270 protein-coding genes, 17 tRNA genes, 1 other RNA gene and 6 pseudogenes (2 of these 294 only partly in view) are annotated in these 228,454 nt (G+C 34.8%); 171 read left to right on the top strand and 123 right to left on the bottom strand.

The features are described from left to right. Both SACI_RS04075 and SACI_RS04070 read left to right on the top strand, forming a co-directional pair. Positions 1-259 carry the 3' end of a Kae1-associated kinase Bud32 gene (locus SACI_RS04075; protein WP_011277719.1) on the top strand. 401 nt of this gene lie to the left of the window's left edge, so only the last 259 of its 660 coding nucleotides appear in the window; the start codon falls outside the window, past its left edge; the stop codon is at positions 257-259. A 16-nt stretch (positions 260-275) separates the two neighbouring features. Continuing rightward, entirely contained in the window at positions 276-788 is a 513-nt protein-coding gene (locus SACI_RS04070; RefSeq protein ID WP_370685262.1) for an XTP/dITP diphosphatase, read from the top strand. Here the strand turns inward: SACI_RS04070 and SACI_RS04065 are convergent. Then, positions 772-1,752 (bottom strand): aldo/keto reductase, encoded by a 981-nt coding sequence (locus tag SACI_RS04065; protein WP_011277717.1) that lies wholly within the window; start codon positions 1,750-1,752, stop codon positions 772-774. The genes SACI_RS04070 and SACI_RS04065 overlap by 17 nt on opposite strands. Before the next feature lie 59 nt (positions 1,753-1,811). Between SACI_RS04065 and SACI_RS04060 the strand changes: the two genes are divergently transcribed. Beyond that, positions 1,812-2,141 (top strand): hypothetical protein, encoded by a 330-nt coding sequence (locus tag SACI_RS04060; RefSeq protein WP_011277716.1) that lies wholly within the window; start codon positions 1,812-1,814, stop codon positions 2,139-2,141. Here SACI_RS04060 and SACI_RS04055 read toward each other — a convergent pair. The 5 genes from SACI_RS04055 to SACI_RS04035 form a co-directional block, all read right to left on the bottom strand. Then, positions 2,124-3,083: a V0D/AC39 family V-type ATPase subunit gene (locus SACI_RS04055; RefSeq protein ID WP_011277715.1), complete on the bottom strand. Its 960-nt coding sequence runs from the start codon at positions 3,081-3,083 to the stop codon at positions 2,124-2,126. The genes SACI_RS04060 and SACI_RS04055 overlap by 18 nt on opposite strands. After that, positions 3,080-3,409 carry a hypothetical protein gene (locus SACI_RS04050; RefSeq protein ID WP_011277714.1) on the bottom strand — a complete coding sequence of 110 codons (330 nt, stop codon included), beginning with the start codon at positions 3,407-3,409 and terminating at the stop codon, positions 3,080-3,082. Before SACI_RS04050 ends, SACI_RS04055 begins: the two co-directional genes overlap by 4 nt. 17 nt (positions 3,410-3,426) lie before the next feature. Next, complete coding sequence (locus SACI_RS04045) at positions 3,427-4,194, bottom strand: tRNA (adenine-N1)-methyltransferase (protein ID WP_011277713.1); 768 nt, start codon at positions 4,192-4,194, stop codon at positions 3,427-3,429. Between the two features lie 77 nt (positions 4,195-4,271). Beyond that, the gene (locus tag SACI_RS04040) at positions 4,272-4,424 is read right to left on the bottom strand and encodes a ribbon-helix-helix domain-containing protein (RefSeq protein ID WP_011277712.1); all 153 of its coding nucleotides are present in this window, start codon (positions 4,422-4,424) and stop codon (positions 4,272-4,274) included. Positions 4,425-4,461: 37 nt separating this feature from the next. Beyond that, positions 4,462-5,217 carry a TrmB family transcriptional regulator gene (locus SACI_RS04035; protein ID WP_011277711.1) on the bottom strand — a complete coding sequence of 252 codons (756 nt, stop codon included), beginning with the start codon at positions 5,215-5,217 and terminating at the stop codon, positions 4,462-4,464. A gap of 49 nt (positions 5,218-5,266) precedes the next feature. Between SACI_RS04035 and SACI_RS04030 the strand changes: the two genes are divergently transcribed. Beyond that, positions 5,267-5,596 carry a 30S ribosomal protein S25e gene (locus SACI_RS04030; RefSeq protein WP_011277710.1) on the top strand — a complete coding sequence of 110 codons (330 nt, stop codon included), beginning with the start codon at positions 5,267-5,269 and terminating at the stop codon, positions 5,594-5,596. A 16-nt stretch (positions 5,597-5,612) separates the two neighbouring features. Here the strand turns inward: SACI_RS04030 and SACI_RS04025 are convergent, their stop codons facing one another. Further along, positions 5,613-6,506 carry a carbon-nitrogen hydrolase family protein gene (locus SACI_RS04025; protein WP_011277709.1) on the bottom strand — a complete coding sequence of 298 codons (894 nt, stop codon included), beginning with the start codon at positions 6,504-6,506 and terminating at the stop codon, positions 5,613-5,615. A gap of 4 nt (positions 6,507-6,510) precedes the next feature. Next, positions 6,511-10,258 (bottom strand): annotated as a pseudogene (gene rgy, locus SACI_RS04020) (reverse gyrase). Positions 10,259-10,311: 53 nt separating this feature from the next. Here rgy and SACI_RS04015 point away from each other — a divergent pair. Further along, entirely contained in the window at positions 10,312-12,555 is a 2,244-nt protein-coding gene (locus SACI_RS04015) for a CDC48 family AAA ATPase (protein ID WP_011277707.1), read from the top strand. Further along, positions 12,552-13,793: a 2,3-bisphosphoglycerate-independent phosphoglycerate mutase gene (locus tag SACI_RS04010; RefSeq protein WP_011277706.1), complete on the top strand. Its 1,242-nt coding sequence runs from the start codon at positions 12,552-12,554 to the stop codon at positions 13,791-13,793. The genes SACI_RS04015 and SACI_RS04010 overlap by 4 nt, the downstream gene beginning before the upstream one ends. Positions 13,794-13,845: 52 nt before the next feature. Here SACI_RS04010 and SACI_RS04005 read toward each other — a convergent pair whose 3' ends face one another. From SACI_RS04005 to SACI_RS03980, 6 genes are read right to left on the bottom strand one after another with little or no spacing between them, the layout of a single operon-like run. Beyond that, positions 13,846-14,340, bottom strand: coding sequence for a GTP-dependent dephospho-CoA kinase family protein (locus SACI_RS04005; RefSeq protein ID WP_011277705.1), 495 nt, complete (start codon positions 14,338-14,340; stop codon positions 13,846-13,848). Positions 14,341-14,354: 14 nt separating this feature from the next. After that, entirely contained in the window at positions 14,355-14,561 is a 207-nt protein-coding gene (gene spt4, locus SACI_RS04000) for a transcription elongation factor subunit Spt4 (protein WP_011277704.1), read from the bottom strand. Continuing rightward, complete coding sequence (locus SACI_RS03995) at positions 14,561-15,112, bottom strand: DNA-directed RNA polymerase (protein ID WP_011277703.1); 552 nt, start codon at positions 15,110-15,112, stop codon at positions 14,561-14,563. The genes spt4 and SACI_RS03995 overlap by 1 nt, the downstream gene beginning before the upstream one ends. A 4-nt stretch (positions 15,113-15,116) precedes the next feature. Further along, positions 15,117-15,548 (bottom strand): PIN domain-containing protein, encoded by a 432-nt coding sequence (locus SACI_RS03990; RefSeq protein ID WP_011277702.1) that lies wholly within the window; start codon positions 15,546-15,548, stop codon positions 15,117-15,119. Beyond that, complete coding sequence (locus tag SACI_RS03985) at positions 15,515-16,765, bottom strand: translation initiation factor IF-2 subunit gamma (RefSeq protein WP_011277701.1); 1,251 nt, start codon at positions 16,763-16,765, stop codon at positions 15,515-15,517. Before SACI_RS03985 ends, SACI_RS03990 begins: the two co-directional genes overlap by 34 nt. Before the next feature lie 8 nt (positions 16,766-16,773). Then, complete coding sequence (locus SACI_RS03980; RefSeq protein WP_011277700.1) at positions 16,774-17,415, bottom strand: 30S ribosomal protein S6e; 642 nt, start codon at positions 17,413-17,415, stop codon at positions 16,774-16,776. Positions 17,416-17,478: 63 nt separating this feature from the next. On the opposite strand from SACI_RS03980, the gene SACI_RS03975 reads away from it, so the two are divergent. After that, positions 17,479-17,850 carry a CbiX/SirB N-terminal domain-containing protein gene (locus tag SACI_RS03975; protein WP_011277699.1) on the top strand — a complete coding sequence of 124 codons (372 nt, stop codon included), beginning with the start codon at positions 17,479-17,481 and terminating at the stop codon, positions 17,848-17,850. Here the strand turns inward: SACI_RS03975 and SACI_RS03970 are convergent. Genes SACI_RS03970 through pcn form a run of 4 tightly spaced genes read right to left on the bottom strand, consistent with a single transcriptional unit; the run spans position 17,824 to position 21,059 of the window. Further along, positions 17,824-18,285, bottom strand: coding sequence for a 30S ribosomal protein S15 (locus SACI_RS03970; RefSeq protein WP_011277698.1), 462 nt, complete (start codon positions 18,283-18,285; stop codon positions 17,824-17,826). The genes SACI_RS03975 and SACI_RS03970 overlap by 27 nt on opposite strands. A gap of 5 nt (positions 18,286-18,290) precedes the next feature. Beyond that, complete coding sequence (locus SACI_RS03965) at positions 18,291-19,310, bottom strand: methionine synthase (RefSeq protein WP_011277697.1); 1,020 nt, start codon at positions 19,308-19,310, stop codon at positions 18,291-18,293. Then, the gene (locus SACI_RS03960; protein ID WP_011277696.1) at positions 19,303-20,277 is read right to left on the bottom strand and encodes a 5-methyltetrahydropteroyltriglutamate--homocysteine methyltransferase; all 975 of its coding nucleotides are present in this window, start codon (positions 20,275-20,277) and stop codon (positions 19,303-19,305) included. Before SACI_RS03960 ends, SACI_RS03965 begins: the two co-directional genes overlap by 8 nt. Further along, positions 20,277-21,059 carry a proliferating cell nuclear antigen (pcna) gene (gene pcn, locus SACI_RS03955; protein ID WP_011277695.1) on the bottom strand — a complete coding sequence of 261 codons (783 nt, stop codon included), beginning with the start codon at positions 21,057-21,059 and terminating at the stop codon, positions 20,277-20,279. Before pcn ends, SACI_RS03960 begins: the two co-directional genes overlap by 1 nt. On the opposite strand from pcn, the gene SACI_RS03950 reads away from it, so the two are divergent. Then, complete coding sequence (locus tag SACI_RS03950; RefSeq protein WP_011277694.1) at positions 21,058-22,362, top strand: cobyrinate a,c-diamide synthase; 1,305 nt, start codon at positions 21,058-21,060, stop codon at positions 22,360-22,362. The two genes, pcn and SACI_RS03950, sit on opposite strands and share 2 nt — an antisense overlap. Here SACI_RS03950 and SACI_RS03945 read toward each other — a convergent pair. After that, positions 22,333-23,097, bottom strand: a complete 765-nt coding sequence (locus SACI_RS03945) for a DUF2208 domain-containing protein (protein WP_011277693.1) — start codon at positions 23,095-23,097, stop codon at positions 22,333-22,335. The genes SACI_RS03950 and SACI_RS03945 overlap by 30 nt on opposite strands. Positions 23,098-23,158: 61 nt before the next feature. Here SACI_RS03945 and SACI_RS03940 point away from each other — a divergent pair, with 61 nt between their 5' ends. Genes SACI_RS03940 through SACI_RS03915 form a run of 6 tightly spaced genes read left to right on the top strand, consistent with a single transcriptional unit; the run spans position 23,159 to position 27,081 of the window. Beyond that, positions 23,159-23,722 carry a hypothetical protein gene (locus tag SACI_RS03940; protein ID WP_011277692.1) on the top strand — a complete coding sequence of 188 codons (564 nt, stop codon included), beginning with the start codon at positions 23,159-23,161 and terminating at the stop codon, positions 23,720-23,722. A 40-nt stretch (positions 23,723-23,762) separates the two neighbouring features. Then, positions 23,763-24,425, top strand: a complete 663-nt coding sequence (locus tag SACI_RS03935; protein WP_011277691.1) for a 3,4-dihydroxy-2-butanone-4-phosphate synthase — start codon at positions 23,763-23,765, stop codon at positions 24,423-24,425. Further along, positions 24,422-24,892 carry a riboflavin synthase gene (gene ribC / locus SACI_RS03930; protein WP_011277690.1) on the top strand — a complete coding sequence of 157 codons (471 nt, stop codon included), beginning with the start codon at positions 24,422-24,424 and terminating at the stop codon, positions 24,890-24,892. The genes SACI_RS03935 and ribC overlap by 4 nt, the downstream gene beginning before the upstream one ends. Beyond that, entirely contained in the window at positions 24,870-25,340 is a 471-nt protein-coding gene (gene ribH, locus SACI_RS03925) for a 6,7-dimethyl-8-ribityllumazine synthase (protein ID WP_015385504.1), read from the top strand. Before ribC ends, ribH begins: the two co-directional genes overlap by 23 nt. After that, the gene (locus SACI_RS03920) at positions 25,337-25,996 is read left to right on the top strand and encodes a GTP cyclohydrolase IIa (RefSeq protein ID WP_011277688.1); all 660 of its coding nucleotides are present in this window, start codon (positions 25,337-25,339) and stop codon (positions 25,994-25,996) included. Before ribH ends, SACI_RS03920 begins: the two co-directional genes overlap by 4 nt. Then, complete coding sequence (locus SACI_RS03915) at positions 25,978-27,081, top strand: amidohydrolase family protein (protein WP_011277687.1); 1,104 nt, start codon at positions 25,978-25,980, stop codon at positions 27,079-27,081. The genes SACI_RS03920 and SACI_RS03915 overlap by 19 nt, the downstream gene beginning before the upstream one ends. On the opposite strand, the gene SACI_RS03910 is transcribed toward SACI_RS03915, so the two are convergent. The 3 genes from SACI_RS03910 to SACI_RS03900 are packed head-to-tail and all read right to left on the bottom strand — an operon-like array spanning position 27,045 to position 29,733. Next, positions 27,045-27,797 carry a DNA polymerase sliding clamp gene (locus tag SACI_RS03910; RefSeq protein WP_011277686.1) on the bottom strand — a complete coding sequence of 251 codons (753 nt, stop codon included), beginning with the start codon at positions 27,795-27,797 and terminating at the stop codon, positions 27,045-27,047. The two genes, SACI_RS03915 and SACI_RS03910, sit on opposite strands and share 37 nt — an antisense overlap. Continuing rightward, positions 27,794-28,111, bottom strand: coding sequence for an RNA polymerase subunit Rpo13 (locus SACI_RS03905; protein WP_011277685.1), 318 nt, complete (start codon positions 28,109-28,111; stop codon positions 27,794-27,796). The genes SACI_RS03910 and SACI_RS03905 overlap by 4 nt, the downstream gene beginning before the upstream one ends. A gap of 2 nt (positions 28,112-28,113) precedes the next feature. Next, positions 28,114-29,733, bottom strand: a complete 1,620-nt coding sequence (locus SACI_RS03900) for an ATP-binding protein (protein WP_230949767.1) — start codon at positions 29,731-29,733, stop codon at positions 28,114-28,116. Between the two features lie 121 nt (positions 29,734-29,854). Between SACI_RS03900 and SACI_RS03895 the strand changes: the two genes are divergently transcribed. From SACI_RS03895 to SACI_RS03870, 6 genes are all read left to right on the top strand, one after another. Then, positions 29,855-32,590 (top strand): DEAD/DEAH box helicase, encoded by a 2,736-nt coding sequence (locus SACI_RS03895; protein ID WP_011277683.1) that lies wholly within the window; start codon positions 29,855-29,857, stop codon positions 32,588-32,590. Between the two features lie 44 nt (positions 32,591-32,634). Then, on the top strand, positions 32,635-32,925 hold the full coding sequence (locus tag SACI_RS03890; RefSeq protein WP_011277682.1) for a 50S ribosomal protein L14e: 291 nt from the start codon (positions 32,635-32,637) through the stop codon (positions 32,923-32,925). 64 nt (positions 32,926-32,989) lie between these two features. Continuing rightward, the gene (locus tag SACI_RS03885; protein WP_230937969.1) at positions 32,990-33,181 is read left to right on the top strand and encodes a tRNA pseudouridine synthase A; all 192 of its coding nucleotides are present in this window, start codon (positions 32,990-32,992) and stop codon (positions 33,179-33,181) included. 64 nt (positions 33,182-33,245) lie between these two features. Beyond that, positions 33,246-33,953, top strand: coding sequence for an RNA-guided pseudouridylation complex pseudouridine synthase subunit Cbf5 (locus SACI_RS03880; protein WP_015385501.1), 708 nt, complete (start codon positions 33,246-33,248; stop codon positions 33,951-33,953). A gap of 1 nt (position 33,954) precedes the next feature. Continuing rightward, positions 33,955-34,518 carry a class I SAM-dependent methyltransferase gene (locus tag SACI_RS03875; protein WP_011277680.1) on the top strand — a complete coding sequence of 188 codons (564 nt, stop codon included), beginning with the start codon at positions 33,955-33,957 and terminating at the stop codon, positions 34,516-34,518. A gap of 27 nt (positions 34,519-34,545) precedes the next feature. Beyond that, positions 34,546-34,629: transfer RNA gene (locus SACI_RS03870), tRNA-Ser, on the top strand. Here SACI_RS03870 and SACI_RS11590 read toward each other — a convergent pair. Then, complete coding sequence (locus tag SACI_RS11590; protein ID WP_257719741.1) at positions 34,595-34,801, bottom strand: putative integrase; 207 nt, start codon at positions 34,799-34,801, stop codon at positions 34,595-34,597. The two genes, SACI_RS03870 and SACI_RS11590, sit on opposite strands and share 35 nt — an antisense overlap. 306 nt (positions 34,802-35,107) lie before the next feature. Between SACI_RS11590 and agl16 the strand changes: the two genes are divergently transcribed. The 4 genes from agl16 (at position 35,108) to SACI_RS03850 (ending at position 38,634) form a co-directional block, all read left to right on the top strand. Further along, positions 35,108-36,166, top strand: coding sequence for a glycosylation protein Agl16 (gene agl16 / locus SACI_RS03865; RefSeq protein ID WP_011277679.1), 1,059 nt, complete (start codon positions 35,108-35,110; stop codon positions 36,164-36,166). Between the two features lie 235 nt (positions 36,167-36,401). Then, positions 36,402-37,766 (top strand): phosphoglucosamine mutase, encoded by a 1,365-nt coding sequence (glmM, locus tag SACI_RS03860; protein ID WP_011277678.1) that lies wholly within the window; start codon positions 36,402-36,404, stop codon positions 37,764-37,766. Then, entirely contained in the window at positions 37,763-38,158 is a 396-nt protein-coding gene (locus tag SACI_RS03855) for a Trm112 family protein (protein WP_011277677.1), read from the top strand. Before glmM ends, SACI_RS03855 begins: the two co-directional genes overlap by 4 nt. A 53-nt stretch (positions 38,159-38,211) precedes the next feature. Beyond that, on the top strand, positions 38,212-38,634 hold the full coding sequence (locus tag SACI_RS03850; protein WP_015385500.1) for a DUF2153 domain-containing protein: 423 nt from the start codon (positions 38,212-38,214) through the stop codon (positions 38,632-38,634). Between the two features lie 57 nt (positions 38,635-38,691). Here SACI_RS03850 and SACI_RS03845 read toward each other — a convergent pair whose 3' ends face one another. Together SACI_RS03845 and SACI_RS03840 are read right to left on the bottom strand one after the other, a co-directional pair. Then, positions 38,692-39,144 (bottom strand): hypothetical protein, encoded by a 453-nt coding sequence (locus tag SACI_RS03845; protein ID WP_011277675.1) that lies wholly within the window; start codon positions 39,142-39,144, stop codon positions 38,692-38,694. A gap of 28 nt (positions 39,145-39,172) precedes the next feature. Next, positions 39,173-39,859: an orotidine 5'-phosphate decarboxylase / HUMPS family protein gene (locus SACI_RS03840; protein WP_011277674.1), complete on the bottom strand. Its 687-nt coding sequence runs from the start codon at positions 39,857-39,859 to the stop codon at positions 39,173-39,175. A 70-nt stretch (positions 39,860-39,929) separates the two neighbouring features. Here SACI_RS03840 and SACI_RS03835 point away from each other — a divergent pair, with 70 nt between their 5' ends. After that, positions 39,930-41,519 carry a CTP synthase gene (locus tag SACI_RS03835; RefSeq protein WP_011277673.1) on the top strand — a complete coding sequence of 530 codons (1,590 nt, stop codon included), beginning with the start codon at positions 39,930-39,932 and terminating at the stop codon, positions 41,517-41,519. Here the strand turns inward: SACI_RS03835 and SACI_RS03830 are convergent. Beyond that, positions 41,490-41,786, bottom strand: coding sequence for an ArsR/SmtB family transcription factor (locus SACI_RS03830; RefSeq protein WP_011277672.1), 297 nt, complete (start codon positions 41,784-41,786; stop codon positions 41,490-41,492). The genes SACI_RS03835 and SACI_RS03830 overlap by 30 nt on opposite strands. Positions 41,787-41,920: 134 nt before the next feature. Between SACI_RS03830 and SACI_RS03825 the strand changes: the two genes are divergently transcribed. Further along, positions 41,921-42,184: a U6 snRNA-associated Sm-like protein LSm6 gene (locus SACI_RS03825; protein ID WP_011277671.1), complete on the top strand. Its 264-nt coding sequence runs from the start codon at positions 41,921-41,923 to the stop codon at positions 42,182-42,184. Positions 42,185-42,216: 32 nt separating this feature from the next. Beyond that, complete coding sequence (locus SACI_RS03820; RefSeq protein ID WP_011277670.1) at positions 42,217-43,428, top strand: methionine adenosyltransferase; 1,212 nt, start codon at positions 42,217-42,219, stop codon at positions 43,426-43,428. Here SACI_RS03820 and SACI_RS03815 read toward each other — a convergent pair. The 3 genes from SACI_RS03815 to rqcH are packed head-to-tail and all read right to left on the bottom strand — an operon-like array spanning position 43,420 to position 47,918. Beyond that, complete coding sequence (locus tag SACI_RS03815) at positions 43,420-45,237, bottom strand: DUF460 domain-containing protein (protein ID WP_011277669.1); 1,818 nt, start codon at positions 45,235-45,237, stop codon at positions 43,420-43,422. The genes SACI_RS03820 and SACI_RS03815 overlap by 9 nt on opposite strands. A 2-nt stretch (positions 45,238-45,239) precedes the next feature. Beyond that, positions 45,240-46,100: an RIO1 family regulatory kinase/ATPase gene (locus SACI_RS03810; RefSeq protein ID WP_011277668.1), complete on the bottom strand. Its 861-nt coding sequence runs from the start codon at positions 46,098-46,100 to the stop codon at positions 45,240-45,242. A 33-nt stretch (positions 46,101-46,133) separates the two neighbouring features. Continuing rightward, positions 46,134-47,918 carry a ribosome rescue protein RqcH gene (rqcH, locus tag SACI_RS03805; RefSeq protein WP_011277667.1) on the bottom strand — a complete coding sequence of 595 codons (1,785 nt, stop codon included), beginning with the start codon at positions 47,916-47,918 and terminating at the stop codon, positions 46,134-46,136. 32 nt (positions 47,919-47,950) lie between these two features. Here rqcH and SACI_RS03800 point away from each other — a divergent pair, with 32 nt between their 5' ends. Genes SACI_RS03800 through SACI_RS03780 form a run of 5 tightly spaced genes read left to right on the top strand, consistent with a single transcriptional unit; the run spans position 47,951 to position 50,838 of the window. Beyond that, positions 47,951-48,202, top strand: a complete 252-nt coding sequence (locus SACI_RS03800) for a hypothetical protein (RefSeq protein WP_011277666.1) — start codon at positions 47,951-47,953, stop codon at positions 48,200-48,202. Next, positions 48,202-48,669 (top strand): Mut7-C RNAse domain-containing protein, encoded by a 468-nt coding sequence (locus SACI_RS03795; protein ID WP_011277665.1) that lies wholly within the window; start codon positions 48,202-48,204, stop codon positions 48,667-48,669. The genes SACI_RS03800 and SACI_RS03795 overlap by 1 nt, the downstream gene beginning before the upstream one ends. Next, the gene (locus tag SACI_RS03790; RefSeq protein WP_011277664.1) at positions 48,638-49,321 is read left to right on the top strand and encodes a TIGR00296 family protein; all 684 of its coding nucleotides are present in this window, start codon (positions 48,638-48,640) and stop codon (positions 49,319-49,321) included. The genes SACI_RS03795 and SACI_RS03790 overlap by 32 nt, the downstream gene beginning before the upstream one ends. A gap of 48 nt (positions 49,322-49,369) precedes the next feature. Further along, positions 49,370-50,077 (top strand): protein disulfide oxidoreductase, encoded by a 708-nt coding sequence (pdo, locus tag SACI_RS03785; RefSeq protein ID WP_011277663.1) that lies wholly within the window; start codon positions 49,370-49,372, stop codon positions 50,075-50,077. A gap of 53 nt (positions 50,078-50,130) precedes the next feature. Beyond that, positions 50,131-50,838, top strand: a complete 708-nt coding sequence (locus SACI_RS03780) for a hypothetical protein (protein WP_011277662.1) — start codon at positions 50,131-50,133, stop codon at positions 50,836-50,838. On the opposite strand, the gene dcd is transcribed toward SACI_RS03780, so the two are convergent. After that, the gene (dcd, locus tag SACI_RS03775) at positions 50,828-51,346 is read right to left on the bottom strand and encodes a dCTP deaminase (protein ID WP_011277661.1); all 519 of its coding nucleotides are present in this window, start codon (positions 51,344-51,346) and stop codon (positions 50,828-50,830) included. The genes SACI_RS03780 and dcd overlap by 11 nt on opposite strands. 146 nt (positions 51,347-51,492) lie before the next feature. On the opposite strand from dcd, the gene SACI_RS03770 reads away from it, so the two are divergent. Further along, positions 51,493-53,289, top strand: a complete 1,797-nt coding sequence (locus SACI_RS03770; protein ID WP_011277660.1) for an ATP-dependent DNA ligase — start codon at positions 51,493-51,495, stop codon at positions 53,287-53,289. A 53-nt stretch (positions 53,290-53,342) separates the two neighbouring features. Continuing rightward, positions 53,343-54,323, top strand: coding sequence for an MBL fold metallo-hydrolase (locus tag SACI_RS03765; protein ID WP_011277659.1), 981 nt, complete (start codon positions 53,343-53,345; stop codon positions 54,321-54,323). Here SACI_RS03765 and SACI_RS03760 read toward each other — a convergent pair. From SACI_RS03760 to SACI_RS11585, 16 genes and pseudogenes are all read right to left on the bottom strand, one after another. Then, a pseudogene (locus SACI_RS03760) lies at positions 54,316-55,424 on the bottom strand (NAD(P)/FAD-dependent oxidoreductase). The gene SACI_RS03765 and the pseudogene SACI_RS03760 sit on opposite strands and share 8 nt — an antisense overlap. Then, the gene (locus tag SACI_RS12205) at positions 55,421-55,921 is read right to left on the bottom strand and encodes a (2Fe-2S)-binding protein (protein ID WP_238375757.1); all 501 of its coding nucleotides are present in this window, start codon (positions 55,919-55,921) and stop codon (positions 55,421-55,423) included. Before SACI_RS12205 ends, SACI_RS03760 begins: the two are co-directional and overlap by 4 nt. 210 nt (positions 55,922-56,131) lie before the next feature. After that, positions 56,132-56,815: a hypothetical protein gene (locus SACI_RS12200; RefSeq protein ID WP_011277658.1), complete on the bottom strand. Its 684-nt coding sequence runs from the start codon at positions 56,813-56,815 to the stop codon at positions 56,132-56,134. Further along, positions 56,781-58,433, bottom strand: a complete 1,653-nt coding sequence (locus tag SACI_RS03750; RefSeq protein WP_011277657.1) for an alkaline phosphatase family protein — start codon at positions 58,431-58,433, stop codon at positions 56,781-56,783. The genes SACI_RS12200 and SACI_RS03750 overlap by 35 nt, the downstream gene beginning before the upstream one ends. 2 nt (positions 58,434-58,435) lie before the next feature. Then, on the bottom strand, positions 58,436-58,702 hold the full coding sequence (locus SACI_RS03745) for a hypothetical protein (protein ID WP_015385496.1): 267 nt from the start codon (positions 58,700-58,702) through the stop codon (positions 58,436-58,438). Then, a complete protein-coding gene (locus SACI_RS03740) occupies positions 58,695-59,357 on the bottom strand; it encodes a uroporphyrinogen-III synthase (protein WP_011277656.1) in 663 nt (220 codons plus the stop codon). The genes SACI_RS03745 and SACI_RS03740 overlap by 8 nt, the downstream gene beginning before the upstream one ends. After that, the gene (gene hemC, locus SACI_RS03735; RefSeq protein WP_011277655.1) at positions 59,332-60,222 is read right to left on the bottom strand and encodes a hydroxymethylbilane synthase; all 891 of its coding nucleotides are present in this window, start codon (positions 60,220-60,222) and stop codon (positions 59,332-59,334) included. The genes SACI_RS03740 and hemC overlap by 26 nt, the downstream gene beginning before the upstream one ends. Beyond that, positions 60,219-61,481 (bottom strand): glutamate-1-semialdehyde 2,1-aminomutase, encoded by a 1,263-nt coding sequence (hemL, locus tag SACI_RS03730; protein ID WP_011277654.1) that lies wholly within the window; start codon positions 61,479-61,481, stop codon positions 60,219-60,221. The genes hemC and hemL overlap by 4 nt, the downstream gene beginning before the upstream one ends. After that, positions 61,478-62,488 carry a porphobilinogen synthase gene (hemB, locus tag SACI_RS03725; protein ID WP_011277653.1) on the bottom strand — a complete coding sequence of 337 codons (1,011 nt, stop codon included), beginning with the start codon at positions 62,486-62,488 and terminating at the stop codon, positions 61,478-61,480. Before hemB ends, hemL begins: the two co-directional genes overlap by 4 nt. Further along, positions 62,442-63,686 (bottom strand): glutamyl-tRNA reductase, encoded by a 1,245-nt coding sequence (locus SACI_RS03720; protein WP_011277652.1) that lies wholly within the window; start codon positions 63,684-63,686, stop codon positions 62,442-62,444. Before SACI_RS03720 ends, hemB begins: the two co-directional genes overlap by 47 nt. Further along, positions 63,676-64,338, bottom strand: coding sequence for a precorrin-2 dehydrogenase/sirohydrochlorin ferrochelatase family protein (locus SACI_RS03715; RefSeq protein WP_015385495.1), 663 nt, complete (start codon positions 64,336-64,338; stop codon positions 63,676-63,678). The genes SACI_RS03720 and SACI_RS03715 overlap by 11 nt, the downstream gene beginning before the upstream one ends. Positions 64,339-64,389: 51 nt before the next feature. Beyond that, positions 64,390-65,445 (bottom strand): flap endonuclease-1, encoded by a 1,056-nt coding sequence (fen, locus tag SACI_RS03710; protein ID WP_080504006.1) that lies wholly within the window; start codon positions 65,443-65,445, stop codon positions 64,390-64,392. A gap of 6 nt (positions 65,446-65,451) precedes the next feature. After that, entirely contained in the window at positions 65,452-65,676 is a 225-nt protein-coding gene (locus SACI_RS03705; RefSeq protein WP_011277649.1) for a hypothetical protein, read from the bottom strand. Between the two features lie 4 nt (positions 65,677-65,680). Then, positions 65,681-68,002, bottom strand: coding sequence for a CDC48 family AAA ATPase (locus SACI_RS03700; RefSeq protein WP_011277648.1), 2,322 nt, complete (start codon positions 68,000-68,002; stop codon positions 65,681-65,683). A 91-nt stretch (positions 68,003-68,093) separates the two neighbouring features. After that, positions 68,094-68,369, bottom strand: a complete 276-nt coding sequence (locus SACI_RS03695; RefSeq protein WP_015385494.1) for an elongation factor 1-beta — start codon at positions 68,367-68,369, stop codon at positions 68,094-68,096. Positions 68,370-68,379: 10 nt separating this feature from the next. Beyond that, positions 68,380-68,592: a zinc finger domain-containing protein gene (locus SACI_RS11585; protein ID WP_011277646.1), complete on the bottom strand. Its 213-nt coding sequence runs from the start codon at positions 68,590-68,592 to the stop codon at positions 68,380-68,382. Positions 68,593-68,631: 39 nt separating this feature from the next. Between SACI_RS11585 and pth2 the strand changes: the two genes are divergently transcribed. Next, entirely contained in the window at positions 68,632-68,994 is a 363-nt protein-coding gene (pth2, locus tag SACI_RS03690) for a peptidyl-tRNA hydrolase Pth2 (protein WP_015385493.1), read from the top strand. After that, on the top strand, positions 68,991-70,112 hold the full coding sequence (truD, locus tag SACI_RS03685) for a tRNA pseudouridine(13) synthase TruD (protein ID WP_011277644.1): 1,122 nt from the start codon (positions 68,991-68,993) through the stop codon (positions 70,110-70,112). Before pth2 ends, truD begins: the two co-directional genes overlap by 4 nt. Here the strand turns inward: truD and aspS are convergent. Both aspS and SACI_RS03675 read right to left on the bottom strand, forming a co-directional pair. Next, entirely contained in the window at positions 70,109-71,398 is a 1,290-nt protein-coding gene (gene aspS / locus SACI_RS03680) for an aspartate--tRNA(Asn) ligase (protein WP_370685260.1), read from the bottom strand. The genes truD and aspS overlap by 4 nt on opposite strands. Positions 71,399-71,401: 3 nt before the next feature. After that, a complete protein-coding gene (locus SACI_RS03675; protein WP_011277642.1) occupies positions 71,402-71,908 on the bottom strand; it encodes a transcription elongation factor NusA in 507 nt (168 codons plus the stop codon). Positions 71,909-71,977: 69 nt separating this feature from the next. On the opposite strand from SACI_RS03675, the gene SACI_RS03670 reads away from it, so the two are divergent. Further along, complete coding sequence (locus SACI_RS03670) at positions 71,978-72,148, top strand: 50S ribosomal protein L40e (protein ID WP_011277641.1); 171 nt, start codon at positions 71,978-71,980, stop codon at positions 72,146-72,148. On the opposite strand, the gene SACI_RS03665 is transcribed toward SACI_RS03670, so the two are convergent. After that, positions 72,145-72,705 (bottom strand): nucleotidyltransferase, encoded by a 561-nt coding sequence (locus SACI_RS03665; RefSeq protein ID WP_011277640.1) that lies wholly within the window; start codon positions 72,703-72,705, stop codon positions 72,145-72,147. The genes SACI_RS03670 and SACI_RS03665 overlap by 4 nt on opposite strands. 70 nt (positions 72,706-72,775) lie before the next feature. Here SACI_RS03665 and SACI_RS03660 point away from each other — a divergent pair. Both SACI_RS03660 and SACI_RS03655 read left to right on the top strand, forming a co-directional pair. Then, positions 72,776-72,867 (top strand) — tRNA-Cys (locus tag SACI_RS03660). Positions 72,868-72,906: 39 nt separating this feature from the next. Next, positions 72,907-74,529, top strand: a complete 1,623-nt coding sequence (locus SACI_RS03655; protein WP_011277639.1) for a thiamine pyrophosphate-binding protein — start codon at positions 72,907-72,909, stop codon at positions 74,527-74,529. Between the two features lie 16 nt (positions 74,530-74,545). On the opposite strand, the gene SACI_RS03650 is transcribed toward SACI_RS03655, so the two are convergent. Then, positions 74,546-74,641 (bottom strand) — tRNA-Lys (locus SACI_RS03650). Positions 74,642-74,964: 323 nt separating this feature from the next. Here SACI_RS03650 and SACI_RS03645 point away from each other — a divergent pair. From SACI_RS03645 to SACI_RS03635, 3 genes are all read left to right on the top strand, one after another. After that, positions 74,965-75,891, top strand: a complete 927-nt coding sequence (locus tag SACI_RS03645) for an NAD-dependent epimerase/dehydratase family protein (protein ID WP_011277638.1) — start codon at positions 74,965-74,967, stop codon at positions 75,889-75,891. Further along, positions 75,872-76,114, top strand: coding sequence for a hypothetical protein (locus tag SACI_RS03640; protein ID WP_015385491.1), 243 nt, complete (start codon positions 75,872-75,874; stop codon positions 76,112-76,114). Before SACI_RS03645 ends, SACI_RS03640 begins: the two co-directional genes overlap by 20 nt. Before the next feature lie 61 nt (positions 76,115-76,175). Then, positions 76,176-76,277 (top strand) — tRNA-Lys (locus tag SACI_RS03635). A gap of 2 nt (positions 76,278-76,279) precedes the next feature. Here SACI_RS03635 and SACI_RS03630 read toward each other — a convergent pair. From SACI_RS03630 to argC, 10 genes are all read right to left on the bottom strand, one after another. Then, positions 76,280-76,558 (bottom strand): signal recognition particle subunit SRP19/SEC65 family protein, encoded by a 279-nt coding sequence (locus SACI_RS03630; protein WP_011277637.1) that lies wholly within the window; start codon positions 76,556-76,558, stop codon positions 76,280-76,282. After that, positions 76,555-76,941 (bottom strand): 30S ribosomal protein S8e, encoded by a 387-nt coding sequence (locus tag SACI_RS03625; protein WP_011277636.1) that lies wholly within the window; start codon positions 76,939-76,941, stop codon positions 76,555-76,557. Before SACI_RS03625 ends, SACI_RS03630 begins: the two co-directional genes overlap by 4 nt. Before the next feature lie 32 nt (positions 76,942-76,973). Beyond that, entirely contained in the window at positions 76,974-77,762 is a 789-nt protein-coding gene (uppS, locus tag SACI_RS03620; RefSeq protein WP_011277635.1) for a polyprenyl diphosphate synthase, read from the bottom strand. Further along, entirely contained in the window at positions 77,747-78,787 is a 1,041-nt protein-coding gene (locus tag SACI_RS03615) for an N-acetyl-lysine deacetylase (RefSeq protein ID WP_011277634.1), read from the bottom strand. Before SACI_RS03615 ends, uppS begins: the two co-directional genes overlap by 16 nt. Then, positions 78,735-79,898, bottom strand: coding sequence for a [LysW]-aminoadipate semialdehyde/glutamate semialdehyde transaminase (gene lysJ / locus SACI_RS03610; RefSeq protein ID WP_011277633.1), 1,164 nt, complete (start codon positions 79,896-79,898; stop codon positions 78,735-78,737). The genes SACI_RS03615 and lysJ overlap by 53 nt, the downstream gene beginning before the upstream one ends. Beyond that, positions 79,895-80,752 carry a lysine biosynthesis protein LysX gene (gene lysX, locus SACI_RS03605; protein WP_015385490.1) on the bottom strand — a complete coding sequence of 286 codons (858 nt, stop codon included), beginning with the start codon at positions 80,750-80,752 and terminating at the stop codon, positions 79,895-79,897. Before lysX ends, lysJ begins: the two co-directional genes overlap by 4 nt. Beyond that, complete coding sequence (gene lysW/argW, locus SACI_RS03600) at positions 80,749-80,919, bottom strand: alpha-aminoadipate/glutamate carrier protein LysW (protein ID WP_011277631.1); 171 nt, start codon at positions 80,917-80,919, stop codon at positions 80,749-80,751. Before lysW/argW ends, lysX begins: the two co-directional genes overlap by 4 nt. A 64-nt stretch (positions 80,920-80,983) precedes the next feature. After that, entirely contained in the window at positions 80,984-81,406 is a 423-nt protein-coding gene (gene lysM / locus SACI_RS03595) for an HTH-type transcriptional regulator LysM (RefSeq protein ID WP_011277630.1), read from the bottom strand. Then, entirely contained in the window at positions 81,406-82,191 is a 786-nt protein-coding gene (locus SACI_RS03590; protein WP_011277629.1) for a [LysW]-aminoadipate/[LysW]-glutamate kinase, read from the bottom strand. The genes lysM and SACI_RS03590 overlap by 1 nt, the downstream gene beginning before the upstream one ends. Before the next feature lies 1 nt (position 82,192). Next, positions 82,193-83,245, bottom strand: a complete 1,053-nt coding sequence (argC, locus tag SACI_RS03585; protein WP_011277628.1) for an N-acetyl-gamma-glutamyl-phosphate reductase — start codon at positions 83,243-83,245, stop codon at positions 82,193-82,195. 60 nt (positions 83,246-83,305) lie between these two features. Here argC and SACI_RS03580 point away from each other — a divergent pair, with 60 nt between their 5' ends. Beyond that, positions 83,306-83,734: a hypothetical protein gene (locus SACI_RS03580; RefSeq protein ID WP_011277627.1), complete on the top strand. Its 429-nt coding sequence runs from the start codon at positions 83,306-83,308 to the stop codon at positions 83,732-83,734. On the opposite strand, the gene cedB is transcribed toward SACI_RS03580, so the two are convergent. Next, on the bottom strand, positions 83,714-85,507 hold the full coding sequence (cedB, locus tag SACI_RS03575; RefSeq protein ID WP_011277626.1) for a DNA import protein CedB: 1,794 nt from the start codon (positions 85,505-85,507) through the stop codon (positions 83,714-83,716). The genes SACI_RS03580 and cedB overlap by 21 nt on opposite strands. Before the next feature lie 84 nt (positions 85,508-85,591). Next, on the bottom strand, positions 85,592-86,179 hold the full coding sequence (hxlB, locus tag SACI_RS03570) for a 6-phospho-3-hexuloisomerase (protein ID WP_024083355.1): 588 nt from the start codon (positions 86,177-86,179) through the stop codon (positions 85,592-85,594). Between the two features lie 173 nt (positions 86,180-86,352). Between hxlB and SACI_RS03565 the strand changes: the two genes are divergently transcribed. Together SACI_RS03565 and SACI_RS03560 are read left to right on the top strand one after the other, a co-directional pair. Then, on the top strand, positions 86,353-86,643 hold the full coding sequence (locus tag SACI_RS03565; RefSeq protein ID WP_011277624.1) for a hypothetical protein: 291 nt from the start codon (positions 86,353-86,355) through the stop codon (positions 86,641-86,643). Then, entirely contained in the window at positions 86,640-87,431 is a 792-nt protein-coding gene (locus SACI_RS03560; RefSeq protein WP_011277623.1) for a hypothetical protein, read from the top strand. Before SACI_RS03565 ends, SACI_RS03560 begins: the two co-directional genes overlap by 4 nt. Here SACI_RS03560 and SACI_RS03555 read toward each other — a convergent pair. Together SACI_RS03555 and SACI_RS03550 are read right to left on the bottom strand one after the other, a co-directional pair. Then, the gene (locus SACI_RS03555) at positions 87,391-88,245 is read right to left on the bottom strand and encodes an NAD(P)-binding protein (RefSeq protein WP_011277622.1); all 855 of its coding nucleotides are present in this window, start codon (positions 88,243-88,245) and stop codon (positions 87,391-87,393) included. The two genes, SACI_RS03560 and SACI_RS03555, sit on opposite strands and share 41 nt — an antisense overlap. A 6-nt stretch (positions 88,246-88,251) precedes the next feature. Continuing rightward, the gene (locus SACI_RS03550; protein ID WP_011277621.1) at positions 88,252-88,542 is read right to left on the bottom strand and encodes a hypothetical protein; all 291 of its coding nucleotides are present in this window, start codon (positions 88,540-88,542) and stop codon (positions 88,252-88,254) included. Positions 88,543-88,600: 58 nt separating this feature from the next. On the opposite strand from SACI_RS03550, the gene SACI_RS03545 reads away from it, so the two are divergent. Then, positions 88,601-88,828, top strand: a complete 228-nt coding sequence (locus SACI_RS03545) for a hypothetical protein (protein ID WP_024083350.1) — start codon at positions 88,601-88,603, stop codon at positions 88,826-88,828. Between the two features lie 23 nt (positions 88,829-88,851). Beyond that, positions 88,852-88,926: transfer RNA gene (locus SACI_RS03540), tRNA-Val, on the top strand. A gap of 21 nt (positions 88,927-88,947) precedes the next feature. On the opposite strand, the pseudogene SACI_RS11580 reads toward SACI_RS03540, so the two are convergent. The 6 genes and pseudogenes from SACI_RS11580 to SACI_RS03515 form a co-directional block, all read right to left on the bottom strand. Continuing rightward, positions 88,948-89,106: pseudogene (locus SACI_RS11580) on the bottom strand (putative integrase); the annotation flags it as partial. A gap of 647 nt (positions 89,107-89,753) precedes the next feature. Next, entirely contained in the window at positions 89,754-90,068 is a 315-nt protein-coding gene (locus SACI_RS03535) for a hypothetical protein (RefSeq protein ID WP_011277619.1), read from the bottom strand. Continuing rightward, the gene (locus tag SACI_RS03530) at positions 90,065-90,562 is read right to left on the bottom strand and encodes a hypothetical protein (protein WP_015385487.1); all 498 of its coding nucleotides are present in this window, start codon (positions 90,560-90,562) and stop codon (positions 90,065-90,067) included. Before SACI_RS03530 ends, SACI_RS03535 begins: the two co-directional genes overlap by 4 nt. Continuing rightward, positions 90,546-91,337: an ABC transporter ATP-binding protein gene (locus SACI_RS03525; RefSeq protein WP_011277617.1), complete on the bottom strand. Its 792-nt coding sequence runs from the start codon at positions 91,335-91,337 to the stop codon at positions 90,546-90,548. Before SACI_RS03525 ends, SACI_RS03530 begins: the two co-directional genes overlap by 17 nt. Further along, a complete protein-coding gene (locus SACI_RS03520; RefSeq protein ID WP_015385486.1) occupies positions 91,334-92,170 on the bottom strand; it encodes an ABC transporter permease in 837 nt (278 codons plus the stop codon). Before SACI_RS03520 ends, SACI_RS03525 begins: the two co-directional genes overlap by 4 nt. Continuing rightward, positions 92,167-92,598, bottom strand: a complete 432-nt coding sequence (locus SACI_RS03515) for a hypothetical protein (protein WP_011277615.1) — start codon at positions 92,596-92,598, stop codon at positions 92,167-92,169. Before SACI_RS03515 ends, SACI_RS03520 begins: the two co-directional genes overlap by 4 nt. A 25-nt stretch (positions 92,599-92,623) precedes the next feature. On the opposite strand from SACI_RS03515, the gene SACI_RS11815 reads away from it, so the two are divergent. Then, on the top strand, positions 92,624-92,824 hold the full coding sequence (locus SACI_RS11815; protein ID WP_147127842.1) for a hypothetical protein: 201 nt from the start codon (positions 92,624-92,626) through the stop codon (positions 92,822-92,824). A gap of 88 nt (positions 92,825-92,912) precedes the next feature. On the opposite strand, the gene SACI_RS03510 is transcribed toward SACI_RS11815, so the two are convergent. After that, entirely contained in the window at positions 92,913-93,137 is a 225-nt protein-coding gene (locus SACI_RS03510; protein ID WP_015385485.1) for a hypothetical protein, read from the bottom strand. Between the two features lie 113 nt (positions 93,138-93,250). Here SACI_RS03510 and SACI_RS03505 point away from each other — a divergent pair, with 113 nt between their 5' ends. Together SACI_RS03505 and SACI_RS03500 are read left to right on the top strand one after the other, a co-directional pair. Then, positions 93,251-94,051: an ATP-binding cassette domain-containing protein gene (locus tag SACI_RS03505; RefSeq protein ID WP_011277614.1), complete on the top strand. Its 801-nt coding sequence runs from the start codon at positions 93,251-93,253 to the stop codon at positions 94,049-94,051. Between the two features lie 4 nt (positions 94,052-94,055). Next, positions 94,056-94,715: a hypothetical protein gene (locus SACI_RS03500; protein ID WP_011277613.1), complete on the top strand. Its 660-nt coding sequence runs from the start codon at positions 94,056-94,058 to the stop codon at positions 94,713-94,715. Positions 94,716-95,053: 338 nt separating this feature from the next. Here SACI_RS03500 and SACI_RS03495 read toward each other — a convergent pair whose 3' ends face one another. Both SACI_RS03495 and SACI_RS03490 read right to left on the bottom strand, forming a co-directional pair. Continuing rightward, entirely contained in the window at positions 95,054-96,343 is a 1,290-nt protein-coding gene (locus SACI_RS03495; RefSeq protein WP_420834781.1) for a TiaS agmantine-binding domain-containing protein, read from the bottom strand. A 14-nt stretch (positions 96,344-96,357) separates the two neighbouring features. After that, positions 96,358-96,609, bottom strand: a complete 252-nt coding sequence (locus tag SACI_RS03490; protein ID WP_011277611.1) for an Lrp/AsnC family transcriptional regulator — start codon at positions 96,607-96,609, stop codon at positions 96,358-96,360. A 56-nt stretch (positions 96,610-96,665) separates the two neighbouring features. On the opposite strand from SACI_RS03490, the gene SACI_RS03485 reads away from it, so the two are divergent. Then, positions 96,666-97,163, top strand: coding sequence for a DUF367 family protein (locus SACI_RS03485; protein WP_011277610.1), 498 nt, complete (start codon positions 96,666-96,668; stop codon positions 97,161-97,163). Here SACI_RS03485 and rnpB read toward each other — a convergent pair. The 7 genes from rnpB to SACI_RS03455 all read right to left on the bottom strand — a co-directional run bounded on the left by rnpB (position 97,154) and on the right by SACI_RS03455 (position 100,613). Further along, positions 97,154-97,460: RNase P RNA component (gene rnpB / locus SACI_RS11505), an RNA gene on the bottom strand. The genes SACI_RS03485 and rnpB overlap by 10 nt on opposite strands. A gap of 10 nt (positions 97,461-97,470) precedes the next feature. Next, complete coding sequence (locus SACI_RS03480) at positions 97,471-97,650, bottom strand: preprotein translocase subunit Sec61beta (RefSeq protein ID WP_011277609.1); 180 nt, start codon at positions 97,648-97,650, stop codon at positions 97,471-97,473. After that, positions 97,637-98,410, bottom strand: a complete 774-nt coding sequence (locus SACI_RS03475; protein WP_011277608.1) for a geranylgeranylglyceryl/heptaprenylglyceryl phosphate synthase — start codon at positions 98,408-98,410, stop codon at positions 97,637-97,639. Before SACI_RS03475 ends, SACI_RS03480 begins: the two co-directional genes overlap by 14 nt. After that, positions 98,385-98,684 carry a transcriptional regulator gene (locus tag SACI_RS03470; RefSeq protein ID WP_011277607.1) on the bottom strand — a complete coding sequence of 100 codons (300 nt, stop codon included), beginning with the start codon at positions 98,682-98,684 and terminating at the stop codon, positions 98,385-98,387. The genes SACI_RS03475 and SACI_RS03470 overlap by 26 nt, the downstream gene beginning before the upstream one ends. 139 nt (positions 98,685-98,823) lie before the next feature. Continuing rightward, on the bottom strand, positions 98,824-99,159 hold the full coding sequence (locus SACI_RS03465) for a hypothetical protein (protein ID WP_011277606.1): 336 nt from the start codon (positions 99,157-99,159) through the stop codon (positions 98,824-98,826). After that, complete coding sequence (locus SACI_RS03460) at positions 99,125-99,304, bottom strand: hypothetical protein (protein WP_048054388.1); 180 nt, start codon at positions 99,302-99,304, stop codon at positions 99,125-99,127. The genes SACI_RS03465 and SACI_RS03460 overlap by 35 nt, the downstream gene beginning before the upstream one ends. Positions 99,305-99,458: 154 nt before the next feature. Further along, entirely contained in the window at positions 99,459-100,613 is a 1,155-nt protein-coding gene (locus SACI_RS03455) for an MFS transporter (protein ID WP_011277605.1), read from the bottom strand. A 298-nt stretch (positions 100,614-100,911) separates the two neighbouring features. Here SACI_RS03455 and SACI_RS11915 point away from each other — a divergent pair, with 298 nt between their 5' ends. Beyond that, positions 100,912-101,085 carry a hypothetical protein gene (locus tag SACI_RS11915; protein ID WP_155589490.1) on the top strand — a complete coding sequence of 58 codons (174 nt, stop codon included), beginning with the start codon at positions 100,912-100,914 and terminating at the stop codon, positions 101,083-101,085. Between the two features lie 503 nt (positions 101,086-101,588). Here SACI_RS11915 and SACI_RS03450 read toward each other — a convergent pair. Together SACI_RS03450 and SACI_RS03445 are read right to left on the bottom strand one after the other, a co-directional pair. After that, positions 101,589-103,274, bottom strand: coding sequence for a hypothetical protein (locus tag SACI_RS03450; RefSeq protein ID WP_011277604.1), 1,686 nt, complete (start codon positions 103,272-103,274; stop codon positions 101,589-101,591). 365 nt (positions 103,275-103,639) lie between these two features. Then, positions 103,640-103,713, bottom strand: a tRNA-Ala gene (locus SACI_RS03445). Between the two features lie 327 nt (positions 103,714-104,040). On the opposite strand from SACI_RS03445, the gene SACI_RS03440 reads away from it, so the two are divergent. Continuing rightward, positions 104,041-105,234, top strand: a complete 1,194-nt coding sequence (locus tag SACI_RS03440; protein WP_011277603.1) for a Cdc6/Cdc18 family protein — start codon at positions 104,041-104,043, stop codon at positions 105,232-105,234. Continuing rightward, on the top strand, positions 105,203-105,739 hold the full coding sequence (locus SACI_RS03435; RefSeq protein WP_011277602.1) for a DUF99 family protein: 537 nt from the start codon (positions 105,203-105,205) through the stop codon (positions 105,737-105,739). The genes SACI_RS03440 and SACI_RS03435 overlap by 32 nt, the downstream gene beginning before the upstream one ends. A gap of 13 nt (positions 105,740-105,752) precedes the next feature. Here the strand turns inward: SACI_RS03435 and SACI_RS03430 are convergent, their stop codons facing one another. Genes SACI_RS03430 through cyaB form a run of 3 tightly spaced genes read right to left on the bottom strand, consistent with a single transcriptional unit; the run spans position 105,753 to position 107,582 of the window. Next, positions 105,753-106,268 carry a nicotinamide-nucleotide adenylyltransferase gene (locus SACI_RS03430; RefSeq protein ID WP_011277601.1) on the bottom strand — a complete coding sequence of 172 codons (516 nt, stop codon included), beginning with the start codon at positions 106,266-106,268 and terminating at the stop codon, positions 105,753-105,755. Next, a complete protein-coding gene (locus SACI_RS03425) occupies positions 106,223-107,059 on the bottom strand; it encodes an SAM hydrolase/SAM-dependent halogenase family protein (RefSeq protein WP_011277600.1) in 837 nt (278 codons plus the stop codon). The genes SACI_RS03430 and SACI_RS03425 overlap by 46 nt, the downstream gene beginning before the upstream one ends. Beyond that, a complete protein-coding gene (cyaB, locus tag SACI_RS03420) occupies positions 107,025-107,582 on the bottom strand; it encodes a class IV adenylate cyclase (RefSeq protein WP_011277599.1) in 558 nt (185 codons plus the stop codon). The genes SACI_RS03425 and cyaB overlap by 35 nt, the downstream gene beginning before the upstream one ends. On the opposite strand from cyaB, the gene SACI_RS03415 reads away from it, so the two are divergent. The 6 genes from SACI_RS03415 to SACI_RS03390 all read left to right on the top strand — a co-directional run bounded on the left by SACI_RS03415 (position 107,581) and on the right by SACI_RS03390 (position 112,775). Beyond that, positions 107,581-108,597 carry an RsmB/NOP family class I SAM-dependent RNA methyltransferase gene (locus SACI_RS03415; RefSeq protein WP_015385477.1) on the top strand — a complete coding sequence of 339 codons (1,017 nt, stop codon included), beginning with the start codon at positions 107,581-107,583 and terminating at the stop codon, positions 108,595-108,597. The genes cyaB and SACI_RS03415 overlap by 2 nt on opposite strands. A gap of 11 nt (positions 108,598-108,608) precedes the next feature. Continuing rightward, positions 108,609-109,106: a hypothetical protein gene (locus SACI_RS03410; protein WP_011277597.1), complete on the top strand. Its 498-nt coding sequence runs from the start codon at positions 108,609-108,611 to the stop codon at positions 109,104-109,106. 61 nt (positions 109,107-109,167) lie between these two features. After that, positions 109,168-110,133 (top strand): DNA repair and recombination protein RadA, encoded by a 966-nt coding sequence (gene radA / locus SACI_RS03405; RefSeq protein ID WP_011277596.1) that lies wholly within the window; start codon positions 109,168-109,170, stop codon positions 110,131-110,133. Positions 110,134-110,170: 37 nt separating this feature from the next. After that, the gene (locus tag SACI_RS03400; protein WP_011277595.1) at positions 110,171-110,689 is read left to right on the top strand and encodes an HIT family protein; all 519 of its coding nucleotides are present in this window, start codon (positions 110,171-110,173) and stop codon (positions 110,687-110,689) included. Positions 110,690-110,716: 27 nt separating this feature from the next. Beyond that, positions 110,717-111,931, top strand: coding sequence for a threonine ammonia-lyase (gene ilvA / locus SACI_RS03395; RefSeq protein WP_011277594.1), 1,215 nt, complete (start codon positions 110,717-110,719; stop codon positions 111,929-111,931). A 7-nt stretch (positions 111,932-111,938) separates the two neighbouring features. Then, complete coding sequence (locus SACI_RS03390; RefSeq protein ID WP_176586678.1) at positions 111,939-112,775, top strand: prephenate dehydratase; 837 nt, start codon at positions 111,939-111,941, stop codon at positions 112,773-112,775. On the opposite strand, the gene SACI_RS03385 is transcribed toward SACI_RS03390, so the two are convergent. The 5 genes from SACI_RS03385 to SACI_RS03365 all read right to left on the bottom strand — a co-directional run bounded on the left by SACI_RS03385 (position 112,753) and on the right by SACI_RS03365 (position 118,351). Further along, positions 112,753-113,718, bottom strand: a complete 966-nt coding sequence (locus tag SACI_RS03385) for an AsnC family transcriptional regulator (protein WP_011277592.1) — start codon at positions 113,716-113,718, stop codon at positions 112,753-112,755. The genes SACI_RS03390 and SACI_RS03385 overlap by 23 nt on opposite strands. Before the next feature lie 37 nt (positions 113,719-113,755). Continuing rightward, positions 113,756-115,159 (bottom strand): NAD(P)/FAD-dependent oxidoreductase, encoded by a 1,404-nt coding sequence (locus SACI_RS03380; protein ID WP_011277591.1) that lies wholly within the window; start codon positions 115,157-115,159, stop codon positions 113,756-113,758. 2 nt (positions 115,160-115,161) lie between these two features. Then, entirely contained in the window at positions 115,162-116,175 is a 1,014-nt protein-coding gene (locus tag SACI_RS03375) for an adenylosuccinate synthetase (RefSeq protein WP_011277590.1), read from the bottom strand. Between the two features lie 128 nt (positions 116,176-116,303). Continuing rightward, positions 116,304-117,353: a formate--phosphoribosylaminoimidazolecarboxamide ligase family protein gene (locus SACI_RS03370; RefSeq protein WP_011277589.1), complete on the bottom strand. Its 1,050-nt coding sequence runs from the start codon at positions 117,351-117,353 to the stop codon at positions 116,304-116,306. Then, positions 117,350-118,351: a formate--phosphoribosylaminoimidazolecarboxamide ligase gene (locus SACI_RS03365; protein WP_011277588.1), complete on the bottom strand. Its 1,002-nt coding sequence runs from the start codon at positions 118,349-118,351 to the stop codon at positions 117,350-117,352. The genes SACI_RS03370 and SACI_RS03365 overlap by 4 nt, the downstream gene beginning before the upstream one ends. Before the next feature lie 41 nt (positions 118,352-118,392). Here SACI_RS03365 and purB point away from each other — a divergent pair, with 41 nt between their 5' ends. The 4 genes from purB (at position 118,393) to tes (ending at position 122,655) form a co-directional block, all read left to right on the top strand. Then, a complete protein-coding gene (gene purB, locus SACI_RS03360) occupies positions 118,393-119,751 on the top strand; it encodes an adenylosuccinate lyase (RefSeq protein ID WP_011277587.1) in 1,359 nt (452 codons plus the stop codon). 31 nt (positions 119,752-119,782) lie between these two features. After that, a tRNA-Thr gene (locus tag SACI_RS03355) sits at positions 119,783-119,884 on the top strand. A 17-nt stretch (positions 119,885-119,901) separates the two neighbouring features. After that, entirely contained in the window at positions 119,902-120,831 is a 930-nt protein-coding gene (locus SACI_RS03350; RefSeq protein ID WP_015385473.1) for a thiamine-phosphate kinase, read from the top strand. A gap of 69 nt (positions 120,832-120,900) precedes the next feature. After that, positions 120,901-122,655: a tetraether lipid synthase Tes gene (tes, locus tag SACI_RS03345; protein ID WP_011277585.1), complete on the top strand. Its 1,755-nt coding sequence runs from the start codon at positions 120,901-120,903 to the stop codon at positions 122,653-122,655. A gap of 35 nt (positions 122,656-122,690) precedes the next feature. Here the strand turns inward: tes and SACI_RS03340 are convergent, their stop codons facing one another. The 5 genes from SACI_RS03340 to SACI_RS03320 all read right to left on the bottom strand — a co-directional run bounded on the left by SACI_RS03340 (position 122,691) and on the right by SACI_RS03320 (position 126,441). Beyond that, the gene (locus tag SACI_RS03340; protein WP_011277584.1) at positions 122,691-123,269 is read right to left on the bottom strand and encodes an MBL fold metallo-hydrolase; all 579 of its coding nucleotides are present in this window, start codon (positions 123,267-123,269) and stop codon (positions 122,691-122,693) included. Beyond that, positions 123,266-124,003, bottom strand: a complete 738-nt coding sequence (locus SACI_RS03335; RefSeq protein WP_011277583.1) for a phosphoribosyltransferase family protein — start codon at positions 124,001-124,003, stop codon at positions 123,266-123,268. The genes SACI_RS03340 and SACI_RS03335 overlap by 4 nt, the downstream gene beginning before the upstream one ends. Positions 124,004-124,071: 68 nt before the next feature. Continuing rightward, on the bottom strand, positions 124,072-125,490 hold the full coding sequence (gene gatB, locus SACI_RS03330) for an Asp-tRNA(Asn)/Glu-tRNA(Gln) amidotransferase subunit GatB (RefSeq protein WP_011277582.1): 1,419 nt from the start codon (positions 125,488-125,490) through the stop codon (positions 124,072-124,074). A gap of 41 nt (positions 125,491-125,531) precedes the next feature. Beyond that, the gene (gene upp, locus SACI_RS03325; protein ID WP_011277581.1) at positions 125,532-126,182 is read right to left on the bottom strand and encodes a uracil phosphoribosyltransferase; all 651 of its coding nucleotides are present in this window, start codon (positions 126,180-126,182) and stop codon (positions 125,532-125,534) included. A gap of 4 nt (positions 126,183-126,186) precedes the next feature. Continuing rightward, a complete protein-coding gene (locus SACI_RS03320) occupies positions 126,187-126,441 on the bottom strand; it encodes a 30S ribosomal protein S28e (RefSeq protein WP_011277580.1) in 255 nt (84 codons plus the stop codon). Positions 126,442-126,504: 63 nt separating this feature from the next. On the opposite strand from SACI_RS03320, the gene SACI_RS03315 reads away from it, so the two are divergent. Beyond that, a complete protein-coding gene (locus tag SACI_RS03315) occupies positions 126,505-126,693 on the top strand; it encodes a 50S ribosomal protein L24e (RefSeq protein ID WP_011277579.1) in 189 nt (62 codons plus the stop codon). Then, positions 126,690-127,127 carry a nucleoside-diphosphate kinase gene (ndk, locus tag SACI_RS03310; protein WP_011277578.1) on the top strand — a complete coding sequence of 146 codons (438 nt, stop codon included), beginning with the start codon at positions 126,690-126,692 and terminating at the stop codon, positions 127,125-127,127. Before SACI_RS03315 ends, ndk begins: the two co-directional genes overlap by 4 nt. Here the strand turns inward: ndk and infB are convergent. Beyond that, complete coding sequence (gene infB, locus SACI_RS03305) at positions 127,096-128,904, bottom strand: translation initiation factor IF-2 (RefSeq protein ID WP_011277577.1); 1,809 nt, start codon at positions 128,902-128,904, stop codon at positions 127,096-127,098. The two genes, ndk and infB, sit on opposite strands and share 32 nt — an antisense overlap. Positions 128,905-129,109: 205 nt before the next feature. On the opposite strand from infB, the gene SACI_RS03300 reads away from it, so the two are divergent. The 7 genes from SACI_RS03300 to SACI_RS03270 are packed head-to-tail and all read left to right on the top strand — an operon-like array spanning position 129,110 to position 137,781. Then, on the top strand, positions 129,110-129,364 hold the full coding sequence (locus tag SACI_RS03300) for a DNA-directed RNA polymerase subunit H (RefSeq protein WP_011277576.1): 255 nt from the start codon (positions 129,110-129,112) through the stop codon (positions 129,362-129,364). 4 nt (positions 129,365-129,368) lie between these two features. Then, complete coding sequence (locus SACI_RS03295) at positions 129,369-132,749, top strand: DNA-directed RNA polymerase subunit B (protein ID WP_011277575.1); 3,381 nt, start codon at positions 129,369-129,371, stop codon at positions 132,747-132,749. Beyond that, entirely contained in the window at positions 132,742-135,384 is a 2,643-nt protein-coding gene (gene rpoA1 / locus SACI_RS03290; RefSeq protein WP_011277574.1) for a DNA-directed RNA polymerase subunit A', read from the top strand. The genes SACI_RS03295 and rpoA1 overlap by 8 nt, the downstream gene beginning before the upstream one ends. A gap of 4 nt (positions 135,385-135,388) precedes the next feature. Then, positions 135,389-136,570, top strand: coding sequence for a DNA-directed RNA polymerase subunit A'' (gene rpoA2 / locus SACI_RS03285; RefSeq protein ID WP_011277573.1), 1,182 nt, complete (start codon positions 135,389-135,391; stop codon positions 136,568-136,570). 7 nt (positions 136,571-136,577) lie between these two features. Beyond that, the gene (locus SACI_RS03280; protein ID WP_011277572.1) at positions 136,578-136,892 is read left to right on the top strand and encodes a 50S ribosomal protein L30e; all 315 of its coding nucleotides are present in this window, start codon (positions 136,578-136,580) and stop codon (positions 136,890-136,892) included. Continuing rightward, positions 136,893-137,324, top strand: a complete 432-nt coding sequence (locus tag SACI_RS03275; RefSeq protein ID WP_011277571.1) for a NusA-like transcription termination signal-binding factor — start codon at positions 136,893-136,895, stop codon at positions 137,322-137,324. A 13-nt stretch (positions 137,325-137,337) separates the two neighbouring features. Next, a complete protein-coding gene (locus SACI_RS03270; RefSeq protein WP_011277570.1) occupies positions 137,338-137,781 on the top strand; it encodes a 30S ribosomal protein S12 in 444 nt (147 codons plus the stop codon). Between the two features lie 73 nt (positions 137,782-137,854). Here the strand turns inward: SACI_RS03270 and SACI_RS03265 are convergent, their stop codons facing one another. Next, complete coding sequence (locus SACI_RS03265; RefSeq protein WP_011277569.1) at positions 137,855-138,346, bottom strand: bifunctional nuclease family protein; 492 nt, start codon at positions 138,344-138,346, stop codon at positions 137,855-137,857. Between the two features lie 81 nt (positions 138,347-138,427). Here SACI_RS03265 and SACI_RS03260 point away from each other — a divergent pair, with 81 nt between their 5' ends. The 4 genes from SACI_RS03260 to SACI_RS03245 all read left to right on the top strand — a co-directional run bounded on the left by SACI_RS03260 (position 138,428) and on the right by SACI_RS03245 (position 140,839). Further along, on the top strand, positions 138,428-139,015 hold the full coding sequence (locus SACI_RS03260; protein WP_011277568.1) for a 30S ribosomal protein S7: 588 nt from the start codon (positions 138,428-138,430) through the stop codon (positions 139,013-139,015). A 57-nt stretch (positions 139,016-139,072) separates the two neighbouring features. Continuing rightward, positions 139,073-140,380: a translation elongation factor EF-1 subunit alpha gene (gene tuf, locus SACI_RS03255; RefSeq protein ID WP_011277567.1), complete on the top strand. Its 1,308-nt coding sequence runs from the start codon at positions 139,073-139,075 to the stop codon at positions 140,378-140,380. 25 nt (positions 140,381-140,405) lie between these two features. Continuing rightward, a complete protein-coding gene (gene rpsJ, locus SACI_RS03250) occupies positions 140,406-140,714 on the top strand; it encodes a 30S ribosomal protein S10 (RefSeq protein ID WP_011277566.1) in 309 nt (102 codons plus the stop codon). Between the two features lie 40 nt (positions 140,715-140,754). After that, a tRNA-Ser gene (locus tag SACI_RS03245) sits at positions 140,755-140,839 on the top strand. On the opposite strand, the gene SACI_RS11570 is transcribed toward SACI_RS03245, so the two are convergent. Beyond that, entirely contained in the window at positions 140,821-141,033 is a 213-nt protein-coding gene (locus tag SACI_RS11570) for a putative integrase (protein WP_148149029.1), read from the bottom strand. The two genes, SACI_RS03245 and SACI_RS11570, sit on opposite strands and share 19 nt — an antisense overlap. Before the next feature lie 361 nt (positions 141,034-141,394). Further along, the gene (locus SACI_RS03240; RefSeq protein ID WP_015385472.1) at positions 141,395-141,640 is read right to left on the bottom strand and encodes a hypothetical protein; all 246 of its coding nucleotides are present in this window, start codon (positions 141,638-141,640) and stop codon (positions 141,395-141,397) included. A 394-nt stretch (positions 141,641-142,034) separates the two neighbouring features. Between SACI_RS03240 and SACI_RS03235 the strand changes: the two genes are divergently transcribed. The 4 genes and pseudogenes from SACI_RS03235 to SACI_RS03215 all read left to right on the top strand — a co-directional run bounded on the left by SACI_RS03235 (position 142,035) and on the right by SACI_RS03215 (position 147,786). Beyond that, positions 142,035-142,928 (top strand): hypothetical protein, encoded by an 894-nt coding sequence (locus tag SACI_RS03235; protein WP_011277564.1) that lies wholly within the window; start codon positions 142,035-142,037, stop codon positions 142,926-142,928. 5 nt (positions 142,929-142,933) lie between these two features. After that, a complete protein-coding gene (locus tag SACI_RS03230; protein WP_011277563.1) occupies positions 142,934-144,079 on the top strand; it encodes a hypothetical protein in 1,146 nt (381 codons plus the stop codon). 344 nt (positions 144,080-144,423) lie between these two features. Continuing rightward, a pseudogene (locus SACI_RS12405) lies at positions 144,424-145,722 on the top strand (tyrosine-type recombinase/integrase). 747 nt (positions 145,723-146,469) lie between these two features. Continuing rightward, positions 146,470-147,786, top strand: coding sequence for an MFS transporter (locus SACI_RS03215; RefSeq protein ID WP_011277560.1), 1,317 nt, complete (start codon positions 146,470-146,472; stop codon positions 147,784-147,786). Between the two features lie 357 nt (positions 147,787-148,143). On the opposite strand, the gene SACI_RS03210 is transcribed toward SACI_RS03215, so the two are convergent. Next, positions 148,144-148,218, bottom strand: a tRNA-Arg gene (locus SACI_RS03210). 395 nt (positions 148,219-148,613) lie between these two features. On the opposite strand from SACI_RS03210, the gene SACI_RS03205 reads away from it, so the two are divergent. From SACI_RS03205 to SACI_RS03180, 5 genes are all read left to right on the top strand, one after another. After that, complete coding sequence (locus tag SACI_RS03205) at positions 148,614-150,428, top strand: ribosome biogenesis/translation initiation ATPase RLI (RefSeq protein WP_011277558.1); 1,815 nt, start codon at positions 148,614-148,616, stop codon at positions 150,426-150,428. 32 nt (positions 150,429-150,460) lie between these two features. Next, positions 150,461-151,618: a fructose-1,6-bisphosphate aldolase/phosphatase gene (gene fbp, locus SACI_RS03200; RefSeq protein ID WP_011277557.1), complete on the top strand. Its 1,158-nt coding sequence runs from the start codon at positions 150,461-150,463 to the stop codon at positions 151,616-151,618. A 45-nt stretch (positions 151,619-151,663) separates the two neighbouring features. Continuing rightward, a complete protein-coding gene (locus SACI_RS03195) occupies positions 151,664-151,912 on the top strand; it encodes a 30S ribosomal protein S17e (RefSeq protein ID WP_011277556.1) in 249 nt (82 codons plus the stop codon). Positions 151,913-151,914: 2 nt separating this feature from the next. Beyond that, positions 151,915-152,169, top strand: a complete 255-nt coding sequence (locus SACI_RS03190; RefSeq protein WP_011277555.1) for a MoaD/ThiS family protein — start codon at positions 151,915-151,917, stop codon at positions 152,167-152,169. A gap of 408 nt (positions 152,170-152,577) precedes the next feature. After that, entirely contained in the window at positions 152,578-154,218 is a 1,641-nt protein-coding gene (locus SACI_RS03180) for an ATP-binding protein (protein WP_011277553.1), read from the top strand. On the opposite strand, the gene thsB is transcribed toward SACI_RS03180, so the two are convergent. After that, a complete protein-coding gene (gene thsB, locus SACI_RS03175) occupies positions 154,215-155,876 on the bottom strand; it encodes a thermosome subunit beta (RefSeq protein WP_011277552.1) in 1,662 nt (553 codons plus the stop codon). The genes SACI_RS03180 and thsB overlap by 4 nt on opposite strands. A 69-nt stretch (positions 155,877-155,945) precedes the next feature. After that, on the bottom strand, positions 155,946-156,533 hold the full coding sequence (locus SACI_RS03170) for a TFIIB-type zinc ribbon-containing protein (protein WP_011277551.1): 588 nt from the start codon (positions 156,531-156,533) through the stop codon (positions 155,946-155,948). Positions 156,534-156,597: 64 nt separating this feature from the next. On the opposite strand from SACI_RS03170, the gene SACI_RS03165 reads away from it, so the two are divergent. The 3 genes from SACI_RS03165 to psmB are packed head-to-tail and all read left to right on the top strand — an operon-like array spanning position 156,598 to position 158,783. Beyond that, positions 156,598-156,873, top strand: coding sequence for a hypothetical protein (locus SACI_RS03165; protein WP_011277550.1), 276 nt, complete (start codon positions 156,598-156,600; stop codon positions 156,871-156,873). A 6-nt stretch (positions 156,874-156,879) separates the two neighbouring features. Further along, entirely contained in the window at positions 156,880-158,166 is a 1,287-nt protein-coding gene (hisS, locus tag SACI_RS03160; protein WP_011277549.1) for a histidine--tRNA ligase, read from the top strand. A gap of 29 nt (positions 158,167-158,195) precedes the next feature. Next, on the top strand, positions 158,196-158,783 hold the full coding sequence (gene psmB / locus SACI_RS03155) for an archaeal proteasome endopeptidase complex subunit beta (protein WP_011277548.1): 588 nt from the start codon (positions 158,196-158,198) through the stop codon (positions 158,781-158,783). Here psmB and SACI_RS03150 read toward each other — a convergent pair. Beyond that, on the bottom strand, positions 158,780-159,145 hold the full coding sequence (locus SACI_RS03150; RefSeq protein ID WP_048054424.1) for a DNA-directed RNA polymerase subunit G: 366 nt from the start codon (positions 159,143-159,145) through the stop codon (positions 158,780-158,782). The genes psmB and SACI_RS03150 overlap by 4 nt on opposite strands. A gap of 79 nt (positions 159,146-159,224) precedes the next feature. Here SACI_RS03150 and SACI_RS03145 point away from each other — a divergent pair, with 79 nt between their 5' ends. Together SACI_RS03145 and tgtA are read left to right on the top strand one after the other, a co-directional pair. After that, entirely contained in the window at positions 159,225-159,659 is a 435-nt protein-coding gene (locus SACI_RS03145; RefSeq protein ID WP_011277546.1) for an Lsm family RNA-binding protein, read from the top strand. Positions 159,660-159,663: 4 nt separating this feature from the next. Beyond that, positions 159,664-161,157: a tRNA guanosine(15) transglycosylase TgtA gene (gene tgtA, locus SACI_RS03140; protein ID WP_176586677.1), complete on the top strand. Its 1,494-nt coding sequence runs from the start codon at positions 159,664-159,666 to the stop codon at positions 161,155-161,157. Here tgtA and SACI_RS03135 read toward each other — a convergent pair. From SACI_RS03135 to SACI_RS03125, 3 genes are read right to left on the bottom strand one after another with little or no spacing between them, the layout of a single operon-like run. Next, the gene (locus SACI_RS03135; RefSeq protein WP_011277544.1) at positions 161,101-161,823 is read right to left on the bottom strand and encodes a proteasome assembly chaperone family protein; all 723 of its coding nucleotides are present in this window, start codon (positions 161,821-161,823) and stop codon (positions 161,101-161,103) included. The two genes, tgtA and SACI_RS03135, sit on opposite strands and share 57 nt — an antisense overlap. Next, positions 161,823-162,329, bottom strand: a complete 507-nt coding sequence (locus SACI_RS03130) for a PUA domain-containing protein (RefSeq protein WP_011277543.1) — start codon at positions 162,327-162,329, stop codon at positions 161,823-161,825. The genes SACI_RS03135 and SACI_RS03130 overlap by 1 nt, the downstream gene beginning before the upstream one ends. After that, positions 162,326-163,516, bottom strand: a complete 1,191-nt coding sequence (locus tag SACI_RS03125; protein ID WP_011277542.1) for a proteasome-activating nucleotidase — start codon at positions 163,514-163,516, stop codon at positions 162,326-162,328. Before SACI_RS03125 ends, SACI_RS03130 begins: the two co-directional genes overlap by 4 nt. Positions 163,517-163,587: 71 nt before the next feature. Here SACI_RS03125 and SACI_RS03120 point away from each other — a divergent pair, with 71 nt between their 5' ends. The 7 genes from SACI_RS03120 to SACI_RS03090 all read left to right on the top strand — a co-directional run bounded on the left by SACI_RS03120 (position 163,588) and on the right by SACI_RS03090 (position 167,692). Further along, on the top strand, positions 163,588-164,079 hold the full coding sequence (locus SACI_RS03120; RefSeq protein WP_011277541.1) for a multiprotein bridging factor aMBF1: 492 nt from the start codon (positions 163,588-163,590) through the stop codon (positions 164,077-164,079). Continuing rightward, entirely contained in the window at positions 164,076-165,134 is a 1,059-nt protein-coding gene (gene hflX, locus SACI_RS03115; RefSeq protein ID WP_011277540.1) for a GTPase HflX, read from the top strand. The genes SACI_RS03120 and hflX overlap by 4 nt, the downstream gene beginning before the upstream one ends. Before the next feature lie 149 nt (positions 165,135-165,283). Beyond that, positions 165,284-165,682 (top strand): tRNA methyltransferase, encoded by a 399-nt coding sequence (locus tag SACI_RS03110; protein WP_011277539.1) that lies wholly within the window; start codon positions 165,284-165,286, stop codon positions 165,680-165,682. Positions 165,683-165,695: 13 nt separating this feature from the next. Then, positions 165,696-166,211 carry a transcription factor TFIIE, subunit alpha gene (locus SACI_RS03105; RefSeq protein WP_015385468.1) on the top strand — a complete coding sequence of 172 codons (516 nt, stop codon included), beginning with the start codon at positions 165,696-165,698 and terminating at the stop codon, positions 166,209-166,211. Then, positions 166,189-167,148, top strand: coding sequence for a DNA cytosine methyltransferase (locus tag SACI_RS03100; RefSeq protein WP_011277537.1), 960 nt, complete (start codon positions 166,189-166,191; stop codon positions 167,146-167,148). Before SACI_RS03105 ends, SACI_RS03100 begins: the two co-directional genes overlap by 23 nt. Further along, the gene (locus SACI_RS03095; RefSeq protein WP_011277536.1) at positions 167,141-167,599 is read left to right on the top strand and encodes a RecB-family nuclease; all 459 of its coding nucleotides are present in this window, start codon (positions 167,141-167,143) and stop codon (positions 167,597-167,599) included. Before SACI_RS03100 ends, SACI_RS03095 begins: the two co-directional genes overlap by 8 nt. 18 nt (positions 167,600-167,617) lie before the next feature. After that, positions 167,618-167,692, top strand: a tRNA-Val gene (locus SACI_RS03090). Between the two features lie 22 nt (positions 167,693-167,714). On the opposite strand, the pseudogene SACI_RS12180 reads toward SACI_RS03090, so the two are convergent. From SACI_RS12180 to SACI_RS03055, 8 genes and pseudogenes are all read right to left on the bottom strand, one after another. Continuing rightward, positions 167,715-167,801 (bottom strand): annotated as a pseudogene (locus SACI_RS12180) (putative integrase); the annotation flags it as partial. Between the two features lie 303 nt (positions 167,802-168,104). Beyond that, positions 168,105-168,196: transfer RNA gene (locus SACI_RS03085), tRNA-Ile, on the bottom strand. Between the two features lie 128 nt (positions 168,197-168,324). Next, the gene (locus SACI_RS03080; RefSeq protein ID WP_011277535.1) at positions 168,325-168,972 is read right to left on the bottom strand and encodes a mechanosensitive ion channel domain-containing protein; all 648 of its coding nucleotides are present in this window, start codon (positions 168,970-168,972) and stop codon (positions 168,325-168,327) included. Between the two features lie 105 nt (positions 168,973-169,077). Next, on the bottom strand, positions 169,078-170,325 hold the full coding sequence (gene ahcY, locus SACI_RS03075; protein ID WP_011277534.1) for an adenosylhomocysteinase: 1,248 nt from the start codon (positions 170,323-170,325) through the stop codon (positions 169,078-169,080). Between the two features lie 194 nt (positions 170,326-170,519). Further along, positions 170,520-170,619, bottom strand: a tRNA-Leu gene (locus tag SACI_RS03070). Positions 170,620-170,657: 38 nt separating this feature from the next. After that, a tRNA-Ser gene (locus SACI_RS03065) sits at positions 170,658-170,767 on the bottom strand. A 34-nt stretch (positions 170,768-170,801) separates the two neighbouring features. After that, positions 170,802-171,710, bottom strand: coding sequence for a polyamine aminopropyltransferase (speE, locus tag SACI_RS03060; RefSeq protein ID WP_011277533.1), 909 nt, complete (start codon positions 171,708-171,710; stop codon positions 170,802-170,804). Continuing rightward, on the bottom strand, positions 171,710-171,895 hold the full coding sequence (locus tag SACI_RS03055) for a 50S ribosomal protein L37e (protein WP_011277532.1): 186 nt from the start codon (positions 171,893-171,895) through the stop codon (positions 171,710-171,712). The genes speE and SACI_RS03055 overlap by 1 nt, the downstream gene beginning before the upstream one ends. Before the next feature lie 97 nt (positions 171,896-171,992). Here SACI_RS03055 and SACI_RS03050 point away from each other — a divergent pair, with 97 nt between their 5' ends. Then, positions 171,993-172,694, top strand: a complete 702-nt coding sequence (locus tag SACI_RS03050; RefSeq protein WP_048054423.1) for an FKBP-type peptidyl-prolyl cis-trans isomerase — start codon at positions 171,993-171,995, stop codon at positions 172,692-172,694. Here the strand turns inward: SACI_RS03050 and SACI_RS03045 are convergent. Next, a complete protein-coding gene (locus tag SACI_RS03045) occupies positions 172,691-173,746 on the bottom strand; it encodes an NAD(P)-dependent glycerol-1-phosphate dehydrogenase (RefSeq protein ID WP_015385466.1) in 1,056 nt (351 codons plus the stop codon). The genes SACI_RS03050 and SACI_RS03045 overlap by 4 nt on opposite strands. A gap of 80 nt (positions 173,747-173,826) precedes the next feature. Between SACI_RS03045 and SACI_RS03040 the strand changes: the two genes are divergently transcribed. The 3 genes from SACI_RS03040 to SACI_RS03030 all read left to right on the top strand — a co-directional run bounded on the left by SACI_RS03040 (position 173,827) and on the right by SACI_RS03030 (position 177,258). Continuing rightward, positions 173,827-175,722, top strand: a complete 1,896-nt coding sequence (locus tag SACI_RS03040; RefSeq protein WP_011277529.1) for a beta-CASP ribonuclease aCPSF1 — start codon at positions 173,827-173,829, stop codon at positions 175,720-175,722. 74 nt (positions 175,723-175,796) lie between these two features. Beyond that, positions 175,797-175,871 (top strand) — tRNA-Val (locus SACI_RS03035). A gap of 109 nt (positions 175,872-175,980) precedes the next feature. Beyond that, positions 175,981-177,258, top strand: a complete 1,278-nt coding sequence (locus tag SACI_RS03030; RefSeq protein WP_011277528.1) for a tyrosine-type recombinase/integrase — start codon at positions 175,981-175,983, stop codon at positions 177,256-177,258. Here SACI_RS03030 and SACI_RS03025 read toward each other — a convergent pair. After that, positions 177,255-177,527 (bottom strand): RIP/P131 family protein, encoded by a 273-nt coding sequence (locus SACI_RS03025; protein ID WP_011277527.1) that lies wholly within the window; start codon positions 177,525-177,527, stop codon positions 177,255-177,257. The genes SACI_RS03030 and SACI_RS03025 overlap by 4 nt on opposite strands. A gap of 312 nt (positions 177,528-177,839) precedes the next feature. Here SACI_RS03025 and SACI_RS03020 point away from each other — a divergent pair, with 312 nt between their 5' ends. After that, positions 177,840-178,151, top strand: coding sequence for a hypothetical protein (locus SACI_RS03020; protein WP_011277526.1), 312 nt, complete (start codon positions 177,840-177,842; stop codon positions 178,149-178,151). Positions 178,152-178,188: 37 nt separating this feature from the next. Here SACI_RS03020 and SACI_RS03015 read toward each other — a convergent pair whose 3' ends face one another. The 4 genes from SACI_RS03015 to SACI_RS03000 all read right to left on the bottom strand — a co-directional run bounded on the left by SACI_RS03015 (position 178,189) and on the right by SACI_RS03000 (position 181,945). Continuing rightward, entirely contained in the window at positions 178,189-178,839 is a 651-nt protein-coding gene (locus tag SACI_RS03015; protein WP_011277525.1) for a recombinase family protein, read from the bottom strand. 417 nt (positions 178,840-179,256) lie between these two features. Further along, the gene (locus SACI_RS03010; protein ID WP_011277524.1) at positions 179,257-180,858 is read right to left on the bottom strand and encodes a hypothetical protein; all 1,602 of its coding nucleotides are present in this window, start codon (positions 180,856-180,858) and stop codon (positions 179,257-179,259) included. Beyond that, positions 180,842-181,618, bottom strand: a complete 777-nt coding sequence (locus SACI_RS03005; RefSeq protein WP_011277523.1) for a hypothetical protein — start codon at positions 181,616-181,618, stop codon at positions 180,842-180,844. The genes SACI_RS03010 and SACI_RS03005 overlap by 17 nt, the downstream gene beginning before the upstream one ends. A gap of 30 nt (positions 181,619-181,648) precedes the next feature. Then, entirely contained in the window at positions 181,649-181,945 is a 297-nt protein-coding gene (locus SACI_RS03000) for a hypothetical protein (protein ID WP_015385464.1), read from the bottom strand. A 234-nt stretch (positions 181,946-182,179) separates the two neighbouring features. On the opposite strand from SACI_RS03000, the gene SACI_RS02995 reads away from it, so the two are divergent. Next, positions 182,180-183,181 (top strand): hypothetical protein, encoded by a 1,002-nt coding sequence (locus SACI_RS02995; protein ID WP_011277521.1) that lies wholly within the window; start codon positions 182,180-182,182, stop codon positions 183,179-183,181. 515 nt (positions 183,182-183,696) lie between these two features. After that, a pseudogene (locus tag SACI_RS12175) lies at positions 183,697-183,819 on the top strand (putative integrase); the annotation flags it as partial. A gap of 57 nt (positions 183,820-183,876) precedes the next feature. On the opposite strand, the gene SACI_RS02985 reads toward SACI_RS12175, so the two are convergent. Then, positions 183,877-183,960, bottom strand: a tRNA-Leu gene (locus tag SACI_RS02985). 195 nt (positions 183,961-184,155) lie between these two features. Between SACI_RS02985 and SACI_RS02980 the strand changes: the two genes are divergently transcribed. Genes SACI_RS02980 through spn form a run of 8 tightly spaced genes read left to right on the top strand, consistent with a single transcriptional unit; the run spans position 184,156 to position 189,244 of the window. Next, positions 184,156-184,467, top strand: coding sequence for a 50S ribosomal protein L21e (locus tag SACI_RS02980; RefSeq protein ID WP_011277520.1), 312 nt, complete (start codon positions 184,156-184,158; stop codon positions 184,465-184,467). Between the two features lie 20 nt (positions 184,468-184,487). Further along, positions 184,488-184,832 (top strand): DNA-directed RNA polymerase subunit F, encoded by a 345-nt coding sequence (locus tag SACI_RS02975; RefSeq protein WP_011277519.1) that lies wholly within the window; start codon positions 184,488-184,490, stop codon positions 184,830-184,832. A gap of 37 nt (positions 184,833-184,869) precedes the next feature. Beyond that, positions 184,870-185,496 carry a DUF655 domain-containing protein gene (locus tag SACI_RS02970; protein WP_011277518.1) on the top strand — a complete coding sequence of 209 codons (627 nt, stop codon included), beginning with the start codon at positions 184,870-184,872 and terminating at the stop codon, positions 185,494-185,496. Further along, complete coding sequence (locus tag SACI_RS02965; protein ID WP_011277517.1) at positions 185,493-186,161, top strand: 16S ribosomal RNA methyltransferase A; 669 nt, start codon at positions 185,493-185,495, stop codon at positions 186,159-186,161. Before SACI_RS02970 ends, SACI_RS02965 begins: the two co-directional genes overlap by 4 nt. After that, the gene (locus SACI_RS02960; RefSeq protein ID WP_011277516.1) at positions 186,113-186,715 is read left to right on the top strand and encodes a HemK2/MTQ2 family protein methyltransferase; all 603 of its coding nucleotides are present in this window, start codon (positions 186,113-186,115) and stop codon (positions 186,713-186,715) included. The genes SACI_RS02965 and SACI_RS02960 overlap by 49 nt, the downstream gene beginning before the upstream one ends. Then, a complete protein-coding gene (gene trmJ / locus SACI_RS02955; protein ID WP_011277515.1) occupies positions 186,690-187,397 on the top strand; it encodes a tRNA (cytidine-2'-O-)-methyltransferase TrmJ in 708 nt (235 codons plus the stop codon). The genes SACI_RS02960 and trmJ overlap by 26 nt, the downstream gene beginning before the upstream one ends. A gap of 24 nt (positions 187,398-187,421) precedes the next feature. Continuing rightward, the gene (locus SACI_RS02950; protein WP_011277514.1) at positions 187,422-188,015 is read left to right on the top strand and encodes a 30S ribosomal protein S3ae; all 594 of its coding nucleotides are present in this window, start codon (positions 187,422-187,424) and stop codon (positions 188,013-188,015) included. 11 nt (positions 188,016-188,026) lie between these two features. Continuing rightward, on the top strand, positions 188,027-189,244 hold the full coding sequence (gene spn / locus SACI_RS02945) for a bifunctional sugar-1-phosphate nucleotidylyltransferase/acetyltransferase (protein WP_011277513.1): 1,218 nt from the start codon (positions 188,027-188,029) through the stop codon (positions 189,242-189,244). Here spn and SACI_RS02940 read toward each other — a convergent pair. Beyond that, positions 189,234-190,436, bottom strand: a complete 1,203-nt coding sequence (locus SACI_RS02940; RefSeq protein WP_011277512.1) for a redox-regulated ATPase YchF — start codon at positions 190,434-190,436, stop codon at positions 189,234-189,236. The genes spn and SACI_RS02940 overlap by 11 nt on opposite strands. A 63-nt stretch (positions 190,437-190,499) precedes the next feature. Between SACI_RS02940 and SACI_RS02935 the strand changes: the two genes are divergently transcribed. The 52 genes from SACI_RS02935 (at position 190,500) to SACI_RS02690 (ending at position 223,772) form a co-directional block, all read left to right on the top strand. After that, entirely contained in the window at positions 190,500-191,153 is a 654-nt protein-coding gene (locus SACI_RS02935) for a 50S ribosomal protein L15e (RefSeq protein ID WP_011277511.1), read from the top strand. Then, on the top strand, positions 191,150-191,584 hold the full coding sequence (locus SACI_RS02930) for an RNA-binding domain-containing protein (protein WP_015385462.1): 435 nt from the start codon (positions 191,150-191,152) through the stop codon (positions 191,582-191,584). The genes SACI_RS02935 and SACI_RS02930 overlap by 4 nt, the downstream gene beginning before the upstream one ends. Beyond that, positions 191,559-192,110, top strand: a complete 552-nt coding sequence (locus SACI_RS02925; RefSeq protein WP_011277509.1) for an RNase P p30-like protein — start codon at positions 191,559-191,561, stop codon at positions 192,108-192,110. The genes SACI_RS02930 and SACI_RS02925 overlap by 26 nt, the downstream gene beginning before the upstream one ends. After that, positions 192,107-192,529, top strand: coding sequence for an Rpp14/Pop5 family protein (locus tag SACI_RS02920; RefSeq protein WP_011277508.1), 423 nt, complete (start codon positions 192,107-192,109; stop codon positions 192,527-192,529). Before SACI_RS02925 ends, SACI_RS02920 begins: the two co-directional genes overlap by 4 nt. Positions 192,530-192,626: 97 nt before the next feature. Continuing rightward, positions 192,627-193,355, top strand: coding sequence for an archaeal proteasome endopeptidase complex subunit alpha (psmA, locus tag SACI_RS02915; RefSeq protein ID WP_011277507.1), 729 nt, complete (start codon positions 192,627-192,629; stop codon positions 193,353-193,355). Positions 193,356-193,372: 17 nt separating this feature from the next. Continuing rightward, positions 193,373-194,074 (top strand): ribosome assembly factor SBDS, encoded by a 702-nt coding sequence (locus SACI_RS02910; RefSeq protein ID WP_011277506.1) that lies wholly within the window; start codon positions 193,373-193,375, stop codon positions 194,072-194,074. A 1-nt stretch (position 194,075) separates the two neighbouring features. Beyond that, positions 194,076-194,825, top strand: coding sequence for an exosome complex RNA-binding protein Rrp4 (rrp4, locus tag SACI_RS02905; RefSeq protein WP_011277505.1), 750 nt, complete (start codon positions 194,076-194,078; stop codon positions 194,823-194,825). Next, positions 194,791-195,522, top strand: a complete 732-nt coding sequence (gene rrp41 / locus SACI_RS02900; RefSeq protein ID WP_011277504.1) for an exosome complex exonuclease Rrp41 — start codon at positions 194,791-194,793, stop codon at positions 195,520-195,522. The genes rrp4 and rrp41 overlap by 35 nt, the downstream gene beginning before the upstream one ends. Before the next feature lie 3 nt (positions 195,523-195,525). Then, positions 195,526-196,356 (top strand): exosome complex protein Rrp42, encoded by an 831-nt coding sequence (gene rrp42 / locus SACI_RS02895; protein WP_011277503.1) that lies wholly within the window; start codon positions 195,526-195,528, stop codon positions 196,354-196,356. A gap of 10 nt (positions 196,357-196,366) precedes the next feature. Then, on the top strand, positions 196,367-196,579 hold the full coding sequence (locus SACI_RS02890; RefSeq protein WP_011277502.1) for a 50S ribosomal protein L37ae: 213 nt from the start codon (positions 196,367-196,369) through the stop codon (positions 196,577-196,579). A gap of 1 nt (position 196,580) precedes the next feature. Next, positions 196,581-197,108, top strand: coding sequence for a Brix domain-containing protein (locus SACI_RS02885; RefSeq protein WP_230937987.1), 528 nt, complete (start codon positions 196,581-196,583; stop codon positions 197,106-197,108). After that, entirely contained in the window at positions 197,086-197,319 is a 234-nt protein-coding gene (locus tag SACI_RS02880; RefSeq protein WP_011277500.1) for a hypothetical protein, read from the top strand. Before SACI_RS02885 ends, SACI_RS02880 begins: the two co-directional genes overlap by 23 nt. Continuing rightward, the gene (locus tag SACI_RS02875; RefSeq protein ID WP_011277499.1) at positions 197,316-197,693 is read left to right on the top strand and encodes a prefoldin subunit beta; all 378 of its coding nucleotides are present in this window, start codon (positions 197,316-197,318) and stop codon (positions 197,691-197,693) included. The genes SACI_RS02880 and SACI_RS02875 overlap by 4 nt, the downstream gene beginning before the upstream one ends. A gap of 25 nt (positions 197,694-197,718) precedes the next feature. Beyond that, entirely contained in the window at positions 197,719-198,429 is a 711-nt protein-coding gene (gene xpf, locus SACI_RS02870) for a 3'-flap repair endonuclease Xpf (RefSeq protein ID WP_011277498.1), read from the top strand. A 198-nt stretch (positions 198,430-198,627) separates the two neighbouring features. Beyond that, positions 198,628-200,841, top strand: coding sequence for an elongation factor EF-2 (locus SACI_RS02865; protein WP_015385460.1), 2,214 nt, complete (start codon positions 198,628-198,630; stop codon positions 200,839-200,841). Positions 200,842-200,848: 7 nt separating this feature from the next. Next, positions 200,849-201,571: an HAD family hydrolase gene (locus SACI_RS02860; protein WP_011277496.1), complete on the top strand. Its 723-nt coding sequence runs from the start codon at positions 200,849-200,851 to the stop codon at positions 201,569-201,571. Positions 201,572-201,656: 85 nt separating this feature from the next. After that, positions 201,657-202,259 carry a DUF447 domain-containing protein gene (locus SACI_RS02855; protein ID WP_011277495.1) on the top strand — a complete coding sequence of 201 codons (603 nt, stop codon included), beginning with the start codon at positions 201,657-201,659 and terminating at the stop codon, positions 202,257-202,259. A gap of 9 nt (positions 202,260-202,268) precedes the next feature. Continuing rightward, positions 202,269-203,282 carry an isocitrate/isopropylmalate dehydrogenase family protein gene (locus tag SACI_RS02850; RefSeq protein WP_011277494.1) on the top strand — a complete coding sequence of 338 codons (1,014 nt, stop codon included), beginning with the start codon at positions 202,269-202,271 and terminating at the stop codon, positions 203,280-203,282. Between the two features lie 68 nt (positions 203,283-203,350). Continuing rightward, the gene (ileS, locus tag SACI_RS02845) at positions 203,351-206,503 is read left to right on the top strand and encodes an isoleucine--tRNA ligase (RefSeq protein WP_011277493.1); all 3,153 of its coding nucleotides are present in this window, start codon (positions 203,351-203,353) and stop codon (positions 206,501-206,503) included. Then, positions 206,487-207,239, top strand: coding sequence for a putative RNA uridine N3 methyltransferase (locus SACI_RS02840; RefSeq protein ID WP_011277492.1), 753 nt, complete (start codon positions 206,487-206,489; stop codon positions 207,237-207,239). The genes ileS and SACI_RS02840 overlap by 17 nt, the downstream gene beginning before the upstream one ends. Positions 207,240-207,294: 55 nt before the next feature. Continuing rightward, positions 207,295-208,323, top strand: a complete 1,029-nt coding sequence (gene rpl3p, locus SACI_RS02835) for a 50S ribosomal protein L3 (protein WP_011277491.1) — start codon at positions 207,295-207,297, stop codon at positions 208,321-208,323. A 3-nt stretch (positions 208,324-208,326) separates the two neighbouring features. After that, on the top strand, positions 208,327-209,127 hold the full coding sequence (gene rpl4p, locus SACI_RS02830; RefSeq protein ID WP_011277490.1) for a 50S ribosomal protein L4: 801 nt from the start codon (positions 208,327-208,329) through the stop codon (positions 209,125-209,127). Continuing rightward, the gene (locus SACI_RS02825; protein ID WP_011277489.1) at positions 209,124-209,372 is read left to right on the top strand and encodes a 50S ribosomal protein L23; all 249 of its coding nucleotides are present in this window, start codon (positions 209,124-209,126) and stop codon (positions 209,370-209,372) included. Before rpl4p ends, SACI_RS02825 begins: the two co-directional genes overlap by 4 nt. 11 nt (positions 209,373-209,383) lie before the next feature. Next, positions 209,384-210,100 carry a 50S ribosomal protein L2 gene (locus SACI_RS02820; protein WP_011277488.1) on the top strand — a complete coding sequence of 239 codons (717 nt, stop codon included), beginning with the start codon at positions 209,384-209,386 and terminating at the stop codon, positions 210,098-210,100. Between the two features lie 46 nt (positions 210,101-210,146). Next, entirely contained in the window at positions 210,147-210,569 is a 423-nt protein-coding gene (locus SACI_RS02815) for a 30S ribosomal protein S19 (RefSeq protein WP_011277487.1), read from the top strand. A gap of 3 nt (positions 210,570-210,572) precedes the next feature. Continuing rightward, positions 210,573-211,043, top strand: coding sequence for a 50S ribosomal protein L22 (locus tag SACI_RS02810; RefSeq protein WP_011277486.1), 471 nt, complete (start codon positions 210,573-210,575; stop codon positions 211,041-211,043). A gap of 3 nt (positions 211,044-211,046) precedes the next feature. Further along, positions 211,047-211,742: a 30S ribosomal protein S3 gene (locus SACI_RS02805; RefSeq protein ID WP_011277485.1), complete on the top strand. Its 696-nt coding sequence runs from the start codon at positions 211,047-211,049 to the stop codon at positions 211,740-211,742. Further along, positions 211,726-211,935, top strand: a complete 210-nt coding sequence (gene rpmC, locus SACI_RS02800) for a 50S ribosomal protein L29 (RefSeq protein ID WP_011277484.1) — start codon at positions 211,726-211,728, stop codon at positions 211,933-211,935. Before SACI_RS02805 ends, rpmC begins: the two co-directional genes overlap by 17 nt. A gap of 22 nt (positions 211,936-211,957) precedes the next feature. Then, positions 211,958-212,176: a ribonuclease P protein subunit gene (locus tag SACI_RS02795; RefSeq protein ID WP_230937988.1), complete on the top strand. Its 219-nt coding sequence runs from the start codon at positions 211,958-211,960 to the stop codon at positions 212,174-212,176. After that, a complete protein-coding gene (locus tag SACI_RS02790) occupies positions 212,169-212,513 on the top strand; it encodes a 30S ribosomal protein S17 (protein ID WP_015385458.1) in 345 nt (114 codons plus the stop codon). The genes SACI_RS02795 and SACI_RS02790 overlap by 8 nt, the downstream gene beginning before the upstream one ends. Before the next feature lies 1 nt (position 212,514). Beyond that, the gene (locus SACI_RS02785) at positions 212,515-212,931 is read left to right on the top strand and encodes a 50S ribosomal protein L14 (RefSeq protein WP_011277481.1); all 417 of its coding nucleotides are present in this window, start codon (positions 212,515-212,517) and stop codon (positions 212,929-212,931) included. Position 212,932: 1 nt separating this feature from the next. After that, positions 212,933-213,337 (top strand): 50S ribosomal protein L24, encoded by a 405-nt coding sequence (gene rplX / locus SACI_RS02780; protein WP_011277480.1) that lies wholly within the window; start codon positions 212,933-212,935, stop codon positions 213,335-213,337. Position 213,338: 1 nt separating this feature from the next. After that, the gene (locus SACI_RS02775) at positions 213,339-214,073 is read left to right on the top strand and encodes a 30S ribosomal protein S4e (protein WP_011277479.1); all 735 of its coding nucleotides are present in this window, start codon (positions 213,339-213,341) and stop codon (positions 214,071-214,073) included. Next, entirely contained in the window at positions 214,070-214,606 is a 537-nt protein-coding gene (locus SACI_RS02770; RefSeq protein WP_011277478.1) for a 50S ribosomal protein L5, read from the top strand. Before SACI_RS02775 ends, SACI_RS02770 begins: the two co-directional genes overlap by 4 nt. 4 nt (positions 214,607-214,610) lie before the next feature. Next, on the top strand, positions 214,611-214,775 hold the full coding sequence (locus tag SACI_RS11545) for a 30S ribosomal protein S14 (protein ID WP_011277477.1): 165 nt from the start codon (positions 214,611-214,613) through the stop codon (positions 214,773-214,775). A 6-nt stretch (positions 214,776-214,781) separates the two neighbouring features. Next, complete coding sequence (locus SACI_RS02765) at positions 214,782-215,183, top strand: 30S ribosomal protein S8 (protein ID WP_011277476.1); 402 nt, start codon at positions 214,782-214,784, stop codon at positions 215,181-215,183. A 14-nt stretch (positions 215,184-215,197) separates the two neighbouring features. Next, entirely contained in the window at positions 215,198-215,758 is a 561-nt protein-coding gene (locus SACI_RS02760; protein WP_011277475.1) for a 50S ribosomal protein L6, read from the top strand. Between the two features lie 25 nt (positions 215,759-215,783). Continuing rightward, positions 215,784-216,137 carry a 50S ribosomal protein L32e gene (locus SACI_RS02755; protein WP_370685261.1) on the top strand — a complete coding sequence of 118 codons (354 nt, stop codon included), beginning with the start codon at positions 215,784-215,786 and terminating at the stop codon, positions 216,135-216,137. Positions 216,138-216,142: 5 nt separating this feature from the next. After that, a complete protein-coding gene (locus tag SACI_RS02750; RefSeq protein WP_011277473.1) occupies positions 216,143-216,595 on the top strand; it encodes a 50S ribosomal protein L19e in 453 nt (150 codons plus the stop codon). Between the two features lie 3 nt (positions 216,596-216,598). Further along, complete coding sequence (locus tag SACI_RS02745) at positions 216,599-217,192, top strand: 50S ribosomal protein L18 (protein ID WP_011277472.1); 594 nt, start codon at positions 216,599-216,601, stop codon at positions 217,190-217,192. 1 nt (position 217,193) lies between these two features. After that, positions 217,194-217,838, top strand: a complete 645-nt coding sequence (locus tag SACI_RS02740; protein WP_011277471.1) for a 30S ribosomal protein S5 — start codon at positions 217,194-217,196, stop codon at positions 217,836-217,838. After that, positions 217,835-218,305 carry a 50S ribosomal protein L30 gene (locus tag SACI_RS02735; protein ID WP_011277470.1) on the top strand — a complete coding sequence of 157 codons (471 nt, stop codon included), beginning with the start codon at positions 217,835-217,837 and terminating at the stop codon, positions 218,303-218,305. Before SACI_RS02740 ends, SACI_RS02735 begins: the two co-directional genes overlap by 4 nt. Before the next feature lies 1 nt (position 218,306). Next, the gene (locus SACI_RS02730) at positions 218,307-218,741 is read left to right on the top strand and encodes an uL15 family ribosomal protein (RefSeq protein ID WP_011277469.1); all 435 of its coding nucleotides are present in this window, start codon (positions 218,307-218,309) and stop codon (positions 218,739-218,741) included. Positions 218,742-218,757: 16 nt separating this feature from the next. After that, positions 218,758-220,149, top strand: a complete 1,392-nt coding sequence (gene secY, locus SACI_RS02725; protein ID WP_011277468.1) for a preprotein translocase subunit SecY — start codon at positions 218,758-218,760, stop codon at positions 220,147-220,149. A gap of 3 nt (positions 220,150-220,152) precedes the next feature. Then, entirely contained in the window at positions 220,153-220,737 is a 585-nt protein-coding gene (locus SACI_RS02720; RefSeq protein WP_011277467.1) for an adenylate kinase, read from the top strand. Between the two features lie 14 nt (positions 220,738-220,751). Continuing rightward, complete coding sequence (locus SACI_RS02715; RefSeq protein ID WP_015385456.1) at positions 220,752-221,186, top strand: hypothetical protein; 435 nt, start codon at positions 220,752-220,754, stop codon at positions 221,184-221,186. 22 nt (positions 221,187-221,208) lie between these two features. Then, on the top strand, positions 221,209-221,472 hold the full coding sequence (locus tag SACI_RS02710; RefSeq protein ID WP_011277465.1) for a 50S ribosomal protein L34e: 264 nt from the start codon (positions 221,209-221,211) through the stop codon (positions 221,470-221,472). Then, positions 221,469-222,017, top strand: a complete 549-nt coding sequence (gene cmk, locus SACI_RS02705) for a (d)CMP kinase (protein WP_011277464.1) — start codon at positions 221,469-221,471, stop codon at positions 222,015-222,017. Before SACI_RS02710 ends, cmk begins: the two co-directional genes overlap by 4 nt. Positions 222,018-222,045: 28 nt before the next feature. Further along, positions 222,046-222,282 carry a DNA import protein CedA1 gene (gene cedA1, locus SACI_RS02700; protein WP_011277463.1) on the top strand — a complete coding sequence of 79 codons (237 nt, stop codon included), beginning with the start codon at positions 222,046-222,048 and terminating at the stop codon, positions 222,280-222,282. Continuing rightward, entirely contained in the window at positions 222,283-223,065 is a 783-nt protein-coding gene (gene cedA, locus SACI_RS02695) for a DNA import protein CedA (protein WP_011277462.1), read from the top strand. 15 nt (positions 223,066-223,080) lie between these two features. Beyond that, positions 223,081-223,239, top strand: a complete 159-nt coding sequence (cedA2, locus tag SACI_RS11810) for a DNA import protein CedA2 (protein ID WP_011277461.1) — start codon at positions 223,081-223,083, stop codon at positions 223,237-223,239. Between the two features lie 113 nt (positions 223,240-223,352). Then, positions 223,353-223,772, top strand: a complete 420-nt coding sequence (locus SACI_RS02690; protein WP_011277459.1) for an archease — start codon at positions 223,353-223,355, stop codon at positions 223,770-223,772. On the opposite strand, the gene SACI_RS02685 is transcribed toward SACI_RS02690, so the two are convergent. Beyond that, the gene (locus SACI_RS02685; protein ID WP_011277458.1) at positions 223,749-224,282 is read right to left on the bottom strand and encodes an archaemetzincin family Zn-dependent metalloprotease; all 534 of its coding nucleotides are present in this window, start codon (positions 224,280-224,282) and stop codon (positions 223,749-223,751) included. The two genes, SACI_RS02690 and SACI_RS02685, sit on opposite strands and share 24 nt — an antisense overlap. Positions 224,283-224,470: 188 nt before the next feature. Here SACI_RS02685 and SACI_RS02680 point away from each other — a divergent pair. The 6 genes from SACI_RS02680 to SACI_RS02655 form a co-directional block, all read left to right on the top strand. Further along, positions 224,471-224,562, top strand: a tRNA-Phe gene (locus SACI_RS02680). Between the two features lie 115 nt (positions 224,563-224,677). After that, positions 224,678-224,768: transfer RNA gene (locus SACI_RS02675), tRNA-Gly, on the top strand. Between the two features lie 79 nt (positions 224,769-224,847). Then, the gene (locus tag SACI_RS02670; RefSeq protein ID WP_011277457.1) at positions 224,848-225,996 is read left to right on the top strand and encodes an amidohydrolase family protein; all 1,149 of its coding nucleotides are present in this window, start codon (positions 224,848-224,850) and stop codon (positions 225,994-225,996) included. Continuing rightward, a complete protein-coding gene (taw21, locus tag SACI_RS02665; RefSeq protein ID WP_011277456.1) occupies positions 225,950-226,726 on the top strand; it encodes a tRNA 4-demethylwyosine(37)-methyltransferase Taw21 in 777 nt (258 codons plus the stop codon). The genes SACI_RS02670 and taw21 overlap by 47 nt, the downstream gene beginning before the upstream one ends. Positions 226,727-226,781: 55 nt before the next feature. Then, positions 226,782-228,065, top strand: a complete 1,284-nt coding sequence (locus SACI_RS02660) for a glutamine synthetase family protein (RefSeq protein WP_011277455.1) — start codon at positions 226,782-226,784, stop codon at positions 228,063-228,065. 5 nt (positions 228,066-228,070) lie between these two features. Then, positions 228,071-228,454, top strand: partial view of an alcohol dehydrogenase catalytic domain-containing protein gene (locus SACI_RS02655; protein ID WP_011277454.1) — the beginning only. The gene runs 621 nt beyond the window's last position; the window shows 384 of its 1,005 coding nt (coding positions 1-384); it begins with the start codon at positions 228,071-228,073; its stop codon lies beyond the right edge, outside the window.

The following is a 228,454-nucleotide window of genomic DNA, read 5'->3' as shown; positions in this document are numbered from 1 at the left end:
ATTATTTCTAATTGATTTCGGACTTGCTAAGAAAAGTAATGATATTGAGGATTTTGCAACAGATATTCATGTTTTATTGAGATCCCTAGAAAGTATTCACAGTCATTTTAAAGACGAAATATTTGAAGGATTCAAGGAAGGATACTCTACCATGATGGACTCAGACAAAGTTATAGAAAAAATGAAGGAGATTAGAATGAGGGGAAGATACGTTGAAGAAAGAAGAAAAAAGAGAGATAATACTAGTCACGTCCAATGAGAATAAGTTCAAAGAAATGAATAGTATAGCTCAGAATTTTAACGTCTCACTGATATGGTTTAACATACCTAAGGTGGAGATTCAGGCTGATTCGCTAGAGGAAATTGTTAAATTTTCAGCAATCATAGCGTATAATCAAATCAATAGACCTCTGATTGTAGAAGATAGTGGATTATTTATAGAGGCGTTAAACGGATTTCCAGGACCTTATAGTAATTACGTCAGAAGAAAGATAGGGATGGAAGGGATTATTAGATTATTAGAAGGGGAAAAAAATAGAAAAGCGTACTTCTCTACTGTATTAGCTTATGTTGATAGTACTCAACTAAAGTTATTTGAGGGTAGAGTATATGGTAGTATTAGCACTGAAATAAGAGGAACCAAAGGGTTTGGATATGATCCTATATTTATACCAGATGGAGTAAACCTAACTTTTGGAGAAATGAGTACAGAAGAGAAGAATAAGTATTCTCATAGAGCTATAGCATTTAGAAAATTTTTAGAATATTTAGCTACTTATACTGTTTAGTCTCCTCAATACTCTCGTCATTTAAATCTCTATAATTTCGTATTGAGTAAGAATACAGATAATCGTATTCTGTTTCGGTTAATTGTTCCAAATTTTCAACTTTTGCAAATTCTTCTAACTCACTAATAGATGCTACATTGGGAATTACTGAGGTAACTCTCTTATTATATAAAATGAACTTAAGTGCTAATTGAGCTAGAGTCATATGCTTAGACCTTGCAAATGATATAAGGTCTCTTGATCTTTCAATTGCTTTATTTATCCAGTTTATATCCTTATATCTTCTATGAAATTTAGGATCGTTATATATAGGCCACTTAGATTCATTTAAAGCGTCTGATGCATGAGGAACTCTAACAAAGTGGGCTATGTCATAATTCAAGAACTCGATTCCTGGTCTTAGTTCAATTAAGTTATATATATATTCAAGAGAACCATATCCCATTTTTATTGCCTCTAATCCTTCCTCACCCCACCCTAAAGTTGGACCTAAAGCTACACCTATAACCCGTACTTTACCGTCCTTTCTCAGGCTATCCAAAAAGTCATACAATTTTTTATTCTTTATATCGTTTATTTTAGGGTTGTGAATCATAAGTATATCAACATAGTCTGTGTTCAAACGTTCAAGGCTTTTTTCAAAAGCAAATGATAGATAATCAAGACTATAGTTTCGAGGGTATTTCCCATTCACCGAGTTATGGTAGAAGTCTAGACCTATTTTAGTTAGAATCACTACTTTATCTCGCTTAGAGGAGAATACTTTACCTAAAATACTTTCCCCTAATCCTTCTCCATATACATCGGCAGTATCATAAAAGTTAATCCCTAATTCAAAAGCACGTCTTAGTATGTCTTCAGCTTTATTAACGTCAGCACCCCATTCTTTCGTCACCAAACTCCAAAGCCCAATCCCTAGCTCGGAAATCTCGATCCCTGTATTACTTATAGTTCTTGTTCTCATGCTAATACCCTTCGCATTACTGATTTCTTTTTTTGAAAGTAAAAAGATTAGTGTATACAATGCTGGTAAAAGTACCACAAAGAGTTTTTGAGACAATTATATCAGAATTGAAGTCAAAAGTTTACGATTATAACGATAGTATAAAGGACTTTGGAGTATATTTAAAGCCTTATCATTTAGTCTACAAGAACGATAAGAAGTACATTTACATTGGTAAATACTGGTACAAGTTAGAAAAGAATAAAGGTAAACTTAGATGGATTTATCTAGGCAGGGAGAAACCATATCCAAATATGCCAGACCCACCTGAGATACCTGATTACACAATAGTTAGAAATAAAGATGGTGAATATATAATAGATTCAAAAATTTTAGACTATATCAAATGATAGTTGGTTCTTTATCTTGTCATTTATTTTAAGAGCTATACCATTTAGTATTGTTACTAAATCCTCATAATCTAATTTTGTTAACTCCGCAATTGCCAAAACAGACACTACAGATGGTGAATTCATAAATGCGTTTATTGAAGCGTTTCGAGCAAGAACTCTAGCAGCACGTTTAAATGAGGCTAATAAATCATAAGGATTACCTAAGGTGAGAAGTTTTGCATAACTCGTTCTGCTCAATATATTACTAAGTTCATCTGGTCTAGCCATGTTAATTATATCTCTAATTATATCTGATGAGATCTTACATATAGACCTCTCCTGCTCCTTTAACGTGAATGCAAGGGAAACTGCGACATAGTCAACATAACCACATATAATCTCTTGTGCCTTCATCCTCGCATCTCCGGTTATATTACTTATGATTTGATATAGCCGATCGACGAAATAGTATTCTAAGTAGGAATTTATTCGAGATGGCGTTTTATTCCCTGCTTTATCCAGAGAAAATCTAAGAGCTTCCTTATAGGTTCCTTTCACAGTAGAAACTACATCCTCTAATGATTGTGGTCTTACATCAACAAGCTCCTTTAAGTACCTAACATTTACACCATCCTTCTTACCTAGAACACTAGCTGATATTACAGCTTCTATATCCTCCAGAGTTAGTATAAATTCGTATAAATCTAAAATTTGAGCAGCCACCTTAGAGTTTAATGTGTATTGTTTCAATGTTGCAACAGTTTTTACAGCCTTGTCCCTCAATAAATTTTCCGCATCCTCTAACTTTGAGGGAATCTCTGGAATTAGACCTTTGTCTTTAAGTATTGTAACAGCGTCTTTCCAGTTCTTAGTGTCTAATAGCTCTAATACTGTGGATTTGGTTAGAGTATTAGCTTTATATACCCTAGCTAATGCTGTTACATATACGTTTGTACTCATTTATAAGCCTCCAGAAGTTTTGATATAACAAAATCTACAGCCTTATCTAGATTAGCTTCTGCTAACTGCTTTATTTTATTAATCTCCTTACTTCTCTCTTCACCATACTTTAGTCTAAGTTTATTTGCTTCTTCTGCATACTTCCTTTCCAACTCAGCAGAAATACTGGTTACGTATTCTTCTGCTACGGATTTCAATTTTTGGGTAAGACTTTCAGAAAGTAAAATAAGCTTCTTTCCGTCTTCAGCGATCTTTTTCTCTATCTCTTTCAGATTAGTTTCATACTTAACTACGGCGTCCGCATAAACTTTAATCTTTGAAGACATCTTGGTATGAATTAATATTAACTCACTTTTATTCGTTTTCTTCCTCTAATTATGTATCCAGTATGGATTACTCCTATATTTCTTGGTCTAACAGCATTCTCCTTCATTTGATACTCCCTTATTATTAACTCCTCAGCATGAACATCTACGAAATCACTTAGTGATGGTATTACTTTTTCTATTTGGTTTACAGTGGGAACAAATATGATTAAAGACCCTGAGGGCTTCAGTGCTTTTCTCACAGTCTCCATTGCATTCCAAGGGTCTGGCATATCTAAGAATATTGCGTCTACATTGACCTCTTCTATACCTTCCCTTATATCCTTTAACTTAAATATTATTCTATCTGAGAGCCCTAAATAGGATGCATTCCTTTTGGCAATATCTTGCATATCTTCCCTAACGTCATAAGTCACGATTTTCGTCGAATTACCTAAAAAATATGCAAGTGAAAGAGTAAGGAATCCTGATCCCGTTCCTGCTTCCACAATAGTACTCCCTGGTTGAACACCTGAAGAGTAGATTATATATCCTATATCTTTTGGATACAATACTTGGGACAGTCTTTTCAATCCTCTATATAGATCTATAGGCGTTGGCTTCAGTAAATATGCCTTAATCCCAGTGGAAAGCAGTATTTCTGAACCATATTCTAAGCCTATTAATTTACCTAGATCAATGTAACCCTTATCTGTACTAAAAACCTTGTTTTGGATTAGCTTAACTAAATATATTCTTTTTGGATCAACCCATATTACTACAGGATCTCCTTCATTTAATGGCATTGGGAAGAATATACTAGGAGTATAATTTAAAATCAGTTCTGATGTCTTATTTCATTGATCAAAAATACCAGCTTTCATCACTCACTATCACTTACCCATAGTTCCTTCCTTATAAAATCATTTAATGCAAGTCTTATAACTTCACTTCTAGACGTGTATCTTCCTGTATTAACCAACTCATCTATGGCTTCTAGGAATTGCTCCGGAAGCTTTACTGTAATTATTCTCATCCTATATCGTATATATCACTTTGAAACGCTTACATTTTTAAGCATTTTTCCCTAAATTCTCAGACTGACCCCATAAATACTGAAAATAAACCTTTCCTATATCTATGAAATAAACGTGATTTGAATATAGCCCATATAATGATTCCTCAGATGACTTTATGATAAGTAAGATACCCTTATCCGTAATAAGACCGCTACCAAACATTGAATTAACATATTTCTTTTGAACGACTTGTGGTAGCTCTATTTTCATACTATCTACTAAAATAACCTTGACGTCACTTCTATATGAATTACTCTCTAACAATTTCACTATGTGATCATTTAATATTCCGTCAAATGATAATGCGAAATAGTAAATATTCGATGGCTCTGCTAATAATTGGGTAATCATATTAGGTAAGTTCTCTGAAGACACCGATATGACGTTATATAATGATGTCGTTGAAGAAAATAAAATACTCATTGGAATGATTAATTCTCTTTCTATTCTTTCAACCATATCCATGATATTTCTCTTTACGCTAACCCAAACATCTGTTACTGGGTTAGCTGAATAAAGGGATGGCTTTTTTCCAACTCTCTTTATCCATCCCCTAGCCTCTAATTTAGATAGAATACTATATACTTTCGTGTATGATATATTCATGCTATTGGAAACGTCTTTGGCTGTCATTTTTCCGTTAACTAAAAGGAGGAAATACACTTTTAGTTCATTTCTACTTATACCAAAGACGGATCCTATCTTACCTATTCTTCCTATTATTTCATCTACTGAAATCTGTTTACTCATGAGAAACGTTTAATAGTTTAAAGGATTAAAGTATTAGCTGGTGTAAGTAATGGGCGGAGCAAGTAAAAAGCCGATTGGTACAATAGAAAAAAGAGTAAAGAAAATGGAGGAGGAACAACAGAAAAAAGGACAGAAAAGGACTACTTCAAAAACAGGAAAAGAGATAACGTCCAAATCTATAACTATAGACAAAGACACTGTGTCTAAAGTACAAGAAGAATTAAAGAAGGAGAAAATTATAACACCGTATACACTGGCAAGCAAAATAAATGTGACCATTAGTGTAGCTAAAAAGATTCTTGAGGAACTAGAAAGACAAGGGATGCTTGCTAAAGTTACAAAAAACAGAAGAATTGTAGTTTATCAATTAAATTCTTAGAAATTACTTGTTTTACTTAGTTATCCTCTATCTTTTCTTTATCCATGATCCTCTTTCTTTCTACTCCTTTCATTTTCTTGGCATTTTTACAAAGACCTAATATAATATTTTCTAAATTACCTACTTTACCTAATTTATCCTGAGCCCCACTCTCCTGTAGAAGGACTGTTGTCTCGACGTATAATACAGTATCATCTTCTTCAGCTTGCTTGTACACTAATGAGTTTACACTGGTAACAAAGGTTGGCGAACTACCTATAATATCTCCATTTTCGTCCTCTATCATTTCACCAACTAAAATATATGGTATTTCGTTTTCTAGAGTTCTTGATATAGCTACATGTTTAATAATGTCGCTACTGTTATTCTTTGAATATGCCTTAATTGAGCCAATAACAGCGACACTACTTCCTAACGCCAAAATTCTATTTATCTCCGGCGAAAACAAATCGTCTTCTGATATAATTCCGTATCGCTTGTCTAATGATAAGAACATTGGCTCTTTTCCTGAAGATATTCCTAGCCTCGTATCTTTCTCGGATATTATGACTTTACGATATTTACCTATTATTTCACCTTGAGGTGAAATAATTAGACTAGTAAGAAATATTTTTGGACCGGCTTGCTCTAAAATTGGACCAGCCATTAAGTGAACTTCTCCCTCCATCGCTAGATTAATTAGCATTTCGCTTATAGAACCTGGAATCTTTTCAGCTAAATTTCGTATTACACTACGAGATTTCTTCTCGTTTTCATAGACCTCAAAAAGATTCCCTATAGGAAATAATGAGGGAAGGACTACCAGTTTAGCTCCTTTCTCTTTAGCCACTTTTATTAGTCTACGAGCTTTCTCAATGTTAGCTTTTCTGCTAGCTTCCTTTAATCTTAAATGAAGTAAACCTATGAGCATTTTTTCACCGTATTTCGTTTATTTCTTCATAAACTTGTTTCAAGACTTCTTCATATTTTTCTTGACCTGCCTCAACCATATCCATCAACTGTAACAATTTTCTTGTTCTATCCTCTGAAACAAATCTACCGTAATTTTCATTTAAATACTTATTGACCTCTACGCCCAGCCTTGTTGGTATTAATTTTTTAGTTTTAAGACTTTCTAAGACATAACCTCTTCTGAGAATAGTACCTATAATTGTCGCATAAGTACTAGGTCTGCCGATCTTTTTATTCTTCATCTCCATAACTAAATCTGCCTGAGTATATAAATTAACTGTGCTTTTGATAAACGAATTAGAAATTTCAATTGAAAAATCTGTTGGTATAGAACGCCCAAGCTCCTTTAGCCTCTCTGCCACAGATCTTGATACATTCCTTACGGGTACATATGCAAATTTAGAGATTTCAGTATCGATTCCGGGCAAAGTAATCCCCGTTATAACTTCTATTATATTTTGATTACTATTTATTTTTTCTTTCTTATTTTCTCCATATAATTCTATTTTAACAATTTCTTTGCGAACTTTTAAAGGAATTATTTGACTAGAAATAAATCGTCTAAATATTATATCATAAACTTTGAAATGATTATTAGTTAATCTTTTCGCTAACTCTAACTCACCCTCCTCTATTAATAATCTTAGTTGTTCTACATCGATAGGTTTAGTTGGTCTAATCCCCTCATGAGCTCCACCATCTCCCCAGCTTCTTGGTTTAAAAATATTAGTGTACTTATCACCAAGAACATCTTTCAAATAGTTCTCTGCTACACTAATTCCAGTATTTGATATCCTGTTACTATCAGTTCTATGATAAGTTATGAGTCCAAGTTCAAAAAGATCTTGAGCAATTCTCATGGTCTCTGGTGCAGAAAGACCAAAGAAATTGTTAGAGTCAGAAAGTAATGTATCTGTAGTATATGGGGGTAGAGGACCAAACTCTTCCTCCAATTGATTAATTTCATTAAAAACTACAACAATTTTACTATTCTTTCTAACACCATCTTGCTTAGGGACGTAGATAACTATATCTTGTAACTGGTCTATCTTTCCATAATATACTCTACTCTTATTTCTCTGATATTCAGTGTACCTGTCAACTATCCAGCTTAAGACAGGAGTCTGAACCCTGCCTGCGCTCAGGTTCTTATTTTCATTACAGTTAAGCTGTTTATTCGACGATAGAGATTTACAATATTCAGGCCAAAACCTAGTCTGCAATATTGACGATAGTTTAAACCCAATCCATCTATCCTCAATTCTTCTTACCAATTGTGATTTAACTAAATTTACGTTAAATTCTCTAGGCTGATTGATAGCTTGTAATATAGCTTTTCTAGTTACCTCATGAAATTCAGCTCTCCTGATATTACTATTGTAAGGTCTTAGAGCTAAATACAGATCCCATGCTATTTTCTCACCTTCCGTATCAGGATCGGTGCCTATTAACACCTCGTCAGCCTCTACAGCTAAATTCCTTAAAACGTTTATAGATTTCAAACTGTCGTAGCGCACCTTTGTTGTCATACACCTAGGACACTTATTTGATTCAAAGAAATCGGTAAACTGATGATTATTTTCACACTTCTTTATACTATTATATATAGGAATGAAGACTAAAGAGGAATTCTGTTTCATTATATCTACTCCATAAATACCCATGTCCTGAGTAGTTAAGTCATAAACATGACCACCAGATGCTGTAACCATAAGAACTTTATCACCTAGCACTGTCTCATATACTCTCATATTTCCAATTTGCCTAATACTAGGTCTTGAAAAGAAACTGGATATAGTTTTAGCTTTATTGGGAGATTCTACAACGAGGAGAACAGTCTTTACTTTTTGCAGTGCAGGCGCAACATTACCCTCATTTTTTAGTTTCGATATCTCATTCCTCTCTTCATTAATTTTTGAAATTAGATTCTTTATTTCTACGTCTCCTGCTGTCCACTTTTCAACATCTAATTCTCGCCATTGTATATCATCTAATATGTATTGCAACTTTTTATTTAGAAGTCTAAACAAATTAAAATCATCGACTAATAGAATAGATAGACCAGTGGTAACGTCTCCTGCATATATCCTGGACGTTCTTCCGCTAGCCTGAACATAGGTAAGATAGTCTGGAATCAGTATATCATTATCAGGAGATAATACGAAATCTCCTATCTCGCTTATTCTCTTCAGTACATTTTGATTACTAAGATACTTATTTAACAAATCGTATGCTTTAAGTAATATACTATCCTCTAGTTTACCTTCCTTTGCCTGAACTGATAACATGGTTAATGCTGCAGGAGATAGCCTTCGTATTTTATCCTTAACTCTTCTTGATATGTATATAACTTCTTGATCCTTTGTAATGAGCGCTATCAAACTTAATAATCGACTTAAAGTGAGTAGATTTACCTTTTCTCCCAATCTGAACTTGAACTTAGGTATTCCGACAAATATTGAGTACTTTACCCTCCAGGGAAGATCTAACCCTCTTACAAGAATACCGTAATGAGTTGCAGAACCGATTAATACGTCTATTTCACCATTAGCGAAATCGTCTATTTTAGTTGCTGATGTCGATGTTATGGCAGCTACATTGAACTCATTACTTAACTCGCTTTGTAATCTTTTGATGTATTCTTGTTTTTTGTCTACTGGCACAAATATTAATCCGCCGTCGCCCAACCTATGCAGGAGAGATTTAATTAGGTTAAAAGTCTCTTGTTCTTTATCAGGCTGCTTAACATACATGTCATATACTTTTCTGATATATATTACTGAACTTCCCGGCTTAAATCCCACTAATGACGTTAAAATTGGATTACTACGATTTAAGGTTGCTGACGAAAATATAACAGTCTTTGATGCTAATCTATCTTTTCTAATTTTATCTATTTCCTCAAAAATGTATTCATTTTGTTCATTTTTCTGAGTATTTTCTCTATATTTTTTCAAACTCTCTTTAATTTTGTCTTGGTCACTAGGCGTAAATCCTAGTAATTTAAGAATAGCCTGCGCACTCTTGCTAGACTTCAATGCGGTATCTACATCGTCTACAAATAAGAACTGATAACTAGTTGAGGAGATCTGATCTATATTATCAATCAAAAATCTGTTTGTAGATATGAAAATATCAAATGTCTTTGACTGTAATCCTTCATCTGCCTCTTTTCTCTCTGAAGCTTGACATTCCTGAGTAATAATAAATGACTTTTGGAGGATTCTCCTTTATCTCGGCTAGATTTTGTATATAAGAGGATAATTTATCAATAGCTTGCCTTACAAGGCTTTTAGTTGGAAACACTAATATTGATTTCTTGCCTCTTAAATAGAGGTAAATAGATGAAATAAGACCAAAGGTGGTTTTGCCTAAACCAGGAGGAGCTATTATTGCAAAACTCTCTCCGCTTAGCAACCTATATATCCAACTTTTTTGAGGACCAAAGGGTGGAAAGCCCAATAATCTCCTAAATACAGAAACAAAACTTTCATAATCATCTAGCACTCTCTGAATATCTTTCAATTTGATTAAATTTCCCTGTTTTTCTATGTCCTTTATTAAGTCCCCAATATTTTTATATTCTTTATCTTCCTCTAGACATATATTGCATACTGATCCTAGAAGTAACCTATATGTCGAAATAGATCTCCCACAATTAGGACATGAGAATAAATATATTGAGGGTGGAATATCACTCAAAGACTGCACACAGTATTTTATTACAGTTAGACTTATTTAAAAAGGTTAAAGTAATATGTCACATGAGTCAAAGTATTAAGTTTAGAGTTACTGAAGCTAGACAGAGAGACGTTGGAAAAAAAGTAGCTAGAATTTCAGAAACTTCCATGAGAAAATTAAATGTAGAAGCCGGAGATTACATAGAAATTATAGGACAAGATGGGAATTCTGCTTTAGCTCAAGTAATGCCTGCATACGATATATCCGATGACGAAATTAGAATAGATGGTTACATCAGAAAGTCTATAAAAGTTGGAATAGGAGATGATGTAACTGTCAGAAAAACCAATGTGTCACCAGCAAGTAAAGTAGTGTTAGCACCTACACAACCAATTAGATTTGACAATAGTTTTGTAGAATATGTAAAAGATACACTAATGGACAAACCATTAGCTAAAGGAGAGACACTTCCAATACCAATCTATACGGGAACCTTAGAACTGACAGTTGTGAATACACAACCCTCAAATTACGTTTATGTTACAGGTAGTACAAATATTGAAATAAGAGAAGAACCAGTAAAAGAGAGCTCATTAGCTTATCCTAAAGTAAGCTGGGAAGATATAGGCGATCTAGAGGAAGCAAAACAGAAAATAAGAGAAATTGTGGAATGGCCAATGAGACATCCAGAACTATTCCAGAGACTAGGAATTGACCCACCTAAGGGAATATTATTATACGGTCCACCAGGTACAGGTAAAACCTTACTAGCAAGAGCGTTAGCAAATGAGATCGGAGCCTACTTTATAACCGTTAATGGACCAGAGATAATGAGTAAATTCTATGGAGAGAGCGAGCAAAGAATAAGAGAGATATTTAAAGAAGCCGAAGAAAATGCACCGTCAATAATATTTATTGACGAGATAGATGCCATAGCACCAAAAAGAGAAGATGTTACCGGAGAAGTAGAAAAAAGAGTGGTAGCGCAACTACTGACACTTATGGATGGAATTAAAGGCAGAGGTAGAGTTATAGTTATTGGTGCCACAAATAGACCAGACGCAATAGATCCTGCCCTTAGAAGACCAGGTAGATTCGATAGGGAAATTGAAATAAGACCACCCGACACCAAGGGAAGAAAGGATATACTTCAAGTTCACACTAGAAATATGCCTATTACAGATGATGTTGATCTCGATAAATTAGCCGAGATGACATATGGTTATACTGGAGCAGATTTAGCGGCTTTGGCAAAAGAAGCTGCAATATATGCACTAAGAAGATTCGTAGACGAGAAGAAATTAAACCTCGATCAACCAACTATTCCTGCAGAAATAATAAAGGAACTAAAAGTATCTATGAACGATTTCCTGAATGCACTGAAATCAATACAGCCATCTCTATTGAGAGAAGTATATGTAGAAGTTCCTAAAGTAAATTGGAATGATATTGGAGGACTGGATAACGTTAAGCAACAACTAAGAGAAGCTGTGGAATGGCCTTTGAGATTCCCTGAGTTATTTACTAAGTCAGGTGTAACACCTCCTAAGGGTATTTTGTTGTTTGGTCCTCCTGGTACTGGTAAGACTATGCTTGCAAAGGCTGTTGCAACAGAGAGTGGTGCAAACTTCATAGCAGTAAGGGGACCAGAAATACTATCAAAATGGGTTGGTGAAAGCGAAAAAGCAATAAGAGAAATATTCAGAAAAGCAAGACAAGCAGCACCAACAGTAATATTCTTCGATGAAATAGACTCAATAGCACCAATAAGAGGACTATCAACAGACAGCGGAGTAACAGAAAGAATAGTAAACCAACTACTAGCAGAAATGGACGGAATAGTACCATTAAATAAAGTGGTTATAATTGCAGCTACTAATAGGCCTGATATTTTGGATCCTGCTTTGCTTAGACCAGGTAGGTTTGATAGGTTGATTTATGTTCCTCCACCTGATAAGACTGCAAGGTTTGAGATTTTGAAGGTTCACACTAAAAATGTGCCATTGGCTGAAGATGTGTCACTTGAGGATATTGCAGAAAAAGCAGAAGGATATACAGGAGCAGACCTAGAGGCTTTGGTTAGAGAAGCTACTATTAACGCCATGAGATCTATTTACTCTATGTGTGACAAACAGTCTAGAGACGAATGCAAGGGTAACATGGAATGCTACCAAAAGCACATAAAAGAATGTATGAACAAAACCTCATTTAAGGTAAGTAAAGAGGATTTCGAAAAAGCCTTGAATGTTGTAAAAGCTTCCCTTACTCAAGCTGATATACAAAGATACGAGAGATTTTCAAAGGAGCTAAAGAGGGCGATAGCATGAAGCAATATAAAATTCTCTTATTCATTGCAGATGGTCTAGGAGATCGGCCTGTCACTAAACTAGAACATAAGACGCCTCTTGAGGCAGTGGAGAAACCAAATATAGGTGAATTACTTAAGAACTCCATAGCTGGGTTAATGGACCCTATATCCCCTGGAATAGTACCAGGAAGTGATACATCCCATTTAGCTATCTTTGGTATAGATCCATTTAAGTATTATAGGGGAAGAGGAGCGTTCGAAGCTATTGGAGCTGGTGCAAGACTCAAAGCAGGAGATGTAGCTTTTAGAGGGAACTTCGCAACTGTAGATAATAACCTTACTGTGATAGATAGGAGAGCAGGAAGGAAGGTTGATGAAGCAAAAGACCTGGTGCAAGAGTTAAACTCAAAGATTGGAGAAATAGATGGAGTTCAAGTTAAATTCTATCATGGTACAGAACATAGAGTAGCAGTTGTCCTTAGTGGTAAAGGCTTAAGCGATAAAATTAGCGATACTGATCCTCATGAGACCGGCGTTAAAGTTAAAAAAAGTGAGGCAACTGATGATACAAGAGAGGCTAAAATTACTGCTGAAGTTCTTAATAAACTCACAAATAGAATATACGATATACTTTCTAGTTCAGAATTGAATAAAAAAAGAATTGAAAGAGGAGAGTTACCTGCAAATATAGTACTTCTTAGGGGGGCAGCACAATATGTTGACCTGCCAAAATTTTATGATTACACTAAGATTAACGCGGCAGCAGTATCTGCAACAGCATTAATAAAAGGTATATGTAGCCAAATTGGAATGAATGTAGTTACTCCCAAGGGAGCCACAGGCGGACTAGATACAAACTATATAGGTAAAGCAGAAGAGGCATCGAAATTACTTAAAGAATATGACATGGTATTTCTTCACTTAAAAGCTACTGACGCAGCATCGCATGACGGAAATATTGACGGTAAGTTATATGCTATAAGTATGATAGATAAAATGATAGGTAGAGTATTAGACATTTATGGCTCAGAATTAATAATAGCTATCACAGGAGACCATGCAACTCCTGTTGAGGTAAAGGAACACACAGGTGACCCTGTACCTTTCTTGTTATACGTTCCATATAATATAGTTGCTGATAACGTAGATGATTTTAATGAAAAACAGTTACGTAAAGGGTCTCTAAGAATAAAAGGGTTGGATGTAATAAATCTATTACTGAACTATTCATATAGGTACGAGAAATTTGGAGCATGAAGAGGCTCGAAAGGTCTGAAATTATGATGATCCCGCGCAGGTCGGATTTAGTCTAGCATGAAGTGACCTGAAATTTTTTGAAAATTTCCAAAACTCTTCTCTTAAGAAAATCATTATTCAGCGTTACGACTACGCCTGCATTAGGCTGACCGTATATTATTATGTCACCAAAATTACCATATATTACAACGGGAATAACCAAAAGATCTTCCTCTCCATCAACCATCAAAATCTTATCATTTTCATTATGAACTAAAATATCTTTTATCTCTCTTATAGTTGAAAGCCGTATAAGACCAGGTTCATTTTTAACTTTTATGTATTCAAATTGTCCAAAATTTTCCTTAACTAACTTTCTCTTCGTTTTACCGTCTACTATTGCCAAAAATGGTTTAATATGGAATTTAAGTATAGTTTGGGTGACGACATCGCCTACTGTTATTAGCCTACTATTGGACTTATTTATAAGAAATTGTTTTAATTTATTCTCGTTGATAAAAAGAACCCCATATGGTTTACTGAGTTCTGCCCTTAAACTTCTTGGCAAGATAAAGCAAAGATCTATTTCACTATTATTGCGTATCTCCAAGGAGTTGTAGCCCCAAACATCTGTCCAACTTCTGATTTCTCATTTAGTATTATTACCATGCCATTCCATTCGTCGCTAAAGGAAGATGAATGACAAAGTGGACATATACTTGTTTCTGGAGGTACTAATGCTCTACAGTTCTTACATGCCTTAAAACTGGTACCCTTCTTCTCTGACATTACTTACTCGCCTTTGCTATTTCTTGATTTATCCATTCTATTTTACCTAGATAGGGTTGCTTCATAGTTAATGCTATTCTAGGAAGTCTCCCACTGCTCATAGATGCACTAATTATCATAGCCCTAACTCTATCACCTTTTTGTATGCTCTTCTTACTCTTTTCACCTATCAATATTCCTCTATTAGAGTCAAACTTCAAATTGTCGTCAGTTATTTGAGATATATGAACTAAACCATCAACGGGACCCATATTAACATAAACACCGTAATTGTCGACTTGGCTTACTTCTCCTTCAATAACTTCATGTATTATAGGTGTATAAACCAACATATCAAATTCCACTTCGTGATATGTCGCACCGTCACCAAATATAATGAAACCTTCTTCGCTAGCCTTAGCGTTTACAATACCTAATACGACACCAATATCCTTAATGAGTTTCTCCTGATATTCTTGCCTTAAAATTTTTATAGCGATTTCATCAACAGACTGACCAAAATACTCAGGGGGAATTCTAACAATACCTTTAGCTCTAACTAGCTTAAACATCAAACTAGATAATAAAATTAAGACTTATATTTTTACCTTTTGGTACGAGGTATATAACCTTTATTCCTTCTTTTAGTGCTCTGTTCTTCAATATCCTGTCGGAAGTGAAAATTATAAAGTTATACTGCTTACATAGCTCTAATAATAAATTGTCCACTAGGATATTATCAGCTTCATCTATTAGTGTCCATGAACTCTTATTGGTCTCTAAATATAACATTGCGACTCTGGCTCTCTTCTGTTTTATGACACTTTTCTCCTCATTCAAAAACTTATCAAGCTCCATTATAGTAGCCTTTGAGACATAAAATTCAGGCTTATATTCAAGATAAGAAATTACCAATTCAAAAGGATCAATACCGTCATATACGTTCATAAGAATATTCGTATCTACTAAGATCTTTAGCTTATTATTCCCCATCCTATTAATCTCCATCTTCCGCCTATTTGTCTACTAACTACTATTCTCAAATTCTTGTCCCATAATACTATAGGTCTTTTAAGTTCTACCTCGACTCTACCTCCCTTTACAGATTTTGTAACACCTATAGTGGTAGCTGAACCAAAGCTTATCATAAGGGATTCCTTAGGTCTTATGGAATCAACCTTAACTAATTCCTTTGTTCCTACAACTCTCTCTAATAATTGAAAATTCTCTATGGTCACTTCGGTTACTACTGGTATATCCCTATCAGCCTTCACTGCAACACTACCTATCAAATTGTCAGCCTTGACATATGATGGATCAAGTTTTGTTCCTATTGCTACTAATCCACCAGGTTTAGCTTCTTCAACCTCTAAGTCCATAAATCTTATAGATGATATTGTAGTATAGAGTGGAATATATTCAGCCTTTCCATCAGGTTTCTCAATCCTTATACCTGGCAATATCTTTATTTCGTCTCCTACCTTGAATTTACCTTGGATTATACTGCCACCTATAACACCGCCGCTCAACTTATCATAACTGGTTCCTGGCTTGTTTACATCAAAGCTTCTTATTATCAGCATTATCGGATCTTTACTCAAATCTCTCTCAGGTGTAGGTATATGATCTTGCAATGCACCAATAACAGCATCTATGTTAATCTTATGTAGTGAACTTGCGGGAATTATAGGCGCATTTTCAGCCCACGTACCCTTCAGAAATTCCCTAATCTGTTTATACTGCTTTATAGCTTCTTCTCTACTTACTACATCTACCTTATTTTGAACTATTACCAATCTCTTAACATCAACTATACCAAGAGCGACAAAGTGTTCCCTAGTTTGTGGTTGAGGAAATGGTTCATTTGCAGCCACAACTAAAATTGCACCATCCATCAATGCAGCTCCAGAAAGCATAGTAGCCATTAATATCTCATGACCTGGTGCGTCTATAAATGAGACCTTTCTTAAAAATTTTGGTTCTTCACTAGAATTGCATTGTGAACATGATGGTTCAGTTACATAACCATCTGGTAATTTACAAGACTCACATAAACCTATGTTAGCTTCAGCATATCCCAGTTTGATTGTCATACCTCTTTTTAACTCTTCAGAATGTTTCGAAGTCCAAATTCCAGTTAGAGCCTGAACTAAAGTAGTTTTACCATGGTCTACATGACCCACAACACCTATATTGGCTTCAGGTTGTACTCTTGGCCATGCCAAACGGATCATCACCTAATCATTATAGTATTAATTTGAACTATTTCAGGAGTTATCATATTTCCCCTGACAGTTCTCTTTCTCCTTAATCCATCTTCTTTGGGATAATAGCCTGGTGGACCACTAACTAGTATTTTTCTCTTGGCTCCGCCTCCTACGTCAAATCTCATAGAGAAGCCTGAGTTATCGGAACCTCCGGTTATCTTTAATTTAAGATTAACACCTGATACATTAATATCTATAACATCACCGATTTTGGTTCCAACCAAATTAGGTAATTTAGACTGATCTAAAGATAATTGAAAGGCTCTAGTCCTATATGCCAAAGCCTCAAACTCTTCAGCACCAAATTTTTCTGCCATAGATTTTGATATCCACACTTCTCCGTCAGGCACTGTGTTATCTACTTCTATCTTAAAATGACCTTTAATCTTTACTTTTTTATCTCCTTCTTGCTTAGTTATTTCCAGCGTCAGAAAATCATCTAAGTTTAAAGCCTGTTTGATTTTATCATTAATTCTCGCCAAAGGTATGGCTTTTCCTTCTTTCTCACCCTGATTTGATTTAACCTTATCGGAAACTTTCACTTTTAGTTTTTCCTTCTTATCCTCTTTCGTTTTGGGATCAGATACCACAATCTTAAAGTCAGGCAATATTTACCACTATTAAGGTAAATTAAAAAACAAGTATTTAAAATCGAAGTCGAAAGTTTATCTATGATAGGATTATTATTAGTGCTTCATGGAAGCAAGATAAAAGAGTGGCAAGAAATTGTAATTAATTATGCAGAGGAACTAAAACGACATTTCCCACTGGTAGAGTATGGATTCATAGAAATTAATGAGCCTAAAATTGATGAAGCTGCTAAAAAGTTAGTAGAGAGAGGTGCTGATACAATTGTTGTAGTTCCATTACTGTTTGCTGCTGGTATGCATTTCAAAAGGGATATACCAAATCAACTAAAGGAGACTTCTAATAAAGCTAAGATCATTATAGCAGAACCAATAGGATTCGATAAAAGAATAGTAGATATACTTAAGGAAAAAGCAGAAAAGGCTTTATCAGTAGAGGGAACCAGTTACCAATAGTTCGGCTTTGGCTGGATCGTAACTCCACTCTTGTGGTAACTTGCCTGTTTCTTTGTAATAACTTGCTAATCTTCTTATCTTGGATTCGACTTCCTCCAATCCACGTTTAGCACTTTTATCCTTAGGGTATTCAAATAAGTGACGTCTAATGTTTACTGCCCTTCTCATAAGATTAAATAGATCTTCAGGTATCTTCGGCTTCATATTCCTATCCTGAAGAATTGCCGTAAGCTTCCTCCCTGTTATTTGTTTTACCAAAGGTACGCCATACTGATCTCTCAACACCATTCCTATCATGCTAGGTGGATAACCTCTCTTTGCTAACTCCTCTACTAATAGCTCTACCTCCTCTCTTGTGAACCTCACCCACTTAGGAGGTCCGCTCCTAACAGGTCTTATTGAGTGTGAGTTTCCCTTTGCCCTCTTCTTATTCAATCAGCTCACCTATTAATTAATGGCTTGAGTGTAGTATTTGTGTAACCTTTCTTTTTAAGTTCTTCTCTTACAATCAGCGTACCTTTTACCATATTAATAAGTTTCTGGAGAGCTATTTTTCTTGGAAGTAACTTTAAACCACAATCAGGATTTACCCATACCATTTCAGGTTTAAAATACTCGAGTAATTTTCTCAGATCTTCAGCTACTTCTTCCACACTTTCGATTTTCCTGTTGTGGACATCTATTACTCCTACTCCGATCTCCCTATCCCATTTCTTAAATAATTTCACAGGTGTATAATTATAGTTCTTTAGGGCAAGATTAATTTGATCAACCTTCAATTTGTCCAAGTGGGGTTCTAAATACGAATACTCACCATAGCATACATGTAAGACTACTTTAACATTTACACCTTTAATAGACTCATTTATTGAATCAATAGCCCATTCAACATCTTCTTTTCTCGTATGTATAGCAGGCTCATCGACTTGAATAACCTTTATTCCTATATCAACTAAGTTCTTTATTTCTTGATTTATAACCTTAGCGAGGTCGAAAGCCATGTCCCTCTGAGTTTTATAATACTCGTTATAAGACCATTCTGAAATGGTATATGGTCCAGTAATTGTTACTTTAAGATTCTGGGTATAAGATACGCTTTTAGCAAAGTTTACTTCATCTAAAAGCATAGGATTGTTGTACTTTATTTTTCCAGTAACTGAAGGTTTCCTATAATAATGATCTCCCCAAACTCTAACGTGACCATAAAATTTAAATCCTGACAGTCTCTCTGCAAAAAACTCCACCATTTCGTCTCTTCTCATTTCACCATCAGTTGGAACATCAATCCCTGCCTCTTGATGATCCCTAACTACTGTTACAACTGCATCATTAAATGCTTCCTCAAGATCCTCCTGGTTAACTTTTCCAGCTCTGTGTAGTCTGATAGTTTCCCTTAGCCACTTTGGTCTAGGATAACTTCCAATAACTGTGGTAGGTAAAATAGTGATTTCATCAGACATTTGCGACCAACCTCTTAGTTTTTTGAAGTAATTTAAGCTTTCTCCTCACCACAATCTCAGGTATGAAATCATTGAAACTCGAATTACCAATAATCAAACTTTTAGCACCTTTCTCATGAACTTTTTCAATTATCCTTCTAATGGTAGATATTTTATCCATTTTAGTATTTCTTGAGTCTATTACTCCTAGATAGACATTCATATCTTTCATATAACCGTATAATCTTCCAAGTTTAGTCTTGTTCTGTTCTGTTACATCAAATCCAAAATAATCAGCGGGCAAGTTTAGTAAATACTGAATTCTATCAAACCTAATATCAAAATATGTTAAAACGTGTTTCTCCTTATTAATTCCATTAAACAGTTTTTCATATACTTGTTGAGAACTTTGAAGTAATGCTCCTTTAATCCCTTTCTGAAACAATGAAGGTTCATGAACCTCTACAACATCGTAATAGTCAATTAAGTCTCTCAATAAGCTATTAGTGCTTTTAGCGTAATCGTCAATTATGTTTCCGACATCGTCATAATAATTGTTTTCAGCCAGCTGTAGGAAAGTTAATGGACCTAATATTACTATTTTAATTTTTGACTTTAGATCCTTAGAAATTTCTTTTACTTGCTTAAAATACTGTACATAGTCATTTTGAGATTTATAACCTAACTTTTGATTTATCACAATCTTTCTATAGTAGAAATTATTATCGAAAAACCTCTCTAAAGCGCCTTTTTCTACACCCTCTAGAAAAGATGTTGTGAGATCAGCAATATCATCCCATCCTACCATACCGTCTGTAGTATAATCTAGCTCGTATTCCTTTACCTCTTCTAAAATTCTTTTTTCAAACTTCATTAGCTCCTCATATGCCTTACTTTTCTCTATCTTGCCACTTTTGAGCCTAGATATTACCTTAGCTATCTTTACAGGTTTAGGGTAGCTTCCTACTAATGCTGTATAAAATTTCATCAAGATAGTTTGGGTGCAAGTAAATAAGTAACTTTCCCTCCTCCTTCCATATTAAATTCCAATTCTAAAGGCTTCTCGGTAGAGAATGCTAACCTAGTATAATCTGAAAGATTTGTCAAAGATAAAATATCACTGAGGTAATTTACATCATATGGAGATTTAGCCTCGTTCTTAAACTCCATATCAGAAATAGCTCCAGTATCCTTGCTAAATTCATTTTCTATTTGACTACCCTCCTTTCCCTCCCCTTTCAAAATAACTTTATCCTCCACTGCAATAATATCCACTGTATCTGTTACTGCAGATATCTCGTTAATTGTAGTCTTAAACGCTTTTGATGACAATGAGGCTTTAACTTCAAATTCCAAATTAACTTCAGGAACCTCAGGCGGGGATACCTGAATATTATTTATTATAAACACCCTATTTAAGGCACCGCCTAATGTTATTTTAACCCTTTCAGGAGAATCGGACTCTATTGAAATTTCCTCTTTTCTTTTGGCGATACTTAAAATTTTAGCTAGATACTGACTGTTAAAACCAAATTTAAACTCATCTTCTACTTCATACTCCTTAAATAGCTCCTTATACAATTCGATATTAATTAAGGATACATGCGCTTTGTCTACAGCCACTAGTCTTATGCCGTCCTGACCTATTTCAAACAAACCCTCATCTATAAACTTAGTCAAAGTCTCTACTATGTTTTTCAAGTCTCTTACGTCATCATAAACTATACGCATAATTAACAATTTATCTGACATAACTTTATTTTTTATCATGAGGTTTCCCCGTATTATTATTTCCTCTGATAGAAGTAACTCAGGTAAAACGTTAGTTACAGCCGGGCTAATCAAAGTACTATCGAAGAGATATAAGGTAAGAGGATATAAAGTAGGTCCAGATTTTATCGACCCTATGTATCATAAAATAGCTAGTGGACATCCAGTGATAAACCTTGATTTATGGTTAATGGGAGAATCAGGGGTATATTCGAGTCTTGCAAAATATGGTAAGCACTTTGACTTGGGAATCATAGAAGGAGTGATGGGTCTTTATGACGGATTATACGAAGATTATAGTACATATAAATTGTCTGAATTGACTCATACACCTCTGATCCTTGTGATCAACTGTAGCAATCTATCTTCTACAGTTGGTGCTATAGTTAAAGGATTGAGAGAATACAGAAACGCTAACGTGAGAGGTGTAATATTCAACTACATTGCGTCTGAGAAACATCTAGATTACTGCAAAAAATCGATACCTGAAAACGTTGAAGTACTTGGGTATCTCCCTATAGATAAGAGTCTTTCTGTACCCAGTAGACATCTAGGTCTTTATACAACTGAGGATTTTAAGAACGCAAAGGATGTCATTAATGCAACAGCTAACTTGATTGAAATGAATGTAGATGTTGACAAAATAGTGGAAATTGCAGAGGAAGCAAATGAACTACAGGAGTCAAATGAAATTGAGGAACGAAATGTAGTAGGTAAGGCTTATGTGGCATATGATTCAGCGTTTTCGTTTTATTACGACGAGAATATAGATATTTTAAAAAAGAGGTATGACGTGGAATTCTTTAGCCCACTTAATAATGATGCCCCAGCTGACCAACCATCCTTTATTTACATAGGTGGTGGATATCCAGAGTTACATTTAGAGGAACTCGAAAATTCTACTAAAACTAAAGATTGGATAAAGAGAAACGTGGAGAAAGGAGTAAAGCTTTTAGCGGAATGTGGTGGATTCATGTTTTTGTCGAACGAAATAATAAATGAAAAAAGTTACAGAATGATAGGACTATACGATATACAGATAAAGGCAAAGGATAAACTCACTATTGGCTATACCGAACTTGAGACGGAAAAGGATAACTTACTTTCCAGCAAAGGAGAAAGTATAAGAGGACATGAATTTCACGTGTCAAAAGCTGTAAGTGTTGGGGATGTAAATTTTGCCTTCAAAAATAAACACGGAAAGGGTATATGGAATGGAAAAGATGGAGTTTACGTGGAGAATAGTTTAGGATCTTACTCACACTTTCACTTTTCAAGAACTAGAAGATTGCTGTCTTTTTAACTCTAATCTCTTTACTCTGTTTATTGCGTCTAATATCCTATCTATATCATTACTATATAGTCTTAATTTATATGGAAGTTTTAGAGTAGTAGGAGATATTTCAACGTACTTCTTATCCCTGTTCTCTACTATAGATGCGTTTACGAGATGTCTAGAGTGCAAAAATACTGCACTTCTATCAGTTGAAACTATCCCTTTTTCAGTTATCTTGTATGTAAATGGTGCCATTACTTCCATCATTTGAACCCTCATTATTCTTCTGTTAACAAACATACCAAATAGGAATAATGCTTCTGAATAGACTAGGAATACTATCAATTTTTGTATCTGAGTCACGCTACTAACATATCTGAGAACCACAAAATTATAGAATATTAGTATGACTATCAAGTAAACAAACATTATTCCAAATGATTTTAGATTAGCACTGGTTATTGCTTGGAACTTTTTAATATACTCCTCATCATTTTGTATTAACTCACCAGCCTTTTTCTCTTCAAGTATAGTTCGTGCATTAACTATCTCTGAAAGGTATTTCCTCTCAGATAGCATAGGATTACTTCTAGCCATTATAGTAGTCATTATTATGAAGTAAATTATCAAATATGCAATATACACTGGCAAGAAATACTGCGAATAAAGAGATAGTACGAAAGATATTATAACTATAGAAGTTTGTGATAGCAAAATCATTTTCCAGTTGTATGGATTGTAAGGCTGATTTTGATTAGACATATCAACTATACACTATTTATCAAAGCTAATAAAATATACGTTAAAATAAACTGAACTATAAATGAGCAAAAAAATCCTCCCGCTAATACTCTTAACCATAATCATATTGCCGTTGAGATGTGATATCCTATTTGGGTCTACTTCATTATACTCAAACACGATATCTTATCCTGGATTACCTGAGTTCGAGATTAAGATAATTCAAAATTTCACTTATAAACCACTAGATATAAACTACTCTATAGCCCCGTCTGGAAATATAGTGTTGTTAATCTCTAATAACGTATCTCCATTGCGTATCATCTACCCTAAAAATCTAACTTTAATTATCAATAGCCAGAATTCAACTTTGGATATTATATTAACTGGTAATGCAATCGTAAGCTATTTCAGTCAAAATAATGAAACAAATATAGATATTGTAAGTAACCTTCAGAACGCTACTATTATTATTTATTTTACCGGTAGCGAAAGTGAATACAATAGTTCTAATTTTCAGCAAGGAAACGAAACTACATATAATATAGAAAGTGCTGGTATATTAAACACAGATTATACTTTTATTATTGTAGCTGTGATTGGTATAATAGTATTTTTAACATTAAGGAGATATAAAAACAGATAGTACATACGCTTAAATATTTTAGATTATTATGTATTAAACAATGCTGGACAAGATCACTTTAAGGAGGCATTTAGAGCAAGGTCTTCCAATTTTAATATATGATTTTGATGGTAGAGAAGAGGAAACAGATATGGTTTTCTACGGGGAGAAAGTGACATGGAAAGTAATTAATACTCTAAGGACACAGGCAGGCGGATTAATATGTTATGTCACCAGCAAGGATATAGGACAACAGATTGGCATTACTTTTATCTCCGAAATAATAAAAAGTAATTACCCAAAACTTTATAAAAGACCAAAATATGGGGATGAGCCAGCATTCTCGCTATGGGTAAACCACATCGATACAAAGACAGGAATAAGTGATGAAGATAGGGCTAAAACTATAAGAGAATTACATGCAGTCGTAGAATTAGTTGAGAATAATAACATAGATGAAGCTATTCAAAAATTCTACAATGAATTTTATTCGCCAGGTCATGTACCAATTTTACTTTCTAGGGGTTTATCGACAAGAAAAGGACATACTGAACTAACAATGGCTTTATTCAGTTATTTAGGATTAAAGAAAAGCGCTATAATAGCAGAGATGCTAGATAACAATATAAGTTTATCAAAAGACAAATCGCTTATTTATTCTCGAAATAATGGGTTTCCTCTGATAGATGGAAAAGAGATTATTAAGGAGGTGGTAGGACTATGAGGAGAAAATACGGCGTAGCAGATACTACATTTTCTAGAATAGATATGGGTGCAATTGCAATTAAAACTATTACAAAGGAAGACCCTGACGCAGAAATAGTGAGATATACGGTACCAGGAATCAAGGATTTACCTGTTGCTGCAAAGAGATTACTTGACAGTGGCTGTGATGGGGTAATTACACTTGGGTGGGTTGGAAAAAGTATGTTAGATAAATATAGTTATTTAGCAGCAAGTATAGGTTTGATAACAACTCAAATAATTACAAGTAAGCACGTAATAGACGTTACAATTCATGAAGATGAAGCAGAGGACGAGGAGCAACTTAAAAATATAGCAATAGACAGAGTAACCAAGCACTCGATAAACTTAGTTAAGTTAATAAGAGATGGTAAAAATTCACTAACACCTTTTGCAGGAAAAGGTTTAAGACAGGGTTATGGAAATGCAGGACCAATCGAAGATTAATTTAGGTATAGTAGTAAGTGAATTTAATTACGATATAACATCTTTAATGTTGCAGAGAGCCTTATCTCATGCAGAGTTTCTTGGAGTTACAGTGAAAGTCGTAGTGAAAGTTCCTGGAAGCTACGATATGGCTGTAATAGTTAAAGAACTACTAAAGAGAGATGAAATAGACGGAGTAGTAACTTTAGGAGCTGTAATTAAGGGTGAAACTAAACACGATGAAATAGTTGCAACGCAGACTGCAAGAAAACTAATGGATTTATCGGTAGAATATGGTAAACCTGTCACTTTAGGAATAATAGGTCATGGAGTTACCCATGAGCAGGCTGTTGAAAGAATAGAAGAATACTCCATGAGGGCAGTAGAAAGTGCTGTTAAATTAATTAAAAGATTAAAAAAACTAAGAGAAATAGACCTTACAAAGGAAACTAACGTGAGCATAGAATGAAAACTATAATATTAGATTTAGTGGGATATAAGGAATGGACAGAAAGTCTGGGATGCGATAGGGAATGGAGAATACAAGCTTTTCAGCATTATTTTGCATCCATTCTATACAGTAAATTAGCTGACGTTAATGCTTTCCCCATACCAATTAGATATGACTCTTACATTATATTAGTTGATGGCGTAAAAGAGAAAGAAGTGCTTCATGTAATTAGAGAAGTAAGTGAAAAATATTCACCAACGAAAATGCAAATTTGTAAAGGATATGGTGAAACAATCTATGAATCAATATTCAATTGCGTAGATACATTAGAGGATAAGCCTGATGATAAAATAGTTGTAGCACATTATGATATCAATGGTATAACAAGATTAGATAAAAGAACAGCTATGCAAGAAATTGAAGAACTAAAAGCTAATGTGTTTTCCTTGTCGGAAAAAGTTGGCGGAATAGCTTATTATTTTGGTGGAGATAATGTAGGTCTCTTTGCCAGCAAGAAAGATTTAGATTCAATGCTTACTATTGCTAATTTAAATGATAACGTGAAGACTGGAATTGGAATAGCAGAGAATCCCAGAAAAGCCTTAATGAAAGCAACTACTGCATTGGAATACGTAAGAAAAAATAGGGAAATAAAATGGAAAATTTTAGAATAAATGTAGGTGCTGCTTTCTTAGGGTCTGAATTTGATTACGTTGAAAAGGTAAACGTTGAAATTTCTGATGGAATAATATCTCACATAGGTCACGGATATGACACTAATGCAAAAGATTTTAGAAATTTCATTCTATTTCCACCATTAGTAAACTCACATACACATACAGCTGATTATTCATTCCCTGAGTACGGTATTAGACAAAGTATTAAGGAAGTCGTAGGTGACCCATTAAGTCAAAAATACACTTATTTTAAGTCAATAGATCCAAGTATTATACGCAAAGGCATAGAGAATTTTATAATAGATTCGCAGAAGTTTGGAGTCTTAGCAATAGTAGATTTTAGAGAACAAGGTATAAATGGTGCCAAATTGGTCAGTGAACTCAGAAGACGAAATGACATTAAGTACATTATCTTAGGAAGATTGGATTTCTTTGATACTTATGAATTGAATGAATTGTCTAAAATTACCGATGGATATGGACTCCCTTCAATTTCCTCAAATAGTAAACAGGAATTAGTTGAAATTTTTAATGCTTTTTCAACCAAAATAAGAGCAGTTCATATTTCTGAGACCTTAAAACAGTATCTTTTGGATGACTTTAGATACATAACTGAATCCTATAAGCCTAATCTCTTAATTCATGCAACTCATTTTAAATATCCTGACTTTCGTGAATTAGAAACGTCCGTAGTATTTTGCCCAAGGAGTAACATGTGGTTTGGTGTGGGAGTTCCTAGAATAGTAGACGCAATAAATGCAAACGTAAATATCCTTTTTGGTACAGATAATGCAGGTCTTCTTTCTCCAAACTTATGGCTAGACCTAGAATTAGGTCTATTAATAACTAGGATTCAAGAACCAATGTCCGATTATTCAAAAGAAATTTTGAGAGGAGCTACATATAATGCGTATAAACAATTTAACTTAAATTGGGGTATAGAAGAAGGAAAAGAAGCTAAGTTTGTACTTATAAGTGGAAATACAATATTTAATGCTGTAAATAAACATATAGCTATTATTAAGAGAGCTTCTGGTAATCTCATCTACGATAATCTGGGTGCTATCCAGAATATAAGCTGACCACCAGACTGTACTGGAGCTTCTATTTTCATCGGAATATTATTTCCAAATCTAACTGTTAAGTTTTCAGAGAATGCAGAAGCCTTAAGTGCAGTTTTTAGTACTTCAACGCCATATGTTGACTTTCCACTTGATTGTATTTCAAGCCCCTTTAGAGGCTTATCCATCACCAAATAAGCTTTGTACCCTCTTCCACTCTCTTCTGTGCTAAAGATTATTTGGTTATCATCACCTTCAATCTGAATCTGCTCACTTATACTACTGGCTTCGTCCACAACATTTTTTATTATATTTCCACTGCAAGTGAAAGATATAGTTAAGCCAACTTTTGGTTCAACCACATTTTCTATATTGGTTATTTTCTCGCCCTTGAGGTAAATAGAACTCTTAAGTCCAGTTTTTTCATCTCTTACTGTTATCTTCATCCCAGCATCTGTCTCTTCTATATTTATTACTGCGCTCTTACTCTTAGCTTTATTAAGAACTTTCTTCAATTCATTTAATTGTATTTTTATCCCCAGTGGTTTTTCTATAATATATTCTTCCATGTACTCCTTGGATATTTTGAGTAAAACCATCAATGTTTTATCTTCAGTTAAGTATCTTGACATTACTTCCTCTTCGGTAAAGTATAAAGTTATAGAATCTGTTACATTAGATACGCCTTGAATAATATCATAAAAATCTTTAGCACTACCATATATTGCTTTAATCATTCTTCTTCCTCATCAGATTTCTTAGTCACTTTTCCTTTTTTAGGCTTTTTCTCTACTCTTCTTTTCTTCTTATCGGCTTTTGAGTACGACCTAGCTACATCATCAAACATTTTTTTAGCTTCCTCAATACTTAATTCGTTCCTTAACAGTTTGTCCCATATTTCTGTATCTTTTAGTAACATCTCGATATCTGAAATAGTAACTGTAGAAAACTCTCCCCCCTCGTCATCCTCTTCTCTGCTAATTTCTTCATGCTTTATTTCTGCCTCAGTTTCCTCTGGCTCAGGCTCCTTTTTAGAATCGTCCTCAGACATAATTACTCACCAAAGTCAGCCTGAACTAAATATATAAATCTACCTAATAAATCCCTTACAATAAAAAATCCTCTGGGTAATTTTTGTAAAGTCTCATATACAGCTAAATACATATCGTTATCTTGTCCACCAAAATATCTACTTAAATATTCTGATTCTCTAGGTTCTAATACATTTAATACAAAAGTGAGATATGCATTTCCAAACAGATCTTTGACATAATCTACTGTTTGCGAAATTACCACAAAACCAAACCCGAACTTTCTCCCTTCTGAAAATAATCTATTAATCAACTCCCTTGATGAATCTTTACTCAGCAGAAATGGTGCTTCATCTATGATTATCATTTTCCTTATATCAGGAAACTTCTCCAAATACATGTAGCTCTGTATTCCCTTAAGAATAGTCTCCATTACTATGTGTTTAACCTCATTGGTTGGTATAGTAGAAAAATCAAGTACACAATTCTTTTCTAGGATATCAATAATATTGACGTTATTTTGGGTAAATATTGTGGAGGAAAGAAATATCAAATAAGGTTCTATTGACTGATATTTGGATATATCCTGCGAAGTTATGGCAGCTTTTTTCTTACGTTCGAGCAAGAGAAGCAAATCCCTAAAATTTGGCGTAGGATTCTTCCATGTGTCCATATCATCAGGATCTATTCCTTTCTCCATATAAGCCTCAAGTATTAGGTTAGATAGCTCAATTGTCTGGATATTGCCTAGATTAAAGAGACTCTTGAGCATGTAACTTACTTCTAATGCTCTTTCCTTTGGACTTCGACCAAATAGACTTAGTGGATTTATGGTAACTTTTGACATATCAATCTTAACTGCATTAGGAATAGAATATTCTCCATGAAGATCAAATATGGTAAATGACACGTTAAGCTTTTTTGAAATCAGAGTAGCCAGACTTGACTTGCCCGATCCGCTTGTACCTATAATTATTGAGTTGAAATTTTTAGAATTACTAAAGTTAACACAAAAATCCTGATTTAATTTTATCCATTTGTACTTAGAAGTTGTTGTGATATTCCCTAAAGAAGAATCTAGGATACTACCCTTAGATAAAACTCCAACTATTTTACCTATGCATATACCCTTATTTTCAGTCCGAATTTTTGGAGAAATCGAATAAGGAAAGATTATCCATGAAAGAAGAACCAACGGAACATCTGTAATCTCTCCAAAAAATGAAAAACCTATAGAAGAAAGGAGTGAACCAAAAAATAAATAATAATTTTTAAGAAGAATTAATTCAACTAAACTTATGACCAAAGAAATAGCGAGTCTCTTGATAGAAAACTTGTGACCGTAAGTTCTTATCTGATCCAACCATGAATCTGATATATTCCTTCTTATAATCCACGTAATTATTGAAATGAAAAATAAAAGATAAAAATATCCTATTAGACTCGGCAATAGAACATCTGTTAGAAATGAAATTGTAATATTACCTGCTATAAGCTGATAAATGAATAATTGGACAGGAAAATAGGAAAATGAAATAATTAAGGAACCAGTCAAAATAAAGATTATTATTCCATTTATAGCTATAATAACACTTATGAGATATAAAGTGAATATATATAGGTTTATATTTGAAATATTCAAATATCCAGTATTAACTAAATACGTAAATATGAGAAATTCAAGGACTAAAAAGACTATTATTATAACGTGTTTTCTCAACATATCTTATATTAGTCTCAGAAATAAGGTTATTATGTAGTTTATGATAAGTGTTTCTCAGACATTTATCAATAAGTTGAACGAACTTGGCTATAAGAGTCTTACCCCTATACAAAAAATAGGAATACCAATTATACTCAAGGGTAAGAACACTATTGTTATTGCACCGACTGGCTTTGGAAAAACAGAAACTGCTATTTTCCCAGTTTTTTATAAAATACTAAGCTCAAATGCTGAGAAAATTTCTGCTATATATATTACTCCATTAAGAGCATTAAATAGAGATCTTGAAGATAGATTAAGTAGGATAGGTAGCGCATTAGGAATAAAAATAGCGATTCGACACGGAGATTCAACGGAGAGGCAAAGAAAAAGGATCTTGGAAGATCCACCTGATTTACTTCTAACAACACCTGAAACATTGCTCTATTTACTAGTAAACCAGAAAATGAGAGAATTATTAGGAAATATAAGATGGATCATTATAGATGAATTACAAGAAATGCTTGATGAGAAACGGGGTTATGAATTACTTTTAGCTATTCAAAGATTAAAGAGGTTAAGTAAGTATGAGATTCAACTGATTGGACTTTCAGCAACAATAGGCGATATTGAATTAGCGAAGAGGTTTATTGGAAGGAACGTAGAGGTCGCCGAATACAATACCAGAAAAGATGTAAAAATAGAGTTGGTCATACCAACAGTTTCAAAGGATCTTGCTGAGTTATCATATAAGACAGGCTTACATCCAGATACGCTGGCTAGAATAAGAGAACTTGAAAAATTGATAAAAGAGAATAAACCAGTTCTTGTTTTCACTAACGTTAGAGAGAGTACAGAATTTCTAGCCTCCGAATTGTCAAAATTGTCTCAACTAAAAGTGAGAACACATCATGGCTCTCTATCGAGAGAAATAAGATTAGAAGCTGAAAAAGAATTTAAGACTGGCAATCTTGACGCATTAATAGCCACTTCAAGCTTAGAACTTGGAATAGATGTAGGAACAATTAATGCAGTAATTCAATATACCTCTCCAAAGCAAGTTATAAGACTTGTACAAAGAATTGGAAGAAGTGGACATTCAATAAATAAAGTTTCTAGTGGTTTTCTATTACCTTCTCATGATATTTTTGACATATTAGAATGTAAAAGTATAATTGACAATTTAAAGGAAGGATACCTAGAAAAACCAATAGTAGAACCTAAACCTTATGATGTTATGGCACACGAAATTGCAGGTCTAGTACTAGAAGGCATTACAGATAAGAAAGAAATCTTTAACTTAATCAAATCATCATTTCAATACAACGACTTAACAGAAGAGGAATTTGAAGAAACATTAAGTATACTTGAATCTGCAAGAATAATTAGAAAGAATAAAGATAAGATATCACCGGCAGGAAGATTATGGAGATATTATTATAGTACGAATATGATACCAGACTCTATAAAAGATTACATAGTCATAGACCATATTTCTAACACTAAAATAGGAACGTTAGACTATGAATTCGTGGCTACACTGGATGAAAATACCGTATTCATACTGGGAGGAAAAATTTGGAGAGTAGTATCAATAGAGGAAAATCGTATTTATGTCGAAAACGCACAACTGAAAAGCGGAGTCTTGCCAAGCTGGTTTGGTGAGTCAATTCCAGTTGAAAGAGAAATTTCCATTAAGGTGTATGATTATATTGAAAGAATAGAAAGAGGAGATCAAATAGACCTACCGAAAGAAATACTTGAAAAGATCTCTTCGTTACTAGAAGAACAAAAAAGGCGAGGATACCCTGTTCCAACTAAAAGTAAAATCCTTGTAGAAATAAATAATGATCTAATAGTTTTACATGCAGGATTAGGAAGTAGAGGTAATAATACCCTAGGTGCGTTATTATCACTTTTATTAACCCAAGTAAAAGGAGTGAGAACTACGTATAGGTCTGATCCCTATCATATAGCAATAGCCTCCTTAGTTCCAGTATCAAAGGAGGAATTTACAAAGGCAATAAAAATACTAAATAGTCTAAGTTCTAGTGAATTTGAAGACCTTCTGAAGAGGGCTATAAAAGAAAGTCCACAGTATAAATGGAAACTCTTGATTGAGGCGGAAAGATTCGGTCTTATAGACAAACAAAAAACCGATATAACATTCTCCCAGACTCTCCTTAAAGCTTATACTGATACCTTAGTTGGAGAAGAAGCAGTGAAAGAACTTATGTATAAAAACTATGATGTAACACTTAGGGAATTCCTAACTCGACTTACTTGGGAATGTATAGAAGTACCAGGCTTCTCCCCACTAGCTAAAGAATTCCTTAACAAACTATTTGTTGCAGCACATTCAGATGAAAAAGGAGTAATGATAGAGATATTTAGACGTAAATTGTTAAATAATAAGGTTAAAATAATTTGTATGGTGTGCGGGTGGAATAATATATATTATGCTGCTGAGGTACCGGATAGGTGTACCAAGTGTGGCTCAATATTCTTAACCGTAACTGATGAGGATGATAAAGAAAGTGTGGAAATTATTAAAAAGGTCATTAAAGGTTCAAAGATCTCGAAGAACGAAAAAAAGAAATTTGAAATACTTCAGAATATTTCATCAATGTTTTCAACTTACAAAAAATATGTTGCCATAGGATTGAGTGCAAGAGGAGTAGGAATAAATAACATTGGGAAAGTCCTTAATAAGCTCAGCGATGGAGAGGACAGGTTTTTTGAGAGTCTACTTGAGGAGGAAAGAAAGTTTTTAAGAACACGCAAGTACTGGCAGTAAGTTTATATTTTTATACAACTCTTGTTTTTTAGGTTAGGTAGAATATGCCTGCAATAGAGATTGGTAGGATTTGTGTAAAAACTAGAGGCAGAGAAGCTGGTAAAAAATGTGTAATTGTAGATATTATAGATAGTAATTTTGTTCTAGTAACAGGACCAAAAGAGATTAATGGAGTCAAAAGGAGAAGAGTCAATATACTTCATATTGAACCAACAGACAAGAAAGTAGAAATAAATAAAGGAGCAACGGATCAAGAGGTAAAACAGGCTATAGAGCAATCAGGTTTGACTGATTTTATAAAAGAGGCAGTTAAACCGAAAATACCTGTGATTTAGTATGATTTATGAATTTATAAACAAGATAGATTCTTTTTGTAGTTATGAAAATAGATGGAAAATCTTGAGAGAAGAAGACACTGAAGAGAAATTTGGCTATTATGCAGATAAGAGACCAATCGAATCTTTGATAAAAAACTCCATAATCAATTTAGATAAACCACCTGGTCCAACAAGCCATGAGGTAGCTTATTGGGTAAAAAAGCTTTTTAACATTACCAAAGCAGGACATGGAGGAACCCTAGAACCCGTATAACGGGTGGGGAAATCCCAAGGTTACAGGAGTATTACCGATAGGATTAGAGAACGCAACAAAATTAATGAATTACATAAGTAAGAGTGGAAAGGAATACATTTGCTTATTGCAAATGCACTGTAATGTAGACCAAAAGGAGTTAAAAGAAATAATAAGTCAATTCGTAGGTGAAATATATCAGAAACCGCCAGTAAGATCCTCAGTGAAAAGAAGGATAAGAAAAAGGAGAATTTATGCTATCGATATTTTAGATATGCAGGATAAACTAATACTACTAAGAGTCCAGTCTGACGCAGGAACTTATATGAGAAAATTGTGTCATGATGTGGGTGTTATAGCAGGCTGTGGTTCACATATGAGAGAGTTGAGAAGAATTAGGTCTGGTATATTTACAGAAAAAACTAATATGGTTACACTCCAAGAAGTTTCAGAATCATTATACCTATACAGAAACTGTAAAGATGAAAGTGAGTTGAGAAGAATTCTGCTCCCTATGGAGTACGGGGTGTGCGGAATTCCAAAAGTTATAGTGAGCGATACGGCAGTAAACGCAATAACATATGGGGCTAAATTAAACCTACCTGGTATACTGGCTTATCAGAACTTTCGTAAAAATCAAGACGTAGCGGTTCTAACTCTTAAGGGTGAACTTGTGGCTATAGGAGAGAGTATTGTAGAAAGTAAGCAATTAGAATCTGGTAAAAAAGGCGAAGTTATAAGGCCTAAAAGAATTTTTATGGAAAGAGACATATACCCAAAAAGTTGGAAATGAGATGAGCGAAAAGATAATAGTGAATGATGTAGTAAACGGAATACCTCTAAGCCTGGAAAGTAGTAGAGGTTTATTTTCCAAAGATAAGCTAGATCTAGGTACAAGAATCTTGCTAGAGAACTTAGTTTTGCCTAACCATGGAATTGTAGCCGATATAGGATGTGGATATGGACCAATAGGTATATACATTGCTCTTGTAAACCAGAACCTTAAAGTCTACATGATCGATGTTGATAAGAAAGCAATATACTTTACGTCGAAAAATGTTAGTAAATACAATCTTAGTAATAGAATAACAGTGATTAAAAGTAATCTGTTTGAAAATGTGCCAAATGATCTAAAATTTAATGGAATTTATTCTAATCCTCCCTTAAAAGCAGGAAAAGAATTCATAGAAAGACTTTCTGAAGAAGCAGGAAGACGTTTGGAAATTGGAGGAATAATAGAGGTAGTGGTATATAAGGGAGAGGCAAATGTTATTACGGAATTTTCTAAGTTTCTAAATGAAGTGAAGGTTTATAAGAGAGCCAAGGGTTATTCACTAGTTCTAGCGGTTAAGTATTAAAGGGTGAAAAAGTATCTATATAATGCTGCCGGGGTGCCCGAGCGGTCCAAGGGGCTGGCCTTGAGAGCCAGTAGGGTTATCCCTGCGTGGGTTCAAATCCCACCCCCGGCGTTGTGGGGTTAGGGGTATCCCCTAATACCCCAACTTTCAATTTTAGGTAAGTCTTAATTACATCAATTAAGGAACCAACGTAAGTTTCCCTTATCTCATAGTTCATATTCCCTGGCTTATACACATAATACCACCCTTTAATCTCACGTATAATATAGTCGTCGTATTTAATAACGCGTCTTATTTTTCGCTATCTTCACACCCAATACTACAGTTATAATTAGGAGTTATAGACTATGTAAACATTAATTTTTGAAATAGAAATATGCATTTAGTTGAAAGAAGACAATCAAATATGATTAGCATAAAATTATTGAATTTTTATCGGATATTCTGCATAAAAATCAGTTTATGCCTTTAAATTGTTGTTCTCTGCTAATTTATCGGAAAGATACATAGATCAGATTGAGAGGATTTTTGAAATACTGTAAGGGTTTTAATGTTATACTTCATGTTATTGATAAGGAAAGGATGATTCATGTATAAGGTCTGGATGTTGACCCCACTCTTTCTTCCAGTGAGAGGAGGTACAGAAGTCCATGTGTTCAATTTAAGTAGGGAACTAGTTAAAATGTCTATAGACGTTGAAGTTCATACAACGAGAGATACGTACACTGAAAGAGAGAAGCTCATTCCATTCGAGATTATGGATGGAATAAAAGTAGTAAGACATAAAAGAACATGGATTTATAGAGATTCTCCTTCCGTTCTCCACTTTCATAATTTAGGGAGGAAGTTCAGTACGTGGAACCTCTACACTTTTCTCTTTTTCTCTTTACCGTCGGTAGAAGCACCATTAGTAATGACTCCACACCACATTTTTGTAAGTGATCAGGGTAGAGTTATAAACTGGTTAAAGAGAAACATAGGAAAGAGAGTCGATAAATTAATTGCAGTAAGTGAATGGGAGAAGGAGGAAATGATAAACCTTGGGTATGACGGCTCTAAGATAGTCGTAATCCCGAACGGAGTTGATGATATGGCATTTAATTATCCCAAATCCGAAGGTTTTGAAGACTATTTACTTTATATTGGTAGAATAAGTCCTGAGAAAAACCAGCTCTTCGCCATTGAATGTATTAAAAACCTGAACGTGAAGCTTATCCTGATAGGACAAGTTAGGGATAAGGACTATCTAGAGAAGATTATGACAAGAGTTAGTGAATTGGGTCTTGAGGACAAAGTGAGATATTTAGGCGTAGTCACTGAGGAGGAGAAGTACTCCCTGATGGATAAGTCATTGGCTGTTATTCTTACTTCAGATATAGAAGCAGAAGGTATCGTCATAAAGGAGGCGATGGTCAGGGGAGTCCCAGTGATAGTCGGTAATAAAGCTAAGGTTTTATCGACAATAGTAAAGGATGGGGTAAACGGATTCGTGATTTCCAGTTGCCAGGACCTGAAGGATGCTGTGGAGAAGCTTAGAGACCCTAAAGTAAGGAAAGAGATAGGGGAGAATAATATCTCTATTTCTAGAGAATGGAGATGGAGGAATGTATCTTTAAAGGTGCTTGAGCTCTATAAAAGTTTAAGTTAAAAATTATGTCCATGACATCACAGGACAAATCTTAGCCATTAGTATAAGACTTAGGCAACTAAGATTACACATTTTTGATTTTCCATGTCTTCGAATGCTGACTTAAAAAACATAGTTTTTCATAACATAACTGTTTTCGAAATAGTCTTCGTTGTACAAAATTTATGAAGGATTTTTGACCCTTAAAATTAATAGAAGAATTACGTTTATATAATTTGGTAAGCTAGTTAAAAATATGGGTAAATTATTCGGCACTGATGGAGTTAGAGGCTTGATAAATAAGGATCTGTCTCCAGAGCTTGTCCTTAAACTTTCCCGAGCCATAGGCTCGTTCTTTGGTAAGGGCAGTAAACTGCTGGTAGGTAGAGATGTTAGAGCTGGAGGAGATATGTATGTTAAACTGGTTGAAGCGGGACTATTAAGCACAGGAGTAGACGTTTTTTATGGCGGACTAGCACCTACTCCTACTTTACAGTATGCTGTAAAAACGTTAGGATATGATGCGGGTGTAATTGTTACCGCAAGTCATAATCCGCCAGAGTATAATGGAATCAAAGTAATAGATAAGGACGGAGTTGAAATAAGAAGAGAGAAAGAAAATGAAATAGAGGAAATTTTGTTTAGTGAGAGGTTTAATAGCATTGAATGGAAAGCTCTTACTAATGACGTAAAAAAAGAAGATAGAGTGATCCCAACCTATGTGAAGGGGATATTACAGCATGTAGATACTGAGAAGATATCTAAAAAAGGATATACTGTATTAATTGATTCTGCAAATAGTGTAGGAGGGTTAACAAGTCCATTAGTAGCAAAAGAGTTAGGATGTAAAGTATATACCCTAAATGGAAATTTAGATCCGTTATTTCCAGCGAGAATGCCTGAACCCACATTTGAATCTCTAAAAGAAACCGCAAAAATTGCATTAACACTAAAAGCCGATCTATCCATAGCCCATGATGGAGATGCTGACAGAGCAATTTTTCTTGACTCCGAAGGCAGAGTCCAGTGGGGAGACAGAAGTGGGACCTTATTATCATATTGGAGTCATGTGAAGAACCCTAAGGGTAGTAGAGTAATTGTTACTGCGGTATCCAGCTCTAGTCTCACAGAGGAGTATTTAGCAAAATATGGTCTTGAGGTTTTATGGACAAAAGTAGGTAGTGTTGACATTGCACATAAGCTACAGGACGAGAAAGGATTAGCAGGTTTTGAGGAAAACGGTGGTTTCATATATCCACCACATCAATACGTTAGAGATGGTGCAATGAGCTTTGCCTTAATGCTAGAATTTATGGCAAGTGAGAATTTATCTTCAGCCCAACTATTTGATAGATTACCTAAATATTATCTAGTTAAAACTAAGGTAAATTTGAAACCACAATATGACATACAGGGGTTATATGGAGATCTTATAAAGTCCTATGGTAATAGGGGAAAAGTGATTACTATTGATGGTGTTAAAATAATAGGAGAAGACTTTTGGTTCCTGGTCAGAAAGAGTGGTACAGAACCTATCATTAGGATAATAGTAGAGGCTAAAGACGAAAGTAAAGCAATGCTTTTAGCTGAAGAATTAAAAAAATTTGTAGAAAGCAAATGAAGTATAGGCTGTTAGACCTATTAGCATGTCCTATTTGTAAACACTTTCCCTTGCAATACCACATTTTTTCATACAAGAAAATACAAAGAGAGATAAAGGATGAAAAGAAACCATTATGCGAAATTTTCTGCTCATTTAAGAACATAAATATTAATGAAGCTAAATCATCAGATCTACCATGTGATGAATGTTACCAATATGAGATCGTAGATGCCCTGCTCTATTGTCCTAATTGTAAAAGATGGTATCCAGTCATAGACGAAATACCTAGAATGTTACCCGATAAACTTAGGAAAAAAGAAGAAGAAATAGATTTTCTTAAGAGGTATAAGGATAAGATACCAACAAACATAGTTGAGGAAGGATTGCCATTTAATCTGAAAGAAAAATAACCCTAACATATGTTTATTAATCTGCAATCACATATGATTTATTGGTGTAATAGGTGGAAAGTAGTAATTATCTCTCAAACCTTGACGAATGGATAAAAATGCAGAAAAACCTTCTTGCGACATTGAAGGAGTTAGAGAAGAAGTATCAGAATTCTAGCTCTGATAGATTAGACTTAATACTTGCAACTAGGGTAGCCTTTCAACATATATTAAGGACAATAAAAGCTTTCGATCAATGGCTACAGGATCCCCAGATAATAAAACATATGCCCAAAGAGATGCTTGAAGATGTAATGAAAACAACTTGGGAGTTACTAGAGAATCTTTTAGAACTTGATATAAGACATACCAGTGAATTTAAGGACTTAGTAGTCAAATTAAGCAAGGAAGGAAAACTAGATCCATTAATATGGAGTAGACCAGTAGAAGAAGGACAGCAACCTCAGCAAACTAGAAGAGGATTTATGCCAATGTAAAATTAGTCTAACTTTTACTGAAAATTTATCAAAAATTATTATATTCTAATTTAAAAATTAATATCTTCTCCTTGATCTTAATCTATTTTCTTCATCAATTGCAGTTATTTTAGATTTAATATCATTTATTTTTTGTGTTAAATTATTCTTAAAATCTTCCTCTATCTGTTGTGAGTCTAGAAATTCTAGACCATTATTGGTTAATTTAAGCTTCTTACTTTGTGGATCAGTCTCGATGAAACCCAGGTACAATAATGTAGTTAGGTCTTCCTTTAGTACTGGACTATACACGTTATTCCCAAGGACATTAAATTGATATCCTAGATCTAGCCCCTTTTGCTTCAAATCATTAAGAGCTGCAACTAGTGCTTTTTCAGATACTCCGCCTACAGTTTTTAGGAAATATAATAATAATACTTTCTTCTTATCTTCCTTTAATGCGTCGGGAGTTATCACTTGTCTATTAACCATCTTAACATCTTTTGATTTAGTCTGACCAGGCTGAGACAAAACAACACCTCGATAATTCATATACTAATTAGGCATTAATTATTTTAACTATTTCTTCCGTTGCCTTGAATGGATCATGAGCCCTCGTAATAGCTCCGCCTACCACGAATATATTTATAGGTAAATTCACTAGCTCTTTTATTCTATCTTTATTTAATCCACCTGCAACAGAAATAATTACATTCAAATTACTTATTTCCATTATTTCATTCTTTAAATCTACTATACTTATACCTCTCTTTTTCTGAACGTCTAGCCCAACGTGTAGACCGATTATATCAACTTGCAATTTCTTCAGTTCTTGAGCTCTTCCTATAACATCTCTTACATTTATAAGATCTGCCTGTACCAGAAGACCTAATTCATGAGCCCTTTTAACTGCGCTTTCTATTGTAGCGTCGTCCATTATCCCTAGAACTGTCATAATATTAGCATCCCCTGCCTTTGCTATTTCGACTTCAACGTCTCCAGCATCAGCAGTTTTCGTATCAGCAAGAATTATACCATTTGGATTTAATTCTCTCAATCTCTTTAAACCCCTTATCCCTTCTGCTTTTACAAGAGGAGTGCCTGCTTCTATTATACCAGCACCAGCTTTAATTGCCTGAATAGCAACTTTCTCAGCATCTTGAATATTTATAAAATCTAAAGCAACCTGTATAAGCTTCGCATTTTTTAGATTAGAGATAAGTCTCATCATAATCGCCTCATACATAACTCATACTCTTAAACTAAACAATTGACTTTTAAAACTGGTGTTCATAAAATTATAGCTGTGATTTCCCTTGACTAAGTACATTATAGTTACAGGAGGAGTTCTATCTAGTGTGGGAAAGGGTACTATAGTTGCTTCGATAGGTTTTCTCTTAAAATCCAGTGGTTATAATGTAACTGCGATAAAAGTTGACCCATATCTGAATGTAGATGCAGGTACAATGAATCCATATATGCACGGCGAAGTCTTTGTAACAGATGATGGAGCTGAAACAGATCTGGATTTAGGGCATTATGAAAGGTTTATTGGGATAAATACGACACGTTATAATAATATAACTGCAGGTAGGGTTTACTTTGAGGTTATAAGGAAAGAAAGAGAAGGGAAGTATTTAGGACAAACAGTTCAAATTATACCTCATGTGACAGACGAAATAAAGGGATTAGTTAAGAAAGCAGTTGATGATACTAATGCGGAAATTGCAATAATCGAAATAGGAGGCACTGTAGGTGATATAGAGGGTCTGCCTTTCTTGGAAGCGGTTAGACAAATGAAGCTAGAAGAGGAAGAGAACCTTATGTTTATTCATGTAGCACTCGTTGAATACTTAAGGGTTACAGGCGAATTAAAGACAAAGCCATTACAGCATAGTGTACAAGAGCTGAGAAGAATTGGAATTCAGCCTGACATGATAATAGCAAGATCCATATTACCTCTTGATGAGGAAACGAAGAAGAAGATTGCATTATTTACCAATGTAAAACCAGATTATATACTATCTAACTACGATGTAGAGTTAACTTATGAAGTCCCTTTAATTTTAGAGAAGCAAAATATAACAAAAAAGATATTTAATAAATTAGGATTGGAACCAAAAGAACCGAAAGTTGCTGAATGGTTAGAATTTGTGGAAAATATGAAGAACCCTTCAAAAGAAGTTAAAATAGCTTTAGTAGGAAAATATACTAAACTTAAGGACAGTTACCTCAGCATTAAAGAAGCAATTTATCACGCTGCTGCAAAACTTAGAGTAAAGCCCACATTAGTATGGGTAGAGTCTTCAGACTTAGAGAAATCGGAAGATGAAATTAATAAACTTAAGGACGTTAACGGTATTATTGTTTTACCTGGCTTTGGAGCCAGAGGCGTGGAAGGAAAAATACAAGCCATAAAATTTGCTAGAGAAAACAACATACCATTTCTTGGAATTTGTTTTGGAATGCAACTAGCCATTGTAGAATATGCTAGAAACGTCTTGGGATTAAAGGAGGCTAATACGACCGAAGTAAATCCAAATACGAAGTATCCTATTATAACTCTCTTGGATAATCAAAAGAAAATAGTTCAGGTTGGTGGTACCATGAGATTAGGAGCCCAAAAAATTATACTAAAGGAGGGCACTTTAGCATATTCTATATACAATTCTCCACACATATATGAGAGACATAGACATAGATATGAGGTGAACCCTGAATATGTTGATCTTCTTCAGAAATACGGTATGATAATATCCGGTGTAAGTGAAAATGGATTGGTTGAGATTATAGAATTGAAAAACCACAAGTTCTTCCTAGGTACTCAAGCACATCCAGAGTACAAGAGTAGACCTTTATCACCTTCTCCTGTTTTCCTAAACTTCCTTAGTGTCGCCAGTGCTTAAAGAGATCACAATAGTAGTATATTTTGATTTCACTATTTTCTTTATACCTTTCACGCCATTTTCATATTTTATTTCAATTAGCCCTGCATCTTCTAGTTCAGCCAACTGGCTACTTATATTCCCTTTTGTCATATGAAGAAACTCACTTAACTCGGTTACACTCATTGGCTTTTCTGCAACCAACTTGAGTATATTTACTCTACTCATAACACTGAGAGCCTTAGATACTTTAATTATGTCCTCTGGTTCAGTCAATATTAATTCCATATCTGCTATATTATTTGTAAAAATTTATAAGCGATACTATTCATCGTAAAACTATGTAAGTTAACGCGAACAGGAAAAAATAAGAACTCTTTTATATTAGACATTATCAGAAAAAGAAAGTGAGGAGACTTACTGTGCAAGCCAAGATAGAAAATCCTTTAAAGAGTTTGAAAACAGCGTTGAATAAAATCGTGCTAGTTAAACTCAAAAATGGTGAGGAATATGTTGGAAGATTAGAACAAAGCGATGGAACAATGAACTTAGTATTAAAGGACTGTACTGAATACAGGGAAGGAACTAGCGATCCAGTTGCCAAATACGGAAGAGTACTTATTAGAGGAAGTAACATTCTATTTATAAGCATAGACTACGAATCAATAATGGGTAAGGAAAAATAATTTTATAATAAACTCATGAGAAGAGGGTGCTAATGGCAAAAAATATAAATGTACAACAAAGTCACTGGGCCAATCCTGATAAATTAGAAGTTGAATTAGCAGAAAGAAAAGGAGTTGGACACCCAGACTATATTGCTGACTCGGCATCTGAGGAAGCTAGTAGGAAACTATCTCTATACTATCTAAAAGCGTTTGGTACAATATTACACCACAACTTGGACAAAACACTAGTAGTAGGAGGACAAGCAACTCCTAAATATAAAGGAGGAGATGTGGTTCAACCAATTTACGTAATTGTTTCTGGAAGAGCTACAACAGAGGTTAAGACACCTAGTGGAGTTGAAAATATACCTATCGGAACGATTATAATTGAAAGTGTAAAGGATTGGATAAAGGAGAATTTCAGATATCTTGATGTGGAAAAGCATGTAGTTGTCGATTATAAAATAGGTAAGGGTTCTACTGATTTAGTGGGACTATTTGAGGCTAACAAGCAAGTTCCACTTTCTAACGATACTAGCTTTGGAGTTGGATTTGCACCTTATTCAACACTTGAAAATTTGGTATTAAGCACTGAAAGATTGTTAAATTCCAAAGAGATAAGATCCAAAATACCTGAGATAGGCGAAGATATAAAAGTGATGGGACTAAGAAAAGGCAAGGAAATAGAGTTAACTGTAGCTATGGCTACAATTAGCCAATTAATAGATGACTTAAACCATTATTTACAGGTAAAGGAGGAGGCTAAACAGAAAATACTAGATCTTGCATCAAAGCTTGCTCCTGAGTACAGTGTTAAGGTAAATATTAACACAGGCGACAAGATTGATAAAGGGATCGTATACTTAACTGTAACAGGAACTTCTGCTGAGCATGGAGATGACGGTATGACAGGACGTGGAAATAGAGCTACAGGTCTGATAACACCAATGAGACCAATGTCTCTTGAAGCCACAGCGGGTAAGAATCCAGTAAATCACGTAGGAAAATTGTATAATGTATTGGCGAATCTTATAGCACAAAAAGTACATAAGGATGTTAAAGGAATAAACGGAGTACAAGTTGAAATATTAGGACAAATTGGTAGACCTATAAATGATCCACTAATAGCAAATGTCCAACTTGCAGCTGAAAACATTACTACCGAAATCAAAAGAGAAGTAGAAGGAATAACAGATGAACTGTTGAGCTCTGTGACAAAATTATCAGAGCTAATACTTGAAAGTAAAACAATGCTATTTTAACCTAGACTTTCTATAATTATCTATTAGTTTCTTAAGATCTATTTTAGAAGACTCTTGGCTAAGTCTTTCCCTATATAAAATATTCAAGTCTTTAAGTAAAGATTCTGGAATTATTATATAGTCGTCTCCCACATACTTTATCATATCGTCCGAAATCTGCTCATCAAATAAGAAAATTTTCTTATTCAGCAATCTCATATATATGGGGAAATTATCCTTCTTAAGGACTATATACTCACTTTTGATAACTTTATCAATTATTTCAGTCATATTTTCTATTATCTTCTGTTTATTTACTATAGCTAAATTTAGATTTTCAATAACTTTTTGCATATTCTGAATTTCTAACTTTAATTCATAGATTTTTCTATCACGTTCAACTTCAGCGTTAAATTCAACCCTAATTTCGTCTAACTTATGCTGTAATATAGTATTTTGGAGTACAAGTTCCCTTATTTTACGCTTTAATCTTTCTATTTCTTTTTTATATTCCATTAATTCTTCAGCTTTCGCATAAGTATCAGGAACCGTTTGATTACTGTTTTTATCTTGAACTATTTTGATCTCTTCATCAGATTTCCCAATTTCTTTCTCTATTTCATTCTCTATACACTCATTTATGGTACTACCTTTTATTATACACTCTAAGATCTCGTGCTCCTCGATATCTAAATCCATTCTTCTCAGAATTCCTTCCGCTTGCCTTAATTTTTGAGACACTTCATGATACGCCTTGAGTGCTGCCGCTAAAGAGTCTCTGACGTGAGGATCATTTATTTTAATCCCATGATTCTCCGAAAATCTGGAAACTAATTCTGTTTTTTCATCGATACTTAAAGAATTTTGAGGGATAAATAATCTACATCTCAGTTGTGCTGAGATTTTTTTCACTGTATCTGAAGCCGGATTTACATCAGTGGCTATAAGAACTGGTTTTCCATATTTTTTTATTATTTCTATTATTTCCTCCCTGTCTATATTTCTTTTACTATCTAAATAGATAGGATTCGAATAAATATCAATAATTGATATTCCAACTTCTATTCCCGGATCCACACCTACTATTACAGGTTTCAGTAACCTTTTACTATCCTTAAACTCAATCTTGTTTTTGTATATCGGTTTAATTTCTACCTTAAGATCGTGACCCCTCATTTTCTTTACTATACCATATAGACTTTCTCTCGGAGCATATACTATAAATACAGCTCTTTCAATTCCCATTTTACTTCTTTTTACAACGTAATCATAATCAAAACCATGTTTATTCAATTCTTCTTTAATCTTTTTTGTAGCTCGTAGAACTAGTCCCCTTAAATTCCTTTTGTATCTATTACTGCTCATCCCCCCTGGTCCTATTGCCCTGCCTCTTGATACTATAATTTTAGTCTTACTTTCCCTAAGGGAGATTGCTGTACCTACATTTTTAAAGGCTAATAACGCGTTATAATAAGCAGTCTTGATCGGATTTAGTTTACCTTGAACCTCTATACCTAAACTTCTTAGAATTTCCCTTAGGTCTTTGAATTCTCCTTCTATATATGTAACCTGAACTAACTCTACATTATCAGGCAACATTGATATAATCTTAATTAATTTTCTCTCATTCGGAGCTAATTCATAAATATTATCTAACGCTATTTTGGAAGGTCTTATTTCCCAAACTAATCTTAGTAGTTTTCCTATGTTTATCCCTTCTTGCTTATACTCAATTTCGCCTTTGTCATTTAATACTACAATTGCATAAAGGGGAAGCCTAGATGAAAGAGGACTACTCCCAGCTTCAATATCTACACCTATAATTTTCATAACTACCCCTTAACATAGTTTAAGGTTTCTTGTACTCCCTTTATTATATTATATTTCTTTGAGAAATAATAAAGGATATTGGTTATATCCCTAAGTAAGATCTCCTCGTTCTGTATATTTGTACTTTGAGGCCAATCGATAACGTAAGATCTATCGCTATCTAGAGAATATAAAATGTTATATTCACTTAAATCTCCATGTATAATGTTACACTCCTTATACGCTATCCTCACAGTGGACAGAATGTCGTTTAAAGCGCTCTCTGGATCCGAAATCTCGATTTTGTACAACTCTTTTCCATAAATATATTCCATAGCTATGGCATTGAGTGAAGATCCCAAGGGAGAGGGCACTTGCCCATAATTACTTTTAACACACTTCAAAGCGTTATATTCTTTTTCTGCGTTATGTACAGTCCTTCTTATCCAACTAGAATCGGTATCTTCTCTATATTTTTTATAATTTCTATAACTTTTTCCAAGTTTATGATACTTGACTATTATAGGATCCCCGTCAAAATTATAGCCAATATAAACTTCGCTTTCCTTCCCTGTTCCTATCATAATTCCTAACTTATTTAGAATTTTATTTACGTACAAATTCTTGGTCGAAATTACATTAAGACCTGTGAATGTTATTCTATATGCGTTTTCACCTAGAACCAACTCTTTTGATACGAGCCTTAAATCATATAGTTTAGATAAGGAAGACAAAATTTCCCTCTTACTTATCCCCAACTCATCTGAGATTTGACTTAATTTTATCCAGTCATGAGTTGCAGTTTTCTCATATAGAAACTTGAGAAGCCTATAATCCATAGGTCCTATTAATGATACTCTTTCCGCTAAAGTGAGATTAGGCATTTCTTAACTATATTTTTATCAAATCGAATAGCTTTATGTCTTTCTTGAAATTAGCCTAGATTTTCCAGGCAATTGCCTTATAATTTCTTCTTTTAAAATTCTAAGCCCCTTAACTCCACTCGATTGCGATAGATACCTCAATATCTTTTCAGATATCTCTTCTAAATCCTCGTCTCCAGGTCCTACTACAACATAGTTTTTAGTCCTTGTTTCTACACTGTACACACTGCCATAAAGGAGACCTACTTCGTCGTTCTGGTTCATTATACCGATTGCCAATTCAAGTTTCACATTTTTTATGAAATTCTTTCTTCCATAGATCATAAAAGAGCCTTTAGCCAAATATTCACCACTAGGGGGAGACTTACTAACTTGATTACCATAAACCCAGAAAACATCTACGCTACCTAAACCTGTCTTCCAAGCTTTAGAATAACACGCAGCTATATATGCAGCATCTAATATATCGTCTTCAGATACTTGTCCTGAATTTGCTTTTAATACTGTAGCAGCTGCACCTTGAATATCGGCATGAAGAAAAATATCCTTTTCATCAAGTAGTTTTCTAACTATGCTCTCGTTCTGATCTGAGTCTCTTCCTGCAATAACAATATGACCGTTTCTTGTTATACCCCAATGATATTTTTCATACCACTCCTTTTTCCTAAGCGATATCCTTATCTCTTCTTTCCTTTCGTCTATCTTAAATTGTAATTCTGAAAGTTTTTTCCTTAATTCTTCTAGGACTTCTCCAGCTTTCTTTGCCTTTTCAGAATATTCCTTAGCTAGATCATAATATTTAGAGGCATTCTTATAAACCGTTAATTTAGGATCTATGTCTATCGAGATATTGTTTATTTTTAAGGTTACACTATTTTTCTTATTACTATTTTTAATAGCGTTCTCTATCAATTCATAATTAGTGATAATTGTTTCTGCAATTTGTCTCATCTCAGACTCTTTTTTGGCATACTCCTCTATTTGACTCTTCAATTCCTCTATAGTTTTTTCTAGGTTGCCCTTCTCCTTCTCTAAATTCTTGTCTACCTCTGTTTTTACGATATCCTTTTCCAGTTGTGTGAAATAATCGTCTAATGCGTCATTATATGAGTTGTACTCTACACATTCATCTGTTTTAATTGGTAGTACTGTTACGTTTCTAATAAGACAATTGAAGAATTTTCCTCCTCGTATGGTGTTTAGAAGATCATTTATCCTATTTTTTACCCCATCTAACTCTTCTAAACTGTTGATTTTTATATTTAAAGCTTCTAAAATTTCCTGGGGAACACCTAATATTCTGGTTAAATTACCCTTATTAATTAATTTCTCTATTTCGTCGCTTGTTAAAGGGGCTGGTTGTGGTGGAGGTAAATATTCGATTCCTAATCTTATAATTCTATCTCTAAATTCCTTATATTCAGTGGAAAAGAGGACTTTATTATTCCCATCTGTTATAACCAGAAGCCCTCTCGGTAGTAATTCTATGTATATCTTCCTGTCAATAAGATCAATTTTAGCAATCCTTTCATTGCCCAATATATTGATAGATTTTATTATTTTTTCTTTTACTAATTCTCTAATTAATCTTACTTCTCCTTCACTTGACTTTTCTCTGTCGTATTTGGTAAAATGAATTCTCTTGCCTGGCTCCACCACTAGAAATTTATCCGTATTCTTAGAGTGTAATTTAAATAAATAGGCTTGTATTCCACTAATCTTATATACATTATCTATCCTGCTACCTTCTATTATACTTTTATTTTCTGTTATCCACGCTAAAAGATCTATATAAGACATTGAATTTTTTTTGTTCACTTTTTTACCCCTTATTACTCTAATTATTAGTCGTGGAGAAAGAAGATAAAATAGTAATTGTTAGAGGCATAATAGGTATTTGCGCAGGTATAATATCGTTTTTCTTAATACAAAACATATTGGCTTCACTAATTACTCCCATAGCCTCATACTTATTATCTATTCTTATCGTCAACATCCTTTTTCGAAATGTAAGTAAAAGTAAATGGGATCTTTTTGGAAGAGGAGTTGCGATACTGTTTTCTGCATGGCTTTTAATATTTCTGGCATTATATAACGTATAGTGCAGGGGCAAAAGTTTATTGCAGATGCAATGCTAGGTAAACTTTCTAGATGGCTTAGAATATTGGGATACGATACTTTGTATAGTAAGGACTTCGAAGACTGGCAAATAATAAAGATAGCTAAAAATGATAGTAGAATTATACTAACGATGGATAGAGGATTATGTTACAGAGCTAAAAAGAATGATCTAGAATGTTTTTACGTAAATACTGAATTGAACATAGAAGAGATACTAGCCATGCTTGCTATAAAATACAAGATTGATTTAACTGCAGACCCGAATTATTCAAGATGTACTAAATGCAATGGTATCTTAAAGAAGGTCGATGAGAACAGATGGAAATGTACTAGATGTAAAAAAGAGTATTGGAAGGGGATGCATTGGAAGAGCATTCAAAATATAATTATTAAGGCTAAAAGTATAAGTGAAAAATATGAGTTTAGAACAACTAGTAACAATCAATGACCTTAACGTGGATATTGGAAAACAACTTATTAAAATTGCTCGTGATTCTATAAAGAATAGATTTAAATTAGTCAATTTAAACTTAGATGAGTACAAAAATCCTGTTTTGAATAAAAGAGGTTTAGCTTTTGTGACTATAGAAAAAATCGAAGATGAGAGAACATCATTAAGGGGTTGTATAGGATATGTGGAGGCTGTGGCTCCACTAAAAGAAATAGTTTCTAAGGCAGCAGTAGCCGCAGCGTTTTCTGATCCTAGATTTCCACCTTTATCAAAAAGTGAGTTAAATGACATCTTAATAGAAGTTACCATACTGACTAAACCAGAGGAAATCAGTGTTAAGGATAGATGGAAATTGCCATCATTTATAAATGTGGGAGAAGATGGGCTAATAGTAGAATATGGAATAATGTACAGTGGACTTTTATTACCGCAAGTTGCTTCAGAATATTGTTGGGATTCTGAAACATTTCTAGCTGAAACATGTATAAAAGCAGGCTTGAAACCTGATTGTTGGTTAAATGAAAGGGTGAAAATAAAGAAATTTAATGGATTAATATACCGCGAGATTAACAAAAACACTGATGAAATCATAGTTCTTAGACCCAGCGACATTAAATGTAAAAAGTCTCAGCATTCGAATTTACAATAGATACATTTTTATTCAACCAAATAAATGATTATCTTTAGTGTGAACACGATGGAAGGAGAATTTGCAGAATTATTTACAGATGAAATAAGACAAGCACTAATTGACGCCTTAAAGGATATGAAGTCAACAGTTCAAGTTCATCTATTTATTGACTCAAAAGATCCGCACTGCCACTACTGTGAAGTTACAGAAAAATTTCTAAACTTTGTGAAGGACGCGTCCCCAAAAGATAATGCTGGAAAATCCTTACTACAAGTCATGGTTGTGGATAGGGCTAACCCTGACCAAGCTAAGACATTTGAAGAATTCGAGGTTACTAGGGTTCCTACAGTAGCCTTTCTTGGAGGTAAATTAAGATGGACCGGTGCACCACTAGGAGAGGAGATAAGAGCATTAATAGAAACTATAGTAAGGCTTTCTCAGGGTGAAAGTGGTCTAAGTAAGGAAACTGTGAACGCAATAAAGGAGAAACTAAATGGTTTTACAAGGATAACTACAGTTGTTACTCCCTCCTGTCCTTATTGTCCTTACGCTGCACTATTAGCGCATATGGTTGCTTTTGAAGCCTGTAAAGTGGGTAAATGCAATGTGATATCGGAAGTTGTAGAGGCATATGAAAACCAGGATATAGCTGAAAAATATCAAGTTATGTCCGTACCAACAATCGCAATAAATGATTCAGTGGAGTTTATAGGAGTACCTTATGAGGAGAACTTCATAAATACCATACTTGAGAAACAATCTGAGAAACAATAAAAGGTCTCAATTATAACTAATTTTTTAATACAAAGGAGAAGAGTATTTAGTGAATGAAGACCATTTATATAAAGTTATCTGAAGAAGAATATAAGCAGTTAGAGGAAAGGGCTAGGAAAGAAGGTTATGTTCTGGTTTCTGAATATATAAGGTCAATTCTTTTGAGTAATGAAAGCCAGAGAACAATTACAAGAGCAGAGGCTGGGAGTGACCTAATAAATCAACTAATGCCAAAGTTAGAGAAAAAAGTTATTGACTTTATTAACCCATTCACTGCTCAATTAGAAGAACTCAAAAAGAAGATAGCTGAATTATCAGAAAGAATAGAAGAACTAGAAGACAAGAAGATGGAAAAACAAGATCAAACCACCAATAAACCTTTGGAAACTAGACAGCCACAGAGTAAAAAGGATGATAAACAGATTCAGCAACAATCTCCCAAAAAAACTGCAATCGAAATACTTACTGAACAAGGAGTTATATTCGAATCTGAGGTAAAGCTTAGAGATCCAGATGCCTTCTTTAATAAATTAGAAAGAGAGGGAGCAATGATAATAAACACAGAGAAGGAAAGAATTGCATTGAGTAGAGAGTTCTTTGAGGAATTTCAAAACAAAATTAAACAGATACATTCATCTGATAAAGAGGAAACCGCAAGCAAACTAGAAACAAGAGAAGCCAAATTATTTAGAAAACTTGTGGAAGAAGGATTGGCAATCTATAATTCAGAAATAAAAGGATGGGAAATTCTTATAGCTTAAACCTTGGTATTGTTACACCTTTCTGTCCTTGATATTTACCTTGATAGGGGTTCTCTACAGGCGTTAATGTCCTGGCAAAGATTAAGTGGAGGAAACGGGTACCTCTCCTTATCTTCACAGGAAATGATGAACCGACCACCTCTATTGTTAGCTGACCTTCAAATCCTGCGTCAACAATTGTCGGTGGGATAAACAGCCCAAGTCTAGCGAAGGTTGAGCGTAGGTTCACAAATGCCATAACATCATTTGGTAATTTCATATACTCTTCTGTAACCAGTAGTACATGTTCATGTGGACTTATGATGAATTCCTCTCCTCTTTGAACGTCAAAGAATGAGTAGTCTGGGTTGTCTGGGTCAAAGACCTTATCTGTCTTCTTAAACCTAGCAATCTCATTACCAACCCTGAGGTCTATACCATTCTCCCTCACAGAGTCACCATAAATAGGCTCAACCTTAATCCAACCCTTTTCTAGATAATATTTTAAATCTCTGTCACCAAGAATCATATTGAAATACCTCTTATTCGTTGTTGCATTATTAAATGTTACTAATCAGTATTACGCAAAACAAGTATATCAGAGTAACTCTGAGTCTTCACTGATCAGCTATTTTATGTCATCATTTTTATTTATGTTCAGGGTAAATAATTTATGTGGAGTTTAAATTAATTGCTGAATATTTTGACAGATTGGAAAAAATTTCATCAAGAATTCAGCTCACAGCTCTCTTAACGGATTTGTTAAAGAAATCAGATAAGGATGTAATAGATAAAGTTATATATATTACTCAAGGTAAATTGTGGCCGGACTTCTTTGAGAAGCCTGAAATCGGTCTTGGAGAAAAACTTATGATTAAAGCACTCTCAGTTTCAACTAACATAAAAGAAGATGAAATTGAAAAGCAATTACGAATTCTGGGTGACCTAGGAGAGGTAGCTTACAAACTTAAGAGAACTAATTCATCACAAAATGTCCTATCGTATTTAGGTTCCACTAAGGTAACTAAGCTAACTGTAGAAGAGGTTTATGAATCACTGAGTAAGATAGCATTGTCTGAGGGAGAAGGAAGCAGAGATATGAAAATACGTTCCCTAGCAGGGCTCCTCAAAAAAGCTGATCCATTGGAGGCTAAATACATAATTAGATTCATTGATGGTAGATTGAGAGTTGGCATAGGTGATGCCACAATCATGGACGCGTTAGCAAATGTATTTGGTGGTGGAACTGCTGCACGGCCGTTGATAGAACGTGCATATAATTTGAGAGCTGATCTCGGAAATATAGCTAAACTTTTAGCAGAAAATGGCATAGAGACTATAAAGTCGATTAAACCAGAGGTTGGGATACCGATTAGACCAATGCTTGCTGAAAGATTGACAGACCCATCAGAAATATTAGCCAAAGTTGGCGGTAAAGGAATAGTAGACTATAAGTATGATGGAGAGAGAGCTCAAATCCACAAAAAAGGTGAGAAAGTTTATATCTTCTCTAGACGACTAGAGAATATAACCAGACAGTACCCAGACGTTGTTGAGTACATAAAAAACTCTATCAAAAGTAATGAAGTTATTCTTGAAGGAGAAATAGTTGCGATAGATAAAGAAAGCGGAGAGATCCTTCCCTTCCAGAACCTAATGCATAGGAAAAGAAAGAATGATATAGGCGAGGCTATAAAGGAGTACCCGGTCAATGTATATCTATTTGATCTCATGTATAATGACGGTGAAGATTATACACAAAAACCCTTACCAGACAGAAGAGAAAAATTAGAGGAAATTGTGACACAGAACGATATAGTTAAGGTTGCAGATCACAAATATATTGATAAAGTTAATGAGTTGGTAGAGTATTTCCATCAGGCAATTAGTGATGGCACAGAAGGTGTTATAGTAAAATCTATAGGTAAAGACTCAATATATCAAGCAGGAGCTAGGGGATTTTTGTGGATAAAATTAAAGAAAGACTATCAAAGCGAAATGGCTGATAGCGTTGATCTGGTTATTGTGGGAGCTTTCTATGGCAGGGGTAAAAGGGGAGGTAAACTCAGTTCCTTATTAATGGCAGCATATGATCCTGATAAAGATACTTTCTATACTGTGTGTAAAGTGGCATCAGGCTTCAGTGATGCTGAATTAGAGGAAGTACAAAAGATGTTATCTGAAGCTAAATTAGATAAAAAAGATCCTAGAGTGGAATCTGAAATACAACCAGATATATGGGTAAAACCGAAATATGTAGCTGAAATCATTGGTGCTGAAATAACCTTATCTCCATTACATACTTGTTGCAAGGGTGTTGTCTCAGAAGAAGCTGGTTTATCCATAAGATTTCCACGCTTCATAAGATGGAGGGATGACAAAAGCGTTGAAGAAGCCACAACACCAAATGAGATATTAGAGATGTATCAGAGTAGACTGAAAAAGAAAGTTGAGGACATAACAGAGACATAGAAGCTAATATTATATGATAAAACTTCATAAACTTTTAGGACGACATAGAGTAAATGTATGATATACTGAAGAATGGAGCAATTTTGATAGGTAAGAATTTTACTGTAGATGGACATTATAAAAGGTTATTCAGGGCTGTAACACATTTTCATTCTGACCACTTAACAGAATTAGAGAAAAGTCTTAAAGAATGTACTAGTATTATAGGAACGCCTGCGACTATTGAGGCATTGGATGTACTTGGGTACATAGTACCTAAACATAAGAAGTTTCCTTTAGAGTATGGCATAGAAATAGAACTTTCAGGTGAGAGAATAAAACTGGAAAAGGCTGAGCATATACTAGGAGCTGCTCAAGTACTAATTGAAACAGACGAAACGGAAATTGCATATACAGGAGATTTCAGAGAACCTGGAAAAGGAACTAAAATATTAAATCCAGATATCCTAATTATCGATGCTACTTATGGAAATCCAAGGTTAGTAAGGCAATTTAAGCAAGATGTTGACATGCTGTTTGCTGATTATGTTTCAGATGAACTTCTGAAAAGACCTGTTAAAATTTATGGTTATTATGGGAAGATTCAAGAAGCAATGAAAATACTGAGAAAGTATGGTGTTGAAGCACCTTTCTTGGTAGATAATAAGATAGAGAAACTAACACGTATCTTTACTAAATATGAAGGGGATTTAAAAAACGTAGTTAGCTTAAATACACCGGAAGGTAGAGAAGTATTAAAGAATAATTGGTATGTAGCCTTTGAGCATGCTACACAGTTTAAGAAAAGGGATAAGTTTCATGCTAATTTCCTGTTAGATGGATGGCTGATAGATAACATAATAAAAACACTAGATCAGAATTCTTTTGTTATAGGTATGAGTAGCCATGCGGATTTTGAAGAAACTGTATACTATATTGATAATACCTCAGCAGATTTAATTGTTGTTGATGGAAGTAGGAGTCAGTACGCGAAAGATCTAGCTTCATATATAAACACACACATGAAAAAGAAAGCGGTTGTCTTACCTAGATAACAAGTTTTTCTCCTATTAATTTGCCTTCTTTAAACCTGTCTGGCGAAAATCTCGTTATTTGGTTGTCAACATATCCATCTAAAATAAGCTTAGATAATATTTTCCCAGAATAAGGAGAAAACATCATTCCATGACCACTATATCCTGCGTCTATGTAAAGACCTTCAGGCCACTCATTGGAAAATCCCATAATATGTGAATTATCAGGAGTCATTTCATAATATCCACTCCAGCCTCTCATAATTCCTATGCCCTCTGCACCTTTTACTAGACTTCTGACTCCTCTTAAAAACTTAGACAGTTCCTGAATAGAATTAGAAAATTCATAAAATCCATATTCATGTGGTGTTGAAGTTCCTCCAATTATCTCTCCCTTCAAGGTATGTGAGAAGTATACCTGGTTAGTTTGATCTATCACTAATGGTTTTACCATATATCGTAGACTTTCTGTTATAAATATCTCCTTTTTTTCAGGAAAAATGGGGACATTAAAATTATTTTTCTTCATAAGTTCGCCACTCCATGCCCCTGCTGTTATAACAACAGTATCACCATTTATTACTTCTCCAGTGGAAAGTTTTACCCCTTTAACCTTGGAATTTCTATTATGATTTTATCAGCTTCTCTATAGATAAACTGGTACTTATCCTTTATTTTAAGGTAGTAACTATAAAGGAGATAATCATGATGAAATGATCCGTTTTGAGGTGCAAAGTAGCATTCACCATCAAATTTTAGAAACTCGAATTCATTACACCTAATAAACTTACCACCTATTCCCTCTTCTCTCCATATACTATCTAATTTATTTATTGTTCTAATTTCCTCATCGGTTCTTAAAATCCATAAATAACCTGTATTAAACATAAAAACATTTAGAATAAGTTCTTTGTATTGAGACCATAAATAGGGTATTGCACTCTTTGCAAACTCAATATTTTCCTTACTGTTAAAATGATACCTATATCTTGACGCATTTCTACTGCTACTACCGTATCCAACATTCTTTGCTTCAATTATACTTACGTCTTTAATTCCCTCCTTATACAGATGATAAGCTAGGCTTAATCCATGTGAACCTGCTCCTACTATTATGATCATAATATCACCGGATATATGGGTGATCTATAGGAGATTAGTCTGGAACTTTTTAAGTAGTCGCCAAGGTTAATAGTACATGCCTTTCCTTGACAATGACCAGTTCCTAAACCAGTTATTCTTTTGAGCTTTTCTACGTCCTTTTCGATTCCCAATGAAAGAGCAAAATTGATATCCTCCATGCTTATATCTTCACATTCACATACAATTCCACCATTTCCATAATTATACGGAGATTCATTTTGCTGATTAGGATTGTATTTTTTCAATTCTTCTAAAAATCTATCGATTTCCTCTCCCTTAGAGGCTTTCCCACTCAAATAACTTAAGTATTCATTATCTATTCCTCTCATTCCTCCTACTATGAATAAATTCTTATTTCTGCCTAATTGATCATGAACGGGAACATATAAGTGCCTACCAGCATCATATATATAACCAATTCCTACACTTGAAGTAATTTCCAGTCTGGGTTGTTTAGAAACCGAAAATACGATCAAATCTGCCTCTAAAGTAGTTTTATCTGTCTGAACTATAAGTTTTCCGTTATTACTCTCTATATTATAGATATTTCCATTAGAAATCTCAACTCCTTTTTTATCTAATTGTTCCTTATAATAAGGTGATAGGGAAATAGTAATATTATTAGGAACAAGAATAGTAGATTTTTTTGCGTGTAGTGCGGTCCTAGCTGCTAGATCGGTATAACCTTATACAAGAATTTTCTGAAATTTGTTTTTAAGCCTTTTAAGATTAAATTCTCTTGAAACTATACCAGGTGTATTATTTCCTGGAAATATGGGCTTAAGGCACCTGCCCCCTCCGGCTAAAACGATTTCATTAGCTTTTACAATCCAAATCTGATCTACTGTATCGAATACCAGCCCTTCGTCAAATTTTCCTAAAAATCTTCCGCTTATAATGTGATTCTGATAATACTTGTATAATTTTTTTAATTCTTCAATTATAAACGACCTTTCTAAAGTATATTCGTCAAATAAGATATCACCTAACTCTTCTCTAGTTATTAATAAGGAATTTTCCCTCATACTTGCTAGACCAGAAGTTCCACCACCTATTATTAATCTCTCAACAGTTACATCTCTAATCTCTTTATTTTTCCCGTTATTAATTGGCTTGTATTTATATGGTAAATCTTGCAAATTCGAGATTATAGGTAGTAAACTAGGTGTTCTAAGAAGCTTGTTAGTGTGAATAAGCCTGAGACTACTCGGAATGGTCATGAAGGATTTTTTAATATAAATCTTTTGTTCAACTACGTTGACTCTATTTCCTTCCGAATCTACTTGTTCGACGTAAGGCATACCCTGTTCTTCATAACTTATGCCAATCAGCTTTCTAGCCTTTTTCGATATTGTTGCGGGAATACTCATAAATTTCTATCAATTTTGAAATTGGGACACCATCAAATTTAACATTATTTATCCTGAAGAGACTCAGAATTGTAGGTGCTATATCTATAATTCTCAGGCTATTAATACGCAATATATTCTTAAAATTATTATTTTTACTATAAATTATAACTATACCATACAAATCGTTCTCTCTAAAATATCCATGCTCGCCTGTAGCTGTAACATAAGGTTTAACGTTTTCTAGTACTTCCTGATTAGCTTTAACCATACTACTAATTCCATAATATCTTCTAACTCCCATAATTGTAATATCTCCTTCTCGATCTGACGAAGGTACTTCGTTTGCGTAAATAGACGTAAAAATTTGTTCATTTTCATCTTTTAAATTCTCCAAGTTTTTAACAATTCTTTTCACCAATTTAGGAAATTCCTTGATAGAAACTATACCTCTATTTTCACGACCACGTAAATTAATCCTAATTTGACCACCACCAACATAATAGGCTTTAGTTTTAGACCAATCAATCTCGTCTTCTGACCTTAACTTCAAAATATTCATTTTTTCAAGGAGTTTATTTACATAAACTCTCTTTTTTATTTTCTCTATTCCATGATCAGACACTATGAAAATTAGAGGAGCGTAGTCTAGTTGTAATTTTATGAATTCATCAGCCATCAAATAACCTTTTAGAATATATTCATACGCTTTATCATCATCTATTCCGTATAATAAATGCTGTAAATTGTCTACTATGGGTAGATAAGTTATAGCTAAATCCCACTTTATATTATCTAGTAAATACTTGGTATAATTTTTAAAAAAATCGAATGTTAGATCTATGGTTTTCATATATTCTTCAAATGTTATTATTCCTTTACTTAGTGACGGATAGTCTCCATCCAGCATCATTCCGTATTTTAAACTCACATAATTCCACACATTTTCCATTATAGAGGGTTTATTACACCATTCTTTATTATAGAAGCTTACAGGACTTAAGTATATGCTATCTTCTCTTGCATGAAGGAATGATATACCTGTTAACTCATTCTTACCGCATTTACCATATATTTCTATAGGTCCATACCAATCTCCCTTCGATATTTCAATACTCTTTTCTCCCGAAGGAGAACTATATGATACATAGTAACCGTTATTATGTCTGCTCTCCACTAACCATATTTTTCCTAGGACTTTATTTTCACCACTTCTAATTACTTTACCATCACTACATTTTCTAATTCTACTTCTATAAGGATCTAAAAGAACTAATCCTTCCATATTCCACCTGTCGGGTAAAGCTTGAGGAAAAGAAGCCACTAAAACGTTATATCCCTCTTTGGCAAGGTAAACCCATATCGGATTTACTTTTAGGGCTTTACTATTATATGCTGACAAAGGTTTATCTAATGAGGAATTTTTTAAATAAATTTTAGATGAGTTTACACCATTATTTTTTGGGTTAAATCCCGTAGCTAGAGATGCAAGTGCAACCGGTGTTAAAGATGGAAACACAGATTCTAATTTACTGTAGAATCCTTTCTCAATCAAATCCTTCATTACAGGTAATTTATCCTTAATACGCTCAAATACAGAGAAAGATAATCCATCTATTACTACTAATAATACTTTCAAATTTATTCCCTGTTTCTTATCTTATCTTCTATTTCGTTCTTTACATTTTTAGGCATTATCAAATTTACATGGTCCCTTAGAACTTTTCCCTTCTTATCCACCATTACAGCAAACTCATAAACACCATTGCTAGTTTCAAACCTTCCATATGTGGAAACTTTATCCCTAAAACTTTGAGAAAACCTAATTTCAAAAGTTTTCTCATCTATTTCTCCAACATTCTTTCTTAAAATTGAAAGAATTAATTTTTTCAATTCACCTTCATCCATTACTATCCCTCAACAAGTCAGATATTATATTTAAAACTCCGTTTATATCATGTTGCTTTGCTTCATATATATTATTTACTCCTTCTAAAGCAGATGAAGTAATTGGTCCTATACTTACTATTTTGATGCAATTAGATATAGAATCTTTTATTAAACTTGCTATCTTGGAACTAGTAACTACCACAATATCTACTCTACATTCTTTAATGAGTGATTTTGCACGTTCGAGATTATGCTCAATAACTTCAAGGTCATAGTCGACAAGAAAAACAACATTCCTTATCAATTCTCGATCTCTTTCATATCCTACCTTACTTCTCACAACTACAGGGTTTTTTAACCCATCATTTAACATTAACTGAATCATACTATTCACTGTAAATTCTGTGGGAACCTTTACATCAGGAAACCCCTTATTCATTATTGCCATTGCAGTTGATCTACCTACAGCGTAAATTTTACTGAGGCGAATACGATCAAAATCCTTAAAACACATAACGCCATTTACACTAGTAAATCCAATTCCGTCAATTTGATTAAGAATCTCATTATCATATTTCACACAACGAATCTCGAAAATAGGAATATTTATAATTTCTACGTTATTTAAAACAGGTATCCTAGAATTTTCAGGTCGTAACAGAAGAATTTTCATGTTTAAGCACCTTTACCATATCCTTAACTACTTTTTCGCCTACAGTAGTTGGATCTCCTCTGTATATTCCTTCTATAGTAATTTTTTTCTTGTCACTGATGACATATGTAGATATAACATTAAACTCGTTTTCAGATATCATCGAAGCTAAAATCCCTATGGGGGAATGACAACCACCTCCTAAAAGCTTCACTACGGTTCTTTCCACTAACGCTTCTTTAAGAGTTCTCTCGTCATTCAATTCTCTAAATAGAGTTTTCAGTTTCTCATTTACTCTGCCTACTATAGCTATTATTCCTTGATTAGCCTCAGGCGTTATTATTTTTGGATCTATTTTATAATACCTAACAACAGAGTTTAGCCTTTTAATTGCTGCTTCAGCAATCACTATTCCGTCATATTCCTTAGATTGATATTTTTTCAACCTAGTATCAATATTTCCTCTGAGATCTTTTACAACTAGGTCTCTTCTATAGAAAGAGATCATACTTCTTCTTCTAATACTACTTGTGCCTATTACTTTGCCAGATTCGATATTAAACAAATCTTTTTCAGCAACTAAGGAATCATATGGTGAATCCCTAGGCAAAACCCCATACAAAACTAATTTCTCGTCCATATCACTTAGCATGTCTTTCATACTATGTACCGCAATATCAGCTTCTCCGTTTATTACTGCTTCATTAACTTCTTTCTCAAAGACACCTTTACCAAGGCTATTTAATGGTTTATCTTGAAATAAATCAGCTTTTGTTTTCACAACTATAAGTTCTGTCTCTATGCCCAAATTCCTAAGTTTATCCTCTACCATCTTAACTTGAATTCTGCTTAAAAGGCTCCCACGTGCAGCTATTCTTATTCTCATAACTCCTGAACCACTTTTCTCAGAATTTCCAATGTAGTGTTTACTACTACATCTTTGTGTGCGTATGATGTGAATATGGTTTCAAACTGACTTGGTGGAATAAATACGCCTCTTTGAAGTAACAAGTTATGGAATTTTTGATACATTTCTTTATTAGCTAATTTCGCTTCTGTTGCATTCGAAACCTTTTTGACTCCAAAGAACACCTGAAACATACTTCCTATATGATTTATGACGAAATTATTTGGAATTTTCTTATCTAACGCATTAACTAATTCTTCTAATATTACATTCACAGCTCTATTTGCTACTTCATGAACATTTTCTCGCTCTAAAACTTCTATAGTAGCTAATCCAGCTGTCATAGTTAACGGATTTGCATTAAATGTACCTGCATTGAATACCTTACCGGCTGGTGTTAACATATCAATTATTTCCTTTTTTCCAGCTACTGCTCCTATAGGCAAACCGCCACCAATTATCTTTCCTAATGTGGTTAAATCTGGGGTAACATTAAACGTACCTTGGGCACCACCTAAACCTAATCTAAATCCAGTTATAACTTCGTCAAATATTAAAACAGAATTATAAGTTAGTGTAATTTCCCTTAGCCTCTCTAAAAAATCCTTATCGGGTAGGATAACCCCCATATTTCCCATAACTGGTTCTACAATTACTCCAGCTATATCTTCGCTTTTGGATAATTTTTCTACGCATTCAGCGTCATTATACTCACAAATTCTAATTGTATTAACTATACTCTTAGGAATTCCATTATAAACATTCACGTTAAATTCGGTAAATGCACTTCCTGCATCTAACAGAAGATAGTCGTGTGCGCCATGATAATTTCCATGAAATTTTATTATTTTCTCCCTTCCCGTGTATGCTCTAGCGAGCCTTAATGCTAACATTGTAGCTTCAGTTCCACTATTCACAAATCTTATTTTTTGAGCTGATGGAAGATGATGGGATATCTTTCTTGCCAACTCTATCTCAATAGGACTTGGTGTACCATATAGCCAACCCTTATTAACTTGTTCTATAATTTTTTTGGTTACATATTGATTTGCATGCCCAAGTATTAGAGGACCGTAACCTAACACATAATCTATTAATTGTTTATTATCAGCTGTATACAGGTACGCTCCTTCTGCCCTTTCCACATAAAAAGGATAAGGTTTTACTGCAGCTCTTACTGGACTGTTTACTCCCCCTGCAAAATAATGACTAGCTATATTCCAATATTTTTCACTCAAAATGGAACACCTTCTCTTATCCACTCAGCTATTTTTTCGGCATAATAGGTTATTATTAGATCAGCTCCTGCTCTCTTTATTGCTGTAGTTATCTCTAGAACGGCAGTCTTCTCATCTATCCAACCATTTATGGCAGCGGCTTTTATCATACTATATTCTCCACTAACGTGATAGGCAGCCAATGGATACTCAGGAAATTCATCTTTAACTATCCTTATTACATCTAAGTATGTATGAGCAGGTTTCACCATTACGATATCTGCACCTTCCTCTATGTCCAATTTCACTTCCTTTATAGCTTCATAGGAATTTCTTGGGTCCATCTGATATCCTCTTCTATCTCCAAAAGAGGGCTTAGAATATGCAGCATCTCTAAAAGGTGAATAAAAAGTCGATGCGTATTTTGCACTATACGCCATTATAGCTACATCTTTATAACCAGCCTCGTCCAGATCTCGTCTTATTGCACCTACTACTCCATCCATCATTGACGATGGTGCTATAACGTCTGCACCTGCTTCAGCTTGACTTACAGCTATCTTAGAGTGAATACGCAAACTTTCATCATTATCAATAACTAAGTTACCGTTTCTTCTTAGTACTATACCACAATGTCCATGGCTTATGTATTCATCTGTACATTCATCAGCTATAAGTAGAATTTGGTCTTTAAAGGATTCTCTAAGCATCTTCAAAGCTCTTTGAATTACACCGTCTTTTGCGTATGCGGAAGAAGCTACTTCGTCCTTATAGGCAGGAATCCCAAATAAAATTATATTTTTTATTCCTTTTTCCTTCACGTTTTCAACGTATTTTATTAGTTTATCGTTTGGAGGATACCTATAAACATCAGGCATACTCTGTATTTGCTCAGGCTCACTTATTCCATCCTTTACAAAAATTGGTAATATAAGATTAGCTGCGTTTAAGTGAGTTTGTGCAACAAAATCTCTCAACAACTTATTGCTTCTCAATCTTCTGGGTCTTAGTGTCGGAAAATTGACCATTCTGAAACACCTCTATCAAATATTCAACTATTTGTTTCTTATTATTTGGATCTTTTCTTAAATCTTCTAATATAGGAGAAAAGACCTTTTTAATTAGTGAATATGTCATTTTGTCAATGATTTCTTTAATATTGTCTTTATCAGCGTAATTTTTAAGTATCTCGTTAAATGCTCTGTCCACTTCTTTCTCTCTGACCCATTCTATTTCACTCATAAATCTAGAGACTAATCTATTCATATTATAATTATTTAATAACGACTCAAATTTCTGAATCTCTTCATTAATTATTGCTTCAGCTTTCTTAATATCTTCTCTTTTATTTAATATAATATTATCTGAAATAACTCTCAAATCGTCTAAATAAATAACATTTGAAGTTTTATATACAACTGGAGGGACAGATAAGTCTATTACTAATTTAGGTTTATCTAAACGCAATTGAGACGGGTTAGAGTTATTTATAGCTATAAATACTAAATCGTATTCATTTACCTTTTGAAAATCTAAAAGTTCTGCATTGTAACCAAATTTATTTGAAAGCTCCAATGCTCTATCCAAGTTCCTATTAAAGATAGTCAAATTTCTTGCGCCGTTATTTTTTAACATAAAGGCCAACTTTGATCCTATTTCTCCTGCTCCTACTATTGCTATTTTTATGTCAGTTAAATCGCCCATAACTTCTAATGATTTCTGTATTGCAATAGAGTAAATCCCTACTTTTCCCTTAGAAATATTAGTCAGTGATCTTACCTTTCTTCCTACCTTAATTGCTGCATTAAATAGTAACTCAATTTCTTCATTACATAGAGAATGTTTTTTACAACTGGTTAAGGCTTCTTTGATCTGACCTAAAATCTCATATTCGCCTATAGCTAATGAATCTAGTCCTGAGGCTACTTGATATAAATGATTTATGGCATCCTTACCTCTCAGTACAATTGCATTACTGCTAATGTCCTTACCATGAGTTTCGTTTAATTTGCTTAGAATATCGTTTATTTTATTTCTATCTTTGGTATACAAATATAATTCTACGCGATTACAAGTTTGAAGCAAAGATACTTGTGTATCCGAAAAACGAATATTAATCAGATCTTTTTCTGGTATATAATGCTCATATAACTTACTTAATCCAATTGTCTTGTAAGTGTATACTATCGCATAATAATTATCAGTGTCAATTATGTTATCTACCATAAATAATCTCCCTCGCCCTTTGTATTGCTAGGTCTATTTCTCCTCGATCCACATAATACCTGAACTTATCGTCATAAAAAATTTTTGAATAAAACATAAAACGTATAGAGGGTTCAGTTACATTCAACTTAAGAATTTCTTTGACTTTACCCATTGTATCTACTAAACTAAATATGTTTTCCTTTAATATATTACTCCTTATTAAATCTAATAAGTATTTCGAAGTAAGACTAGATTTACCAAAGGTAGTAATTGCTATACCCACACCTTTCTCTATTCCATATATGGGTACTATAAAGTTAGATGAGTCAGGATTTGTCGGATTATTACATAACTTTCCTAATTTTTTACAAGTCTCACAAATTCTTTCATTTAATTCTTTATCATTAGTTGCAACTACTATAATGTTGAACCTTGATAGAAAGTTCTCTGGGAGATAACGCGCGTCATTCTTTATGAGATGAATGTTATCAAATAGTCTTAACTCATTTTCATCCTTAAATTCTAAACTTACAACATATACAATAGCCTTTGACTCAGCAAATTTCAATGCCCTTTTAGTACCAACCTTTCCACCGCCTACCACTAGAACCTTTAATCCTTCAACGTTTATGAATAATGGTAAATATGATGATAAATTTGACACAATCATTTAAAGTAAAACAATAAATTTAAACTCAACGGGTAAATTTATTCAAAATAATTAAAACCACTGATCAAGACCTGTCTGTTTTTCAACAGACTTAGCTTCTTTTATAGCCTTCTTTAATCTCTCTATTCCGTTATTTACACGATCTTCATTAAAATCATGATTTTTAACCAAAAGTTCTATTATTTCCCTTTCATTACATTCTGCTAATTCTAGTCGTTCAGTAGGCTTTTTAACTTCAGGTGTAATGAATAATTTTCTTATCTCTCGTATATCAAAGTTTATTTTAGATAATTGAATTTCACCTTTTTCTATTGCGTTCTCGATATTATTATATTTCTTTATAATTCTTAATGCCGTCTTTACACCAATTCCTTTAACGCCGTCTGGATTGTAATCTGTACCTATAAGAATCGCAATGTCTATTAACTGTTCTCTATTGATGCCGAGTTTTTTCAATAAACTCTCTAGTTCTATCAACTCAGGCTTTATTTCTACATAAACATCCTTATTTGGAAGCTTTCTTTTACCTGAAATTGTTATGTTTCTGACTAATCTTTTAGCGCCAAATAATAAGGAATCATAATCTTGGCTTGCAGCAGCCCAAGAAAGATCAATTGAATTTATATAAGCTGCCTCAGCCTCTCCTTCTCCTGGAGCTTGAACTACAGGTATACCCATAGCATCTAATAGTTTTTTACTTTCCTCTACCATTTCATTGCTTAATCTAACAGCAGCCTGAGCATATTTTCTAATTTCTCTGTACTCCCCCTCTAACTTAGCTTTCTCTAATTTCTTTTCTGCCTCCTCCTTAGCTCTTTTCCTTCTTTCGATTTCTTCACTCTTCTTTTCAGGTGGCTTTCCATCAAATACAAAAATGGGGATTATTCCACTTTCTATTATACTAATAGTCCTATAAAATAGCCCATTTAAATGGCTTGTTATTCTGCCTTTACTGTCAATTAAAGGTGTCCCATCAGGCTGTCTTATTGCAGCTAAAAACTGATAAATTGTGTTGTAAGCATCTATACTAATTTTCTTTCCTTTCATCTCATTTAAGTTAATCTCTCTCTTAACATCTTCAACTATTTCGCCTAAATCTACACCTATTATAAATCACCCTTGAGAAATGCTAACCATTCTAACATTCTCCTTAACTAATACAACATGTAAATATCCTCTCATTTCAAGCTTCATTAAAGCCTTTAAAAAATCAGAAAAAGAAACTTCATATCCTACGCTTTTTTTAACTTCCTGATATAGTTCTTGATCAGTCACAGGCGAACGTTTCTTCACTCTTTCTAGGATTACATAATGTAAAGGAATTTCCCTCCAAGACATAATCTCACGTAAAAGTGCTCGGCTTTATATTAGTTCTTGGCAACTGTTGTCTTGCTTTCTCTAACCAGTTCTGATAGAACTGTATCATATCCTGGGTCACTGATGGTCTGACCTTCTTAAGTGCTACATCAAAATGCTTTCTCTCTACTATTCTCCCTTTTCCAGCCATACAATCTCTTATTTTCTTTTCTCTGCACTCTATATCGCTCTTCTTGCACTCATTATTTGCCTCTCCCATACATTCAGCCATTTGCTCTCTTATAGCTCTTAACGCTGCTTCCCTCACTACAGCTGCCAGGTCTGCTCCTGTATATCCTTCTGCTTTTTCTGCAATATCCTCAAGTGACACGTCTTCAGCCAATGGCACATTTTTAGTGTGAACCTTCAAAATCTCAAACCTTGCAGTCTTATCAGGCGGAGGAACATAAATCAACCTATCAAACCTACCTGGTCTAAGCAAAGCAGGATCCAAAATATCAGGCCTATTAGTAGCAGCGATAACTACTACATTTTCCAGTTTTTCTATTCCGTCCATTTCTGCTAGTAGTTGGTTTACTATTCTTTCTGTTACTCCGCTGTCTGTTGATAGTCCTCTTATTGGTGCTATTGAGTCTATTTCGTCGAAGAATATTACTGTTGGTGCTGCTTGTCTTGCTTTTCTGAATATCTCTCTTATTGCTTTTTCGCTTTCTCCAACCCATTTTGATAGTATTTCTGGTCCCCTTACTGCTATGAAGTTTGCACCACTCTCTGTTGCAACAGCCTTTGCAAGCATAGTCTTACCAGTACCAGGGGGACCAAACAACAAAATACCCTTAGGAGGCTCTATACTCATATTCTCATAAACTTCTCTATATTTCAAAGGATATTCAACTACCTCCCTAAGTTCTTCCTTGACCTCTTCTAAGCCACCTATGTCAAACCAATGTACTTCAGGTACCTCTATGTATATCTCTCTAAGTCCGCTAGGAACTATATCTTTAAATGCTTTGAGAAAGTCATCCATTCTTACTTCCATCTTTTCTAGTATCTCTGGCGGAATCTTATCTTGGCTCAGATCGATCATCTGTATGTACCTTCTAAGCGCATTCATTGCTGCCTCTCGAACAAGTGCAGATAAATCAGCACCAGTATATCCATGAGTCATCTCTGCTAATTTATGTAAATCCACATCTTTAGATAACGGCATATTCCTAGTATGTATCTGTAGAATCTCTAACCTACCCTGCTTATCAGGTAGGGGTATCTCAATTTCTCTATCAAATCTACCTGGTCTTCTTAACGCTGGATCTACGGCATTAGGTCTGTTAGTGGCAGCAATAACTATTACATTTCCTCTATTCTCAAGACCATCCATAAGTGTTAATAATTGAGCTACTACCCTTCTTTCAACTTCTCCTATAACTTCATCTCTTTTAGGCGCTATAGCATCTATTTCATCGATAAAAATTATAGCAGGTGCGTGTTTCTTAGCGTCTTCAAAGATCTCTCTTAACCTCTGTTCACTTTCACCATAAAATTTACTCATTATTTCTGGACCATTTATAGATGTAAAATACGCGTCAGTTTCATTCGCTACAGCCTTAGCTAATAAGGTCTTACCGACACCTGGAGGACCATAGAGTAAAATACCCTTAGGAGGCTCTATTCCTAACCTCTTAAATAGCTCTGGATGTCTTAATGGTAGTTCTACTAATTCTCTAATTTTTTGTATTATCTCTTTCATTCCACCTATGTCTTCATACGTAACTCTAGGATATCTGGTCTGTTCAACTGGCTTCTCTGATATCGTAATGCTGGTCTCGTCTGATACTATAACTATTCCTTGTGGTCTTACTTGAACTACTGTAAATGGAATTGCCTGTCCCAATACAGGAATTAAAACAGTATCGCCCTCCACTAAAGGTGTATCCTTTAATTTTTTCTTAACATAAGATATGAAGCCCGGATCAACAGTAATGGAAAAATTAGATGGTGCTAATCTCACACTGGTAGCTACTTTAGGATTAGATTTTCTTACTATCACCTTGTCTCCTATTGAAACACCTGCATTTTTACGTGTAATGCCATCCATTCTTATGATATATTTATCTTCATCATTCAATACATCCTCTGGTGCCAAAGGCCATGCTATAGCTGCGGTCTTTCTTTGACCTTCTAATTCTACAACTTCTCCAGGATTCACACCTATTTGGGAAAGAAGGTCTATGTCTATTCTTACCTTACCTCTCCCTACATCCTTTTGTTTAGCTTCAACTACTCTTAATACAAGCTCCTTCTTGCCTGAAGGAGAAACTTCAGCACCTGCACTCAACTCTATCTCCAAAAAATATTACTTTATTGAGGTATAAGAACTTGAGCCTAAATGTATCTAACGATTTTGTTTATAACTATTTTTGAGAAAATATTATTTCTTATTAAAAACCTAATCTAGTCACATTAACTACTTCGGCATGACTTACTCCTTCAATACCATTTACTAATTCCTCTAATTTATCTGTTCCACCTTCTGTGTTTTCAGGCATTTGTATATACGCTATCAATGCTTTTAATCCATAGGCTATAGGCTCTGTCTCATTCTTTACCAACCTATATCCTTCTGGCAATCTTTTCTTTATTTCTTCACTTAATTGTGTCAAATTAATTTCGTCACTTTCCGGAAATACTTTAAGTATTACAAGTACATCTGCCACTTTAATCACCTTATGGACCTTCAAACCCACATTTCGGGCAAACATATACCACTACTTGTTTTCTACAGTAATAGCAACGCCTTATTAGAACTTGCCCACAATTAGGACAGTAGAACTCATCACCCTTCTCTCTGGGATGCAAAATCTTTCCACAGCTTGAGCATACAATCGGTTCTATCTCTTCTTTTAAGCTTAACCTAAAACTTACACCCATCGCATACATATTTTTAAATTAGCTTAAAAATTCACTCTTTACGATACTATGAAAATGGCTGTGCTCGTTAGAACAGACCTAGATATGGGAAAAGGGAAAATTGCAGCACAAGTTGCACATGCTGCAGTTTCATTAGTATTAGAAATTGTTCAAAAAAGATCAAAAGCTGAATGGAAAGAATGGTTAGAAATGTGGATAAACCAAGGACAACCCAAAATAGTCTTGAAAGTGAAAAATTTAGACGAATTACTAGAAAAATATAATAAAGCCTTACAAAGTGGACTTCCAGCTACAATAATACAAGATGCAGGAAAAACTCAAATTGAGCCTGGAACTATTACGTGCGCAGGTATAGGACCAGGACCAGAAGAAATGATCGATAATATAACTGGTGATCTGAAATTACTATGAATTACTCTGATCTGGATTCCTTCTTAGGTCTAGAGAAATACTACATTCAAGAGGAGTGGGAACCATTACAAATATCTATAAATAGACCGGAAGGATTTAAGGTTATAGAAGAAATATCAGAAACTCCAGTAGATGAATGGAAAGGAGAGAGTAATGGGACTTATTCAGCTTATCTTTTAACAAAAAAAGGAATAGATCATTTTTCTGTAATTAGTATACTAAAAAAACTTATGAAGAGAAAAATCCATTATCTAGGTATAAAAGATGCGAATGCTATAACTCAACAAATAATTTATGTAAATGGAATTCCGCCAATTACCTCTTACAAAAGCGAAAAATTTGAAATTGAATTTGTAGGACATTTTTCTCGTCAATTAAACCACACAGGTAATAGATTTGAAATTGAATTAAATACTACTAACGAAAATGAGTTACAGAAAAGATTGCATAAAATATTAACCACAAAATTTCTCTTTGCATACATAGGCTATCAGAGATTTGGGACGAGAAGACCTGTAACACATATCGTCGGAAAATATTTATTACTCAAAGATTGGTGCCAAGCTGTAGACTGGATAGTAGGACATCCATTCTCTACTGAAAATGAAAATTTGATTTATGCTAGAAGAGCATATGAACAAAAAGACTTTGAAACGTCGTCGCAACTATTTCCCCGCAAATTTAAGGACGAAATAAACATATTGAAGTCTCTAATGAATGGAGATGATTGCCTTACAGCAATTAAAAAAATTGTAACTCCGCACACATTTTTTATAGAAGCTTATCAATCTTTTTTATATAATAAATATTTGTCAAAAATTGCAGATAGATTAAGAGGAAAAGAGTCTGAGGATTTAATGATAAGAATTCCTTCAGATTTATCTAATGTTAGTGATGACAATTTAAAGGAAATTATACGTGAGGAGAACATAGAAAATAGAAGTTTTAACATAAAGGAATTAAGAGTAAGACTTAGAGATTTTAGTAGAAGTCCTTTTATGAAACTAAGAAATATTAAAATAAAACAAAACAAGATTTCCTTTTCATTAGACAGAGGCATGTATGCTACAATAGTATTGAGGGAAATATCAAGATACGATCCAAAATCTTACACTTAAGGTACGAGTCTCTTTTTATCTCTTGGGAATGGTACTATTTCTTTAACGTTATGAATTCCAGTTAACATCACTAAAAGTCTAGCAAAACCCATTCCAAATCCTGTGTGGGGAGGCATACCATAGTCGAACCATCTTAAGAAGAATTCAAAATTCTCAGGCTTTAATCCTCTCTTTCGTAAGGAATCTTCTAGCACTTCCCTCTTATGGTTTCTGGTGCTACCTGAAGCTATCTCTAACCACCTGTATATTAAATCAAAACTTTCACTTACATTCGGATCGGTATCTTTAGACTTCGTATAGAACGGTCTAGACAGAGTAGGCCAATCTGTAATAAAGTATAAGTCTTCCTTTAACTCGTTATATAACACTCTGGACTCAGGTGTTCCTATATCGTCTCCAAATTTTATATTGTAACCCTTACTTTGTAGTATTTCTATTGCATCCTTATATGTGAGACGTTTTATAGGAATTTTTACATCAGGCAAATTATGAGATAATATCTTCAATTCGTCTGAAGCCTCATTTTTTACAGAATTAACTATGTTATAAATTAGTTTCTCTAGAAGTTTCATTGCGTCTTCATAATTTCCAAATGCCATTTCTACATCCATACTTATGAACTCTGCTAAATGATATGGTGTATCTGAATCTTCAGCTCTCCACGCAGGAGCAATCTCAAACACCTTTTCAACTACGCCAGCTAATAACTCTTTGTATAACTGTGGGCTTTGAGCTAAAAATGCAGTCTCTCCAAAATAAATAACAGAAAAGAGCTGAGCACCACCCTCCGTGGCTGAGGCTATTATTTTCGGTGTAAATACTTCCACGAAACCCTCTTTATATAAAGTTTCTCTAAACGATTTCAGAGTAATATTTTGTATTTTTAATATAGATTGCATTTCCTGCCTTCTGAGATCTAATACTCTCTCCTTAAGCCTTGTATCTATATCTGCTTTAACTTTTCCACTTACATCTAACGGTAAAGGAGATTTAGCTTTGCTTAAGATTTTTACCTCTTTAGCATGAACTTCAACACCATTAGGTGCTCTATTATCTGCTTTAACAACTCCTTTTACCATTATTACGCTTTCTTGACTTATATCTGATATTTCTTGAAATGAGGGACTTGATTTATCAACTACAATTTGTCCTATGCCAGTCTTATCTCTAAGTAATAAAAATTTCTTGCCTCCTAAATCCCTTATATTATGCACCCAACCCGCTAAAGTAACTTCTTTTCCATCAAGATCTTGGGTCACATTTTTAATATAGTAGTCTTTCATCAATTCTCATTCCACCCTTATTCTAACTTGTGTAGAATGAATTTTAGATAATGCTTCTTCAAGAGAAGTTTCATCGGCGGGTAAAAATCTTTTCTCTTGTTTTGATATTCTAACCACATATTGTACAGTACCATCAGGTAACCAGACTGTATTTACTCCTAATACTCTTGCTGGGGTGAGAAGTTGTACTGCAGTAGATTTTATGCTGTTTGACTTCTCTAATATTCTTACTCTAAGACCTATCTTTTCTTGTAATGCTTTAGCAACCTTTATCCATTTTTGATAAGACATCTGTGAACCGCTGGTAACTATAAGTATCAACAAATTGCCTACTTTATACGATTTATGATAAGTAGAGTCTTTAAGCTCTCTAAACTGAGTTTCCTCTAATTCTATTAATTGTTTCAAAAGATCTACTTCAAAATTTTCTACTTCTCCTTTTTCTACTAGGGACTGACAACGGTTACATAATAAACCGCTTTTAACACAGATATAATCTAGTGGTATCTTCATCTTTTTTCACTCCGTTGTTACAATAATTTTTTGAACACTGAAACTGTTATATGTCATAAGGGGTTAAAAATGCCACTCACTGATCCAGTAAAACTACAAATTGTGCAACAAAGAGTATTTTTGAAAAAAATTTGTAGAGATTGTGGAGCATTAAACTCAATTAGAGCAACAAAATGCAGAAGATGCCACAGCTCAAATTTGAGAGCTAAAAAGAAAGAACTGCCTGCAAAGAAGAGCTAAAACACTATTCCGACTGATCTTAATCTCTCTGCAATACTTTTTGAATTTTCTTCAAATAAGTCAATATGTTTTCGTATATATTCCTTATTTATACTTAATTTACCTTCACCTATCATACTTACTATTCCCCTTAATTCATCTTCGTCTTCCTCCCTGAAAGCATTAGCCTTTAGAAGCAGGTAATCTTCAAGGGTAATTATTTTAAAGTATTCTTTTCCTATTTTAATCTCTTTAGCACTATTGATTATCTGTTCTGGTACAAAAAAGTCTTGAATGTTTTCATACATATCTACCTGAAGTGACTCAGCATCAAGTCCCACTATTAGCCTAGGAGTATCTATAGGTGTCTTTCCAAAATCCCAACCCCTTTCAAATGCAAAATCTCTAATTTTATCTTCGTCAATCACTGTACTTATTGAAAGTACAAATAGATCTACATCACTCTCTATCCCCTTTTTACCTAATGATATATCCACAACTGTATCCCCAATGATTACAAAATCTGTTAATTCCCTTATTTCACTGAGAATTTCCCCTACCTTGCTAAAATGTATCAAATCGCATCAGTATGATATGGAAGTGAAAACCTTAAAATACTTTCAAGGAATTATTAATGAATAGTTAGATGCCGGGGTGGCCGAGCGGTCTAAGGCGGCGGGCCGCAGAGTATAACACGCCGAGACCCGTTATTTTCGCGGGTTCAAATCCCGCCCCCGGCTTCTTAAAAAAATATAAGGATATATGATATTTGTCATCTCATGAGTCAGCCTAAAAGGAAAGAAGAGACTGTAGGTAAAGAAATGAAGGGAGAAGAGGCCATAGCCTATACTTTGAAGGATATAGGAATAAAGGAAGTATTCCTGACATATGATACACCAAGCTTATTGTTAGATCAACTTATTAAATATGAAATTAAACCAAATTTATGCAACTCTACGAGAGAAGCAGTTATTTTAGCAGACTCCTACTCTAGGGAAAACAACACAGTTGGAACTGTTATACAAATTCCCGGTGTAAAATTATTAGAAGCAACTGATATAATATCACAAGCATATGTTGATTCGCAACCACTACTAATCATTTCGTCCCTAAGATCATACAGGGATACAGGAAAGAGTAGGGTTGGCGAATTAAGAACACCTGATGATTTAATGGAAATTTTTAAACCTATCACAAAAATGGCTGAGAGAGTTCTTAACATAGAGGAGCTTATTTTTACTATAGAGAAAGGATATAAAGAAGCATTAAGTAACAGAAATAGACCCGCTTACGTGGAAGTGCCAGAAGACCTATTTAAACTAAAAGCTTATCCATTAACACCTGCAGAACAAAAACCTGAAAAGAAAGCCCCTGATAAGAATACAGTCGCAAAAGTTGCAGAGTTATTAAATAATTCTAAAAATCCTGTTATATTAGCAGGATACGGTGTTTTAGCTTCAGGCGCTCATAAAGAACTATTAGAACTCGCGGAATTACTTGACATCCCTGTTATATTAACCTTCAGAGCCAAAGGCTCTATTCCTAGTTCTCATCCATTATTTGCAGGTGAGGGTTTAGGACTTTTTGCGACAGAAGAGGGTAGGCATATAATAGAAGAGAGCGACCTGATAATAGCATTAGGAACGAAATTTAACCAATTATCAACAGCTGGATGGTCAATGAAAATTAAAGGATACTTAGTAAACGTTAACGTAGATGGAGAAGATATATCAAAAGTATACATGCCTCACGTTCCTGTAGTAGCTGATGTAGGACTTTTCCTGAGAGAATTATTAAATACAATAAAGACTAAGATTAAAGAACCAATAAAAAGAGGTACAGCTGAGAAGATAAAGAAATTTAAAAAAGCTATCTCATTACCCACTCATTCAGAAATATGGCCCTATGATGTTGTGATGGCACTAGAAAACTATAACTTTAGTAAGATATTTGTAGATATCTCGTCCACTACACTAGATCTAGTTAGAATACCAGTTGAAAAACCAAACACTTGGTTTACAAGTGAATCTTTAATTAATAGAAGTATAGGAGTCGGCGGTATATCAAGATCTAATGATGAAAATGTTATAGCTGTAACTGATATAAAAGGTGTTCTAGATAATGCTAGCATATTAGTTGCCAGAATGAATAAAGCTAAGGGTAAACTTCTTGTACTTAATGACGGAAAATCCAGTATATTAGATGTCGTCACGTCGGATATACCATCTATAGTTAAAACCGGACAGATAGAGCGATTTGATGAAGTATTAACCAGGATGTTTAATGCAGTGAATGTATCAAATATTGAAGAACTCAAAAAAGCCATAAATGAAAATACAGGAAATCTTAAGGTCATCAACGTAAAAATTGATCCTAATTTTGAATCCGTATTGTTTAAATGAAAAATACAAAATAGCGCGGGCCCGCCGGGATTTGAACCCGGGACCTACGGGTCGCTTCCCGCGCGACCCGCGGTTAAAAGCCCGCCGCTCTACCTGGCTGAGCTACGGGCCCAGCTAAAAATGATGATATATGGGAAGTATAAAAAGTAATCGGGGAATTGTAACTTAACATCTTTGAGGTACAAAGCAAACTGTAATAGTTTTAGGTCGTAAATTATTAGGCTAGCCATTTGATCATAAATAGCTTAGATGAAAAATTCCCTAACCAAATATTATACTATTTTAGTGTTATCTGTTTCGGCTTAAAAATGAGTCATGATATACGGATATGGTATTTTTTAGACAAGGTTTATATAATGCTAAAATTCTAGTATATCTTTCTATTAAGATATTACATTTATATCTGGTAATTAAGTATGATATAAATGAATTATGTTGTACGTTATTACCGGAGGAGCAGGATATATAGGTGGTCATCTAGTCGATACTTTAGTAAACCAGAATAAAGAAATTATAGTTATAGATAATTTCACGAATGGTAAATACATTAACAATAAAGCACTGTATTTAAATTTAGATTTAAGAGGTAATAATATTCTAGGTTTGAAAGTTCCAAAAGAGAGTATATTATACCACTTAGCAGCAAATCCAGATGTAAGAGATTCAATGACAAATACAATAGATCACTTTGAGATGGATGTAAAAGCCACACTAAATATATTAGAGGTTGCGAGAAAAAATGACGTATGTCTCTTTATTTTTGCTTCATCCTCGACAGTTTATGGGGAACCATCAAAGATTCCTACTCCTGAAGAAGAGCAAACGAATCCCATATCTAATTATGGTATTTTTAAGCTACTGGGAGAACAGTTAGTGAATTATTATTCGAGGGTATATGGAATTAAGAGTATTATAGTTAGGCTAGCTAATGTTATAGGAGGAAGAGTTACACATGGGGTAATTAAAGATTTTATCAATAAATTGAGATCTGACCCGAATAGATTGCAGATACTAGGAAACGGGAAACAACGTAAAAGTTACATATATATTACAGATGTAATAGACGGATTTCAGGTTATTGAGAAATCTAGTATTGATCAAGTCTCTGTATATAATCTGGGAAATGAGGATTGGATATCAGTAGATGAGATAGCTCGTATTGTTGAAGAGGAATTAAAACTTACTCCAGCTCATGAATATGTTGATGCAGGAGGAGGTAGAGGATGGCCGGGTGACGCCAGATATATGTTATTGGATATAACTAAGTTAAAGAAGTTAGGATGGAAACCTAAATATTCTTCAAGAGAAGCAGTGAGACTTGCAGTGAGGGATTATATTGAGAATGGCATGGCAAAGAATTAAGATAAAAGTTATAGGTTTAGTTCTGATAGCGGTTTCCATTATAATTGTTTCATTGTCGTTTGCTATTATTTTTTTAAATCTACAGATAACATTTGGCTCGTTTAAGATTTCTGATATATTTATTAAAATAATTAATTTTTCTATTATTTTAGGCGTATCAATCTATGTTGCATATGTTGGATATTTAATGATATCCAGTAATTATGAAAGGAGAAAAGATTGAAGCTCTATTTCCAAACTGTCCGATTACTTTTTATACTTCCCATATATCATCATTTTTAGCTGGGCCCGTAGCTCAGCCAGGTAGAGCGGCGGGCTCTTAATCTAAGCCGTAGCAAGGTAGAGGAGATACCCGTAGGTCCCGGGTTCAAATCCCGGCGGGCCCGCGCTATTTATTCTTTTCTAATTCATCTCTAATCATTTTTATTATATGATGCTTACCAGCTTTTTTATCAACCAGAATCATTCCTTGTATACCAGATCTGGGATGAATTTTATCAGAAATAATTAGTGGATTTAACCCTAAAGAATTAGATACTTGATATAAAATATTTATATCTATTTTTCTACTTATTTTTCTAATTTTCCTTCCTTGTTCTCTACTATCTGCAATAAAATAAGCTAGCCAAATAGCTATCTTTTTTTCTTTATAATCTCTTAAGCTCATTCTCTCAGAAGTAGAGCGTTTATAATTCCATCTTGTCCAGGTCTTGACGTGACTTTGGCTTTGCCTAGCTCTGTCTGTATTAACGTTCCTTTAACTATAATACCTCTTCTAGCATATTCTCTGTTAGCTGGCGATTCGAGTACACTTATAATCTTTACTTTCTTAGCTGTTTTAGATTGTGGATCATATACATTTGCATAACTAGCATATCTAAGCCTAAGTTTAAAATTTCCGCCTGCAACTCTATCTTTCTCTTTGATATCTTTATCGCTAATTTTAGTCTCTGTTGGCGGAGAGCCTAATTCATACTTGCGCTTATCTCTATTTTTACCTTTTTGACCTCCTGTTATTTTACGTGAATCATTACCTTGATAATAACTCATACGAAAATTACTAACTCATTTAGAATATAAATTTAAGCCCCAAAGTTTCTTTTCCTTTTCTGAAATGACCTTATTGCTCTCCATAAATCTATTTTTCGAAAATCAGGCCAATATACATCCACAAAGAATAGTTCTGAATATGCTAAGTGCCAAAGTAAGAAATTACTGATTCTTATCTCACCTGATGATCTTATGAGTAAATCAATATCGGATAACTCTTGATCATATAAATATTTTCTAAATGTAGACTCATCTATGGATTTTGAATCTATTATACCTAATTTATAATCATTCATGATTTTCCTTATAGCATCCAATATTTCTTGCCTGCCTCCATAACAAATCGCCAGGATAAGTTTCTTCTTGTTATATTTCTCAGTAGTACTTTCTAGGTCAACTACTAATTTCTTTAGATCTTCTGGTAATTTATCAAGCATTCCTATTGCCTTTACTCTAACCTGATACTTATGTACTAAATCGCTTGTTAATAATTCATCTAATCCTATTTTTAAATACTTAAATATCATAGAAAGTTCTTGCTGAGTTCTTTTTTCACAATTTTCAGCTGAGAGTGCGAAAACTGTAACTGTACTTATACCTATTTCAAGTATCCATGTTAAAACGTCTCTCAATTTCACATATCCCGTGTAGTAACCCTGATCTAAAGGAAGTCTGTTATTTCTAGCCCATCTTCTGTTACCATCCGGTATTATCCCAACATGAAATGGGAAAGGACCATCTTTTATCTGAGACCATAATATCTTCTCATATATCTTATAGATTGGGCGTAGCAATGCTCTAGTTATCACATCTTTGGCCATAAGGCTTCAATCGCGTTAATATATACTTTAGTTGCTATAAATATTTCATCCAATGAAATTTTTTCATGATCTGTGTGCTCTAAACTAGAATTTCCAGGACCATAAGCTAATATACCTTTTAATGCTAGATCTTTCAATATATTCATATCACTAGTTCCCCTCTTCCTTAGAATTGTTGGTTTATAATTTTCTTTTATGATACTTCTCATAAAGACTTTAACTATATCACTGTTAACATCCACTTTTACCGGGCTTATATCTTCAACTTCATGTATCTCGCAACCTTCAAATTCTCTGTGTATCTCTGACATTATTTGATCTTTAGAATTTCTAACTGAATATCTTATATCGAAGTGAACTACTGCATTAGAAGGGGTTACATTCAAATATTCTCCCGACTTAAATATGGTTGGAACTATAGACACATCATCGTATCCGGTGTTTATTCTGGTTGTGTTAATGATCTTCTTTGCAATTTCAAAAATCAAATTGGAAGTAGCAGAGGACGAATGCTCTGATCTTGCTCTACATAAAATATCTAGGTGTATAACGCCTCTGTACTCCACGACTACACCAAAAGTGTTTGTCGGTTCGCCTACTATTATGTAATCATATTTCTTACCAATACGTAATATCTCTCGTGCTCCTTTACTCTTATTTTCCTCGTCAGATAATGCACCAACAGTAACGCTGTAACCATTTTTATTCAATATAGAAGCTGCGATAATCATGGAAATTAATGGACCTTTATCGTCTACAGCTCCTCTGCCATATATAATCTCTCCTTCCTCTTTAGGATTAATAAAGCCTGGTACTGTATCTACATGTCCTACTAATAATATATCGCCATCTCCCAACAGATAGGAATTTGTGCTGGTTACTTGAAGGCTCAAATCTAACTCACTGGCTATCTTCTCAAAAAAATCTTTAGCCTTATACTCTTCTCCGGAAGGCGTATATATCGATAAAAATTCAGGAAGAAACTGCTTTATTTTCAATTTTAAGTAATCCTTCTCTAAGAACATTTGATGCTTCCTCCATATTTTCATAAGTTATCAGATATGATGGCAAAAATCTAATAACCGTAGATCCTGCTTTCACTGCTAATATACCCTTTTCTTGCAGGTATTTCAAGACTTGACCTGGCTGAAACCTTATATCAATGCCAATCATTAAACCTTTACCTCTAACCTCCCTAACAACCTTTAAATCAGCTAGGTTCTTTACTAATATGTTAGAAAATTGTTGACCCTTCTGGTTAGCCTGTTCAACTACATTTTCTTTTTCAATTACTTTGCATGCAGCTGTTACTGCTGCCATTGCCATTGGATTACCACCATAGGTACTTCCGTGGTCTCCTTCTTCTAATTTATTTGCAATATGGTCTGGAAGGAAGACCACACTTACAGGAAATCCTCCTCCAATAGCTTTACCTGCCGTGAGAATATCTGGTACAATATTATAATGCTTATAAGCCCAAAGCTTTCCTGTTCTTCCGAATCCTGTTTGAATTTCATCAAAAATAAGTAACGAGCCAGTGTTCTCTGTCTTTTCTTTTAATGCTTTCATAAATTCAATGTTAGCAGGAATAACTCCAGATTCTCCCTGTATAGGCTCAACTATTACTGCAGCCGTCTCATTATCTATCTTAGAAAGATCCTCGATATTATTAAATGTTAAAAATTCGACCGGTCCAACTAAAGGTTCAAATGGTTCTCTGTATTTTTTATTCCAAGTTACTGAAAGTGAACCTGCTGTTCTTCCATGAAATGCGTTCTTAAACGCAATTATCTTTTTTCTTCCAGTTATCTTTCTTGCTGTTTTTAATGCTGCCTCCACTGCTTCAGTTCCACTGTTAAGTAACATAGCATTATCCATTTTATCTGGTTTCACCTTATCTAGTGCCTGCAACATCTCGTCCTTAATTGGGGTAGAAAATGAGGTTGATAAAATACTAATATTTTCTAACTGGTTTTTTAAATATTCTAAAATTATAGGATTTCTATGCCCAAGGAATGCTACACCTATTCCTGTGTGAAAATCCAAGTATCTTCTTCCCTCTATATCCCAGACGTATTGCGCCTCACCTTTAACAATCGTTAACCCCCTATCTCCATACAGTTGGATCAATTTCATTTCTTAATCCACTCTCTAAGTTTATTTAAAAGGTATGACGATACATTGAAATTATTAACTCTTACAGTATTTTTATATTCCGGTACACCATTCACCTCATTTACTAAATATCCTCTTTCAGGATCCTCAAAAATATCTATACCCAAAAAGAATCCACCCATTATATCTCTCACTTTAAGAGCTAAGTCCCTTAGTTCGTCATCTATTTTCAACGGTAAAGCTCTGGCGCCTAATGCTGTATTTGTTTTCCAGTTACGTTCATTAACTCTATATATTCCAACTGGTGCCTCATCTCCCATTACAAATATTCTAATGTCTCTATTTGGTTTTTTAACAAATTCTTGTACTAAATAGATCTGCCTAAATTGACTTGTTGTATATTCCTGATATTCTAGAAAGCTATATAAAATGTCTTCATCTACAGCCTTCGCAACCATTCTTCCCCAACTACCTTCTATTGGTTTTATTACAGCAGGAAATCCAATTTTTTTAGCTAAATCTACAGCTTTATCTTTTGAAAAAGTTACAATAGTTCTAGGAGTCTTAATATTATGTTTAGCTAATAAAGATAATGTATATAGTTTATTACCACATTTAAACAAACTTGTCGCATCATTTACTACATTATAATTCCATCCCTCAAAAATTAAAGATGTGGTTAATGCCCTTGCATGGCTAGTATTTCTCTGTATTATAACATCTGCCTCTAATTCACTGTAATTTTCGCCTACTCCTATTGCAGAATAAAAATCCTTTGTAAATATAGGAATTGCCTTAAATCCGCTTTTTTTGGCTTCAGTTATTATGTCCTTCTCTTCCCATCTCAACAGGTCATACGATACCCCTATTATCACTCTCCCCAGTCCTCTCCTACTTGCTCTGCTAATCTCAATGCTAATTTTCCATTAGAATTGAATACTTCTAATTGAGCACCACATTCATGCTCAACTATTTCTCCTGGTAAGGAATCATCTGGTACATTTACATCATTACCACATATTGGACATTTTAATAGTACCATGATGGATCGAATAGAAATATAAAGTAAGCAGTTGAAAAGCTTTTATGAAATAAAAGGTTCGAAATTAGTACCAAACTCTAAGCACTATAGTACTGTTTGTACTTATAACGCCCTGAAGACTTCTTATATCATCTATCGTCTTATTTATCGATATTATATTCATTCCTCTTACTAATGCAAGAACATCATAATCACCTGTTGTTTCATAAACTGCTTCCACTCCGGGTATTTTGATTATCTTTTTAGAAATCTCAGGAGTAGGAATTTGAGGATTAGTTTTAACCATAACTATTGCTTTTATCTCATTTTCTAATTCATAATCAATAGTAAACCTCTTTATTACACCTAATCTTATCAACTTCTCTACTCTTTTCCTTACTGCAGCCTCACTTATCTTCAATTCTTTGGCTATCATAGTGAAAGGAGTTCTAGCATTCTTCCTTAACATCTCTAATATCTTAATATCACTATCATCAACGTCTGCCATTATTCAATCACCGTGCCTTTTCCTTCTAATGCATTCTTAATTGGATCTTCTACTAATCCAGATGATATTATCACTTTCTTAACTCCATTCTCTATTGCTTCTGCTGCCATTAATATTTTTCTATTCATACCTGGTCCTATTTTTTTAGATAATTCCTTAGCCTCTTCCACTGTTAACTTATTAACAACTTTGTTATCAACCATCACACCTTCCACATCAGTCAATAATATCAGGTTATCGGATCTCAATGCTGTAGCAAGAGCAAACGCCATCTGATCCCCATCCACATTTAGTAATGTAGATTCGTCAGGATCATATGCCAATGGTGATAATATTATTACCTCAAATAAATTGCTAAATGTTACTAATAATTCTTTGTTTATGTTTTTAATTTTTCCAGTATATCCACCGTCAATTATTCTCTTTCTTCCTCTTTCATCTATAACAATAATCTTTTTCTTTCTCTCTGCTAACACTAATTTTCCATCTGCACCAGTTAAGGCTATGCTATTACGATAGCTGGAAACCCTACTCAATATATTCCTGGAAATCGAACTCATAACCATAATGAATACTTCTAACTCTTCCTTAGTGGTATATCTACTTCTTATTCCTTCTGGTGAGGTGACAAATTTAGGTTCTATTCCCAGCTTACTAGATAATTCTGTTACCTGATCCCCTCCTCCATGAACGTATATTATTTTGTTGTTTGTCTTTATTATACTTTGAACTACTCTATCCAAATTTTGTTTTAAAACCCTACCGCCGGTTTTTACTACTATCATATTAAGCAGGCCTCAATGGAGGAATTCTTAAACCTTCGTCTTCTTCGAAACCTCTTGAAACATTAAAAGCTTGAACTGCCTGACCTGCAGCTCCTTTCATAAGATTGTCTATTGCTGAAAACATAGTTATTCTACCTACTCTCTTCTCTACTGCGAATCCAATATCTACGAAGTTACTTCCAATCACATATTTTGGATCTGGGTATGGATGTATATTGCCTCTGATTACTCTAACGAATTTTCTACCTCTATAAAATTCAATAATTTTTTTCCAAAATTCAATCTCGTTGAGATCATCCGAAATAAGCCAACCATGTACAGACGCAAGTGCACCTCTAATTGTGCTAACAGCATGAGGTACTAAACTTATTTTTACTTCTTTTTTCGATATATACTGTAACTCTTGCTCAACTTCTGCAGCATGTCTATGCCCCTCAGCTTCATAGGGCCTTATAGCATTCTGTCTTTCCGGATGGTGACTTCCTTCGCTAGGTTTTGCCCCTCCTTCGCTACTACCAACCTTTACGTCACTAATCAACCTATAGTTATCTAATATATTACTATATACTAATGGCGCTGCTGCAAGTATAGTAGCTGTGGAATTGCAACCAGGTGAAGCTATTAATTTTGCCCCTTTTAATTCCTCATAGTGTATCTCTGGGATTCCATAGACAGCCTTTTTTAATAAATCAGGATACGGATGGTCAAACTCATACCATAATTTATATAATTCTGGATTTTTCAATCTGAAATCAGCACTTAAATCCACTACCTGTAGTCCCATTTCCAAAAGTTTAGGTACATAATCTACAGAAACTTTATGAGGTAAGGCTAAAAATACGGCCTCGGCTTTTTCTCCTATTTTATCCCATGAAAACTGTGAAAAATTGATATTATAAAATCCTCTTAGGTTTGGATGAATAATTGATATCGGTTTACCTGCATATTCCCTGGATGTTATATAGGTTACTTCTACTTTGTTATGCATAGCTAATAGCCTTAATAATTCTCCACCTGTATACCCTGATCCACCAATAACTGCTACTCTTATCATTCATAACTCAAAAAGTAATATTGGTTTTAAACATTTCTACTCCTAAATAATATTAATAGTGTGAGTACAAACATTGAAGAACTAAAAAAATTTCTAGAAAATAAAATAACTGAATTGAAAAAAGAATTAGAATATTATGAGTATCTTTTAAGTCTGTTGGAAACAGAAGGATATAAAAATACAATCAAGGTAAACAGAGGAATTGCTGATATTATAAAAAATACTAAGGGAGAAATAATAGCTGAGATATACTATACTCCACCTTTAGTTAGAGTTGTGTTCAAGGGTAAGATAACTGTTAATCGAATATATGCTAACGTAATTAATAAGATTCTTGAGAACGAAAAAAACAAAAATAAAATAGAATATAATATCACTTTCGAGAAAGACGAATTAAAAGAGATAACTATAGACAGTATTAAAGATGAACTGCTTTACAATAGAATAAAGGCAGCACTACAATCTGTATTAGAAAGAATTTCTCACTAATACGTCTGTCTTAATCATTATAGGACGTGGGTCATTAATAAACCTTATCAACATTTCTCCTTTACCCAAAAATATTAAAGATCTTAATGTTTCTTCAATATTTAGATCGGCGAACCTCATGACTTCATTCCAGAACTTCTTATCACCATTATTCATAAATCCTAATAGTCCTATATTTTCTAGAAATATATCCGATAATTCTCCTAAATCATCGAAGTTTTGAGTAGCCATAAATATTCCAATACCAAATCCCCTTCCTCTTTTTATTAAATCTGCAACTATTTGATAGTCTCTATCCTCGGATCTTAGAAGAGTCCATGCTTCGTCTATAACTAAAACCAGTTTTAATCTATCGTCTGCTATATTATATTTATTAATAAATTTTATGATTATACCATACATCACAAGTCTTCTTAGTTCCTCTGATTTTATACTAGATAAATCAACTACATTTATACCTTCTGAAATTGCAGATATTAGGTCTATATCTTCCACTCCCGCATCTAAACTCTTTATGGCAGACACTATTCTAAGCAAATATGCCTTTACATCCTCATTTATATCATACTTTTCTATTTTATCAATTATATAGTCCCAACTAACCTCATAATAATTATCCGAGATACTTTCTAAAAGGATCCTATATAATAATGCAGATACAAACCTGTCTAACTTAAATGAGTTTCTAATAATGTTTTCTAATTGAATTAAATAAATATCCTTGTTCACATTAGAAAATTTAAGGAGATTAATGCTATTTAAAAGCGGATTTATGTATTTATATTTATAACCATACTTCTTAAGCCTTAAAGAAATATCTTTCTTTACATCAAAAAACACTATAGGTATACCATAAAGAATGTTTGTCTTGACTCCCAAAGATAATAAAAACTCTGTTTTACCAGAACCTGTTGGACCTATAATTAATGCATGAGGGTTAATTACTCTATTAACATTCCAAAACACGGCTCTTCTATCATTTATCTCCTGACCTAGATATATGCCGTCTGTAATTATCTCATAATCTGGTTGCTTCTGCAGAGAAAATACTGATAAAAAGGGAATTTGAGAAGGAAACACTATCTTCTTAAGGCTAAGTTTATCATTTAACAAATCCTCTATTTCATGTTTATACGCTAACCTACTTTTCACACCTATACTTTCTAATCCTTTCTTTACAACATCAGCAGTTGCTAACGCTTTTTCTTTACTATCTGAGTTGATGATAAAGAAAATAAGATACTTAAAAGGCATTTCTCCTTCACTTATTTTCTTTATCATATGCTGAATCATCATTAACTCGTTTTTTGCTCTTTCATTTGAAGGGTCAGCATCAATTATCACTCTTATATTTTGAGCTTTTTGAAATAAATCGCTTAAAAATTTGTTTTTATCAATACTACTTTTTCTAAATACGATATCTATCTGACCAGCTATATCCAGAACTTTATGAAACGAGGAAATCTTTACACGTAAACTTTCATCACTTAGATCTCTATAATCAAATGGTATGTCATCAACTATTAAAAATGCTTTAACATTATCCTCTATTTTTAAATATCCATCTTCTATGACTATACTATGATTTGTTTTATAGTTCTTAACGAATATTTTACTTATATTACTTTTTAGGAAAAATTTATAAAATTTTCTCATTATTTGAGGATCTACGAAAAAAAGTGATATAATTGCTAATATTATGAAGACTAAATTAAAAGATATGATACCTAATATTAGAAGTACCACAGCAACTACAATAAACGCCTTGTTCATTAAAATGGTCCAAAAATATATTCAGAGTCAGAGTGAACCGCAATAACTAATTAATTCAACGTCATAAATTAATAATTCTACTACTCATAACTCTATGTTTGCATGAATCATCCGTAAATCTTCTTCAGTTTTATTTAATTTTTTCATAAGCTCTGCAACCAGTCCGTCTAAGAAGATTTGAGTAGTATCCTCAAATAGAGTACCCAGTGGTGCTAAAGGTTCTGTTATACCTAAAATCTGCCTTGCAAAGTAATCCTCATTAGTTGAGTATTTAGTTCTTCCTGGAATCTCGACCACTACATCTGATATTTTTGCTAGTGGGCTATCAGCATAACTAGTTATTGAAATTAAAGTTGACTTAGCAGCTTTCGCAGCCTCTGCTGCAGTTAATATCAGCCTAGTTCTGCCTGAACCGGATATTGCAATGGCTATATCCCTTTCGCCGATTGCAGGAACTATAGTATCTCCCAACACATAAACATTGTAACCTAAATGAAGCAATCTCATTCCAAAAGCTTTACCAACTAATCCACTTCTACCTGCGCCCATTACAAGAATCTTACCGTTTTTATTTTGATTATAATGATTAACTAAAACTTCAATCATTTTTGAAACTTGCTCAGGTTTTAACATACGTACAGCACGCATGATAAATTCAGCTATATCATACATCGTCTTTATTGAGATAAGAGATTCAAACAAGGAAGTATTTGTAGGTGATGATGACAATTTGAATCTCCATTTATAACTCATTAATTCCAATTTAAAACATTACTTCTCCATAGATCCATAAGACGGCGAATTTTTTATACGTTTCAAAATGCAAATATTAAAAATAGTTAGAAATGTCATCAACTACACGTTGGACGCCAAAATGGAAAACCGTCAAAATAAAACTAAATGATAAAGATATAGATATCTGTTTTGACGAGATAACTAAACTTTATGCATGTCCAATATGCGCACCGGAATGTAAAAAAGGTAATACGCCAAACTACGGAGCTTACTTCTTTTCATTGGATGATTTGAAGGAGCACGTACTCTCACATAATTTCTCATACTGGCTAAGGAAGAGAAAGACAGAAGAGGAAGAAGAGGAAGAGGAGAAAGTAAAAGCAGAAGAGGAAGAAGAATGAAGAAGAAGAAAAACATAATTATGGTAGGCAACTTCACCATAGATGTCTTTAACAATGATAATGAAAAAATAGGAGGATCACCAATTTACTCAGGTTTTGCTGTATACATGCTAGGAGGAATTCCGCATGTAGTCTCTTCAATTAGTAATGCATATGAAAATATTTTACCTCCGTTTCTAAGCAAATATAAAATTTTCAACAGTAACAATATGACTACTTTTAAGTTAATTTATAAGGAAAATGGTAAAAGAGATCTCTTGCTAGTTTCTATGTCTGAAAGAAAATTAAGTATAGAGAATCACAAGTCTGATGGTCTAATAATAAATCCAGTGTGTAATGAAATAGATGTCAACATATTATCAAATATCTCTTTTCCTTCAGCTGTAGATATTCAAGGATTCGTTAGAATATGTGAAGAAAATAAATACGTTATTTTGGGTAACCAGTTTAAGTTACCTTATAATAGGAATTATTTAGTTGTACATGCTAACTATGATGAGCTAAGTAAGTCTATGTACACCGTATCTGATTTAATTACTACTGGATTTAAAGAGGTACTAGTATCATATGATGAAGATGGCTTTATAACCTTTACTAGAAATAGTTCTTACAAGTTTAAGCCAGAAAATATAGGTCCTTACAAAACAGGTACTGGTGATGTACTTCTTGCATCTTATTTTATGTACAGATTAAATGGAATAGACCCTGAGAAAAGTACATATCTTGCAGGGAAATTTACTGAGTGGTTCAGCAATTCAGGCTATCGTCTATTGTCTGACATAGGTTAAAATTCTTCCATTTTCCCAATCTTCCACAAAAAATGATATTATCGTCTTTTTCACCTATCTTGTTATCTTCATCTATTAATATACCATCCTTAATAATCCTATACCTGAAAGAGATTATTTCATCCCTTAACAAAATCCTTTTCCTCTTAAGATCACTGTACACTTTATCCCATGATGGAACTATATTTAAAAAAGGAACCAAAACATATAGAACATCAAATGAAGGATTTAACCAATCAATCGAAAATACATGAGAGAAAGAAACACCTTTGTCCCCATTTACTACAATCTGAGAACCTTGTCTTTTCTTGGTTGTAAATATAGCTTCAGCTATGCTAATACTTCTAAAAATTTTACTGTTATCAAATATTCTTCTTGGTATAGTGGAATATATTCTATCCCATAGGATTATCTCTCCCGTATTTAACACCAATTTATCATTTCTAATAAAATATGAACCGATTAGTCTAATTCTAGCTTTTAATGATAAATTTTGTATTATCTCACTCAGATTTTTTATATAGTACATTTTATTATCAGGAAGTAACCAATCTGGAATTTTATCTATCGTTAGTTTTGCACTTAAGTAGTTCTCTTTTTCATAAATTACATTCGTCTCTATCTGAGCAAAATCTAACAAGTTAGTGAAACATTTTTCTTTCACTAGAGGAGGATGTAGAGGGATATTAAAACCAGATATTTCGTCATAAGAAAACACTCCTCCTATTCTATGCTGATTCTCTAAAACTATAGAGTCTCTCTTACGAGAAGAGATCAATAAACCTGAGATACCTGCACCTAAAATAACTTCCATTTGACATTATACTAAAGCTCCTGAAGATAAAATCCTATCCCACTTATAGGATTTGGGAAAACTTTTATCGGTATCATTTACTGTATCCTTTGTATCGGCAACTAATCTCTTAACAAGAGCCTCGATATCGGAGCTGGAATCAACCTTTATTCTCTTACCATTATACTCTATTTCAGGGTAACCATCATACAAAGTATCAAACACAACTTCAAAATACACCTTGTTCTCACGCAGATAGTCTATCAAAGTGCTAGGAATTTCAAAGTAATCCTCTTGTCCAACTACCAGTCTTAGCATACTAAAATGTTACTACTATTGTTTATACTTATAAGCCAGCAGAGGAAATAATATGGAGATGAAATCCTTTTTAGGGTCAACTATTTTGCAAATATCCGGAGTAATAGGATATGCAAAAGACTATGAGGAGGCTAAAATTCTTACAGAAAAATTTAAGGGAATTTTTAAAGATTTATCAGTAAAAATGCTAGATTTAAGTAAAATCGAAGATCGACTATTAGCTATCAACTTAGATCCTGATATAGGAGACTTTAAAGAAGGTTATGTTATTGCGATAGGCATATAAATCCTCGTTATATTCTAATTATTGGGCCCGTAGTCTAGCCTGGTTAGGACGCTGCCCTCACACGGCAGAAGTCCCGAGTTCAAATCTCGGCGGGCCCATGTGGGGGACACCCCACTTTTATCTTTCAATTTTAGGTAAGTCTTGACCATGTCAGCTAAAGGTCCAACGTAAATTTCCTTCATCTTACGATCTTGGCCCTTCTCCACAAAGTAGACATAATACGATCCACGGACTTCCCTTATCCTTATATCACCGAATAAGAAAGTCCTATTACCCATATACTTATATAAGCCCTCTAACCTTTTTAAGTTTCATAACTATCAAATTTTATATTAAATTAAAAGTAAACAATAAAATTCCTCAGTACAAAAATAGAGTTTATTACATAAATAAATTTTCTTTATATAAAAATTTTTAAATGAGTTATTTAATGAGTAAGAAAATAAAAAGGATTTATTTCCTCAAACTAAATTATTTCTTCTCTTTTAAGCGTTAAATATAGACTTCCACTTTTGGGTGGACTAGTCTTGATATCTTACCTCTTGGTTTTTCCAATTGGAGGAATTCGTTGCCTTAGAATACATTGCTTTACATGAAATGATGAGTTTGAGTTATGAGATCTATGTTGGAATAGTCATTTTCTTTTTAGTGATGTTTTGGGGAATAATCGATAGTATTATAAGAGTTGTCAGTCATCACGAGTCTAAGTTAGGGTTTTTATGTAGTTAAGCCTTAGATTGATTTTAGGCCTATGTTCAATAATATCCTCTAATTCAAATCTTCTTTAAGAATATTTTTAATAACCAAACAAAGTATGGACATAATATATTAACAGTAATCATATAAGGTGTATCAAGTCCAGCTAAATAATAACTGAAGCAGCACGTCTGTTCATTATACTAGTAATGGAGTCTTTGATCTTTAATCAATGTTTATCAACTTGATTATCTCCTTCATCATTTACTAACAATGATAATAGATCTCTAATTTCGAACAACTCTTTTACTCCCTTGTCTGTTATATTACATTTTTTCTTGTAACCCTCTACAAAATAGAATGCATTTCTACATGTTATAAGTCCTTCATTGCATAACTGGTTTATATAATGTTGAAAACCGCCTTTAGTTATGTTAAATTTTTGTATAATTATATTGTATAGCTCACTAAATCCCATCTCACCATAAACATATAATATAACTAAAGTGTAAATTCTAATCTTCGTTGGGTTATTTTGAGTCAAACTAAACCCCCTACAAGTATTTGCAGAATCACCATCACATACATCAAGATAAGCATTCTCAAGTTCGTTTCAATATATCTAATACTGCGAAACACAAAAGCTATTACTATAACATCCACCACCAAAAACGCCACATAAGTCAAACTCCACGATCTTGAAAGACCTATAACATCATATGCCATAAGCAAAATGGATAAAACAACAAAACGTCTAACATGTTTTGAGTTCCAAGTACTATTTCCAGATACGTTAAGAAGTGTATAGAGTCGCCTAAATCTGGCTTCAAACTTCTGTATTATAAATCCCATGTATGCTACAAGAAGACAATCTACAGGGAAAATGTACTCCTTTAAGTAATAAGGATGTGGTAAAAGATTAAATATGAATAATACGGAAAAAATTGACAGTATTAGCATCAATCTTTTACCCATTTCATCATATAGCTTTTTCCTTGTATACTCTATCGCCTCAATAATTTCATTCTCCACCTTCATCGCCCCTAAGAAATATAAGGTCTAAGAGTGTAGGTTTTCTAATTTCAACAAATCCGTCTATTTTCCCATTCACCTCATCTCTTAAAACTAGTCTGGATTTAATTCCGTCATTTACTACTAGGTACTTATCCGCAACTCTTTTAATAAACTTTACATCTATAGGTTTGACCTGACCGTTCTGAAGAAGCATAACTTTCTCACAGGCACTTTCTACTACTTGCGCATCATGGGTCGTCATAAGTATAGTCTTATCATGAGCATGAGCGCTTATTTCTCTGACAAATAATAGTTTAGATTCGTAATCGAGACCCTCAGTTGGCTCATCAAGAAGCGAGACTGGTCTGTCTAATGATAAGGCAAACGTTAAGGCTAATTTTCTTTGAGTACCCTTACTTAGTGTAAAAACAAGTTTCTCTAGATATAGAGAAAGATTGAAATTTTTTATTAGGCTATAAACCTTGTCCCTATCAATTTCCATTGCACTTATGAAGAACTCAATGCTATCCCTGACTCTAAGGAACGCATCTAAGTAATTCTTGTCGTAAAGGACTGATATTACTTCCCTAACTCTTTTAACGTCCTCTAGTGGAGTTCCGTCTATCAATGCAGTTCCACTATCTGGTTTTTCCGATGTAGAAAGTATCCTGATTAATGTACTTTTGCCAGATCCATTACGTCCTACTATGCATGTTACTCTACCACTCTCAGCCTTAAAAGTTACGCCCTTTAACACAGGTGAAAGATATGATTTAGAGAGACCAATTGCTTCTATCATAATAGCACCATTCCTTGGCCTTTTACTAACCTTTTACCTGCCAAAATAAATAAGATTACACCAAGAACTATAACGTAGCTTATGGATAACACAACTTGTACTTGATAAGGTAATGTGTAAAACCATAATGCATTAAGGTCAGAAGCGTTATATCCTAAAAGGATGTATCTTATTAAAGCTATTAAGTGGCTATACGGGGAGATAAATGCTATAATACGAAGATATTCTGGTAGATAGCTTAAAGGATAATAAACCCCAGAAAAGAGTATCAGAATAACTTGGATCAGCGAGAAGAGATAGCTGGTGGGTGAAGAAAGGTTTCTAAATAAAGAATTAATAATAATACCAAGGCTGTAAGATGTTAGAGACCCTAAGAGCATGAGCGGAAGAACTGCGAGTAGTCCTATTACGTTTACGCCTTCAGATGTAAGGATGAAACTTAAGCCCGCTACTGTTAATACGTTTACAAAAGTAATAATTGCGTAAAAAATTACGTCAGTCCCCATAAAGTAATATATGATTTTTCGATTACTTAGCAGGTGAACTACATATATAGTACTATTACTAAACTCAAGACGTGAAGAAAAAGAGCCAAAGAGTGGAATGGTTAAAGCAAATATTATAGGTACCCCTACGATTTCAAAATCTAAGAAAGAAGTATTAAACTGCTTAAGAAAAGTAACTGAAGTTACGCCATTAAGAGAAATCCCAAGGGTTAATATCCATAAAATTGGTTGCAATAAATAGATTATTAAAGCCCATTTAAGGGTCTTTAAGCTAATTTTCGCCCTTCGTAGTATCATTAAAGAAAGTAACTTGAAAATATCCTTCATAGTGGATCATCTTTAACTAAGAATATTTGCGTTATATTCCTGGCTAGGATAGTTTTTCTGTCTTTATACGCCGAGATAATTTTTATAGCATCTTCTAAATTCGATACACTCTGTATAGGTACTGAGAGATACCCGTGATGTATACTTAAGCCTTTCCTTCCGAACAAGTAAATACCATAGGTTTCCTTTCCTACATTTCCAGAAGTATCTACGTTTAATGTTTTATGTATGTGAAGAAAAACTTCAACCTGCCTTAAGGATTCATGTGGTAAAATTACGCCTAGATCGATATCAAGTCCATATAAACGTAAACTTACCTCTTTACCTAAGAATTGTTCATGATGAAGAAGTGTATAAATGCCTAAAGTTACGACTTTAGTCTCAAATTTATGAAGCTTATTTAAAAAAGAATTAGATTTTTCTTCCATTATCTACACCTCTTACTCCTCCTCGATGACTAGATCTTCGCTTACCGCGCTTGCTGCAATTGCTACTCCTGCACACCCTACAGCTCCAACTACAGTTCCACAGCACAAGCAGTCCGCATATGCTATTCCATCAGTTAAAGGAATTTACTTCACCCAATTACTTCAGGGTTTTTATAGATTTAAAGTAATTAACAAAGTATTCATTCCATATTACAAATATTTTTGAATAAGCATTAATATTACTTGAAGTTAGTAGACCATAAAGTTTGTCGGCTCAGGAAAGATGGTTTCAGTTAAATACATAATATTAGATTTTATCTCCTTATCCTAGCTATAATCAGTCCAATGATTAGCAGTATTCCTAACGTAAGTGTCTGGAGATTATTTAGAAATATGCTAAGGGTAATGATTATAACACTCACTAGAATAAATATTGGTGTAAGTTTTTCATAATTAAGGTTTCTCTCATATACGATTCCGATAACTATAGCTAAGATTACTATAAGAAAGACCTGGAGCGGAATATCATTTCCAGGCATATATGAAAAGGTTCTTTTTGTTAAAATAAAGAGAGAAGGAAGTATGGAATAGATACTAAAATTCGATTTTATTAAAGAATAGACAGTTAATTATATCAGAGGCTGATCCTGAAATGATTTTAGCACAACATGTCAGTACAGGTTATGGTGATCTAGAAGTTATTCATGACTTAACTTTCGAGATAAAGGAAAAAGGAATATATGTACTCCTGGGGAAGAACGGGGCGGGAAAAACCACTATCTTGAGGTTGCTAGCTGGAGTACTTAAGCCTTGGAAGGGTCTGTTTAGGAGAGAAGGAAGTATTGCCTATCTCCCTCACTACATTGCCTTGCCTCCAGAGATGAGAGTAAAAGAGGCATTAGACTTTTTATCAAGGATATTAAACGCTAATTATTCTAGCGTTATAGAAGAGCTGGATTTAAAGGACCTTTTAGGAAAGAAGATATCAGATCTTTCTCAAGGGCAAAAGAAAAGGGTTTCTCTCTCAAGAGTTTTCATGAGAGAAAAGGACATCTACCTCCTCGACGAGCCTACTGATAATCTCGACCCAGTCTTTGCTAGTAAGGTTAGGGAAAAAGTAGTTTCACTATCAAAAAGTAAGATAGTGATCTACACATCACATAATCTTTACGAGGCTAAAGAAATTGGTAAATACGTAATGGTGATGGATAATGGAAGGCTAATTAGGTTCTGTACTATGGATGAATTGAGGACGGGAGAGTACGTTGTAGGGATAAGAGCTTCGTCGGATTTATCGAAGATTCTAGAGGGACATTATGAAGGGGACTACTTTGTAGTAAAGCTCCCTGACCCTTCGATGGTTAATGAAGTGATACAAAAGCTCCTTAGGGAGAATATTACAATTTACGAGGTGAAAGAGATGAGAAATCCTTTAGAAGAGCTTTTGAGGTGATCAAATGAAGCTATATCTCTCATTTATCTTGGCAAAGAGGGCATCAAAGAGGAGTTTGGGAACAACATTCTATCTATTTACATTATCCTTTATCGTGTTCGGTCTTAACATATATTTTATATCTAGATTAAGCTCTCAAAATCCTTCATTCCTCTCAACTGCAACTTTCCCTTCTCTGGTCTTTGTAATTGCTTTTATTTCATTAATAGTCACTCTCTTAGGCGATGATAGGCAAAGCGGTCTCCTAGAATATTTAGTGGCTGAGGGTTTCACTGCCCAAGAGGTCTATTACGGTTATCTTTTGGCGTACTTGTCCATTTCTCTTCCCGTTATTATTCCAGTAGACCTAGTACTTGGATTGATGGAGAGAAATGTGCTTTATATCTTAATTGTTGTATTAGCTTCAGTTGGCACGTTGTTCCTTACCTATTCCATTTCCTTTTCCTTTACAGGATTACAGAGGGTTACCGGCTCCTCGAGATATCCTTTAGCGGCCTATGTAGCATTGGGAATTTCACTGCTGTATCTCTTCTCATATTCAATTGTAGGTTATAAGGAACTACTAGCCTTTCTGCTTTATTTAAGCACAGGGTTAACCGTGTCTGGTATATCCCTCTTACTCGTTGTAGGAAAATTAATAGACGAGGAGAAATTATTACCTTGAGAATAAACAGTGTTTTAGCACTTCTAATATGCGTCAAAGACCAATTTTAAAACCCGAGAGCTCAGGGATTCAAGTCATGTTGAGTACGTGCGAGGAACCCACATATCTCAACTTTTATTTTGCCATAATCCATCTCCAGTCTACCAATATCCTGATCTCCTATTTACTTAATGAGAGCTTGTGTAGTACACTTAGGAATGCTTTACTTCTTGATTCTAAATCTAGTTTTTGACTTTCTGTTATTGGACTTAGAAGGCTTTAGTAATTGTATATAATTTTTATAGTTATAAAGTAATACAACGTTAAGGGATTAAGAGTATTTCGGTTTACTTAGAGCTTTAAGATGTTAACGTATTAAGAATATTTCCCAATTCCACTAAATCTAAATCTTCTTGGGTTTGAAGCTCTAAATATACTGGCTTAGTTAAATGTCTATGATATCTTGATTGGTATTCATCTTTTACTAAAAACCTGGGAATCTCTATTGTAACCTTTTCCGCGTTAAATTCATAACCACATTTCTTACATTTATATCCTTTCTTAACTCCTAAAGAGGTTGCTGATCTATTACATTTGGGACATTTAGGGTTAGTATATTCATGGTAATTTAATGATAAGACTCTCATTCTCTCTGCTTCAAAAATTTTCCCATATTTATCTGAAGGTCTGACTGTTGCAATAATCTCTATCTCATCACCATTTATAAGGAATTTTGAGGCTAAATTTAACTCCCCAGTTTCCTTATAAAAGATAAATATTTCTCCTTTATCTGAACTTAGTAGGACATCTCCTCCTTCTAATATTCTTACATCTTTAACTTTAATTTTTTTCTTTACTGTCCTGTAGTAATACTCTTTACTATCATTACTAATATGTGCGTCTGTTCCCTGATTAGACTTGTATATCATAGCTAGTTCAACATTATTAGAACTTCTTATCTCTTTCAACGCTTCTAACATAACTGAGAGATTGTTTCCTCTAACACCATATAATATAGGGTCTTTTCCTTGAGGTGTGATAAGTAACCTTTTCTTGATGTAATCAAAATTATTAAATGTTTTAGGAAAATTTCTTTCCTCAAATTTTATCACGCTATTTACATCCACAATTCTAAAACTAGAAGCATCATGCCTATAAGTAATAAGTTCATACGTAAACCCTTCAATTGGCAAATAACCTATTGCAGCAATACTCCCTATTATTCCCCTATCTCCCTTTGTAAGTATATGACATTTCTTTGAGATTCTTGTTGCGTAATCTAGTGGAACTATATCCTTTACAGCTTTTTGATAAAAATTATACAAAAAATTTTTGCACTCTTCATACTCGTCTCTCTTTATTATCGCTAAACCTGGTTTCCTATTATATTTAGTTGCTTTTGATATTTTTTCAACGTAATCCACACTCTCAGACCATATTATTTCTGCTAACTCTTCAAGGTTTTTTTCAGCGGATAGTATGATTTTAATACTTGCATTTCCTCTAGTTTTCCAGGGAATATTTGGATTTAACCTAATCAAATAAGGTAAATCGAGAATCTTTAAGCTCTTATCCTTGATTAAATGCTTAATGAGTAGTGCTGAAAAATGCGTAGTACAGCCTGCTTCAGGTGAGTCATGATCGTCTATTCCTAATATATATGTTACTTCTTTACTAGACTCTTTCCCTCTACCACTATCATTGTTAATGTTGATCTCACCCTAGGTAACTTTCTGACTGTATTTGTCACAAAATCCTTCAGCTTATCTAACGTATCAGCTTCTATTTTAGCTACAATATCATAAACGCCATATACTATGTGGACCTCTGTCACTTCATTCAGACTTTTAAGTTTTTCAAAAACCTCTTCTTCTCCACCTGCATCAGTGTTAATTAGAACTATAGCCGAAGCCATTTTTAAACCCAAGAAGGTTTATTAGAAATAAAGTTATAAGAACTTTATGATTATAAGTGAAAATATATATTATAGATTATCACAAGGATGATCCAAAGAAATGTACAGGGAAAAAACTAATAAGATTGGGTTATGCAAAACCTACAAATAAGGGAATAGGTATAGTACTGGATCCATTTTCAGAGACAGTAGTGGGAATAGAGGATTCTGAAATATTAATAAAGCAAGGACTAACGGCTGTAGATACTTCATGGAATAATACGACAATAAATGAATTCAAATCAACAGGATTTCATAGGAGATTACCGATCTTATTTGCGGGAAATCCAACAAATTATGCACTAGCATACAGACTTTCCACGTTGGAAGCAATATCTGCTACTCTGTATATATTAGAGCACATAGAACTTTCCTTCTCGATCCTAAATACTGTAAAATGGGGTAAAACTTTCTATGAACTGAATAAGGATATATTAGAGTCATACAAGGGCAAGAAGAGAGACGAAATTATGAAAATAGAAAATGAAATTATAGATAAAATAAGGGGAGCCTAACAATAACCCAGCTTTTGTATTTAGGGGGATTCTACTAAGCGTCCTTAGGAGGGTTGAACCTCAACTCATCCCCTCCTTACTTGCTCCTGGGAGGACTGCCGTTTCAGCCGGTATAATAGGTCTCATTTATGTAGCCTAGTTACCTAGACTACATATAAACTCATTTTCATATCCTATTATACCGGTTACGTTTCTGTGCAGTAGCCAGAGCACTAACCCTGCAGATCTAACTGCTCCCATGAGGCTTGGAGGCTGGAGTTTCCTCAGGATATTCCCGTAACCCCCTGTTAGGCTCCCCTAAAATAAGTTATAACGGGGGCGGGATAATAAAAGATGCTATAATTACACCAGCTATTAAGACAATACTCGCAACGACCACTACTTTAGGCGAAATTTTTACCTTTTCTTTTTCACTCTCATAATATCTTACTAAACCTGCCATTGAAGCTATTGGAACGTCTTCCTTTTTCTTTTTACTTGATGGCATTACTAGTCCTCCTTATACTCTTTATCTCTTTTATTATTTTTAAAGCTTTTTGATGATCTCTCTCTATCACATTTCCTGTAACTATAATATCCGCCCCTGCTAGTACCAAGTTTCTTGCCCTCTCTTCGCTGGTCACACCACCGCCTACAATTACTACACCGTCTTTTACCGTATTCTTTACGACCTTTATAGCCTCAGGCTTTACTGTCTCACTTGCTCCAGATCCAGCTTCTAGATATATGTATTTCATCCCCATGTAATTTGCAGCTAAGGAGTAACTCACTATAAGTTCTATGTTATCGTAAGGAATAACTCTTGCTCTTCCAATATGCCCAGCAGTACCACCATGTCCTATTATAAGATAGGCAGTTGGTAGAACTTCTAATCCTATCCTCTTTATAATAGGAGCAGCTACTATTTGAGCTCCAACTATATAATACAAATCGTCTGAATTCAAAAGTGAAAGAAATAATATAGCATCAGCCTTATTCGAAATTAAATTTACGTTGCTCGGAAATATTATCAAAGGAATACTGAATTCTTCTAAAATAGATAAAATATTATCCAACTTATCCTGCGATATACCAAGAGTTCCGCCTATTAGAAAAACGTCAGTTCCTGCCTCAATAAGCTTACTAGCAATATCATGCAATGAGTCTAAATCAAATATCTTATCAGGATCAAAAAGGGAAAAATGTAAAGTTTTCCCTTCCTCTAATATTTCGCTAATATATCTAGCTACCTTCCCCCTGAATTTCATCTTGAGCCTTCTCCTCTGTATCTTTTAAATTCTGCTCAATCTTTCCTTCATAGTATCTATCTATAAATTTACCGTATGCATTTGCCTCATCATAAACAAGAGGAACGTCAAACTGATCCTCAAGCTTACAGTTACCGCACATCACTTTAGCAATACCCTCCTTAACCGTGATAGATATAGTAACCTTTCCACATCTAGGACATTCGAAAACACTAGGAATTTTTGGTTTTGGCCTTTGAAGTTGAAGTTTTCTTCTTTTCTTTCTTCCTCCCAACTCTTTCTACACCAGATATTTTTAGCCTAAACCCGCTATTAAATACTTCTACAAAGATAAGATACAATATACCTAACACAAACGCAGAAATAACTCCTATATAAACAGTCTCAAGCGCTGAAAGCAATATTATTACCTCTTATCTTGATAATATTCTTCTCAGTATAAATGACTTTTCAAACGTATATAACTCTACCAGTATCTTCTTAAACGTATCCACATCCAAATTTATGACTAATATATCATCTTTATTTATCACATAATCCAAAGAAATTAGATGATAGCATTTCAATTTCTGTTTATTAAAGAAAAAGAAAGGACAAGTACAATATTTGTCCTTTACCATTAGATAATCCTTATCTTTACCTAGAAAAACAAACACAGAAACAAGTGAACTTCCTACCTTTAATTTTAATATCCGATCCTCAATAATTGCCTGTTTACTTCTCTTTAGCTTGTAATAATCTCTTAACATTATATATGCTTTCAGTTACAACAAATTCAAACAAAAACCTTTCGTCAGATCTTTTAGTATATTCTGCCACATAAAACAAATTGGGATTTCTACCTTGTCCAAATAATGATTGATTATATGTTAATTTTACGTTAAGCCCATCCAATATCTTATTTGTTTCATTTCATGATAATAAAAACACAAAAATAATCCTGTTCTAATCCTCAAATAAAATATTCTACTAACTACTGATATCTTTTCCAGTAAGGTAAAATGAGGAAGAACTAAGAACCTAACAGGAATACTTACATCAGGTCACTCTACCTAGATAAAACACTATCATTCCAGTATTTCAAGAAGAATACTGTAGCAGTAATTATAACCGGAATTATCAGTGCAACAAAAGCATAGCCTAGACCTATAAACTGAGATAAAGCACCAACTACTATTGGAACTATGAAAAACAAAATGTTATTATAGGCTAAGAAGTATGAGTTGACTGCGTTCCTCTCTTCACTGGAAGTCGCTCTAGCTATTATTATCGTGGATATAGGAAAAACTGATCCGTGAGGTATACCCAGAAGAGCCATAAAGATTAGGTAAAGAGCTAAATTCGGAGAAAATACAACTCCTATTATTCCTAAAATGGTTATTACAACTGAAATAAGTAAAGGATATCGAAGTGATCTAAAAGGTCTAATTGTCATGAAGAGTCTGGTCAAAAATGATGTTATAAAGAAGGGTATATATGAGAAGTAAGCCAAGTTCTTAGGAAGCCCTAACTCGTCTATTCCGTAAATGGTTATAAATGTAGTGAAAGCTGCAAACGGGATATTATATGTTGTAATAGATAGTATAGATGAAATAAATCCCTTATTTCGCAGAGCAGACATCCCATGAATTTCTCTTTTTGCATCAGGGAATTTTATTAGCCATGATAGGACAAAGGACAAAATAGAAAATGGAAGAAAAGCTAGAAAGACTGACTTATAGCTGAAAATCGAAAGAACGTAACTTTCTAATAGTGGACCAATTATGAGACTAATGCTCAAACTCGTGGAATATAGTGATAATAACCTCTCCGCTAGTCTTTTGTTTTCTACTAAAGATGCTGAGGTTACTAGGTTAGGCATTATTAAACCGTAAGCGACTCCGGCAATAGCGGTAAAAATCCATACTGTTAAAGGAGTAGATAGGTAGAATCCTATTAGAAGGACAGATATTAAGAAATTACATGAAATAAATACTTTCCTTCTAGAGGAAGGTGATAAAACTGGATTAATAAGTGAGGTTGAAATGAGTGTTGCCATAAATATTAAGCCCTCTAAAACACCTGCAAGAAAATTATTGAACCCAAACACATATTTAGTTAGAGGAGCTAATGTAGTCGTCACCATATTATTAGTTGACCTATTTGCTATGGCTATTAGCGATAACGTTAAAGCAATGTACAAAAAAGATCGTTTGCCACTCATAATGATGCAATACTTCAATAGTTCAATTAAAAACTTACTATTTTCCTTTACTAGTACAAAAGAATGTTTAGATGTGCTCGAAAAATTTAACCTAACTATTTCCTAGGATTTAATCAAAATCTAAGTTAAGTTGTTGTAAATTCATGGATCCATAGGAAGTCGTTGGAGATTGTTTAACTAACGTACATGACAAGCCAAAGAGCCTAATATAAATGTTAAAAATTTTTAGTTTCAAAAAGAATTAACCGGGGGGTTTAATTTATATCACTAAAGAGTTCTAACCTCTTTTTCCGATCTCATGAACGATTATAGATACATGGTAGAGGTTCGGAGGGAGTTAAGCCTAGCCATCTATCAAGCTAAGTACTATAAGCATTTGACCAAGCCCGTGTTCTTGGAGGTAGAAGAGGAAAAAGTAGACTTTGGCGAAGTTTACAGAAGGTTAAAAGAGATCTTAATGACGAAGCGATGAGCTTAGCTCACCTTACGGAATCCCACTTAAGTTTCCTATCTAGGAAGGCTCTCGTTCCTCCGCCTAAGTTTTGCAGAAGGGTTAGCAGAGTGAGGTGGTGTTCCTGCGTCTGGGCAAAGCTCTCAGATGGGAATACTCTACCTTTTTGTTCTACCTCGAGTAGAGTACAACCTTTCCCAGAAGTCTAACAATAGGTAACCTATCATTGCAGCGCCATAGACATCCGTATGTGCCAAAGCCTAGCTTAAAGGGGAGGTGGGTGTATCGTTGCTGGGACAACTGCGGAGACGTTATCGTTATGGACGACCACCGGCACGACGTCCGAGACGTTAATCTCCAAGATCGCGGCCGAAATGTTGCTAGGGCAGGGCAAGTAGGTTAGGATTGGTGGTCAATATAACGAAGGAACAGGTCAACAACTATTAGTCCTATTGCTATGAAGAAGAGACCCTTGCCTTCGTTAGATACCTTGGGGAACTCCTGTGACCCTTCTTCAAGGCAGTTCACTCCTCCTCCACATGAGGGCCCCTAAGGACCTCTATGTAATCCTGGATGATGGAGTTCACCTCGCTAGAGGTGCCCTCTTGACAGTCTACCTTCTCGCCCTGCAAGATGGCAGTAAGTATTTGAAAGGTCTTCTCGGCCATTGCCTTTGCCTCCCAGTTATTGAGGTCATAGAAGAAGTCGCAGTTCTCCGTAATTACCTCGAATATTTCCCTGTCCCTGTTGACTACCGCGTCCTTAACCTCACCATATAATGAAGAGCTGAGGACCTTCTCTCTGAAATTGTCCCTTGCCTTTGCATATACCTTACCGTAGGCCTCAGGGTCGGCAGTTGACTCCACTACATGCTCGGCCAGCTCGTTGCCCATGTAGTACGTCTCAACTAAGGCGACGACGAGAGCGGTGAGCTTGGCGAGCTTCTTCACGAAGTCCCAGTAGTTCTCGGGGAGCTTGAAAAGTGACTTTAGGTTGAGGGCTATCGCCTCTATTAAGTTAACGTTCCAGTCGTAGACGCCCAGCGCTCTGGCTATCCTGGATATGTCAAATACCATGACTGGGTGGGCATACACGTTGCCCGAGGGAGTCTGCAACTGGGCGAGGGGACCGGCGGAGTAGATTAGCCCCCAAAGCCCTCCATTGGCGCACTGGAAGCCGTCGCAGGCGTTCGCGTTCTGGTTAACGGAGGAACAGCTGGTGTAGAGGAAGACCGGGGCCCCCAAGTCGAGCTCTGTTGGGGAGAGGACTAGGCTGTTAGAGAAATTAACCTTCAGCACCTCTGCCAAGTACTTGTAAACCCACGCCAGGCTAGTCACGTCCAGGATCTGGTAAGTGCCCAGAGGCATGATCAAGGGCGGATCGTCGGAGACGCTTGCGGTGTCGCTAAGGTTAATTTCTACGTTTCTCCTAATCACTCTAAAGGTCAGACCTTTGCATCCTATAGCTTTGCAACCACTAGTGTAGTCTGGGATGATACGATTGGCTATATATAGGCCGTAGGTGTAGGCAACGGCGTACCAAGGTATTATTGAGGCGATAGTTGTGTTGCCTTGGTAAATTGGCGGGTTGTACCACACATCCACGTCCTTAGACAGCGGGTAAACAGGGATTACTCCGAGCTTTCCCCCCACGGTGTTCAGATCCATGCCGAACTCCTCTAAGTACTTTGCCAAGGATAAGGACTTGAAGGACTTACCTCCCTGGACTACTCCCAAGATAGTCGATCCCTTAACTGCTGGTACCCAGCCTATGTAGAAGTAAATGTTCCTCCCCTCGTAGTTTATTCTCACTAGGATCCCTTGGCCGAAGGCCTTGTTAGGGTCGACGTCTAGACAGTAGAAGGGCCCGCACTGCGTGGCGGAGGCCCTAGTTGCCCTAAATGGAAGGGCTATTGCTGGGTAGTAGGCAAACCTCTGGTTTTCCGCACTATACGCGGTGCTTGAGATCCCGTTGGCTGTGCACTTTAGCTCCTCCTCTTGCGCTTCGGAGTCTTCCTGCGTTGAGAGGCTCAACCTAGCTATGTTCGCGTAGAGCGCTGGAGCTAACGTCCCCGCAATCAAGAGCCCTACGGGAATTGCCCCAATCACCTTTTTCCAAAAGGAAGAGGACGGAGAAGGTTCTGGAGTTTCCCCCTCCTCTATTTCCTCCTCCATAGTGCCGTATATCTCCTCTAGCTCCTTACTAGCCAAGATACCACAAGTTTGACTAGTTCAATGATTTAAGAATGTTTTCATAATATCTAATATTGTAGTACAGTTTTGACTTAATAGTAGTGGTACTTTCAATATTCAACGAGCAATATCTTCCAGAACTCGTATGGCCTTGCGCAATTACGAGCCTAGTCGGATCCCCTTTTCCTGCTCTCGACTTAGCCTAGCACACTCTCGTACTCCTTTCTAGCTCCTTATCTTTAGGAAATAAGCGTAAGCGTCTAGTAATCAAAATCTGCTGTGAAAGGAACTTTCTGGCTACACGGAATAAACGGTGGTGCAGAGCCAGTTTCGAAATGCGCACTCTATATTAGAGGACTACCGTAAGGAGTAGTACAAAAGAGTGGACCGGCCGGGATTTGAACCCGGGACCTCGTGGATGCCAACCACGCACTCTTCCAGGCTGAGCTACCGGCCCACAATATACTACGTAGATCACTGATATTAATTTTTTATCGCCTTAATCCAAAACCAGAGACCCCTTTAGTTCCACTGGAGACATATATCTAAAAATAAAATATGAACACCAATTATTTACATAAAAATAAAACACGAACTAGTGACATAAATAAAACTAAATTATACAAACCGTTATTTTAAGTTAGTAGTTAGATGTAGCTTTATTTCCAGTTGAAATGAAGGGGCAGGTAGTATTCATAATACCATTAGTTTTCCAGTTGAAATAAAGGGGTGATTTACCGGGGGGTTAATTGTTATAAAATATTCTCTCGTTATAATATAAGCAATGAGTGACATCATAGATAGTATTTTATCAACCCTGAAAAAGGGTAGGATTTTTAGGTCACGTGATTTATTATTACCTGACTATATACCTGAAGCCTTACCTCATAGGGAAGACCAAATTAGAAAGCTAGTAGAGATCCTAGCTCCCATTACAAGATCTGAAAAACCTAGCAATGTTTTCATATATGGTCTTACTGGTACCGGGAAGACTGCTGTAACGAGGTTTGTGTTAAGTAACCTACAAAGAAAATTTCCATCAAAGTTCACATTTATATATATAAATACAAGACAGAATGATACACCTTACAGGATATTAGCAGATGTATTGGAAGCTTTGGGGATCCGCGTTCCATTTACAGGTCTATCGACTGCAGAATTATTCAAAAGATTTGTAAAAAGACTCAACACATTTCAAACAATTGTTTTAATCACCTTGGATGAGATTGACGCACTTGTGAAAAAACATGGTGATGATATTCTGTACAGATTGACTAGAATCAATTATGATTTATCTACGAGTAAAGTCTCTGTTATCGGGATTACAAACGATGTTAAGATGGTTGAGAATTTAGATCCTAGGGTAAAGAGTAGCCTAGGGGAAGAGGAAATAATATTTCCACCTTATAATGCAGAGCAGTTAGAGGATATACTAAAGCAAAGATCTAAAATTGCCTTAAATGAAGGAGTGATTTCAGAGGAGGTAATTAAACTATGCGCAGCTTTAGCTGCGAGAGACCACGGGGATGCAAGGAGGGCTTTGGATCTGCTTAGAGTTTCAGGGGAAATTGCAGAGAGGGAGGGAAGAGATTTAATTACAGCTGATGATGTAAACAGGGCAAGAATAGAGCTAGAAAGGGATAGAGTTTATGAAGTTATATCGACTTTGCCTTTTCACTCTAAGCTGGTTCTCATATCGATTGTTTTAGGCTTAAACTCTAATTCGACGTTGACCACAGGAGAAGTTTATGATATATACATAAAATTAGCAGGTAAATTAGGAGTTGAAAGCATAACACAAAGAAGAGTTAGTGATATAATAAACGAGCTTGATATGGTAGGAATAATTACTGCGAGAGTGGTAAACAGAGGAAGGTATGGTAAGACTAAAGAGATTAGTTTAGCTGTAAGCAAAGATATAGTTATTAAATCTATAAAAGAAAGTGATGAGAGAATTGGTAGTTTGTGGAGTAGATGATGGTTATTTTCCTTTATCGTATAAGGGTGGTAAGGGTAAAACAATCTTACTATCTTCGTTCTTTCAAAGTTTCAACCTAATTGATATTGATTTTGATTATATCACTGTAGATGGTGAGGACGGAAATACTATATTTAAGAGTATAACAAAAGGATGCAATGTTACTTTTTTAGATGGTGTGGTATACGGAGGTTTTAATTATATAACTCCTGATAAAAATTATATCATCTTTTACTCCAAGATGCCAAACGTTGCTAGTATAGATAGAGCATTGATGAAGCATTTTCCTCTGAGAAGAGACAAAATAATTTCCTTCTTACAAAATTTAACTGCATTACCTACGAGACAAGGGACAGTATATATTAATACAGACATGGAGCTGAGTCTTTGTAAAGAATTGATAGAGAGGTATCAGTTGTTCACTTCTACTCCTATTCCGATAAAAGTATCTCATGAGCTAGCTAGTAGTTTATCAAAGTTTATATTCAAGAGGAGAACTGTATAAAGTATCACATTTTCTATAGACCAGCAATTGACCTAAGTCTCTCATCACCATGTATCTCTAATAGATAATCCAATACTGATTTTGGAACAAGTTTTTTCCACTCCTCATTTCCTTCTATAATATAACGCCTAATAAGAGTGGAATTATATTTATGTCTATCAAAGGGCGGTGGCTGTAAAACCTCTACATTTGCCTCTTTGAACAATCTATTTACTAATGGATTCCTAGAAATTATTACGTCAAAGTTAGGTGCAAATGTTTTTATATGTGAGACCCAAACGCTGTTCATCATTATATCTGGTATTGGTATTATGTAGACTTTTGACAGATCTAAATTTTCTTTGTCCAGCGTTCTTCTTATCATTTCTATACGTTCTCCTGCAGTAAATGGATTGGATAGTGTATGACTCTCCTGAGCACTTCCTATAACTATGATTAATTCATCAACATGTTTCATTGACCATTTTACAACCTCTAAGTGACCTATGTGGAATGGTTGGAATCTTCCTGGATATAAGCCTCTATGCAAACATCTTCACCTTCTTTTACTCCCAAAATATTTGAAGCACTGCTCATATTAATTCCAATCTCTATAAATCCGTAACCATTGCTGTATAAAACTAATTCATTTTCCTTTCCTTCTGCGAACGTTCTCACAACTCTTAGTTCTAATTGTTTGTCTCTAAGCGAAACTAAAGCTTTCTCTCCCGTTCTTAACTTCACATTACGAATAGTTGTAGCAATATTTCCAAAATGATCAATATACACTATTTTTCCACAGGCTTTCACTTTATTTTCATTTATTCTTTCCAATGTATAAGAAAAGTCCAATTTTACAATTTCAGATTTACTAATCTCCTCTCCAAATACATTTAGATCTACGCCAACTGAAATATAACTTGCGACTGGGGCGAAAATATCTCTACCGTGAAAAGTATTTGATATAGATTCTGATAGGTAGAATTTTTTATTTGATATTCGTATAATTTTGTCTATATTATCTTCAACTATGGTGGGATATAATACACCATTATCTGGAGCGACAAAATAATAGTTATTAGTCTTAACTAGTATTGCATTTCTTTGTGTTCCGACGCCAGGGTCTACTATTACCAAAAAGATAGTGTTTTTCTTAAAATATCTATACGATGTATTAAGTAAATAGGCTCCTGTAAATATATTGAAGTTCTTAGCGTTAGGAGTTATGTAGGTTATGTCTATATCGGGATTTATTTTCCTAATTACTCCCTCTAAGGTTCCATTGTAATTATCCGAAACTCCATAGTCAGTGAGTATTGCTATTGTTCGTCTTTTTAGCATGTTCTACTAGTAATTCTAAGTAAGATTTAATAGTTTTTTCATATTGAATCTGATGTTTTTTTACAAATTCGTCCACGAATGAAATAAGTTCTTTTTCAGTTTTATTAATCCCTTCTATTTCTATGAATTCTCCCAATTCCTTTATCGAATCTAACGAAATTATGAAATCGGCATATTTATAATTTTTTCGTATTTTTTCCACTTGAAAAGATCTTATGAAACCTAGCTTTCGTAGAATTAGATCCATTTTATGGAGATCACTAACCTCTACTTCAATTTCTTCTCTAGTTTTCGTCTCTTTGGACTGTTTAGGTCCCTTATAAGTTAGAATGACTTTCCCATTCGTGTTTCTTAATCTTAATGCCTCATCGCTTTTTCTAAAGTCCCTTATAGGGTTATTATAATATATGTCTATTTGATGTTCTTCATTGATAAAGGTGTAATTGTTTCTTATTCTCTCCTCTATTTCTTCTAAAGAAGGGCTTATTACCCTTAGTTTAATCTCTCTTTCTATATACGACATGAATATACATTTGAAAGAGTATATTAAAAAATATGACAAGTTATTTTCATTATCCCCTTCCTATCAAGCAGTCAGACTAAGTAATAAGTATGGCTTTTTGGACTATATGGTTGAGAGATATATACACATGTTTGACAGCCTCGAAGATGCGGAAAGCTTTATGAGATCCTGTACAGTTCCCTTAGAGGAAAGTATAAGGTGTAATGACCTAGTAACCACATGTAGTACGATGGAATATAGATTAGAGGAAAAGAATTTCGAGCTGGAGAAGGTCCAATGGCTACCTCATGGGTATAGAGTTATTAAAAAACCTAATAAACCTAGCTTGGGTGCAACTGTAGAATATCTAAACGGTTACTATTATATTCAGGGATTGGCTTCTATGGTTCCTGCATATGTCCTAAATCCTCATGAAGAAGATACAGTTCTTGATATGGCTGCTGCACCAGGCGGTAAAACCACTCAACTAGCTCAACTTATGAAAAATAAGGGCTTAATAATAGCAACAGAAAAATCTAGAAGAAGAGCACGAAGTCTGATTTCGAATATTAATAGAATGCATGCAAGAAATATTATTTTAATAAGAAGTGATGCTAGCACATTATCTAAAACAAGAATAAAATTTTCGAAGATTCTTTTAGATGCACCGTGTAGTGGGGAGGGGATTATCTTTAAGGATACCGAGAGAAGGAAGAAGACTTCGCTTAGTGATTTAAAGAACTTTAGTTTAACTCAAATGGGTCTTCTAACCATAGGGTATGATTTATTGGACAAGAATGGGATACTAGTCTATTCTACTTGTAGTATAGCTCCCGAGGAGGATGAATTAGTGGTAAATTATGGGATTGAAGAACTTGGTTTTAGAGCTATTAAAATAAGCGGATATCCTGCAGATAAAGGAATTAGTGAATTTAGGGGAGTAAAGTTTAGTCATGATGTTAATAATTGTATTAGATTTTATCCCCATGAGCATGGTACAGAGGGGTTCTTCGTTTGCGCTCTTCAAAAAGACTAAATTTCATTGTTTTGGACAAATCTAGATTAATAGAATTATTACACCCAATATATAAAAAATATAACTGTAATGAAGAGTATTCATTTCTAGAGAATAAGCTTATAATAAAATTCAAATCTTCCTTTGAGCAAATAGAAATTATAGAGAATAATTCTAAAGTTAGAGAAGTCTTGGATGAGTTAGAAAAAATTGGCTTATTTCCGTATAGTGTTGGTGAGCCTATTATTTTAAAAAAGGGTAAAGACGTAAGACCATTAATTCCTCTAGCTAAATATCTCTCCCAGGTATGTAAAAATAAATTGATACTAAAATCTAAATTGGCGGAGAAAATTACGTATGGAAAAACTGTAAGACTCAGCCTAGGTTCTTTAAAAATAAAAGAAGGTTCATATTTAGTCTATAATGAGAAAAATGATTTTATATGCTATTCAAATGTTAAAATAGATAAGAAAGGCATTAAGATAATACCTGAGTTAGATATAGGTTGGTATTTAAGGAAGGGTGGCTAAATATTTATTAGATACAATAACATACATGAATCTTTAGATAAGTTGGATATGTGGTGAAATTATGTCTAATGATGGAAAAAAGGTTAAGAGTCTTTCAGATTTATCTGGGGTAGGTCAAAATATACTTAATAAATTAGTAGAAGCTGGCTATTCGTCGTTAGAAGCAGTTGCTGTGGCAACTCCTCAAGATCTTAGTGTTGCTGCTGGAATACCACAAACTACAGCACAGAGAATAATTAAAGAAGCTCGTGAAGCTTTAGATATAAGGTTCAAGACAGCATTGGAAGTGAAGAAAGAAAGAATGAATACCAAGAAGATAACCACTGGCAGCCAGGCATTAGATGGTTTATTGGGTGGTGGAATAGAGACAAGAACTATGACCGAATTTTTTGGTGAATTTGGTTCAGGGAAAACGCAGTTATGTCATCAGATAAGTATTAGTGTTCAACTTCCTCAAGAGAAAGGTGGACTAAATGGTAAGGCTGTATATATAGATACGGAAGGTACTTTTAGATGGGAGAGGATTGAAGCAATGGCAAAAGGAGCAGGATTAGAGTCCGATATTGCTATGAATAACATTTACTATATGAGGGCTATAAATAGCGATCACCAAATGGCTATAGTTGATGATCTTCAGGAATTGATCACTAAAGATCCTGCTATTAAGTTGATTATTGTAGATTCAATAACATCTCACTTTAGAGCTGAATATCCTGGAAGAGAGAATCTTGCTGTGAGGCAACAAAAGTTAAACAAACATTTACATCAATTAGTTAGACTAGCTGAAATGTATGATATAGCAGTAATAATAACTAATCAGGTTATGGCTAGACCAGATATGTTTTATGGTGATCCTACCACTGCTGTAGGAGGACATACACTATATCATGTTCCCGGAATAAGAGTACAACTTAAGAAAAGTAGAGGAAATAAAAGGATAGCTAGAATAGTAGATGCACCACATCTGCCAGAAGGAGAGGTAGTATTTGCTATAACTGAAGAAGGAGTTAGAGATGCTGAAGAGTGAAGAAACTTATTTTTAATTCCCATAACTTATTACTTTTATGGATATTTTATGGGCTCCTTGGAGATCAAAATATGTAACTTCTGCTTCAAAAATAAAAAATGAGAAAGAACCTTGCATATTTTGTAATTTTGCATATGATAGATCAAGAGACAGAGAAAATAAGGTGGTTTTTAGAGCTACCTATTCGTATATAGTTCTAAACACATTTCCGTATAATCCAGGTCATATCATGATTGTCCCATATAAACATGTTAGCAGCGTAGAATTACTTGATGATAATGAACTTACTGAACTTTTCAAGATGGTGAGGACAAGTATAAAGAAATTAAGAAGAGTGTACTCGCCTGATGGATTTAATATTGGTATAAATATAGGTAGGGTTGCAGGGGCTGGAATAGAACAACATGTACATATACATATTGTGCCTAGATGGAATGGTGATGCTAATTTTATGCCAGTTATAGGAAATGCAAAAGTATTGCCTGAATCTCTTGAAGATACCTATAATAAGTTATATTTAGAATATACTAAGGATGAGGAGGTCCTCGATCGCTGAGTGATGAGGAGAGCAGGGGTTTTCCTGATGAGTTATCTTAATTATTTTGATCAAATAGTTAAAGTTCATGAATCAATAAAACAATATATTCATAAAACTCCACTAGATTATTCTTCCACGTTTTCTAATATTGCAGGAGCTAAAGTTTATCTTAAGATGGAGAATCTGCAAAAGACTGGTTCATTTAAAGTAAGAGGTGCTTTCTCTAAGCTAATTAGCCTTTCGCAAGCTGAAAGAGAAAGAGGAGTAATAGCAGTATCTGCGGGCAATCATGCACAGGGTGTAGCATACGCTGCAAGCGTCTTAGGGATTAAATCTACTGTTGTTATGCCTGAGACTGCTCCTATATCAAAATATTTAGCTACGAAAAATTATGGAGCTAATGTTATTCTTCATGGAAAGTTTTTACATGAAAGTATGAAAAAAGCTGAAGAGATAATAAGGGAAACTAACGCTGTTTTAGTTCATCCATATGATGATTTAAATGTAATATTAGGTCAAGGAACTCTGGGACTAGAATTGCTCGAAGCAGAACCTGATGTTGTTGTAGTACCAATAGGAGGAGGGGGTCTAATATCCGGAATATCTATTGCATTAAAAGCTAAAAGGAACAATCTAAAAGTTATAGGTGTACAGTCTTCTGCATCACCGTCTATGAAGGTATCAGTAGAGTTAGGAAGATTAGTTGAAATTGAGCCATCTTTTTCTATAGCTGATGGAATTCTAGTAAAAAATCCATCAAAGATAACCTATGAAGTGATAAGTGAGTTAGTTGACGATATAGTTTTAGTTGATGATGAAGATATAGCCAACGCAATACTATATCTATTAGAAAGAAATAAAACCATAGCAGAGGGCGCTGGGGCTGCAAGTGTTGCTGCGATTATCTCAGGAAAGATAAAAGTAGGTAATGGTAAAAAGGTAATTCCAATAATTAGTGGAGGAAATATAGATATGTCATTGCTTGCTAGGATTATAGATAGAATGCTTTTCAAATCTAAAAGAGTAGTGAAAGTTAAAGTATTGGTTCCAGATAAACCTGGTTATTTAAATAGAGTATTAAGTAGAGTAGCACAAATTAGAGGGAATGTGATTGATGTAATTCATGATAGAATGAGTACTGATGTCAAGCCTGGTTTCACGAAAATCCATGTAGTATTTGAGATCCCTGTTAGTGAAAGTTTATCGGAATTCTTATATTCATTGGCATTAGACGGTATTGAAGCAACCTTGGTAGAGTAAAGTTTTTATACCAAACTTCACTCAGACTGTTGATCCAAATGGAATTTACTATCTAGGTCCTAAAGGTAGTTTTTCGTACGAGGTAGCAGAAAGTTTTACCGGAGAGAAAATAGGCGTAAAGACGATAACAGAGATTTTCAAAAGTGTTAATCAGAACTCAAATAGTATAGGTGTTGTACCTATCGAAAATAGTAAAGAAGGTCCAGTACACGAGTCATTAGACAATTTATTCAAATACGAGAATATTTATGTTAATTATGAAGTAGAAAAAAACATAAATCTTGTAATCGCTTCCAATCAAGCAATAAATTCCATTAAAGATGTGAAAAAAATCTATTCTCATCCTCATGCGATTCAAGAAGCCAAAGAAAAACTAGAAGAACTAGGCTTACATAATATAATTCCTGTCGAGAGTACGTCTATTGCAGCAAAATATGCATCAGAAGATAAAGATGCTGCTGCAATATGTTCAAGATACGCTGCTCAGATAAATAATCTGAATATTTTATTAGAAAACGTGGAAAATGGGGTAAATTTAACTAGATTTGTAATAATTTCTAATAGGTTTAAAATATCTGGAGAAAAGACAATGATATTCTTCACTATACCTCACAAGCCTGGATCTCTGTACAAAGTATTAGAAAGATTTTATGTAAATAACATTAATCTTACAATGATATATTCTAGACCATTAAAAGTAGAACCATGGAAATATTATTTTTATGTAGAATTTGAGGGAGGATTAAACGAGGATAAAGTAGATAGTGCGATAAAGGAAATATCTCAGATAACTCTCTCGGTAAAGATTAAAGGGTCTATGTCTAAATTACAATACCCGGTTTAAGATTGTCCAGACTAAATAGCAACATATAGCTTTTTGCATTACTAATTTCAATTGCTTTTTTAGCTGTCTCAAAAATCAAGTTCTTATTTCTAGCGTGTATCATAGCGTAGCATAAGTAATCCCATTCTTTGTCTGCTTCTCTTAGCACTACATGAGTAGCTTCTTTTAATTTTGTAGCTATGTTGTAACAAGAGCTCTCTATATCATCAGAATTTAATAAAAACATAGCATTTTCTACTATTCCTATTCTTTCTCCATTTACAGTGGCTCCATAATCCTTTATTACCCCTTTCTCTTTTAATTCTTTAATTAACTCGACTATTTCCGATTCTGTTAGATTAAATTTCTTAGATATCTTTTCGAAGGGTTTTTCTACTATAGGTAATGGGTATGATAGATCAGTAAGTAGATCTTTTTGTATTCCTAGTTCATCTGCAGTGGGTACTTTTTCTCTCAGACTATCATTTTCACTATAAGAGATTCCTCTTAATACATCATATTTTACGCTTAGTTTAAGCGTCTTCTTTGAATACAATATTACGTAATCGTTGCAGTTAACTTGGTTCATTAAAAGACGAATTTTTTCATTCAGTTTTTCCTTATTTTCAGCCTTTAATACGTACCATATATTATATCTAGGATGATTTCTTACAAAGTTATGAGTCAGTTCCTTTATTTCAAGTGCAATTTTTCGAAATTTTTCTATCTGTTCTAATGGTATATTAGATGCTATTAATGCTCCTTCCATGCCTTTAGCTCTAAAACTAATATACATACCAATTCTTTTTATAATTTCTAGATGTTTAAGTCTTTTAATTCTTTCTAATACAAGCTCTTCAGATAAACCTAATTTTTCTCCAATTTTTGCAAATGGTCTTTCGTCTACAGGAAAATTGTACTCTAGCTCCATTATAAGTTGCAAATCCGTTTTATCCAAACTCATAATATTACATCAGATTAAAGAAACTAAAAAATAGTTTTCATAATAAACCTAGTTTTCTTCCTATGCCTCTGGCTGCAAGAATGCCGGTAGCTGCTGCAATATTAATACCTCTTGAGAGTCCCACACCGTCTCCGGCTACAAATAAATTGTCTACTACGGTTTCCATATTACTATCTACTACGGCTTTCATACTGTAATATTTTATTTCAGGTGCATAAAGCAATGTATTCGAGGAGTACATTCCAGGGGCTATATTATCTAATCTCTCTAATCCCTCTATTAGGTTACTGACTACTCTATAAGGAAGACCCATACTAATATCACCTGGAGTTACTTCTCTCAATGTAGGTTTTACTGTGGATCTGCTTATTCTTTCCCATGTGCTTCTTCTGCCTTTTTCAAAGTCTATTAATCGTTGTATTATCGGTTTTTCTCCTCCTAATCTGGTCATAAGTCTTGCTATACTTTTTCCATATTCTACTGTATCTTCTAAAGGATCTGACAATTTAATTGTGGTTAGAAAGGCGAAATTAGTGTTGTTACTTTTCTTATCTGCAAAAGTTTGTCCATTAACGCCTATTGTTCTATCGTCATATACTTCTTTCATTATAAATCCTCTAGGGTTTACGCAAAATGTTCTTACTTTATCATCATACTTCTTAGAATATAGAATTACTTTTGGATCCCATACTGCACTTGTTAGCTCTTCCATAACAAATGCCTCTACTTCTACTCTTACTCCTATGTCTAAGGGTCCCGGTGCCATGTCGACTCCTAACTTTTTAGCCTGATCTAAGAACCATTTAGCACCTGCTCTACCCGGTGCAGCCAGTATTGTTTTAGCCTCAATTTCCTCTTTTCTATTAGTTTTTAGTACAAAATGATCTGCTTTTTTCTGTATTTCAAAAACCTCTGTTAACTCTGCTACGTTTATTCCATTATTTTCTATGTATTTTTGAATGTTTTCTATAACCATGGGAGTCTTATCAGTTCCTATATGTCTTTGCCTTATTGGAACAAATTCAGCTCCAACTTTCGCAGCTCTTTTTTGAATTTCCCTAGTTCTTTCCATATTTGGTTCAAATAATCTGTCTTTTGGTGCACCAAACTTGACTAGTATATCGTCAACATAGTTTATCAACTCTTGTGCTTTGTCCCAGCTTCTCATTATTTCATGAAGCTCTCCGCCTACATCAGGTCTTAGATTTATTATACCGCTACTGTAAGCCCCTGCTCCACCTATACCGTAGGTTATATTACATGGTTCACAGAAAGTACATTTCTCTTTTGGTGTCAACAACGGACAAGTTCTTCTCAATGCTCTAAGTCCCTTATCTACCAACAACACTTTCAGACGTTCCTTTGTACTGAATGTAGTAAATTCATATGCAGCTAATAATCCAGCAGGACCAGCTCCTATTATTACTACATCATATAACACGTTTACTCACCTATTTTCTCGGTTCTTAGATCTATTACATCTAAGGCATCTTCACCTGTTCCTATTAGTGTAATAGGAACTTTCAACTCTGTCTCTAATTCCTCAATCCATTTCTTAGCATTCGATGGTAGTTTTTGATATTCCCTTACACCTTTAGCATCCTTAAATATTGTATCAAGTTTAGTTATCGCTATTTGTGTTGCAGAGTTTATTTTAAGCGATTCCTTAGCAAGCTTTACATTAAATGGTGCACTTCTTCTTTTTCTTCCGGTTACTGTTGCAACTTCAGCTATTCCCATTTTCTGGGCTTCCTCCCAGCTAATTTCGCCTTCTAGTGGTCCCTCTCCTACTCTAGTTACATAAGATTTGAAAACCACAATTATTTCATCTACATATTTTGGTCCTATTCCTGCTTCGCTCAATATTCCTGAAGCAGTAGTATTTCTACTTGTGGTATAAGGATATTCGCCATGATATAAGCTCAGAAAAGTACCTTGAGTACCTTCAACTAGTATGTTATCTCCTCTTTCTATACCCAGTAACAATTCCTCAGGCACATTTATTAAATATTTCTCAAGTTCTCTATAATCCTTGGCAAGTTTCAGTTTTCTCAAAACTCTTTTTGCTTCAGCATAGCCTACTCCCTGCCCTGTACTACCTATATTTTTTATTAAATATTCGTCACTTCTCTCTTCCTTTATTTCTTCATCTGTTATTATACCTACATGTGGATCTATGTATAGTCTATCTAAACTATCAGTTTCTTTAGCCTCATTAAACAGCAGATTGATAGAAGTAAGAGCACCTGGAGCTAGAAATAATTTAACATTCTTGTTAACAAATAGAGAGGGAATTATTCTTACTTTCCACTGTCTCCCATTATAACTTACAGTATGTCCCGCATTTATAGAACCAGTTCTTACTCCGATACTTGGAGAATCCTTAAGACCTAAATAGGCAACAATTTTACCTTTTCCTTCATCTCCAAAAAAACCGCCTACTACTACGCTTAACATCAGGCACCGTTTTGATTACTCTTGAGCGTGAATATATAAACTTTGTCTAACTGCATTCATAATTATAAATACGTTGTTTTATTAATGAATTATATATAAAGGGAAAGGCTAATTCATAATTATAAATACTAAGACGTTATCAATTCTAGTCTATTATTATTTATAGCCTCTTTAATTTCCATTGCTATTCTTCTACCTAAACTTACAGGTCTTCCAAAATATAATTTAGAATACTGGCTTCCTACACCCATAAATGCATTAGTTCCTCCACCTATTCTAGGTGCGACATCAAATACTACTAGATCGAGTTCAGGTGTAGCCATTGCCTGTAACGTGAAGGGACCAATTATACCTGGCGGTTCCAGAGTTTTTGTAGCATTTATAAAGGAATATCCTATTTCAAATACTTTTTCCAATAAACTTTCTCTAATTGTGGCTGGTTCATGACCAACCTCAATATATCTAGGTAATCTTGATAGCTTTATCTGTATTTCTGCAGGTAATCGATAAAATGTATCAAGATCACTTTGTATTCTTCTATCAATACTTATTAGTTCTACTCTTTCATGCAAAGGACTATAGAAATAATTTAAATTAAAATGAGCACCTAATATATATTCTTCTATTATCATATTTTTTATTGCTTCATCGTCTATTATTCCCACTTTCAATAGAGTATTAAGTTTCTCTTCAAAGTCCTTCCTATTTGCAGCTATAAAGAATCCTCTTTCTACACGCCTTTTGGCTTCAGGTAATTTAACTATTACAGGAACGTCAACCTCTTCAGGTTTAAATATTTTAGGTCTTTTTATCTTAGCATGATCCAATATTTTGTAGTAATTCTTATTTCCAAGTCTCTCTTCCCATCTCAGAATTTTTCTATTACCAAAAAATTTTGTTTTCATTTTTTCTAAGTTATCATAACCCACATATACTGCTAAACTTCTATTTGGAACCATTAATGCGTTATTCTCCACAAGTAAATTGTCTATTTTTTCTGATGATATTTCCTTAAAATCCTCTAGTAAGACACATTTATCTACAATTCTCTTAAATTCCAGGTAAGCTCTCTCCCTTCCTTTTTTACATAAAGCTATAGTTTCAAATCCTTCATCTTTAGCTCCATCAAAAACATCTAACGCCGAATGACTTGCTAAAGTTGCAATTTTCAAACTCATGTAAATATCACCTCAAGTTTGTTACTATTTAATGCTAATCTTATTTCTCTGGATATTCTTCTTCCTACGCTCATTGGTTCATCCCAGTAAAGCCAGCTATATGGGCTTCCTGCTATGTATAAGTTAGTTCCAGCAACGATTCTTCCAGAGAATTCAAAAACTACTATGGAACCGTCATCCTTTACTACAGATTCAAGGCAAAATGGTCCAATCATTCCGGGAGGCACAACTTCCTTTACTGTATTAACAAAAGACATTCCATAATCATATACTTTTGGCAATAAACTTTCTCGTGCAACAGCAGGTATGTTTCCTACTACAACAAACGTAGGATCTGCAAGATTCTCAGGTAGCCTCCTTAATCCGTCAACATTTGTCTCATATCTAATATCAATTCCGGTTATTTCCAATCTATTTAGGATTGGGCTATAAAAGAATTGAAAATACATTGGTACTCCTATTACATATTCCTGAATTATTACGTCATTCACATCTTTTATTAATTTAGAAGAAATGAGTCTATTAAGACCTTCTTTGACCTCACTTTTAGTTTTAGCTATAAAATAGCCCTTTCCCCCTTTTGCACCGGGCAATTTTACTATAACTAGTCTATCGACATCTTCTACGTTTTCAAATTCTTCTGGTACTTGTATTCCTGATCTTCTAAGTAAGCTCATTTTTTTCTTTTGATTTGATTCCCACGCAAATAAGTTTCTATTTCCAAAAATTTTTGTGGTTATTTTACTAACTCTTTCACTTCCCACATACTCAACCAAACTACCATGGGGAATTAGAGCTCCCCTATTAGAGTATTTATTAACAAATTCTACAGCCTCATCTTCATTATTATATCCTAGTATTTCATCTATGAAGCTGAATTGTGAGTAAAAATTTACTCTATTTTTGGGGGTAATTTGAACTGTCTTAAATCCTTCTTTTTTAGCTCCATGTAAAATTTGTAATGATGAATGACTTCCTATAGTTAGGACTGTATCCATACGAGCTTATATTTATTTATTGTAAATATAATTTATTATGCGTGGACGACGACATCTGTGTATTGGAATGGAGATATGGCAGTAAAGAAATGAGACAATTATTTAGCAGAAAAAACATCGTAAAAACTATGGCTGAAGTAGAAATAGCCCTATTATACGCATTAAGTAAACTAGGATTAATTAAAGAAACTGACGTTAAAAAAGTAGAAGATATAATAGATAAGATAGACTTGAATAGGGTTGACGAATTAGAGAGGAAGCTGGGTCATGATGTTATGGCTTTGACAGTTCATATGGCAGAATTATCTGGAGAAGCTGGAGATTTTATACATTTTGGAGCTACGAGTAATGACATTATTGACACTACTAATGCAATAATTGTAAAAAAAGCATTAGAAATTGTAAAGAAAAAACTACGAGATGTAATAACCATACTTATTGAATATAGTAGGAAATATAAAGATACAATAATGGTAGGTAGAACTCATGGACAACATGCACTGCCCATAACTCTAGGATTTAAATTTGCTAATTATGTTTATGAGTATTCAAGATCGTTAGAGAGAATTTATGAGCTAGAAAAAAGAGTTGTTAGGATAAAGATGGCTGGTGCGGTAGGTACTATGGCGGCTTGGAAGGGACATGGAACTACTATAGAAAAATATGTATCAGAAAGATTGGGAATACCAAGTCATATAATAACCACTCAGGTAACGCCTAGAGATGGTTTTGCGGAACTTATTTCTGATTTGGCAATACTTGGTTCCCAACTAGATAGATTTGCATTAGAACTTAGAGAGTTAATGAGACCTGAAATTAGAGAGTTAGCGGAAGGAGACGCTTCAAAAAGGGTCGGAAGTAGTACAATGCCTCAGAAGGAGAATCCTGTAAATGCAGAGAAAATAAGTGGTTTAGCTAAAGTACTTAGAGGTTTAGTAATCTCTGAGATGGAGAATATACCCCTGTGGCATGAGAGGGATTTGACTAATAGTTCTTCTGAAAGGATAATAATATCGCATTCATTTCTAATTATAGATGAAATGCTAGATAGTATGTTAAAAATTTTAAAGAACCTGGTCGTGAATCAAGATCAGATGCAAAAGAATCTTTCGCTAAGCAAAGGTCTCACTATGGCGGAAAGTTTAATGATAAATTTAACATTAAATGGTATGCCAAGACATAAAGCTCATGAATTGACTATGGAGTTATCACGAATAGCCTCAAATACAGGAAAGTCATTACTGGAAGTTGCCAAAGAAAACGAAACGGTTATGAAAATAATAGGTGATGAAAATAAAATTAAAGAAGTCCTAAATCCCTCAAAATATCTAGGAGAATATGAAAAATTAATAGAGAGAGCAATTTCTTACGCAGAAGAAATTCTTAACACATACGTATAAATTTATAATTTTACCTTCATTAATTATGAATGCCGCCGTAGCTCAGCACGGTCAGAGCGCCGGCCTCGTAAGGCCTAAGTAAGAAGTGATCCAGGACAGCCGGTGGTCCCGGGTTCAAATCCCGGCGGCGGCTTCCCAGGTGCTATATAAATGCATTCTGAACATGAAATAATTAAGAATCTCGTATCAAGATACGTGAGTGATAATGCTACAAATGACGATGTTTATGTGGAAGGAAAAAACATGTATAAAATTGATGGCTTTCAATTATCTTATGAGTTTAATTTTTTGGAGTCTTATGATATAGGCTGGAGATCGGTGATAGGAGTAATAAGTGATATATTATCTAAAGGAGGTTCACCAAAATTTTTCCTAGCCTCTCTGGGACTGAATAAAAATAGATTAAAAGAGATAGAAAATATATTGAAAGGGATAAGTGATGCGATAAATTATTATAAAGGAAGTTATGTGGGTGGTGATACTAATTCTAGTGATAATAATGGATGGATTGACATAGTTGGAATAGGAGAAGCAGTATGTTACAAAAGCGTAGATAATATAAAAAGAGGGGACAAAGTAATAATTACATCGCCTATAGGTTATAATTCAATAATCTTTATATCTTATGTAAATAATTGGAAGATATCGATTCCATTGAAATACAAACTAAAGTATAAACATCCTATAGTAAATCCGCATTTACAAGATATATTTAGCCAGAACTGTGATAATATTCATTATTCGCTAGATATAAGTGATGGTCTCATAGTGTCATTATATAATTTGGTTGAGAGATCTAAGTTAGGTATTGAAATTACTAAAATGCCTGTTTCAGAAGAAGTATTAAACATAGCAAATAATTATAAAATAAGATTGCTAGATTTGTTAAAATTTTCAGGGGAAGAATACGAGTCTATATTTGTAGTAGATAAAGATTCTTATCACAAAATTATAAATCAAATGAAGCTATTAGGGCTTAATCCGGTAGTTTTTGGGGAAATAAGTGATAGGCAAGGAGTGTATTTTAATGGCGAGTTGATTAGAAAAACAGGCTGGGACAATTTTTTGGGATGGTTTTAACCAAATTAGAATAAAAGTTGGTGAAATAGTTTATATATTCTTAATCGAGAGTGATAAGACAGAATATGTATGACTGAAACTGTACAAGAGCCAGGATCTCATGGATTTAGACTACTCCCAGCACCATCTAAATTTGAAAAAGGAGTAGTAAAGTTCGGAGATAGAGAGATTAAAGTAGGCGGACCATTACCAAAGCTTAGTGATAACGAGAAATTAACTAGAGTAACTTCATCTTTATGCCCAGCATGTTATAGAATATTACCAGCTGTAATTTTTGAGAGAGAGGATAAACTATATATAAGGAAGATATGTCCAGAGCACGGTGAATTTGAGGACTTATATTATGGTGATAAAGATCTATATTACAAATTTGATTATTGGGAGTATGAAGGTAAAGGTCCTAAAGTTCCATATGTTGACCTCAAATCACCTTGTCCATTTAATTGTGGATTATGCCCCATGCATCATCAGCATTCTGCTTTAGTAAATCTTGTAATAACCAACAGATGTGATTTGTCGTGTTGGTATTGCTTCTTCTACGCTGAGAAAGCCGGATATGTATTTGAGCCAACTTTAGAGCAAATAAAGTTCATGGTGGATCAGCTTAAGAGGCAAGACGTTACATTAGTGATTCAAGTTACTGGAGGAGAGCCAACTCTAAGAGAGGATATAATAGAAATAGTTAGGATCTTGAGGGAGAATGGGGTAAAGCATATACAACTTAATAGTTGGGGAGGAACTTTTGGTAGGATGTATTTAGAAGATCCTGAATATGCAATAAAGTACGCAAGACAGTTGAGAGAGGCTGGCGTAAACACAATTTATATGAGTTTTGATGGAACCACTAGAAAGACAAATCCTAAGAACCATTGGGAGATTCCCTATACGTTAGAGGCATTTAGAAAAGCAGGAATGACTAGCGTAGTTTTAGTTCCAACCGTGATTAAAACTGTGAATGATCATGATTTAGGGAATATTGTGAGGTTTGCTGCGTATAACATGGATGTAGTTAGAGCGGTCAATTTCCAGCCTGTAAGTTTAACAGGAATGATGAAGAGAAATATGAGGAGTAAATTTAGAATAACAATACCAGAAATATTAAAGAATATCGAAGAGCAGACAAATGGAGAAGTAACTAAGGATAGTTGGTATCCGATCGGAACTTCAGTTGTGTTTTCTAAGTTAATTGAAGCTATAACAGGTAAGGAACAATTTGAGATGGCTAACCATCCAGCATGTGGTGCAGGTACTTATGTTTTCGTAGAATGGAGAAATGGAGAACCTCACTTCATTCCTCTTTCAAGATTTATAGATTTGGAGGGACTACTAGAGTATTTGAGAGATAAAACCGAGGAGTTAAAAGAAGGAGGAAATAAGTACTGGATTGGTATAAAAGTTTTATATAGTTTAAGGAAGTTTATAGATAAGGAAAAAGGACCCAGAGATTTCGATGTATATGATATGTTACGTAATATTCTAATAAATCATAATTATGAGGCTTTAGGAGAATGGCACTATAGGACATTATTCCTAGGAACAATGCATTTCATGGATCTATACGACTACGATATAGAAAGGGTTATGAGATGTGATATACACTACGTAGCACCTGACGGAAGAGTAATTCCATTCTGTACTTATAACGTGCTAAATGACTTATATAGGGATAAAGTACTTAAAGAGTATCAAATACCAATGGATAAGTGGGTAAAGACACACGGAGAGAACAGTATAGGAGATGCAATGAAGTACAAGAGAGTAGCGACTACATTGGAGCAAGGAGAGCTTTATAAGAAAACATATAAGAATTTTACATCTAGCTAAAATCTAATCTATAGTTATTTTTTATAAAAATTCTTTTATTTATATTCTAATGCTTTTTCATTCTCTTTTCTTCTCCGTAAAAACCAATCTTCTTCTACCTTTGAAAATTCAAAGGCGTTACAAACGTACCCAATCTTTTCTGCTATACCACTAATTTTTGTTGCTCCTGAAAATAAAGTGTTATTATATTTTATTACTAAACTTCCTTTTGAGGGGGTTTTAGCTCTAAGAAATGTAAGGTTATTAAGCCCATTTATCAATACTTTTATGTCTTTGATTTCAATACTTACATCTGCAGGTTCGTATTCCTCATCTAGGCACATTCCTTTTCTAATACTAGATGCATCTATGTGACTTGCGAGTATAGGTATGTTCAAAAAGCTTGAAATTTTTGCAGCTCCTCCTGCAACTTCTTTTTTACAGCTGGTAAGTACTAAAAAAGATGGGTTGTAATTCGTTTTACTCTTTATTTCAAGGATACCATCTAACACTATTCCTGTATCTTCACCGTTACTTGAATCTATAATCAGAAGGTTTTTATTATCTATTGCAAGCAGATAGATATAATAAACTCCTTTTATAGCGTAAACATTATTCTGTAGTCTAATAATCATAGTGAAAAGATAGGGATGATTGGTATATTAAATGTGTTACTTATTTTCGACCATTCTTTTCCTACACCCACTAATACTAACGCCCCTATTACTTTTGCGTCTGCTTTTTGGATTAACCTAAATGTTGAGTATATTGTTTTGCCACTTCTTATTACATCATCTACAACCAACACTTTCTCACCTTTATATACAAAATCTTTTCTTAAATAGATAGAAGTAATCATTCCTTCCGATTCTTTAATATTCTCGTCTATGTAACTGATGTGAACAGAATCTTTGTGTTTTTTTATTATTATTAACGGCTTAGCTATAGCTTCCGACGCTATTGCAGCGAAAGGTATTCCGTTTACAGCTACTGTCACAATTTTATCAATTTCGTCTCTATTTCCGAAGTATTTATGATAGAACATTTCTATTAAAAGCTTTAATAGATTAGGGTAAAAGAGCATTTTAGAGGTATCAATAAATCCATCATCATATTTGATTATTTTGTCTGCAAGAAACTTGGAAAGGAACTCCTTACTCTTAATCTTATCAAGGATATCCCTTGAATGACTCTCACTTGGTATGGTATTTCCGTTGACATATCTACACAGTAAACTTTCTTGGATGTTGAAGATACTTGATAATTCTTTGTACGTATAAGAGTTCTTTAATTCTCTCAGTAAATTCACTACTAGTAGTCTTATCTTTAGTTCCCTGTCCTTCTGAGAGTTGAGAATATATATCACCACACTATTTCTATTCTTTTGATGAACGGGGTTTTAAGTGCTGATACTGTGATGATAAACCCACGCTGTGATTATATCCCTAATTCTTTCTTTATTAACTCATTAACTATATATGGATCAGCTCTCTTTGATGTTTTCTTCATTACTTTTCCTACCAAGTAATTTATAACTTTAGGATCTCTTTTAGCTTTCTCTACAGCATCTTTCTCCTCGGAGAGAACCTCTTTAATTACATTTATCAGATAATCTTCATCTTTAATTGCGATGAGACTATTTTGCTTTATTATTTCTGATGGCATTTTACCCTCTATTACTATTTGGGGAAGGATCTCCTTAGCTATTTTAATGGTTATTGTTCCATTATCTAGTAGGGTCAATAATTCTATAAGATGCTTCGTCGTAGCTTTAGACTGAGACGGTTTTAGATTCTTGTCGTTTAACCATCGCAGATAATCATTAATTAATATATTAACTAGTTTTTTATAATTTTTATAATTTTTTGCTGTCTCCTCGAATAAATCAGCTAGTGATTTATCAATAACTAATACGTTAGCATCATATTCAGTTATTCCATACTCTTTGACTAATCGTTGAATTCTAATGTCAGGTAATTCAGGTAATTCCTTTCTAATTTTTTCAATCATATCAAAGCTTACAGTATACGGCGGTAGATCAGGGTCGGGAAAATATCTGTAGTCTTCTTCAAGTTCTTTAGATCTTGTTAATACTGTAACTTTTTTTGCATTATCCCAGTGTCTAGTTTCCCTATTTACTTTCATACCCTGAGCTACTAACGCCTTTTGCCTGGCTATCTCATATTTTAATGCTTCTTCAACTTCTTTTGGGGAGCCTATATTCTTTATTTCGACTCTTTCACCGCCCTCTATTGATATATTAGCATCGGCTCTCATTGCACCTTCTAAATCAGGGTTGGATATACCTAAATGTTCAAGTATCGATCTTAATTTTTCAAGAAATTCACGAGCCTCACGCGGATCTGACATATCTGGTTCTGTAACTATCTCAAGTAGTGGGAAACCTGATCTATTATAGTCCAATAATGTGTATCTACTTGTTAACATAGAACCAGTAGGATAGACAATTTTAGCCGGATCCTCTTCTATGTTTATTCTCCTTATTCTAATAGTTTTGTTATCTCTAAGTTTTATAAATCCTCCTTTACTTATTGCAATACTTCCAGGACCATCATATTGGGATATTTGATAGTTTTTAGCCATATCTGGATAGAAGTAATGTTTTCTCACCATTACTACTCTGTCAGCAATTTCTGCATTTATTGCCAATGCGACCATAATTGCAGCTCTAACTGCATTTTCGTTCAAGACCGGTATAGCGCCAGGTAATCCTAAACAAACTGGACAAGTAATTGTATTAGGATCCTTTCCTACATACTCTGTAGGACATGAGCAAAACAGCTTTGTTTTTAATGAAGTTAAATGGACATGAACCTCAAGACCTATCTTTACCATGCTTCAACTAAAAATAGATTTATTGAATATAAATAAAATGGTTATCCGAATGCTCTGTCGCCAGCATCGCCTAAACCTGGTAATATAAAACCTCTATTATCTATTTCGGGATCAACAGAAATGGTGAAAATGTCAACAAAAGGAAATTCTTCCATTAGTCTTTTAAGACCATATTCAGATATTATTACTGACGCGATGTAAATTCTTTTAGGCTGACTGTTTACTATAGATTTGATAGCTTTTCTCATCGTACTTCCAGTTGCTATCATAGGATCTGCAATTATTACTGTATCCTTATGAGATACCTGAGGTATTTTCATATAATACACGTCGACTGGAATATCTTCCGGATAACCTACTTGAACTTCTTTTTCTTTTCTACTTGCGGCAATAACTCCTAGTCTAGCTGTAGGTAATGCCTTCAGTAAGCCTTCAACGAAAGGTGTTGCGGCTCTTAATATACTTATTATTAGAATATTTTCAAGATCGTATATGTATATACCTTTAGCTTTTGTTCCAAGAGGGGTTTCTACATCTATAGATTCATAATCTAATGTATTTACTATCTCATATCCAATTATTCTACCTAGTTTAACTAAGTTCTTTCTAAAGCTTATTTGGTCTATATTTTTTGATCTAAGTTGTGTTAAAAAATGTAAAAGTATTGGCTTAGATAACACATATAATGTCATGTATTTACCTCTTCGTACTTAACTTTCTTGCCTCTCTTTCAGTCTCTCTGAGAATTAGTATATCTCCAAGCCTTACAGGTCCTTTAACGTTTCTGGTCAAAATTCTTCCTTTGTCTCTTCCTTCGAGGACTCTTACTCTTACTTGTGTGACCTCACCTGTAACTCCTGTCCTATCTAATATCTGTATTACTTCAGCTGGAAAACCAAATTCGTCTATCACTGAGGATGTGGTTGTTGAGGACTTTTCCTTTTCACTCATTTTAAACCATTTATATTTTCAGAGCCAATTCATTTAAATACTTCACTATTATAACTTCATAACATGGTCTCAACAAGGCAATGTAGTTTTTGCGGAAAAGATATCCTTCCTGGTACTGGTTTAATGTACGTTAGAAATGATGGAAGCTTACTTTGGTTCTGTTCAAGTAAATGTAGAAAATCTATGTTAAAGTTACACAGAGATCCTAAAAAATTAAAATGGACTAAGTCATATTTGGGTGCTAAACCATGACGTTACAAAGAACATTTGTTATGATAAAACCAGACGGTGTAAGAAGAAGATTAGTAGGGGAAATAATTAGCAGATTCGAGAAGAGAGGATTTAATATTCTTGCATTAAAAATGGTTCATATGGATAGAGCCACTGCAGAAAGATTATATCAAGAGCATAAGGGAAAAGGATTCTTCAATGAATTAATTAATTACATCATATCAGGTCCTGTAGTATGTATGATAATAGAAGGTGATGATGCTGTTAGTGTTGTGAGGAAAATGATAGGGGCTACAGACCCTAAGGAGGCTTCTCCTGGCACAATAAGAGGAGATTATGCATTAAGTAAGTCAGAAAATGTAATTCATGCTTCTGACAGTGAAGAAAAGGCTAAAACTGAGATGGGCATATTTTTCCAAGATGTTACTGAAATTGGAGCCCAAGCCCGTATGTAGCATCTTGAGTTCTTTTTATCCTTATAATCTCCTTTATTACTTCTATCATATCATCAGTGACTATATCCTTGTATTTTTCCATAAGTATCTGTAAATCTTCTTTAGGGACATCTGTGTATAATACCTCGCCTTCTTCTACTTGTCTTCCCACCATGATATTTCCTTTTATAGATACGGCAACTTCCATACCTTTACTAGCTCTATCAACACTCTTCTTGTTATCTTGTATTTGTAAGACTTCTCCCACTCTTCTCCCATCTTTCTTAATTAATCCGTACTTAGGTCTAATTATACCACCTAATACCTCTACTCCGACAATTACTGGGTCACTTCTTCTAAAAACATATCCAGGAATTATTTTGATCTTTCCAGGTAAAACAATAGTCTCTAATGTCTTTCTCTTCTCACTTTCCTTTATGTCTTCAATATATTTTTCTATATTATCCATCAGCTGGTAGATTATATCATCAGAAATTAATTTTATTTTTTCTGGAATCTCTATACCTGATAACGGTTTAACTCTAAAAGCTGCAATTATTCCATATTCTTTAGCTTTTTCAGCAACTATTTCTGCTTCTGTTATGTCCCTCTTACTTATTGGACCTATATCTGCAAGTCTTATTGGTATATTTCTTCGTTCCAGAGACGAGACTATCGCCTCTAAACTTCCTAAACTATCAGCCTTTACAATTATGCCATATACACTCGAATTGTAGTAACGTACAGCTGATACTTCTTCTTGAATTATTTTCTTATATTTTTCTACTTCTTCATTATTTTCAGCTACATAAATAGGAGATCCTGCAAGTGCAGTCTCAAGATTCTGTGCATACACTTTTACACCTGAGGCAGCATAAACTTCATCAATTTGAGCTAAATCAGACTTTGCTAGCTTTATATCTTGTAAAGGCCTAGGCACTAAAATAGCTCTAACCTTAGTTACGATAGGACCATCAATGCCAGCTAACACTATAATATCGTTTTTTCTCAATATTCCTTCGTATATTACAACATCAGCTGTATATCCTAAACCTTGGAGTTCTTTGACCTCAAGAATTACTCCTTTTGCAGGTCCCTCAGCAAATTTTAGCTTATTTTTCATATAATTTTGAGTCAATCCTGCCAAAATTGCCAGAACCTCAGCTATACCTTCACCTGTTTTTGCAGACACAGGAATAATCGCAACAGTCTTTGTGAAATCCCTAATTCTATCAAACCTTTCTGCATTGAACCCTTGCTCAGCTAATTGTATTACTAAATTGTATACTTGTTTATCTAAATTATCACGCACTCTTTGCTCTTGTTTGTTTATGCTTTCAAGGAAGGAATATGTATCTTGTGCTTTCCATCCATTTATCCTGTCAATCTTGTTAGCTGCTACTATGAAAGGAACTTTCCTCGATTTCAAAATTTCTATAGACTCTAAAGTTTGCTTTTGGATTCCTTCTACAATATCCACAACTAATATTGCAATATCTGCAACACTACCTCCCCTCTTTCTTAGATTACTAAATAATTCATGACCAGGTGTATCGATAAATAAGAGTCCTGGAATTTCCAGCTTTATAGGGAATGATTTTTTTAGTGGCTCTGAGATCTTCTCTATCACGCTTGTCGGTACAAAGCTTGCTCCAACTTCCTGCGTCATTTCACCTGGCTCTTTTTTAACCACTGCAGTGCCTCTAATTTTATCAAGTAATGTTGTTTTCCCATGATCTACATGTCCCAACACTACAACAATAGGCTGTCTTAGTCTTTTTGGTACTTGAGTCGTCATTTTTATTTACCTAAAACCTGTATTTGATAACATGAATTAAATTTCTGACGGACTTGATTATTCTCGTTATATAATTGGTATTCTTGCTACGAATCTAATCTTTTTCTATACGCATTGACGAAAAATAGAAATTCGTGTATGTAACATAATTTTATTAAGCTTAAATGAGTAGGATGATATTACTGTACGCTACATGGGGAAAATTATGCGTTCATCCTCAAAGAAAAAGATCGATATATCAAATCATGAATTAGTGCCTAAACATGAAATTTTACAACTTGAAGAAGCATATAAATTGGTTAAAGAATTAGGAATTAAGCCTGAGCAATTACCGTGGATAAGAGCATCTGACCCTGTGGCTAAAAGTATAGGTGCAAAGCCTGGTGACATAATTAAGATAACCAGAAAAAGTCCTTTTACAGGCGAAAGTGTAACTTATAGGTATGTTATAACAGGGTGAGTTTATGTTAGATACAGAGTCTAGGTGGGCAATAGCTGAATCATTCTTTAAGACAAGAGGATTAGTTAGGCAGCATTTAGATTCATTCAATGATTTTCTGAGAAATAAACTTCAGCAAGTAATATATGAACAAGGAGAAATAGTAACTGAAGTTCCTGGATTGAAGATTAAATTAGGTAAAATAAGATATGAAAAACCTAGCATAAGAGAAACTGACAAAGGACCTATGAGAGAAATAACACCTATGGAGGCAAGGCTTAGGAATCTGACCTACTCATCTCCTATATTTTTGAGTATGATTCCAGTTGAGAATAATATAGAAGGCGAACCAATAGAAATATACATTGGAGATCTCCCTATAATGCTTAAATCAGTAGCAGATCCAACTTCAAATTTACCCATTGATAAACTAATTGAAATAGGCGAAGACCCTAAAGATCCGGGTGGTTACTTCATAGTAAATGGTAGTGAGAAAGTGATTATAGCTCAAGAAGATCTAGCAACAAATAGAGTATTAGTAGATTATGGAAAGAGCGGATCTAATATAACACATGTTGCCAAAGTAACATCCTCTGCAGCCGGATATAGAGTTCAGGTTATGATAGAGAGACTGAAGGATAGTACAATTCAAATTTCATTTGCAACAGTTCCAGGAAGAATACCATTTGCAATAATAATGAGAGCATTAGGTTTTGTAACAGATCGTGATATAGTATATGCAGTATCTTTAGACCCTCAAATTCAGAATGAATTACTACCATCATTAGAGCAGGCAAGCTCTATTACAAGTGCAGAAGAAGCATTGGATTTCATAGGTAATAGAGTTGCAATAGGACAGAAAAGAGAAAATAGAATTCAAAAAGCGGAGCAAGTAATAGATAAATATTTCCTACCTCATCTTGGTACATCACCTGAAGATAGGAAAAAGAAAGGATATTATTTAGCTAGTGCTGTAAATAAGATCCTTGAATTATATTTAGGCAGGAGAGAGCCAGATGACAAAGATCATTATGCAAATAAGAGAGTTAGACTAGCAGGAGACTTGTTCACAAGTTTATTTAGAGTAGCTTTCAAAGCCTTTGTTAAAGATCTAGTTTATCAGCTTGAAAAATCAAAAGTGAGGGGAAGAAGACTTTCTTTAACCGCCTTAGTTAGGGCTGATATAATAACGGAAAGAATACGACATGCATTAGCAACAGGAAACTGGGTTGGCGGTAGAACTGGAGTAAGTCAATTACTAGATAGAACAAATTGGCTATCCATGTTAAGTCATCTTAGGAGAGTAGTTTCATCTTTAGCCAGGGGACAGCCTAATTTTGAGGCGAGAGACCTTCATGGAACTCAATGGGGAAGAATGTGCCCGTTTGAAACACCTGAAGGTCCTAACAGTGGACTTGTGAAAAATCTAGCCTTGTTAGCACAGGTTTCTGTTGGTATTAACGAGTCAGTAGTCGAGAGGGTAGCTTATGAATTAGGAGTCGTGAGTGTAGAAGATGTAATAAGGAGAATCAGTGAGCAAAACGAAGACGTGGAAAAATATATGAGTTGGAGTAAGGTTTACCTTAATGGTAGATTATTAGGATATTACGAGGATGGTAAAGAGTTAGCTAAGAAGATTAGGGAATCAAGAAGGCAGGGAAAGCTCAGTGATGAAGTAAATGTAGCATATATAGCCACAGACTATTTGAATGAAGTTCACATAAACTGTGATGCAGGAAGAGTTAGAAGACCTTTAATTATTGTAAATAATGGTACTCCTTTAGTGGATACTGAAGACATTAAGAAATTGAAGAATGGAGAAATAACTTTCGATGACCTAGTCAAACAAGGTAAAATAGAATTTATAGATGCCGAAGAGGAGGAAAATGCATATGTTGCTTTAAATCCACAAGATCTAACACCAGATCATACTCATTTGGAAATATGGCCGTCTGCTATATTGGGTATTATTGCATCCATTATACCCTACCCTGAACATAACCAGTCTCCCAGAAATACTTACCAATCAGCTATGGCTAAACAGTCTTTGGGTCTTTATGCGTCGAACTATCAAATAAGAACTGATACAAGAGCCCATTTATTACATTATCCACAAATGCCCCTAGTGCAGACAAGAATGTTAGGAGTTATAGGCTATAATGATAGACCAGCAGGTGCTAATGCAATTCTAGCTATCATGTCTTATACAGGATATAATATGGAGGACTCAATAATTATGAATAAGTCCTCCATAGAGAGGGGAATGTATAGGTCAACGTTCTTCAGGCTTTATTCCACGGAAGAAGTAAAATATCCAGGAGGACAAGAAGATAAAATAGTTACACCAGAAGCTGGTGTAAAAGGCTATAAAGGAAAAGATTATTACAGACTCCTAGAAGATAATGGAGTGGTTTCTCCAGAAGTTGAGGTAAAAGGAGGAGATGTCTTAATAGGTAAAGTTAGCCCTCCTAGATTCCTTCAGGAATTCAAGGAGTTAAGTCCTGAGCAGGCTAAAAGAGATACATCAATAGTCACAAGACACGGAGAAAATGGTATTGTGGATTTAGTGTTAATAACAGAAACTCTTGAAGGTAATAAATTAGTAAAAGTAAGGGTAAGGGATCTTAGGATTCCTGAAATAGGGGATAAGTTCGCTACAAGACATGGTCAAAAAGGAGTAGTTGGTATATTAATTGATCAAGTTGATATGCCATATACCGCGAAAGGTATAGTTCCAGATATAATTTTGAATCCACATGCTTTGCCCTCAAGAATGACTATAGGACAAATAATGGAGGCGATAGGTGGTAAATATGCAGCTTTATCAGGTAAACCTGTAGACGCAACTCCATTCTTAGAGACACCAAAACTACAAGAGATGCAAAAGGAAATACTTAAATTAGGACACTTACCAGATTCGACGGAAGTAGTATATGATGGAAGAACAGGTCAAAAATTGAAAAGCAGAATATTGTTTGGGATAGTATACTATCAAAAGTTACATCACATGGTTGCAGATAAAATGCATGCAAGAGCAAGAGGACCAGTTCAAATTTTAACCAGACAACCTACTGAAGGCAGAGCTAGGGAAGGTGGATTAAGATTCGGAGAAATGGAGAGAGACTGTTTAATTGGGTTTGGTACTGCGATGTTAATTAAAGATAGATTGCTAGATAATTCAGATAAAGCTGTAGTATATATCTGTGATCAATGTGGATATGTGGGCTGGTACGATAGAAGCAAGAATAGATACGTGTGCCCAGTGCATGGCGATAAATCTGTCTTACATCCAGTTACTGTTTCATACGCGTTTAAACTTTTAATTCAAGAACTTATGAGTATGGTAATTTCACCGAGATTAATTTTAGGTGAAAAAGTAAACTTAGGAGGTGCTTCAAATGAGTGAGAAGATTATACGGGGCGTAAAATTTGGTGTATTATCACCTAATGAAATAAGGCAAATGTCAGTTACAGCAATAATAACTTCAGAGGTATATGATGAAGACGGTACTCCAATCGAAGGAGGAGTAATGGATCCAAAACTAGGTGTAATAGAGCCCGGTCAAAAATGTCCCGTATGTGGTAACACGTTAGCAGGTTGTCCTGGTCATTTCGGCCATATAGAACTTATTAAACCAGTCATTCACATAGGTTATGTTAAACACATTTATGATTTCCTCAGGAGTACCTGTTGGAGATGTGGTAGAATAAAGATTAAGGAGCAAGATTTAGAGAGATATAAGAGAATATATAATGCTATAAAGCTCAGATGGCCATCTGCAGCAAGAAGGTTAGTAGAGTATATAAAGAAAATATCTATTAAGAACCTAGAATGTCCTCATTGCGGTGAAAAACAATTCAAGATAAAATTAGAAAAACCATATAATTTCAATGAGGAAAGGAATGGATCAATAGTGAAATTATCCCCCTCAGAGATAAGAGATAGATTAGAAAGAATACCTGACAGTGACGTTGAGCTTTTAGGATATGATCCTAAATCCTCTAGACCTGAGTGGATGATTTTAACTGTTTTACCAGTCCCCCCAATAACCATTAGGCCCTCTATAACTATCGAAAGTGGAATAAGAGCCGAGGATGATCTTACTCATAAGCTTGTTGATATAATAAGGCTTAATGAAAGATTAAAAGAAAGTATTGAGGCAGGTGCTCCACAATTAATAATAGAGGATTTATGGGATTTATTGCAATATCATGTCGCTACTTACTTTGATAATGAGATACCCGGCTTGCCTCCAGCCAAGCATAGATCCGGAAGACCTTTAAGGACACTTGCTCAGAGACTGAAAGGTAAAGAGGGTAGATTTAGGGGGAACTTATCAGGCAAGAGAGTTGATTTCTCCGCAAGAACTGTAATATCTCCAGACCCCAATTTGAGTATAGATGAAGTAGGAATTCCATATACCATAGCGAGAATGTTAACTGTACCGGAAAGGGTAACTAATATAAACATAGAAAGAATAAGGCAATACATTATAAACGGTCCCGATAAATGGCCAGGAGCGAATTATGTAATAAAACCTGATGGTAGAAGGATTGATCTAAGGTATGTTAAAGATAGAAAAGAATTAGCTTCTAGTATAACTGCAGGATATGTAGTTGAGAGACACTTAGTAGATGGAGATGTGGTGCTTTTTAATAGACAGCCTTCATTGCACAGGATCTCGATGATGGCCCACAAAGTTAGGGTATTACCAGGTAGAACATTCAGATTAAATCTGTTAGATTGTCCTCCATATAACGCTGACTTTGATGGAGACGAAATGAATCTACATGTTCCACAATCAGAGGAAGCTATAGCAGAGGCAAGGGAATTGATGTTAGTGCATAAAAACATTATTACTCCTAGATACGGCGGACCCATCATAGGTGGGGGACAGGATTATATAAGTGGTGCTTATTTGTTATCAGTAAAAACTACTCTACTAACAGTTGAAGAAGTGGCTACTATATTGGGAGTAACAGACTTTGTAGGAGAGCTAGGAGAACCGGCTATACTTGCTCCAAAGCCATATTACACCGGAAAACAGGTAATCAGTCTATTTTTGCCTAAAGATTTTAACTTCCATGGTCCTGCTAATATATCAAAAGGACCTAGAGCATGTAAGGATGAGATTTGTCCTCATGACTCGTTTATCGTCATCAAAAATGGACTATTGTTAGAAGGTGTATTTGATAAGAAAGCAATAGGAAATCAACAGCCAGAAAGTATGTTGCATTGGTCTATTAGAGAATACGGTACCGAATATGGTAAATGGTTAATGGATAATGTGTTTAAGATGTTCATTAGGTTTTTAGAGATGAGAGGTTTCACTATGACTTTGGAGGATATAACTATACCAGATGAAGCTCAAAATGAAATAACTACTAAAATTAAAGAGGGATATAGTCAGGTTGATGAGTATATAAGGAAATTTAATGAAGGACAGCTTGAACCAATACCTGGAAGAACAATTGAAGAAAGCCTAGAAAGTTATATACTTGATACACTAGATAAACTGAGAAAAGTAGCAGGAGAAATAGCTACAAAATACTTGGATCCATTTAACAATGTATACATTATGGCCATAACTGGTGCTAGAGGAAGTGAGTTGAATATAACCCAGATGACCGCTTTATTAGGACAGCAATCAGTGAGGGGAGAGAGAATTAGAAGAGGATATAGAGAGAGGACATTATCTTTGTTTAAATATGGTGACATAGCACCTGAAGCAAGAGGTTTCGTTAAGAACTCCTTCATGAGGGGTCTAAGCCCATATGAAATGTTCTTCCATGCAGCAGGAGGTAGAGAGGGATTAGTTGATACTGCTGTAAAGACGTCACAAAGCGGTTACATGCAGAGGAGGTTAATTAACGCTTTATCAGATCTAAGGATAGAATATGATGGAACTGTGAGAAGTTTATATGGAGATATTGTTCAAGTAGTATATGGTGATGATGCAGTGCATCCCATGTATAGTGCCCATAGTAAAAGTGTGAATGTTAACAGAGTTATAGAAAGAGTTATTGGTTGGAAGAGGTGAAAAAATGATAGATGAAAAGTTAAAGGGTTATATTGATAAGAGATTAAACGAAATAAAGGACAAAATTCCCGATAAGTTACATGAAGATCTTAGAGCTGCAATCATGGATATTAATGGTGTAGAGTTAACGGAAGAAGATATTGATAGAATTATAGATTTAACTATTAGAGAATATCAACAATCATTAATTGAACCAGGCGAGGCTATAGGTGTTGTCACTGCACAGTCTGTAGGAGAACCAGGTACTCAAATGACGCTAAGAACTTTCCACTTTGCAGGAATTAGAGAATTGAACGTTACCCTAGGTTTGCCAAGATTAATAGAAATTGTTGATGCAAGAAAAGTACCATCCACTCCTATGATGACGATATATCTTACTGATGAATATAAGACTGATAAGGATAAGGCATTAGATATAGCGAGAAGAATAGAATATACAAGAGTGGAAAATGTTGTATCTTCTGTTAGTGTTGATATATCTAATATGTCAATAACTCTTCAATTCGATCAAGAAATGTTAAAAGACAAGGGAGTATCGATAGAAGAGATTAAGAAAATCATAACTAAGTTAAAATTAGGAGAAATAAGAATAGAGGATAATGACGAATATAGTTTTACAATTTACTTTGAAAAGATTGACAGTATAATGGCATTATTCAAAATGAGAGAGAAGATACTAAATACAAAGATAAAGGGAGTCAAGGGTATAAAAAGGGCTATAGTACAGAAGAAAGGAGACGAATATGTTATTATAACTGATGGTTCTAACCTAGAGGGTATTATGAATGTTACTGGTGTGGATATTAATAAGATACAGACTAATAATATTCATGAAGTAGAAGAAGTATTAGGCATAGAGGCAGCAAGAGAACTTATCTCTAGGGAGATAAAGAAAGTTCTGGAGGAGCAGGGATTAGATGTTGACATGAGACATATTGTACTTGTTTCTGATATTATGACAAGAACTGGAGATATAAGGCAAATAGGAAGACATGGCGTTACTGGTGAGAAAAGTAGTGTATTAGCCAGAGCTGCATTTGAAGTTACTGTGAAGCACTTATTGGACGCTGCAGCTAGAGGAGAGAGAGAAGAGTTTAAAGGAGTGATAGAAAACATTATAATCGGACAGCCTATAAGATTAGGTACCGGAATAGTTGAATTAACAATGAAGCCTAATATGAGGTGAAATGTAAATGTCTCAAAGTTTTGAGGGAGAATTAAAAACACTTCTTAGAAGTGGCAAAGTAATTTTAGGAACAAGGAAGACATTGAAATTATTAAAGACAGGTAAGGTAAAGGGAGTAGTAGTTTCTTCTACATTAAGGCAGGATCTAAAAGACGATATAATGACATTTTCAAAATTTTCTGATATTCCAATTTATCTCTATAAAGGTAGTGGATATGAATTAGGGACATTATGCGGTAAACCTTTTATGGTATCTGTTATAGGTATAGTTGATGAAGGGGAATCAAAAATTTTGGAGTTTATTAAAGAGGTGAAGCAATGAGTGCCAGAAATTAAATTAACTTCAGAAGAGTTAAAATACATGTCTTTATTCCAAGATATAACTGGAGTTACTGCAAGGGACTGCATAATAGATGACAGAAATAACAGAATTATATTGCTAATAAATCCAGAGAGTATGGGAGTAGCTATAGGTAAGAATGGTCTTAATGTAAGAAAGCTAGAAAAATTGATAAATAAATCTGTTGAGATTGTAGGATACCAAGAAAACCTTGAAGATTTAGTGAAGAATCTAATGTCCCCTGCAAGAGTCAAAACAATAAAAGTGGTTCAATCTAACTCGAAAAAGACGGTGTATATAACAGTGGAACCGCAGGACAAAGGAATAGCTATAGGTAAGAATGGAAGAAATGTTGAAAGGGCTAAGTTAATATTAAAAAGGTATTTGGATATTGATTCTGTTGTTGTAGTATAATTAGGTGATCAGGTTGGCAGGTAGTAAATCTCCAAAAGGTTTGTTTGCAGCAAGGAAATTGAGATTAAAAAGGCTAAAGTTTAGCTGGAGCCAGAGATCCTTTAAGAGAAGAATGTTAGCACTAAAAGAGAAATTTGATCCGCTAGAAGGTGCACCAATGGCTAGAGGTATAGTTTTAGAAAAAGTTGGTATAGAATCTAGGCAACCAAATTCTGCAGTTAGGAAAGCAGTTAGAGTACAGCTAGTCAAAAATGGAAGAATAGTTACAGCATTTGTTCCAGGGGACGGTGGTGTTAACTTTATAGATGAGCACGATGAAGTCGTTATAGCAGGTATTGGTGGTACGTTAGGTAGGTCAATGGGTGACTTACCCGGCGTTAGATATAAAGTAGTAATGGTTAACGGGGTTTCATTAGACGCATTATATAAGGGAAAGAAGCAGAAACCAGTAAGATAAACTTCAGATAAGCCTACATATATATTAATGCCTTTTTAAATTTGAACTTGCTTCCATTCCTATATACTGCTATCTAAGTTCCTTCTCCTTCCTTATTCTCCTCTTTTTCCTGCTCATCAACTAACTTTCTTCTTATGAATATAGGTCTATCAAAAAGCAGAGCTAATGCAACTGCGTGACTAGGTATTAGTTTCTTTTCAATTATTATACCATCAAATTTGAATTCTACAGTTGCAACATATACTCCGTATTCTCTTATTACATCATCAATTATTATGCGATTGATTACATTTTTTATGCTGTCCTTTATGTTTGTAGAAAATGACATCACGTCGTATAGGACGTCATAAATACTCTCCCTTCTATCAAAACCTAGTACTTGTTCGTATTCTTCTTTCCCCTGCAATTTATTCACTATTAATACTATTTCTTGTGGTATATGAAACATTTTGAATTCTCTATCATCTTCAAGATAAAGAACCATAGTAGGTATTCCTCTCAAAGGATAGAAGAATGCGTCAACTTTCTTAACTCTTAATAACTCCTCATCTTTTGCAGGTTGCATTAATAAATTATTACTACACAAACTCTATTAAACCCTTCATAATATATTTAAGGTAGCAGTAAAGTAAATGAGGAGAAAGAGATGGTTGAGAATATTGAAGTTTCAAATTTGAACGTTAAGGTATTTGGAAAGTGGGACACTAAGGTTGAGGTTAGAGATCCAAGTTTAAAGAAATATATAGATTTAATGTCTATATACCTACCTCATACTGGAGGCAGACATGAGCATAGAAGATTTGGAAAATCAAGAATACCTATAGTAGAAAGATTGATAAATAACTTAATGAGACCAGGTAGGAATAAAGGTAAAAAAATGCTTGCATATAATATAGTAAAAACAACATTTGATATTATAGCAGTAAAGACCGGTCAGAATCCAATCCAAGTTTTAGTGAGAGCAATTGAGAATGCTGCTCCCAGAGAGGAGGTAACCCGTATAATGTACGGTGGAATAGTTTACTATGTAGCCGTAGATGTAGCACCCCAGAGAAGAGTCGATTTAGCACTAAGACATTTAGTTACTGGAGCTAGTGAAGCTTCATTTAACAATCCCAAACCCATAGAAGAAGCGTTAGCTGAAGAAATAATTGCCGCAGCAAATAATGATAATAAGAGTGTAGCAATAAGGAAGAAAGAAGAGATAGAGAGAATAGCGTTAAGCTCTAGGTAAAATTGTAGCTAAACTTTTAATGCTAGTCTAGTTATAAAAATGTAAGAGGTAATTAGTATGTCACAGAAGCCCCACCTTAATTTAATCGTGATAGGACACGTAGATCACGGAAAGAGTACTTTAATTGGAAGACTACTAATGGACAGAGGTTTCATAGATGAGAAGACTGTGAAAGAGGCTGAGGAAGCAGCAAAGAAACTAGGTAAGGACTCTGAGAAGTATGCATTCTTAATGGACAGGCTTAAGGAAGAGAGAGAAAGAGGAGTCACTATAAATCTATCTTTCATGAGGTTCGAAACTAGAAAATACTTCTTTACTGTTATAGATGCTCCTGGTCATAGAGACTTCGTCAAAAACATGATCACTGGTGCAAGCCAGGCGGACGCTGCAATTTTGGTAGTATCTGCAAAGAAAGGAGAGTATGAGGCAGGAATGAGCGCTGAAGGACAGACTAGAGAACATATAATATTATCAAAGACTATGGGTATAAATCAAGTTATAGTAGCTATCAATAAAATGGACTTAGCCGATACACCATATGACGAAAAAAGGTTTAAAGAAATTGTAGATACAGTGTCTAAGTTTATGAAGAGCTTTGGATTCGATATGAATAAAGTTAAGTTTGTTCCTGTCGTCGCACCAGATGGTGACAATGTAACTCATAAATCTACAAAAATGCCTTGGTACAACGGTCCCACATTAGAGGAACTTTTAGATCAGTTAGAAATTCCACCAAAGCCAGTTGACAAACCGTTAAGGATTCCAATTCAGGAAGTATACTCGATCTCTGGAGTTGGTGTCGTGCCCGTAGGAAGAATAGAGTCTGGTGTGCTTAAAGTAGGCGATAAGATTGTCTTTATGCCCGTAGGTAAGATAGGAGAAGTAAGATCTATTGAGACCCATCATACAAAAATAGATAAAGCTGAGCCAGGTGATAACATCGGATTTAACGTAAGAGGTGTTGAAAAGAAAGATGTTAAAAGAGGAGACGTAGCTGGTAGTGTACAAAACCCACCAACTGTTGCAGACGAGTTTACCGCGCAAGTGATTGTAATTTGGCATCCTACAGCAGTAGGAGTGGGCTACACTCCAGTTTTACATGTTCACACTGCCAGTATAGCTTGCAGAGTATCCGAAATTACGTCTAGAATTGATCCAAAGACCGGTAAAGAGGCAGAGAAGAATCCACAATTCATTAAAGCTGGAGACTCAGCTATTGTTAAGTTTAAACCTATAAAGGAGTTAGTAGCAGAGAAGTTTAGAGAGTTCCCTGCACTAGGCAGGTTCGCAATGAGAGATATGGGTAAGACAGTTGGTGTTGGAGTTATTATAGATGTTAAACCAAGAAAAGTAGAGGTAAAGTAATAATATTTTTAAATTAGGTGTTTTTATGCCTACTAAAGCCCGAATAAGATTATGGAGTAGCAATATTGACAGTTTGAACTTCGTGGTTAATCAGATAAGAAATATGGCACAAAAAACTGGTATTCAAGTTAGCGGTCCCATTCCTTTGCCGACAACTAGGATGGAAGTACCAGTAATGAGACTTCCCCATGGTGAGGGAAAGAAAAAGTGGGAGCATTGGGAAATGAAAGTACATAAGAGAATAATAGATATAGCAGCAGACGAAAGAGTTATGAGACAATTAATGAGAGTCAGAGTACCTGACGATGTATACATAGAAATTGAGCTAATTTGATTTGATTATTTTTATAAGCATCTCGTATAATCTTATTAATGCCGGGGTGCCCGAGTGGACTAAGGGGCTGGCCTGGAGAGCCAGTGTGGATCTTCCACGCGCGGGTTCAAATCCCGCCCCCGGCGTAGTGGGGGATTTCCCCCACACCCCCAATTCCATCTTTCAATTTGATGTAAGTCTCGACTACGTCAGCTAAGGAACCCACGTAATGTTCCTTTACGTCATCGCCTACATTCTCTAGCTTATAAACATAATACCGCCCTTTAATCTCACGTATAATATAATCGCCATATTTATAACGAGTCTTCTCTCTCGCCATTTTCACGCCCCCGTATTGTGGTTACCAATTCGCGTTTATAAGCACTGGTAACTCGTAAAAAGTTACGAGATTTTACACGGAGTTGAGGGTAGCGGTAAAAACTCCTCTATTACGCAAAAAATTGAATTTTTATCACGTCTCTTCCTCTAAATCAGAAAATAGTTCCCTTATTTCTTCATCATAAGGCAGTCTGGCGCTATAATAGTTCCCTTTTTTCGAGTGGATGTTGAACTCTTTTAGCCTTTCACCTAACTCCTCTTCTTTTAATAATAGGGTACGTTAAACTTTACACAAGTTGACTCTAGCCAATTTTATATTTGCCTTAGAGAGAGTTTCTGCTCACCCTTTCCAATCAAGTCAATTATATTTTACACTCAAACCCTTTATCAAGAAAGTCAGCAAAAGGTGTCCCAATTTTGGGCAACTTACCTTTCTCGGATAACACCTGAGCCCTTCTCACTAGTACATTTGCTAATACCTCTTTCTCGTCTTTAGTTAGTATATCTTCAGTGGCGTCAAATCTGTTCTTGAATACTATTACCTCTGCTCTATCGTAAAAGTCTGAGAGTAAATCGTCTACTTTCAGTTTATTAACACTTAAGTACACTGGCCCTATGAGGCGGTGATCCGAGTTCAAATCTCGGCGGACTCATACTTTTGAGGATATTCCCCATCGATGTAGACTCGAATTTTATAGTAGTGTCTAATTATTTTTTCAAAAGCCACGATACTACTTTCTTCCTGTTATTTCTCTATGCATCATATCTATCATCATCCTTTGTATCATCCTTCATGTATCGATCATGGATTTTAGGTCGTCAGGTATCACAACCAAGAACATATGATTTCCTAAAATCGAAAATAAAGTTTTAATCAGATCAATCGATATATTTAATACTTAAAAAAAGAAAGATGTTAGGAAAACCCGATAAGTTTAAAAATTTTTCAAAAGTATTGAGAATAAAAAAAAGCTGTTTAACTTATACATATAATCGATAAAAATGCCTGTAAGGCTAGATCTTAATCCCGTACTAGAAAGACCAGAACTCAGAGAGACATTAGAAAGAGAAATAGTTAGAGCTAAAATAGATATTAACATAGCACTAAACGTTATAAGAGAACTGGTTAATACTGTATATTATCTTAACGATAAAGATTTGAATGATAGGGAATTTAGCTTGTACATATGGTCTCTTCTAGATTCCTATTTCGTGTTAGGGGATAGCAGTATTTATGAGAGAGTAAATGAATTATTAGATCAAAGAAAAATTGATCATGATGCATTATATATTCTAAAACTTTATGATATGACAAAGAATTTAGAGCTTATATATAAAGCAAAGAGAAAAATATTTGGAATTAAAGAGTTTTGGGCAGAGGATCTTCTTGCACTAGCAAAACTATCTTACACCTTAAAAGATTCCAGCATTCTATCTGAGGCTGTAAAGGTGTTATTAGGTGAGCTAGAGAAAATAGAGAAGAGAGGAGGAATTCAGAATATCAACGACATAGAAATCATGATGGCTTCCATAAAAGGTTTAGGTCAATTAATGCTAAATTATAAGAAAGATAATTCTGCAGTAGAGAAAATTAGATATTATGATGATAAGTACTTAGTTCCGATGTTTGAAATAATTAATGGAAGGCCTAATGTGCCTGAAAATCTTGATATGTTGCAGACAGTTGCAATAATAGCATGTTCTAAAAACGGTGTAGTATTTGCGGTTACTGGCGATCCTAAGTATTTATCTGGAACTTTAAGGCTATATAAATGGTATTTAGATCAAGTAATAAACGGCGGGATTACTAAAATGAGCGTGCGCCAAAGAATATGGGGGGCTATGATGCTCTCGAAAGTAACTTATTTTATCCAGGAAAGGAGATTTTTAGAGTAATAGATATGAAAGATTCGATAAGAAAAGATAATCTCATTTCCTATTTTTTGCTTCTTTTCGTAAATTCAGCATCAGCCCAGTATTTTTATTTACCTGTGTATTTTGAATATTATTTAAACGATGCAGAATACGCGTTTTTATTTTCCACCATAAATGTAACACTTAGGGCAATAATTTCCCCTTTTGCAGCCGAGTTACTAAAGAATAAACCTAAATTAATGGTCAGTCTAGCCTTTGCTTATCAAGTAGTCTTCTCACTAATCCTTTTCTACAAATTACTTCCTCCTAATCTTCTTGTTATTGTGGTAATAGCCACCATAAATGCAGTAGCTACTTCTCTCCTGCTTTTCTTGAACGCTATCTTTTTCTCTTACTCAGAGCCTACTATCTTTTCTAGATATCAGAGAGCTAATGTTTTTATTTCATCCAAATTTACAGGTTATGTAGTAGGAAGTGTAGTATCAATACTAATCCTCTTTTTCTTAAATAGTATACATTTCCTGTTTCTTGCTTCAGCAACAATTTGGTTAATTTCTATCCCTATAATATTTACTTTACATACTAGAAATGCTAGGATTAACAAGCCTAATATTCTAGAAATAAAAAGAGTATTCACAAATTTCTCTCCCCTACTTCTTCTCTCATTCATGTTTAGCATGTCTTTAGCTACAATGGGTGGACTCATGGAACCACTTATTTTTAATAACATAAATGCAGTGGGTTGGTTTAGTATATCTTTTATACTCGCTAACGTATTAGGCTCTATAGTCCCATTATACTTTCCTAAAAGTAAAGCATTTATTGGTATAGTCTTTGGCATGACTGTTTCTACGCTGACAGAATTTTTATTCCCCATAACTCCTCAGTTGTACCTATTGGTTATTTACGGCGTACTTTCTCAAGTGGGAAACTCGTTGGTCTGGCCCGCTATGATAGCTAAAATAATGTCAAGATCTGAATACCCAGTTCTAGAAAGTGGTATCCTAACTACGATTACGGATATGTCTACGTTGATTGCTAACAGTTTCGCTGTTCTCTTATTCCCTGAATTCAACGTCTTCACCTTAAGCCTATTTAGTGTGATTAACTTGGCAGTATGGATAATTTATTTCTTAAAAGAGAAAACAGTCTTAGAGGATAAGCCGGGCTGATTTGCGTCTCAAGTGTTATATGAGAGTGAGCTAATAGGTAAATTATATTTCCTAACTTGCTTTTTCCTTCATTACAATAACCTCATCCATGTTTATGTTATAGGCCTTACTTAATCTATTGTCGACATTTATTAGAACCTTTATCAGCTCCGGCTCTTCTACATTCTTCTTTAACTTGATTATATCTCTCCCTTTCTTGACACTGAGGAGGGGAGGTTCTTAGTTTCAAATCCAGGCCGCTGCACTATTTTTACATGAATTGAAAGGATTTCTCTAGTCATAGAACTTTACGCGAGTAAAGGCTGAGAGAAAAGTTGGTAACGGGTATATATCAGAAGTTGATAATATATAGTGTAGAACTGACAACGGAACAAAAGAGACAACTACTCAAGAGAGCAGTAGAACTTCTAGGTTACCCAAAGCTTACTCAAATTACTAATAGGAGTAAGAAACAATTGTACTTGTATGTTAGGGGCTATGATAAAAGGGGGAAAGAGATTGAGCCCCATGATGAAGTCGTCACAGAGGTAATGAAGGCGTTACCAGTTGATGAAGTTGTAAAGATCGTTCATGGCATAAACTATACTGATGTTCCCCTTCAGATATTTTGAGGGTAATAATGAAAGCGTCAAAAGACCCTAGCTTTCTCAATATCTTCTTATTCTTCTTGCACAAGTACTTTGGTGACTTAGTGAAGGAAACGGTGAAGGAATATATTGCACACAAGATGACATTCGGCTCTTTGAAAAGATATTGAAAGAGACTAAGGGCTAGGGATACTTGGAAAAGGCATATAAATTACTTAAGCCATGCCTTGGCTGACCTAAACTACACACTAACTCCTGAAGGCCTAAAAGAGTACATTCTAGACCTTTCCGCATAAAACTTAGGTAGGGCTAGGCATAATGCAAAAGCCCTCAAACTTTTCATTAAAGAAGTGATTAAGCTAAAGGATATTAACTTAGCTAGAATACTCTATGACTCGTTCAAAATACCTAAGCAGAAACCTAAGTATAAGCCTATCAATCTAACTATTGATATTTCTTAAAAAGATAATTTATAGTATTGAAGATCTGGGCGCCTAGGCATTCTTCCTAGTCTTAGCTGAAACTGGTCTTAGAACTGGTGAAGTGCTTTCGCTTACACTAGACCAAGTCGACTTAGAACACAGAGTGATTAAGTTGATGAAAGAGAGTGAAACTAAACGCGCTTACGTAACATTCTTACACGAAAACACTGCTAAGTGGTTGAAAGAGGTGTATTTGCCATATCGTGGCAATTTCGTATCGCGTTATTAAGAGAGCGTGAAGAAGTTAGCTGAGGCAAACCCAGATCTAGGAATTGACGTCACGTCTTGGCTAAACAAGTTCTTTCCGTTTAATGGATACTCACTCAGGTTTGAGATTAAAAAGGCTATGAAGAAAGTACTAGGCAAAGAGTTCAGGCTATACGACTTACGCTCTTTCTTTGCCTCATACATGATCAAGAATGGTGTCTCGCCTATGATAGTAAATATAATGCAGGGTAGAGTCCCACCACAACAGTTTAGGATCCTATAAGATCACTACTTTGTTATATCTGAAGAGGAATTAAGGCAAACTTATGAGAAATACGCTCCAAGACTTTGGGAAGAGGAAAAATAGTAGAAAAGCTGCGTTTATTGTTTTTCTTTTCACCGGCGCTCTGGGGGTCTGACGATTAGCTTTTACTAAACTAGTGAGATAAAAAGTGGCAAATTTAGACACTGGTGACTAAAAAACAAGAGAAGAAGGTCAGGCTTTAGGGGTCAGACTGAGCTGAGAAAAGGATCCTATATTATGATATAGACTTACTGGGATTCTGGGAATCTAAGTGTATAGTCAAAAGGTAGGCATTTGGGCGTGTATTCAAGGGGGTTTTTACGAGTCTAAAGCAAAAAATCGTTAGCGTTATATTAAATGTCTTTTAACGGCGAGTAGGCTAAAGAGAGCGATTGGCGTTAAGCGAGAAAGGGCAATAGGCTAAAAATGCTGGCTAAAGAATCTATGGTAAAACCACACTTTATCTGATAGTTTGACTTTAAGTTAGTAAACATAAAACGTTACAATAAGTTAGGAAAATAATTTATAAATTAAAAACAACTATTTAATTTAAAAATTCCTATTAGTACTGTCTATCATTCTCTTTTTCTAACTTATATTTGTGCTAAAATATTTATTAATATCATATGAATTTAACGGAATTTTAGATATATCGATATACAGAGCTTAAATACTGTTTCTTAGTTAATAAAACTATATTTTGCTAAAACTTTTATCTTTAATCTTTAAAACGTTATTCATAGAATTTATATAATGTTAAAATAGTAATATTAATTAAAATTTATAAAGAGTCAAAACGTTAAGTATTATGTGGAGGGATACACTAGATCAGATATAATAAAAGTGGCTACTTTAAGTACTATAGGCACAACGATAGAATGGTATGATTTTTTCATATCTGCAACTGCTGCCTCAACAGTTTGGCCATATATTTATTTTAATTCTCAAAATGTTGGTGTAGCTCTTTTATACTCTTTATTAATATTCAGTACCGGTTTTTTAGATAGACCAATCGGTGCAATAATTTTTGGAAATATAGGTGATAAAAGAGGTAGAAAAGAAACTCTTGTATATACTTTGCTTTTAATGGGTCTAGGTACTCTAGGTATAGGTCTAACTCCACCTTATTTGTCAACAGGTTCGTGGCCAGGAATAGGTATCTTTGCACCAATCTTATTGATAATATTTAGATTATTGCAGGGCTTAGCTGTTGGTGGAGAATGGGGCGGAGCTTCAACAATAGTGACTGAATATGCTGCAAAAAGTAAATATAGGGCTTTCTGGGCTAGCTGGGTTCAGCAAGGCGTTCCATTAGGGATTATAGCTGCTAGCGTCGCATTCATAGCATTACAAGTCAGTTTTCCTGGTAAAGCATTTTTTGATTGGGGATGGAGAATCGCTTATTATATAGGCGCAGCGATCTTACTGATTGGTGCATTGATTAGATATAGAGTGTTAGAGAGTCCTGTGTTCAAAAAAATTATTCAGAAAAGAGCTATTTTAAATATTCCTTTTGCTAGGCTTATAAAGAATGAATGGAGAACTGTTCTACTACTAGCATTAGGCTGGGCTTATAATAATGCTTTATTTTACGTAATTATAAGTTTCGTTCAATATTATATCATTGCCTTAGGATTTCCTCAATCTTTTCCGCAAGAATTAATATTAATTGCGAGTATAATGGGAATGTTCCTAATTATTCTCGGTGCTATCCTTGCTGATAGAGTAGGAAGGAAACCAGTTATTATTATCTCGACATTAGTATCGAGTATATTAATCTTTGTATTTTTTATGTTACTGAATACTAAAGATATCGGATTAATGTTTTTAGGATCAATATTAATATCAACCGGATACTTAGGTTATGCAGTATACTCTGCGTTCTTCTCTGAGCAATTTCCTACAAGATACAGATACTCCGGTTCATCATTTAGCTACCATTTATCTACTCCTATTTCTGGAGGATTAGCACCAGTGATAGCAAGTTACATTTACGCACTATTTAATAATAATTATCTACTCGCATGGCCTTACATAGCACTGATGGTATTTATTTATGGAGTAATCTCTGCTATAGTTATTTCATTAACTAAAGAAACAGTAAGAATTGAACTTGAAGAAGAGTGAGATATTTTAGAACTTTTATTTTTTCTAACCTAATTTTTTCTCATTTTCACAAAGGTTTTTAAAATATAGTTTTCTTGGTAGAATATCCTATCCTTCTTATAGTTTCTTAGTAAACTTCTAAAAATTTTCATGATTCATAGTGATAATAAATATGAAATCAAAACTTATAGTTAAAGTGCAACTTTAGAGTACAACATTAGTTTATTTGTTCATTATAAATATGAGGAACGTTAAAGGTTTGTACATATATAATATGAGTGGTGAGGTAGGAAATTTATATTAATCATTTAATCCGGACAATTGAAATTTATATTAAATTGATATAGATGAAAATGGGGGTGTGGGTATCCCCCACAGCGGACCCGCCGGGATTTGAACCCGGGACCACCAGTTCCGGAGACTGGCACTCTGTCCTGGCTAAGCTACGGGTCCATCTAAATTCATCTAAGTATATTATGAATATATAACCTTAGTCTAAAAATTGCTTATAATCACGATAAATAATAAAGTGTTAAGAGAACCTTAATACTATTATATGGTTTCTTATCAAATATCAGTTTGCAACGTGAATGTTTTAATTTTATTAGTATGAACATACATCTATATATTAGCATTATATTCGTAATTGGTTTTTAGCAGGTTAATTTTATAAGTAATATAATAGTGTCTTGATGTGGTGGATGTTTTGGTATTTGAGGAGGATTGGGAAGAGGAATTTGAGGAGTTCGAGGAAGAGGAAGATTGGGAAGAAGAGGAAGATTGGGAAGAAGAATGGTAATTTAAGATTTTTTAAGCTATAAATATTTTTACTAAAGCGTGATGAACCTGTGAGAGTTGCTGTAATAAATTATGATTATTGTAAACCTGATAAATGCAGACTAGAATGTATAGCTTTTTGCCCTATTAATAAATCAGGTAGCAAAGCCATTGAGTTATCAGAGATAGTGAAAGGTAAACCAATTATTTATGAGGAGACATGTATTGGTTGCGGAATATGTATTAAGAAATGTCCATTCGATGCCATAGATATCGTAAACCTACCCGACGAGTATGGGAAAGATGAAACGCATAGATACAAGGTAAATGGATTTAAGTTATTTGGTATGATAACGCCTAAAAAAGGAAGTATAATTGGGATATTAGGTAAAAATAGTACAGGTAAGTCTACTATTTTGAGGATATTAAGCGGGGAGTTAATACCTAACTTTGGAAATCCACAAGAGGTATTAACTAAAGATCAAGTATTGGATAGGTTTAAGGGAAAGGAAATTTATAATTATTTTCAATCATTGTATAATAATAAACTGAAAGTAGTGCATAAAATACAATACGTGGAATATGCTAGCAAGTATCTAAAGGGAAGTGTGAAAGATCTGTTGACTAAAGTAGATCAAAGAGGAAAAATTGATGAAGTAAAGTCAATGCTAAACTTAACACCTTTTTGGGAAAAGGACGTAAGTGTCCTAAGTGGTGGAGAACTTCAAAAACTTTTGGTTTCAGCTTCATTATTGAGAGATGCTGACGTATATCTGTTTGATGAACCTTCCTCATATTTGGATATTAGGGAGAGAATAAATTTAGCTATAGCAATAAGAGAGTTAACTAAAGGAAGATACACTATAGTTGTTGAGCACGATTTAATAGTCCTAGATTATTTGGCGGATGTCATTCATATAATATATGGTAAAAGCTCAGTATATGGTAGAGTATCAAAAAGCTATAGTTCCAGGGTTGGGATAAATAACTTTTTACATGGTTATTTACCTGCAGAAAATATTCAAATTAGATCAGATGCAATTAAATTTAATTTACGTGAGTTAACTGAATTAGATCTCAACCCACATGCAGTTACAAAAGTTATTTGGACGGCAATGGAAAAACAACTAAATGGATTCTCGTTAAGTATTGAGGAAGGAAATGCAAGAGAGGGGGAGATTATAGGTATAGTAGGACCTAATGGAATAGGTAAAACGACTTTTATGAGAATATTAGTTTCTGAAATAACTCCTGATCATGGTAATGTACTAACTGAAGGTTTAACGTTATCTTATAAGCCTCAGAGACTAGCTCCTAATTATGAAGGTACTGTTCAGGAATACCTAGAAAACGTAAGAAAGGATATTTTGTCCTCGTCATCTTGGTTCTTTGAAGAGGTCATAAAGAGATTAAATTTACACAGAATATTAGAGTCAAATGTAAGGGATCTAAGTGGAGGGGAGTTGCAAAAATTATATGTAGCAGGAGCTTTGGCAAAAGAGGCTGACATATATGTTATTGATGAACCGTCTTCATATTTGGATGTGGAGGAAAGGTATATAGTTGCTAAAGCAATAAAACGAGTTAGTAGAGAGAGGAAAAGTGTTACATTTGTTGTAGATCATGATTTAGCAATTCATGACTATATAGCTGATAGAATTATGGTATTTTCTGGTGTTCCTGGATCTAAGGGAATAGCTAGATCTCCTCAAAGCTTAGCAACGGGAATGAACCAATTCCTAAAAGAATTGGGCATTACATTCAGGAGGGATTCAGATAGCGGAAGACCCAGAGTTAACAAATTTGGAAGCTATCTTGATAGGTTGCAAAAGGAAACCGGAGAATATTATTCTATGAAAATCTCTAGGGAAGAGGAATCTACATAAAACTTATATTATTTTAAGGTAAAAAATGGGTAATGAAAACAACAATTAGTGTAATAAAAGCAGATATAGGTAGTTTAGCCGGACATCATGTTGTACATCCAGATACTATGGCAGCAGCAAGTAAAGTTCTAGCTGAAGCTAAGAGTCAAAGTCTACTTATAGATTATTATATAACTCACGTGGGTGATGACCTAGAGCTCATAATGACTCATACTAGAGGAGAACTGGATACTAAGGTTCATGAAACTGCTTGGAACGCTTTTAAAGAAGCAGCAAAGGTTGCAAAGGAGTTAGGTTTATACGCAGCTGGTCAGGATCTTTTATCAGACTCCTTCTCAGGAAATGTTAGAGGGCTAGGACCAGGCGTAGCTGAGATAGAAGTAGAGGAAAGACCGTCAGAGCCTATAGCTATATTTATGGCAGATAAGACAGAACCTGGAGCCTTTAACTTACCTCTATATAAAATGTTTGCAGACCCATTTAACACGCCAGGTCTTGTAATAGATCCGACTATGCATAACGGATTCAAATTTGAAGTTCTAGATGTATATCAGGGAGAAGCAGTTGTGTTAAACGCTCCTCAAGAGCTTTATGATCTACTAGCCTTAATCGGAACTCCGTCAAGATATGTAATTAGAAGAATATATAGAAGTGAGGATAACCTTTTAGGAGCTGTAGTATCTATAGAAAGATTAAATTTGATTGCAGGAAAGTATGTAGGAAAAGACGATCCGGTAACCATAGTTAGATTGCAACATGGTTTGCCTGCATTAGGTGAAGCTCTAGAGGCATTTACACTACCTCACCTTGTTCCTGGTTGGATGAGAGGTAGTCACTATGGTCCTCTTATTCCAGTATCTCAGAGAGATGCTAGGGCTACCAGATTTGATGGTCCTCCAAGGCTTATAGGGTTAGGTTTTAACGTTAAAAATGGAAAGTTGGTAGGTCCATCAGATTTATTTGATGATCCTGCTTTTGATGAAGTTAGAAGATTAGCAAATACCATAACAGATTACATGAGAAGGCATGGTCCATTTATGCCTCATAGATTGGAGCCTACTGAAATGGAATATACAACTCTGCCAATTATACTTGAAAAATTGAGGTCTAGGTTTAAAAAAGAGAGCGATGTGTATAAGGTAAAAGAAAGTATATATTCAAAAGAAAAAAGCGGACCATCAGGAGATTAAATTTTTAGCTGTTTTTATTTATCTATTATATATAAGGTGTTATCGATGGGTAATGTATACACGAAAGATATAAAAAGAGTTGCAAGAGAGCTTTATGATAAATTTAAAGATCAAGCGTCAGACAAATATGACGATAATAAAAAACTAGTAGATGAATATGTGAATGTAAGCTCTAAAAAAGTTAAGAATAGAATAGCAGGATATCTAACACGATATGTTAAAATTTCTAAGAATAAAGTGGAAGCTCAAGAAGCAAGTGAAGAATTAGAGGAAGATTTAGAGAGTGAAACATAAGAATGAGTGTGAAGATAAGGCTAAAAGGTCCTCTGGCGACAAGGTTAGGAAGAGACGAATTTGTTATTTCTCTGAAAGCTGATAATTTATTAGATATCTTAAAAGAGTTGGATAAGGAAGAAAAGCTATTAATTAATGGTAATAAGATAAGATCTGGATATATTTTATTAATAAATGGTATAGACTATAGATTATTAAATGGTAAGTTAAAGGACGGAGACGTAGTAGATATTTTACCAATAAATCATGGTGGCTAAGACGTATAAAATAATTAGTATAGATATGAAAGATCAATCTGATTTGAAGAAATTCATATATGTAGATGAAAGGTGTGTTTCACAAGTTTTACGCGAATTACCAGATGAAGCATTTATTTCTCATGCATGCGAATTATATAAATATTTAATTCAGTATAAAAATATTAGAATAAAATCTAGGACTGTATTGTTTTTACTTTTATTACTAGGTACAGATAATATTTCAAAGGCACTTAACATTATGAAAGAGAAACCATCGGGAACCATGTACCAAATAATTTGCTGCAACACGGAAAAAGGTCATGTAAATAAAAGCTTTAATTTAAACAAAAAATTAAGGGAGCTACTTTCGGAGAATGCTATACATTCATTAGAGTGGCTCTCATAAATAAGTAGTTACTCTTTAGCATGAAAAATAGACTACCTGCTGTAATTTTGCTATTTGCAGGTATTTTCGTTCTGTTAAACTCATTGAATATTATAACATTCTCTAGATTATTTCTCGTTTTAATCTCTGCATTCCTTATTCTATTTATTCTAGTCTTATTTCTTTTTAGTAAATATAAGTTATTTACTAAAACTAAAAATATAATTTTAAATTTTGAGATTAAAAATTCAATAAATAAAATAAACATAAATGGAAAAACCATTGCATATATAGGATTTAAGTTAGTAGGTAAGAAGAATGTAAACGATCAACAGTTAGACTACTCTGAAGAGTTAAAACAGTTAGTTGAAACAATAAGTAGACATAAGGATAGAAGGTTAAAGATAGTTATACTTACGTCTTTTGATCCACTCCCTGGTAGCGGTATTGCTTTTTATACAGAGGTCGATAGTTCGTATAAAGATGAGGACTTCATCAAAGAAGTGAATACTTTAAAGAACATGTTAGAAAGTGTTGCACCACATATATCACTTGAAATTTCTCAAGTTAATCTGAATATGTTTGTTCCACTCATGAAAGTCACTGGAGCGTTGATTTATAACGGTTATGTATTTGAGAAAAGATACACTATACCTGATTCGGAAATATTATTACAAAATCATGACATAGAATTAGGGGAAGTTATAAATAATTATGGAATACAAACAGGCTTTAATTCTAAAGACGTTCTTAGACATATAAGTATCTTTGGGTCAACTGGTAGTGGTAAGACAAATAGTGCAGCTCTTATTAGCAAAGAGTTATTAAAAAAGGGTTTTGATGTAGTAATTTTAGATTGGCATGGCGAATACAAGCATATATTACCAGAGTTTAAGGTTTATTCTAGAAGAAATATTTTAACACTGAATCCCATACCTTTAGATGAGCAAGATACTGAAGATATTATTGATATATTTAAGGATACCTTAGAGTTAACTGAACCTCAATCGTTTATATTATATTTAGTAATAGAACAACTGAAAAGATACAGGAAGTTAGATACAGATACTCTAAAGATAATTTTAGAAAGTATACAAACCGACTCTTACATGATAAGAGATATAAAATTTGCATTAGGTAGAAAGCTATATCTTTTAACTACTCCACTCGCAAGAAAGCTATTTTCACTTGATACAGGTTATACTTATTATGATATAGGAGAGAAGCTATCAGGAGGTAATATAATAGATTTAAGCTTCATATATAATCTGAAACTTAGAAGATTGTATTCATTATTTATGATGAAATTTCTGTTTACGTTTTATGAGAGATCAAATAATTCAGATAGGAAAATATTATTAGTAATAGAGGAAGCCCATAATTACTTTAACAATAAGAATGAGATGCTAAAGAGAGCGTTGCAGGAGATAAGAAAGTATAATGTAAGTCTTTGCATAATAACGCAGTCTCCTTCTAGTATAGATGAAGAAGTAATAAAGAACACTAATATTAAAATAATTCACACAATTAAGTCTAATATAGATAAACGTATCATATCAGACTCATTAAGTTTAGATAAGGATCAACTACAACTCTTGGATAAACTTGATGTAGGAGAAGCTATTCTAGTTTCTCCTAATATTAGATCGCACAGTATAATAAAGGTAAAAAAAGTTACTTAGTCTTCTTCTTTACCTTTTTCAGACTCTTTCTTTTCTCCCGTCTTTCCTTCGCTCTTCTTACCAGCTGAGATCAAATCATCTATTCTTAAGATTAATGTGGATGCCTCAGTTGCTGCCTTTATTGCGTTCATTTTGACTACTGCAGGCTCAATGACACCTAATGACCACATGTCTTGAATCTGTCCTGTATATACATTTATTCCGTGCCACTTGTTTGTCTCATTCTCATGAGCACTCCTGAGTTTTACTAATAATTCAATTGGATCGAATCCGCCATTCTCTATTAGTATCATAACTAAACTCTCTAAAGCATTTGCGTATGCTTCTATTGCTAATTGCTCTTTTCCTCCTACTTGTGGAGCATATTTCCTCAACCTTTTAGCTATTTCAGTTTCTACAGCTCCACCACCTGCTATGGCTCTCCCGTCCCTAACTACATCTGCAACTGTTCCTAAGGCATCTCTTAATGCTCTTTCTGTCTCGTCTACAACTCTCTCTAAGCCACCTCTGATTAAGATACTAACAGCCTTGGGATTCTTGGCTCCTTCTATGAAGACCATTTTATCTTCTCCAATTTTCCTCTCTTCAACAAGTGTTGCGTATCCTAGATCTTGTGATGTTAATTCGTCAATGTTAGATACAACTCTACCTCCTGTAGCTCTTGCCAATTTCTCTAGGTCACTCTTCTTTGCTCTTCTCACTGCTAGAATTCCCTTTTTGGCTAAATAATGCTGTGCTACTTCATCTATACCTTTCTGGCAAATAACTACATTAGCACCTGTCTGCGCAATTTTATCTACTTTTTCTTTTAATATGTTCTCTTCCTCATCAAGGAATTTCTTCATTTGCGTAGGATCATTGATCCTTATCTCTGCATCAAGTTCTGGTTTTTCAACTTCCAAAGAAGCATCTAATAATGCTATTTTTGCGTTTTCAACTCTCTTTGGCATACCAGGATGAACTACTTCTTTATCAACTATAATTCCATACACTATTTGTGTATCATTTATACTTCCGCCATGTTTCTTAACAATCTGAACGTTGTCTAAGTCAACATACCATTTATCTCCTCTTAATTCTGCTACTTGAGTTATGGCCTTTACAACTATATCAGCTAAATGTTCTCTTGCTCCCGCTACTGCTTTACTGCTTAGAGACGTAAGAGCAACTTTTCTTAGAATTTCAGTGTCGTTAACAGAAACTTTTGTTGAAATTTCTTCTATAGTCTTTATAGCCATTTCCTCTGCTTTTTTATAACCACTGACTATTATGGTTGGATGAATTTCCTTGTAAAGTAATTCCTCTGCTTTCTTTACTAATTCTCCTGAAAATATTACAGCAGTTTTAGTGCCGTCAGCAGTTTCTTCATCTTGACCCTTAGCTATCTGAACAAGTAGTTTAGCTGCTGGGTGCTGTAAATCCATCTTGTCTAATATAGTTGCACCATCGTTTGTAATTGTTATATCACCGAGACTGTCAACAAGCATTTTATCCATTCCTCTAGGTCCGTATGTTGTTTTTAGTGCCTCTTCTACTGCTTTTACCGCGGCTATGTTTATCCTGAGTGCCTCCTTACCATAAGTTCTACTTGATCCTTCTTTTAATATAATTACAGGAATACCCTCAGGTGTTGTAGCAACTGTAGCTGTAGCTGACATATGTTTCACCCGTCTGTGGTCTCATAAGAAGAGGTTATATAAAAATTTTTCCATCTATAAAAATCATTTTTACATCGTTTTTAACGTTTGGCTAGGTACTCTTTGTTCTAGTAGATTAATGACTTTTTCCATTATTATCATCTTTTCCTTACTGTTAAGTCTTCTTAGTATCTTGTTAAAATACTTGTTGCTTATCTCTAAATTATTCATAATTTTGTTAAAAGTTTTCTTATCGTAGAAATACATGGCTAATGCAACTTTGTATTTAATTGAAATATTATTCAAAATTGGAATAGTATCAATAATGTCATATACAAGTAATAGCTTTTCATTAAAATCCAAGTATTTTATAATTGTAGCACTAGAGGATCTAATTATTGCGTTATTATAATTTAATAATTTTCTACTTTTAGGAAGTTGTTTTTTTGATAGTTTACTATTAAATTTTATTATTTTATCAATTTTCTCAATTTTATCTTTATAAGTTAAAATTGTGACGTTAGTAAAAGTGGATTGTATTTTTATCATAATTTCATTATCGATATAGTTATGATCATCGTAGATCTTATCTAAAACTAATCCGCAATTACTACAAACTAAATTTCCGCACTTGTAATCCCATACTATTTCTCTACTTTTACACTCGGGACATTCCATAGAACAAAAAATCTCCTGAAAAATATTTTTACGTTGTTTGACAAATGTAGATACTCAGAGATAGATGACTGAAAGTACAAATATTGACAAATTTATAGTAATATCTGACCTTAAGAGTAGAGGCAAAAAACCTGTAGAATTAAATAACTATATTCTTATTAAAGATAACGAATACGTGGTAATGGTTCTTAACGAGAACAATAAAATAAACGCTAAAGAGCTAGAAAGATTTCTAAGCTTTTCATCAAAAATTAATAAAAACAGTGTTATAGCTGTTGTGGATAAATATGGTGATGTAACATATTATTTTTTATCCGAAGTAAGGCTAAATAAAAAATGAACTAGATTGAGCGAATTTGAACCAATTAGAGGTATGAAAGATTACTACGGCGAAGAGTTAAATAAAATAAAGTTTATTGAAGAGACGTTCAGGACTGTAGTGCTAAACTCAGGATATCAGGAAGTATATACACCTATTGTTGAGGATTTTAAATTGTTTTCACTCAAAAGTGGAGAAGAAATAAGAAAAACTATGTACGTATTCAAAGATAAGGCAGATAGAGAAGTCGCTTTAAGACCTGAGATTACTCCTAGTATAGTTAGAGTTTATCTAAACTCGATGCAGCATCTGCCCAAGCCATTGAGACTATTTTATGTGGGTCAAGTATACAGATATGATGAACCGCAATTTGGTCGTTACAGGGAATTTAGACAAGCCGGAGTTGAATTATTGGGTTCATCATCATCTTTTGCAGACATCGAGGTTATCAGCTTATTAAATGAAATATATGATTCATTAGGGCTTAAGGATAAAATCATAATAAAAATTAATAATATAGGAATTTATAGGGAAATATTCAATAAGGCTGGAATAACTGAGGAACAGCAGGAACATCTACTTCATCTTATAGATAAAGGAAAAGTAGATGATGCGCTTAAAGAATTTACTGACAATAATTATAAAGATCTGATAACATACTTAATATCATTAAAATTTGATAAACTAGAGTCTGATAAACTAGAAAGTTTAAGAAGAGAGGTTTCAAAATATAACTTTAATTTGGAGGGAGAAATAAATAAGCTTTCGTTTATAAGCGAAGTGCTTGAAGATCTTGGAGTTAAAATAAAAATAGATTTAGGTTTTGTGAGAGGTCTAGCCTATTATACTGGAGTAATATTTGAGGTAATTCACCCTGATGTAAGTTTTAGTATAGCTGGAGGAGGAAGGTATGACAATCTAGTGAGATTATATGGTGGGGCTGATACTCCAGCAATTGGATTTGCTATAGGTGTAGAGAGGACAGCATTAGTTATAAACAAAATTAAATCTGATCTACAAAGGAAAAAGATTGCTGTAATTCCTTTAATATCAACAAAGGATAGCTTAAGTTTAGCAATAAGGTTACTGAATATACTGAGGAAAAACAATATTATAGGTGTCTTAAACTTGAAAGACGTACCTCTTTCCAAATTAATGACATATTATGTGGAAGAAGGATATAACGCGATTGTATTGATAGGTAAGAAGGAATTGGAAGAAAATAGTATTACCATTAAGTTCCTTGAAAAAAGAGAGCAAAAAACTGTAAAGTTAGAGAAAATAGAGGATGTATTAATAAATAATTTAAGTTAATGCGAGGTTTGAATTAATAGGGGTCAAATTTGGAGGAATTACCCGCTACTGCTATAGGAATAAAGACCAAGGATGGTGTGGTATTAGCAGCAGAGAGAAGATTGAGTTATGGGGATTTTGTTTTAAGCAAATCAGCAAGAAAAGTATTTAAGCTTGGGAGATTTGGAATCGCAGGTGCAGGAATAGTAGGAGATATTCAAACTTTGACTAGGATAATGAATGTTGAAATAAAGTATTATGAGATGTATAATTCCAGAAAAATATCCGCAAGAGCTGCAGCTAAACTACTTTCAGTAATACTATACCAAAATAAAGTTCTTCCATATATATCAGAGTTATTGTTTGGAGGTGTTGATGAGGACGGTCCAAAACTATTCATACTTGATCCAATTGGCTCATTAATAGAAGATTCCTATGCTGCTGTAGGTTCTGGAGCACGTGTAGCTATAGGTGTACTTGAAGCCGAATACAATGAATCGCTTACTTCTGAAGCTGCAAAAGAATTAGCTATAAAATCTATGAAGTCAGCAGTCGAAAGAGATGTAATGTCTGGTGACGGTATAGATATATTAATCATAAACAAAAACAATATCTATGAAGATTTCATAAAAATTTAAGCCTTTTTCTTTACGCAATAATATACGTGATCCATCATTTTAAATAACTTACTGTTAATTAATCCATTTTTGCTTAAAATTTTAACAATCAAACCATACAGGGAGATTTCATCTATGAAACTTCCATCTTCTTGTTGCCTCTCAAGGAATAGGTAGCCGTGAGCACAGAAATCTTTTTCGCTATATTCAGGCTTTTCACGTGATATTATAAATGTGACCTCTTCATCCTTAGAAAATATACTAAGTTCTTTTGTTATATCAAACTCTATCTTCAGGTCATTATCACAATCCATCTTAACTACATATAAATTCTTTAATGCACCCTTTTCAATGGAAGATATTTTACAGGTTCCCTGCATCATTTCCTTCACAACTCTCTATCATAAAATACCACATCCACTGAATAATATTATTAACCATGTTAGTCATATCATAATATGTATGAGTGTAAGTAGAAGAATTTCGGGGGATCTAGGATCCTTACTGGATAAGACTATCATAGTCAAGCTAAACAATAACAAAGTATATTCAGGAGTTTTAAGCTCTTTTGAGGTCTCTCCATTCATGGTATCTCTACTCAATGCAAAAGACAATGACAATAACATGTACTATAAGGTAATAATTAATGGAAATATGATAACTGAAATTCTAGTTAAATCTGCACCCCTATTTGATCCCAGAGAGTTTGCAGATGTAATTACAAAAGAACTCAATTTAAGAACCACTGACATCAAAGTCTATGAAGAGGCTGGAGTAGTAACAATATTAGATAGGGTTAAGGTTACTGAAAATGGTGTTGAAGGTAGTGGTCCATTAGCTCAGAAGGTTTATGATATATTTAACTCCTATATTGATAAAAAGAAAAAAGGATCATGAAATGATAGGAGATTTCGAAATTAAAGATGAAGATCTTGCAGGAAGAATAGGAATCTTAGAGACAAAGCACGGAAAACTAGAAACACCAGCATTTTTTCCTGTTATAAATCCAGTAAAGAACGAAATAACCATTCAGGATATCTTATCTGTAGGCTTTGAAAGTATAATTACTAATGCATTTTTAATCAAAAAGTATATAGGCAAAGAGGAAGACCTTCATTCCATCCTTAATTATAACAAGATACTTATGACGGATTCAGGTGCATACCAGATCTTACAGTATGGAGATATTGATGTCAGTAATGTAGATATAGTAAATTATGAGACCAAACTAAAGCCAGACATAGCAGTTATATTAGATATACCGACAGGTCTCACGGAGGATAAAAAGGAAGCTGAGAAAAGCGTCGAAAGTACTATAAGTAGAGCTAAAGAAGCCTCTAAATTTGTTGAGTTATCTAAAGACGAAATAATATGGGTTCATCCTATACAAGGTGGTATGTATTTAGATCTCATAGAATATTCTGCTAGAATTGCTGATATGAACCAAGACTATAAAATGTTGGCTTTAGGTAGTCCAACTGTTTTGATGCAGAGATACGAATATGCTCCGCTTATAGATATGATTTATAAATCAAAAAGTAATGTTAGTAGAGGAAAACCGTTCCATTTATTTGGGGGAGGTCATCCACATATATTCGCTTTTGCTGTAGCATTGGGTGTAGATACATTTGATTCAGCGTCTTACATACTCTATGCCAGGGATCATAGGTATATGACAAGAGAACGTGTTTACAGGCTTGAAGAGCTTGATTATTTCCCTTGCTCATGCCCTATATGCTCTAGATACAGTCCAAAAGATGTAATGGAAATGCCAGAGGAGCAAAAAGTACGTTTAATAGCATTACACAACCTTTATGTTATAAAGGAAGAAATAAATTATATAAAACAAAGCCTAAAAGAAGGACGATTATTTGAATATATACAACAGAAAGCATATTCGCATCCATCAACCTTTGAGGCATTTAGAAGAATTCTAAACTATTCGAAATATCTTGAAAAGTATGATCCGAGGGTAAAGGGAGAAGTTAAAGGAGTGTTTTTATTTGACAACTCCTCTCTGCATAGACCAGAAGTAATTAGACATGCATATACACTAAGTAAGATTAAACAAAGAAGCAAAGCCCTTGTTCTATATTGCAGTGATAGTAAAGATAACCCCTTAAAAAATACTGAAGATATGAAAAATGCAGATGTTTATATTGTTCTACCATTTTATGGATGTGTGCCTTATAATGTCTTTTTCACATATCCATATTTCCAATCAGAAATGCCCTCGACTATAGACAAGGATGTAATTTATGATCTTAAGAATAAACTGAAGGAGTTTTTATCACAAAGATCATATGAAACAGTTAGTATAATTGGATGTGAAAAAATTCTACATGTAGACTCTATCAGAGGCGCCCCTGTTAATCTCCTTTTGAATAAGCTCTAATTGTTTTTGTAATTCTTCCTCTATTTTCTTAGCATCCTCATACAATTCTGTTACATCTATGTTTACGCCTATTATCTTAGCTAATTCTTCAACGACTGTAGCTGCTGCTCCAGGATCTATTCTGTCCCTATCAGCATATGGTAGTAGTACAGTTGCAGGTAAGTCCTCTATTTCGGAGTATATCGTGAATAGAGCAAGTGGTCCTATCATCAGTAGTTGTTTCTCCATGAGTGGAAAATTTAGATTTATAGTACTGTTAGAAGTTTTTATCCATCTCAATTTCTCGTTATTAGTTCTATATCTTTTATCTAATCCTCCTATGTAGAAGGCATTACTAATATTTATTCTCTTTAACCATTTAATTATTTTTTCAGAAAACATATTTGCTTCTCGAGGTAGCGGTAAAAGATGATTTAATAAAACTAGAATTTTGTTATCATTATCATAAAATAATTCAAAAGGTGTTGCAATACCGTACTCGTCAAGGAAAGTTACATCTCTAAGATATTTTGTCGTTATAAAGCCAATTCTCTTCATCTTCATTTTTAGAGCAATATATCTAGTAGCTATATACCCTACCTCTCCTATTGTTCGAAATCCAGTTATGAACTTAGCATTTTGCAGCTCACTCTCATTTACTCCCTTCAAGGTTATCTTTATATCCATTATTTTACCACCCTCTTTACAATTACAGCTAGACCCTTTTTATATTGTTTTATTTCTTCTCCTGATACTTTAGCTCTACCAATTGCTAATAATCTATCATCTTCATCCACAACCAAAACTTCATCCCCGTACCTTATCATTGGGTCTGCATCTACTACAAATTTACAAAATACGTTTTTACCCTGTAATATGAATTCAGAGATTTCTTTTTGTATCATCACTCTAAAGCTTGGTGGTTTTGAACATTCTTTTATATCATTACCACTTGCCTCAGTGATTGAGAAAAGATTATCTTGTGCTCTTAATACTAAAAAGAGTTTTCTATCAAGAGTAAGAATATCTCTTATCTTGTCCGTATTTATAGATCTTTGAATTAAAAACTTATTGTGCTTAATAAATATACAATCAGATAAAGAAGGGGAAAACTGATATGACAAAACATCGTATATATATCGCATCTCTTCATCATTAGCTTCATAAGGAGCCTTGAGAAATTTAAATATCATAAGTATTTCTCGGTTCTTGTATTAATCGCTTTCCTTAAATTCTTTTTCTTTATTTTATCTATGGCTCTAATAATATCTTGGAATTTAATAGACTCTCTTCCTTCTCTTATGGCCATATATCCAGCTTCGGTGCAAACGTTCTTAATGTCTGCACCACTAAAACCGTCTGTGAGTTGAGCAATTAGATCATAGTTTAATTTATCGTTTTCATTTATCCTCATTCTCTGGAGGTAGATTTTGAAAATCTCCTTTCTACCTTTCTCATCTGGTAATGGAACCTCTATTAATCTATCAAACCTACCAGGTCTTAGTATAGCAGGATCTAATATGTCGATTCTGTTTGTAGCTGCTATTATCTTAACGTTATCTAGTGCCTTAAATCCATCAATTTCAGCCAATAACTGCATCAATGTTCTTTGAATTTCCCTTTCACCGCTTGTACCAATATCTATTCTTCTTGCAGCAATCGCATCAAGCTCATCTATGAATATAATTGATGGAGCCTTCTTTCTAGCTAATTCAAAGACTTCTCTAACTATTCTTGCCCCTTCTCCTACAAATTTCTGGGCAAATTCTGATGCTACAACATGAATAAATGTGGCGTTACTTTCAGCTGCTACAGCTTTGGCAAGCATGGTTTTTCCAGTGCCAGGGGGTCCATATAATAGTACTCCTTTAGGGGGCTCTATTCCTAGCTCTTCAAATAACTTCTTATTTTTTAATGGTAATTCGACTACCTCTCTTAGTTCGTTTATCTGGTCTTCTAGACCTCCTATATCAGAATAATGAATATTTGGTTTCTCTATTAATTCAAAAGATTTTACTATTATATCTTCTCTATTTGGTAAAATATCTATAATCGTTGATCCTCTTTGACTTAATGCAACAGACATGCCTGGTTTTAACTTGGAAACATCGACGTTCGTGGCTACATTTACAACTAGGTTTGGTCCCGAAGAGCTCCTTACAATTACCTTACCGTCTGGTAATATATCTAATATTGTAGCTTCAATGTATGGAGGTGCCAGTAGTTTCTCTAGTTCAGTTTTATACCAATTTAAATCTTGTCTTAATTTATCTATTTCTTTTGTGAGAGCTTCTATTTTTTCTTCAAGAAGTTTTACAAGCGTTTCGTCATAATTATTATTATTTTCACGATTCTTATAACTATCAACATCCCCGAACAACTTTACCCAATAATATTACTTGTACGAAAACCAATAAAAGTGTTTAATATACAAAGTCGTGTATATATTATATGCAAAACCAAAATGTAAAATACTGTGAGTTATGTGGTTCTCCCATAAAGGGTAAGGGTTTTACAGTCTCTTATGAGGGAAGTATTATTACTGTTTGTACTAATTGTTTCAATAAAATTAAAAACTATGCTAAAATTGTTAATTTAAAGAAAGAGGAGGATAAGAAGAGAATAAAAACTAGCCCTAACAAAAAATATACTGAAGTGGAATTAGATATAGTTGAGGAATATTATAAAATCATCAAAGAAGCAAGAGAAAGATTAAAGATGTCGCAACAGCAATTAGCACAAGCGTTGAAAGTATCCGAGAATATAATCAAGAGATTTGAAAGCGGTAAACTAAAGCCTACTATCCAACAGGCTAAACAGTTAGAGAGAATATTAGGTATTAAGTTGTTGGTTCCAATAGAAGGGGAAGAGGAATCTAATCCCCAAAAAGATTTAGGTCTGACATTAGGGGACATCGTAAATATTAGAGAGGGGAAGAAGTGAACTTTGCAGTACTTTTTACCGCTGAGGAATATGAGGATGAGGCTAAAGCTTTAGCTGAGGCAGCGTTATATAACGTTCTTGAAGTTATCAAATTACCTAGGAAGCCAAATCCCAATTTTTATATCTCTCAAACTAAGCTTCTTGAGCTGAAGAACAACAGTGATGTTGATACGATTATAATTTTCGAAACGCTTAAATCTAGGCATTTTATTAATTTAATCAGAGAATTAAAAAACAAAAAAATACTAGATAAAATTCTCTTACTTTTAGAGATATTTGCATTACATGCAGGTTCTAAAGAGGCGAAATTACAAATTGAGCTTGCAAGATTAAAACATCAACTGCCAGTTCTAAAAGACATGTATAAAAGGATGAAAGTTTCTGAACAACAGGGTCCTTTAGGAGCAGGTGTTTATGGTATTGAGTCGACAGTGAGACTCTATCAGAGAAGAATAGTAAAAATCAGGGAAGAACTAAATAATATAAAGAAGATAAAAGAGGATCAGATAAGAAAAACAGAGTTGAAAACTACTGCTATAGTCGGTTATACTAATGCAGGAAAAACTACTTTATTCAATGCACTAACAGGATTAAAGCAGAAAACAGATTCATCAATGTTTACAACAACGCTACCAAAAAGGTACGGAATCTCGGTAAATGGTGATAAACTACTTCTTGTTGATACTGTGGGTTTTATAAGGGGAATTCCTCCTCAAATAGTTGAGGCTTTTTACGTTACTTTATCAGAAGCAAAATACGCGGATTCCTTACTCTTGGTTGTGGACTCCTCTGTGGAGGATACTTTATTCATAGATATGATATTAAGTTCATTTAAGATACTTAGAGACATAGGAATATCTGGTAAGCCCATGATTATCGTATTAAATAAAGCTGATCTTGTCAATAATAGTGATGTTGATCAAAAAATTGATATTACGTGGAAAATAGTCAAAGATTTATATACGCCTATTTATGATGTTATTCCAATTTCAGCGTTAAAAGGTTATAATATAAATACTATTAGGGATAGACTATTAGAACTAGTCCTCAAATAAAAGATATTTATATTTTAAGACTAGGACATAGACCAGAGAGAGATAAGAGAATAACCACCCATGTTACTTTAGTAGCGAGAGCCTTTGGAGCTAAAGGCATATTCATAGATGTAAAGGATATTAGGCTCAAAAGTAAGATCGATAGAGTATTGGAGGTATGGGGAGGTAAATCCTATTTTAAGGTAGAGTTCGTGGATAATCCTAAAAAAATAGTTAAGTCTTGGAGGGAGAAAGGAGGTTTAGTAGTTCATCTAACTATGTATGGTAAAATGATAGATGATATGATAGATGAAATAACTAAGGCTAGTAAGAATTTTACATTACCACTTCTAGTTGTCATAGGTTCAGAAAAGGTGGAGGGATGGTATTATTACAACTCAGATTATAATATAGGTATAGGAAATCAGCCACACTCTGAGGTTTCAGCACTAGCTATCTTTCTAGACAGGATTTATAAGGGTGAAGAACTATATATACATTTTAGTGATGCCAAATTCTACATTATTCCTCAACTAAAGGGGAAACGGGTGGTGAAAACTGACAAGTGATATAGAAAATATAGTGCTTAATTTGGCTAAAGAGCTAGTTGGGGATGAAGCTCTAGGCTTACTTAAATACTTAATCGGAAAGAAATCAGAAATAACTGATGAGGAGATCGCTAAGGAATTGAACACAAAACCTAATGAAGTAAGAAAATATCTTTATCTATTGTCCGATCATGGATTAGTTACTTATCGTAAGACTAAAGACAAAGACTCAAACCTATACATATATTACTGGAAGGTAAACGTAAATCAGATAAATGAAATTCTTCTATCCAGGAAGAGACTTATTCTAGAGAAACTTAGAAATAGATATGAGCAAGAGAAGGATGGACTATTTTATTTCTGTCCACAGGATAACATAAAATATTCTTTTGATGATGCAATAGAAAACGAATTCAAATGTCTAAAGTGCGGAACTTCTTTGTCACAATATGATTCTGAGAAAGCTAGGAGCTTTCTTGAGCAAAAAATTAAACAGATAGAAGAGGAAATAAACAAAGAGATTAGACGTGAGTCCAGTAAAAGTTATTGATTTATTTAGTGGGGCTGGAGGTTTTTCTTTAGGATTTAACCGTGAACCTTTTGAAATAAAATTATCAGTAGATATAAATCATGCTGCGGCTAGGACATATTCAATTAATTTTCCCAACACGGTGGTTATAGAAGACGATATAAGAAATATAACAGGTCGAGATATTAGGTATTTGATAGGGGGAGAACCAGATATAATAATTGGTAGTCCTCCGTGTGAACCATTTACAGGCGCTAACCCATCCAGGAGATCTGATCCATTAGAGAGACTATTTGTGGATGAGAGAGGTCAGTTAACGTTAGAATTTATAAGAATAGTAGGCGAGCTGAAACCTAAAATTTTTATAATGGAAAATGTTCCAGCCATTGCCAATATTGATGTTATCAGGTCATCAATTGAGGGGGAGTTCTTAAGGATAGGCTACCCTAAAGTTTATTTTAATATATTACGAGCAGAAGACTTAGGAAATCCGTCTAGGCGAACTAGAGTTTTTGTATCTAATGTTAAGCTTAAACAGCAAAAGAGTGCTAGACTAAATACAGTATGGAATGCTATAGGGGATCTAGCTGATAGACCAAATCTTTTACCTAACCATGAAATAGCTGAAGTTAGTGAGGAGAAGATAAGAAAGTTTGCTAGGCTAGATTTTGGAGACTATTTAAGTATGTTTAAAGGCTCCTCAGGCAGAAATATACCATTGTATATAAGACTAAATCCATACAGATTAGCTCCCACAGTGATGGGAAATTCTAGGTTCATTCATCCATTTGAAAATAGGTTTCTTACTGTTAGAGAACAAGCAAGGTTAATGAGCTATCCTGATGATCATGTATTTGTAGGTAATAGAGACGAACAATATAATCAGGTAGGCGAATCAGTGCCAGTAGTCTTTTCTACCACAATTGCCCGAGAAATAATGGGTATATTATATGGCTAAGTTGATCCCAGTTTTACATAATGTTACAAGTGCACAAAAGCTAATCGACTTTGCTAAGCTAGTATTTAGTTTAAATATAAACTATTTAGTTGCAACTAAAGTAGGTGGAGTAGCCTCAAACGTAGGTGTACCTGAAGTCAATAAGTTAGCCTTCAAATTAGGTAAAACGTTTATATCATTACCAGATTTAAAAGATGCAATAGAACTTTTGTCACCAGATCTAGTTATTCTTCTTACCAGCCAGGCTCAAAAAATTTTAGAGACTCAGGTTTTTAATGACAAAAATAAGATTATGTTAGTATTTTCTGGCATAGAAAATGGTTTCTCTAAGATAGACCTAAGTCTGGGTGAAAATTATAAACTTAGAAATATAGATGTAGAGATCTCCCCAATTGCATCTATAGCCGTTATTCATTCATGTATTTTACACGAAGAGTTTAAAAACGGGTAAAGATTAAACTATTAGAGAGGGCCCGTCGTCTAGCCTGGTTAGGACGCTGCCCTGACGCGGCAGAAATCCTGGGTTCAAGTCCCAGCGGGCCCATTTGGGGGATAACCCCCACACCTCCGCTTCCATCTTTCAATTTCAAGTAAGTCTTAATCACGTCAGCTAAAGGTCTAACGTAAGAAAAAGCGGAATGTTCTTTTTTCATGCAACTGAGCGCTTCCCAATTTTCGTTTATATAGAATAATCGTTATGTCTGTGATGTAATTACTCTCTCGTTAAACCTACACTTTAATTATCGTTATTAATTCTGTGAATATCGTACCTTTAGAGAAGCTGAATCGTTATTACAGATTTGAATCAAAACAGAAGGTACATAAGAGGATTAACTTTTAGAAGATATGATTTATCGATTTAGATTTTTTATTTAATCTAAATGAAAAGATAAAATATAAAATCACACTGAAATTATCATTATATGTCTGCTATTCCTTATAAAGTTCTAATATACTGGGCCCGCGGGGACTTGAACCCCGGACCACCCGGTCTCTCCACATACATAGTTTATGAGCCGGGCGCTCTACCGGGCTAAGCTACGGGCCCACTATAACATAATAAAATAGTTACCTTTTAAAAAGTTATGCCGTGATAAGGTTATGATATTTTCCCTAGAAAGGAATTGGAAAGATAAATTATAGTTTATACACATGAAAGCATTCATTTAGTACGAGTTACTTCTTTTGAGTATTATTCTTTATCACATATATTTTACTTCCTATGAGCGTATTGTTAGGGATTAGCACTAGTTGGTCTCCTTTATTAATTATAGTAAACAGTGTTGTGATATCCTCAACAACTCCAATATCGCCTCCAACGTTTACCTGATCGCCGATCTTGAATGGTCTAGCTATTAACACAAATAATCCTGCTACTGCCTGTCCTAATACCTGCTGTGTTGCAAATCCTATTACTACTCCAATAAATCCCCCAAGGGCAACTCCTGCAACTCCTCCTGCAACAGCTCCTGCAATAGTCGCACCTAGAACTCCTACTCCTAATATTCTTATAACGTTTCTTACACTATGTGCGACCGGATGATCGTATTTTATTCTTAGATTCCAGTATATTACGTTAGAGATTTCGGTTATTATCAGATAACCAAATAATAAACTCAATAGTATATTTATGTAAGGTAAGTACGGTTGAATGTTTACAGAGCCTTGAACTAATGGAGGAAAATTTAGACTTATTTGACTAAGTAAAGATGGAAGAAAATTGTTTACAATAGCTTCTATTATAACAAATACGATGACAAATATTATTGTTTTGGCTACTGAAGAAAGAATTTTTGAACTAATCTTTACTTTATCTTCAGCCATAACTATGTCTAGAGTACGAATAATTATAGTTACTCTTAAACTTTTTGTAACAAATAAATTTTATCTATTTTTAGTTGACTTAATTTAGAATTAAAATGAAAAAGATTATGTTCCATACTTCCATTGTTTTATATACTCTTTTTGCTCTATAGTTAACTCTTCTATCTCTATTCCTAACGCTTTAAGTTTTAATCTGGCTACTTGTTCATCTATCTCTATGGGAACATTATAGACCTTGTTTTCTAATTTTCCCTTATTTTTAATTAGATGCTCAACTGATAAAGCCTGGTTACAGAAACTTAAATCCATGACCTCACTAGGATGTCCCTCTGCTGCTACAAGATTTACAAGTCTACCATCTGCAAGTAAGTATATTCTTTTTCCATTTCTAAGTTTATATTCTTCTAAGTTTTGTCTAACCTCTCTAGTTTCCACGCTAATCTCTTTCAATCCTTTAACATCAATTTCAACGTTAAAGTGTCCAGAATTTGCTAGAACTGCGCCATCCTTCATTCTCAGTATATGATCTCTACTAACTACATTCAGGTTACCTGTTGCTGTTACAAATATATCTCCGATTTCAGAAGCTCTATTCATAGTCATTACATCAAATCCGTCCATTAATGCCTCTAACGCTCTAAATGGGGATGATTCTACTACGATTACCCTAGCGCCCATTCCCTTAAATCTGCTCGCTATACCTCTTCCTACCCATCCGTAACCTATCACCACTGCAACTTTTCCTGCAATTAGAATATTTGTGGCTCTTAGGATTCCATCGATAGTACTTTGTCCTGTTCCTATTCTGTTATCAAAAAGATATTTTGTAAAAGCGTTGTTTACTGCAATGACAGGGTATTTTAAAACCTTCTCCTCTTCCATTGCTTTTAGTCTAATTACTCCTGTGGTTGTCTCTTCAGTGCCTCCAACAATTTTAGACGTTAAATTATTCTCATGAACATATGCATGAAGATCTCCTCCATCATCCATGATAACATGTGGTTCATATTTCAGGATCTCTCTTATGTTATCATAATAATCCTTTTCTGTCTCCCCTCTCCATGCGTAAACATGAATTCCGTTCTTAGCTAATCCTGCAGCTACATCATCTTGTGTGGACAATGGATTACTACCAGCTAGAGCTATTTCAGCGCCTCCAGCTTTAAGTGTTTCAACTAATACTGCTGTCTCTTTGGTTACATGAAGCACTGCACCTATTCTTATTCCATCTAGGGGCTTTTCGGCATTGAATCGTTTTCTAATTTCCATTAGGGCTGGCATATGCAATTCAGCCCATTCTATCTGCTTCCTTCCCTGCTCAGCTAAACTTAGGTCTTTAACTCTATAGTCCATAAAAGCTTAATGAAATAATATGTAAAAAAGTTTGTTTATCTGAGACATTCATAGGAGCTTATCAAATTAATATGGAGTCCTAATATCTACACACTTGTTATTCTAATCAACATTTAATGAGAGGTATCTCATACCTTGAGCTATGTATAGAAAATCTGAACAAAATAGATTATGAAACATGTCATATCTAAAATTGCGGGGGGTGGGATTTGAACCCACGCAGGCCTACACCATCGGGGGTCTCACCATATGGTCCTGAGCCCGACCCCTTTGACCTTGCTCGGGCACCCCCGCAATCAATATATGATATAAATTGGAGAATTTTAAACTAACGCCGGGGGCGGGATTTGAACCCGCGTGCCTCGGAGAGGCAGTAGGTCGCCCGCCTTGACGCTGGAAATGGTCTCGAGCCTACCCCCTTGGTCCGCTCGGGCACCCCGGCACTATTTACCTATACGTTGAAACTAAAAATAAACTTATGCTGGTGTAGCTACTGGATTCTCACGGGTCGAAACTCTTTTTTCGTTTTCTATTTTTTCTCTTATATACTTAGGTACTCTAAATAACATTTCATGTGTCTCTCCGTCATAGAAACGTAAAGAACCTGTAACTCTCTCTTTAATTCTGTCATTTATCTGGTTCCTATTTAGATGAGCTGGATTTGTCACATCAGAAGCATATATAAATCCCCATAGTCCGTCAAAAGAGGGTACATAAGTTATACCTGCACTCACATTTTTGAATACCGTTTTTAGTGTACTATATATAATGGCAAAGGTGTCTAAACTAAAGGATGGAGAGGTAGCTTGTGTTACCAGACCACCGTTAGGGGTAATTATACTCTTTAAATCTCTGTAAAATTCGCTTGTATAGAGTAATTGTGAAGGTGAATCCTGTATAGGGTCTGTTAAATCTAGTATAATCGCATTATATTTTTCATTAGTTTCCTTAACAAATTTATATCCGTCTCCTATTATCAGATTAGTTCTACTATCGTCAAAGCTTCCCATATGCCATTCTTGTAGGTTTTGCTTTGCAAATTTTATTACAACGGGATCTATATCTACCATTGTAACCTTTCTCACACTTTTGTATCTAAGTGCTTCCCTAAGTGTTGCTCCCTCTCCGCCACCTAGTATAAGAATATTTTCAGGATCTTCTAGGGATATAAGAAGAGGATGAACTAACGATTCATGATATATAAACTCATCAGCTAATGTGGATTGAATCTTACCATCTATAATTAGTGCTTTTCCAAATCGAAACAGTTCAGCTAATATGACTCTCTGAAATTCGCTTCTCTCCTCTATCAATATCCTCTTAATGGCATGTGCATGAAATTCTTGTGGCGTCTGCCATTCTAGGTGCCAAGTCCATTCGAACATTATACTAATCTCACTCCATTTACTTTTTTATTCTGCCAACTGTACCTTCTTATCTTCTTACTTCTTCCAAATCCACATGCTGCACAATAACCTTTTCTGGCATTAAAGCTATTTCTTCCACAACGTCTGCATCTTACATGGGTTGGTGTTTTATTCATCTTACCAAATGACGGCGTTCCTTTCATTCTTGTTCATAATCTAAGTTACTCAGTGATTTTTAACTTTATCCTCAGTACAGGTATAGCTTTAAAAACTGTTACTGCTATGAATTTTGAGATACAAATGTTTAAGGATAAAGATTTTGTCTATATTGATTATGTTGCTAAGGTAAAAGATACCGGAGAAATTTTCGATACTACAATAGAAGAGGAAGCTAAGAAGGCTAACATTTATAGTAACAATGTAAAGTACGAACCAAAACTTGTGATACTAGGCGAACATTCAATAATTTCTGGATTGGAAGAGGCTATATATCAGATGAATGCAGGAGAAGAAAAGGAGGTTGAAATACCACCAGAAAAAGCATATGGAAAGAAAGATCCTACGAAGGTAAGAATTGTATCCCTAGGCGATCTTAAGAAGAGGGGAGTAAACCCCTATCCGAATATGATGGTAAGATTTACAGACGGCTCTGTTGCAACAGTGAAAAGTGTAACAGGAGGGAGGGTAGTTTTAGACTTCAATCATCCGTTGGCAGACAAAACAGTCATCTATAAGGTTAAAGTAGTTAAGGTTTTGCAGGATGAGAAGGATAAGGTTAAGGCTGTTTTAGAGAAGTGGCTTGGGAAAAACAATGCAGATAAGTTCGGTATAGAATTGGGAGAGGATAAAAAGAACTTGAAAATTACTGTCCCTAAGGACTATTATAAGGTTGAAGATTTTCAATTAGTTATTTACATGCTAGCGAGGGATATCATAAACTATGTGTTACCAGAGTCTGTAGTGTCCTTTATCGAGAATTTCCAAAAAGATACTTTTAGTTAACTTATAACTCCCGTCTCTCTGGCTATTTTCTCTGCAGACTCCCATGTTAAACCTCTGTCACCTAAAATTGTATATCTCTCAGGTCTTATACTATGTGCAATTGTTAATGCTTTTATTATTCCTTCATCCGGTATTCCTATCTGTTTTGACGTTACCGGTAGACCAATTTTTTTCATAGCTCTTCTAATTCTCCTCCAATTTATTCCATGTATATATGCCATCATAATAGTTCCTAAAGCCACCAATTCCCCATGAAGACCAAGATTAGGATAAAGTAATTCGATTGCATGAGCAAAAAGGTGTTCAGACCCACTAGCTGGTCTAGTGCTACCAGCCATACCCATTGCAACTCCGCTACTAATTAATGCTTCTGTTAAAACCCTTACTCCTGCCCTTATATCCTTATTAATAATCTTAGTACATGATAATGCATGTCTTGCTGACATTAAAGCCAGAGAGGCAGTATAGTCTCCATAATATTCACCCCTCAACTTATGAGCCAATCTCCAATCTCTAACTGCAGTGATCTTACCTAAGGTATCACCTATGCCTGCATTTATTAATCTTCTTGGGGCTGAGGCTAAGATCTCCACATCAGAGATTATAGCTAGAGGTTCCTTTGCTTTAATTGAGATAGGTTTCCCAAGCCCTTTTATTGCAGCAAAGGGTGATGTAATACCATCATGAGATGGTGAAGTAGGAATGCTAATAAACTCTCTATCTATCTTATATGCTGTAAACTTCGCAATATCAATTACCGTACCTCCTCCTACTCCTAATATAGTTTTTATGCCTTTTTGTCTTGCAATATCCTCAACTTTTTCCGCTTCAGATAAATCAGATTTGTTTACTATTACTACTTCATATTTGAAATCCTTGATATGCTCTTCTATTCTCTTCGAAAATATCTCTTGGTGTATTACGGGTCCTGTAATCACAAGAAAGGGTTGAGGTAAATTTAATGTCTGTAAGTAATTTCTAAAATTGTCTAAAATGCCATACCCAGTGTAGATATGTTTGGGTAAATTAATGATATGTTCCTTGATTTCCACAGTCTTATATAACAAGAATTTAAATATTAAAAATTACCAATCATACGTGTAAGTAACTACTTCTAGGTCTGGTGGAATCTGTGTCAATCAGATTAAACATAGTCAATGCAATATACAATGGTATGCCTAAAGAGGCAGGTATTTCAAAAATAGATTTTGAAGGACCAGAAATAGCCGTGTACGTTAGGAACCCTGCTGTTGTAGACGGTGAAACAGTAAAGAAAATAGCGAAGGAAATAAAGAAACGTGTCGTTGTGAAAGCAGATCCAAAGTCAAGGAAAGATAAAGAGGAAACAAAAGAAATAATAAAAAACATAGTACCGCAAGAGGCTCAAATAATAGACATTAAGTTTGACGACGAATTAGGAGAGGTACTAATAAAGGCTAAAAAGCCAGGACTTGTAATAGGTAAAGGTGGGTCAATACAACAGAAGATATTTGCTGAAACCTACTGGAGACCAATAATAGTAAGAGAACCACCTCTGAAGTCAAGGACTTATGATGGAGTATTAACCCACATATACAATGAGACAGAGTATAGGGCAAAGGCACTAAGAGTATTTGGAGAAAGGATTCATAGAGATATCCTGTTTAAGGATAGGTTTGTGAGGATAACAGGATTAGGAGGATTTAATGAAGTTGGTAGGTCAGCAGTACTTGTAGAAACCCCAGAAAGTAAGATCTTACTTGATGTGGGCTTAAACCCAAGTGTTTCCTATGGCGAAAAATTATTCCCAAGGATAGACATTGACCAAGTTAAACTTGAGGATATTGACGCTGTAGTAATAACACATGCACATTTAGACCACTGTGGTATGGTTCCACTACTTTTCAAGTATGGTTATGAAGGGCCTGTATACATGACACCACCAACAAGGGATATAATGGCATTAGCCCAGTTAGACGCACTCGATGTGGCTGAGAAGGAAGGAAGACCAATACCTTACACCGCTAAGGAGGTAAGAAGGGAACTACTACACACTATAACACTTGATTATGGCGAAGTCACTGATATAGCCCCTGACGTGAAGCTAACGTTTTACAATGCTGGACATATATTAGGTTCAGCAATGGCACACCTACACATTGGGGAAGGATTACATAATGTAGTGTACACTGGTGATTTCAAGTACGCTAGGACAAAGCTCCTAGACAAGGCTAACGATGAGTTCATAAGGGTTGACACAATGATTATGGAGACAACTTATGGAGCACATGACCAGGAAAACAGAGAAGAATCAGAGGCAAAGCTGATTGATATAATAAACAAGACAATAAGTAAAGGAGGAAAAGTACTAATCCCAGTATTGTCAGTAGGGAGAGGACAGGAAATAATGCTTGTCATAAACGACGCAATGAAAAATAAGAAAATACCAGAAGTCCCCGTCTATATAACAGGAATGGTAGACGAGATAACTGCTATACATACTGCCTATCCTGAGTGGTTGAGTAGGGAGTTGAGGGAGGCAATACTTTATAGGGACGAAAACCCATTTATGTCAGAGTTCTTCAAGAGAATCGAAGGATATAAGGAAGATATTGCCCAAGGTGAGCCAAGTATCATAATAGCAACTTCAGGAATGCTAAATGGAGGCCCAGCAGTAGAGTTCTTCAAAAATATGGCTCATGATACAAGGAACTCAATAGTCTTTGTCAGTTACCAAGCAGAGGGCACACTGGGAAGAAAAGTTAGAGATGGAGCTAAAGACATACAGATACTTGACAGGGACGGAAGGGTTGAAAACATAAAAGTAAATATGGAAATAGGAGTTGTAGAGGGATTTTCAGGACACAGTGACAGGAGGCAACTACTAGCGTTTTTAAGGAATTTAAACGTAAAACCAAAGAACTTAGTATTAAATCATGGAGAGCCTTCCGCAATAAGTTCATTCAAGAGATTGGTAGAAAGTGGTAAAATAAAGGGTATAGATAACGTATACGCACCAAAAATTCTGGAAAGCATTAGAACAATATAAGTTACAAGCGTCTTATCTCCTATCAAATGTCGTAATTAAACTTTTAAAATCCCGCTAAGTAATTAATAGCTTGAGGGCCCGTCGTCTAGCCTGGTTAGGACGTCGCCCTTACAAGGCGGAGGTCCTGGGTTCAAATCCCAGCGGGCCCATACTTTTACATTAATTGAAATGGTTTCTCTTCACATAGATTTTGACGTGGGTAACGTTTGATGGAAAAGTTGGTAATGAATATATACCAAATATTGATATCTATATATTATGGAACTCTCTAAGGAACAGAGAAGAGAACTTCTCAAGAGGGCTGTTGAACTTCTAGGCTATCCTAAGCTCACAGAAATTACTAATAGGAGTAAGAAGCAGTTGTACTTATACGTTAGGGGCTATGATGAGAGGGGTAAAGAGATTGAGCCTCCTGATGAGATCGTTAATGAAGTAATGAAAGCGTTACCAGTTGATGAAGTTGTTAAAATTGTCCATGGCATTGATTATTCAGATGTTACCCCTTCAGATATCTTAAGGGTAATGGTAAAAGCCTCAAAGGATCCTAGCTTTAGGAATATCTTCCTATTCTTTTTGCATAAGTACTTTGGCGATTTAATAAAAGAGACTGCAAAGGAGTATATAGTCACACAGGAGGATATTCAGCTTTTCGAAAAACTGCTGAAAGAGACCAAATCTACTAAGACTGCAAAGGATAGGCTAAACTACTTGAAGCGCGCTTTAGCTGACCTAGGAAACACTTTAACGCCTGAAGGCCTAAAGGAATACATTCTAGACCTGATGGCTGAGAGTAATGGAAAGGCTGAACATACTGTCAAAGCACTAAAATTATTCATTAAGGAAGTAGTTAAGTTAAGAGACCCTGCGTTAGCTAGACTACTCTACGACTCATTTAAGACACCCAGGGGAAAGACAAAATATAGGCCCATGAACTTGTCGATTGATATCCTAAAGAGAATATTTAATAATATACAGGATATTGGTGCTAAGGCATTCTTCTTAGTCCTAGCAGAGACTGGCCTAAGGACTGGTGAAGTCTTATCGCTCACTGTGGAACAGGTTGACCTAGAACACCGCGTGATTAAGCTAATGAAGGAGAACGAGACTAAGAGGGCTTACATAACATTCCTTCACGAAAACACTGCTAAGTGGTTAAAAGAGGTGTATTTACCTTATCGTGAGGACTTCGTTTCACGATATTTAGAGAACGTCAAAAAGTTGGCAGAGGCTAACCCTGAGCAAGGAATTGACGTTACATTATGGTTCAACAAGTTCTTCCCATTCCGTGATGATTCACTGCGTTTCGACATAAAGAATGCTATGAAGAGAGTACTAGGTCGTGAGTTCAGGCTATACGACTTGAGGAGCTTCTTTGCCTCTTACATGATAAAGCAGGGTGTTTCACCAATGGTCGTGAATATACTGCAGGGTAGAGTTCCTCCACAGCAGTTTAGGATCCTGCAGGAGCACTACTTTGTTATATCAGAAGAGGAGCTAAGATACGCTTATGAGAAACACGCTCCTAGAATACTCTAACCCTTTGCAATACTCTCAAGTTTCTCCACGTATGGTCTAACTAACTTGTTAATTTCATTTGAACCCTTTCTCTCTGCTTCCCTAATCGCCTTGAGGAGCTCATGTATTAGCCTCACTAAGTCCTCAAAGCCTGACTCATGGACCTTTGCCTCTATGCCTGTTAGCCTTAGGGAAAGCACAGGGTAGCTTATCTTACCGCTCATGAACCTGCTGAGCAGATTTATTAATTCCTTCGCATACTCCTCTTTCTTATGCTTCAACTCCATCATGTTTTAAAGCTCTGCTTTAGAGCATTTAAGCGTTTTTTAATCACGGCGTTTTGGAACGTGGAGTTTATGGAGACAAAAGCGCTAGCGCTCAGAACAATCTAATGCCCGCCCTAATATGTTATATTTTTCACCATTCTGAATTCTATGTGGTCATAAACCAAGGGGAGTCCAGCCTCGTTGCAAAAAAGCAAATAAATTGACCAAGGCGATTTGCACCTCGTTTATATTAGAGCGTCGACTTTCAGGGGAACTCAGTACAGCTGTACTGAGATGACTCAAAGTTTATTATCGGGTTAACTTTAAAGTTAACACATGGAGTGGGTTAAGCACCTAAGCCCTGATGAAAGGGAGTTCGTAGTTAACTTTGTTCTGCAGAGATCCAAGCTCCCTGTTACTGAAATCGCTGAAAGTTTGGGGATATCGCGTATCTCCCTATACAAGATGTCTAAAGGCGAAATACATGCTTCAGATGACACGATCATAGGTTTATTTTCATTATTATCTGATAAGGACAAATTAGAGTTGTTGTTGAAGCTTAGAGGTGTCTTTGAGAGAGTGCTTAGAGAGATTGATGAAGAGATTGCACGTGTTAACCTAAAAGTTAACACGCAAAAGAGAGAATAAAAAGGCATGCTCAAAAGATAAATTAAGCCAGTAATGACTAGAGTCCTTCCTTCTTCATTCTCTTTAAGAACCAGTCGTACGACATGACGCGCTCTACACCCTTCTCTTTATAACGCAGAAAGCCGTCCTCAACTAATTTAGCGTAGATGAACTTCTTAGTAGCTCCCATCTTCAAGTAACGTTTAACCAGCTCCACTGGGATGTCTGCGGGTTTTCTGCCCAGCTTCACGCCTTGAGCCTTAGCCCTCGCTAGACCGCTTACGGTCCTCTCTCTGATGAAAGCTCTCTCCAGCTCAGCTACAGCTCCCAAGAGTACTAACAGCGCCTTTCTGAGGGCTTCACCAATCGGCGAGCTCTGGGTGACGTTTAACTCAGGGTGCTTTACGAATAGAACATTGTATCCTTTTTCTAACAACGTTTTATAAGTGGTTACTAGATCGAATAGATCTCGACCTAGCCTAGTCAAGTCATAAATCACTATAGTCTTAACGTCTAATAACTCGCTAGCCTGCATTAGCGATTTGAATCCTTCACGCTCTAAAGCGGGCTTTGAGCCAGAGACTCCCACGTCTGTGAATATCTTCATCAGCTCAATCCCGTTATTCTTCGCATAAGCGCTAATTTCAGCGATTTGGTTCTCAATCCTCTCGTCTTCCACGCTCACTCTAGCGTAACCCAGCGCCTTCACAGAAGAAATTAATTAGCCATGAACTTATAAGGATTTTTTATTCGCCATGAAGGTTTATGGTGAATTAATTTCGCCATGCGGTATGGTTAAACGGGGGTTTTGTACGGCTGTACAAAGGCATCCCCGCAGACACGCAAACCAAAAAGTTTAGCTATTAGATAAACCAAAAGTTTATGAGGCCTCAGCTTTTGAATTTTTGTCAGTTTCAGCTGAGTGAAAATTGAATTTTTTGAAATACAAATTTTATACCCTTTCTTGAAATTAAATGACCTGAAGGGTGATCTGAAGGATGGGGGTTATTTTTTTAAAGAAAGCCACTTTTTGTTTCTTTTCCAAAAACGGGGTACCCTTCAGGCTACCCTTCAGCTTGCGTTTTTGTGATAAAAACAGAAAGAGAAGATGAAAATAGAATTTTTCTCACGACTCTTTCTCTACATCAGAAAAGAGTTCTCTTACCTCTTCATCAGAAGGTAAGTCAACAGTATACAAATTCCCCCTCTCTTTATGGACTCTTAACTCCTCTAACCTTTTCCCTAATTCTTTATCGCTCATTAGCAGTGGTAGGTTAAACTTAGCACAAGTGGTTTCTAACCAATCACGAATTTGCCTCAAAGAGAGTATTTTATCACCGCTTTTGATTAGGCCAATTACCTCTTCACATTTACTACCACTTTCCATAAATTTGTCGAAATTGACCCCTACATGGATCTCTTCCTTCTCAGATAGGGCCTGAGCTCTTCTAATAAGGATATTTATCAGCACTTCTTTCTCGCTTTCATCTAGGATATACTTAGGCGCATTAAACCTATTCTTAAAGACTACAACCTCAGCCCTATCGTAAAAGCCTGAAGGCAAATCCTCTATTATCAGCCTATTAGCGCTCAAGTAGACTGGCCCTTTAAAGACCATCTCTATTGGAGCCTTGTTCTTACACTCAGCCTTCATTAGAACACCGCCACTTAAATTATCTAGGAATGTAGCCAACTTACTTCCAATATACTCCACTTCACCTATGTAGACTGCTCTAAAGTTCCAAAGGCCACACAGCTCGAACCTAGAATCCCCCGTAACCACCTCTGGCCTTAGAGATGTGATTTTAACGAAACTCATAAGTATCTTTTCAATTAGATAGTCCTTTCCGCCTCTAGGTGGGCCATATAGAATGACCACCTTCCTTTGAACCCTATTGATGAAAGGTAAGGCCATAATGTTTAATACATCATCAATATTAGGATAGTAACCGCTTAACTTGTTCAACAACTGTTCAACTTCGTTTCCGCTTATTTCTCTATACTCATAGGGTAGGTGATAAGTCCAAATGCCCCTAAAGTTATTTATCAGCTTACCGTCGCAGTATAGCCCATTCTTAAAGGGCGTTACAACGGTACACTCCCCTTCACTATTCACAATATCGAAAGAGTACTCATCAACATCAGTCTTTCCCCTTATAGCGTTTAATATTGTGTTGATTTGGTAGTCTGAAGTCTTAACGTTATACATATCTAGGAAGTTTATTATCTTAGTCCTCAGTATTGCCTCACTCGTCTTTTCATCGTAATACCAATATCCTCTATCGTCTTTTACAAAGAAGTAAGCCTCTTTCCCTATGGTTATTGTTGAGACCACAAATAGGTCTAATATCATTTCCTTTATGTCCTCTTTGGCCTCATCTTCTTCTACTTCTTCTGCAGTTTCTACTTTTATCTCATCTTTCACGATAGCCTTCTCTTTCTCTTTCTTATCTTTCATATCACCTTGAAACTCAGGCCCTTCTATCCCTAATTTTTTGAAAAACTCCTCGATACTGTACGTGACCTTATCGCCATACTTCTGAGCGTGATTATCAAAGGCCTTTCCAAGTTTCGTTAGGACTAAAGATGGGCGTTTATCAGGTGGGTGTAACGGGCAATTGCAGACTACATAGCTGCTATACTGCTTACATTTCCCAGTCCACTCTGAGAACTTTTCCTTAAACTTCTGGTTAAGAAACTCAGCTAGTTCGTTAAATTCTAACTTCAATCAAATCACCTTCTTGAAAAATTGCGATAGTCCTTACGGGATTTTCAGGGTCTTTGCAATTGAGAGTTCCCGGGAGTCTAGCTAAAACGTAAGGTCCGCTTTTCGTTTTATCTATCTTATTTAGATATTGTGTCAAGTAACGCTTAGCGAATCTTTGCCAGATCTTCTTGTATTCTTCTGTGCGTACTTTCCGGGACAACTTGTAATATAAGTGTGCACCATGCCCCGAATAGAGGATCACAACTGGTCTAGGCGAGAGTCTAGAGAGGTTCCTGAGCACCGTTTCGTTCACGTTATCGATATCATAGAAGAGCCACTGGCATTCTACTACACTTTCCGCCCTGTGGTTAGGCTCAAAGTGTGGACAGAACGAGAAGTAGACCTCAGCTAAATAATGTTCTAAGATGTACTCAACGATATCGTCAAACTTCGACTTCTTGACGTAGAGATTTTCAGACTCGCCCCAGATGTAGACATACAACTTGATTCTGAAAGCCCAATATACGTCATTCCCAAAATCTTCTGACACTAACCCTAAGAACTTCTTTATCGTATTAACGTCAATCTCATCTATGGCCCGATAGACTAGGTAGTCTCTATAGGGCCCATCAATATGAGCACTGAGCTTCTCAACCTTTGCCAGCCCACTCATCAACAGCTCTCTGACTTCCTCTTCCTTGTAATTCTTCTTAACATATTCTAGAGAAAGATGGTGATAAACTTTTAAATCTTTGAGCAGAGTGTTATTTGACTTTAACATATATCCCTCCCCTTTCTACCCCTTCAGTACCTATACTTGCCTTATGACCAGGTCGACGATTTTTTCTTGCTCCCAAGTCTTTGCTAACGCTCTTGGCAGGGTTAACCACAACCTATCGTTCATTATCCAAACCCTTTTAGTCCCTACAGGAATTTCCGAACCGTTGTTTAAGACTATAGTAATGTCATAAAGCCCAGCTCTTAGTAATTTGTTAAAACGTTGAGGAAGTTGGATAAGATATACGTACCCCTTTTTGCCCTTATTTGTTTTTCTTATCTTTAAGTCTGGAATTAACAGCTGGCTAACTTCTTTCGTTTTTTCAGTCACCAAAAGTTTACAATTTAATTCACTCGATATATATTTGAGGTTCACTGATTGAGTTGAAAACGTCGAAGTCTTGAGTGAACTCACAGTGAACTTGAAGTGAACTCTTCGAATTTTTTGAATCTTAACTCTAATTTATAGTGTTCCACTCAGTTTTACATGTTATTTTTCAATGTAGTTGGGCATTCCTACTAATCTGAGAATTGTTTAAAATAAAGAAATAGATGAATTTTAATTGTGGTTGGCGTAAAAAAGAACGAGAAAGTTGCCACGGATGATGAAAAGAAAAAGGAGCTTGCAAAGAAATTAGTAATAGAGCTCTGCGCTAAGGGAGAACGCCCTTCATATAAGAATATTCAAGAGAGGTTCAGGGAAAAGTATAATGAATATATCTCTAAGGGTCACATTAATAATGTTCTCGAAGAGCTGAATAAAGAGGGTGTAGTAAAGAAGCAAGAACGTGAGTGGGTGTGTGGAGATAGCATAGGAGGAGCGGAGGACGTCACGACTGACGGGTTGCTCGACGGTGATGCGTTTTTCGAAGAAGTCTTCCCGTCGTTATCTCGCTGGGAGGGGGACGCAGGGGTTGAGGGGGAGCTGAAGAAAGTAGTAGAAAGTGTTAAGGGCTTTGAGTCTCTAAAAGACAGCTTTGCTCTTAAACGTCCATCAGAGTTCTCGAGGGACTTATTCAGAGTACCCCTAATTATGCCGATTAATATCTCGAAGTTTAAGGAGGCGAAGGGGAGAATTAAGAAGACGAAGAAGAGACTTGACGAGAATAACCTCGAGTTCCTCGTGTTTTACTATTCTACTAACGAAGACAGTATAAAGCTCATGGCGACCGAGTCGCTAGCCCGTGATACTGAAGCTCCGCCAGAGACCTTCAGCCATCTCGAGGAACCTTGTCAGTTTGGTTATATCTACGCATCCATCTCGGATGTTGAGATAAAGTTCCAGGCTGACTATCTTGTCAACAAGTTCTACCCGCTCTTCGTCAAGAAGGTCAGGGAAGTCCGCAAGGAGAGGGAGAAGAATGGAGTATTCAGCTTCTTCAAGAAATCGCCTAAACGCATACCTAGGTTACCTAACGTGGAGGTAGCGTTGACTATAGCTTGCTGTATGGCGTTAGGAAGCGGACAGCCTTTGTGGGACCGCATTCGCTTATACTGGAATGAGCTTGGTCTTTGGAAAAAATACGAGCAGTTCATCAGCTCAGTTATAAACGGGTTGAAAGGGTAACGCATCTCATGGATTGGTTTTATGTTTAATACAGAATTTTAATGTTGTTTTGTGCAAAAAGTTGGACTTTGGTAACTTTACAGCGTTACTCAGGCGTGAATTGGTAACAAAAAGAGTCCTTACAAGGCGGAGGTCCTGGGTTCAAATCCCAGCGGGCCCATATGTTATACACATAATACTGCCCTTTAATCTCACGTATAATATAATCATCATATTTATAAATTATTCAATTCTTGTGAGCCTGAGGAGTTTTTATCGTTAACTTTAAACTCTAGGTAAAATTTGGTAACTTTTTACGCGTTAACAATAGTTATAAACGCGAATTGGTAACCATAATACAAGGCTTGAAAATGACGAATAAAAAGACACCTTCCCTAGTCGAATTTAAAAAATAATGATAATAAACCATTTATTAGTATTGTTAATGAAGAGTTTTACCCCTTACTTTCAATTTTAGATTTGATCGTGACAATTCCTTTTAAACTTTAATTATCTGAAAAGGGCATAGTTAATATATGGGTTATAGGACTTTCGTTGCTGGGCAATATAAAATACGTCAGAGAGGGAATAAGTATTATGTTTACTCCATAGAGAGGGGTCGAGACGGTAAGGTAAAGGAACATTACGTTGGTCCCTTAGACAAGATAGTAGAGTTTTACATTCGAAATGAGGATGTGGGGAGTACTCCCCCACAGTGCGGGGGGTGGGATTTGAACCCACGCAGGCCTACGCCAGCGGATCTTAAGTCCGCCCCCTTTGACCTGCTCGGGCACCCCCGCAACTAAGAATAGTAAACGCCTCTATTATTTAAAATATTTTCGCTCTCTTGTAACAAGGTCTTCATATAAAATTGAACAAATTGAATTATGTAAACCTATTCGTCAAAACTACTTCTATATGTATGAAAGTTGCCCTAAGCTGATAATCAAAAATCTTAATTTGGTTAAAGTAGTAGTTTTTACGGGTTAATTAGATTGGTAGCAAGGTCAAAGGGTTACAGATCGAAAACTAGAAAATTATTAGAAAAAAAAGTGAGAGAAAAGGGCGCTATACCGAAACTAAGCTTATTAATGCATGATTATTCACAGGGAGAGTACGTGGTTGTTAAAATAAATCCTTCTATACATAAAGGTATGCCTCATAGAAGGTATCATGGTAAAGTTGGTCTAGTTGTTGGAAAGAGAGGGAAAGCATACGAGGTAAAAGTAAATATAGGTGATAAGGAAAGAGTTCTTATAGTTAGACCAGAGCACTTAATTCCATTTAATGGAATACAAAAAAGATAATATTTTAAGGTGAAATTATTTTGTCATATTCACTTAAAACTATTGAAGAGCATTTTGTCCCTTATTCTATAGCTAAGAAATACATTAAGGAGCTTATAGATACGGGTAGTTCTTCTAATTTAATTCAAAAAACATTTGATTATTTGAATTCCATATCACGATGTGATGAGGATTCTGCATCTAAAATTATGAAGGAACTAGAAGAGATTGTAAAGAGAGAGGACGTAAGAGCTGTGTTGGCAAGTATTTGCCCAACTACTGTAGAAGAAGTAAGATCAGTTCTTGTGATTGACCCATCTACAATCTATAGTACTGAGCAGATTCAGAAAATTATTGAGATTATTAAAAAGTACGTGGAGAGCTGAGATATTTTTTTACTTTAAAAATATTATTATATCTTGTATGCAGAGGAGAAAACAAGTCAAAGAAAAGTTGGAGAACTATGGATATATATTAGATTATTTGAGACAGGGTAATCCATTAGACAAGCATCAATATCATAGGAATAAGCCTGTTGTGCAATTAATCGGCGAAGATTATTTTATGCTCATGGAGGCATCGCCATTAGATTCCAAATTTGAGTTTCAACTGGAACAGAGGGTCGAGTTAGGCTCAACTCCATTAAAGATAGATAATTTAGTAATATATGAGGATTTAACCACAGTAGCCAGAGAGGAGTTAGTTAAAGTTTTAAGAAATATAATTTTGCAAAAGGAGGAAATTTTCGTTAAATTCTTTAATACTGCAGAGCCATTAACTCTTAAACTTCATGCATTAGAGTTACTACCTAATATTGGTAAGAAAACTCTCAGAATCATTCTTGAGGAGAGAAGGAAACAGTTGTTCACTTCCTATAAGGATATCGAATCAAGGATTGGTGTGAAGGACGTGGTCAACATATTAGAGGAGAGAATAATAAAGGAATTACAAGGAGGGGAAAAATACTATTTGTTCGTCTATCCTGTTGAAGAAATAAAGAAAGTAGTAGAAAAACCAATATATGTAGGATACCTTGAGAGACTACGATGAAGAATAAGTTAGGACAGCACTTTTTAAATGACATTAGTATTATAAAGAAACTTATTTCTCTTGTAGATCATTCTACAAGACCCGTAATAGAAATTGGATCTGGCAACGGTGTTATTACAAAATTTCTTAAACCCGATATTGCGATTGAAATAGACGTTTCTCTTATCAATCACTTAAGAAATTATCAACTTATAATAGGAGATGGAAGATATCTTCCAACCACTAGAGGCCAAGTAGTATCCTCTTTGCCCTATTACATAACAACAGACTTTTTTCATGAGGCAATAAAGCTAGATAATATTAGAAAACTAGTTCTTATAGTACAGAAAGATTTTATAGATAAAATTACTTCAAAATCTACATCAATATCTTACCTTTTAAATTATTACTACAAAATATCACTGTTTGACATTGTACCACCAAGCGCATTCTCACCCAATCCTAAAGTTTTTTCTCAACTGGTTGTATTTGATAGGACGAGAAAATATAATAAAAATATAAGTGAAATTATAGAATGTATTAGTAAATATAGAAACAAGAGTCTTAAAAACGCATTATCGTTATGTGGTTATAATTTTGAATTACGAAATAATAAGAAGGTAAGGGAGTTTAAGCCATGGGAGATAACAGATTTATTACATTCCATGGGTATAAACTTTGTCTGAACGATGATGTATATATTCCAGCTGAAGATACAGAATTAATAATGGAAATGATAAAGATTAAAGATGGAGAAACTGTTTTAGATATGGGTAGTGGAACCGGTATTCTATCTTTGCATGCCTTAAAATTAGGTGCAAAGAGAGTTCTATCTATAGACGTCAACCCTAATGCTGCAGATGCTACTCTATGTACACTTAAATCAAACGGATTCAGCGGAAACGTACTTAATTGTTACTTATTAGATTGTATAAGAAATACGAAGTTTGATGTTGCTATATTTAATCCTCCTTACCTTCCATTTGAAGAATATGACAATTGGTTAGGTTATAGTTGGTCTGGAGGAAAGAGTGGTATTGATATTTTATTATCCTTCTTAAGTGAGGTTGTGGCTGGGAGAGCCTACGTAGTTTACTCATCTTTATCGGATGAAGATAAATTAATGTCTTTTTTGAAGGAAAGGTTCATAATATCTAGCAGAAAGGAAATAAAGATAGGTCTGGAAAGGTTAATTGGTTTGGAGCTGATAAAAAATGACGATCAGGCTAGTAATAGTTGAACCTGAGGGTGCATATAATTTAGGATTTATAGCTCGTTTAGTCAAAAATTTCCTAATAGATGAATTTTATGTAGTAAATCCAAAATGTGATATCAATGAAGCCATTAAGTTTTCAGCGAAGGGTAGTGAAGTAATAGAAAAAATGATGAAAATAACCAACAATTTTGATGACGCTATACGTGATGTAGACCTAAAAATTGCTACTTCGAGTATAGCCGATATTAAAGGAGATTTATTACGTAAGTCAATAAGACCTATAGATTTGGAGCGCCTCATTAAGGATAAGAAGGTTGCATTTATTTTTGGTAGGGAGAGTGTAGGTTTAACCAGGGAAGAGATAGCTAAATCGGATTTTCTATTATTTATACCAGCAAACCCAGAATATCCTGTTCTAAATCTTTCGCACGCAGTAGGGATAGTACTGTATGAGCTATGGAGAAACAGAGATAACAAAGTTCCCACTGTATCGTCTGAACCTATTAAACTAATTGATGACTACTCTAAGAAGATCACAGATATTCTAGTTAACAAAGAAGCAACAAAAAGTATGTACCTTGTATTAAAGAGAGTTCTAATTAAAGGCATAGAAGATAATGAAGAAGCTATGACCATAGTTAGGATACTGCGAAAAATCTACGTTAGGTTAGCAAAGAAGGAAAATGAGAGTGATAAACTTTTATAAATAATGCTTGAATAACATTTAGTCATGTCTTCGAAATCAAGCTCAACGATCAGGGACAAATGGAAACTTAAGAAGTGGTATGTAATTACTGCTCCTAAGGTTTTCGGCGAAGCTCTGTTAGGTAGCACTCCAGCATATGATATTAATAAGGCTTTAAGTAGAAAAATAGAGGTTACTTTATATGATCTTACAGGGGATTATAACCTAGTATATATACATCTATATTTCAAGATTTTAGGTAATATAAGTGGAGATAAACTCAGCACTATATTTTATGGGCATGAATTATCTAGAGATTACATTAGATCTTTGGTAAGAAGGAAGAGCTCAAAGATAAATGCAGTAGTTGATGTAACCACAAAAGACGGCTATATGTTAAGGGTAAAGGGCTTGGTGTTAACAACTTATAGAGCTCATATATCACAAAAGACTGCAATTAGAAAAGTCATTTCAGATATTACTAGGAAGAAAGCAGAGGAAAGCGATTTTGATCAATTTGTTCAAGACGTAATATTTGGCAAATTATCCAATGACATATTCCAAGAAGCTAAGAAGATATATCCGCTGAGAAAAGTTGAAATTGAGAAGACTAAATTACTTAAAGCTCCTAAAGTATAAGCATAGATTAAATGAAAGCAGTAATTCTTGCGGCAGGTTCAGGAGAAAGGCTGGAACCGGTAACTCAAACTAGACCTAAACAATTTATTCCTATTCTTGGTAAACCACTTATTTCTTATGTAATTGAAGAATTACGAAAGTTAAACTTGGATATAATCATAGTAGTAAATAATGCATATAGGGAGTACTTTGAAAGCAGGATAGGAAGTTTAGTTAAATTGGTGATTCAAAATGAAGGTAAAGGTACAGCAGCAGCCTTGAATGCTGTAAGAAATAGTGTATCCGGAAACGAAAATATACTACTAATGTATGGGGATGTATTTTTAGGAGATTTAGGAATTATAGAAAAAGTGATAAGAGAGGAGTCTGAAAATGTTATCTTAGGAGTTAGAGTTCAAAATCCTAAGGATTACGGCGTTCTTGTTGCAGATCATAATAACGAGTTAAAGGAAATAATTGAAAAGCCTGAAAATCCTCCTAGTAATCTAATTAATGGTGGCATATATAAATTAGGGCCAGATATATTTCATTATTTAGAAAAGATTTCTAAATCACCTAGGGGAGAGCTAGAGCTTACTGACGCAGTTAGCTTGATGTCTAAAAGTTCTAAAGTGAAGGTTTTAAAATATGAGGGATTTTGGATAGATATCGGTAGACCTTGGGATATTTTAAGTGTTAATAAATGGGCACTAGATAATCTGCTCTATAGTAAAAATGTAGGTAACGTAGAGGATTTTGTTAAAATAAAGGGTAAGGTGATAATTGAAGAAGGAGCAGAGATTAGGTCATTCTCTTACATTGAAGGACCTACATATATAGGTAAAGGTTGTCATATAGGTCCTCATTCATACATTAGACCATATACAGTGCTTCTAAATGATGTTAAAATCGGCACACATACTGAAATCAAGGAATCTATAGTTATGGAAAATTCTAAGATTCCTCATCTCAGTTACGTGGGTGATTCTGTAATTGGCGAAGATGTAAATTTTGGAGCAGGGACAGTTATAGCAAATTTAAGATTCGACGAAAAAGAGATCAAGATGAACGTAAAGGGTCAAAGAGTAAGTAGTGGAAGGAAGAAATTAGGAGCTATAATAGGAGATCATGTAAGAACAGGAATTAATGTCACCATTCTTCCAGGAATTAAGATAGGTGCATATGCAAAAATTTATCCTGGATCTGTCGTAAATAGAGACGTGAATCAGGGAGAGTTTTTTAAGGCTTAGCAGTAGACGAAACAATTTTAATAATATCCCTGTGTTGTAACTTATAATCTTCTCCGACCCTTATTTTCTTTTTTGCATCTATAGCATAAAGAAATCCTTTAGCCAATTCAGTATGTATAACTGAAGCTAGATCTTTGGGCGTTGAATTTCTTTTTATTAGTATAGCATCTGGTAGGACATTTCCGTTATGGTCTGTATATCTTTTTTCGTCTTCCACCGGGTATACTACTATCATTTGTAATGCATCTAATACTGCAATGTTTATAGCTTGCTGAACACCAGTACCTCCATACACATCAATGACATTTGTCTGTATATAGTCTAATGCTTCTCTCTGCTTCTGATTAAGTTCTTTAAGGATTTTTATTTGATTATCTCCTGGGAGATATTTGATTAGACCTGCTTTTGAAGCTCTGCGTAAGGCGAGTTCTGATTCTGCGCTTACCGGCACTATCCACTGATACTTTTGTTTTAGTTTTTCTATGAATTTTCTCGACTCTTTTATATCTGCCTTGTTTGCTGCTATAACAATAGGTTTTGAAATTTCTCTCAGTTTTCGTGTAAAGTTACGTAAATCATCTTCGCTCCACTGCATTAACTTCAGGTTCTCCAATTTAGTTTCCTTTAATGCACTAACTATATGAAATTTGTTAATTGATAAACCGGAGAGCTTTGATAATAACTCCTCCTCAGGATCTTTGTTCGCAAGGTCCACGGTCCTCGCAAATTTCTGCCAATCTTTTGTTACTATAGAGTAAAACCACTCCTCAATTTCATTAATAACAAACTTTATGTCCTCTTCTGGGTCTCTACTTCCAGTAGGGATAGGTAATCCCTCCTCATTTGTGGATCCACTAGCATCAATCACATGTATCAAAACATCAGCTTTTCGTAGATCATCTAGGAATTTATTACCTAGACCACGCCCTTGGTGAGCACCAGGAATTAGTCCAGCTACATCGACTAGTTTTATCGGTATATATCTGTAATTGTCCATATCTACGGAATTTCTGGGATTACACTTTACGTTTACCTCAGTATGTACACAAGTATCTCTCACATATGCTATTCCTATGTTTGGATTTATAGTGACGAATGGTCTGTTCGCTATTTCCACATCTATAAGTGTAGCAGCGGAAAAGAATGTACTCTTGCCTACATTTGTCTTGCCTATCAAACCTACAGTTATCATCTAATATTTTTGGGCAATTACATTTATTAATATGTATTTATGAATTAGTTCAGTAGGTAAGAAATGACATTATCTATGTATCATTATATAGAACAAACATGGCAAAACAAAGATTGGAGGAGATCAATTTTAAGAAAAAGGTTAATAGAATGGAGAAGACAACCTGCAATTACTAGAATAGATAGACCAACTAGGCTGAACAGAGCAAGAGCCTTGGGATATAAGGCTAAGCAAGGATTTGTGATGGTTAGAGTAAGAGTGAGGAGAGGTGGACTAAACAAGCCAAGGCCGAATAGTGGCAGAAGACCTAAGAGAATGGGTGTTTACGGATACGGTCCATCAAAAGGATACAGGTGGATAGCCGAGGAAAGAGCTGCAAGAAAATTCCCTAACCTAGAAGTACTTGGAAGTTATTATGTGGCAGAAGACGGAATGTATAAGTACTATGAGGTAATTATGGTTGATTATTCTCATCCAGTTATTAGATCTGACCCTGAGTTAAAATGGCTTCAAGACTCTGTAAATAGAAAGAGAGTGTTTAGAGGACTCACTAGTGCTGGACAAAAGTCTAGAGGACTAACTAAATCTAGAGGTCTCAAGGGTACAGTACAAAGAAAATGGAAAAAGAAGCAGAAAGAGAGACAACTAAAGAGGAGACACGAAGCCACAAGATATTACAGGTTACAACATAGTGGAAGGAAGATTCCTGGGAAATGAAGATATCTGAAATTTCTATTTCGGTATTTTGTCATGAAACAGAAAACAAAGATAGAATATTATCCTCAATCTTCTCTTTCTTTAATATTCAAAGTGGTGATTTTGCGAGTAGAGTAGTGCAAGGTTATTACGGAAATCGTATTATTGTAACAGAAATTAAAATTAAAGGTAAATTGGCAATTGAAGCTTTCAATAAACTAATTAACGCCTTGGATAAGGCTGATCTAGCTATTCTTATATCCACTCTTAATACGAGGTTAGATGGTACAAAGCTTCACATAAGAGTAGATAAGCAGAGATTAATTTATGACAATAAGATCTATCTGAAAGAAGGCGATGATGTAATAAAAATTATCATTAGTTTTAAAGAAAGACATGAAAATATATCTGAAGAGTTGAGAAAATTTGCTAGTAGAGCCATGCGTTCTTAATTCTGATTTATTTCCATTTCTTAAAAGGCTTGGTTATGATTATTTTTTATCTGAGGATGGTAAGCAGAGCCTAAGAAGATTCACTATAGTATGTAACAACACAAAGGCCCTTTATAACGCTCTAAAATCTACTCCTAAGGCTACTATTTTTGTAAAGCCATTGTCTTTGGACGCATTGAAATCAGCAATAATTGATCATAGAGTAAATGCAATTATATTGGGCAGAGACAATTTATCTCTCTTTAAAAAAACCATGTTAAGTCTCATATCACAGTATAATAAATTCGTAGAGGTAAGACTTAATGAAGTGACGTTTGACGTGATATACAGACTGATTACATGGTCTAGTAGATGGATAAGATTTCCATTAATTTCATCATGTGCAGCTAAGTTCAATGAAGTGTGGAGCCCTTACTCTAAAATTTCACTACTAACATCACTAGGAGCTTCTGAGTCTGATGCATTGAATTGGGTTTGCAATACTCCTTTAGAACTTATATCTCAATTTAAGGTGAACCAAGTTTGAACTTTTTATACTTAATAATATTTATTTGGCTGGCCGTTTTATCTATTTTACTCGTTATTGTTGCCCGAAATAAAGCTATATATTTTAAGAAATTAAAGACTTCTAATAATCTTAGAGTTAAACGATATATAATCATTGAAATTATAGGTAATATCGAAAATTTAGGAGAAAAAATATTAGAGGAGAATATACGGAACGCGGTTAAAGAATTAGGTGGTAAAGTGTGGCTTGAAATCGCTAATCCTAGGGTTGTATTTATTCATGGGAACTTTGGTATTATATCAAGTACTAGAGCTGGGTATAAGTTAGTTTTAGCTAGCTTACCTTATGTCAAGTCTATCAATGGAGTGGAAGTTCTACTTGCTCCAAAAAGGACAACAGGAAGTTTAAAAAGGGCAAAGAAACTAATAGGTATTTGATGATGACGCCGCTCCAGTCTGCAGTATGATGTCAACGCGACGAGCTGAATAACACTTTTTACCAACAGTTTGTAATCCATATTTGGGGTTACAAAAGTTGGCTTTAGGTCCAGCTGCGATGGGATATGATCGAGCAATAACAATATTTTCACCAGACGGATCTCTTTATCAGGTAGACTATGCATTTGAAGCTGTAAAAAGAGGATGGACTACCTTAGGCGTGAAAACAAAGTCAGGAGTTGTTTTATTAGCTGAAAAAAGAAAGGCAACACAACTACTTGACGTTGACGGAATAGAGAAGATATTTATGTTAGATGATCACGTAGGATGCACCTTTGCTGGCTTAGCTTCAGATGGTAGAATACTAATAGATTATGCTAGATCACAAGCTCTTCAACATAGATTGATATATGACGAACCGATCAGTATTGAATACCTTACAAAAGTTATCTCTGACGTTAAACAAGCTTATACTCAGCATGGCGGTGTAAGACCATTTGGAGTTGCATTGATAGTCGGTGGTATAGATAAGGGTAAACAGCCGAAGCTTTTAATGACAGAGCCAAGTGGTCAGTTCATGCCTTACTATGCTGTCGCAATAGGTCAAGGGGGTTATACTGCAACAGAGTACTTAGAGAAGAATTATAAGGAGGATTTAGATATTCAGTCAACTATATTATTAGCTCTGAGGGCTTTAATGGCTACCTTGAAACCAGGAGAAAAGCTAAACTATTCTAGCGTTGAAATAGGTTATGCTGATGTAGATTCAGGCACATTTAAGAAATTAACTACTGAAGAAAGGTCAGATCTTTTGCAAAAGATATAAGGGGTGGTTCTACATTTATGACCAAAAAAGACGAAATGGTGATAGCAAGGTATGAACATAGTGGAGAGAGATTTGAGATATTAGTTAAGCCTAAGGAGGCTATGGATTTAAGGAACGGAAAAAGTGTGAGTATTTCCGACGCAGTGGTTTCTGATACAATTTACAAAGACATAAAAAAAGGTTTAAAGGCATCTCCTTCTTCTTTAAAAAAAGTTTTTGGTACATTAGATTTTGAAGAGATAGCAAAGCAAATTATACTTAAAGGGGAAATACCTTTAACGGCTGAGCAAAGACGAGAAATATTAGAAAACAAGAGAAAACAAATTATTGACTATATCTCCAGGAATTCAATAGATCCTAAGACAAATTTACCTATTCCCAGGACGAGAATAGAATTAGCTATGGAGCAAGCGAGAATTCAAATTGATCCTAACAAGGATGTAGAAGCACAGGCATTACAGATAGTTAGAGAGTTAGCAAAACTAATTCCTATAAGAATAGCTAGAGCCCTAATGGAAATTAAGGTAGGTCCAAAATTCAGTAGTAAGATAAAATCTCAATTGGCTAACCTCGGAGAAGTAAAAAGAAGTAATTGGCTAAACGACGGTACATTGATTGCAGAGCTGGAAATACCCGCAGGTGCTCAACAAGATGTTATAGATAAGTTAAATTCTTTAACTAAAGGAGAAGTAGAAGTTAAAATTTTGCAGGTTAAGTAATATGAGTCAGGCAAATAAAATATATTTTGAAGATCGTAGCATAGTGACCCCAGGAGATCTGATAGCTGAAGGAGAATTTCAAGTACCATGGTCGCCATATTACTATAAAGTTAATGGTAAGTACTATTCTGCTATTACTGGACTCATAACAGTAAAGGATGGAAGTATATTTGAGGTAATACCTCTAGAATCATCAAGATATTATCCAAAAGTTGGAGATACAATAATAGGCTTAGTTGAAGATATAGAAATATACGGGTGGGTAATTGATATTAAATCTTTTTATAGCGCTTATTTACCTGCTTCATCTTTACTAGGAAGACCAATTTCTCCTGGGGAAGATGTGAGAAGATATTTGGATGTAGGAGATTACGTGATAGCCAAGATAGAAGCTTTTGATAGAACAATAAGCCCAGTTTTGACAGTTAAGGGTAAAGGTCTGGGTAGAATACCTTTAGGAACTGTGATGGATATTATGCCGGTAAAAGTTCCCAGAGTTATTGGTAAAAACAGAAGTATGATAGAAGTACTGACAAGTGAAAGTGGCTGTGAAATATTCGTTGCACAGAACGGTAGGATACATATTAAATGCGCAAATAATTTAATAGAGGAAGCTTTAATAGAAGCAATTAATATCATACAAAGTGAGTCTCACACTAAAGGTCTAACAGAAAGAATTAGAAACTTTTTGAAACAAAAATTAGGCGTGATCAGAAATGATTCAGCTCCAAAAACCGAAGCTAATACTTGAAAACGGCCTTAGGACTGACGGAAGAAAACTTGATGAGCTAAGGCCTATAAAGATTGAGTTAGGAGTATTAAAGAATGCTGACGGTTCAGCAATATTTGAAATGGGTAATACAAAAGTAATTGCTGCAGTTTACGGACCTAAAGAAATGCATCCGAGACATCTAGCTCTACCTGATAAAGCATCACTAAGAGTCAGATATCATATGACTCCTTTTTCTACTGACGAAAGGAAAAACCCAGCGCCAAGTAGACGAGAAATCGAACTCTCAAAAGTTATTAGAGAAGCGTTGGAATCCACTATACTATTAAATTTGTTTCCTAGAACGGTTATAGATATATTTATGGAAGTTCTTCAAGCGGATGCGGGAACTAGATTAGTCGCTTTAATGGCAGCGTCTATGGCTCTTGCAGATGCGGGAATTCCGATGAGAGATTTAATTGCAGGCGTTGCTGTAGGTAAAGCAGATGGTTCATTAGTTTTAGATCTGAATGAGCAGGAAGATATGTGGGGTGAGGCTGATATGCCTATTGCTGTTTTGCCATCATTGGGTCAGGTAGTATTGTTACAGTTAAATGGATTTATGACACCTGATGAATTTAGAAGAGCCTTTGAGCTTGCACAAAAAGGGATCTCTAGTATATATGCATTACAAAAAGAAGCATTGAAAAATAAGTATTTAGAATATAAGGAGGAATAATACATGTCAATTACTCCTTCAAATCAAAATATAGTTCCGACCGTTAAAAAAGACATGATACTATCTGCATTGGAGAGGGGAGTTAGATTAGACGGAAGGAAGCCTAATGAGTATAGACAATTAAAGGTAACTTTGGGTTATGCTAAAAAAGCTGAAGGCTCAGCACTAGTAAAATTAGGTAACACACTAGTATTAGCAGGAGTTAAATTAGAGGAAGACTCTCCTTACCCCGATACACCCAATCAAGGTAACTTAATTGTTAACGTTGAGCTATTACCATTAGCCTATGAAACATTTGAACCTGGTCCACCAGATGAGAATTCCATAGAGCTAGCTAGAATAGTTGATCGTAGTTTAAGAGATTCAAAAGCTATTGACCTTTCAAAATTAGTTATTGCGCCAGGGAAGAAAGTATGGACATTGTGGGTTGATGTATACGTTCTTGATTATGACGGAAATATACTAGACGCATGTATGCTAGCTTCTATAGCTGCGATTTATGACACAAAACTCCCCAAAGTAGAAGTAGAAGGCGACGAAATAAAGATAAATAAGGAAGAAAGGCTAAGTATACCTTTAGTTAATTATCCTGTAGTTACTGTGACCACGGCAAAGATAGGCAAGTACGTTGTGGTTGATCCAAATTTGGATGAAGAAAGTATAGCAGATGCTAAGCTTTCAATTTCATATACGAAAGAAGGCACAATTGTTGGATTGCAGAAAAATTATTCTGGCAATTTGACATTTAAAGAAATAGACGCAATGGAAAGTACAGCAAGAGCTACATCTCAATTTTTGTTCGAAGAGCTTAAAAAGCAGATAAACTTGTATTAAGTGATTGAAAATGGGTAGAGTAACTGGTATTGCAGGGAGATTTGGAGCCAGATATGGATCATCTACAAGGAAGAAATGGAAAGAGGTCATGGAAAGAAGATATATGCCACACCAATGTCCTTATTGTAAGACTACGGGTAAAGTAGTCAGAATTGCTTCCGGAATATGGTACTGTAGAAAATGCGAAACAAAGTGGGCAGGTCTTGCTTATACACCCTATTAGGGTGTTGTTGACCTCAAGTAGAGATTCTTCATCGCGTATAAGGAGTTTTTTAAACGAGCTTTCTTATATAATTCCCGATTCCTTTAAAATAAATAGGGGTAGACAAAGTTTAGATGATATCTTTAAGAGATCTCGATTATATGGAGCTTCGTACATAGTAATAGTAAGTTCTAGCAAAGGAAATCCTGGAAGGTTCTTAGTGTATAATACGTATACGTCTATTAGGGAATTTGATATTAAGATACAAGGTATAACTTTACTTAAGGAGATAGGAGGTAGAGAAAGTAAAATTGTGAGTAAAAAAATACGAGTAGGTTGTATAGGAGAATTATCTAACACTCTTGTTAAAAACTTATTCATGAATCTTGGGTATACTGGAGTAGAGAATTGTGAATCATATGTAAATGGTAGATATATTGAAAAGATAAATGACAAAAATATTTATGAAGTGAAGTTCTTAGATGCTCATAATAATATAATAGGTCCTACTATTAGATTTTTGGTGGATGAAGGTTCTAATAAATATTGAATTGAAGGAAGTAGACCAGAATCTCAAGGATATACTATTTGGATCTATTTTAGTTGAAAAGGTGGACGAAAGAGTAGTAAGTATAAATGAAAAGTTGGGAACTATAACTATAACATCTAACTCCGTTAGCAGAGGTAGAGCTGTGATAAACTCTTATATATCTTGGATATATACAATACTAGAGACTCTGAATAAGGTGAAAAATGCATGACTGAGAGACTTCCACCTGAACTCCAAACAGAGTTAGTTAAACTACAACAGCTTCAAGAGCAGTTGAACAGAGTTATAGCAGAAAGAAGTGTTATTGATAGTCAGTTGAGAGAGGTAAATAAGGTTTTAGATGAATTAAAACAATTACCTTCTGATACAATTATTTACAAGATAGTGGGCAATTTACTTGTAAAGGTAAACAAGGATAATGTAGAGAAAGAACTAGATGATCAAAAAACCATATTGGAATTAAGGTCTAGGACATATCAGAATCAAGAAACTAAGTTGAGAACACAGTTGGAGGAGAAGCAGAAGAAAGTAAATGAGATGTTATCTAAATACTACCCACAGAGAGGGGCAGGGGCAAAGGCTTAATTAATTTAAGGTAAATTACTATTTTGTGTTAAGAATTTATGCCGATTATAGGGAAAAGGCTAGTAATGTCCCAGATTTTTTAAGGGAGCTTGGTGCTGTTGTTATATTCGAGAATTTAACTGTAGCGGATTACGTTATTTCTGAGACAATAGGAATAGAGAGAAAGAGTGTGGAAGATCTTGTTAGCTCTGTTTTTGATAAGCGTTTTTTCGATCAGTTGAGCAGATTAAGTGAAAGTTACAAGGAACCATATATTTTAATTGAGGGCGATCTAAGTCAAATTAGGTTCATAACAACTAAATGGAAAGCCGTTAATTCTGCTTTAGTTAGTGCGATTATTGACTATGATTTAAGAGTCCTGTTTTCGTTAAATAAGAAAGATTCTGCAGAAGTTTTATATAAATTAGCTGAAAAAATTTCTGCTAAATCTAATTTTAGAAGTATAAATCTTCATGATAAACCTAAATTCGAGAATCTTAAGGACATTCAACTATATGTTGTGGAGTCATTGCCAAATGTAGGGGAAAAATTAGCAAAAAAACTATTGGAAAAGTTTAATACAATAGAGAATATTTGTAAAGCTTCTATATCGGATCTTGAGAAAGCATTAGGAAGTAGAAAAAGAGCAGAAGAAATATACAAAGTATTACACACTGCATACTCATCTGATAACGGTACTAAGAAAAATGTGTCTTTAGCAGATTTCCTTGCTGAGGATAGAAATAATAATGACTAAGTGGCATATCTATACCCATTTCAATAGACTAAATTATGTTTCATTAAAATATCTATATATTTATAATTTTAAGTATAAAATAGCTAGCTACTTATATTAGTTCTTTAGATTCTCTAGATTATGAGTATATCAATCTAAATCCAACACACTTTAATACTTAAAAGTTAACTTACTATTCGTAAACTGGTGATTTAGACCTTGCCAAGATATAAGACTGTTGAACAAGTGCTTAGTTTAATGAAAGATGTTACAAGAGTAAGAAATATAGGGATTATAGCACACGTTGATCACGGTAAGACAACTACTAGTGATACACTTTTAGCTGCATCAGGAATAATTTCACAAAAAGTTGCTGGAGAAGCGCTTGCATTAGATTATCTATCAGTAGAGCAACAGAGAGGAATTACAGTAAAAGCAGCAAACATTAGTTTGTATCACGAAATAGATGGAAAAGGTTATGTAATCAATTTGATTGATACGCCAGGACACGTAGATTTCAGTGGTAGAGTTACCAGAAGTTTAAGAGTTTTAGACGGTTCTATAGTGGTTATTGATGCCGTAGAAGGAATAATGACACAGACGGAAACTGTTCTGAGGCAAAGTTTAGAAGAAAGGGTAAGACCTATATTATTTATAAATAAAGTAGACAGACTCATAAAAGAGCTTAAGCTTAGTTCTCAAGAAATTCAGAAGAGATTAATAGATTTGATTATAGAAGTTAATAACCTAATAGAGACATATGGTGAGCCTGAGTTTAAAGATCAGTGGAAGATAAAGCCGGAGCTAGGAAACGTTGTCTTTGGTTCAGCTAAGGATAAGTGGGGCTTTAGTGTGCCAATGGCTGGAAAAAGAGGAGTTAAATTTAGTGATGTAGTGAATGCTTACACTAGTGGCGATAAAGCTAAGATTGAAGAACTGGCAAGTAAGGTGCCTATACACGAGGCATTGTTAGATGCAGTAATAAAGTTTGTACCTAACCCAAGAGATTCCCAGAAGTATAGAATTCCCAAAATCTGGAAAGGTGATTTGGATAGTGAAATAGCCAAAGCAATGATTAACGCCGATCCAAATGGTCCAATAGTTATGATGATAAACGATATGAAAGTTGATCCTCACGCTGGTTTAGTAGCTACAGGTAGAGTATTCTCAGGTACTTTAAGAGCAGGAGAAGAAGTTTGGTTAGTGAATGCTAAGAGGCAGCAGAGGATATTACAAGTAAGCTTATACATGGGTGCAATAAGGGAGTTAGCTGAAGAAATACCTGTAGGTAATATTGCTGCGGCTCTGGGAATGGATGCTGCAAGATCCGGAGAAACAGGAGTTGATATTAGATTTAAGGACAGTGTTCTTGGCTCATTTGAGAAGTTACATTATATATCAGAACCTGTAGTCACCATATCTGTAGAACCTAGGAATCCTAAAGATTTAACAAAGATGATAGACGCTTTGAGGAAATTAAGCATAGAAGATTCTAATTTAGTAGTAAAGATAAATGAAGAGACAGGCGAATATTTACTGTCAGGTATGGGATTCCTTCACTTAGAAGTTTCGTTGCAGTTACTAAAGGAGAATTATGGATTAGATGTAGTAACAACTCCTCCTATAGTAGTCTACAGAGAGAGTATAAGGAACAAGAGTCAGGTTTTTGAGGGTAAGTCTCCTAACAAACACAACAAGCTATATATAAGTGTAGAACCATTGAACAACCAGACTATAGATCTAATAGCGAACGGAACAATAAAAGAAGATATGGATAATAAGGAGATGGCTAAAATCTTGAGAGATCAGGCTGAATGGGACTACGATGAGGCAAAGAAAATAGTTGCTATTGACGAGAATATAAATGTCTTTATAGATGCCACTAGCGGTGTTCAACACCTAAGGGAAATAATGGATACATTGCTTCAAGGTTTTAGGCTTGCAATGAAAGAAGGACCCCTTGCGTTTGAGCCTGTAAGAGGGGTTAAAGTCGTATTGCATGATGCTGTAGTACACGAAGATCCTGCACATAGAGGTCCTGCACAGCTATATCCTGCGGTTAGGAATGCAATATTTGCAGGCATTCTAACATCTAAACCAACATTGTTAGAACCATTGCAGAAATTAGATATAAGAATACCAATGGAGTATTTAGGGAATGTAACCGCTGTTATTACAAGAAAGAGAGGAAAGGTTATAAATGTAGTTCAAACTGGAAATGTGGCAAGGGTATATGCTGAAATACCTGTTGGTGAGTCTTTTGAGTTAGCAAGCGAGCTAAGAGCATCAAGCGCAGGAAGAGCCTTCTGGGGTACAGAGTTTAGCAGATGGGCACCGGTTCCTGATTCAATATTAGTAGATCTAATTATGAAGATTAGGGAAAGAAAAGGAAAGCCCAAGCAGTTGCCTAAAGTTGAAGATTTCATATCGTGATTTCTTTATGGAGGAGAATAATTTATTTCGGGACGTTAAAGCAATTTTTTTTGACTTTGATAATACATTAGTTTCTTTTGATGAAGTAGAAGATAATGCTCTGCATATGGTAGCCAAGGATATATATAATTTCGTTAAAGATAATTATTCATCTGAAATAAGTCAAGATAAAATAACAGAATTAGTGATCTCTAGAGCAAAGAAAATGAATGAGGACGGCATATATGACAGAAAGTCCTGGTGGAAATCAGTTCTAGATCAATTAAACGTTTCGGCGGAATCTGAGGAATTATATCAGTGGACTCAGTTATATTGGAGTATAGCCTCGCAGAATACTCCTTATGAGGATGCCTTGGACTTACTTGAATATTTAAAAAAGAAGGGATTTAGATTAGGGATAATAACTAATAGCGATGGAGAGGGAGGAGATAAGAGGCTTAGGTTATCAAGATTTCCACTATTACACTACTTTAATATTATAGTTATAGGTGGAGAAAACAATATAAAACCCAAGCCAGACCTTCAACCATTTATAATATCTTGTGAGAAATTTGGTTTATTCTCATCTCAATGCCTAATGATTGGAGATGATCCTATAAAGGACTGTTTAGCCGCTAAGAAGGCTGGTCTTAAATCCATCTTAGTGGATAGAAAAAATAAGGTTAAGTTCGCAGAACTCTATGCTGATTATGTAGTAAATAATCTTAGGGAAGTCGAAGAGCTATTTTGATTATTGGTTTTGAAATTATTTTTAGCTTCTAAACGGACTTAAGGGACGAAAATTCTTTTTCCTATCAGAAATATACATTCTAAAAATGGCTGATGATAATCTGTTGGATTTTATTTTTCCTCATGACGGATACTATGAGGTAATACTAGGGACTAATGGTGTAAGATTGAATTTATCACCTATTGGGATCATAAGAGAAGGACAAGAACTTAAATCAAGGATATATGAAGATACACTCACATTTCAAAATGTTATGAAGAATAATAAGTGTAGTATAAATATAACATTAGACCCATTTCAATTCTACTACGGGTTTACAAATAATATTGATAAACTTAGATTTAGGTTAATGGAGGAAGTTCCTGTTCTCGAGAACTCTCTGGTTATTTTATCTGAGTTAACTCCTATAAGCAGGGATCAGAATCCTATCATCTTTAAATATAATAGGTTACATGTCGTAAGTAATGCCCCTGTTCACCAGGCTTTGAGTAGAGGAGATTTTCTATTAGTTGATTTATTAGTTCATATGTCTAGACTACATATATATTCTCAAGATCAAATTAAACAATATTTACCTGTAATTGAATATGAAATTAAAACTATTAAGAGACTTTCGCCTAACTTATCGGGTATTATACAGGAATTAATTGGAATTCTTGAAGATAAGGGATATAAAATCTCTCTGTAAGATGTAATTATGGGTTTTGTTGTAGCATTAATTCAAGGGGACGGCATAGGTCCGGAAGTTGTTAGCAAATCAAAAACCATATTAGCTAGGTTAAATGAAAAATTCAGTCTCCCCATAGAATATATTGAGGTAGAAGCTGGAGATACTACTAAAAATAAGTTCGGTGATGCATTACCTAAAGACTCATTAAGAGTAATAGAGAAAGCTGATATGATTTTGAAGGGTCCCGTGGGCGAGACTGCTGCTGATGTTGTAGTTAAGCTAAGACTTATGTACGATTTATATGCAAATTTAAGACCTGCTAAATCTCTTCCTGGTCTAGAAAATAAATTCGGAGATGTTGATATCTTAGTAGTTAGAGAGAATACAGAAGACCTATACAAGGGTTTAGAACATGTTATCTCTGATGGAGTTACAGTGGGTATTAAAGTTATAACTCGCGCCGCCTCGACAAGAATAGCTCAAGTTGCACTAAATCAAGCATTGAGAAGAAAGAAAAAGGTAGTTTGTGTCCATAAATCGAATGTTATGAGAATTACAGATGGGTTGTTTGCGGAATCATGTAGAAATGTATTGAAAGGAAAAGTGGAGTATTCTGAAATGTATGTTGACGCTGCTGCTGCAAACTTAGTTAGGAATCCTCAAGCATTCGATGTAATAGTTACTGAGAATACTTACGGCGATATATTAAGTGATGAGGCAGGCCAAATAGCAGGTAGTCTAGGTATATCCCCTTCAGCTAATATCGGTGACAGGAAGTCTTTGTTTGAGCCAGTACATGGTGCAGCATTCGATATTGCTGGCAAGAATATAGCTAATCCCACTGCTTTCCTTTTATCAGTAGGAATGATGTTAGATAGAATGCAAGAACTCTCGGGCGACATAAGATACAATAATGCAGCTAAATCTTTGCGAGACGCTATATATTCAGTGTATTCTGAAGGGAAATATCTAACGCCTGATGTAGGTGGAAGTTCTACAACAGATGAAATGATAAGCGCAATACGGAGTAAAATAGGTTAATCTTTAAATAACGTTTCTATGTAATTTTTACCAGGTGAGTTGAATTATCTCGACCTCAGATATCGAATTTGACATCCAAATTTGATCCTTTGAAATTTGAGGAAGAAGTTCTCAAGTACTGGGATGATAACAATATATATAAAAAATTAAAGGAGATAAATGAGAAAAATCACAAAAAATTCTTATTTATAGACGGTCCACCATATCCTTCAAGTCCTATACCTCACATAGGTACAGTCTGGAACAAAACCATCAAAGACTGTATATTACGTTACGAGAGGTTAATGGGATATTCTGTTAAAGATCAGCCTGGATATGATACCCATGGATTACCCATTGAAGTCGAGACTGAGAAAAGGCTGGGTATAAAAAGTAAGGCTGAGATAATAGAAAAAGTCGGAGTGGATAACTTTATCTCTAAATGTAAAGAGTTCGCAGTTAATAATTCTAAATCTCTAACTCAGAATTTCAGAAATTTAGGTATTTTCATGGATTGGGAAAATCCATACTTTACATTTAATAACGATTATATATCTAACTCATGGGCTGTAATAAAAAAAGCATACGAAAGAGGACTACTTTATAAAGGAGTTCATGTCCTGCATTGGTGTTCAAGATGTGAGACCACATTAGCGGACTACGAGGTTTCCGAGTATAGAGACTTAGAAGATCCATCCATATACGTTAAGTTCAGGGTAAAAGGCGAGCCTAATAGATATCTGGTTATTTGGACCACCACGCCATGGACGTTACCCGCGAATGTTTTTGTTATGATAAATAAGGATTTTGAGTATGCTGACGTAAGAGTTGGAGACGAAATACTAGTTATAGCTAAGGACAGGGTAAAGGAATTGATGAAAGAGGCTAGGATAAAGGAGTACAAAATACTACGTGTGTATAAGGGTGAGGAATTATTAGGATTAGAGTATGAACATCCTCTTGCAGATATAGTTAGTGCTCAATCAAAAATAAATAACCACCATAAAGTCCTAGATGGTGGAGAGGCTGTAACACTACAAGAGGGTACAGGTCTTGTTCATTCTGCACCAGGACACGGTGATGTTGACTTTGAAATAGGTAAAAAGTATGATATGCCTGTGGTAATGCTTGTAAATGATAAGGGTGAATTTACTCAAGATTCTGGTAAATATGCTGGTAAATATGTAAGAAGTGCATCAGAGGAGATAATATCCGACTTAAAACAAAGGAGTGCATTACTTCATGCCAGTAAAATCGTTCACAGATATCCAGTTTGCTGGAGATGTAAAACACCGTTGATACTGAGAGCTATAGAGCAATGGTTTATTGCAGTATCTAAATTGAAGGATCATCTTATGGGAGAAATAGACAGAGTGAGATGGATTCCTGATTGGGGAAAGACAAGAATAGGCAATATGGTAAAAGAAGTTAGAGATTGGGTAATAAGTAGGCAAAGATTCTGGGGGACTCCTCTTCCAATATGGGTTTGTAGTAATTGTCAAAATATTATTGTGGTAGGAGGTGTAGACGAATTAAGTAAGATCTCTATAAACCAAGTGCCACAGGATTTACATAGACCATGGATAGATAGCGTAGTGGTTAGATGTGAAAAATGTGGAGGGGAAGCAAGAAGGATCTCAGATGTAGCAGATGTATGGTTTGACAGCGGTGTTGCATTCTTCGCTAGTTTAGGACAAGACTGGAGGAAAAGATGGAGTGAATTAGGTCCAGTAGACTTAGTTTTAGAAGGACATGATCAGTTAAGAGGATGGTTCTTTAGTTTATTAAGAACAGGAGTGATATTGATGGATAAAGCACCTTATGAAGCAGTACTAGTGCATGGTTTTATGTTAGATGAACAGGGAAGAGAGATGCATAAGAGTTCAGGAAATTATGTTGAACCGTCTCAAGTTGTTTCAAAATACGGCAGAGATACGTTAAGATTATGGTTACTTAGAAATACCACATGGGAAGATGCAAAATTCTCTTGGAAAAGTCTAGATATGACTAGAAGAGACTTAAATATAATATGGAATGTCTATGTATTTGCTAATACATATATGTCGTTGGACGAATTCAAATATTCTAAGTATTCTTATAATGATATAAAAGATTATCTAAAACTAGAAGATATATGGCTCTTATCAAGATACTACAGGATGCTTAAGGAAGTCATAGAGGCAATGAAGGAATATAAAGTTCACGAACTCGCTAATAAAGTAACGGCATTCATAATAGACGATATTAGCAGATTTTATTTACGAGTTACTAGAAAACGTGCATGGAATGAGGCTAATGATCCAGATAAGATAGCAATGTATTATGTACTTTATCACGTCCTAAAAGGTTCGCTAATTCTACTTTCCACTGTAATTCCTTTCACTGCAGAGAAGATATATCTTGACTTTGTACAAGAAAGATTAGAATCTATAAGTATGGAGAAAATACCAGAAATAAAGGAGGAGTTTATTAATTCAGAGATAGAAGAGGCTTTTGAAGTAGCTAAGGAAATTATAGATGCAGGTCTTAATGCTAGGGCTAAAGCTGGAATAAAATTGAGATGGCCTTTGAAAGAAGTTTATGTGTTCTTAGTATCAGATAAGGACAGAAGGTCAATAGAAAAAATAACAGATGTCTTATCTTCCTTGCTAAATTCCAAGTCAATTATAATAGAAGGTATAGATGGTTATAAGAGATTTAGTAAGATAAGAGCCACTCCAAATACCGGAAGTATAGGTCCTACATTTAAGAGGTTGAGTGTTAAAGTAGCAGAATATATACAGAATAACTCTGATAAAGTAGCACAAGATATAGTGAGTAAAGGCTACCACGAATTTAATGTTGATTCCGAAAATCTCAGACTTGATATATCGCACGTTAATCTAGTTGAAGAGGTTGAAAAGGGCTATGTATCAGCAAGATTTAGTAAAGGAGTAGTATTACTCAAACAAGAAATGAGTAAGGAGGAGGAAGAAGAAGGAATAATAAGAGATCTAATAAGAAGAATTCAGTTCATGAGAAAACAATTATCATTAAATGTAAATGAATACATATTATTGTCTATAAGAGCACCTGATGATAAAGTAGATCTAATAAAGAAGTGGGAGCAATATATCAAGAATGAAACTAGAGCTAAGGAACTACGTATAGGAGACGTTTCAGGTGATTTAATTCAAGATTGGGATGTAGAAGAAGAAACATATACTATAGGAGTATCTAAGGCAGATGTTTCCGTTTCCTAGGCGTAAAAAATTATCTGTAGTTCTTTTTACTTCTATATTTGATACTGAGAAAAAATTAGAAGAAATAATATATAAATTAGGTTTCATAATTAGAACTCTAGTAATTTTTAGGGTTTCTGAAGTAATATGGTTGGACGATCTTAAGAACAAGAAAAATATAACTAGAATAATTAAGGACGTTAGTAACTATGCTCTAACACCACCGTATGGAAAGAAGTATTTTCCTATTAAGCGAACCTTAAGTAAAGTTGGGCTAATACCACCTATAAATATTCCATCTCATGTAGTAAGTAATGACTATGTGGAAGGCGAGATAAGAAAAGTAGTTAATGGTGATACAGGAGTTAAAATTGTTAATAGAAAGACTAAGTCTGTATTAGTTCTTGATAGCTTAAGAAAAAGCCACTTAACATACGATTTTTATCCATACTACGATGGGTATTCTATCAAATTTTATGATGTAACGTATCTTAATAAAATAAAAGACATAGAAAATGTAATAATAGCTTCAAGATCAGGCAAAGATCTCTCTTTAGTAGCTGATAAAATATCAAGTATATATGAACAAAATGGCTTAACGTTAGTTATTGGTCCGCCTAAAGGAGGTCTACTTAAGACGATGGAAACAACTGGTCACATGTTGGTAAATTTTGTTCCTAAGCAGGGCGTAAAAGATGTTAGGGCGGAAGAAGCTCTCTATGGGGCTCTTTCTCTACTTAACTACATCTTAAGTTAGATAGATACATTTATAAGTCATATATATGTAAGAAAGAAGGACTGAGGGAAAATTAATGGGTCATCGGAAATTATCGTCACCAAGAAGAGGTTCAGCTGGTTTACGTCCTAGGAAGAGAGCTGATGAAATACTTCCAACACCTAAAAATTGGCCTTTGGTTAATTTAAAAGAGCCTAAACTATTAGGCTTCATAGGTTACAAAGCCGGAATGACGCATGTATACATGATAGATGATAAGCCCACATCTCCTAATTATGGTAAGGAAGTATATACTCCTGTTACTATAGTCGAATCACCTCCTATTCTAGGTCTAGCTTTAAGGGCCTACCATATAGATTCAAAAGGGGAGTTATCTGTACTTGTAGATTATTGGGCAAACTTTGAAGAAGGTTCTTTAAAATATCTGAAGAGGAAAATCACATCCTTAAAAGTGGATTCCTCGAAAATGAAAGAGAAATTAGATTTGATCCAGAAAAACTTAAATAATATAACATATATGAGACTTCTTGTTTCCACTCAACCTTGGCTGGTTCCTTCGTTAGGTAAGAAAAGACCTGAAATAGTAGAGATACAGATAGGTGGTGGCTCGATTCAGGATCAACTTAACTACGGTTTATCTTTGCTGGGTAAACAAATTCCTGTAAGAGATGTTTTTAGAGAAGGACAATTAACAGATATTATAGGAGTTACTAAAGGAAAAGGTTTCCAAGGCGTGATAAAGAGATACAGTGTAGTAGAATTTCCAAGATGGCATAAGCATAGAAAAGGTAGTAGGAAAATAGGAGCCAGAGGACCATCTATATCAACACCAAGCTATGTTCCACAACCAGGTCAGTTAGGCTTCCACAGGAGAACCGAATATAACAAGAGAATCATTAAGATAGGGGATAATGTAAACGAAATAAATCCCGCAGGAGGAATAGTAAATTATGGATTAGTTAAGAATACGTATCTTGTAATAGAGGGTAGTGTATTAGGTTCTAGAAAGAGACCATTATTCTTGAGATATCCTATAAGGCCTTCATGGTCACCGGAATCAGCACCTAAAATCACATATGTAAATCTGGCTTCTCAGCAGGGATGAAACATGTATATAGAACTCCAGACAAAAAAAGTTTCTGTTTTAGATTTAAAGGGAAATCAGTTAGAAGAAATAGAACTTCCATTATTTTTTAGCTACCCAGTTAGGAAAGATCTAATAAGGAGAGTATTTTTATCAGAATTTACAAAGTCTTTACAGCCAAAAGGAAGAGATCCTTTAGCAGGTAAAAGAACTAGTGCACTCAGCTTTGGAATAAACCTTGGAATAGCCAGGGTACCTAGAGTAAAAGGTAGCGGAGAAGCAGCTTTAGCTCCTAACACCGTAGGTGGTAGACTAGCATTTCCGCCTACTACAGAGAAAAGGTTAGTAGAGGAAGTTAATCTAAAGGAGAAGAAATTAGGTATTATAAGTGCACTTGCAGCTACAGCAGATCCTAATTTTGTCAAAGCAAGGGGTCATAGGTTTACTTCAAATAACGTTCCTATTATATTGGTAGATGATTTTGAAAATATTAGTAAAGCTAAAGAGATCATGGATATACTGAAATCTATAGGTGTCGTAGATGACATAAAGAGAGTGAAGGAGAGTAAAGGAGTAAGAGCAGGTAAAGGAAAAATGAGAGGAAGAAGATACCAAATAGCTAAGGGTCCCTTGATAGTAGTTAGTAACCATAAAAGTCCGGTTGTAGAGTCTGCCTCAAATATACCAGGAGTTAATGTCGTTTCAGCCAACCTAGTTAGTGTAATTCATTTAGCTCCAGGAGGTCATCCTGGTAGATTAACAATATATACTAAATCTTCTATTAACATATTGCGTCAAAGATTTGAAGGGAGGTTGAATTTATGATAATAAAAGAATTTTTGGCAACTGAGAAAGCAGTGAAACTGATAGAGAGTCAAAATACTCTAACAATAATAGTAAATAGGAATACAACTAAAAAGGATATTAAAAACGAGGTAGAGAAACTATTCAGTGTGAAGGTGGAGAAGATAAATACGTTGATTACTCCTAAAGGTGAAAAAAAGGCTTACGTTAAACTTAAGCAGGAATATAAAGCATCTGATGTGGCCCATAAACTGGGCATGTTGTAAGGTGACATGAAATGGGTAAGAAGTTATTACAACAAAGAGCAGGAAGAGGAGGTATAAATTTTAGAAGCCCAAGTTGGAGAAGAGTTGGGCCAGCTAGATATCCAAATATAGAGGGAGATCATAAAGGTAAGATTATCGATATATTACATAATCCAGGTGTTACCGCACCTGTTGTTAAGGTTAAATTAGACAACGGGCTTCAATTTTACATTCCTGCTGTTCAGGGTGTAGCTGTAGGTCAAGAAATAAGTATAGGCAAGAATGCGACTATATCGAATGGAAATATAGTAGAAGTTGGGCAGCTGCCGGAGGGTACTGTGATATGTAACGTAGAAAAGTTGAAGGGAGATGGAGGAAAGTTTGCTAGAGCCGCTGGATCTTATGCAGTTATCTCAGGTAAGGCCGGAAACAAGGTTTTAATTAAATTGTCATCTGAGAAAATTGTTGAAGTAAGCCAGAACGCTAGAGCTACTGTTGGGATTATTGCAGGAGGAGGTTTTGTAGAGAAACCTTTGTTAAAAGCTGGAAATAATTACTGGAAATATAGAGTTAGAGCTGTAAAGTGGCCTGTTGTGAGAGGTGTTGCTATGAACGCTGTATCTCATCCACATGGTGGTGGTTTACATCAGAGTGTCAGTAGGCCTTCTACAGTATCCAGAAACGCACCGCCTGGAAGAAAAGTTGGTCATATTGCATCAAGAAGGACTGGTAGACGTGGTGGAGCATAATTTTATTTTTGTAACTCTAAAAGTATAGGAGAAAGGTGCAATTATCATGTCACCCGAAATTCCACCTGAATGGAAGAAGTTTAGATATAGGGGTAAGTCTCTAGAGGACCTTCTGAATATGCCTATGGATGAGTTTATAAAGCTTTTACCTTCACGTCAAAGAAGGTCATTAAAGAGAGGTTTCTCCGATAAGCAGAGAAGGTTGTTAGAAAAAATTAGAAAGATTTCTAGAGAAGGAAAGCAGAATAAAGTAATAAAGACGCATGTTAGAAACATGGTTATATTACCTGAAATGGTTGGTTTGAGGTTTGCCGTATATAACGGTAAGGAATTTGTTGAATTTCAAGTTGTACCAGAGATGATAGGACGTTACTTGGGAGAGTATTCAATAACCACAAAGAAAGTAGAGCACGGAGAGCCAGGTCTAAAGGCGACAAAATCAAGCCTATTCCTAGCAATGAAGGGATGATCTATGAGCAAATGGGTATATCCAATTTTATCTATTCCTGAAGACAAGTTAGCTAAGGCTGTAATCAAAAATATTGATGCGTCTGTTAGGGATTTATACAACGTATGTAAGGCAATAAGAGGTATGAATTTAAAGGAAGCTAGGGAATTTCTTAACAACGTCCTAGAAGAAAAGGAAGCTTTACCGTTCTGGCGATATTCTCACGGAACATCTCATAGGTCTAACATTTCCAGAAAGTGGAAAGTGAAGAGTGGCAGATATCCTAAGAAAGCTATTAAATATGTTCTTAAGCTGTTGGATAATGCTGAAAATAATGCAAACAGTAAGGGTCTTGATATAGACAATTTAAAAATAGTCCATATAGCTGCTCATAAAGGATTAGTGTTAAAGAGATATATGACAAGAGCTTTTGGAAGATCTACAAGAAAATACAAGTATTTATCACATATTGAGGTTATTCTGGGTGAGGTGTAAGATATGGTTCTTATAAAGAGGCACTTTTTACAAAAGGCTGCAATAAAAGTAATGGTCGATGAATACTTAGCTAAGCAATTTTACAATGCGGAGTATGCAGGAGTAGAGATAGTTAAGACACCAATAGGAACTAGGGTCATAATATATGCCGGTAGACCTCCGTTAATAATAGGGAAGGGAGGTAAAACTATTAAACAGTTAGCCCAAGTATTGGAAAAGTTCTTTGGTTTAGAAAACCCGCAGATTACAGTTACAGCAGCAGAGAACCCGGAGTTAAACGCTAGAGTAATGGCATTTAGGCTTGCTATAGCTTTAGAGAAAGGATATCATTTCAGGCGAGCCGCGTTTATAACCATTAGGAGAATAATGAGCTCTGGTGCAGTAGGTGCAGAAGTGATAGTTAGTGGTAAACTTACATCGGAAAGAGCGAAATATGAAAAATTAAAAGAAGGCACAGTGTATAAGAGTGGTCAACAGTTAGAGAAAATTATAGACCGTGCAATAGGTATTGCAATGCTTAAGCCTGGAGTTTATGGAGTTGAAGTAGTAATAACGAAACCCACTAGAAGTATAGATAAGATAGAGTTAAAGGAGAAGGTAGAAAAAACTGAGCAAGGTGGAATGGTAACGGTTACCAATGTTAGCTTTATAGAGGAAAATAAGTCTTCAGGAGGGGTGTCAAATGCCTCTGGAAGTTGATGAATTGAGGAAAATGGATCTTAAACAGTTAAAGGAGAGATTGAATGAGTTAGAGATGCAACTATTAAAATTGAGAGTTGAATCTAGAATGGGTACATTGAAGAATACAGCATCAATAAAAAATACTAGGAAGGATATAGCACGTATCTTAACTGTAATTGGCGAGAAGAGTAAGAAGGAGGCAAAGAAGTAAGTTGGATTTTATAGGTTCATGGGTGAGGATCTTGAATCACACTGATCCAACACTAGTTGGGAAGGAAGGATTGGTAATAGAAGACACAGAGAACGCATTTATGATTGGTTCCAATTCAAGGAAAATTCTAGTTATTAAGCAAAATGGATTATTTCAAATTAGCACAAAAGGTAAAATTTTTGTTGTACCTGGCACTAAGCTAATAGGTAAACCTGAAAAGAGGGGATATAAGTTTGGGTAAAAAGGGTCAATTGGTTAAAAATGTGGGAATAGAGGGTGTTTCAGCTCCATCGAAGACCTGTGATGATGAGTATTGTCCTTATCACGGCAGTTTAAAGGTAAGGGGTATAGTATTAGAAGGAAAGTTAATTAGAGCTAGGGCAAATAGGACTGGAACAGTTGAAAGAGAGTACATTTTCTATGATTCTAAGTATAAGAGATATGAGAGACGTAGGAGTCGTATACACGTTCATATTCCTTCATGTTTAGAAGTGAAAGAAGGCGATAATGTTATAATAGGTGAAAGTAGACCTATTGCAAAGTCTATTTCATTTGTTATATTAGGGGTGAAGAGGTAAGATGCCAGAAAAAATGAATGTTTTAGGGAGCAGGAAAGGATTTACCCCTGCTCTACAGCATAATAGTAGTGTAGTTGTTGCTGATAATAGTGGAGCTAAAGAGGCTGTAATTATTGGTATTTATGGGTATAGGGGTGTTCTCAGGAGAGTTCCTTTTGCTAATATAGCAGATTTAGTGATGGTATCAGTAAGGAAGGGTTCTCCTGATGTTAGAAAACAGAAGTTTAAGGCTGTAATAGTAAGACAAAGAATGCCCTTTAGGAGGCCAGATGGTACGTGGATATCATTTGAGGATAATGCAGTTGTGATTATAAATCCTGACGGTACTCCTAAAGGAACTGAGGTTAGAGGTCCTATAGCTAGGGAAGCTGCTGAGAGATGGCCTAAAATAGCCAGTGTAGCAACTATGGTGATATGAAATGATATCCTCTAAGCCGTCAAAACAAAGGAAATTAGTTTACAATTTGCCTAATCATTTGAGGTATAAGTTACTTACAGCAAGACTAAGCGAAGATTTGGAGAAGCAATACGGTATTAAAAGAATATCAATAAGAAAAGGCGATAGTGTTAAGCTTATGCGTGGTTCTCAAGTTGGTTATGAAGGTAAAGTGGTAGAGGTAGATAGGAAAAGGGGAAGGGTAGCTATAGAAGGGTTAACGAAAAAGAAAGCAGACGGTACTCCAGTATATGTATGGGTTCATGCTTCTAAAGTCATTATAACAAAACTAGACACAGGTGATAAAGAGAGAATGGATGCAATTGAGAGGAAGAGGAAGATGAGGGAAGAATATTTTAGTAAAAAATCACCTAAAGAGGTGAGCTAATTTGGTTCACATAACGAGATTTGAAGCTCCTTGGTTCCTGAAGGTCGGAAAGAAAGAGTATAAATGGATAATCAGGTCTAGGGCTGGTCCGCATAAAATACAGGAGAGTGTACCATTGGCTATATTATTAAAATATTATTTGAAAGCAGTAGATACTACCAGAGAGGCAAAAAGAATAATATTTGACGGAAAGGTTTTAGTTGATGGAAAAGTAAGAAGGGACTACAAGTACCCTGTTGGTCTTATGGACGTTGTAGAGATTCCCAGTGCAGATTTGAGAGTGAGGATTATACCAGATAACGTCAGATATTTAACTACTATAAACATATCAAGAGAAGATGCGAAGTACAAGTTTGTACGAATAATGAACAAGACCACCTTGAAGTCTGGAGTTTTACAATTAAATCTAGAAGATGGGAGGAATATTCTTTTGAAAGGAGAGGAGTTGTCTCAATATAACTTACCTACATTAACAACGCTAAAGATAGAATTACCGGAACAAAAGATTACTACCGCATATACAATCAAGGAGGGCGTATATGCAATGATTATTGGAGGAAGAAACGCAGGTTTACATGGTAAAATTTCGAAGATTCAGCTGGCTAAGTATAAGAGAATAAAGTATTCATTAGTGACTTTAGAGGGTAAGGATGGCTCAACTTTCCAGACTAACTTAATTAATGTTATGGCAATAGGTGAAAATGAGGCTGATTCAAATTTAGGTGTTAAGTTATGAGTATGCAGGAAGCCAAGAAAGAAAATGTGATGAGAAGAGTAGTTTTAGATAAAGTGACTGTTAATATAGGAGTTGGTGAATCCGGAGAGAGACTGCAGAAGGCATATCAGCTTGTACAGGAGTTAACTGGCGTAAAACCAGTCTATACCAAGGGCAGAAAGTCTATAAGGGAATTTGGAGTTAGAAAAGGGGCTCCTATAGGAGTGAAGGCAACTTTAAGGAGGCAAGCAGCTGTTGAGTTTCTTAAAAAGGTTTTGCCTGCGGTGAATTTCAGGTTGAAGCAATCTAGCTTTGACAATTACGGAAATGTAAGTTTTGGAATTGCGGAGCATGTTTTAATACCGGGAACTAGGTATGATCCTGAGATAGGAATATTCGGAATGGATGTAGCGATAACGTTAGTGAGACCTGGTTATAGAACTATGAAAAGGAAAAGAAAGAAAGCGTCAATTCCTAGAAGACATAGAGTTACTAAAGAAGAAGCAATAAACTTCATGAAGGAAAACTTTAATGTCACAATTTTGGAGGGATGATGAAATGGGAAAATATAAACCACCAGCGGAAAGGAGATTTGGAAAGGGAGTTCAACTTTGCAAGAGATGTGGCAGTAGAGATTCAGTTATTCAAAAGTATGGTTTATATTTATGTAGACAGTGCTTTAGAGAAGTAGCATACCCTATGGGGTTTAGAAAAACGAGGTGATATGTGGTGCCTAGTATAAATCCTTTAGCAAACGCATTAGCAACATTATATAATAACGAGATGAGAAGAAATAAGCAAGCCCTAATTACGCCGGCTTCGAAGTTGATAATAAGCGTTCTAAGAGTCATGCAGAAGGAGGGCTATATAGGTGAGTTTGAGTATATTGATGATGGCAGGGCTGGTAAGATAATTGTTCAATTATTAGGTAGAATAAATAAGTGTGGTCCCATATCTCCCAGGTACCCACTGGATTACAATGGATTATTGAGATTACCTGATTACATTAGAAAGTATTTGCCGTCTAAAGAGATTGGTATTATTATTATTTCAACACCAAAGGGTGTTATGTCACATCGTGATGGAATAAGGGAGAAAATAGGTGGAGTAACCTTAGGTTACGTTTATTAATAGGGGTGAAGTGTTTGAAGGCTGCCTATATTCGTGAGGAAATTCAAATCCCTGATAAAGTGAAAGTCTCACTTGAGAATAATGTTCTTAAAGTTAAAGGGCCAAAAGGTGAAGTTATTAAGGACTTTAGTTATGCGAAGGGCATAAGAATTCAGCTTAACGAGGGAAAGATTATATTAGAGACTACATTTGCTGATAGAAGAAAGAAGGCTTTGCTTTATAGTATAATTGCTCATATAAAGAACATGATTACAGGTACTATAAACGGTTATAGATACTATCTTAAAGTAATTTCAACTCACTTTCCAATATCAGTAAAAGTTAGCGGAGATGAAGTGCAAGTCTCAAATTTAATAGGCGAGAAAAATATTAGACGAGCCAAGATTCTTCCTGGTGTAAAGGTAACTGTAAAAGGAGAAGATATAGTTGTTGAAGGTTCCGATATATATAATGTCGCTCAGACAGCCGCCAATATAGAATCCTCCACAAAAATAGTAGGTTATGATAGAAGGATATTCTCAGATGGTATTTATATTTACAAAAAAGAGGTGATAGGTCTTGAGCAATCAGACTAATGTGACTAAACCAGCTAAGAAAAATATGAAGTCTCCTGGAAAAGCGATAAAATTCCTTAGATTTGACTGGGATAAGTATTATAGAATAGGTAGACAAGAGAGATGGAGAAAGCCTAGAGGAATAGACAATGCTATAAGACTTGAGCTGAAAGGATATCAGCCAAAGGTAAAAATAGGGTATAGGACTGATAAGCAAATTAGAGGCTTACATCCATCTGGTTTAAGGCCTATTTTGGTAAAAAGTGTAAAGGATTTAGAGGCGTTCGCTAAAGGCAAGCAGGATGTGATAATCATAATAAGTTCAACAATAGGCTTAAGAAAGAGGATTGAGTTAATTAAGAAGGCTGAGGAGTTGGGCCTTAAAATCGCAAATAGGTGAAGAATATGCCTGAGTTTCAGTTACAAAGAAGACTAGCCGCAGATATAGCTGGAGTAGGATTAAATAACATAAAGTTTAATCCTGAAAGATTAGAAGAAGTTGAAGAGGCATTAACGAGAGAAGATATTAAAAAGCTCATCAAAGAAAGGGCTGTTATAGTAAATCCTAAGAGAGGAATAAGTAGTGGTAGGTTAAAGGAAAGGAAACATAAAAGGAGGTCTAAGGGTGAAGGAAGAAAGCATGGAAGCAGAAAAGGTAAAAGTGGTGCTAGGACAGGCGATAAGGAGATTTGGATTAATAAAATAAGAAAGATTCGTAGATATATAAGGTGGCTAAGGGATAATAACGTAATAGATAAGCATACGTATAGGTTACTTTATAAGAGAGCTAAAGGTAACTATTTTAAGAACCTTTCGGATGTGAAAAGTTATTTGAGGCAGATGGGTCATAAGGTGTAACAAATGACACAGGGACCTAATTATAGGATAAAGTTTAGAAGGAGAAGAGAAGGAAAAACAGACTATTATACGAGATATACTTATGTTATTAATAATGCAATAAGGTTTGTTCCCAGGTTAACTAATAAGTACGTAATAGTAAGTGTGAGTAAGTTTGATCAAAAAGGAGATATAATGATAGCTTATGCTCACTCTATAGAACTAGTAAAGAAATATGGTTGGAAAGGGGATACTAATAATACACCTGCAGCATATCTTACTGGTTATCTAGCAGGATTAAGAGCCGTTAAATCTGGTGTGAAAGCTGCTGTTTCAGATATTGGCTTATTTGTACCTGTAAAAGGAGGGAGGATATTTGCAGTGATTAAAGGTGCAATAGACGCGGGCTTAAAGGTTCCCGTTGGCGATTTAGGTAAATTGAAAGACAGAGTTAATGGCAGCCATATATCTGCCTATGCTCAAAAATTGAAAAATGAGAACCAAGAATTATACAATAAGCTTTTCAGTTCATACATTCAGAGGGGTCTTGACCCTGTCTTGCTTCCTCAACACTTTGAGGAAGTGTTAAATAAGATTAAGGAAAATGGTGGTAAGTGAGATGTCAGAGGAAGTTCCTGTTATCAAATTAGAGGATTGGAAACCGAGAACTAAAGTAGGGCAGCTTATCAAAGAAGGAAAAATTAATTCTATGAAGGAGTTATTCGAAAGGAATCTACCCATAGTGGAGCCTGAAATAGTTGATGTGTTATTGCCTAAGTTGAGATATGATATTGTGGATATTGGTATTGTTCAGAAACAGACTGATGCTGGTGAATTATCAAGGTATAAGGTTCTAATAGTGATGGGTAATATGGACGGATATATTAGTTATGGAACAGGAAAGGCGAAGCAGTTACGTGTGGCTATTCAAAAGGCCATAAGAGATGCCAAAATGAGAATTATACCAGTAAGAAGAGGATGTGGAAGCTGGGAGTGCACTTGTGGTGAGTCTCATAGTTTACCATTTATAGTTTCGGGAAAAGCTGGAAGTGTAGAAGTAACCTTACTTCCTGCTCCAAAGGGTACTGGATTAGTGGTTGGATCTGTTCTCAAAACTTTCTTATCTTTAGCAGGTCTAAAGGATGTTTGGTCTAGGACTAAAGGGTCAACATATACGCATGAAAATTTCATAAAGGCAGCATATATTGCATTATACAATACATATAGATTCGTAACACCTGTAGATTGGGGGAGAATGAAGTGAATGAACTGATAGGAGTAATTAGAATAAGAGGTTGGGCGGCAACTCCCTGGTATATTCAAGATACATTGAGTATGCTGAGATTAAAGAATGCATTTAATGCGATGATATATCCTAAAGATTCATCAATACAAGGTATGCTAAATTTAGTTTCATCATATGTTACATGGGGAGAGCTCAATGATGAAGGATTACGTTTATTGGTATCTAAACTGGAGATCTCTAGAGGTAAGAAAGTTAATGAAGAATATGTAAAGGACAAATTAAATGTAGATTTTCAAAGCTTTGTAGAGAGTATAAAAGACGGTAAGCTTAGATTGAATAAGCTTGATGAAATATTTAGTTTACCTATAAGGCTTCATCCACCTAAGGGAGGATTTAAAGGTAAGGTAAGCAGACCTTTTAGAGCTGGAGGAGAGTTTGGATATAGAGGAGATAAGATTAATGAGCTAATTAGGAGGATGGTATGATATGGTAGTGAGAAAAGAGAAGAAGAGCAGGAAGTATAGGGGTTATAGAACTCATGGTTGGGGAACAAAGGGTCAGCACAGAGATAGAGGCGCTCAGGGAGGTAGGCAAATAGGAATGCATAAGGAGAAGTGGTCATGGACGGTAAAATTTGGAGAGGGCTGGTATGGCAAGCATGGATTTAGGAATCCGACCTCGAAGTTGGTTAATGCTATTGGTCTTCGAAAGTTACAGGAGTATATCGATAATGATAAAATTAAAATAGAAGAAGAAAATGGTAAGAAGGTAGTTGATTTAGCCAAATATGGTTACGATAAATTGTTAGGAGGAGGCAATTTAAGGTTACCGCTAGTAATAAAAGTCGCTAAAGCTACTGAAAAAGCTAAAGAAAGAGTGAAAGAAATCGGAGGAGAAATTATATTAACCTCAAGTGAATAGGCTTTTTTAGATTATAATGGGTTTCATGGACTTTCTAGCCAAGATGGGAGAAAACCTTCCAGCGGTTTCTAAGCCGAAAGATAAGCCTACATTAACTAGAAAACTTTTATGGACATTTATAGGATTGATAGTATACTTATTGATGGCGTCAATTCCTTTATATGGTGTTACCTCTTCTAATTCTTTTCTAAGTAACTTTTTAGCACAACAGATAATTTTTGCCTCATCACAGGGTACACTTGCGCAACTTGGAATAGGTCCTGTAATTACTTCAGGTTTAATAATGCAGATACTTGTTGGTTCTAAACTAATAAATGTAGATTTAACAACTCAAGAAGGGAAATCTAAATTTACACAGGCAGAAAAAGCATTGGCGCTAATTTTTATTATAGTGGAGTCTTCTTTATTCGGATATGTTTTTACTAGGGCTACAAGTAATATATTACTACCTATAATAGTGGTTGTCCAGCTAATAATTGCAAGCTACATTATACTCTTGCTTGACGAGATGATACAAAAAGGTTGGGGACTAGGATCTGGTGTAAGTTTGTTCATAATGGCAGGAATTATGAAAGTGATATTTTGGAACATGTTTGGAATAGTCTCCGTACAGAGTCAGAACTTACCTGTAGGTTTCTTCCCTCTATTAGTAAGTTATATCACATCGGGAAGGAACTTACAAGAAATAGTCCTAAATACAAGCTCTACGACTCCATATCAACCAGATTTAATTGGTTTGATAGCTACTGTTGGTTTAACTATCCTGATAGTATATTTGGTTAATACTAACATTTACATTCCCGTTACAACTCAAAGATTAAGGGGAATAAGAACAACAGTTCCACTGAACTTTCTATATGTAAGTAGCATACCTGTTATATTTGTAAGCGTGTTAGGTGCTGATATTCAACTTTTTGCATCTTTAGCAAATTCCATTTCAAATTCAGCCTCAGGAATACTTACAGATATTGCTAACGCATTTTTCTTCCCGCCGCAGGGAGTTCCTCATAGTGTATATGCTTTAGTAGTAGATCCAGTAGGAGCAGCAATATATGCTGCAGTATTTATTGTTCTCTCAATAGTTTTCGGTATGTTATGGATAGATGTTGCAGGATTAGATCCTAAGACACAGGCTGAGCAAATGATTAGATCCGGTATAGAAATACCTGGAATGAGAACTAATCCAAGGATAATAGAGGGGATATTAAGCAAGTATATATATGCATTGGGCTTCTTTAGTTCTTTAATTGTAGGTTTAATTGCTGTAGTAGCAACTTTCTTGGGTACTTATGGTACAGGTGTAGGTCTATTATTAGCTATTACCATAGCTATGCAGTACTATAACTTATTAGCGTATGAGAGAACATTAGAGATGTATCCATTGTTAAAGAGAATTGTGGGTGAGTAAGGTATGAAGATTGGTATTGTAACTGGAATTCCTGGTGTAGGGAAAAGTACTGTCTTGGCTAAAGTTAAAGAGATATTGGATAATCAAGGTATAAATAACAAGATCATAAATTATGGAGATTTTATGTTAGCAACAGCATTAAAATTAGGCTATGCTAAAGATAGAGACGAAATGAGAAAATTATCTGTAGAAAAGCAGAAGAAATTGCAGATTGATGCGGCTAAAGGTATAGCTGAAGAGGCAAGAGCAGGTGGAGAAGGATATCTGTTCATAGATACGCATGCTGTGATACGTACACCCTCTGGATATTTACCTGGTTTACCGTCATATGTAATTACAGAAATAAATCCGTCTGTTATCTTTTTACTGGAAGCTGATCCTAAGATAATATTATCAAGGCAAAAGAGAGATACAACAAGGAATAGAAATGATTATAGTGACGAATCAGTTATATTAGAAACCATAAACTTCGCTAGATATGCAGCTACTGCTTCTGCAGTATTAGCCGGTTCTACTGTTAAGGTAATTGTAAACGTGGAAGGAGATCCTAGTATAGCAGCTAATGAGATAATAAGGTCTATGAAGTAATTGTGTGAACTTCTATGATAACAATTTTTTACATAATTGGTATATCTTTCGTTTTAAATATGATAGTCTATTTGGCATACAGGTTCTATCTTCAATCGAGGATGAAGAGTACTATTGAATATATTAAGAAGTATGAACAAAGAATTTCTTCTATTTCTTCTCCTAAAAGGAGAAGTAAAGCTATGAAGAGTGTTTCAAAAGAATTAAACGTATATGAATCTAAGCTTCGTGGCTACATGTTTTTGCAATCTATGCTTATGATGGCCACTTACATAGTGGGGTTATTCCTCATTTTATACTTGATAGTGCCACCATATGTATATTTTCCCTATGAGTCACCATTAACAGCTGCTGTAGGCGGTAAACCAGCTATAAGTACATTAATTGTTTACATAGTATCATTTTTGGTATTTACTCCTCTATCGTTGAGAAGACCAAAGCTTATTTAAGCTATAATCTGAACATTTTATTATGCCTTCACCACAACAAAGATCAGGGTCATTTAGGAAAGTCTTTGTTAAGCTACCCTCTGGGAAATCAACGATACATTATGAAAGAAGAAAAGACAATATTGCACGCTGTGGTATGTGTAAGAAACCATTAAATGGCGTGAAAAATAATTATACGTATAAATATAGCAAGACGGAGAAAAGACCAGAAAGGGTTTATGGCGGATACTTATGTCATAAATGCCTAGAATCTCTAATTAAAATGACTATAAGAGGGATTTCATGAAAATTATAATAAGTGGTCCGCCTGGTAGCGGTAAATCTTCTGTAGCAAAAATATTATCATCAAAGCTTTCAATTAAATACGTATCAGCGGGTTTAATTTTTAGAGATCTAGCTAAGCGGATGAACATAGATATTGTAAAATTAAATAAGTTAGCTGAAGACGATTTCGAAATAGATAAAAAAATAGATTTAGAGATGTTCAAATTAATTAAAAGTCAAGACAATGTAATAATCGAGTCCCATATAGGAGGTTGGTTGTTTCATAATCTATCTGATCTCTCTATATATTTAAGGGCTCCTCTTGATGTTAGAGCCAAGAGAATAGCTAGCAGAGATCATATTTCTGAAGACGAGGCAATAATTCAAATTATAAAACGTGAGAGGAGTCATAGGGAAAGGTTTTTGAGATATTATGGTATAGACATATTAGACTTGTCGGTTTTCGACCTAGTAATAAATACAAGCTACTTATTACCGGAGGATGTTGCAGATATCATATTAGGAGTTATCTCACGTAAAAACTTACACTCGGCTCTGTCCCATTGATTTATTAAATATTTATCCTGAATGATAAATGACCCTTGTAACCTTTATTGAAAATTTAACAAGTACAGTTACAGAGATAGGTTGGAGTTTATTTATATTGGCATGGGCTATAGGTTGGGCTCTTAGAGGATCGCCTATACCTATTTTCAGGATAAAAAGAGGAGGACAAGACTTATTAGAAGACGCTATAATAGCTGCGTTCTTTCTCGCAATAGGAAGTACGATATTCTATCTAATATCTTATATAGCTTCTCAGGTGTCATGAATGCTAAATCCTTTTCAACTTTTATTTTATTCACAGTTATTAGCGTCATTGACTTATTTTATTGGTGCTGCAATTTACGCATTACCAGTACCTGTATACGGTGTAAAAAAATGGGCACCGAGACTGATTACTGACTCAATTTACGTAGTTGTATGGAATTCTATATATTTAGGTGTTCTATTGTTCCTTGGGGAATTACTCTCTCTTCTCGGTGTTACCTGGGACGGCTATTTTAGTTGGTTAAACAATATTCTATACATAGAACAATCTCTCTATCTAATGGTTAAAACAATATTAACTGCCAGTAATGCAGTACCTGAAGTTTCAGCTTTAATTCAAGTAGTACCATTTGGTGCTCTTCTAACTGTAATCACTTCTGCACTAACATTTACTTCAACGCTTATAGCTGTCTCTAAAATAGTATATCAATACGTGGCTGTGTTTATTGCGACAGGAGTATTATTTTTGTCCATACCATTTAGAATAGGAAGAAGTGTAGGTGGTGCCTTTATAGGAAGTGGTATAGTCTTTTATGTAGGTTTACCATATTTGCCTCAATTTCTAGCAGCTTTCCAAATGCTTCCTACACAAGAACTGAACACTCCTCCACAGAATGCCAGTGCAATTATTGATTATTATGTGCATGTAGTACCATCTATCATTACATCTCTCGTAATAGGTCCCGTTATTTATATTTTTATACTAGTAGGCTTTAGTATGGGCGTTGCTAGTCTAGTATCAGGCTACGGTAGTAGATTACCATTAATAATTGACGTATTTTAGGAAACGGTGAGAACAATGAAGTCTTATCTTTTAGTCAGTATGTTATTACTTTTAAATTCAATACTAGTGTATATTTACACTAAAAACGTTCAAATTTTAGTAAGTGGTATAACTGTAGCTGTTATAATTTATATAGTCGTAAAAATTATCTTTGAGCGGTTTGTTCACCAGTAGAAGCTTTTTTCTTAGCTTCTTTCTTTACTTCCTTTGTCATAAATAATGTTGTTCTTTGTCTTCCACCCATATTTCCTCGATAATGTTAAATGCATATAAAGTTTATATAATTTATGACTCGATTCGAGTTCTTTGATCACACTGCAGATATAGGAATAATAGCATATGGTAGAAGTTTAGAGGAGGCATTTGAAAGCGCAGCACTAGCCGTTTTTGAAGTTATGACTGATACAAGTAAAATAGAATATAAGGTGGAGGTAGAGATAGAGGAGATAGGTTCAGATTTAGAGAACTTATTATATAGGTGGATAGAAAGTTTACTCGTATATTATGATTCAGATTTACTTTTATTTGGTAAATTTAAGGTTAGTATAGATTTAAACAATATGACCCTCAAGGGCAAAGCATATGGTGAAAAGTTCAATCCTGAAAAACATGAAAGGAGAACTGTAGTGAAAGCAATGACATACCATGAGATGCTGATAAGTCAGAACGATGGAACTTATATTTTAAGATTTGTTGTTGATATTTAATTTATCGGAACATGATGTGCAAAAGTATTTGCCTTTTTTATCTACATCCTCTACTGAAACACTGAAGTTCATAACACATTCCTTATTATTACAATGACCTAATCCTAAGGTATGACCTAATTCATGTGTAACTTCCTTTAGAGTTCTCTCTATATACAGACTTGAGTTAATTACTCTACCATAAAATTCCTCCTTTAATCTGGATAGAAAAACTAAACCATATTTTTTCGTAGAAAGACCAAAGACAAAATTAAGACCATCTGAAAAACCATCTGCTTCTCCTATACCTATAACGGCATCGTAAGGGTATCTTTCAAAGGTTAGTTTAACTAACTGTAATAATTTATCAGCATTATACTGCCATCTTTCCCAATTAAATAACTCAGCATTCAAATGAAAAATTTCCTCATTTACTTCAACCTCAAATCCCATATTCATTAGATGTGTTCTTACACTATTTACTATCAGATTATCTAGGTTGGTAAGTCTAATTAGCAAAACTTTATACACGCTGAGCACCTAGAATCTGGTTAAAAAGGTATTCAAACAATTACTTAAAAAATTAGTGTAGGGGCCTCTGGAGACCCTATTTCACTGTAATCCCCCATGATTAGGGAATCTCTATAGGGTGTCGCCCGACCCCTTAAGATAAAATAATAACCAATAAACCTATAAAGTCATATGTAAATAATAATAATGCCGCCGTAGCTCAGCCCGGGAGAGCGCCCGGCTGAAGTTTTTAATACTCGCAGTGACCGGGTTGTCCGGGGTTCAAGTCCCCGCGGCGGCATCACGGCTTATACTTTATTACATACTTATTTCAGTATTTCCAGCGGTCATCATCTATCATGCGACCCTCTTTTCATCATTAAAGGTTAAATAGGCTTGAAAAAGATATTAATATTGCGGCCGTCGTCTAGTCTGGATTAGGACGCTGGCCTCCCATTCTTTAGAGTGGAAAGCCAGCAATCCCGGGTTCGAATCCCGGCGGCCGCATTCATACTTCTCTAGATGAGATAAGGGTATTTACTGTTTCTAATCACTTTTTAATATCTCCTTTATGAAGTTTTAAAATATGAAGACCATAATAAGGGGAGGAATAGTACTAGGTGCTGAAAAACCTTTGAAGAAGATTTACATAGGTGTGGATAGATCAAAGATAGATGTCGTAAGTCAAGAGGAGCCCATTGGTTATGAGGACGCGGAGTTGAATGTGGGAGGATGGGATAGGTTAGTTGCACCGGGTTTCATTACTTTGCATACTTACATTTCTCTATACCCATTTAGATACAGGATATTCTCTGGTAGGATAAATGCTAACAGTTTAATGTCTACGATGTCTCAGTCTGATGTATACTATTTTGCATTACTTGGTGCATATCATTTAATGAGAACAGGGGTTACAACAGTTGTATTTAGTGATAGATATAATGATAATGTTGCAAGGGCTGTGATAAATGTAGGGCTAAAGCCTATAATCGCAGTTCCTGTTGGCTGTAATAACTCGCCTGAAAATTGGGAAAAAGAGTTTAGAATATTATACAATAGATGGAGTCATGAAGGTTCAAATAACGTTATATTACGTTTATGTGAACCTCAGGATTCAATTGAAGTCTTTGAAATAGCTAGAGAATATAAGATACCTGTACTCGTTGACAGACACGTAGATTTAAGTCAATTCAAGGATATCCCAAACACGGTTATAGCACTAGGAGGAGGTGGGAGAGGAGATTTTGACACAGTTAAAAACAATAATCTGAAATTAAGTTTCACTCCATCATTTGAAACATCTATATTTCCACTCAGTGAACTTAAACCTTCTATGGCTTTAGACTTAGTTCCAAATTTCGATTTAAGACATGAAATGTCCGTTGCAGTTAACAGATTATTACTTACTTCTGAAGAGGCGTTTAAGGCTGTAACTGAATGGGGTTATAAGCAATTGAATATAAACGCAGGAGTATTTCTGAAAGATTCGTCAGCAGATATAATTGTGCTTGAATTCAGGGAGCCACCCTCATTCCCATTAGATTATGCATCTCCATACGATAATCTAGTTTACGGTGGCTATAATATTGAGACAGTTTTCGTGAATGGTGAGGCAGTTTTAGATGGTGGTGTGCCATTAAATGTAGGTTTAAAGGATGTAGAAGAAGCCATAAAGAGGGTCGAAGAAATTGATAAAAAAGTTGGCGAGAGACTTAGGAGTTTGGAAAAAAGTTGAGATCTTAGGAGATATAGCATTAATTGGAATTCCATTTAATGAAAATCTTGAGGAAGTTAAGAAATACGCAGAGCAAATTATGCAGAATATCAATTATGTGAAAAGTGTCTGGGGTAGATATAGAGATATAAATGGAGATTATAGATTATCAACGACCATTCATTTAGCAGGTGAAAGACGAAGTGAAACGATATATAGGGAGAACGGTTGTAAATTCGCTCTCGATGTAACGAAGGTATTTTTCTCCTCTAAATTATCCTACGAGCATTTGCGAGTGGCAAGGTTGGTAAAGCCGGGTGAAACAATTATAAACATGTTTTCAGGATTCGGTCCTTTTTCAATTATCTCGAGTATTTTAGGAAAACCCAGCGTAGTCTATTCTATAGATATTAATCCTTATGCTTACTATTATATGATGGTTAATGTGGACTTGAACAAAACATTTAATGTAATACCAATTTACGGAGATGCTTTTAAGAAAATTTATTCGTTGCCAGTTGCAGATAGAATAATATCTCCATTGCCTGAAAGGTCTTATGAAGCTTACAAAGTAGCTATCGAAAGGCTTAGGAAGGATGGTGTTCTGCATTTATATGACGAGGTGTCAGTTAATGAAAACGAAGATCCTGTGGAAATAGCTAAACGAAAGTACCCTAATGTCGAATTCGCAAGGGTCGTAAGAAGCGTTAATCCAAAGACCTATCATGTTGTCCTAGATATTAGAAAGTAAATTGTGCTTATCTTAAACATTTTTATATGTATAGTCTTATTTAAATCCGATCAGATTGCTTAAGGATGAAATATTGGAGCTACTTAAATCTGGAAGAATAGATTATGTTAGAGTGGTGTTTGTAGATATACTTGGAAATGTAAGGGGTCGCTCCCTGAGAAGAGCAGAATTTGAAAAAGTTCTAAATGAGAGGGGAGTCGAATACTCTGAATCATTGATTCTACTTGACTACAGAGATGAACCTATAAGATCAACATATGCGGATATGTTTGCACAGGCAGATTTAGCCACATTTAGTGTAATCCCTTATCTAGAAAGAACAGGTAGAGTATTAAGCTATTTAACACAAATCGATGGGTCCCCTCATCCCTTATGCTCAAGATCCTTATTAATTAAAGGAATACAGAAGTTGGAAGAAGTAGGTTTAAAGTTACAAGTTGCATTCGAGCCAACATTCTATCTGATAAAGTTTAAGGATAGTAGAGCGGTTCCCGCAGACGAAGCTAGAGCATTTTCCTTAGAAGGCTTAATGGAGGAACAAAACCTATTAAAAGATCTCATAAAAAATCTCGGAAGTAGTAACATAAAAGTACAATCAGTAAATAAACACTATGGTCCTGGTCAATACGAAATCACATTTTCATTGAGCGATGTATTGGAAGCTGCAGACTCTTTAATATTCGCAAGGGAAACTATAAGAGACACAGCTAGATTGTATAATGCTTATTCGACATTTATGCCAAAACCATTTAGGAACTATCCTAGCAGTAGCATGGATATTTTCCTTAAAATACTAGACAAGGATAACAATCCGGTGGGAGTTGACGCAAATGATAGTAAAGGTCTAGGGTTAAGTAAGATATTATATAATTTTATTGCAGGTATAATAGAACACTTACCGTCCATAATTGCTATAGCTTCACCTACAATCAATTCCTATAAGAGGTTTAAAGAGGTAGTTACTCCTACAATTATGGGAGTAGGCACAGAAAGACACTTTGTTCTAAGGATACCAGTGACATACAAGGATTATGGTATCATAGAGTTTAGGCTAGCAGATCCTTTAGCGAATCCTTATCTACTACTATCATCCCTAATATTTTCAGGTATAGATGGGATAGAGAGAAACTTAGATGTGGAAGTAAATCAAAGCCTTGGTATACTTCCTACGAGTTTGAGGGAAGCGGTAAAGAGTTTAGATAAAGATACAAAATTAAAATATAATTTAGGTCAGGAGATCATAAATACGTTTGTTGAATTAAAGAACAAAGAAATAGAGGATTATGAGGGCGAAATTACTGATTGGGAAATTAATGCGTATCTTAAGTCTGGTTGGTAAAATAAATGAGGGCAGCAGTTCTTGAAGAATATAAAAAACCACTGAGAATATCAGAGGTTGACTCTCCTTCAATAAATGAGAGCTCTGAAGTTTTATTACAAGTGACGGCAACTGGATTATGCCATGGAGATATACATATAGCTATGGGAGAATGGGATTCTCAGATTCAGGTAAATCTTCCCATAATACTTGGTCATGAAGTTGTTGGAAGAGTACTTCAAAGCAACCATGATAAAATTAAGAAAAATGATCTAGTTTTAGTATATAACGCCTTTGGTTGTAAAAATTGTAAATACTGTAAATTTAAAGAGTATCAATTTTGTGAAAAAGTGAAAGTTATAGGAGTAAACCTTAACGGAGGATTTGCTGAATATGTCAAAATTCCTGAT

The sequence above is a fragment of the Sulfolobus acidocaldarius DSM 639 genome, assembly GCF_000012285.1.
GTDB classification, from domain to species: domain Archaea; phylum Thermoproteota; class Thermoprotei_A; order Sulfolobales; family Sulfolobaceae; genus Sulfolobus; species Sulfolobus acidocaldarius.
The sequence above is the reverse complement of the archived record's forward strand: the minus strand, read 5'-3'. Positions and strand labels throughout refer to the sequence as shown.

Coding starts and splice junctions, on each gene's coding strand:
- SACI_RS04070 (WP_370685262.1), top strand. CDS start 276: ATGAATAGTATAGCTCAGAATTTTAACGTCTCACTGATATGGTTTAAC.
- SACI_RS04065 (WP_011277717.1), bottom strand. CDS start 1,752: ATGAGAACAAGAACTATAAGTAATACAGGGATCGAGATTTCCGAGCTA.
- SACI_RS04060 (WP_011277716.1), top strand. CDS start 1,812: ATGCTGGTAAAAGTACCACAAAGAGTTTTTGAGACAATTATATCAGAA.
- SACI_RS04055 (WP_011277715.1), bottom strand. CDS start 3,083: ATGAGTACAAACGTATATGTAACAGCATTAGCTAGGGTATATAAAGCT.
- SACI_RS04050 (WP_011277714.1), bottom strand. CDS start 3,409: ATGTCTTCAAAGATTAAAGTTTATGCGGACGCCGTAGTTAAGTATGAA.
- SACI_RS04045 (WP_011277713.1), bottom strand. CDS start 4,194: ATGCCATTAAATGAAGGAGATCCTGTAGTAATATGGGTTGATCCAAAA.
- SACI_RS04040 (WP_011277712.1), bottom strand. CDS start 4,424: ATGAGAATAATTACAGTAAAGCTTCCGGAGCAATTCCTAGAAGCCATA.
- SACI_RS04035 (WP_011277711.1), bottom strand. CDS start 5,217: ATGAGTAAACAGATTTCAGTAGATGAAATAATAGGAAGAATAGGTAAG.
- SACI_RS04030 (WP_011277710.1), top strand. CDS start 5,267: ATGGGCGGAGCAAGTAAAAAGCCGATTGGTACAATAGAAAAAAGAGTA.
- SACI_RS04025 (WP_011277709.1), bottom strand. CDS start 6,506: ATGCTCATAGGTTTACTTCATTTAAGATTAAAGGAAGCTAGCAGAAAA.
- SACI_RS04015 (WP_011277707.1), top strand. CDS start 10,312: ATGAGTCAAAGTATTAAGTTTAGAGTTACTGAAGCTAGACAGAGAGAC.
- SACI_RS04010 (WP_011277706.1), top strand. CDS start 12,552: ATGAAGCAATATAAAATTCTCTTATTCATTGCAGATGGTCTAGGAGAT.
- spt4 (WP_011277704.1), bottom strand. CDS start 14,561: ATGTCAGAGAAGAAGGGTACCAGTTTTAAGGCATGTAAGAACTGTAGA.
- SACI_RS03995 (WP_011277703.1), bottom strand. CDS start 15,112: ATGTTTAAGCTAGTTAGAGCTAAAGGTATTGTTAGAATTCCCCCTGAG.
- SACI_RS03990 (WP_011277702.1), bottom strand. CDS start 15,548: ATGGAGATTAATAGGATGGGGAATAATAAGCTAAAGATCTTAGTAGAT.
- SACI_RS03975 (WP_011277699.1), top strand. CDS start 17,479: ATGATAGGATTATTATTAGTGCTTCATGGAAGCAAGATAAAAGAGTGG.
- SACI_RS03965 (WP_011277697.1), bottom strand. CDS start 19,310: ATGTCTGATGAAATCACTATTTTACCTACCACAGTTATTGGAAGTTAT.
- SACI_RS03960 (WP_011277696.1), bottom strand. CDS start 20,277: ATGAAATTTTATACAGCATTAGTAGGAAGCTACCCTAAACCTGTAAAG.
- SACI_RS03950 (WP_011277694.1), top strand. CDS start 21,058: ATGAGGTTTCCCCGTATTATTATTTCCTCTGATAGAAGTAACTCAGGT.
- pcn (WP_011277695.1), bottom strand. CDS start 21,059: ATGATAAAAAATAAAGTTATGTCAGATAAATTGTTAATTATGCGTATA.
- SACI_RS03945 (WP_011277693.1), bottom strand. CDS start 23,097: ATGTCTAATCAAAATCAGCCTTACAATCCATACAACTGGAAAATGATT.
- SACI_RS03940 (WP_011277692.1), top strand. CDS start 23,159: ATGAGCAAAAAAATCCTCCCGCTAATACTCTTAACCATAATCATATTG.
- SACI_RS03935 (WP_011277691.1), top strand. CDS start 23,763: ATGCTGGACAAGATCACTTTAAGGAGGCATTTAGAGCAAGGTCTTCCA.
- ribC (WP_011277690.1), top strand. CDS start 24,422: ATGAGGAGAAAATACGGCGTAGCAGATACTACATTTTCTAGAATAGAT.
- ribH (WP_015385504.1), top strand. CDS start 24,870: ATGCAGGACCAATCGAAGATTAATTTAGGTATAGTAGTAAGTGAATTT.
- SACI_RS03920 (WP_011277688.1), top strand. CDS start 25,337: ATGAAAACTATAATATTAGATTTAGTGGGATATAAGGAATGGACAGAA.
- SACI_RS03915 (WP_011277687.1), top strand. CDS start 25,978: ATGGAAAATTTTAGAATAAATGTAGGTGCTGCTTTCTTAGGGTCTGAA.
- SACI_RS03910 (WP_011277686.1), bottom strand. CDS start 27,797: ATGATTAAAGCAATATATGGTAGTGCTAAAGATTTTTATGATATTATT.
- SACI_RS03905 (WP_011277685.1), bottom strand. CDS start 28,111: ATGTCTGAGGACGATTCTAAAAAGGAGCCTGAGCCAGAGGAAACTGAG.
- SACI_RS03895 (WP_011277683.1), top strand. CDS start 29,855: ATGATAAGTGTTTCTCAGACATTTATCAATAAGTTGAACGAACTTGGC.
- SACI_RS03890 (WP_011277682.1), top strand. CDS start 32,635: ATGCCTGCAATAGAGATTGGTAGGATTTGTGTAAAAACTAGAGGCAGA.
- SACI_RS03880 (WP_015385501.1), top strand. CDS start 33,246: ATGAATTACATAAGTAAGAGTGGAAAGGAATACATTTGCTTATTGCAA.
- SACI_RS03875 (WP_011277680.1), top strand. CDS start 33,955: ATGAGCGAAAAGATAATAGTGAATGATGTAGTAAACGGAATACCTCTA.
- agl16 (WP_011277679.1), top strand. CDS start 35,108: ATGTATAAGGTCTGGATGTTGACCCCACTCTTTCTTCCAGTGAGAGGA.
- glmM (WP_011277678.1), top strand. CDS start 36,402: ATGGGTAAATTATTCGGCACTGATGGAGTTAGAGGCTTGATAAATAAG.
- SACI_RS03855 (WP_011277677.1), top strand. CDS start 37,763: ATGAAGTATAGGCTGTTAGACCTATTAGCATGTCCTATTTGTAAACAC.
- SACI_RS03840 (WP_011277674.1), bottom strand. CDS start 39,859: ATGTATGAGGCGATTATGATGAGACTTATCTCTAATCTAAAAAATGCG.
- SACI_RS03830 (WP_011277672.1), bottom strand. CDS start 41,786: ATGGAATTAATATTGACTGAACCAGAGGACATAATTAAAGTATCTAAG.
- SACI_RS03820 (WP_011277670.1), top strand. CDS start 42,217: ATGGCAAAAAATATAAATGTACAACAAAGTCACTGGGCCAATCCTGAT.
- SACI_RS03815 (WP_011277669.1), bottom strand. CDS start 45,237: ATGAAAATTATAGGTGTAGATATTGAAGCTGGGAGTAGTCCTCTTTCA.
- SACI_RS03810 (WP_011277668.1), bottom strand. CDS start 46,100: ATGCCTAATCTCACTTTAGCGGAAAGAGTATCATTAATAGGACCTATG.
- SACI_RS03790 (WP_011277664.1), top strand. CDS start 48,638: ATGAGTTTAGAACAACTAGTAACAATCAATGACCTTAACGTGGATATT.
- pdo (WP_011277663.1), top strand. CDS start 49,370: ATGGAAGGAGAATTTGCAGAATTATTTACAGATGAAATAAGACAAGCA.
- SACI_RS03780 (WP_011277662.1), top strand. CDS start 50,131: ATGAAGACCATTTATATAAAGTTATCTGAAGAAGAATATAAGCAGTTA.
- dcd (WP_011277661.1), bottom strand. CDS start 51,346: ATGATTCTTGGTGACAGAGATTTAAAATATTATCTAGAAAAGGGTTGG.
- SACI_RS03765 (WP_011277659.1), top strand. CDS start 53,343: ATGTATGATATACTGAAGAATGGAGCAATTTTGATAGGTAAGAATTTT.
- SACI_RS12200 (WP_011277658.1), bottom strand. CDS start 56,815: ATGAGTATTCCCGCAACAATATCGAAAAAGGCTAGAAAGCTGATTGGC.
- SACI_RS03745 (WP_015385496.1), bottom strand. CDS start 58,702: ATGGATGAAGGTGAATTGAAAAAATTAATTCTTTCAATTTTAAGAAAG.
- SACI_RS03740 (WP_011277656.1), bottom strand. CDS start 59,357: ATGAAAATTCTTCTGTTACGACCTGAAAATTCTAGGATACCTGTTTTA.
- hemC (WP_011277655.1), bottom strand. CDS start 60,222: ATGAGAATAAGAATAGCTGCACGTGGGAGCCTTTTAAGCAGAATTCAA.
- hemB (WP_011277653.1), bottom strand. CDS start 62,488: ATGGTCAATTTTCCGACACTAAGACCCAGAAGATTGAGAAGCAATAAG.
- SACI_RS03720 (WP_011277652.1), bottom strand. CDS start 63,686: ATGGTAGATAACATAATTGACACTGATAATTATTATGCGATAGTATAC.
- SACI_RS03715 (WP_015385495.1), bottom strand. CDS start 64,338: ATGATTGTGTCAAATTTATCATCATATTTACCATTATTCATAAACGTT.
- SACI_RS03705 (WP_011277649.1), bottom strand. CDS start 65,676: ATGTCTTGGAGGGAAATTCCTTTACATTATGTAATCCTAGAAAGAGTG.
- SACI_RS11585 (WP_011277646.1), bottom strand. CDS start 68,592: ATGTATGCGATGGGTGTAAGTTTTAGGTTAAGCTTAAAAGAAGAGATA.
- pth2 (WP_015385493.1), top strand. CDS start 68,632: ATGAAAATGGCTGTGCTCGTTAGAACAGACCTAGATATGGGAAAAGGG.
- truD (WP_011277644.1), top strand. CDS start 68,991: ATGAATTACTCTGATCTGGATTCCTTCTTAGGTCTAGAGAAATACTAC.
- SACI_RS03675 (WP_011277642.1), bottom strand. CDS start 71,908: ATGAAGATACCACTAGATTATATCTGTGTTAAAAGCGGTTTATTATGT.
- SACI_RS03670 (WP_011277641.1), top strand. CDS start 71,978: ATGCCACTCACTGATCCAGTAAAACTACAAATTGTGCAACAAAGAGTA.
- SACI_RS03655 (WP_011277639.1), top strand. CDS start 72,907: ATGAGTCAGCCTAAAAGGAAAGAAGAGACTGTAGGTAAAGAAATGAAG.
- SACI_RS03640 (WP_015385491.1), top strand. CDS start 75,872: ATGGCATGGCAAAGAATTAAGATAAAAGTTATAGGTTTAGTTCTGATA.
- SACI_RS03630 (WP_011277637.1), bottom strand. CDS start 76,558: ATGAGCTTAAGAGATTATAAAGAAAAAAAGATAGCTATTTGGCTAGCT.
- SACI_RS03625 (WP_011277636.1), bottom strand. CDS start 76,941: ATGAGTTATTATCAAGGTAATGATTCACGTAAAATAACAGGAGGTCAA.
- uppS (WP_011277635.1), bottom strand. CDS start 77,762: ATGGCCAAAGATGTGATAACTAGAGCATTGCTACGCCCAATCTATAAG.
- SACI_RS03615 (WP_011277634.1), bottom strand. CDS start 78,787: ATGTTCTTAGAGAAGGATTACTTAAAATTGAAAATAAAGCAGTTTCTT.
- lysJ (WP_011277633.1), bottom strand. CDS start 79,898: ATGAAATTGATCCAACTGTATGGAGATAGGGGGTTAACGATTGTTAAA.
- lysW/argW (WP_011277631.1), bottom strand. CDS start 80,919: ATGGTACTATTAAAATGTCCAATATGTGGTAATGATGTAAATGTACCA.
- lysM (WP_011277630.1), bottom strand. CDS start 81,406: ATGGCAGACGTTGATGATAGTGATATTAAGATATTAGAGATGTTAAGG.
- SACI_RS03590 (WP_011277629.1), bottom strand. CDS start 82,191: ATGATAGTAGTAAAAACCGGCGGTAGGGTTTTAAAACAAAATTTGGAT.
- argC (WP_011277628.1), bottom strand. CDS start 83,245: ATGATAAGAGTAGCAGTTATTGGTGGATCAGGGTATACAGGTGGAGAA.
- cedB (WP_011277626.1), bottom strand. CDS start 85,507: ATGAACAAGGCGTTTATTGTAGTTGCTGTGGTACTTCTAATATTAGGT.
- hxlB (WP_024083355.1), bottom strand. CDS start 86,179: ATGTATGATATAGCTGAATTTATCATGCGTGCTGTACGTATGTTAAAA.
- SACI_RS03565 (WP_011277624.1), top strand. CDS start 86,353: ATGTCATCAACTACACGTTGGACGCCAAAATGGAAAACCGTCAAAATA.
- SACI_RS03560 (WP_011277623.1), top strand. CDS start 86,640: ATGAAGAAGAAGAAAAACATAATTATGGTAGGCAACTTCACCATAGAT.
- SACI_RS03555 (WP_011277622.1), bottom strand. CDS start 88,245: ATGGAAGTTATTTTAGGTGCAGGTATCTCAGGTTTATTGATCTCTTCT.
- SACI_RS03550 (WP_011277621.1), bottom strand. CDS start 88,542: ATGCTAAGACTGGTAGTTGGACAAGAGGATTACTTTGAAATTCCTAGC.
- SACI_RS03545 (WP_024083350.1), top strand. CDS start 88,601: ATGAAATCCTTTTTAGGGTCAACTATTTTGCAAATATCCGGAGTAATA.
- SACI_RS03530 (WP_015385487.1), bottom strand. CDS start 90,562: ATGAAGGTGGAGAATGAAATTATTGAGGCGATAGAGTATACAAGGAAA.
- SACI_RS03525 (WP_011277617.1), bottom strand. CDS start 91,337: ATGATAGAAGCAATTGGTCTCTCTAAATCATATCTTTCACCTGTGTTA.
- SACI_RS03520 (WP_015385486.1), bottom strand. CDS start 92,170: ATGAAGGATATTTTCAAGTTACTTTCTTTAATGATACTACGAAGGGCG.
- SACI_RS03515 (WP_011277615.1), bottom strand. CDS start 92,598: ATGGAAGAAAAATCTAATTCTTTTTTAAATAAGCTTCATAAATTTGAG.
- SACI_RS11815 (WP_147127842.1), top strand. CDS start 92,624: ATGACTAGATCTTCGCTTACCGCGCTTGCTGCAATTGCTACTCCTGCA.
- SACI_RS03510 (WP_015385485.1), bottom strand. CDS start 93,137: ATGCCTGGAAATGATATTCCGCTCCAGGTCTTTCTTATAGTAATCTTA.
- SACI_RS03505 (WP_011277614.1), top strand. CDS start 93,251: ATGATTTTAGCACAACATGTCAGTACAGGTTATGGTGATCTAGAAGTT.
- SACI_RS03500 (WP_011277613.1), top strand. CDS start 94,056: ATGAAGCTATATCTCTCATTTATCTTGGCAAAGAGGGCATCAAAGAGG.
- SACI_RS03490 (WP_011277611.1), bottom strand. CDS start 96,609: ATGGCTTCGGCTATAGTTCTAATTAACACTGATGCAGGTGGAGAAGAA.
- SACI_RS03480 (WP_011277609.1), bottom strand. CDS start 97,650: ATGCCATCAAGTAAAAAGAAAAAGGAAGACGTTCCAATAGCTTCAATG.
- SACI_RS03475 (WP_011277608.1), bottom strand. CDS start 98,410: ATGAAATTCAGGGGGAAGGTAGCTAGATATATTAGCGAAATATTAGAG.
- SACI_RS03465 (WP_011277606.1), bottom strand. CDS start 99,159: ATGTTAAGAGATTATTACAAGCTAAAGAGAAGTAAACAGGCAATTATT.
- SACI_RS03455 (WP_011277605.1), bottom strand. CDS start 100,613: ATGAGTGGCAAACGATCTTTTTTGTACATTGCTTTAACGTTATCGCTA.
- SACI_RS11915 (WP_155589490.1), top strand. CDS start 100,912: ATGAACGATTATAGATACATGGTAGAGGTTCGGAGGGAGTTAAGCCTA.
- SACI_RS03440 (WP_011277603.1), top strand. CDS start 104,041: ATGAGTGACATCATAGATAGTATTTTATCAACCCTGAAAAAGGGTAGG.
- SACI_RS03435 (WP_011277602.1), top strand. CDS start 105,203: ATGAGAGAATTGGTAGTTTGTGGAGTAGATGATGGTTATTTTCCTTTA.
- SACI_RS03425 (WP_011277600.1), bottom strand. CDS start 107,059: ATGCTAAAAAGACGAACAATAGCAATACTCACTGACTATGGAGTTTCG.
- SACI_RS03415 (WP_015385477.1), top strand. CDS start 107,581: ATGAATATACATTTGAAAGAGTATATTAAAAAATATGACAAGTTATTT.
- cyaB (WP_011277599.1), bottom strand. CDS start 107,582: ATGTCGTATATAGAAAGAGAGATTAAACTAAGGGTAATAAGCCCTTCT.
- radA (WP_011277596.1), top strand. CDS start 109,168: ATGTCTAATGATGGAAAAAAGGTTAAGAGTCTTTCAGATTTATCTGGG.
- SACI_RS03400 (WP_011277595.1), top strand. CDS start 110,171: ATGGATATTTTATGGGCTCCTTGGAGATCAAAATATGTAACTTCTGCT.
- ilvA (WP_011277594.1), top strand. CDS start 110,717: ATGAGTTATCTTAATTATTTTGATCAAATAGTTAAAGTTCATGAATCA.
- SACI_RS03385 (WP_011277592.1), bottom strand. CDS start 113,718: ATGAGTTTGGATAAAACGGATTTGCAACTTATAATGGAGCTAGAGTAC.
- SACI_RS03375 (WP_011277590.1), bottom strand. CDS start 116,175: ATGTTAAGCGTAGTAGTAGGCGGTTTTTTTGGAGATGAAGGAAAAGGT.
- SACI_RS03370 (WP_011277589.1), bottom strand. CDS start 117,353: ATGAGTTTGAAAATTGCAACTTTAGCAAGTCATTCGGCGTTAGATGTT.
- SACI_RS03365 (WP_011277588.1), bottom strand. CDS start 118,351: ATGGATACAGTCCTAACTATAGGAAGTCATTCATCATTACAAATTTTA.
- SACI_RS03350 (WP_015385473.1), top strand. CDS start 119,902: ATGCATTCTGAACATGAAATAATTAAGAATCTCGTATCAAGATACGTG.
- tes (WP_011277585.1), top strand. CDS start 120,901: ATGACTGAAACTGTACAAGAGCCAGGATCTCATGGATTTAGACTACTC.
- SACI_RS03340 (WP_011277584.1), bottom strand. CDS start 123,269: ATGATTATTAGACTACAGAATAATGTTTACGCTATAAAAGGAGTTTAT.
- gatB (WP_011277582.1), bottom strand. CDS start 125,490: ATGGTAAAGATAGGTCTTGAGGTTCATGTCCATTTAACTTCATTAAAA.
- upp (WP_011277581.1), bottom strand. CDS start 126,182: ATGACATTATATGTGTTATCTAAGCCAATACTTTTACATTTTTTAACA.
- SACI_RS03320 (WP_011277580.1), bottom strand. CDS start 126,441: ATGAGTGAAAAGGAAAAGTCCTCAACAACCACATCCTCAGTGATAGAC.
- SACI_RS03315 (WP_011277579.1), top strand. CDS start 126,505: ATGGTCTCAACAAGGCAATGTAGTTTTTGCGGAAAAGATATCCTTCCT.
- ndk (WP_011277578.1), top strand. CDS start 126,690: ATGACGTTACAAAGAACATTTGTTATGATAAAACCAGACGGTGTAAGA.
- infB (WP_011277577.1), bottom strand. CDS start 128,904: ATGACGACTCAAGTACCAAAAAGACTAAGACAGCCTATTGTTGTAGTG.
- SACI_RS03300 (WP_011277576.1), top strand. CDS start 129,110: ATGCGTTCATCCTCAAAGAAAAAGATCGATATATCAAATCATGAATTA.
- SACI_RS03295 (WP_011277575.1), top strand. CDS start 129,369: ATGTTAGATACAGAGTCTAGGTGGGCAATAGCTGAATCATTCTTTAAG.
- rpoA1 (WP_011277574.1), top strand. CDS start 132,742: ATGAGTGAGAAGATTATACGGGGCGTAAAATTTGGTGTATTATCACCT.
- rpoA2 (WP_011277573.1), top strand. CDS start 135,389: ATGATAGATGAAAAGTTAAAGGGTTATATTGATAAGAGATTAAACGAA.
- SACI_RS03280 (WP_011277572.1), top strand. CDS start 136,578: ATGTCTCAAAGTTTTGAGGGAGAATTAAAAACACTTCTTAGAAGTGGC.
- SACI_RS03265 (WP_011277569.1), bottom strand. CDS start 138,346: ATGCAACCTGCAAAAGATGAGGAGTTATTAAGAGTTAAGAAAGTTGAC.
- SACI_RS03260 (WP_011277568.1), top strand. CDS start 138,428: ATGGTTGAGAATATTGAAGTTTCAAATTTGAACGTTAAGGTATTTGGA.
- tuf (WP_011277567.1), top strand. CDS start 139,073: ATGTCACAGAAGCCCCACCTTAATTTAATCGTGATAGGACACGTAGAT.
- rpsJ (WP_011277566.1), top strand. CDS start 140,406: ATGCCTACTAAAGCCCGAATAAGATTATGGAGTAGCAATATTGACAGT.
- SACI_RS11570 (WP_148149029.1), bottom strand. CDS start 141,033: ATGGCGAGAGAGAAGACTCGTTATAAATATGGCGATTATATTATACGT.
- SACI_RS03235 (WP_011277564.1), top strand. CDS start 142,035: ATGCCTGTAAGGCTAGATCTTAATCCCGTACTAGAAAGACCAGAACTC.
- SACI_RS03230 (WP_011277563.1), top strand. CDS start 142,934: ATGAAAGATTCGATAAGAAAAGATAATCTCATTTCCTATTTTTTGCTT.
- fbp (WP_011277557.1), top strand. CDS start 150,461: ATGAAAACAACAATTAGTGTAATAAAAGCAGATATAGGTAGTTTAGCC.
- SACI_RS03195 (WP_011277556.1), top strand. CDS start 151,664: ATGGGTAATGTATACACGAAAGATATAAAAAGAGTTGCAAGAGAGCTT.
- SACI_RS03190 (WP_011277555.1), top strand. CDS start 151,915: ATGAGTGTGAAGATAAGGCTAAAAGGTCCTCTGGCGACAAGGTTAGGA.
- SACI_RS03180 (WP_011277553.1), top strand. CDS start 152,578: ATGAAAAATAGACTACCTGCTGTAATTTTGCTATTTGCAGGTATTTTC.
- thsB (WP_011277552.1), bottom strand. CDS start 155,876: ATGTCAGCTACAGCTACAGTTGCTACAACACCTGAGGGTATTCCTGTA.
- SACI_RS03170 (WP_011277551.1), bottom strand. CDS start 156,533: ATGGAATGTCCCGAGTGTAAAAGTAGAGAAATAGTATGGGATTACAAG.
- SACI_RS03165 (WP_011277550.1), top strand. CDS start 156,598: ATGACTGAAAGTACAAATATTGACAAATTTATAGTAATATCTGACCTT.
- SACI_RS03150 (WP_048054424.1), bottom strand. CDS start 159,145: ATGATGCAGGGAACCTGTAAAATATCTTCCATTGAAAAGGGTGCATTA.
- SACI_RS03145 (WP_011277546.1), top strand. CDS start 159,225: ATGAGTGTAAGTAGAAGAATTTCGGGGGATCTAGGATCCTTACTGGAT.
- SACI_RS03135 (WP_011277544.1), bottom strand. CDS start 161,823: ATGGATATAAAGATAACCTTGAAGGGAGTAAATGAGAGTGAGCTGCAA.
- SACI_RS03130 (WP_011277543.1), bottom strand. CDS start 162,329: ATGATATTTAAATTTCTCAAGGCTCCTTATGAAGCTAATGATGAAGAG.
- SACI_RS03120 (WP_011277541.1), top strand. CDS start 163,588: ATGCAAAACCAAAATGTAAAATACTGTGAGTTATGTGGTTCTCCCATA.
- SACI_RS03095 (WP_011277536.1), top strand. CDS start 167,141: ATGGCTAAGTTGATCCCAGTTTTACATAATGTTACAAGTGCACAAAAG.
- SACI_RS03080 (WP_011277535.1), bottom strand. CDS start 168,972: ATGGCTGAAGATAAAGTAAAGATTAGTTCAAAAATTCTTTCTTCAGTA.
- ahcY (WP_011277534.1), bottom strand. CDS start 170,325: ATGGACTATAGAGTTAAAGACCTAAGTTTAGCTGAGCAGGGAAGGAAG.
- speE (WP_011277533.1), bottom strand. CDS start 171,710: ATGTTCGAATGGACTTGGCACCTAGAATGGCAGACGCCACAAGAATTT.
- SACI_RS03055 (WP_011277532.1), bottom strand. CDS start 171,895: ATGAAAGGAACGCCGTCATTTGGTAAGATGAATAAAACACCAACCCAT.
- SACI_RS03050 (WP_048054423.1), top strand. CDS start 171,993: ATGTTTAAGGATAAAGATTTTGTCTATATTGATTATGTTGCTAAGGTA.
- SACI_RS03030 (WP_011277528.1), top strand. CDS start 175,981: ATGGAACTCTCTAAGGAACAGAGAAGAGAACTTCTCAAGAGGGCTGTT.
- SACI_RS03025 (WP_011277527.1), bottom strand. CDS start 177,527: ATGATGGAGTTGAAGCATAAGAAAGAGGAGTATGCGAAGGAATTAATA.
- SACI_RS03020 (WP_011277526.1), top strand. CDS start 177,840: ATGGAGTGGGTTAAGCACCTAAGCCCTGATGAAAGGGAGTTCGTAGTT.
- SACI_RS03005 (WP_011277523.1), bottom strand. CDS start 181,618: ATGTTAAAGTCAAATAACACTCTGCTCAAAGATTTAAAAGTTTATCAC.
- SACI_RS02970 (WP_011277518.1), top strand. CDS start 184,870: ATGCAGAGGAGAAAACAAGTCAAAGAAAAGTTGGAGAACTATGGATAT.
- SACI_RS02965 (WP_011277517.1), top strand. CDS start 185,493: ATGAAGAATAAGTTAGGACAGCACTTTTTAAATGACATTAGTATTATA.
- SACI_RS02960 (WP_011277516.1), top strand. CDS start 186,113: ATGGGAGATAACAGATTTATTACATTCCATGGGTATAAACTTTGTCTG.
- trmJ (WP_011277515.1), top strand. CDS start 186,690: ATGACGATCAGGCTAGTAATAGTTGAACCTGAGGGTGCATATAATTTA.
- SACI_RS02950 (WP_011277514.1), top strand. CDS start 187,422: ATGTCTTCGAAATCAAGCTCAACGATCAGGGACAAATGGAAACTTAAG.
- spn (WP_011277513.1), top strand. CDS start 188,027: ATGAAAGCAGTAATTCTTGCGGCAGGTTCAGGAGAAAGGCTGGAACCG.
- SACI_RS02940 (WP_011277512.1), bottom strand. CDS start 190,436: ATGATAACTGTAGGTTTGATAGGCAAGACAAATGTAGGCAAGAGTACA.
- SACI_RS02935 (WP_011277511.1), top strand. CDS start 190,500: ATGACATTATCTATGTATCATTATATAGAACAAACATGGCAAAACAAA.
- SACI_RS02930 (WP_015385462.1), top strand. CDS start 191,150: ATGAAGATATCTGAAATTTCTATTTCGGTATTTTGTCATGAAACAGAA.
- SACI_RS02910 (WP_011277506.1), top strand. CDS start 193,373: ATGACCAAAAAAGACGAAATGGTGATAGCAAGGTATGAACATAGTGGA.
- rrp4 (WP_011277505.1), top strand. CDS start 194,076: ATGAGTCAGGCAAATAAAATATATTTTGAAGATCGTAGCATAGTGACC.
- rrp41 (WP_011277504.1), top strand. CDS start 194,791: ATGATTCAGCTCCAAAAACCGAAGCTAATACTTGAAAACGGCCTTAGG.
- rrp42 (WP_011277503.1), top strand. CDS start 195,526: ATGTCAATTACTCCTTCAAATCAAAATATAGTTCCGACCGTTAAAAAA.
- SACI_RS02890 (WP_011277502.1), top strand. CDS start 196,367: ATGGGTAGAGTAACTGGTATTGCAGGGAGATTTGGAGCCAGATATGGA.
- SACI_RS02880 (WP_011277500.1), top strand. CDS start 197,086: ATGAAGGTTCTAATAAATATTGAATTGAAGGAAGTAGACCAGAATCTC.
- SACI_RS02875 (WP_011277499.1), top strand. CDS start 197,316: ATGACTGAGAGACTTCCACCTGAACTCCAAACAGAGTTAGTTAAACTA.
- SACI_RS02860 (WP_011277496.1), top strand. CDS start 200,849: ATGGAGGAGAATAATTTATTTCGGGACGTTAAAGCAATTTTTTTTGAC.
- SACI_RS02855 (WP_011277495.1), top strand. CDS start 201,657: ATGGCTGATGATAATCTGTTGGATTTTATTTTTCCTCATGACGGATAC.
- SACI_RS02850 (WP_011277494.1), top strand. CDS start 202,269: ATGGGTTTTGTTGTAGCATTAATTCAAGGGGACGGCATAGGTCCGGAA.
- SACI_RS02840 (WP_011277492.1), top strand. CDS start 206,487: ATGTTTCCGTTTCCTAGGCGTAAAAAATTATCTGTAGTTCTTTTTACT.
- rpl3p (WP_011277491.1), top strand. CDS start 207,295: ATGGGTCATCGGAAATTATCGTCACCAAGAAGAGGTTCAGCTGGTTTA.
- rpl4p (WP_011277490.1), top strand. CDS start 208,327: ATGTATATAGAACTCCAGACAAAAAAAGTTTCTGTTTTAGATTTAAAG.
- SACI_RS02825 (WP_011277489.1), top strand. CDS start 209,124: ATGATAATAAAAGAATTTTTGGCAACTGAGAAAGCAGTGAAACTGATA.
- SACI_RS02820 (WP_011277488.1), top strand. CDS start 209,384: ATGGGTAAGAAGTTATTACAACAAAGAGCAGGAAGAGGAGGTATAAAT.
- SACI_RS02815 (WP_011277487.1), top strand. CDS start 210,147: ATGTCACCCGAAATTCCACCTGAATGGAAGAAGTTTAGATATAGGGGT.
- SACI_RS02810 (WP_011277486.1), top strand. CDS start 210,573: ATGAGCAAATGGGTATATCCAATTTTATCTATTCCTGAAGACAAGTTA.
- SACI_RS02805 (WP_011277485.1), top strand. CDS start 211,047: ATGGTTCTTATAAAGAGGCACTTTTTACAAAAGGCTGCAATAAAAGTA.
- rpmC (WP_011277484.1), top strand. CDS start 211,726: ATGCCTCTGGAAGTTGATGAATTGAGGAAAATGGATCTTAAACAGTTA.
- SACI_RS02785 (WP_011277481.1), top strand. CDS start 212,515: ATGCCAGAAAAAATGAATGTTTTAGGGAGCAGGAAAGGATTTACCCCT.
- rplX (WP_011277480.1), top strand. CDS start 212,933: ATGATATCCTCTAAGCCGTCAAAACAAAGGAAATTAGTTTACAATTTG.
- SACI_RS02770 (WP_011277478.1), top strand. CDS start 214,070: ATGAGTATGCAGGAAGCCAAGAAAGAAAATGTGATGAGAAGAGTAGTT.
- SACI_RS11545 (WP_011277477.1), top strand. CDS start 214,611: ATGGGAAAATATAAACCACCAGCGGAAAGGAGATTTGGAAAGGGAGTT.
- SACI_RS02755 (WP_370685261.1), top strand. CDS start 215,784: ATGAAGTCTCCTGGAAAAGCGATAAAATTCCTTAGATTTGACTGGGAT.
- SACI_RS02750 (WP_011277473.1), top strand. CDS start 216,143: ATGCCTGAGTTTCAGTTACAAAGAAGACTAGCCGCAGATATAGCTGGA.
- SACI_RS02745 (WP_011277472.1), top strand. CDS start 216,599: ATGACACAGGGACCTAATTATAGGATAAAGTTTAGAAGGAGAAGAGAA.
- SACI_RS02740 (WP_011277471.1), top strand. CDS start 217,194: ATGTCAGAGGAAGTTCCTGTTATCAAATTAGAGGATTGGAAACCGAGA.
- SACI_RS02730 (WP_011277469.1), top strand. CDS start 218,307: ATGGTAGTGAGAAAAGAGAAGAAGAGCAGGAAGTATAGGGGTTATAGA.
- secY (WP_011277468.1), top strand. CDS start 218,758: ATGGGTTTCATGGACTTTCTAGCCAAGATGGGAGAAAACCTTCCAGCG.
- SACI_RS02720 (WP_011277467.1), top strand. CDS start 220,153: ATGAAGATTGGTATTGTAACTGGAATTCCTGGTGTAGGGAAAAGTACT.
- SACI_RS02715 (WP_015385456.1), top strand. CDS start 220,752: ATGATAACAATTTTTTACATAATTGGTATATCTTTCGTTTTAAATATG.
- SACI_RS02710 (WP_011277465.1), top strand. CDS start 221,209: ATGCCTTCACCACAACAAAGATCAGGGTCATTTAGGAAAGTCTTTGTT.
- cmk (WP_011277464.1), top strand. CDS start 221,469: ATGAAAATTATAATAAGTGGTCCGCCTGGTAGCGGTAAATCTTCTGTA.
- cedA1 (WP_011277463.1), top strand. CDS start 222,046: ATGACCCTTGTAACCTTTATTGAAAATTTAACAAGTACAGTTACAGAG.
- cedA (WP_011277462.1), top strand. CDS start 222,283: ATGCTAAATCCTTTTCAACTTTTATTTTATTCACAGTTATTAGCGTCA.
- cedA2 (WP_011277461.1), top strand. CDS start 223,081: ATGAAGTCTTATCTTTTAGTCAGTATGTTATTACTTTTAAATTCAATA.
- SACI_RS02690 (WP_011277459.1), top strand. CDS start 223,353: ATGACTCGATTCGAGTTCTTTGATCACACTGCAGATATAGGAATAATA.
- SACI_RS02670 (WP_011277457.1), top strand. CDS start 224,848: ATGAAGACCATAATAAGGGGAGGAATAGTACTAGGTGCTGAAAAACCT.